Here is a 230,686-nt window from a genome sequence, read left to right as displayed (position 1 = left end):
CGCGGCCTTACCAAAATGGCGATTTTCACCCGGGCGGGCTGGATATCGATGGCGCCAGCCAGTTGCTAGATCGGCAAGGGCAGGTCTGTCCGCGCCTGTGGGCGCTGGGCTTTCCCGTCGAGGGCGCGCACTACTACACCCATGCTTTACCGAGGCCGGGGCTGGTTTCACGCGTGGTGCAGGATGCCGAGCGCTGCGTGCTGGCGCTGGCTCAGCAATTGCTGCCGCAGCACCAGTATGGGGCAGTTTGTAACGCCGGCTGATACATACGGTAACATCCTTCAAGGCGGGGAACTTGTAAGCTAGCAGCGCTAGCATGGCGGGTATAGTCTGCTTGCGCTCCGGTTCCCAAAACAGCGCGACTCTGGCACTATGGCCGCACTTTTGTCGTCGCCCCCTTCAAGGTTTGTTATTTTGCATCACGATCCTCACATCCACACTGCGCGTTCCGAGTATTGCGAAGCATGCGGACAGCGCCTGCCGGCTTCGGTCGGCTACGGTACGTGGGAGAGCGAAAACAAGCCCAACCGCATCGGTATCGGCATTTCGATAGCCCTGCACTTGCTTGGTGTGCTGTACTACTTCCTTGCACCTGCGCCCGAGCGCAAGCATGCGGCGCCGCCCAAGGGCGGGGTGATGGTCTACATCGAGCCGCAGAAGGACAAGAGCCCGAACAAGCCGCAGCCCAAGAAGATCGAAGTGGCCAAGGCGGCCAAACCGCCGCCGCCACCGAAGCAGATTACCCAGCGCGATACGCCGGCCACCACGCGGCCCAAGCTGGAAACCTATGTGCCGCCCGTGCAGGCCACCATGACGCCGCCGCCGGAACAGGATATGTCGGAGATGATCGCCAAGCGCCGTGCCGCGCGCGAAGCCAACAACCCGCAACCGGCACCACCGGCACCGGCGGAATCGGAAAACGAACGCGCGCTGCGTATCGCCAAAGCCAACATCGCCGGCGCACAAGGCCGCTCGGCCGGTGGCGACCGCGATGACACGGGCGGTATCTTCTCGGTCGATAAGAGCTACCACAGCGCGGAAGTGAAGTTCCGCGGCTGGAATACCAACTTCAAGCGCAACTGGCTGCAGCAGATCCACGTCGAGCAGGGCGCCGAGCAGGATATCGAGACGGCCGTGGTCAAGGAAATGATCAAGGTGATCCGCAAAGAGAAGCAGGGCGACTTCCCGTGGGAGTCGCGGCGTCTGGGTAAAGTCGTGACGCTGAGTGCGCGCAAGGAAGACGAAAAGGAACTGATCGCCTTCCTGCTGAAAGAAATGTTCCCCGAATATACCCGGGGATCGGCCCGTTAAGCCTGTGCCTGCGCCTTGAGCAGACGGGCGATGTCACGCGCGAAGTAGGTCAGCACACCGTTGGCGCCTGCGCGCTTGAAGGCCAGCATGGATTCCATCATCACCTTGTCGTGATCGAGCCAGCCGTTCTGCGCGGCGGCCTTGATCATCGCGTATTCGCCGCTGACCTGATAGGCAAAGGTCGGCACCTTGAATTCATCTTTCACGCGGCGTACCACGTCCAGATACGGCATGCCGGGCTTGACCATCACCATGTCGGCACCTTCTGCCAGATCGAGGCCCACTTCGCGCAGCGCTTCGTCGCTGTTGGCCGGGTCCATCTGGTAGGTGTTCTTGTCGCTCTTGCCCAGATTTTTGGCCGAACCCACGGCATCGCGGAACGGGCCGTAGAAGGCCGAAGCGTATTTGGCCGAGTAAGCCATGATGCGGGTATGGATGTAGCCGTGGGCTTCCAGTGCAGCGCGCACGGCGCCGATCCGGCCATCCATCATGTCCGATGGTGCCACCACATCCACGCCGGCAGCAGCATGGCACAGCGCCTGACGTACCAGCATGTCGGTGGTGACGTCGTTGATCACATAGCCGTTTTCATCGATCAGGCCATCCTGACCGTGGCTGGTGTAAGGGTCGAGCGCGATATCGGTCAGGATGCCCAGTTCAGGGTGGGCCTGCTTCAGTGCCCGCACGGCGCGTGGTACCAGACCCTCAGGATTGGTGGCTTCCACGCCGTCCGGGGTTTTCTTGCTACCGTCGATCACCGGGAACAGCGCCAGCACGGGAATGCCCAGTGCGACGCATTCGGCTGCGACTTCCAGCAGCAGATCGACCGACACTCGTTCCACGCCCGGCATCGAAGCGACCGGCTCGCGCTGCTGCGTGCCTTCGAGAATAAACACGGGGTAGATCAGGTCCGAGGCCGTCACATTGTTCTCGCGCATCAGTGCGCGCGAGAATGGATCACGCCGCATACGGCGCATACGGACATTGGGAAACTGGGCAGAAACGTGAGGATGAGTCATTGCGTTACTTCCTTGATGGATTAAGGGGCAAACTTAATAAGGGGAAACTACAACTTAGTCGGCTGGTGGCGCGTCGTCTGCGGCGCCAGCGGGCGCTGCATCGGCGTCAGTGTCGTCACTGAGGCCGGCCAGTTCGAGGATCTTGTCATTGGCTTCGTCGATGCCGACCCGTTTGAGGGCCGAGAATAGCTGCACGGTGAACGGGAAACCTACACCATCTTCATCCACATAGCTTTCCAGTTTGGCCTTGGCCTGACGCAGCACATTGACCATTTCGTTACGGTTGAGTTTATCAACCTTGGTCAAAATACAATGGATAGGCTTGCCCGTCGGGGCGAACCATTCGAGCATCTGTACATCAAGTTCCGTGAACGGGCGACGCGAATCCATGATCAGGATCAAGGCGGCCAATTGTTCGCGGCGCTGCACATAGTCACCGAGCAGTCGTTGCCAGTGTAATTTTGCCGAGCCGGAAACCTCGGCATAACCGTAGCCAGGCAGGTCGACCAGCAGGGCCTCGATCTCGTCCACGATGGTGGGGTCTTTACGGTGCTGCGCCACATGGGCGCCACCGATGGAGAAGTAGTTAATATGCTGGGTGCGGCCCGGTGTCTTGGATGCGAAGGCCAGACCTTTCTGGTTGCACAGGATGTTAATGGCGGTCGATTTACCGGCGTTGGAGCGACCCGCAAAGGCGATTTCCGGCACTTTGGTGTCGGGTAATTCGCGCAATTGGTTGACGGTCGTGAAGAAGCGGGCTTGCCAGAGTTTGGACATGGGAATGGGGGAAATGCAACAAAAGGGAGCAAATATGCTGGAAAGCTATTGTACAATGAGTAGTTACGAAGCGGCGCTAACCCAGCCTGTGGCCTTGGTGTTAGTCTAGCTTGCGACCAAACTTTTTTGAGGGTGCCTGAATGAATCGTGCGTTTTCACCGTTTGTAAAATCCCTGCTGGTGGCCGTACTGGCTGTGAGCGCAACTGCCCACGCTGAGGACAAAAAACCAGCGCACGCAGAACCTGCGGCACTGAAGGGCGATGCCGCCAAAGGTAGCACCCTGTTCGGTAGCGGCGACGCTGGCCGCGGTCTGCCAGCCTGCGTATCGTGCCACGGTGAAGGCGGCAACTCGACCATCACGGTCAATCCTAAACTGGCAGGCCAGAGCGCCGGCTACCTGAACAAGCAGTTGGTGAACTTCACCACCCCTGAGCGTAACCAGCCGGTGATGACCACCTACGCCAAAATGCTGACCGATCAGGAAAAGCTGGACATCGCCACCTATCTGGCAGCCCAGGCTTCCAAGCCTAACGCCGCCAAGAACAAGGACACGGTAGAAATCGGCAAGAAGATCTATCGCGGCGGTATCGCCGAGAAGAACGTGCCAGCCTGCGCCAGCTGCCACGGCGCCACCGGTGCCGGCATCCCTGTGCAATACCCACGGCTGGCTGGCCAGCATCAGGACTACACGGTAGCCCAGCTGGGTCTGTTCAAGGCTGATGGCCGTAAAAACAGCCCGCAGATGACCACCATCGCCAAGCGCATGACGGAAGACGAAATGAAAGCCGTGGCTGACTACGTCGCCGGCTTGAAGTAATCACCACCTCGGCCCCGCTCTCGGGCGGGACCGCATGGCCATAAAAAAAGGGCGGCAGCGTAAGCGGGCTGCCCTTTTTGTTGTTATGCTGCCGTCAGCACATTTTTCGAGAAACCTTTCCTAGCATGAGCAGCAGCCCCAGCACTTCCGGTATTGCCGTAAAAACCCGTCGTCCCCTGATCGGCGAATTGATCGAGCTCATTTCTTCGATGCGCTTTGCGATCGCTTTGCTGGCCATGATCGCCATTGCCGCCGTGGTCGGCACGGTGATGAAGCAGAACGAGGCGACCAATAACTACATCAACCAGTTCGGTCCGTTCTGGTTCGAAGTGTTCCGCAAGCTGGGCCTGTATGCCGTGTACTCGGCCTGGTGGTTCTTGCTGTTGATGGGCATGCTGGTGACGTCCACCACGCTGTGCATCATGCGCAATACGCCCAAGATGCTGCGCGATATGCGCAGCTGGCGCGAGAACGTGCGCGCTAGCTCGCTGCTGAACTTCCACCACAAGATGCAATGGCGTGCGCCGCTGGCACGCACGGCGCTGGCCCAGCAGAGCGCGGCGCGGCTGGCCGATGCCGGTTATGCCGTGAAAACCGTGGAGCGCGATGGCGGCACGCTGGTGGCCGCCAAACGCGGCGCTGGTAACAAGTTCGGCTACATCTTCGCCCACGCGGCCATCGTGGTGATCTGTATCGGCGGCCTGCTCGATTCGGACATGCCGATCCGGGCGCAGGAATGGTTCGCCGGCAAAGTGCCGTTCAATGGCTCGGGCCTGATTGCCAATGTGCCGGCGCAGAGCCGTTTGAGCACCTCCAACCCTAGTTTCCGTGGCAATACGCTGGTGCCGGAAGGCGCCACCAGCGACAGCGCGATTCTGAACCGTCCTGATGGCGTACTGATCCAGGATTTGCCGATCACTATTTCGCTGAAAAAATTCACCGTCGATTTCTACACCACGGGCATGCCCAAGCTGTTCGCCTCCGAAGTGGAAGTGCGCGACAACGTGAGTGGCGAAAAGGTCAATGCTGTGATCGAAGTTAACAAGCCGCTGATCTTCAAAGGGCTGGCCATCTACCAGTCCAGCTTCGACGACGGTGGTAGTAAGCTGAAACTGACAGGCTTCCCCATGGCTGGTGGCAGCAGCACCACGTTTGCCCTGAATGGCGAAGTGGGCACCTCGACACCACTCGGTGATGCCTACACGGTGGAATGGACGGGCTTCCGCGCGTTCAACGTGGAAAACATGGGTAATACGCAAGACCCGCGCGCCGTGACCAAGGGTGAAAGTCTGGAGCAGACGCTGAGCGCCACACTCGACAAGCACACGGGCTCGGCTGCGCGCAATGCCAACAACAAGGACATGAAGAACGTCGGCCCCAGCTTTACCTACAAGCTGCGCGACAAGAACGGTCAGGCACGCGAGTACCAGAACTATATGCAGCCCATCCAGATTGATGGCGCCACCATGTATCTGGCCGGCATGCGTAACAGCCCGTCCGATCCGTTCACCTATCTGCGCATACCGGCCGATGATGAACACGGCCTGAAGGACTGGATGCGTCTGCGCGCTGCGCTGAATACCCCGGCCCTGCGCACGGAGGCGGCCCAGCGCTATGCGCGCCGTGCGGCGCCCCAATCGGCCAACGCCCAGCAGATCCAGCTGCAGCTACAGGCTTCGGCCGACAAGAGCCTGTCCATCTTCGCCGGTGACGGCAAAGTGGGCGGCTTTGTGGCCATCTCGCGCTTCCTCGAGAAGATCCCGGCGGCCGAGCAGGAAAAAGCCGCCGATGTGTTCATGAAAATCCTCAACGGCACGCTGTGGGAACTGTGGCAGGTGGCGCGCGCCCAGGATGGTCTGGCACCCGCCACACCGGATCAGAACCATGCGCGCTTCCTGCAACTGGCCACCAATGCCCTGTCGGACGGCTATTTCTACGGCGCGCCTATCTATCTGCAACTTGATGACTTTACTCAGGTGCAAGCCTCGGTCTTCCAGATAACCCGCTCGCCCGGCAAAAATGTCGTCTATCTGGGCTGTTTGTTCCTCGTGATCGGTGTATTCTCCATGTTCTACATCCGCGAGCGCCGCCTGTGGATCTGGATTACCGACCATGCCGATGGCGCCGAAGCCCTGATGGCCATGAGTACCCAGCGCAAAACGCTGGACTTCGAACGCGAATTTGAGAACCTGAAAGAAAAACTGCCGCAATCGGCGTGAGCTTTTTAGCCACGTTGACCGGCAGGGACGGAGAAAGAAGATGGAACTGACCCAATCGAGCCAGACCTACACGCAAGCGCCCGGCTATTTCAAACGCCTGACGCTGCTGGACTGGGTATTCGGCCTGGCACTGGTGGCCGCCTCGCTGTTCGGCCTGAGCCGCTACGGCCGGTATATGGACGTCTACGAGCAGGGCATCCTGCTGGCGGCGGCGCCCACGTTTGCGGCGCTGGGCTGGCACTGGAAACCGGCGCGCTGGCTGATGCCGCTGGTGGCGCTGCTGTCGCTGGGTGCGATTGCCATGTATGGCGGCGTACTCGATAACGGCACCAAGAAATTCTGGTTGCGCATGATGCTGTCCAGCCAGTCGGCGATTCTGTGGATGAGCATGATGTTCATCCTGTCCACGCTGTTCTACTGGGTGGGCATGCTGGGCCGTTCGACCGTCGCTTTCAGCATCGGTAACAAGCTGTGCTGGGCTGCCGTCATACTGGGCCTGACGGGCATGATGGTGCGCTGGTACGAGTCCTACCTGATCGGCACGGACGTGGGCCACATCCCCGTCTCCAATCTGTACGAAGTGTTCGTGCTGTTCGCCCTGATCACGGCCATGTTCTACCTGTACTTCGAACAGCGCTACGCCACCAGCCAGATGGGCGCCTTCGTCACGCTCGTGATCACGGCAGCCATTGCCTTCCTGTTCTGGTACACCAACACCCGCGATGCGGCCGAAATCCAGCCGCTGCTGCCGGCCCTGCAAAGCTGGTGGATGAAAATCCACGTACCGGCCAACTTCATCGGCTATGGCAACTTCTCGCTGGCGGCCATGGTGGCTGCCGCCTATCTGCTGAAAACCTCGGGTTATCTGGTCGACCGTCTGCCTTCGGCCGAAGTGCTGGATGACGTGATGTACAAAGCCATTTCGGCCGGTTTCGCCTTCTTCACCATCGCCACCATTCTCGGTGCGCTGTGGGCGGCGGAAGCCTGGGGTGGCTACTGGTCGTGGGACCCGAAAGAAACCTGGGCGCTGATCGTGTGGCTCAACTATGCAGCCTGGCTGCACATGCGCTTGATGACGGGCCTGCGTGGCCGTCCGGCTGCCTGGTGGGCGCTGGTGGGCCTGCTGGTGACGACCTTTGCTTTCCTTGGCGTCAACATGTTCCTGTCCGGTCTGCACTCCTACGGCAAGCTTTAATTTAGGCCTAAACAACGGCTGGCGAAGAATGGTGTAAGGTTGCGTTTTGCCGCGCGACTAAGGTTGGAGACTGACAGTGAGCGCAGTCTTAGTTCTTAGTAAATACCTTGACCACCACAGGAGCCAGCATGTTGATCAAACGTAGTCCGAACGGCATCGAACTGCCGTTTTCCTCGGAAATCACCCCGCGCGCCGTCTACGAAGGTCGGCGTGACTTCATCCGCCAGTTGGCCGTCGGCGCCATCGGCAGCGCCGCGCTGATGGAAATGGCCCAGCGCGAAGCGTTTGCGCAGGGCGTGCGTCCCAAACTGGCGGGCAAGCTCAATCCCGCGTATTCGGCGCTGGACAAGCCCACGCCCTACAAGGACGCGACGAGCTACAACAATTTCTACGAATTCGGCACCGACAAGAGCGAGCCGGCCATGTATGCGGGCACGCTGAAAACCCATCCGTGGACGGTCAGCATCGAGGGCGAAGTGAAAAAGCCCCTGACGTTCGATCTGGACAGCCTGCTGAAACTGGCGCCGCTGGAAGAGCGCGTGTATCGCCTGCGCTGCGTGGAAGGTTGGTCCATGGTGATCCCGTGGGTAGGTTATTCGTTCTCCGAACTCATGAAAAAGGTCGAACCGACCAGCAACGCCAAATACGTGGAATTCATTTCGCTGGCCGACAAAAAGCAGATGCCCGGCGTAGGCAGCCGCGTGCTGGACTGGCCTTACACGGAAGGTTTGCGCATCGACGAAGCGGCGCATCCGCTGGCGCTGCTGACCTTGGGCATGTATGGCGAAGTGCTGCCCAACCAGAACGGTGCGCCCGTGCGCATGGTACTGCCGTGGAAGTACGGCTTCAAATCGGCCAAGTCCATCGTCAAGATCCGCTTCGTGCGCGAACAGCCGCGTACCTCGTGGAATCTGTCGGCGCCCAATGAATACGGCTTCTATTCGAATGTGAATCCCGAAGTGGATCACCCGCGCTGGTCGCAGGCCTCCGAGCGCCGCATCGGTGAAGACGGCTTCCTCGCGCGCAAACGCAAGACCCTGATGTTCAACGGCTATGCCGACGTGGCGCCGCTGTATGCAGGCATGGACCTGAAGAAGTTCTACTAAGCCATGGCCGTGCAACTGACTGCGCGCCAGCTAGGCTGGCTCAAGGGCGTACTGTTTGTGCTGGCGCTGCTTCCGCTTGCGCGCATGGTTTATCTGACGGTGACGGGGCAACTGGTGGAACCGCTGGAGTTCATCACGCGCGGCACGGGCGACTGGACGCTGTACCTGCTCACCGTAACGCTCGCGATTACGCCTGCGCGGCGCCTGACGGGCTGGAACTGGCTGGTCAAACTGCGCCGCATGGCGGGGCTGTATGTGTTCTTCTACGGCCTGCTGCACTTCCTCACCTTCCTGTGGTTCGATCACTTCTTCGACGTGCAGGAAATGTGGAAAGATGTGCTCAAGCGGCCGTTTATCACAGTGGGCTTTATCGCCTTCGTGCTGCTGATACCGCTGGCCGTGACGAGCACCAACGGCATGATGCGCCGGCTGGGCGGCAAGGCCTGGCAGCGGCTGCACCAGCTGATATACGTGATCGCGCCGCTGGCCGTGCTGCACTTCTGGTGGATGAAGGCGGGCAAGCACCTGCTGGGCCAGCCCATCCTATTCGCCTGCATCGTCGCAGGCCTGCTGCTATTCCGCCTGAATGGCAAGTACCAACTATTTGGGGTCAGGTCGGGCAAAGTGTAAGTGTCAGGTCGGGCATTGGTGCGTTTCTTGAGAATTCTCAAAGATCGACACCTTGCCCGACCTGACCCCGCAGTGGGTTAGGCGAGGCGCGATTCCAGCGCGTACAGGTCGGCCGGATTTTCGCGCTTGCGCACTTCGTGGCTGCTGCTGCCGTCAACGATGACTTCGGCCGCACGGCCACGCGTGTTGTAGTTGGAGGACATGGTCATGCCGTAGGCGCCGGCGCAGTGCATCACCAGCAGATCGCCGGCCTGCACGGCCAGTGCACGGTCACGTGCCAGCCAGTCGCCCGATTCGCAGATCGGGCCCACCACGTCGTAGGTCTGGGCCTCGCTCTGGCCTTGCACCACGGGCTGCATATCCATCCACGCCTGATACAGGGTAGGGCGCGACATATCGTTCATGGCTGCATCGACGATGCAGAAGTTCTTTTCTTCGCCGTGCTTGAGGTATTCCACGCGGGTCAGCAGCACGCCCGTGTCGCCCACGATGGAGCGGCCCGGTTCGAAAATGACCTTGATCGGTACACCGGCGTGACGCTCGGCGCGCCATGCGTCGATACGGGCAAACAGACGGCCCAGATAGTCGCCCACGGGCACAGGGTCGGCTTCGCCCGCTTCACCGTACTGGATGCCGATGCCGCCACCGATGTCGAGGTGGTGCAGAACGATGCCTTCGCTGCCGAGCTGGTCGATCAGCTCGATCAGGCGGTCCAGCGCTTCCAGCAGCGGCGCGTCGTCCAGCAACTGCGAGCCGATGTGGCAGTCGATGCCGGTCACTTCCAGATGCGGCAGCTTGGCAGCCGTACGATAGGTTGCCAGCGCATCGTCGAAGGCTACGCCGAACTTGTTGGCCTTCAGGCCGGTGGCGATGTAAGGGTGGGTCTTGGCATCCACGTTAGGGTTGACGCGCAGCGAGATGCGCGCCGTCTTGCCCATCGCGCCCGCTACTTCGTTCAGGCGGTGCAGTTCGGGGATGGATTCCACGTTGAAGCACAGGATGTCGTGGGTCAGCGCCAGTTGCATTTCAGCCACGCTCTTGCCCACGCCCGAGAAAATCACTTTGCGCGGGTCGCCGCCGGCCGCCAGCACGCGCAGCAGTTCGCCGCCCGAAACGATGTCGAAACCGGCACCCTGACGGGCCAGCAGGTCGAGGATGGCCAGATTCGAGTTGGCCTTCATGGCATAGCACACCAGCGCATCGCGGCCGGCGCAGGCGTCGGCGTAGGAAGCGAAATTGGCCAGCAGGGCTGCCTTGGAATACACGTAGGTCGGAGTGCCGAACTGCTCGGCCACGGCGGCCAGCGACACGCCTTCAGCGTGCAGCACGCCATTAACATAGGAAAAATGCGACGAATTTTGCGACATAAGCTTTACTGTTGAGGGGCGGTAGGGGGAGTCGGTGCCGCTGCCGCATCACCGCTCTTGGCTGGTTTGGCGGGCGGAATCTTGGGCAGATACAGCGGGCCGGGTTGGCCGCACGCGCTCAGCAAGACGGTCAGGCACAGGGTAGCTATGCCAATAACAAAACGGAAACTGGACTTCACGATAGAATCACGCTTGAAGGTTAGATTAATTGCTTAAACATGGAGTGTAGCATGGGCGAATCAGAATTCCTGGCGCAGGCCGACGCCACCTTGAGCCGGATTGCACTGGCCCTCGATGAATTGAACGACGAAGGCATGATCGATGTCGAGTGCAGCCGCAGTGGCAATGTGCTGGAAATCGAGTTTATCGACAATGGTTCCAAGATCATCGTCAACAGTCAGGCCGCCATGCAGGAAATGTGGGTGGCTTCCCGTTCGGGCGGCTACCACTACCGCATGCGCGATGGCAAATGGCACAACACGCGTGACGACAGCGAACTCTTCAGCGCGCTGTCCGAAATGGTCAGCGCGCAGGGTGGTGCGCCAGTGTGCCTGGAAGGCTGCTCAGAATAATTCGTTCTTCACCGCGTCCCTGGCCTTTTCATCGGCCGGGGTCACGCGGCTGCCGCCATCGATATTCGGCACACCCGTACCGGGCGGGTTCTCCGCATAGTAGTACTCGTCGCCGATCAACATCACGCCTTCGGGCACCGCACGTTCCTCGATAGGGATATTCTTCAGCGCCTTCTGCATATAGCTGATCCAGATCGGCAGGGCCAGACCGCCACCCGTTTCGCGGTTACCCAGATTCTTGGGCTGGTCGTAACCTATCCACGCCACCCCCACCAGATGCGGCTGATAGCCGGCAAACCACGCATCGATGGAATCATTGGTGGTGCCCGTCTTGCCCGACAGGTCAGGGCGTTTCAGCACCAGCGCCTTGGTGGCCGTACCGAAGCGCACCACGTCTTTGAGCATGCTGTCCATCAGGAAGGCGTTGCGTTCGTCGATCACGCGGTTGGCTTCATCGCCGGCCTTGTCAGGACGGGCTTGCGACAGCACCTTGCCGTTGGCATCCGTCACGCGCGAAATCAGGTAAGGGTTGACCTTGTAACCGCCGTTGGCAAACACCGCGTAGGCACCGGCCATCTGCAGCGGCGTCACGTTGCCTGCACCCAGAGCCAGCGTCAGATAGGGCGGGTTCTTGTCGGCGTCGAAGCCGAAGCGCGTGCTGTACTCCTGCCCGTATTTCGCGCCTATGCGGTGCAGGATGCGAATCGAGATCATGTTCTTGGACTTGGTTAAGCCCTTACGCATGGTCATCGGCCCTTCATACTTGCCGTCGTAGTTCTTCGGCTCCCATGCCTGCCCGCCCGTCTGGCCGGCATCAAAGGAAATCGGCGCATCGTTGATGATGGTAGCGGGCGACAGGCCGCGCTCCAGCGAAGCGGAGTAGATGAACGGTTTGAACGAAGAACCGGGCTGGCGCCATGCCTGCGTGACGTGATTGAATTTGCTGCGGTTGTAATCGAAGCCGCCCACCATGGCCTTGATGGCGCCATCGTGAGTATCGGCCGCAACGAAGGCCGATTCGATTTCTGGCATCTGGGTGACGAACCAGTCCTTCCCTTCCTGCATCACACGGATGACGGCGCCACGGCGGATGCGCTTGTTCGGCGCGGCCTTGTCGGACAGCCACGAACGGCCCATTTCCAGCCCCGGCCCCGTGATCTTGATTTCTTCGCCAGTGGCAGTGACGGCCGTGATCTGCTGCGGCGTGGCCGCCAGCACCATGGCGGCGATGATGTCGTCGCTATCAGGATGGTCGGCCAGTTCCGTTTCGATGGCGTCGTCCGCCTCTTCCTTGTTCTGCGGGATGTCGATATAGGCTTCCGGCCCGCGGTAGGCGTGGCGCTTCTCGTAGTCCATCACGCCTTTGCGCAGCGCCAGATAGGCGGCATCCTGATCGGCCTTGGTAATGGTGGTGAACACGTTCAGGCCGCGCGTATAAGTGTCTTCCTTGAACTGTTCGTACACTAGCTGGCGTGCCATCTCGGCCACGTATTCGGCATGCACGCCGAATTCGCTGCTATCGGTCTTGACCTTGAGCTGCTCGGCCTTGGCCGCTTCGAACTGTTTGTCGGTGATGTAGCCCAGATCGTGCATGCGCTGCAGGATGTATTGCTGGCGCGTGCGCGCGCGTTTCGGGTTGACTACGGGGTTGTAGGCCGATGGCGCTTTCGGCAGGCCGGCCAGCATGGCCGCTTCCGCCACCGTCAGTTCCTTGAGCGATTTGCCGAAATAGATCTGGGCGGCCGAGGAGAAGCCGTAGGCGCGCTGGCCCAGATAGATCTGGTTCATATACACCTCGAGAATCTGGTCCTTGCTCAGATTCTTCTCGATCTTCCATGCGAGCAGCATCTCGTACAGTTTGCGCTTGAGCGTCTGTTCGCTGGACAGGAAGAAGTTACGCGCCACCTGCTGGGTAATAGTCGAAGCCCCCTGTTTGGCGCCGCCTGTGGCATTGTGCACGGCCGCACGCAGGATGCCCGTGTAATCCACGCCGCCGTGTTCATAGAAACGGTCATCTTCAATGGCCAGCACGGCCTTCTTCATCACGTCGGGAATCTCGCGGATGTGCACGAGGTTGCGTCGCTCTTCGCCGAACTCGCCGATCAGCACATTATCGGCCGAGAATATCCGCAGCGGCATCTTGGGCCGGTAGTCGGTCAGCGTATCGAGCTCGGGCAGATTGGGGTAGGCCATGGCCAGCCCGAATACCACCAGCAAAATCCCGCCCAGACCCAGTCCGGCCACGGCAAAAGCGGCCTGCATCAGGAAACGTGTTGCAGGTTTACCCTGTTTTACCGAATTTGTTGCGTCCGGAGGCGAAGAATTTGAAGATGTACTCATGCAATGCATTCTCTTGGTGGCGTGTGCGGGCCATTATAAGCGAGCGCCAATGCTGGCGGCACTTCGCGCCTGATAGTCGAAAATATTTCCAGTGAGCAATAAAACAACTGAATTGTTTTTGCTTCTACAGAGACGCACAAAAATGTGGCATAAGGGGTACAAATATGCAATTGTGCGCAGAAGAAATACCTTTACACTTAAATTGACAGGAATTAATGTACGGTCTTACCTTCCCCATCTAAATACTGGTTTTCAAACGAGTTCCTTTATGCAAACACAACAAATGTTGGGTCGGCGGCTGCCTCGTGCGAATGACGGGGAGGTGACCTCATGATCGATTTTAAGAGCCTGCTGGGCCAGGGCAACCCGCCTTTGGCCGGGGTGGATATCAGCACTTCCAGCATCCGCATGGTCGAGCTGGGACAGGCCGGCAAGGACGGCTACCGGCTTGAGCGCTACGCCAGCGAAGCGCTGCCACGTGGCGCTGTGGTCGATGGCAATATCGAGAATCTGGAACAAGTGGTCGATGCGCTGCGCCGGCTGTGGAAGAAGAGCGGCACGCGCGCCCGTCTGGTGGCGCTGGGCATGCCTTCGGCTGCCGTGATCACCAAAAAGATCGTACTGCCTGCGGGGCTGGAAGAAGACCAGTTGGAAGTGCAGGTGGAATCCGAAGCGAGCCAGTACATTCCGTTTGCGCTCGATGAAGTGAGTCTGGATTTCGATGTGATCGGCCCTGCAGCCAGCGGTCCGGAAGACATCGAAGTCATGCTGGCGGCAGCGCGGCGCGAGAAAGTCGAAGACCGGGTGGCCATCGCCGAAGCTTCGGGCCTCAAACCTACCGTGATGGATATCGAATCGTATGCCGCGCGTGCTGCGCTGGACCGCATCACGGCCCAGCTACCCGATGGCGGCGCGGGCCAGATCGTGGCGCTGTTCCAGATCGGCGCGCAGGTTACGCAGATTTCCGTGCTGCTCGACGGCGTGACCGTGTACGAGCGCGAACAGCCTTTCGGCGGCCAGTTGCTGACGCAGGAGATCGTGCGCAACTACGGCCTGTCCTTCGATGAAGCCGAGGCACGCAAGCGCTCGGGCGATCTGCCGGATGGCTATCACGTCGACGTGCTGATGCCCTTCCTCGAAAGCGCCGCCATGGAAGTGACGCGCGCCATCCAGTTCTTCTACACTTCGACGCCGTACACGCGCATTGACCAGCTATATCTGGCCGGTGGCTGTGCCGTGTTGCCCGGCCTGCTAGAACTGGTCAGCAGCCGTACCCGGATCGCCTGCAATGTGATCTCGCCCTTCCAGGGCATGCAGCTCGGCTCCGCCGTGCGCGAATCGCAGCTGCGCAGCGAGGCGCCAGCTTATCTGGTGGCCTGCGGGCTGGCCTTGCGGAGGTTCGGCTGATGATACGCATAAACCTGCTGCCGCACCGCGAAGAAAAACGCAAACAGAAGAAGTCCGCCTTCTTCGCCCTGCTGACGCTGGGCGGCATCCTCGGCGTGGGTGTGGTGCTGCTGGTGGGCGGCTATAACGCACGCAGCATCTCGATCCAGAATGCGCGCAATCAGGTCATCAAGGAAGCCATATCGGGCCTCGATAAGCAGATCGCGGAGATCGCCACGCTCAAGCAGGAAATCGAAGCGCTGAAGGCGCGCCAGCAGGCCGTAGAAGACCTGCAGGGCGACCGTAACCAGCCCGTGTATCTGCTCGATGAACTGGTGCGTCAGACGCCAGCCGGCGTGTATCTGAAGAGTTTCAAGCAGGAAGGCCAGAAAGTGGCCGTGACGGGCTATGCGCAATCGCAGGAGCGGGTATCGGAACTGCTGCGCAATCTGGCCGGGGTATCGCCATGGCTGGAACGGCCCGATCTGATCGAAGTGAAATCGACCGGACTGGGACAGGGCAAGACCACACGCAAGGTGGTGGAATTCAATCTGCTGGTGTATATCAAGCGGCCGCGCGATCAGGATGCGCCGGCCGGCGGCAAGGCCAAAGCCGGCAATTCCGCCACTAATGCCAATAACGCCAAGGCAGGGGAGCGCTGAACGCCATGGCCAATCTGAATATCAATCTCAACGATCTGGGCGCGCAACTGGCTAGCCAGTTCCGCAATCTGAGTGGCCGTCATCCGGGTCTGTGGCCGGTGGCACCACGGCTGCTGTGCAGCGTGGGCGTGATGGCGGCCGTGATTGGCCTTGGCTATTTCTTCTACTGGAGCAGCCAGTTCGAGGAGCAGGATGCGGGGGCAGCGCGCGAAGTCAAGCTGCGCGAGGAATACCGCCTGAAGACCGCGCAGGCGGTGAATCTGGAAGCACTGCGGGTACAGAAGGTACAGGTGGACCAGTATGTCGACCGGCTGCAGAAACAGCTACCCAGCAAGGCTGAAATGGCCGCGCTGCTGACCGACATCAATCAGGCCGGTTCCGGCCGTGGCCTGCAGTTCGAGCTGTTCAAGCCGGCGCAAGTGGTGGTGCGCGACTACTATGCCGAGCTGCCCATTGATATCCGCGTGAGCGGCAGCTACCACGATATCGGCGCCTTCGCGGGCGACATGGCCAACCTGCCGCGCATCGTCACGCTCAACAACATGAGCCTGAGCACAGGCAAGGATGGTGCGCTGACGCTGGAAGCGGTGGCCAAGACCTTCCGCTATCTAGACCCGGAAGAAGTGCAGGCCCAGCGCAAGGCGGCTGCTGACAAGAAAAAGAAGGCAGCGAAAAAACCATGACTACGCTGATCACACGTGCACTCGCATATCCGCTGGCGCTGCTGGCGCTGGCCGGCTGCAGCAATAGCGACGAGCAGGAAGTGCGGGCCTGGATGAAGCAGGTTGACGCGCAGGCGCGCGTGGCCGTGCCGCCGCTGGCCGAACCCAAGAATTTTATTCCGTTCGCCTATGCGCAGAGCGGCACCATCGATCCGTTCAACCCCAACAAGCTGCTGGATGAACTGGCCCGCAGCGGCGCACGCGAAGGCAAGGGACTCAAGCCCGATATGGAACGGCGCAAGGAGTTCCTGGAAGGCTTCCCGCTCGATACCATGAAGATGGTGGGCACCATACAGCAGCGCGGGGTGTATCACGCGATACTGCAAATCGACCGTTCGGTACATCACGTAACGGTGGGCCAGCACATAGGCCAGAATTTCGGACTGGTTACCGGCATCAACGACGGCACGGTAGTGATCAAGGAAATAGTGCAGGATGCGGCGGGCGACTGGGTCGAGCGCATTTCTAAGCTGGAACTGCAGGAAAGTAAGGAGACGAGCAAATGATGGCGCATACCAAGTCAGGGTCCGGTCTGGCCCGTGCCGGCTGGGCGGCCATATTCTCCAGTGTCTGGCTGCTGCTGGCGGCGGCACCGCTGCATGCACAGACCGCAGCGGCCGATACTGCCGCGGCAGATACTGCGGCGGTGCCGGCTGCCAATGCCATCGAATCGGTCAGAGCGCACCGTCAGGGCGCGAACATCGTCGTCAATATCGCTCTCAGGCAGGCACCGGACAAGCTGCCTATCGGCTTCTCCATCACCAACCCGCCGCGTATCGCGCTGGACTTCGGCGCCACTTCCAACGCCACCGGTGGCAGCACGCAGGAAATCGGTGTCGGTGATGTGCGCAGCGTGAATGTGGTGCAGGCGGGCGAGCGCTCGCGTCTCGTGTTCAATCTGAAGCGCAGCCTGAACTACGCTACCGCCATCGATGGCAAGTCCGTGATTCTGACCATAGACGGCAGCGGCGGCGTGAGTGCGCCGGTCGATGCGGCCGGCCTGCCCGTGGCGGTGGCCAAGCCGGCAGCGGTCGCGCGTCCCATGCTGCGCGATATCGATTTCCGCCGTGGCAGCAATGGCGAAGGCCGTGTGATCGTCGATCTGCCCAACAATCAGGTGGCGGCCGATGTGCGCCAGACCCCGACCGGCGTCGTGGTGGACTTCCTCAAGACGGGCGTGCCGGAAAATCTGCGCCGCCGTCTCGACGTGGGCGACTTTGGTACGCCGGTCGCGCAGGTGACCACGCTGGCGCAGGGCGAGAATACCCGCCTGACCATAGAGGCGCGCGGCCTGTGGGAGCAGACGGTGTACCAGAGCGATACCCAGTTGGTGATCGACGTGAAACCGATCAAGGAAGATCCGAACAAGCTCACGCAAGGCACCCAGGGCTATCGTGGCGAGAAGCTGTCGTTCAATTTCCAGAACGTAGAAGTGCGCGCGGCGCTGCAGGCGATCGCCGATATCTCCGGCCTCAACATCATCACCAGCGATAGCGTGGCCGGCAATCTGACCCTGCGCCTGAAGGAAGTGCCATGGGATCAGGCACTCGATGTAGTGCTGCAGGCCAAAGGGCTGGATATGCGCAAGAACGGCTCCGTGCTGTGGATCGCGCCCAAGGAAGAACTGCTGACCAAGGAAAAACTGGAGCTGGAACAGCGTGCCCAGATCGCCGATCTGGAACCGCTGAAATCGGAAATCTTCCAGCTCAATTACCAGAAGGCCGACGCCTTCAAGACCGTGTTCGGTCTGGACGGTGGTGCCGATAGCAAGAACCGCGTGCTGTCCAAACGGGGTAGCGCCATCATCGAGCCGCGCACCAACCAGTTGTTCGTCACCGATATTCCGTCCAAGCTGGAAGACATCCGCAAGCTGATCGCCAAGACTGACGTGGCCTCCAAGCAGGTGCTGATCGAAGCGCGCATCGTCGAAGCGAGCGACACCTTTACGCGCAATCTGGGCGCCAAACTGGGCTTCGCTGATCTGCGCACTTTGCGTGGCGGCGATACCGGCTACCAGATCGGCAACAGCAATACCCGCGTTGCCATCGGCGGCAATATGACGGGCATAGGCGAGGTGACGGGGCAGGCCAAGGTGACTGACGCCAGCTACACCAATACCCAGTTCGTCAATCTGCCCGCAGCAGCCATCAATGGCTCTGCTGCCGGCACGCTGGCCGTCAGCCTGTTCTCGTCGGCGGCCAACCGCTTCCTCAATCTGGAACTGTCGGCACTGGAAGCCGATGGTACGGGCAAGATCATCTCCAGTCCCCGTGTGATCACGGCCGACAAGGCGATCGCGCTGATCGAGCAGGGTATCGAACTGCCGTATCAGGTAGCCACCAGCAGCGGCGCCACCTCGATCCAGTTCCGCAAGGCCAATCTGCGGCTGGAAGTGACGCCGCAGATTACGCCGGACGGCAATGTGGTGATCGATGTGGACGTGAACAAGGATAGCGTGGGACAGGAAACCCGGGCCGGTTTCGCCATCGATACCAAACACGTCAAAACTCAGGTAATGGTGGATAACGGCGGCACCGTGGTGCTGGGCGGGATCTACCAGCAGACCGAGCGCAACACCACCAATAAAGTGCCCTTGCTGGGCGATGTGCCGCTGCTGGGGAATCTGTTCCGCAGCAACGGCCGCACCAACGACAAGACCGAACTGCTGGTGTTTATCACGCCGAAGATCGTGGCGGACAAGCTGATCTCGCGCTGAATTCATTCTTAACCAAATGGGAATTGCATCATGAATAAAATCCGCGAATGGCTGGCGCTGCTGGTCTGTGCCACTCTGCTGTCGGCCTGCGGTGGCGGTGGCGGTTCGCCCGGCACGACTGGCAATGGCGTGACGCCATCCAAGGCTGCGACGGTGTTGCTGCAGGCCAGTGCCAGCACGCTGGCTTCGTCCGGCCTCGATGGCACGGAAGTAACGCTGACGGTGATCGTCAAGGATGCCGGCGGCAATGCGCTGCCGAATGAGACGGTGAGCTTTAATGCCAGCTCCGGCACCATCAGCAATACCAACCGCGTGACCAATAGCTCCGGCCAGGTCACGGAAAAACTCAGCACCAAGGGCGATAGCAGCCTGCGCAAGATCACCATCACGGCCAGTGCCGGTTCGGTCAAGTCAGCCGAGGTGACGGTAGAGGTCATCAATGCGGTTCCCACCCTGAGCCTGACGACGGATTCCGGCACGCTCGCTTCGGCTGGCACGGCTGGCAATGAAGTCAATGTCGTGGCGCTGGTGCGCGATGCCAATAACACCGTCATGTCGGGCGTGACGGTCAACCTGAGCGCTGATTCCGGCAGCCTGACGCTGACCAACCGCGTGACCAATGCCCAGGGCGTGGTGACGGAAAAACTTGGCACCGGCGGCGATTCCACTTCGCGTGCCATCCGTATTACGGCCAGCGTGCCGGGCGCCCAACCGGTCAGCACCATCGTCAACGTGGCCGGCAATCGTCTGACCCTGAATGCCCAGCCTACCATCAACGTAGGGGCCACGGCCGACATTACCCTGAAGCTGGTCGATTCGGCCGGCAATGCCCTGAGCGGCAAAGCAGTGCAGTTTGCCTCGAATGCCAATAGCCTGACCGTGAAGGGCGGCGGCGCAGCCGTGACCAATTCGGCCGGTCAGCTAGTGCTCAGCTATGCGGCCAGCGGTGGCACGGCCGATGTGATTACTGTCAAAGCCGGGGGCGAATCGGCTTCGACCGGCATCGTCATCAACGCATCCAGCTTCTCGATCAAGGTGCTCGATGCGGTTGGCAATGTGCAGAGCACAGCCGCGATCGGCGGCTGCCAGCAACTGGCCATCACGGGCGGCCCTGCAGGTGCTGTCACCATCAGCAGCTCGCGCGGCACGGTGTATAGCGATGCGGCCTGCAGCAGCCCGCTGAATGGTCCGGTGGCCTTGTCGGGCGGTGCCGCCAGCGCCTACCTGAATGCCAGCGGCCCCGGCGTTGCCACGCTGACGGCTACGGTAATCGGCCAGACCACCCAGACCACGCTGGAATTCGTTGCGCCGCTGACCAATATCGCCACCATCACCGTGCAGGCCGATCCGGCCGTGATCGGCGCCAATGTGGCGGGCAGCACGGCCCAGCAGGCCAGCCTGCGCGCGGTGGTGCGCGATGGCACGGTGCAGAACAATGTGGTGAAGAATGCCAGCGTGGCCTTCTCCATCCTGACCGACCCTAGCGGTGGTTCGCTGACCCAGCCTGCGCTGGTGCAGACGGGCGCAGACGGTTCGGCCACGGTCAGCTTCGTGGCCGGCAGCAATCCTTCGCCGCTGAACGGCGTGCAGATCCAGGCACGCATCATCGGCGGTTCCGGCGCCAGCGCCGTGGCCAGCCTGACGGTGGCGCAGAAGTCGCTGTTCATCAGTGCCGGTACCGGTAATCTGGTGCAGACCCCGGGCAGCGCTTCCTACCAGCTCGACTATCTGGTGCTGGTGACGGATGCCGCCGGCAATGCCGTGCCGGGCGTGAAGCTGACCGCTTCCGTGCTGCCGACCACTTACTACAAAGGCATGCTGGGCTACGCTCTGCCGCAGGGACCATGGACGCCGGTGCAGCACGTGGGCTGCGCCAATGAAGACATCAACCGCAACGGCATACTCGATGCGGGCGAAGACCTGAACGGCAATGGCCTGCTTGATCCGGGCATTCCTGTCACGGTCAGCACCAATGTCACCACCGATGCCAAAGGGCAAGCTATCGTCTCGCTGGTCTACCCGCGCGACCGTGCCAACTGGCTTGATGTGAACCTGACAGTGCGCGGGCAGGTGAACGGGAGTGAATCGAATTACACGGGTCTGGTACACTTACCGGGTTTGGCAGCAGATTTTGCGCTGCAGACGATCACACCGCCGGGGCTGACCAGCCCTTACGGGACATCAACTTCGTGTAGTAACCCGAATTAACTCGGACTGTTCATGCCTAATGTGTTTCTAGTCGGCCTGATGGGGGCAGGAAAAACCACCATCGGCCGCATCCTGGCGCGTAAGCTAGGGCTGCGTTTTATTGATTCCGACCATGAGATCGAAGCCCGTACGGGAGCCACCATTCCGTGGATTTTCGAAATCGAAGGGGAAGCCAGCTTTCGCCGCCGCGAGGCCGAAGTCATACGGGAACTCACGGGCCAGCAGGATCTGGTGCTGGCCACGGGCGGCGGCGCCATCCTCAATCCGGAAAGCCGCGCCTATCTGAAGGAACGGGGCACGGTGATCTACCTGCGTGCCAGCGTCAACAGCATCCTGCAGCGCACCGCACACGACAAGAACCGTCCGCTGCTGCAAACGGCCGATCCGCGCAAGAAGCTCGAAGAGCTGATGGCCGTGCGCGATCCGCTGTACACGGAAGTCGCCGACATCGTCATCGATACGGGACGTCCTAACGTACAATCCATGGTATCCAACATCCTAAACCAGCTGGAAACGCGCGCCTGCGAGGCCGCGCCCAACTGTGTGACTCAAGCCCAGCCTTCCATGAACGAAGAATCCACCATCCTGTTAAATGTCGATCTGGGCGAGCGTAGCTACCCGATCTCTATCGGTCCTGCGCTGCTGCAGGACCAGTCTTTGCTGGCGCGCCATGTGCACGGCAACAAGGTCGCCATCGTCACCAACACCACTATCGCGCCGCTGTATCTGGAGCGGGTGGAAGCGGGCCTGCGCGCTGCCGGCAAGCAGATGATCAGCATCGTGCTGCCGGATGGCGAAGAGTTCAAGAACTGGGAAAGTCTGATGAAGATTTTCGACGCGCTGCTGGCCAACAAGGCCGACCGCAAGACCACGCTGGTGGCGCTGGGCGGTGGCGTGATCGGCGATCTGTGCGGCTATGCGGCTGCCAGTTATATGCGCGGCGTGGATTTCATCCAGGTGCCGACTACGCTGCTGTCGCAGGTGGATTCTTCGGTGGGCGGCAAGACGGGCATCAACCACCCGCTGGGCAAGAACATGATAGGCGCGTTCTACCAGCCGCGTGCCGTGCTGGCCGATACCACCACGCTGGAAACCCTGCCGGAGCGCGAACTGGCAGCCGGTCTGGCCGAAGTGATCAAGTACGGCGCGGTGATCGACCTGCCATTCTTCGAGTGGATAGAAGCGAACATCGCCAAGCTGGTGGCGCGCGACAAGGGCGCGCTGGCTTACGCGATTGCGCGCTCGTGCGAAATCAAGGCGGACGTGGTGCGGCAGGACGAACGCGAAGGCGGCCTGCGCGCCATCCTGAATTTCGGCCATACCTTCGGCCACGCCATCGAGGCCGGCATGGGCTACGGCCAATGGCTGCACGGTGAAGCGGTCGGCTGTGGCATGGTGATGGCGGCCGATCTGTCGCAGCGCATGGGCTTTATCGATGCGGCCACGGTGGAGCGCGTGCGCGCGCTGGTGGCTGCTGCCGGTCTGCCCGTCAAAGCGCCCGATCTGGGCACAGCGCGCTGGCTCGAGCTGATGGAAGTCGACAAGAAGAACGAGGGCGGCGCCATCAAGTTCATCCTGATGAAACCGCTGGGTGCGCCCTGCATCACCAACGCGCCACAGGAACTGCTGCTGGCCACGCTGGCCGCGAGTATTTAACCAGACTATAGCCATGCTACCCGACGACTTCCTCGCCCCTTATGCTGCCCATGCATCGGGCGGCGTCGGGCGCCGCTATGCCGAAACCCCGCACGCTTCGCGCAGCGAATTCCAGCGCGACCGCGACCGCATCATCCACTCGTCGGCCTTCCGCCGGCTCGAGTACAAGACCCAGGTATTCCTCAATCACGAGGGCGATCTGTTCCGCACCCGCTTGACCCACAGTCTGGAAGTAGCGCAGATCGGCCGTTCGCTGGCGCGCAATCTGCGCCTGAACGAAGATCTGGTGGAAGCCATTTCGCTGGCCCACGATCTCGGTCATACGCCGTTCGGTCATGTGGGGCAGGATGTGCTCAACGAATGCATGCAGGACCATGGCGGCTTCGAGCACAATCTGCAAAGCCTGCGTGTGGTGGACGAACTGGAAGAACATTACGGTGCCTACGATGGCTTGAACCTGATGTTCGAAACCCGCGAGGGCATACTCAAGCACTGTTCGCTCAACAATGCCCGTCTGCTGGGCCCTGTCGCGCAGCGCTTTATTGATCGTACCCAGCCTTCGCTGGAAGCCCAGTTGACCAATCTGGCCGATGAAATCGCCTACAACAGCCACGATATCGACGATGGTCTGCGCTCCGGCCTGATCACCATCGCCCAACTGGAACAGGTGGATTTCTTTGCGCGCCTGTGGCGCGATGTGCAGCAGCACTTCCCCGGCCTGTCGGGCCGCCGTGCCATCTACGAAACCTTGCGCCGGCTGATTACGGCGCTGGCCGATGATCTGATCGTCACTTCCAGCCGCCTGCTGGCTGACGCTGCACCGAAGAGCATAGACGAGGTGCGCGCGGCGCCGCCGCTGATCCGCTTCTCCGATCCTATGCGCAAGGATGCGACGGAACTCAAGCGCTTCCTGCGCGAGAATCTGTATCGCCATTACAAGGTGAACCGCATGCGCGTCAAAGCCAGCCGCATCGTGCGTGAACTGTATGGCGCGTTCATGGCCGACCCCGTGCTGCTGCCGCCCGACTATCAGGACAAGTCAGGCGACGTCAGCAAGCAGGCGCGCAAGATCGCCGACTATATCGCCGGCATGACGGACCGCTACGCCATCCGCGAACATCGCCGCCTGTTCTCGCTCGAAGAACTGTAATTTGAGATTACTCAATCGTGCTACCTTGCCCGTCCCCGTAGCCCAGGGGATGATGCGGCATGGACGAGCAAATTTTAAAACTCGATAAGCGCCTTACTTCGGTTGAGAACGAAGTGGAGTCCTTGCGGCTGGAGCGGCAGGAAATGCGCCGCTATTTCGCGAGCAAGGAAGACATTCTGCGTATGGAAAGCCGGATTGCGCTGATGTTCGAGCAGTCCGCCAGTAAAACTGAGGTGCGGGCACTGGAACGCCATCTAGGCGAAGAATTTTCGACGCTGAACCAGCGCTCGGCGGAATTCGAGAAGCGCGTTACCAATGACCTCGGTGAAATACGCTTGCAAATGGCGCATCTCGAATTACGCATATTGCGCTGGCTAATCGGTACGGTGCTGACTATCACCGGCATCGTCGTGGCGGTGGTTAAGTTCTGGGTCTGATCCGCCACCCCATACTGTTTGCGCTAGACGCTGCCGGCTAGTTCCAGCAGCAGTTTCTTGATGGGCGCTGGCAGGGCAGCGTCGCCCAGTTGTGCCAGCGGTAGCCAGACGTACGCGGTCTGCGCGGCCATCATGCGCCGCTGCGCCAGCGTGATGCGGTAAGGTGCAATGTGCAGCTTGTAATGCGTGAACACATGGGTGACGGTGTTCAGACGTTCAGAGCTTTCCATCGCGCCGAACGGTTCGACTGCGCGCAGCAATTCGTCGTCCGTCGCGGCGTTCGCGTCCTTGCTCTCGTCGCCGTCCTCATCCGGCACGGCCACATGGCCGGCCAGTTCCGGCAGCGATAGCAGGCCGCCCCAGATACCCGTTGGTGGCCGCTGCTCCAGCAGCACGGCACCGCCATCGATTATCAGCAACATGATGGCGTGCTTTTCGGGACTGGCTTTCTTCGGCTTGCGCACCGGCAGTTCTGCCGTGCGGCCCGTGTTGTAGGCCACGCAGCGCGGCTGCATGGGGCAGCGTGCGCAATCGGGCTTGCTGCGCGTGCATAGCGTCGCGCCCATATCCATCAGGCCCTGCGTGTAGGACTCTATGCCCTGTTCGGGCAGCAGCGCCTCGGCGCGGCGCCACATCATTTCTTCCGTCTTGCGTTCGCCCGGATAGGTATCCACGCCATACACGCGGGCCAGCACGCGCTTGACGTTGCCATCCATGATGGCGGCACGGCGGCCGCTGGAGAACGCGGCTATCGCCGCTGCGGTAGAACGGCCTATGCCGGGCAGATCGGCCAGCAGCACAGGGTCGTTGGGGAATACGCCGCCGTACTCGGCCACCACGCGCTGGGCACATTTGTGCAGGTTGCGTGCACGCGTGTAGTAACCGAGCCCGCTCCACTGCGCCATCACGTCTTCCACCGGCGCGGCAGCGAGGCTGGCCAGATCGGGGAAGCGCGTCAGGAAGCGCTGATAGTAGCCGATCACGGCCGATACCTGCGTCTGCTGCAGCATGATTTCGGACAGCCAGATCAGATAGGCATCGCGCGTGTTCTGCCATGGCAGCGTGTGCCGTCCATGCTGCTTCTGCCATGCCATCAGCGTGGCGGAAAAATCGGGATCGTGAAAATCGTCTCGTGCAAATTCGACTGCTAACGTCATAGGTTTCCTGAAATACTGGGGCCGGTGCGGCGGGCGCTGACCGGCGTACTAGGCGGCGGCGTCGAGCGCCGACCATTCTGCATTGATGGCGAGGCTGACCTGTCCGGCCAGCTCGAGCAGGGTGATCTTCTGTGCCGCCAGTTCCTGCTGGCTGGCTTCGAAGGCTTCGATCTTCTGTTCCAGGCTGTCTGTTGCATCGTGGATGCGCTGGATCGACGCCTGCCGGTGTTTAAGTTGTTCCTTGTGCTGGCGGATCTGCGCTTCCAGCGGTGCCATGATCACTTTCAGCCAGGCTTCTGCATCCTGATTGGCGGACTTGAAGCAGGCCCGTACGCGCGAAGCGATGGTATCAAAAAACTTCTCCATCAGTACCACGCGGCTGGTGGTAATCAGCGTGGCCGTGCCGAACTGCTTGTTGTAGATGGCTTCGATGGTGGCGATTTCGGAGCGGTAGGGCTGCAGTGTGAAGGCCATGGGCATGGCCAGCGACAGCCCATGCTCGCTGGCGAAGCGACGGTACATCACGGCCATCATGTCGCTGATTTCGGCCGTCTTGCGTTCGGCTGCATCGAGGTTGGCGTTGACGCGGGCGAAGTACTGGCGCATGGCTTCGCGCACGCCCGTGAAGAAGCGGCTGTGCTGCATATCGTTGCGCACCAGTTCGATATCATCGCGCACGATGTCCATGCCCATGCAGGTGTATAGCTCGGTGGACAAACGGGTGAAGACAGAGCGGGTGGCCTGCAGCGTGTACAGGCTGGCATCGAACTCCTTCTTCTCCACGTCGATGCGGCGGATCATATGGCTGATCATGTTGTGGTTTTTGCCGCGCAGGCTATTCAGTTCCACCAGCTGCTCGACGATGCCGCGGCTGCGTGCCTGCAGCAACCCTAGCTGCGCGCTGCTGAGCGCCTGCAGTTCATCCTGCAGTTGCTGGCGTACGATATCCTTCTTGGCCGTGATCAGCTGCTCGAACAGGGCCTGCTCGAGCGCCGGCAAACGGCTGCGTGCGAGCAGCTCGGCGTCGCCCGTGATGCGTGCCACCAGCCCCTTCTGGGCCGAGACGGGGAACACCTGACGGGTTTCCAGCCCCAGCGTGTGGGCAGCCTGTTCCTGCTGGCGCGCGATGTCGGCATCGATGTCGGCCGTGTTACGCAGCTCGTCCCACAGACCATCGATCTTGTTGAGCACCACGATACGGCCCGCACCCGCGCCTATGTGCTCGCGCCAGACGTCGATATCGCTGCGCGTAACGCCGGCATCGGCGGCAAGGATGAACAGCACGGCATGCGCATTCGGTATCAGATTGAGCGTCAGCTCGGGTTCCGTGCCGATGGCGTTCAGGCCCGGCGTATCGAGGATCACCAGCCCCTGCTTGAGCAGCGGGTGGGGGAAGTTGATGATGGCGTGGCGCCAGCGAGAAATTTCCACCATACCGGCATCGTCTACGGTAGTTGCGAGCGTGGGGTCTTCTTCATCGTATAGGCCGTAGCGGCGCGCTTCTTCCACGGGCACGCGGCGCGTCAGGCCCACCTGCTTGAAGATTTCGTGCATGCCCGCGCCATCGTCGAGCGCTAGCGGCAGCACGGTCCATGCCTCGGGCTGTTCACGGTAGTCGCTGGTGGACAGATGTTCGGCGCGGGTTTCGATGGGCAGCAGCCGCAGCGATGGTGCATAGGCGGCGTCATACATCAGCTCGGTAGGGCACATGGTAGTGCGGCCCGCCGCCGAGGGCAGCAGGCGCTGGCCATAATCGGCAAAGAAAATCGCGTTGATCAGCTCCGATTTTCCGCGCGAGAATTCGGCCACAAACGCGACCGACAGCTTGTCGTCAACTAGCCGTGCCAGCGTGCGGGCGATGCGCTGCTCGGTGGCGCCATCGCTGAGGCCAGTGGCGCGCATCCAGCTCTGATAGCCGGTCAGCGCGGTCAGTACGCTCTGGCGCCATGCGCTGTAATGTTCGAAATCCCTGACCATGGAGTCTGCCCTTATTTTTGGCAATGCACGCAGTAGAACGTGGAACGCTGGCCCTGCTTGATTTGCCGGATCGGGGTGCCGCACACTTTGCATGGCACACCTGCACGATCATAGACGAAATAGGTCTGCTGGAAGTAGCCCGATTGGCCATTTACTGCAATAAAGTCACGCAAGGTGCTACCGCCCTGCACGATGGCTTCGGCCAGCACGTCGCGTACCGTCTGCGCCAGCGTTTCGTAGCGGGCCAGGCTGATGCGGCCTGCCGGGGTTTTCGGATTGATGCGGGCGCGGAACAGGCTTTCTGAGGCGTAGATATTACCCACGCCGACCACGATATCGCCTGCCAGCAGAGCTTGCTTAACGGCGGTGCTGCGGCCGCGCGTGCGGTCGTACAGCAGCTTGCCTGTAAAGCCCGCTTCCAGCGGTTCTACGCCGAGATCGCGCAGCAGTACGTGGTGTTCCAGCGCGCCGTCGGCAGCGTCGTGCCAGAGCACGGCACCGAAGCGGCGCGGGTCTTTCATGCGCAGAGCTTGCAGGCCGGCGTCGCTGTGCACCACCAGATCGATGTGGTCATGTTTTTCCGGCGCTATGCCGGCCGGCATGATGCGCAGATGGCCAGACATGCCCAGATGAATGATCAGCGTGCCATGGTCGAAATGCACCAGCAGGTACTTGCCGCGCCGCCCCGTGGCGCGCACGGTGCGTCCCGCCAGTAGCTGATTGAGTTCGGGCGGGAAGGGCCAGCGCAGGCCATCGCGCCGCATCACCACGGCATGCACGGTACGGCCTTCGAGGTGGGGCGCTACGCCGCGCCGGGTCACTTCAACTTCTGGTAATTCTGGCATCTGTTTCGCTTCTGGTCGGCTATGGTTGAGCGGGAAGGGCGTGCTGTGGCGGCGGTTCCTGTGCCCCCGGCCGGCCGCGAAATGGCTGCGGCGGCAGCGGAAAGCGGGCTGATCGGAATATTTGGTTACACTAGTCAAACACGCCAGCCCGGTGCAGGGCGTAAAATCTGTCCGTAACTATACCGATCGCCAGGATTTACCCTTGAAAAACGCTTTTGCCATTGTAACCTTGTCGGCCCTGCTGTCGGCATGTGCCACCGCCCCGCAACTGGCTTCCCCTGCATCCAACCCTGCCGCCGATGTGCCCAAGGCGGCCAGTACGCCCGACAGCGCTGCTGCCACCGATGGTCCGCCCGTTGCCGCCGCTGAAACGCTGACGGCGAGCGCTGACGCGCCTGCAGCGCCGGAGGTCGTGTTGCCGAAAGTGGAGCTGACCAGCGAGCTGGTCTACCGCATCACCAAGGCCGAGCTGGAATTCAAGCAGGGTAACTGGCAGGGACCGTATATCACCATGCTGGCGCTGGCCCAGCAGACCCGCGACCCGCGGCTGGCGCAGCGTGCCACGGAAATGGCCATGGCCGCCAAGCAGGGGCCGGAAGCGCTGTCGGCGATCCGCCTGTGGCGCGGTCTGGCGCCCGAGTCGGACGAAGCGATACAGTTGCAACTGGGCTTTTTGGTCAACAACCCTGATTTGCGCGAGGCGGAGCAGGTGTTTGCCTTGCGCCTCAAGCAGCTGCCGGCGAAATCCCGTCCGCTGGCCATGTTCCAGATGCAGCAACTGCTGCTGCATCTGAAGGACAAGGCGGCCAGTTTTGCGCTGCAGGAGCGCGTGCTGGCACCGTATGACGATATGCTGGAAAGCCACCTGATCATGGCTCAGAGTGCGTTCGCGCTCAACGATGCGCCGCGCGCCTATGCGGAAGCGGAGCGGGCGCTGGCAATCAAGGCTGATTCCGAGCTGGCCGTGCTGACCAAGGCGCAAGTGTCCGGCAGTCTGGACAAGGCACTGGCCGTGCTGTCCGATTTCCTCGCGCGCCATCCCCATGCGCATGAAGTGCGGGCCGCCTATGCCCGCATACTGATAGATGCCAAGCAGGTGGATGCGGCGCGCGAGCAGTTCCTCACGCTGCTCAAAGACCAGCCCGACAATCTGGCCACGCTGTATTCGCTGGGCGCCATGGCCATGCAGAGCAATGATCTGGCCAGCGCCGAGAAATATCTGTCGCGCTACGTGGACGTGCTGGCGCAGCAGCCCAGCGACGAGCGTGATCCGGCCAAGGTGCTGATCATCCTGTCGCAGATCGCCGAGCACCGTGGCGATCTGGCGGCCGCCTACAATTGGCTGGAACAGATAGACGGCAGCGGCGATGACAAGGAATATCTGGCGGCGCGCCTGAAGATGGCGCAGCTGACGGCCAGACAGGGCAAGATAGACGAAGCGCGCGCCCAGCTCGCCGAACTCAAACCCAGTGATCAGAATGACCTGGCCCAGGTCTTCCTGGTCGATGCCCAGCTGCTGCGCGATGCCGGCGATGTGCTGACGGCTTTCGTGGTGCTGGAAAATGCCAACAAGCGCTTCCCCGGCAATCCCGACCTGCTGTACGAGTTTGCCCTGCTGGCTGAAAAGCTGGGCCAGATGGAACTGATGGAAAAAACGCTGCGTCAGGTCATGATCGCCGCACCCGATAACCAGCAAGCCTACAACGCACTGGGCTACTCGCTGGCCGAGCGCAACGAGCGCCTGCCGGAAGCGTATAGCCTGATCGACAAGGCGCTGAAAATGGCGCCCGGCGATCCCTACATCATGGACAGCATGGGCTGGGTGCAATTCCGCATGGGTAATCTTGACGAAGCGGAATCCATGCTGCGCCGTGCCTATGCCGCGCGCAATGATGCGGAGATTGCTGTACACCTCGGCGAAGTGCTGTTCGTTAAAGGCGATCAGGCCGGCGCCAGAAAACTCTGGCAGGAAGCCCAGCGCAAAGACCCGCAGAATGATGTGCTGAAAAGCACGCTGGCCCGCCTCAAGCAAAGCCTTTGATCGCTGCCCTCACATGACTGCACTCACGATGACTGATTACCGACCTGCGCGCCGCCGTGCGCTGCTGACTGCTTTGGGCCTGAGCGCCAGCTTGCTGCTGGGCGGCTGTGCCAGCACTGGTGGCGCTGCGCTGTCGGCCACCACGGTGGCGCCTTACCGCCAGACGCTGGCCCTGCAAGGGTCTATAGGCATCAACTACCTGCGTGACGGCAAGCGCGAATCGCTGACGGGCACTTTCCAGTGGCAGCAGACGCCTGCCGCAACGGACGTGACGCTGGTATCGCCGACGGGCCAGACCGTGGCCGTGCTGCATGTCACGCCAGCACAGGCCAGCCTGCAGCAAAGCGGCCAGCCGCTGCGTACGGCCGCCGATCTGGATAGCCTGACCACCCAGACGCTGGGCTGGAGCCTGCCCGTAGCGGGCCTGCGCGACTGGCTGCAGGGCTATGCCACCGATGCGCAGGGCCAGCGCTTCAGCGCTTCGCCCGCCCGCAACACGGTGGTCACGCGCGATGGCTGGAAAGTTGAATATATGACCTGGCAGGACGAGCAAGCGACCGTGCCGCAACCGAAACGTATCGAGCTGACCCGTCTGGGTGCAGGCGAAGTGGAAGAGCTGGCGATCCGCATTGCCATCCGTCCTGCCGTAGAAGAATAGAAGAATAAAATACCGACATGACAAGTTTGAAACATTGCCCCGCCCCTGCGAAACTCAATCTCTTCCTGCACGTAAATGGCCGCCGTCCCGATGGCTACCATCTGCTGCAGACCGTGTTCCAGATGGTGGACCATGGCGATAGCCTGGATTTCACGCTGCGCGATGATGAGCAGATCGTGCGTGTGACGGAACTGGCCGGTGTGCCGCAGGAGCGCGACCTGATTATCCGCGCGGCGCGATTGCTGCAGGCGGAAGTGCAGCGCCGCACGGGCCGCTTGCCGCGCGGAGTGGATATCGCGATTAGTAAGGTGCTGCCCATGGGCGGCGGACTCGGTGGCGGCTCGTCCGATGCGGCTACCACGCTGATGGTGCTCAACCATCTGTGGCAGGCTGGCCTGAGCCGCGAGGAACTGATGGCCATGGGCTTGCCGCTGGGCGCCGATATCCCGTTCTTCATCTTTGGCCAGACCGCGTTTGCCGAAGGCGTGGGCGAGGCGCTGCAGCCGGTGCAGGCGGCCGATTGCTGGTATGTGGTGATCGAACCGGGCGTCGAAGTCCCTACGGCAGCAATTTTTTCTTCAGAACATTTGACAAGGGATACTCCGCCGGTCATAATATCGGACTTTTCCAGCCACCTCGAAAATCGAAACGGTTTAAAGGAATTTGGAAAGAACGACTTACAGCAGGTAGCAACGCAGTTATATCCGCCGGTAGCAGAAGCGGTAGCGTGGCTAGCAGCGTACGGTGATGCCAGGATGACTGGCTCTGGTGCATGTGTGTTCTGTGCGCTGGCCTCCGAAGCTGAAGCAGAGTCGGTGCTAAAACAGGTGCCGGCGAAGTGGCAAGCATGGAAAGCCAAGGCGCTCCATCGTCACCCTCTGCATGCGATGCTGTGAAGCGTAAAAAAGATTTGGCTTAGCGTTAAAATGGCTGTATAATATCGGCCTGTAGCGACAAGCAACAAGTTGCGTAGGGGAATCGCCAAGCTGGTTAAGGCACCGGATTTTGATTCCGGCATACCAAGGTTCGAATCCTTGTTCCCCTGCCATTCGTTTGTATCTGGAACCGTCGAGGCTGAAGCAGTCTCCGGCCGGATAGGGCAAAAATGTCTCGCCATGAGCGGGACATTCTACTTAGTACACATAGCGTTGATAGCACTGTCAGCGGCTTTTCAAAAAATTCTTCGACTTTTCTCTGGGACTCCCAATGGCTTTCGAAAACCTGATGGTTTTTACCGGCAACGCTAATCCTGCATTGGCAGAAGGGGTCGTCAAAAATCTCGGCATCCCTCTCGGCAAGGCAAACGTTTCGAAATTCTCGGACGGCGAAGTGATGGTAGAGATTAACGAAAACGTCCGCGGTAAAGACGTCTTCGTTCTGCAATCGACCTGCGCCCCTACTAACGACAGCCTGATGGAACTGATCCTGATGGTCGATGCGCTGAAACGTGCATCCGCTGGTCGTATCACTGCTGCAATTCCTTACTTCGGCTATGCCCGTCAAGACCGTCGCCCGCGTTCGGCACGTGTTGCGATCTCGGCTAAAGTCGTGGCCAACATGCTGGAAGAAGCCGGCGTCGAGCGCGTCCTGATCATGGATCTGCACGCTGACCAGATTCAGGGCTTCTTCGATATTCCGGTAGATAACATCTATGCATCGCCAGTTCTGCTGGGCGACCTGCAGAAGAAAAACTACCAGGATCTGCTGGTGGTATCGCCGGACGTCGGCGGCGTGGTGCGCGCACGTGCACTGGCCAAGCGTCTGGGTTGCGATCTGGCCATCATCGACAAGCGCCGTCCTAAAGCCAACGTTTCCGAAGTGATGAACATCATCGGTGAAGTGGAAGGCCGTAACTGCGTGATCATGGATGACATGGTCGATACCGCCGGTACGCTGGTCAAAGCGGCCGAAGTGCTGAAAGAGCGCGGCGCCAAGAAAGTCATCGCGTATTGCACCCACCCTGTGCTGTCCGGTCCTGCGATCGAACGTATCACCACCTCCTCGCTGGACGAGCTGGTTGTGACCGACACGATTCCGCTGTCCGAAGCTGCCAAGGCTTGCGACAAGATCCGTCAACTGACCTGCGCACCATTGCTGGCAGAGACCTTCAAACGTATCGTCAAGGGTGATTCCGTGATCTCCCTGTTCATCGACTAAGTTCGACGATACCTGATGCCGCAGCCTGTGCTGCGGTGTTGTTAAAAGTTTTACGCGGCGCACCGGCTTTTGCCGTTGCGCCGTTGTTGTTCCGGTTGCATGGGTCGCAAGACCCATATTCTGAAGCACCCTGGTCGCGGGGGCTTCCTAACACTGGGCGCGAGCCCGGTTATTTTTTGGAGTATCACATGAAAGTAGTAGCATTCAAACGCGAATTGCAAGGTTCCGGAGCGAGCCGCCGCCTGCGCAATTCGGGCCAGACCCCAGGTATCGTTTACGGCGGTACCGAGCCAGCAATCACCATCTCGCTGGACCACAACGCCCTGTACCACGCTCTGAAAAAAGAAGCGTTCCACTCGTCGATCCTGGATCTGGAAATCGACGGCGTTTCCCAGCAAGTTCTGCTGCGCGACTTCCAAGTCCACGCATTCAAACAACTGGTTCTGCACGCTGACTTCCAGCGCGTAGACCAGAACAAAAAAATGCACACCAAAGTGGCTCTGCACTTCGTGAACGCTGAAGTTTCGCCAGCTGTTAAGCTGCACGGCGCAACCATCAGCCACGTTGCTAACGAAATCGACGTATCGTGCCTGCCAAAAGACCTGCCAGAGTTCATCACCGTTGACCTGGCAAACATCGACGTTGGCCACTCGCTGCACGTAGGCGATCTGGTTCTGCCAGCTGGCGTTACCGCTGTTACCCACGGCGCCAACCTGACCATCGCTACCGCTTCGGTACCTGCTGGTCACGTATCGGCTGAAGCCGCTGCTGCTGAAGAGAAGAAGTAATCACTGATGCCGCCCGCGGGCGGTAGCTAGTGCAGCCCCCGCTGGTCTGATCGCACTCTGGTGCGCCTGCCAGCGGGGGTTTTTTTATGCCCGACCTTATTTTTGCCGCGCAAAATTTTATGCCTATCCGTCTCATCGTTGGTCTCGGCAACCCCGGCGCCGAATACGAACAAACCCGCCACAATGCCGGCTTCTGGCTGGTCGATAATCTGGCCAACAGCCTGCCCGGCACCCGTCTGCAGCGCGAAACGCGCTACAACGCGCTGATGGCGCGCACCAGCGTGGCCGGTCAGGAAGTGTATCTGCTGGAACCGCAAACCTATATGAACCGCTCCGGCCAGTCGGTCGGTGCGCTGTGCCGCTTCTTCAAGATCACGCCTGATCAGGTGCTGGTGGTGCACGACGAACTCGATCTGATGCCCGGTATCGCGCGACTCAAAAAAGGTGGTTCGGCCGGTGGCCACAACGGCCTGAAAGACATCACGGCGGCACTCGGTACGCAGGATTACTGGCGGCTGCGACTCGGCATAGGCCATCCGCGCACGCTGGGCCTGCAGCAGCCCGTAGCGGATTTTGTGCTGCACCGTCCGCGCCGCGAAGAGCAGGACCTGATCGAACAGGCCATCGATAAATCGCTGCTGGTGATGAACCAGATCGTCGAAGGCAAATTCGAAGCGGCCACCATGAAGTTGCATACGGCCTGAGTTGACGGTGGTATGCTGGCATTTTGATCACGCCAGCAAGGAAACCACCGATGAAATATCTGCCGCTCGCTGCTCTGCTGTTGACCGTTGGCGCGCACAGCGCCCCTGCACTCGATGCCACTGCCGTGGCCACGCAGGTCAATGCCATGTATCCCAAGCTTGATGCGATCTACAAGGATTTGCATGCGCATCCGGAGATCGCTTTTCAGGAGCAGCGCACGGCTGCCAAGCTGGCGGCGGAAATGCGCAGCCTCGGTTTCGAAGTGACAGAAAAAGTCGGCAAGACGGGCGTGGTGGCCATGTACCGCAATGGCCCCGGCCCGCTGGTGCTGGTGCGTACCGAAATGGACGGCCTGCCGATGGAAGAAAAATCCGGCTTCCCGTTTTCCAGTAAAGCCCATGCGCTGCTTGATGGGAAAGACACCATGGTGGCGCACAGCTGCGGCCACGATGTGCACATGACGGCATGGCTGGGCGCCGCGCGCACGCTGGTAGCGATGAAATCGCAGTGGAAGGGCACGCTGATGTTTATCGGCCAGCCGGCCGAAGAGATCGTCAGCGGTGCCAAAGCCATGCTCGATGATGGCCTGTTCCGCCGCTTCGGCAAACCCGATTACGCGTTTGCCCTGCATAGCTGGCCCCATGCCTACGGCACTATCGGCTATAACAGCGGCCCCGTGTCGTCCAACTCGGACGCCATCGAAATCACTTTCAAAGGCCGTGGTGGCCATGGCTCGGCACCGGACAAGGCGCTCGATCCTGTCACCATTGCGGCCCGTTTCGTGGTCGATGTGCAGACCGTGGTGAGCCGCGAAAAAGATCCCAAGGAATTCGGTGTGGTGACTATCGGCGCCATCAACGGCGGCACGGTGGGGAATATCATTCCCGATTCCGTACGTGTGCGCGGTACCATCCGTTCCTACAGCCCCGAAGTGCGGGCCAAACTGCTGGCCGGTGTGCGCCGCATTGCCAACGCATCGGCCGCCATGGCCGATGCACCTGCGCCCGATGTCGAGCTGATCGCCGGTGGTGCGGCCATCGATAACAGCGCGGCACTGGTGGCGCGTACGGCGCCCGTGTTCGAGCAGGCTTTTGGTGCGGCCAATGTGGTGCGCCGTCCGGCCATGACGGCTAGCGAAGACTTCTCCGAGTTCGTCAATCAGGGCGTACCCGGCATGTTCTTCTTCACCGGCGTGTATGATCCGGCGGCCGTGGCGGAAGCGGAAAAGCCGGGCGGCAAGCCGCTGGCCTTCAATCACTCGCCCTACTACGCACCAGTGCCGGAACCATCGATCAAGACCGCTGCACAGGCCATGGTGCTGGCGGTCATGAACGTGATGCAGTGACCTGATAATTAGCCGCCACAGCAGCGGCTAATTATCTGCGGCGAGTGCATCAGCGCGTCGCTGCAATCCAGCGGTTGACGCGCGCTTCCAGTATCGGCAGTGGCAGGGTGCCATCGCCGATCACCACCGCGTGGAATTGCGGGAAGCTGAACTTCTCGCCCAGCGCGTCCTGCGCACGCTTGCGCAGTTCCTGTATCTTCAGCGCACCGATCTTGTAGCTAAGCGCCTGCGCTGGCCAGACCATATAGCGTTCGATCTGGTTTTTGGCGCGTGCTTCCGGCCAGCCCAGCGTGTCGACCAGATAGGCGATGGCCTGCTCGCGGCTCCAGCCTTTGGCGTGCATGCCGGTATCGACTACCAGCCGTGCAGCGCGCAGCATTTCCGCATTCAGGTGGCCGAAGTAGGCTACCGGATCTTCGTACAGGCCCATTTCGCGCCCCAGCGTTTCCGAATACAGGGCCCAGCCTTCCGTGTAGGCTGCGCTGTTCTGGTTCTCCGTGCTGAACTTGCGGAAGTCGGGCAGATCGAGTTCCTTCAGCAGGGCCGCATGCAGGTGGTGGCCCGGCACGCCTTCGTGCAGGAACAGGCTGACCATGTCGACCCGGCTGTACTGCTTGGCGTCGTTCACCACGGGCCAGAATACGCCCGGGTGCGAACCGTCGCCGGCAGGCGGGGTGTAGTGGTCAGAGGCGGTGGCGCGCGTGAGTTCCGGTTCCAGATGCAGTTCCAGTTGGGCTTTCGGAATCAGGCTGAAATAGGCCGGCAGTTTGGCCTGTACCTGCGCGTAGATGCTGCGGTAGGTGTCGAGTACCTGTTCATCGCTGCTGAAGATGCGGTACTGGTCCTGTTTGGCCACCCATTGCGGCAGCAGATTGGCGGGCCCCGTGTAACCGAGCTTGGGCGCGACTTCGGCCATCTGCTGCTGGATGCGTGCGACTTCTTTCAGGCCCAGTGCGTGGATGTTTTCGGCCTGCAGGGGCAGGTTGGTGCTGTCCTTGATGCGGGCCGCATACCAGGCTGCGCCATTGGGCAGGGCGCTCCAGCCCGTGCTGGCCCGGCTGGCCGGCAGATAGTCCGTTTCGAGGAATTGCACGAGGCGGTTGAGGGCCGGTGCAATGCCTTTTTCCACGGCGCTGCGGTAGGCTGCGCTCAGTTGCTTCTGATCGGCAGCGCTGAAGCTGGCCGGGAAGTGCTTGGCGGGGCTGTAGTAGATGCTCGCTTCCGTGCTGGTGGCACGTAGCGCACGCATCTGCGGCAGCAGTGCCTGCGTGATGGCGGCCGGCTGCACGATGCCGCTACGCATGCCGGCACGCATATTCGCGATCGCCTGATCTATCCATGCCGGTAACTGGTTCAGGCGGCTCAGATAGGCGCGCTGCTGTGCCACGGTGTTGAGCGGCTGCGAGCCATTGCCGTCGGCATAGTTGGCTAGTGTGCTCGGGACGTTATCGAAGTGGTTCAGCGGCAGCAGGTGCTCGGGGAAGGACTCGAGCTGCATGGCGTTATTCAGTTCGTAGGTGAGCAGCTCGAAGGTTAGCTGGTCCTGCGGATTGAGCTGGTTGCGCTTGAGTGCCATCAACTGCTTCTGCATGGCGCGGTACAGATTGAACTGCTGGCCACGTACTTTGGGTGAAATGGCCATACCCAGTTGGTCATCGTAGCGGCTGTCACCATTAGCAGTAGCGAACAGCAGCGGGTCGTAGCGGCAGCGCGCGCGGTGGAACTCGGCGGCGATGCGGGCCAGTTGCTGCTGGGCGTTACCGGCTTTGGCACTATCACTGTGCTTGGCGCGTGGTGCGGCACTGGCTGGTAGTGTGGTCCAGCCGCTTAGCAGCGCGGTGGCGAGTACGGTGGCAGTGAGGGCGGAACGGGGACGGCGGACGATCGACATACAGTTTCCTCGGCAAAGTGGCTAGCCGGGAAAGTCTAGCAGCTCAGCGGCGGATGCAACAGGGGCGGACCCCGTTGCCGGTGGTCCGCCCCTGCACAGAGCTACGCGGGTAGCGCTGGATTATGCCTGTTTGGCTTTGCGGCGACGTGCAGCGAAGCCGGTGATGCCCAGACCTGCCAGCAGCATGGCATAGGTTTCTGGCTCGGGTACAGCTTGTGCCAGACCGTCCATGGCGTAGATATCAGCCGTGGTCTTGTTGTAGGTTGGATTGTTCAGAATGTTCTGGCTCAGGTTCCAGCCCATGGCGTCAAATGCTGCCAGATCGTTCTGGGTGACAGAACCACCAGCGCAGGCGGCAATGGTTGGGTCCATTACACCGATCTGACGGGTGCTCAGGTAGCAGTTACCGCCCAGATCCAGCACGGCCTTGTTGTCAGCCCAGTGCGAAGCTTGCTGGCCGTCGCCGTTGTAGCGGCCGGTCGAGAAGAACGCAGCTTCCTGTGCAACGTCTGGCAGGTTGAAGACGCTCGCGCCACCGTCGATCGAGAAGAAGGCAGTCTTGTTGGCGCCCCATTGCAGGTAGCGTGCACCGCCATCAACGCCCGAACCATAGCGGAACAGATCCAGCGTGCTGCCGATCGCCCAGTCATCGATATTTTTGGTGCCGAATGCGCCACTGCTGAATTGCGCAGCGTAAGGACCTTTGCCGCCAACCAGGTCGAAGGTGTCTACGCCACTGACGAAGCCCAGAGCGTGGCCCAGTTCGTGTACAGCAACGGCGGTGAAGTCGTATTTGCCGCTGGCGATGCCATCGGTAGGGTTGAAGTCGAAGGCAAAGTTGGAGCTGAAGGTAATGCTGGCGTCAGTTTTGCGGGCAGCGTAGGAATTTTCGTAGGTAGCGCCCATACCCATAGCTTTCAGTACCGAGGTGTTAACGTCCAGATACTGATTAATGCCATTGCTGCCATTGGAAATGCGGCTGGCTAAGGTCGGGTCTACACCGATTTTGCTGGCGGCATTGGTGTAAGCATTCACGCGCATGGCCAGATCGGTACCGTTTGCCAGCGTAGGCAGGTGGGACACCGCGATCTGGTCCAGTGCACTATTACCCGTGGTTTTCAGACCGGTATAGACATCGGCAACCGATACGACATTGGAATTGCTGCCAGTGCTGCCCAGAATGCCAGCGCCCAGCGAAGCAAATTTAATGTCGATACGGATGGTGGCATCGTTCGCCAGCGTTTTGTTCCAGTAGTTCGCTGCTTTCTGGAAAGCAAACAGTGCTTCAGCGCCGTGCGGGGCGGTCGAGAAGCTATTGGTGCTATCGATCAGAACGATATTGGCAGCGGAAGCAGGAACGGCCAGTGCAGCGGCAACAGCAGCGGCGGCGACACTCTTAACCAGGGTTTTCTTCATTTCACATCTCTCCATGTAAGCGGTATATGTTTTACTGGGCTCTACTGGCCCCATAGCGGTGGGGGATCGGTCACCTGCCGGCATCGCTGAGGACGCCTGAAAAGCGTAACATAAGCTTAATTTTTATTGTTTTAAGATTACTCAATTAATAGAAATAAATTTTTAAAAAACAACACTTGACATTTCTCTAACACAACAATTCACAATTGAAAGGCCTGTTTGTGACATTTTCTGCCTGGACTGTGCAACTGGGCCGCTTTGACGGCCGAGCGCAGGCAGCAGGATTTTGGAGAAGGGCAGTACGGAGAGGTACAATAGAGCTCTTTTTTTGGCAAAACGCACCCGAACTTCAGCGTATGCATGGCTGATAGGCTGCTTTTGTCCTCATTTCGTAGTGATGGTGGTGGTTTATCGCAACCCAGTAGGTGCCGGCCCAGCGCCGCAAGCATCCGCCTAACTCGTTGAACTTTAAGGATTATTCATGAGTCTCAAATGCGGCATCGTCGGCCTGCCTAACGTCGGCAAGTCCACCCTTTTCAATGCGCTGACCAAGGCTGGCATTCCGGCCGAGAACTACCCGTTCTGCACCATCGAACCTAATGTGGGCGTGGTGGAAGTGCCGGACCCGCGTATGGCGGCACTGGCCGAGATCGTCAAGCCCGAGCGCATGGTGAATGCCATCGTGGAATTCGTCGACATCGCCGGTCTGGTGGCCGGTGCGTCGCAAGGTGAAGGTCTGGGTAACCAGTTCCTGTCGCACATCCGCGAAACGGACGCCATCGTCAACGTGGTGCGCTGCTTTGAAGATGACAACGTGATCCACGTGGCTGGCAAAGTCAGCCCGCTGGATGATATCGAAGTGATCCAGACCGAACTGGCACTGGCCGACCTCGGTACGGTGGAAAAAGCCCTGCACCGCGAAAACAAGAAAGCCCGCTCCGGCGACAAGGATGCCGCCAAGCTGGTCGCCCTGCTGGAACGTCTGATGCCGCATCTGAACGACGCCAAGCCTGTGCGTGCCCTGGGTCTGGACGCTGATGAGATGCTGTTGATCAAGCCACTGTGCCTGATCACTGCCAAGCCCGCCATGTATGTGGCCAATGTATCGGAAAGCGGCTTCACCAATAATCCGCTGCTGGATCAGCTGAGCGCCTACGCTGCGACCCAGAATGCTCCTATCGTGGCTATCTGCGCTTCCATCGAAGCTGAAATCGCGGATCTGGATGACGCTGACAAGTCGGCTTTCCTGGCTGATCTGGGCATGGAAGAACCGGGTCTGGACCGTCTGATCCGCGCGGCCTACAAGCTGCTGGGCCTGCAGACCTATTTCACCGCTGGTGTGAAAGAAGTGCGTGCCTGGACCATCCATATCGGCGATACCGCGCCGCAAGCTGCAGGCGTGATCCACACTGACTTCGAACGCGGTTTCATCCGCGCCCAGACCATTGCCTACGATGACTTTATCCAGTACAAGGGCGAATCGGCTGCCAAGGAAGCGGGCAAGATGCGCGCCGAAGGCAAGGAATACGTGGTGAAAGACGGCGACGTATTGAACTTCCTGTTCAACGTCTAAGTCCGATTCTGGTTTTTGCGCCAGACCCAACCCCGGCATGCCGGGGTTTTTTATTGCCTAAAACTTAATAATCATCCGGCGACAGAGATAAAAAGACGACACAAAAATTTATATTTTGAAAAAAACGACATTTTTTTTACTGTGGCAATCGATTGTATATATTTCCAAAAAGCACTTAGGTATCATTCAGTGAGCGACATCTCCAGAGTCCTGCGCCCGCAGGTCTGACCTTCCCCGCCCCGAACTGGTGGTTGCCCTCCGCCCCATCGCGGATTTCCGTTTGCCTGGCCATAAGCTGGTGCAATGACCTCTGGTGCCAGACCCTGCACCGCCACCTGTTCCCGGAATCTCTCTCGCAATGCTGGCTACTTTTTTTGCTCCCGGTAAGCGCCTGATGCGTCAGTTGCGCATGCCTACCAAGTTCGCGCTGATCGTTGTTGCTCTGCTGATACCGCTGCTAATGCTGCTGTTCCTTTACGTAAGCAATGCCAATCAGGATATCGATTTCGCTCTCAAGGAGCAGACGGGGATACGCTACCACCGCCAGGTCAATGCGCTGATGAATAGCAGCCTGCAGCACCGCGGGCAATCGCTGCTGAAGTTGCTCGAAACGGAAAACCCGGCCGAGATGCAGGCCGCCGCCGAGCAGGTGCGTACCCAGTTTGCCAGCATGCAGAAAGATCTGGAGCAGGAAGATCCGTTCCGGCTGCTGCCACTACTGAAAGAAGCGCAAGGCCTGTGGCAACAGGCGCTGGCCAGTTCGTATAGCGATACGGCCCAGATTACGGCCAAGTACGCGCCGCTCAACCGTGCACTGACAGCGGTGCGGCGCAGCATTTCCGATGGTTCGCAACTGGCGCTGGACCCCGACGAAGATTCGTATTACCTCATGCTGTCGGGCACGGACAAGATGCCGCTGATTACCGAACAGTTGGCGCCATTGCGCGGGCTGGTGACTTATGTTGCGGCCCGGCCCGATCAGGCTCAGGCCACGCTGGTGCGCATTGCCGGCTATCTGGCGCTGCTGCGCAACGAGATCGACGATACGCGCGATGAGCTGCTGCGCGCTGGTAAAGCCAATCCGGCGGTACTGGCCAAAATCGATCAGGCACCGCTGGCTGCTGCCGATGCCTATCTGGAGCAGATTAGTGCAACCGTGGTGAAATCCGTCAGCGCAGTGCCTTCCCGCATCTACGCTGACGGCAGCAAGGTAATTACGGCAAATGCCGCGCTGACCAAGCAGATTCTGGACGGACTGGAAACCGCGCTGGAAGGCCGCGTTATGCGCCTGCGCATGATGCGTAACACCATGCTGGTTGGCGTGGTGCTGGCCCTGTCGGTGGCGACCTATGCACTGGTGAGCTTCTATCTGGCCAGCCTGAGTGGCCTGAATGCCATCACGCGCCGGGTCGAGCGCATGGGTGATGGCGACCTCAGCGATAGCACGGCGGCCAGCGGCAAGGATGAAGTCACGGCCGCCATCAATATGGTGCGCGGTAGCGTAGGCAAGCTGCACCAGATCGTGGCAGGGGTACGGGTTTCGGCCGAGTCCATCAGCTTGGCCGCATCGGAAATTGCCGCCGGCAATAATGATCTGGCCCAGCGCGGCGCGCGCATTGCCGGCACGGTGCAGCAGGCGTCGTCGAATATGGATGCACTGGATCAGGCCGTTGCGCACAACCTGAGCAATGCCAAAATGGCGGACGAGCTGGCGCTGTCTGCCTTTAATGTGGCTAGCAGCGGTGAGCAGACAGTGTCGAATGCGGTGGCCATGATGGAAAAAATCACCCAGTCCTCGCGCAAGATAGGCGAGATTACCCAGGTAATCGAAGGTATCGCATTCCAGACCAATATTCTGGCACTGAATGCGGCAGTGGAAGCGGCCCGTGCAGGCGAACAGGGCCGGGGCTTCGCCGTGGTGGCGTCGGAAGTACGCAGTCTGGCTCAGCGCAGTAGCAGTGCTGCCAAGGAAATCGGCGATCTGATCCGCACATCGATAGGCGACGTTGATGAGGGCGCGCGCTTCGTGAATGCGGCCGGCAGCACCATGAGCGAGATCGTGCAGTCGGTCCAGCGTGTGAATGCCATCATGGACCAGATCACGCTGGACTCGAATAAGCAGGCACAGCAGATCAATCAAATGGCCGCTTCGGTACGCGAGGTGGATGCCAGCACGCAGGAGAATGCGGCCATGGTGGAGGAAATTGCTGCCGCCGTGATGTCGCTGGAGGAGCGTGCCACCTTCCTGTCGGATTCCGTGCAGGTGTTCCAGTTGGGTAGCAAAATACCGGTCCACACCGTGATTAAACAGCGGCTGAAACTGGCACGCCGTGCTGGCCGCGCACTGGATGCCACTGCCTAGGAAGGAATGGTGTTGCGGCGGCGCACGTCCATGCGCCGCGCGTCATCGAGCGTGGTAGTATTGCCAGCATGACAAAGGTACGCATCCGGGGCTGGCTGGCTTGTATGGCGCTGTGTTTGCCATGGCGGCTGGCGCTGGCTGTCCAGACCATCCCCCTGTATGTCTACTATCCGGGGCCGACCTTCGCGGTCGGCATGCCCGGCAACCTCAGTGAAAAAATGGCCGATTGGTTGAGCCAGCGTTCGGCCGGACGTTACCAGTTCATTGCCACCCAGTTGCCTCGGCGCCGTCTGCAGATGATGCTTAGCCAGCCTCAGTGGCAGGGAGTGGTGGCCTGGGCCAATCCGCGCTGGTTCGGCGCCGAGGGCGCGCGCCAGAGCTGGAGCCGCTACTACATGGTCGATGCGAATATGGTGGCCTCGCTGCGCAGTGCGCCGTTCGAATATCAGGGCGATGCCTCGCTGCATGGTCAGCGCATCGGCACGGTGGAAGGCTTTTCCTACAAGGATTTCGACGCGTTGCTGCAGGCGGGACTGGTGAGCAAGGATGACGCCGATAGCGAAGCGCGTAATCTGCTCAAGCTGCAGCAGCGCCGCGTAGCGGTGGCGTTTCTGCAGGCCAGTTCCATGCCTAGCATGCGTCAGTTGTATCCCGATCTCGATAGCTGGCTGTATCTGTCGGCCCGTCCCCGGACGGTGTTCGAGCGGGCTTTCTTTATGGCGCCCAACCAGCCTCAGTTGCTGGCCTTCCTCAACCAGCAGAGCGCGGCCTTGCTCACGGATCGCCAGTGGCAGCAGGAGTTTGATACCTGCAAGCACATCGTGCCGCGCCAGTCCGGCGCCAGCGAGGCCCAGCGCAAGCTGTGCCGTTAAGCGCTGGGCCAGGTTTGTTGGGTATAATCGCCGCATAGGCGGAGCCCTGCTCCGATCAAGCGCCAGTCCGCAGGGACTGTCCTCGTCATCTGCTACACCCATCACTAGAAAAAAAACTTCATGGCTTCTTCCAACGAAAACGTCAGCATGGCGCTGTTTTGCGACTTCGAAAACGTCGCGCTCGGTGTGCGTGACGCCAACTACGATAAATTCGATATCAAGCCCGTGCTGGAACGCCTGCTGCTCAAGGGCAGCATCGTGGTCAAGAAAGCCTATTGCGACTGGGACCGCTACAAGGGTTTTAAAGCGCCCATGCACGAGGCCAATTTCGAGCTGATCGAAATTCCGCATGTGCGTCTGTCGGGCAAGAACTCGGCCGACATCCGCATGGTGGTCGATGCGCTGGACCTGTGCTACACCAAGTCGCACGTGGATACCTTCGTCATCATCTCGGGCGATTCGGACTTCTCACCGCTGGTGTCCAAGCTGCGCGAAAACGCCAAGAAGGTGATCGGCGTGGGCGTCAAGCAATCGACGTCGGATCTGCTGGTGGCTAACTGCGACGAATTCATTTTCTACGATGATCTGGTACGCGAAAGCCGCCGCGCCAAGCGCGACGCCAGCGAAAACCGTCAGGCCGTCAAACGTACGCCGGAAGAGGAACGCGCGCGCCGCGAAGAAATGGACAAGCGCCGCAATCAGGCGGTGGAAATCGCCATCGATACGTTTGAAGCGCTGGTGCTGGAACGCGGTGATAGCGGCAAGATCTGGGCATCCGTACTGAAGGAAGCCATCAAGCGCCGTAAGCCGGACTTTAGCGAGTCCTATTATGGCTTCCGCACCTTCGGCAATCTGATCGAGGAATGCAAGGCGCGTGGCCTGCTCGAATTCGGCCGTGACGAAAAATCCGGTGCCTACGTCTACCGTGGTAGCGGCGTGCCTATGCCTGCGGCGGTAGTTGGCGAGGCCATTGCCAATGATGGCGTGCAGCCGGCTGAAGGCGAGGGCGCCAAGCCGGAATCGCGCCGCAGCCGCAACCGTGGCCGCACGGCGGCCGAGCGCTTTGCCATTCGCCAGGCTGAACGCCAGGCCCGCGCGGGACAGGTATCGCCGGGCGCAGAATCGGCCGGTGCAGACGATGGCGCTGCTATGACTCCAGTGAGTCAGCCGGAAGCGGTACAGGTCGCCGAGGTCGCAATGGTGCCAGCCGCTGCGCCTGTGGCGGAATCGCTGCAGGAGTCTGCAGCCGAGACTGCGGGCGCGACGGCTGCAACGCAGGCCGCTGCACCGGCGAAGAAGAAAAATGGTACCAAGCCGCCAGCGCGCAAGGTGAAAGCTGCCAACAAGCAGAAGACCGAGCAGCAGGGGGAGGCTAAGCCTGAGGCGGTGGCGGAGTCGCGCAGCGATGCGCCCGCCGTATCGAAACCCGAGGCGCCGGCTGCAGCGAAGGCGGAAGCCGCGCTAGCGGCCAAGCCGGAAGCACCTGTTGTTGCGAAACCGGAAGTGCCAGCAGCGGCGAAGGCGGAAGGCGCAGGGGCTGTATCGAAACCAGCGCCGCAGCAGCGTGATGGCGCCGCCAAGAAAAGTCCGCGCCACAAAGCCAAGCCGGCAGCCAAGCCGGCTGCTTCCGCAGCGCCGGTAGCCCAGGCGGCAGCACCTGCTGCTCCGGCGTCGGCAGCAGCGGCGCCTGCCGCAGCAAAAGTCTCGCCAGCCGCCGCCGCACCGGCAGGCGAGGGCGCCGAAGCGAAAGCCGCATCACCCAAGCCGGCACGCAAACCGGCGCCACGCAAACCGCGTCCACCTAAAGCTGCTGCCAGCGCGGAGTAAGGAGCATCATGGCCACCCTGTCGTCCTTGATCCTGTATCCGGTGAAGTCCTGTGGTGGCCTGTCCTTGCAGCAGGCAACGCTGACCGTACAAGGCCTGCAGCACGCGGGCATAGGCGACCGTGAATGGGCGGTCGTCGACCCTTCCGGCGTTTGTCTGACCCAGCGTGAATACCCGCGCATGGCGCTGATCCGGCCGCAACTGGCGGACGATCAGCTGGTGCTCAGCGCGCCGGACATGCCGGCCTTGCAGTTGCCGCTGGCTCGCAGCACGGGTGGCGCTACGCTGACGGTGCACGTGTGGGAAGATCAAGTGCTGGCGAGTGATGGCGGCCAGCAGGCATCCGACTGGTTCAGTGCCGTGCTGGGCGTACCGTGCCGGCTGGCCCGGTTCCATCCGCAGGCCGAGCGTGCTGTCAGCCAGACCTGGAGCGGCGGCATCGCGGCCACCACCTTATTCTCCGATGGCTATCCTGTGCTGCTGATCAGCCAGGCCTCGCTCGACGAACTCAATCAGCGCCTGCGGCAAGCCGGGCGTGCAGCCTTGCCGATGAACCGCTTCCGCCCCAACGTGGTGGTGGACGGCATCGAAGCCTTTGACGAAGACTATACGGAAACCTTTGCCCTAGGCGAGGCCGTGCTCAAGCCCGTCAAACCCTGTCCGCGCTGCCCCATGCCTTCGGTCGATCAGGATAGTGGCGTGGTGGGGCCGGATCCGCTCGATATCATGCAGAGTTTCCGCGCCAAGCCGGAACTCGAAGGCGCGCTATGTTTCGGCATGAATTGTCTGGTGCTGGCCGGTGCAGGACAGGTACTCCGTGTGGGACAGCAGATAGAAGTCACGCTGGCGTTTTAGCCTGATCGCTGTGAAGGGCTGCTGCGGCAGATCAATCGAGCGTCACGCATGTCCGAATGACAGACCTGACCCCGAAGTGTGAAGGCGCCGCCGAATTTACAAGTGGCAAAACTTGGCGTAATGTGGCATTTGGCAAGAAATCAGGTGAGTAAGGGCATTTATGACGCAAACGGCATCCAGCAAGTTACGGCCTAACAGTACCCCTGCCGCGGCAGCGGAGGAGCTGGCGGCCGAGAACCAGGCGCTGCGCGCGCGTATGACTTATCTGCTCGAGCAGGCGGAGCGCAACCATTCCATCATGACGCGCCATCAGGCGTTTGATCTGGAAATCGTCGGCGCTGCTAATTTTCCTGAACTCATAGGCATTATCTTCCGCGTCTTACCGGTTATATCGGAACTCGATTGCGTAACTTTAACGCTGCTTGATGAAGATGCCGATATTCGTGAAGTGATGCTCAAGCTCGACGTGGTGTTCGAGGATTTCCCCGGCCTCATCTTCGTCGAGGAGGTCGAAGCCATGGGGCTGGAACTGGCACCACGCAACGCGCAGGCCGCCGCGCCGCGTCCGCAGCTAGGCATGTATGATGCGCGCCGCCATGCTACGGCTTTCCCGCGCCCGCCGGCCGGTTTGCAAAGTGTTGCGCTGGTACCACTGTTGCGCAACAAGCGGATTATCGGCTCGCTCAATCTGGGCAGTTGCGATCCTACCCGTTTCACTCCTAGTCTGGGCACGGACTTCATCGAGCACATGGCGTCCATCATCGCCATCTGCCTGGAAAACGTGATCAGTAACGAGATGCTCAAGTATATTGGTCTGACGGATTCGCTGACCGGCGTGTACAACCGCCGTTACATCGATCGTCGCCTGCTGGAAGAAATTGCCCGCGCGCGGCGCCAGCAGTATCCGATTTCCTTCATGTACATCGATATCGACCACTTCAAGCGCGTCAACGATACGGTGGGCCATGGCGGCGGCGACGATGTGCTGCGCGAGGTGTCGCGCCGCATCAAGAACGAGCTGCGTAGCTCCGATGCGCTGGCCCGCTTCGGCGGCGAAGAATTCGTGGTGCTGCTGATCGATGCCGATCTCGATAGCGCTGCTTTCGTGGCCGAACGTATCCGCGCCAGCGTGGCCGGCAGCATGATCGTGCTGTCGCAGGAACTACAGTTGTCGGTCACGGTGTCGATAGGCGTGGCTTGTCTGGCGCCGGGCGAAGCAGAAGGCGATCCGGCCGTGGTGGCGCGTACCTGGGTGGCGCAGGCCGATGCGCGCCTGTATGTGGCCAAGGAAAACGGCCGCAACCGCGTCATCAGCCGCGATGCCGACGCGGATGCCGCTGCCGGCCTGCGCAACGTCGGCTAGCGCAGCAGCTTCTGTTCTGCCTTGTGCACGGCACTGGCCGTGCCGCGCAGTATCACCACATCACCCGCTTCGAGTGCGAGTTCGGGCGCAACTTCCAGTTGGGTTTTTCCGCGCCGTACGCTGCTGACGGCAGCGCCGCTGTGTTCGACGGCGATGTTGCCCAGTGCCTGCCCTACGCTGCTGGCGCTGCTCGGCAAGGTGACGGAATGCAGTCGCTCCAGATCCGCTTCATCGCCGCTATCGCTGGCGCCGTGGAAATAACCGCGCAGCGAAGCATAGCGCGCATCACGCGCCATCTGTACGCGGTGCACCACGCGCCGTAGCGGCACGCCCAGCATGACCAGTGCGTGCGAGGCCAGCATCAGGCTGCCTTCCATCAATTCCGGCACCACTTCGGCCGCACCGGCCTGCTTCAGCCGGTCCAGATCCGTATCGTCGTGCGAGCGCACGATGACGGGCAGGGTAGGGGCCAGCTCATGCACCAGATGCAGCACCTTCAGCGCGGACGGTGTGCTGGCATAGGTGATCACCACGGCGCTGGCACGGTAGATACCGGCCGCCACCAGACTTTCACGCCGCGCCGCATCGCCGTAGGATACGTGGCGGCCGGCCGTCTGGGCTTCTTGCACGCGCTCGGGGTCGAGGTCGAGTGCATGGTAGTCAATGTTTTCTTCCGCCAGCAGGGTAGCCAGGCTCTGGCCGCTACGGCCGAATCCGCACACGATCACGTGCTTGTTGGTCGACATGGTGCGGCTGGCGATCTTGGTCAGGGCCAGCGATTGCATCATCCATTCATTGTTGGAGAACTTCAGTACGATCTGGTCGGACTTGGCGATGATGAAGGGCGCCAGCAACATGGACAGCACCATCGACGCCAGCACCACCTGTATGATGAACGGGTCGATCAGCTTGCTGCCGCCGGCCAGATTCAGCAACACGAAGCCGAATTCGCCGGCCTGTGCCAGCCCCAGACCGATGCGCATGGACACGCCGTCGGAAGAGCCGAACAGCTTGGCCAGACCGGCGATCAGGGCGAACTTGAGCAGCACGGGGCCGCACAGCAGCACCAGTACCAGCCACCAGTGCTGCAGCACCATCTGGACGTTGAGCAGCATGCCGATGGTGATGAAGAACAGCCCCAGCAGCACGTCGCGGAACGGTTTGATGTCCTCTTCCACCTGATGCTTGTATTCCGTCTCCGAGATCAGCATGCCGGCCACGAAAGCGCCCAGAGCCAGCGACAGGCCCGCTTTCTCGGTGATCCATGCCGCACCGAGCGTAATCAGCAGCAGGTTCAGCATGAACAGTTCCTGCGAGCGGCGCTTGACCACGATGGTGAACCAGGTGCGCACGATCTTCTGGCCGACAAACAGCAGCAGGGCCAGCACGATCACGGCTTTCAGGCTGGCCCAGGCCAGCGTTTCCGCCAGCGCGTCGGGGCGCTGGCCCAGCGAAGGAATCAGGATCAGCAGCGGCACCACGGCCAGATCCTGGAATAGCAGGATGCCGATGATGCGGCGCCCATGTTCGCTTTCCAGTTCCAGCCGCTCGGTCAGCATTTTCGACACGATGGCGGTGGACGACATGGCCAGCGCGCCACCGAGTGCAAACGCGGTCTGCCAGCCCAGGTGGATCTCGGGCGGTAGCTGGGTGCTGATGGTCCAGCCGAACACCATGGTGGCGATGATGGTCAGGCCTACCTGCGCCATGCCGAGGCCGAACACGATGCTGCGCATGGCCATCAGTTTGGGCAGGGAAAACTCCAGCCCGATGGAGAACATCAGGAACACCACGCCGAATTCGGCCAGCGCATGGGTGACTTCGCTTTCTTCCGCCAGCCCCAGCGCGTGCGGACCGATCAGTATGCCCACGGCCAGATAGCCGAGCATGGGCGGTAGCTGTAACATACGGAAGGCGACCACGCCGAGGACTGCGCTTCCAAGCAATAACAGGGTGATTTCCAGCGGCGTAAACGTCATGTCAACTCATTTCTACTCGATGTGATACCGGCCAGGCTGGCTTGCAACGCCCAATGTTTTCACCTAATGTTTAATCTGGCAAGTTTTTTGCTTTCCTAATTCGGCTATACTTGGGTGTGAGTGTAACCCATGAAAAAACAATGCTGAAAGCTTTTGACGCAAATCAGGCCGCGCATGCACTGCGCCTTGCCCAAGCCACCCTGCAGAACGAGGCCGATGCCATCGCTGCTTTGAATGACCGTCTGGCTGCCGACGATAGCGTCGTGCAGGCCATCGCCCTGTTGTTGAATTGCAAAGGGCGGGTGGTGGTCTCAGGCATAGGCAAATCCGGTCACATCGGCCGCAAGATCGCCGCGACGCTGGCATCCACCGGCACGCCGGCGCTGTTCGTGCATCCGGCCGAAGCCGCGCACGGCGACCTCGGCATGGTGACGGCCGGCGACGTGCTGATCGCCATTTCCTATTCGGGCGAAAGCTCGGAACTGATGACCATCCTGCCCGTCGTCAAGCGCATGGGGACCAAGATTATCGCGATGACGGGCAAGCCCGGCTCCAGTCTGGCCGACATCGCCGATGTGCACCTGAACGTGGCCGTGGCCAAGGAAGCCTGCCCGATGAATCTGGCGCCGACCACCTCCACCACCGTCACGCTGGCGCTCGGCGACGCGATTGCCGTAGCCCTGCTGGATCTGCGCGGCTTCAAGGAAGAAGACTTTGCCCGCTCCCACCCCGGTGGCGCGCTGGGCCGCCGTCTGCTGACCCATGTGCGCGATGTGATGCGTAGTGGCGACGCGGTGCCGAAAGTGCTGGCCGATGTGAAATTGACTGATGCGCTGCTGGAAATTACCCAAAAGGGCATGGGCATGACGGCCATCGTCGATGGCGATAACCGTCCGGTTGGCGTGTTCACTGACGGCGACCTGCGCCGCATGATAGAAAAAGTGCAGGACTTCAGCAAAGTGGTGATCGGTGACGTGATGCACGCCAACCCGCGCACCATCGCGCCGGAAAAAATGGCCGTCGATGCCGTGGCCGTGATGGAAGAATTCCGCATCAACCAGATGCTGGTGACGGACGCCGACGGCAAGCTGGTGGGCGCCTTGCACATCCACGACCTGACCCGCGCCAAGGTGATCTGATGAATCCGAGTTTAGTGCAACGTGCCGCCCGCATCCGACTGATGATTTTCGATGTCGATGGTGTGCTGACCGATGGCAGCCTGCATTATGGTGCCGATGGCGAAGCCTTGAAAACCTTCAATGTGCAGGATGGCCTCGGTATCAAGCTGCTGCAGGAATCCGGCGTGCAGACGGCCATCATCAGCGCGCGTACGTCGCCGCAGGTGATACGCCGCGCGGCCGATCTGGGCATCGGCCACCTGCATCAGGGGGGGCATGACAAGCTCACGCCTTTCCATGCGCTGCTGGAGAAAACCGGGTTGACGGCCGAGCAGGTTGGCTTCATCGGCGACGATGTGGTGGATCTGCCGATACTGAGCCGTGTGGGGCTGGCCGTGGCCGTGCCGAATGGCCGCGCCGAAGTATTGAACCGTGCGCACCATGTCACGACGGCCCATGGCGGCCGCGGTGCCGTGCGCGAAATATGCGAACTGCTGATGCAGGCCCAGGGCAGCTACGAGCGCGTGATGGCGCAGTTTCTGGTGTAATGGAGCGCAAGCATGCGTAAAAAGACCGCCCATCGCTGGCAATTAACCCTGACCATGCTGGTCGGCGTGTTCGTGGCCGTCGGCAGTTTCTGGCTGGTGCAAGTGGTGAATCAGGCAGGGCAGGACGAACAGGTGGATCCCTACCGCAATGAGCCTGACTACATCATCGATCGTTTCAGTCTGGTGCGTATGAGCCAGGCCGGCAAGCCGGCCTACATTATCTCCGGCGATAAGCTGACCCACCGTCCCGTGGATGATGCGTCGGATATCGAAAAGCCGTTTGTGCACAGCTTGTCCGGCCAGCAGCCACCCATGCAGATGCATGCGCAAACGGCTTTGATCGATCAGGGCAATACGCGCGTCCAGCTTTCCGGTAAGGTGGACGTACTGCGTCCCGCTACCGCACAGGCACCTGTGCTGCACTTGACTACGCCGGCGTTGACCGTGTATCCGGACGAAGAAAGAATGGAAACTGCCGCTGCCGTGGCGTTGCAACTGGGACAGTCCAGTGCGACCGGCTTGGGTATGAAAGCCAATAATGCCACCCGCGAAGTACAGTTGGGTGGTCGTGGGCAACTGCTGTTGCCGCCACGTGCAGCGCACTAGGCTTGCCCTGTGTGCTAACGAGAGGATAGAAATGATGAAGAAACTGATGCTGGCAGTGGCCTTATGCTGCCTTGGGCTGGGTGTGGCGCAGGCGGAAAAAGCCGATGCCTCCAAGCCGACCAAGATCGATTACGACGACCTGCAGATCGACGATGTGAAGCAGATCAAAACCCTGCTGGGCAATGTCGTGCTGACGCGCGGCACGCTGCTGATGAAGTCGCCCAAGGCGGTGGTCAGCACTGATCCCGAAGGCTACAATCTGGTGGTGCTGACCAGCACTCCGGGCACGCCTGCCACCTTCCGCCAGAAGCGCGACGGTGCCGGTGACCAGTGGGTGGAAGGGGAAGCCGAACGTATCGAATACAGCGAAAAAACCGATCTCGTGAAGTTGTTCTCCAAGGCGAAAATCCGCCGGCTGGAAGCGGGCCGCCTGAGCGATGAAGTCGATGGCGAATTCATTTCCTACGACAGCCGCAAAGAACAGTTTGCCGTGAAAAACAGCGTGACGGGCGAGAGCAAGCCCGGTGCTGGTCGCGGCACCATGGTGATCCAGCCGGTGCAGCGCGGACCGGCCGCCACCACGGCAGCGGCACCGGCCGCTTCCGTTCCACCTGTACCGGGAAAATAAGCATGACGACTTCCTGCGGTAGCACCCTGATCGTCAAGGGTTTGCAAAAGACTTATGGCAAGCGCCAGGTGGTCCACGATGTGTCGCTGCAGGTGGCCTGCGGCGAAGTGGTGGGGCTGCTGGGGCCTAACGGCGCCGGCAAGACCACCTCGTTCTACATGATCGTGGGACTGGTGCCTTCGGATGCGGGCACCATCGATATCAGCGGCACCGATATCTCCAGCCTGCCCATCCACCGGCGCGCAGCGCTGGGCCTGTCCTACCTGCCGCAGGAAGCCTCCGTATTCCGCAAACTCACGGTGGAGGAGAACATCCGCGCCGTGCTGGAAATTCAGAAAGTAGACGGCAAGTCTTTATCCAAGGCTGCCATCGATGAACGGCTCAATACCCTGCTGGCCGATTTGCAAATCGAAAAGCTGCGCGAAAACCCCGCCCTGTCGCTCTCGGGCGGCGAACGGCGCCGGGTGGAAATTGCGCGGGCACTGGCGACCAACCCCCGCTTCGTGCTGCTGGACGAACCATTCGCCGGGGTCGACCCGATAGCCGTCATCGAGATTCAGCGCATTGTGCGCTTCCTCAAGGAACGTGGCATCGGCGTCCTCATTACCGATCACAATGTGCGCGAAACGCTGGGCATTTGCGACCGCGCATATATCATCAACCAGGGCACGGTACTGGCGTCTGGCCGTCCGGACGACATCATTGCGAACGAGTCGGTACGCCGCGTGTATCTGGGTGAACACTTCCGAATGTAAGCCTCATAAGCCTCATGAAACAGTCTTTGCAACTGCGCACTTCGCAACATCTGGCGCTGACACCCCAGCTACAGCAGTCGATCCGGCTGCTGCAGTTGTCCACGCTGGAATTGCATCAGGAACTGGAACAACTACTGACTGACAATCCGCTGCTGGAACGGCTCGACGATCCGCTCGACCGTTCGCTGCGTTTGCTGTCCGATGGCGCCATCAGCCAGCCGGCCAGCTCGAATGAAGCGGGCGCCGATATTCCGCCCGGCCAGAGCGAAGCGGCACCTGCCGAAGCTGATGGTTATGATGGCCCCGCGGCCGACACGGAAAGCACCAGCAGCGAGGCTGATGTGGACTGGAGCGATGCCGGCCGCAGCAAGGCGCCTGACGATGAAGATGCGCGGCCCCAGCTGGAAGCCAGCCACTGCACGCTGCGCGACCATCTGCTCGAGCAGATGCGCGTGCTGGTGCTCGAGCAGCGCGACCGTGCGCTGGTGGAACTGATCATCGATGCGCTGGACGAGAACGGCTATCTGGAAGAAGCGCTGGAAGAAATCCATGCGCGCATTCCCGAAGAACTCGAAGTCGAACTCGATGAATTGCAGACGGCTTTAACTCTGCTACAAAGTTTCGACCCTATCGGCGTGGGGGCGCGTACGGCCTCCGAATGTCTGGCGCTGCAAATCAAGCGTTTACCGGCGATTCCGTTGGTTACACGCCGCATGGCATTGGCAATTGTTGAAAATCATTTGAACTGGTTTGCTCAGCGTGATTTCAACAAATTGAAGAAAGCGCTGCTGTGCGACGAGGAGGATTTGCGCGAAGCACAAACCGTGATCCGCCAGTGCAATCCGCACCCGGGCGCAGCGTTTGCGGCCGATACCTCGGACTATGTGGTGCCCGATGTGATCGTGAAAAAATCGCGCAACGGCTGGCAAGTCAGCCTGAATAACGATGTGATGCCGCGATTGCGCGTCAATGCCATGTACGCCAATCTGCTCAAGCAGGGCAAGGGCGAGAGCGCGATGGGCGCGCAGCTACAGGAAGCCAAGTGGCTGATCAAGAATATGCGGCAACGTTTCGAGACAATTTTGCGCGTTGCACAAGCGATAGTAGAACGACAAAAGAACTTTTTCTCGCATGGCGCGGTCGCCATGAGACCCCTTGTGCTGCGCGAAATAGCTGATACACTAGGTCTACACGAGAGCACTATTTCTCGCGTAACAACTCAAAAATATATGCTGACCCCGCACGGCATGTTTGAGCTGAAATATTTTTTTGGTAGCCATGTCGCCACCGAAGCGGGAGGGGAAGCAAGTTCGACGGCGATACGCGCACTCATTGTGCAATTGACAGGAGCAGAAGACCCGAAAAACCCTTTATCTGACAGTAAGATTGCGGACATGCTCGGCGAACAAGGCATGGTCATTGCGCGACGAACTGTTGCCAAATACCGGGAAGCTTTGAAAATCCCGCCAGTCAGTCTCCGCAAGTCTTTGTAGTTATCTGGTTCCTGTGCGCCCGGCAGCAATGGGCAGCGCACTAACCGCCAGTAACATCATCTTTAGGAGTGTGTATGAATCTCACCATCAGTGGACATCATCTGGAAGTGACTGCAGCGATCCGTGAATATGTGCAGAACAAGCTGGAGCGCGTCACCCGCCACTTTGATCAAGTGATTGATATTGCTGTCATCCTGACTGTAGATAACCTTAAAGAGAAAGAGAAGCGCCAGAAGGCCGAGATCAACCTGCGCATGTCGGGCAAGACCGTGTATGTGGAAAGCCTGTCGCAAGATCTGTACGCCGCCATCGACACCCTGATCGACAAGCTCGATCGGCAGGTGATGAAATACAAAGACAAAGTGCAGAACCACGGCCACGATGCGATCAAGCATCTGCCAGATAGTTACGAGTCTGCCGCCGCGCTATAAGCCGGTCACTGCAAGATCCGATCAAGGGCGCCATCAGCGCCCTTTTTTGCGTCTGGAGGCTAGACCTTTCGCCACGGCCGCGCAGTAGAATAGCGTTTTCACTTACTGCGAGCATCCATGAGCGCACATGTCCACACCAGCGTCAGCAACGGTACCGGCCTGATTTTGCTGGACCGTCCCAAAGCCCTCAATTCCCTTTCGCTGGAGATGGTGCGCGACATCACGGCAGCGCTGCTGGCGTGGCGCGACAGCGCCGACGTGGATGCCGTGGTAATCCGCAGCAGCAGTGAAAAAGCCCTGTGTGCGGGCGGCGACATCCGTTTCTTCTACGATGTGGGGCGTGATACGCCGCAGGCTGGCAGCGCACTGCTGGAAGACTTCTTTACGGAAGAATATGCGCTAAATCATTTAATCCATTTCTACCCCAAGCCCTATATCGCACTGATGGATGGCGTGGTGATGGGCGGCGGCATGGGCGTGGCGCAGGGCGGCCCTGAGTGCCGCATCCGCATCGTGACCGAGCGTACCAAGATGGCCATGCCGGAAGTGAATATCGGCCTGTTCCCCGATGTGGGCGGCAGCTATTTCCTGTCGCACGCACCTGGCCAGCTAGGCAACTATCTTGGCGTCACGGGTGTGACCATCCACGCGGCCGACGCGCTGTATGCAGGTCTGGCCGACTACTTCGTGCCGAGTGCCGAACTGCCAGCCTTGCTCGCGCTGCTGGACACCACGGCCGGCCAGCAACTGCGTACGGCCATTGCCGGCTTTGCTGCGCCATTCCAGCGCAGCGCGGGCGAGAGCCAGCTAGCGCAGCAGCGCGCTGCCATCGACCGCCATTTCGCGGCCGGCTCGGTGGCCGCCATCACGGCCTCGCTGCAGCAGGACGACAGCGCCTTTGCCCAGAAGACGCTACAGATCATGGCGACGCGCTCACCGCTGATGATGTGCGTGACGCACGAGCTGATCAAGCGCGGCGCGGCTCTGGATGTGGCTGATTGTCTGCGCATGGAGCGTGCGCTCGTGCGGCGTAATTTCGAGCATGGCGAAGTGATCGAAGGCGTGCGCGCTCTCGTGATCGATAAAGACAACGCGCCGCAATGGCGTCCCGCCACGCTGGCCGAAGTGAGCGACGAACAGGTGCAACAGATGTTTGCGCCGGTCTGGCCCGCCTACGCCCATCCCCTGCGCCACCTTTAAAACTTCGGGGTCAGGTCTGTCATTTGGACATCGACGATGCTCCATTGAGATCGCTCAAAATGACCCCGGAAATTTGACCAATTGAGGACAAGGAATAACAGGAGCGAAACCTCCCCGGGCGGAGGTTTTTCAATGTCAGTATTGATACGCCTCAAGCGATAGGCGCGAGTGTCCAAATGACAGATCTGACCCCGAAGTTAGACCCCGCAAATGACAGATCTGACCCCGAAGTTAGACCCCGAAGTTGATGGGGAGCTTCAGGATTGTTCGCGGTGGCGCAGTACGACTTTTTCGCTGGTCTGGAAATAGGCGGCCAGTTGCTCTGCCATGTAGACAGAGCGGTGCTGGCCGCCCGTGCAGCCGACCGCCACGGTCAGATAACTACGGTTGTCCGTCTTGAACGAGGGCAGCCATTTCTCGATGAAGTCGCGGATATCCTTGAACAGTTCCAGCGCGCTGGGCTGGGCGTTGAGGAAGTCGATCACAGGCTGGTCGCGTCCGTTCAACGGGCGTAGCGTCAGGTCATAATAGGGATTCGGCAGCGCCCGCACGTCGAACACGAAATCCGCATCGAGCGGCACGCCCAGCTTGAAGGCGAACGATTCGAAGAACAGGATCAGTGGGGCGCGTTCGATCGCCACCAGATCCTTGACCCACGCGCGCAGCTTGTTGGCGCTCAGTTCTGAAGTGTCGACCACATGGCCGAGCTTTTCGATAGGCGCAAGTCGTTCGCGCTCTTCCAGTATGCACTCGATCAGCGTGCGGCGCGAAGCGGGATTCTGCCCCGGACGCAGCTCGTGCGACAGCGGGTGGCTACGCCGCGTTTCCGAAAAGCGCGCGACCAGTGAATGGGTGTTGGCGGTCAGGAACATCACTTTGACATCATGCCCTTGCTCGCGCAGTCGCTTGACGTCGTCGGGCAGGCTGGCCAGCGAAGCCGAGCTGCGCGCGTCCACGGCGACGGCCAGTGCCTCCAGACCTTCCTTCATCAGAGTATCGACCAGGCTGGCCAGCAAGGCTGGCGGCAGGTTGTCGACGCAATAAAAGCCGGTGTCCTCAAGCACGTTGAGGGCGACAGATTTGCCGGAGCCGGAGATGCCGGTTAAGAGTACGATGCGCATAGGACAGGATGATACCGCAGGCAGCGATGCTGTGTTGTTATTGGCACCATTTGGTGCCAATAACAACAGCAGACTGTGGTTAATCGCCGCTCATGGCCTGACGCTGGCGTTCCATGAATTCCTGCAGCGTGTCGATGCCGCGCAGTTGCAAGATGGTGTTGCGCACGGCCGCTTCCAGCAGCACCGCAATATTGCGGCCGGCCGCCACCGGGATCACGACCTTGCGCACTGGCAGGCCCAGCACGTCCTCGGTGGGGAACTGGAAGGGCAGGCGCTCGACTTCTTCATCGGCCGCGCCACGGCGTACCAGATGCACGATCAGCTTCAGGCGCATCTTGCGCCGCACGGCCGTTTCGCCAAAGATGGCTTTAATGTCCAGCAGCCCCAGCCCGCGCACTTCCAGCAGGTTCTGCAGCAGCGGCGGGCAGCGTCCTTCGATCATGTTCGGTGCGATGCGCGAGAATTCCACGGCATCGTCCGCCACCAGACCGTGCGAACGCGAAATCAGCTCCAGCCCCAGCTCGCTCTTACCGAGACCGGAATCGCCCGTGATCAGCACGCCCACACCGAGCACGTCCATGAACACGCCGTGCATGATGATGCGCTGGGCCAGCTTCTTCGACAGATACACGCGCAGGAAGTCGATCACTTGCGCGGCCGGCAGCGGCGTCGAGAACAGCGGGATATTTTTTTCGTCGCAGATGGCGAGAATGTCGGGCGGGGTTTCCAGCCCCTGCGCAATGATCAGCGCCGGTGGTCCGCCTGCAATCAGCTCGCCGATCACGTGGGCGCGCGTGAGCGATTTGAGACGCTGGTAGTAATTGATTTCCTGATGGCCGAACACCTGGATACGGCCCGGGTGGATGGTGTTCAGGTGGCCCACCTGATCGGCGGCCGAAGCGACGTCGCCGGAGATCAGCCGCTCGCCGCCGGGGAAGCCGGCAAACCAGCCTAGCTGCAAACTTTCGCGATTGTCGTCGTACAGTCTTTGTATCGTCAGCGGAGTTTGCAGCATGGGGCGTCTTCGTGATGGGTTGAACTAGCTGGTAGTGTAACCCATAGTCAGGCGCCCCTGACGATATCGTCTGATGACTTAACCGGCTGCCTGCAGGGTAGGCACCCAGCTGATGATGCGCTGGTAGACCGAGGCCGGATCCGGGTCCGTGCTCAGGGCCACGCGGAATGCGTCGTCGGAGAACATTTCGGCGATCTCGGACAGGATCTCCAGGTGCTGCTGGGTGACGTGGTCAGGGATCAGCAGGAAAAACAACAGATTGACCGGTTTGCCATCGGGCGACTCGAATGGAATCGGCTCGGCCAGACGCACAAACGCGGCCAGCGGCGACTTCAGGCTCTTCATGCCTTTTACGCGGCCGTGAGGAACCGCCACGCCATGCCCGAGCCCCGTGGAACCCAGACGCTCACGCGCGAACAGATTGTCCGAGACGGTGGAGCGGGCGATGCCGCAATTGTTTTCGAAGATCAGGCCGGCTTGCTCGAAAGCGCGCTTCTTGCTCGACACTTCCAGATCGAGCTGCACGTTTTCCAGTGAGAGTATTTTGCTTAGGTTATTCATATTGCGACATAGAATGTTGCGGCGCACAAATGCGGCCTGCGAGCGCATTATAGGCCTTTTTCTGTCCGGCACCGGAAAACCCCGAGGCGGGGTCCGGCACTATGCTGCCTATGTGCTTATGATACGCCTGAATTAACTGTGCCGATCAGAAATGTATCGTGCCGTCGGCATACATGCTACGGCCTGTGCTGACAGGCTTTACTGGCGTGCGCCGCGCAGATTGGCCGGCTTCTGGGCGCTGCTGAAGTTGCTGCGCCACGGATTGATATCGAGCCCGCCACGGCGCGTGTAGCGTGCGTACACGGCCAGTTGTTGCGGGTGGCACTGGCGCAGGATGTCGATGAAGATGCGCTCTACGCACTGCTCGTGGAACTCGTTGTGTTCGCGGAAGCCTATCAGGTAGCGCAGCAGGCTTTCCTGATCGATTTGCGGGCCTGCATAGTGGATCTGCACGCTGGCCCAGTCCGGCTGGCCCGTGACCAGACAGTTGGATTTCAGCAGGTGCGATACCAGTTTTTCTTCCACCGGCTCTTCGTCGAGTGCCGCCTTCAGCAGCGATGGATCGGGACTGTAGTGGTCCACTTCGATGTCCAGACGGTCAAGCAGCAGGCCATCGAGTTCGCCCATGGTGATCATGCCGAATTCTTCGGGCTGGGTCAGCGAGATGTGCACGTTGGCACCCACTGCCTTGGACAGATCCTGCTGCAGCAAGGTCTTCAGCGCTACCACGCTATCGAGCCGGGTCTGGTTGAACGAGTTCAGGTAGAGCTTGAAGGACTTCGATTCGACGATGTTGGGCGAATCGGCCGGCACGGTAATGCGGGCGATGGCCACCTGCGGTTTGCCGCGCTGGTTGAGCCACGAAATTTCGTAGGCATTCCAGATATCCACGCCGAAAAACGGCAGCGTGCCCGTCAGGCCCAGTTCATCGCGCTTGCCCTGCCGTGGAATCGGGAACAGCAATTCCGGTGCGTAATCGGTGCGGTAGGCAGAGTTTTTTCCCAGCGGGGACAGATCGGCGGTGTTGGTCATGACGGTACTCGTTTTGGTGAAGGACGGCATGGTAGCGCAAACCATGCCGCCTTGCTCGACGCTTAGCCGAGGAAGAGTTTGTACACGGGGTTGGCGCTCTCATCCCAGTAGCGGTAGCCCAGCGTGGTGAGGAACTGGGCAAACTGCTCCATTTCCTCAGGCGGCACCTGCAGGCCGATCAGAATCCGGCCCACGTCGCCCCCTTGGCTGCGGTAGTGGCACAGCGAGATATTCCAGTTCGGCGCCATCGAATTCAGGAAGCGCATCAGCGCGCCCGGACGCTCGGGGAATTCGAAACGGTACAGCAGTTCGTCCTGCGCCAGCGCGCTCTTGCCACCGACCAGATGGCGGATGTGGGCTTTGGCCAGTTCGTCGTGGGTCAGGTCCAGCGTGCGGAAATCCTGTTCCTCGAAATTGCGTGCCAGCTTGCCCGATTCGCTGCGGTCGGCGATCTGCACGCCGACGAAGACGTGGGCTTCGTCCTTGTCGCTGATCCGGTAGTTGAACTCGGTCACATTGCGCGGGCCTACCAAGGCGCAGAAGCGCTTGAAGCTGCCGCGCTGCTCGGGCAGGGTGACGGCAAATACGGCTTCGCGCGATTCGCCCAGTTCGGCACGCTCGGCAACGAAACGCAGGCGGTCGAAATTCATGTTCGCGCCGCAGGCGATGGTGATCAGGGTCTGATTCTCGACCGGCTCTTTGGTCAGCGCCGCGCGTTCGATATAGGCTTTGGCACCGGCCACGGCCAGCGCACCGGCCGGCTCGAGGATGCTGCGGGTATCGGTGAACACATCCTTGATGGCGGCGCAGATGGCGTCCGTATCGACGAGGATGATGTCGTCCACATACTGCTGGGTCAGACGGAAGGTTTCTTCGCCGACCAGACGCACCGCCGTGCCATCCGAGAACAGGCCGACGTCGGACAGGGTCACGCGTTCACCGGCCTTGATGCTGCGCGCCATGGCGTCGGAATCGAGCGTCTGTACGCCGATGATCTTGATGTCGGGACGGATCGCCTTGACATAGGCCGCTACGCCCGAGATCAGGCCGCCACCGCCGATGGCGACGAAAATCGCATGGATGGGGCCGGAATGCTGGCGCAGGATTTCCATACCGATAGTGCCCTGACCGGCGATCACGTCCGGATCGTCGAACGGATGGACGAAGGTCAGTTTCTGTTCCTGTTCCAGCAGCAAAGCGTGGTTGTAGGCATCCGTGTAGGATTCGCCATGCAGCACCACTTCCACGGACGGACCGCCGCGCGACTTGACGGCATCGATCTTGACCTGAGGCGTGGTGGTGGGCATCACGATCAGGGCGCGGCAGCCCAGCTTGGCGGCCGACAGGGCCACACCTTGTGCATGGTTGCCGGCCGAAGCGCAGATCACGCCGCGCTTGCGCTGGGCGTCGCTCAGGTGAGCCATTTTGTTGTAGGCGCCACGAATCTTGAAGCTGAACACGCTCTGCATGTCCTCGCGCTTGTAGTAAATTCGGTTGCCGCAGCGCTGCGACAGGGCAGGTGCGTGCTCGAGCGGGGTTTCAGTGGCGACGTCGTAGACGCGGGCGGTCAGGATTTTCTTCAGATAATCGATGGTCATGGTCTGCAAACATAATGATTCCGGGCCAGAATATTCTGGTGCGTACGGTACTTCAAGCTATGCTAACTAACCGGCGGGTGACCGGGGTGGAGCAGGGCGCTGGCAGAGCGCGGGTGGGCGCAAGCCGGACGGTGCATTCATGCGGATGCAATTTATTATAATGGACACCCCCCTACATCTGAAGAAAGCGCTGAATTAAGCGCATAAGAAAGCGATGATCGAATCCGCAATTGCATGGCTGCTCAGTGTGCTGGCCGCGCCGCAGGTAGGGCTGACTTCCGTGTTTCTGGTGAGCTTGATCTCTGCCACGCTGGTGCCGCTGGGCTCCGAACCGGCCGTGTTTGCCGTGATCAAAGCCAATCCCCAGTTGTTCTGGCCTGCCATCGCCGTGGCCACGGTCGGCAATACGCTGGGCGGCGCGATCGATTACTGGATGGGTTATCAGGCCAAGCAATCGTTCGCGCGCGAGCGCCAGAGCCGCTGGTTCCACTGGCTGGAGCGCTATGGCGCCAAGACTATGCTGCTATCGTGGCTGCCCGGCATAGGCGACCCCCTGTGCACGCTGGGGGGCTGGCTGCACCTGCCGTTCTGGCCCAGCATAGCCTATATGGCCGTGGGCAAACTGCTGCGCTACCTGACCATGACCACGCTATTGTTGTATGTGCCGGACGGGTTCTGGCATGGCATCGCCCATCTGCTGGGCTAATTTGGTGCAATTAAACATATTGTCAACAAGCTGAGTTTGTGAATTAAATTCAGTTTATTGCCAAGTTTCGGCATTTATTGCCAACGAAACCTGCGATTTTCAAATTATTTGCGGATTAATGGCGCGCCGATTAGCCCTAGCGCATTGAAGGCTGTTCCGGCGTGGTGCGCCGCAATACGCTAGAATGACCCTCCCGGCTAATGTCACTAGTCGTCTCCAGTCGAATCGCAATATGAACGCCCCTGCACAAATTCAAGCTTTGCTGGCGGAAACGCCTCACGGTCCGGAGGCCACGCGCCTGCGCGAGATTCCTTATAACTACACGTCGTTTTCCGATCGCGAGATCGTGATCCGGCTGCTGGGCGAGGAGTCGTGGAGCTTGCTGGATGCTTTGCGCGGTGCGCGTCAGACGGGCCGTTCGGCCCGTATGCTGTACGAAGTGCTCGGCGATATCTGGGCCGTGCGGCGCAATCCCTACCTGCAGGACGACTTGCTGGACAATCCCAAGCGCCGCCAGGAATTGATAGAAGCACTGCACCACCGTCTGGCCGAAGTGGACAAGCGCCGCCATAGCGTCGATGAAAACGGTGCGGCCGACGATGCCGAAGCGCGCCAGCGCAGCGAGAACGTGGCCCAGTTGCTGCGCGCTGCAGGCAAGGCAGTTGCGGACTTCGGCGAAGAATTCAAGCAGACCTATGATCTGCGCAAGCGTACCTACAAAGTGCTGGGCCGCTACACGGACAAGCACAACATCTGCTTCGACGGCATGAAGCGGATTTCGCACGTGACCGACGCGACCGACTGGCGCGTGGAATACCCGTTCGTGGTGCTGACCCCGGACAGCGAAGAAGAAATGGCCGGTCTGGTCAAAGGCTGTATCGAACTGGGGCTGACCATCATCCCGCGCGGCGGCGGCACCGGTTACACGGGCGGCGCGATTCCGCTCACGCCGATGTCGGCTGTGATCAACACGGAAAAGCTGCTCAACATGGGCGCCGTGGAAATGAAGGTATTGCCCGGCCTGAGCCGTGAATACGCCACCATCTACACGGGTGCCGGCGTGATCACCAACAAGGTATCGGAAGCGGCCGAGAAGGCCGGTTTCGTGTTCGCGGTTGACCCCACTTCGGCGCATGCCTCCTGCATAGGCGGCAATATCGCCATGAATGCGGGCGGCAAGAAGGCCGTGCTGTGGGGTACGGCGCTCGACAATCTGGCCTCGTGGCGCATGGTCGATCCGAATGGCGACTGGCTGGAAGTCACGCGTCTCGATCACAACCTGTCCAAGATTCACGATGCCCCGCTGGCCCGCTTCAAACTGGAGTGGACTCATCCGAGCACCCGCGGCGAAGCCAAAGGCGAACCGTTCAAGACGGAAGTGCTGGAAATCGAAGGCCGCAAATTCCGCAAGGAAGGTCTGGGCAAAGACGTTACCGACAAATTCCTCGCCGGTCTGCCCGGCATCCAGAAAGAAGGCTGCGATGGTCTGATCACGTCGGCACGCTGGATACTGCACAAGATGCCCAAGCATACGCGCACGGTCTGCCTCGAATTCTTCGGTCAGGCGCGCGATGCGATTCCATCGATCGTGGAGATCAAGGATTATCTGGACAGCCTGCCAGCCAAGGGTGAGCAGTTCGCCACGCTGCGTCTGGCTGGTCTCGAACACCTGGATGAGCGCTATCTGCGTGCGGTCGGCTATGCCACCAAATCCAAGCGCGGCGTGCTGCCGAAAATGGCGCTGTTCGGCGACATCGTCGGCGACGATGAAAACGCCGTGGCACTGGCTGCGTCGGAAGTGATCCGTCTGGCCAATACCCGCGTGGGTGAAGGCTTTGTCGCTGTCAGCCCTGAAGCGCGCAAGAAATTCTGGCTGGATCGTGCCCGCACGGCGGCGATTGCCAAGCACACCAACGCGTTCAAGATTAACGAAGACGTGGTGATTCCGCTCAACCGCATGGGTGAGTACACCGACGGCATCGAGCGCATCAACATCGAACTGTCGATCCGCAACAAGCTGCAACTGGCCGATGAACTGCAGCAGTTCTTCGCTGCTGGCAATCTGCCTATCGGCAAGAGCGACGACGCCGACGACGGCGTGGGCGACGAAGAAATGCTGGGCGACCGCGTGCAGCAGGCGACCGCGCTGCTGGCACAGGTGCAGGCCCGCTGGGCCTATCTGCTGGCCGAACTCGATCAGCCGCTGCAGACGGCACTGCCGCAACTGGAAGCACTGGGCCTCGAACGTCTGGTGCCGGCGCTGCTCGAACGTCTGGCTGCGCAGCCACAGGCGCGTCTGTTCGACGTGGTGCAGGACCGCACCGTGCGCATTTCGTGGAAACAGGAAATCCGCGCGAGCCTGCGCCAGATCTTCAACGGCGCAGCCTACAAGCTGATCCTCGACGAAGCCACTGCCATCCACAAGCGCGTGCTGCGCGGCCGCGTGTTCGTGGCGCTGCACATGCACGCGGGTGACGGCAATGTGCACACCAACTTGCCCGTCAACTCGGACCACTATGAAATGCTGCAACTGGCGCATCAGGCCGTGGCACGCATCATGACGCTGGCCCGTTCGCTGAATGGCGTGATCTCGGGCGAGCATGGCATCGGCATTACCAAGCTGGAGTTCCTGACCGAAGAAGAAATCGGTCCGTTCCGCGACTACAAGCAGAAGGTCGATCCGGAAGGCCGCTTCAACAAGGGCAAGCTGCTCAATCTGAGCGGCATGGAAGCCGACCTGCGCAACGCCTACACGCCATCGTTTGGTCTGATGGGCCACGAATCGCTGATTATGCAGCAAAGCGATATCGGCAACATCGCCAACAGCGTCAAGGACTGCCTGCGCTGCGGCAAGTGCAAACCTGTGTGCTCGACCCACGTACCGCGCGCCAATCTGCTGTACTCGCCGCGCGACAAGATTCTTGCGACCTCGTCGCTGATCGAAGCTTTCCTGTACGAAGAGCAGACCCGTCGCGGCATCTCGATCAAGCACTGGGAAGAATTTGAAGACGTGGCGGATCACTGCACCGTCTGCCACAAGTGCGTCACGCCATGCCCGGTCAACATCGACTTCGGCGATGTATCCATGAACATGCGCAATCTGCTGCGCAAGATGGACAAGAAGAGCTTCAATCCCGGTAAATCGGCGGCGATGTTCTTCCTCAATGCCACCGATCCGGCCACCATCAACGCCACCCGCGCGGCCATGGTGGGCATAGGCTACAAGGCCCAGCGCCTCGGTAATGATCTGCTCAAGAAGTTCGCCCGCACCCAGACCAAGGCACCGCCACCGACCGTGGGCAAGCCGAAAGTGCGCGAGCAGGTGATTCACTTCATCAACAAGAAAATGCCGGGCGGCCTGCCGAAGAAGACTGCGCGTGCGCTGCTCGATATCGAAGATGACAAGGTCATCCCGATTATCCGTAATCCGCAGAAAACCAATGCGGACACGGAAGCCGTGTTCTACTTCCCCGGCTGCGGTTCCGAGCGTCTGTTCTCGCAGGTAGGTCTGGCCACCCAGGCCATGCTGTGGGAAGTCGGCGTGCAGACCGTGCTGCCGCCGGGCTACCTGTGCTGCGGCTATCCGCAACGCGGCGCGGGCGAGTACGACAAGGCCGAGAAGATGATGACGGATAACCGCGTGCTGTTCCACCGCATGGCGAATACGCTCAACTATCTGGACATCAAGACCGTGCTGGTCTCGTGCGGCACTTGCTACGATCAGTTGGCCACCTACGAGTTCGACAAGATCTTCCCCGGCTGCCGCATCATGGATATCCACGAATATCTGATGGAAAAACAGGTCAAGCTGGAAGGTGTGACGGGTACGCGCTATATGTACCACGAGCCTTGCCACACGCCGATGAAGATGCAGGAAGCCACCAAGACGGTGAACGCGCTGATCCAGACGCATGACAATGTGAAGATCGAGAAGAACGACCGCTGCTGCGGCGATTCCGGCACGCTGATGATTGCCCGTCCCGACATCTCCACGCAGGTACGTTTCCGCAAGGAGCAGGAAGTGGTGAGCGGCGCCAACAAGCTGCGCGCCGACGGTTTCGATGGCGACGTGAAAATCCTGACCAGCTGCCCGGCCTGTCTGGGTGGCGTGTCGCGCTACAGCGAAGATGCGGGCACCACGGCTGACTACATCGTGGTGGAAATTGCCAAGCACCTGCTGGGCGAGAACTGGCTGCCGGAATACGTGCAGCGCGCCAATGCAGGCGGCATCGAGCGGGTGCTGGTGTAATGGCCTGCGATCTGTGCAACCTGCTGGAAGCACCGGCCGAAGGCGTGATCATCTGGGGCGACGAGCTGCTGGTGGTGATCAATGTCGACGAGCCGGAGTATCCGGGCTACACCCGCGTGGTGTGGCGCGAGCATGTGCGCGAAATGACGGACCTGACGGCGGCCCAGCGGCAGCATGTGATGGCCGTAGTCTGGGCCGTAGAAGAGGCCCAGCGCGCCGTGATGGCGCCGCACAAGATCAATCTGGCCAGCTTTGGTAACATGACGCCCCATGTGCACTGGCACGTGATCCCGCGCTATACCGACGATGCCCATTTCCCTCAGCCGACCTGGGCACCGGTACAGCGTGCTGCCGATCCGGCCGTGCTGGCGGCCCGCCGCGCGCTGTTGCCAGCGCTGCATGAGGCCATGATAGAACGTCTGCAGGGGATAGCATGAGCAAACAGCCAACGGGCCTGACGGTCCACAACCAGTCGCGCCGTCTCGAAGTCGAATTCGACGACGGGGCGAATTTTTCCATTCCGTTCGAGTTGTTGCGCGTGTATTCGCCATCGGCCGAGGTCAAAGGCCACGGTCCGGGGCAGGAGACTCTGCAAGTGGGCAAGCGCGAAGTGGGCATCGCCGGCATCGAGCCGGTGGGCAATTACGCGATCCAGCCCACGTTCAGCGATGGCCACAATACCGGCCTGTACACGTGGGACTACCTGTATCGCCTAGGTCAAGAGCAGGATAGCCTGTGGGCCGACTATATGGGCCGGCTGCATGCGGCCGGTTTTGCCGGTGACAGTGGCCGCGAAACGGGCACCGTATTGCCCGGCACGGGCGCCAAAGCCTCGCACGGCTGCGGCCACAAGCACTAGGAACCCATCCGGCCCCGCCACGGCGGCAGTGAGGCGCACGCTAGTGCTGCCGCCTAGGGGCTAGCGCCGGGTTCCGTCTTGTATAATGCCGCCAAACTAACAGGCCTGCCTACCATGACCAATACCACTCACTTCGGTTACAAAACTGTCGCAGAAGACGAAAAAGTCCGCGAAGTTGCCAAGGTTTTCCATTCTGTCGCCGCCAAATACGACATCATGAACGACGTCATGTCGGCTGGCCTGCATCGTCTGTGGAAGACGTTCACGATAGCCCACGCAGGCGTGCGTCCCGGCTTCAAATGCCTCGATATCGCTGGCGGCACGGGCGATCTGGCCAAAGTGTTCGCCAAACAGGCGGGCCCGAGCGGCGAAGTCTGGCTGACCGACATTAACGAATCGATGTTGCGCGTGGGGCGTGATCGCCTCTTGAATCGCGGCCTGCTGACCCCCACCTTGCTGTGTGATGCAGAAAAGCTGCCATTCCCGGACAATTATTTCGACCGCGTCAGCGTGGCCTTCGGCCTGCGCAATATGACACACAAGGATGTGGCGCTGAAGGAAATGCGCCGCGTACTCAAGCCGGGTGGCAAGCTGCTGGTGCTGGAATTCTCGAAAGTGGCCGAGCCGCTGCAGAAACCGTACGATATCTATTCGTTCAAGGTGCTGCCGTGGATGGGCCAGAAGATCGCCGGTGATGCCGAGAGCTACCGCTATCTGGCGGAATCGATCCGCATGCATCCGGATCAGGAAACCCTGAAATCCATGATGGAAGAAGCAGGGCTGGAGCGGGTCCAGTACTACAACCTGACGGCAGGTGTGGCCGCTTTGCACACTGGTATCAAACTGTAACTTGAGGAAGTCCATGAAACTGAAGCAACTCCTGATCGGCGCCGTACTGGCCGTTTCTGCCATGTCGCTGCTGGCCGAGGCCACGGCGCGTCCTATGGGCGGTGGCCGCTCCATCGGTCGTCAGTCGCAGAACGTCAGCCGCATGCCACCAGCCGCTGCACCTCAGCAAGCGCCACGTCAGGCCGCTCCGGCGCCTGCGCCAGCGCCTGCACCGGCCATGCCGCCTAAACCGGCCAGCCCATGGAAAGGCATCCTCGGCGGTGCGCTGCTGGGCCTTGGTATCGGCGCGCTGTTCTCGCATTTCGGCTTCGGTAGCGCCATGAGCGGCATCCTCGGCAGCATCATCATGCTGGCCCTGCTGGCTGGCGTCGTGGTATTGCTGTTCCGCCTGTTCAGCCGTAAATCGGCACCTGCCATGGCACCGGCCGGTTATAGCGGCAATGGCAGCAATAGCGGCTACGCCAACAACAACGGCTATGCAGCCCAGCCGGCATCGGCTGGCGGCACGCCGGAAATCGGTTCGCGTCTGGCTGATGCGCCTGCACCAGTGGCCGCGCCGGTAGCGCACACCCCATGGGGCGTGCCAGCGGACTTCGACGCTGCGACCTTCCTGCGCGTGGCCAAAGGTAATTTCATCCGCCTGCAAGCGGCATGGGACAAGGGCGATGTGGCTGATATCCGCGAATTCACCACGCCGGAAGTGTTTGCCGAGCTGAAGCTGCAGATCACCGAGCGCGGCGCGCAGAAGGATTACACCGATGTGGTCAGCATCGAAGCGGAGCTGCTGGGTATCGAAACCAGCAACGACGAGTACCTGTCCAGCGTCAAGTTCACCGGCATGATTAAACCGGCGCCGGATGCGCTGGCCGAGCCGTTCAACGAAGTGTGGAATCTGGTCAAACCGGTATCGGGCAACGGTGGCTGGCTGCTGGCCGGTATCCAGCAGCTGCAGCAGCACGCATAATCGCCGTACTCAGCGGCAAACTGGTAAGATCAAGACCGCCCGTAATCCGGGCGGTTTTTTATTGGTAGTTTTTGTTTACACGGTATCCGTATGATTGCACCGACTCTGGGTTTGTTATTACACCGGCTGACTGCGGCAGCGCCCGCCTGCGCCGCCATCAACCACTTGCTGGCCCAGGAGCCATGGGCCCGCACGGCCCTGCAGCGCCATGGCGGCAAGGTGGCGGCCATCGATAGTGGCGCCGTGGTGTTGCGCTTGCAGGTCACGCCGGACGGCTATCTGCAGCCAGCGCCCGATGGCGAGGAAGCGCGCGTGACCATCAGCCTGAAGCTGGCCGATGTGCCGCTGATGCTGCAGAACCGCGAGCGTGCATTTTCCTATGTGCAGATTGCCGGCGATGCGGAATTTGCCAACACGATTTCCTCGCTGAGCAATTCGCTGCGCTGGGAAGCCGAGCACGATCTGGAAAAAGTAGTGGGGCCCGTCGCCGCCGTGCGCATGGTGCAGGGGGCCAAGGCGGCGCTGGAAACCGTCAAGACGGGACAGCGCAAGCTGGCCGAGAACGTGGCCGAATTCCTGCTCGATGAAAAGCCGGTGCTGGTGCGTCCCCATGTGGTGGAGGACTTTTCTGCCGACGTGGTGCGCTTGCGCGATGACGTAGAGCGGGCGGCCAAACGGCTGGCCAAACTGGAACAGAAACTGGGATCGCGCTGATGCTGAAATTTTTACGCTTACTGAAAATCCTGCGCGTTGCGGTTCAGTATGGTCTGGATGAAATCGCGATTGCCGAGCTGAAAAAGCCGCGCATCGCCAAGATTATCGATACGGTGTTTTTCTGGCGCGACCTGTCGGCGCCGCGCGGCGTGCGCCTGCGCATGGCGCTGGAAGAACTGGGCCCTATCTTCGTCAAATTCGGTCAGGTGCTGTCGACCCGGCGCGACCTGATCCCCGGCGATCTGGTGGAAGAGCTGTCGCGCCTGCAGGATCGCGTGCCGCCGTTCGATACGGAGCTGGCGATTGCCCAGATCCGCAAATCGCTGGGTGCCCATCCGGACGAGCTGTTTGCCACCTTTGAACGCACGCCCGTAGCGTCCGCTTCGATCGCACAGGTGCACTTCGCCACGCTCAAAGATGGCAAGCAGGTGGCCGTCAAAGTGCTGCGTCCCGGCATGAAGAAAACCATTGATGAAGACGTGGCGCTGATGCAGACCGCGGCCGAGATGGTGGAACGGTTGTGGGCGGACAGCAAGCGCCTGAAGCCTAAAGAGGTGGTGGCCGAGTTCGACAAATATCTGCACGACGAGCTGGACCTGATGCGCGAAGCGGCCAATGCCAGCCAGTTGCGCCGCAACTTCGCCAATTCGGAACTGCTGCTGGTGCCGGAAATGTTCTGGGATTACTGCTCGAGCAGCGTGATCGTGATGGAGCGCATGCATGGCATCCCCGTGTCGCAGATCGACCGCCTGATCGAAGCCGGCGTGGACCTGAAGAAGCTCTCCAGCGATGGCGTGGAAATCTTCTTCACGCAGGTATTCCGCGATGGCTTCTTCCACGCCGATATGCACCCCGGGAATATTCTGGTGTCGGTCGATCCGGCCAGCTTCGGCCGCTACATCGCGCTGGACTTCGGCATCGTCGGCACGCTCAACGACTTCGACAAGGATTACCTGTCGCAGAACTTCCTCGCCTTCTTCCGCCGCGACTACAAGCGCGTGGCCGAAGCCCATATCGAATCGGGCTGGGCGCCGAAAGACACCCGTGTGGACGAACTGGAATCGGCCGTGCGCGCCTGCTGCGAACCTATCTTCGACCGTCCGCTGAAAGACATCTCGTTCGGCCAGATTCTGCTGCGCCTGTTCCAGACTTCGCGCCGCTTCAATGTGGAAGTGCAGCCGCAGCTGGTGCTGCTGCAGAAGACCCTGCTGAATATCGAAGGGCTGGGGCGCCAGCTCGATCCCGACCTCGATCTGTGGAAGACTGCCAAGCCCTATCTGGAAAACTGGATGGCCGAGCAGGTGGGCCTGAAAGGTATGTGGCAGCGCATGAAGGCGGAAGCGCCACACTATGCCCACGTGATTCCGCAACTGCCGCGCATGCTGCACAAGGCGCTGGCCCAGCAGGCCGAACCTGCGCCCGACAATAGCGAGTTGCTCAAAGTGCTGATAGGCGAACAGCAGCGCACCAACCGTCTGCTATCGCTGGTGATCTATTTCGCGCTGGCCTTTGGCGGTGGCGTGGTGGCCGTGCAGCTGTATCTGCGCTGGCACCATCTGGGCTGACGCAGCGGCCATGGCGGACTTCCTGCAACGTGATCCACGCTCGCCGGCCTTTTGGGACGAGCGCTTCGAGCGCGAATTCACTCCGTGGGACCGCGGCGCCGCGCCGCAAGCCTTGCGCGATTTCGTCGCTGCCCAGCCACCGCGGCGCTGCTTGATCCCCGGCTGCGGCGCCGCGCATGAACTGGTGCTGCTGGCCGATGCGGGCTGGGATGTGACGGCCATCGATTTTGCGCCGGCCGCCGTGCAGAAGGGCAAAGCCGTGGCCGGCCGCCATGCCGAGCGCGTGGTGGAGGCCGATTTCTTTGCATGGCAGCCGCAGGGCGAGCCGCTGCAACTGATTTACGAGCGGGCGTTCTTATGCGCCTTGCCGCCCGCCATGCGGCCACAAGTGGCAGCGCGCTGGGCGGCTTTGCTGCCGGCCGGTGGCCTGCTGGCTGGCTATTTCTTCTTTGATAATATTCCCAAAGGGCCGCCATTCGGCATCGCCCGTAGCGAGCTGGAGGAATTGCTGAGTAGTCATTTCGACTGCATCGAAGATCAGCCTGTGAGCGATTCGATTGCCGTTTTTGAGGGCAAAGAGCGCTGGATGATCTGGCAACGCCGGGCCTGAGCGCAGGAAACCGGCAAGTGCCTGCTAAAAAGCTTTATAATTCAGGGTTTTGATGATTTTTGCGGAGTAATAGATGCCCATCTACGCTTACCGCTGCGAGGCTTGTGGTTTTGCCAAGGATGTCTTGCAGAAGATTTCCGACCCGCAGCTGACAGTGTGCCTGTCTTGCGGCAAAGAGACGTTTAAGAAACAAGTAACGGCTGCCGGTTTCCAGTTGAAGGGAACGGGCTGGTATCAGACCGACTTCCGTGGCGGTACGCCGCCGGCCACCGGTATGTCCACCGGCCCGATGGAAGGTCAGAAGCCAGCCGCCAAGCCGGAAGCTGCCGAGTCCGCTACTGCTACGCCTGCGGCTCCTGCCCCGGCCGCCAGCAGCAGCGAAAGCGTTTGATAGCCCGCGCAGTCTGATCCAACCTTCGACAAGTTTAAGCTATGCGTAAATACTTCATTACCGGCCTGCTGATTCTGGTGCCTCTGGCGATTACTGCCTGGGTGCTCAATCTGGTGATCAGCACCATGGACCAGTCGCTGCTGTTCGTACCGGCGCGCTGGCAGCCACGCACCCTGATCGGCTTCGATATTCCCGGTCTGGGCACGGTGCTGACGGTATTGATCGTGTTCCTCACGGGCTTGCTGACCAATAATCTGGTCGGCAACTACGTGGTGCGCGTGTGGGAAAAACTGCTGACCCGTATCCCTGTGGTGAGCTCGCTGTATTCGAGCGTCAAGCAGGTATCCGATACGCTGTTCTCGTCGTCGGGCAATGCTTTCCGCAAGGCCGTGCTGATTCCGTATCCGCACGCGCAATCGTGGACCATCGCCTTCCTGACCGGCACGCCGGGTGGCGACGTGAAGAACCATCTGGTGGGCGATTATGTGAGCGTCTATATTCCGACCACGCCGAATCCCACTTCGGGCTTCTTCTTGATGATGGCGCGTAAGGATGTGGTGGAGCTCGATATGTCGGTCGACGCGGCACTGAAGTACATCGTCTCGATGGGTGTGGTAGCGCCGGAAGAAGCGCCCAAGACCCTCGATGCAGTCAGCAAATAAGCAAGCATAAGCAAAAGAAGCAGTACCAGAAAAATAAGCAAATACTAGATTAACTGAGTAACCTAACCTGAACCGAGAAATAAACATGTCCTCAATGCGTACTCACTACTGCGGCCTCACTACCGAAGCGCTGCTTGGCCAAACTGTCAGCCTGTGCGGCTGGGTACACCGTCGCCGTGACCACGGTGGCGTGATCTTCATCGACCTGCGCGACCGCGAAGGTCTGGTGCAGGTGGTGTGCAATCCGGAACAGGCCGAAGTATTCAAGGCTGCCGAAGCCGTGCGTAGCGAGTTCTGCCTGCGCGTGACCGGCGTGGTCAAAGACCGTCTGGCCGGCACCGTCAACAACAACCTGAAATCGGGCAAGATCGAAGTGATCTGCTCGCAACTGGAAGTGCTGAACGCCTCTGTGCCAGTACCGTTCCAGCTGGACGACGACAACCTGTCGGAAACCACCCGTCTGACTCACCGCGTGCTGGACCTGCGTCGTCCACAGATGCAGAACAACCTGCGCCTGCGCTATAAAGTGTCGATGGAAGTGCGTAAGTATCTGGACGAATTGGGCTTCATCGACATCGAAACCCCAATGCTGACCAAATCGACGCCAGAAGGCGCACGTGACTATCTGGTGCCATCGCGTGTGAACGCTGGTAACTTCTTCGCGCTGCCACAGTCGCCACAGCTGTTCAAACAGCTGCTGATGGTGGCTAACTTCGATCGTTACTACCAGATCACCAAGTGCTTCCGCGACGAAGACCTGCGCGCTGACCGTCAGCCAGAATTCACCCAGATCGACTGCGAAACCTCGTTCCTGACCGAACAGGAAATTCGTGATCTGTTCGAAGACATGATCCGTAAAGTGTTCAAGAACACCATGGACGTTGAACTGCCTAACCCGTTCCCGGTGATGGACTTCGCTGAAGCCATGGGCAGCTACGGTTCGGACAAGCCGGACATGCGCGTGAAACTGAAGTTCACCGACCTGACCGACGTGATGAAAGACGTCGACTTCAAAGTGTTCTCCGGTGCTGCCAACATGCCTAACGGCCGTGTGGTAGGTCTGCGCGTACCGAAGGGCGGCGACATGCCACGTTCGGAAATCGACGCCTACACCCAGTTCGTCGCCATCTACGGCGCCAAAGGTCTGGCCTACATCAAGGTCAACGAGAAAGCCAAAGGCCGTGACGGTCTGCAATCGCCTATCGTGAAAAACCTGCACGACGCCGCGCTGGCCAAAGTGCTGGAACTGACCGGTGCAGAAGACGGCGACCTGATCTTCTTCGGTGCTGACAAAGCCAAGGTCGTCAACGACGCCATCGGCGCGCTGCGCGTGAAGATCGGTCACTCGGACTTCGGCAAGAAAGCCGGCCTGTTCGACGACGTCTGGTCGCCACTGTGGGTGATCGACTTCCCGATGTTCGAATACGACGAAGAGTCGGATCGCTGGACCGCGACCCACCACCCGTTCACGGCACCGAAAGACGGCCACGAAGACATGCTGGAAACCAATCCGGGTGCCTGCATCGCCAAGGCCTACGACATGGTACTGAACGGCTGGGAACTGGGCGGCGGTTCTATCCGTATCCACCGCGAAGAAGTACAGTCGAAAGTGTTCCGTGCACTGAAGATCGATGCCGACGAAGCCCGCCTGAAGTTCGGCTTCCTGCTGGACGCCCTGCAGTACGGCGCGCCTCCGCACGGTGGTCTGGCCTTCGGTCTGGACCGTATCGTCACGCTGATGACCAAGTCCGATTCCATCCGTGACGTGATCGCCTTCCCGAAAACCCAGCGTGCCCAGTGTCTGCTGACCCAGGCGCCGTCGGAAGTGGACGAGAAGCAGCTGCGCGAACTGCACATCCGTCTGCGCGCCACCGAGCCAAAAGTAGCTGGCTAAGTCTGTCGTATCAGGAAAAGGCGCTGCGGCGCCTTTTCTTTTATGTTTGCTATGAAGCCTTACAAGATACCCGAATCGGTGCTGGTGGTGATCCACACGGCCGACCTGCAAGTGCTGCTGATAGAACGGGCCGACAAGCCCGGCTTCTGGCAGTCCGTGACCGGTTCGCTCGATGCCGTGGGCGAGCCGCTGCTGGCCGCTGCCACCCGCGAGCTGTTCGAAGAAACGGGCATCGTTGCCGATGGCCAGCAGATCGTGCTGCGCGACTGGCAGCTCTCCAACATCTACACCATCTATCCGGTCTGGCGCCACCGCTATGCACCGGGCGTAACGGAAAACACCGAGCACGTATTCAGCGTGCAGGTGCCGCGCGAGACCGAGGTCAAGCTGGCCCCGCGCGAACACATCAATTACATCTGGCTACCGTATCTGGAAGCTGCCGACCGCTGCTTCTCCGCCTCGAATGCCGAAGCCATTCTTACAGTCCTGCAACAGCATAGTTAATGGCCCAAGGGAGCCCAAACTAGATGGGTTAGTTTGCCCTCATATGTGAAGAAAAGTTGCCGTAGTTATTAACACTTATGTTTAAATGAGTGGTTGCCAATAATTCCGCAATAGTAAGCATGCATTTTTTCTTGCAAAAATGATATGCTAACTTTCGTGTTGATATTATTTTGATACTTGCCTGCTTACTGGCAGATAATGTGTATCGTGAAAATTTAAATCATAAAAAATGCCTACATTTTCTAAAATAGGCTTGGTAGCGCTGCCATACACCTTCAAGTTCAAAAATTATCAAAAAATACAAAAAATATTTTTAAAGTCGTGACCACGATTTTGTTAGGTGTTGGCATTTCTAATGATGTAAGCGCACAAGCTTATCGGTTAACTGGCTTAGGAACTCTGGGTGAGGAAAACAGTTGAGTCTGCTCAATTAATAATGCAGGACAAATAGTTGATGCCGTTGATATTAGAAATAATTTTTCTTCGCACGCAGTATTGGGGAATAAATCAATTATACGAGATATAGATTCATTTGCTTCGCCTGGATACGCTGACTATGTGCGATCACTAAATAAATCTGACCATATTCGATGGCTATGCTTCTAGTTGGTTTAATATTGGTTAATATTGCAGTATTTCGATATAATTGTAAAAATTTATATAGTCTGAACAAGATACCTTTTCATTTTTGAAAATCAAGTAATTTAATTTGTCCATTTTAAATAATTGTTGTAAAAATATTCACATTTTTTATGAATTGCTAAAGCAATAAGCTTAAATCGGCGTTTTCTAAGCGGGAAATCATTTTTTGAGACTGGAACAGGAAGCTTTTTTACTATTTATGAAAAGTCAAAAAAACTTAATAAAATTATTACTTTCCTTCCAACTTTGCGGATTTGTTACAAGTGCATCAGCTAATCTGGAAAAGGTTGGAATGGTCGATCGAGATGCCATTTCTGTTGACTCGAGTGATGTTCATCTTTCTAAAAATGACAATCGGATTATATTTTTTTAATGGGTGCAGACTCATATTTTAGATTCTGACTCTAGAAAGAAAGATGGGAAAACTTACAACAACGTATTTGAAAGTACTGCTGTTAATTGTGATGATACTCAAAGACGCTTTGTATTGAAAAAAAATTGGGTTAATCAGAGAACGGTTAATGGTGTTAGAGTCGGTGAAATTTCGACTGTTGCAACTGAGGAGTATTTTGAGTCAAAAGGAAGCCATACACTCCCCCAGCCGACATCGACGAGCCGTAATTCTCCCGCAGCAATTGCAGTTGCTTATGCTTGTGCAGTTGCCGAAAGTAAGATTACTGGTAAGCCCATCAAATATGTAGATATAACTAAACCTAGAGAAGATGCTAGGCACCTGCTATGTGAACTCAGTCTTGCGAGAAACCCTAGTCGAGAAAAAAATGAAGTACCAATTGATTTTGAGGAAGACACTCAACGAGTATTTATGCATGGCTCCCTCATGACTGATGGTAGGGTGACATCTGATGATGTGGTAATTGTCATCCGATCTTATTACGAAGATCCTTATCTAACGAAGCTAACTATTAGTCGCCGCACAGGTAGAGCTTCCGATTCGACGCAATCCGCTTCAGGTTTGTGCCGTGTTATGCCTGTAAGGCGATTTTAAAACTTTGTCGTAGAATAGTTTGGTGGCTAAATGTTTCGATAGTGAGCAGTTAAGTACCTAGAGCTTGCTTTCTTTGCATATTTTTCGTAAAAAATGTTCCATAGTTTTGGAGGTGGATTTAGGTTTCGCTATTGATAAGTCTGCGTGAGTAGACTTCGTCATGCTGTTGATTGTCGCCATGGATCTAGAATTGGCAGCCCGAAAAGCCGTGATTCAGATGTAGTTGTGCATACTGGTATTGTGAAACTTGTTTATGGGCGAGTGAGTATTTATTGAAGTTGTCCGCTGAGTCTCTCGATTTACGTTGGTTCATGAAAAAATTCTAGTTAAGGATGTGTCTGCTTGGTCCAGTTAGTGCAGTTTACCGAGCAGGAATTGCGTGAAATTGAGCGTATCATTTCGAGGCACAAGCTGGAATTTCTGAGGAGGTGGGATGAACACTTTTACCCTAGGTGAGCGCATACAGCATGCTTCGATCAGCGCTACCCACCTGACGGTTGAACTGGCCGATGGCCGGCAGATCAGTACGCCGCTAGCGTGGTATCCGCGTCTGGCAGGCGCCAGCCGCGCGCAGCTAGATCAATGGCAAATCATCGGCGATGGCGAAGGGCTGCACTGGCCTTTGTGTGACGAAGACCTGAGTCTGGCCGGTATGCTGCGCGGCGAGCGGGCTCCGGCTTAGGCGGTTTTTTTCGGACTGTTCACACCCGCAATATGTGCGGCGACATACGCCGCAGCTCCGGACTCAGGGTTAGAATAAGCCTATGAGAATCCGCGTTGCTACTTACAATATCCACAAGGGTGTGTCGGCCATACGCAGCGAGCCGCGCGTGCTGGCACTCAAGCAGGCCATCAGCCTGTTCGATGCCGATGTCGTTTTTTTGCAAGAGGTGCAGGGCCAGCATGATCGTAAGGCGGCCAAATACGGCGCCGAACATCTGGGCCGCAAGCATTGGCCTGCTGCGGCGCAGCATGAGTATTTTGCCGGCGAATCGCGCCATGCCCATGCGGCCTATGGCATGAATGCCGTGTACGACCACGGCCACCACGGCAATGCCCTGCTTAGCGCCTTCCCGATTGCCAACAGCATCAACCACGATGTGTCCGACCACGCTTATGAACAGCGCGGCATCCTGCACTGTGTGCTGGACACGGCGCGCGGCCCCGTGCATTGCTATGTGGTGCACTTCGGCCTGTTCGAGGCAGGACGGCGGCGCCAGACCCAGGCGCTGATCGCGGCCGTGCGCGAATCGGCCCCCGACGGCGAGCCCGTGATCATAGCCGGCGACTTCAATGACTGGCGTAACAGCCTCAGTGCCGAACTGCGCAACGCGCTCGGCGTGCGCGAAGCGTTCGATGAAATCGGCAGCAATTCCGCGCTCGATGAGCTGGTGCGTACGCTGCGCCGCAAGCAGGGCGTGCACCCGGCCCGCACCTTCCCTGCGGCGCTGCCGTTTTTCCGCCTCGACCGCATCTATGTGCGCGGTTTTCATGTGGAGACAGCGCAAGTGCTGCACGGCAGCCTGTGGGCCAAGCTGTCCGACCATGCGCCCATCGTTGCCAATCTGACGCTGACCTGAACCTATGCCCACCGTCAACTTCGTTGCGGATAATGATGTGCGGCTGCTGCACACGGGCGCTGAGTTTTTTCCTGCGCTGCTGGCTGCCATCGATAGCGCGCAGTACGAAATCTATTTCGAGACCTATATCTTTGCCGACGATGCCACCGGGCGGGCCGTGCTGGCCGCGCTGGCCGAAGCGTCGCGCCGTGGCGTGCAGGTGCGCATGATTACCGACTGGTGGGGCACGGGCCGTGGCCGCATCGCCCAGATGCATGCCCAGCTGATCGAAGCCGGGGTCGAGCACCGTATTTTCAATCCGTGGTTCAAGCGCGGCGTGACGCGCACCCACCGCAAGCTGTGCGTGGTGGACCAGTCGCAAGCGTTTGTGGGCGGCATCAATGTGGTCGATGACATGCGCGGCGACCATGGTGGCACGCTCAGTCTGGCCGCGCCGCGCTGGGATTTTGCCGTGCAGGTCATCGGCCCGCTAGTGGGCACCATCCATATGGAAATGCAGAGCCAGTGGCTGCGGCTGGGCAAAATGGGTCTGATCAAGCGCTTCGAGCTGTACCGCGACTTGCGCAAAGTGCAGAAGCAGGCCGTGCAGAACATGGTGCAGGCCGGTTTCGTCGTGCGCGACAATCTGCGTAACCGCCGCACCATCCAGCGCGCCTATCTGCAGGCGCTGGGGCAGGCGCGTCATAACGTGCTGCTGGCCAATCCGTATTTCGCGCCGGGTGCCAAGTTCCGCCGCGCGCTGGCGGCCGCGGCCGAGCGCGGCGTGCAGGTGACGCTGCTGATAGGCGTGGGCGAGTTCTGGCTGCAGGATGCTGTCGCCCATTCGTTCTACCCCAAACTGCTGGCCGCCGGTGTGACCGTGGTGGAATACCGCAAGACGCAGTTGCACGCCAAAGTGGCGGTGATCGATGATGACTGGGCCACGGTAGGCTCGAGCAATGTGGACGGGCTCAGCCTGTTCCTGAATCAGGAAGCCAATGTGGTCATCAAGGATGCCGCGTTTGCCAGCAGCCTGCGCCAGCACATCGAGGCGGCCGTGGGCGAGGGCGTGGTGATCCACACCAGCGATTTCGAGCATGTGGGGCGCTGGCGCCGGTTCGGCTACGAACTGGCTTATTTTGCATACAAGATGATTATGCGCATAGTCGCAGTAGGGAAATACGCGTGAACGAGAATGGCAGTGTAAGACTGGATAAATGGCTGTGGGCGGCCCGCTTCTTCAAAACCCGTTCGCTGGCCACCGATGCCGTCGATAGCGGCAAAGTCAAACTGGGCGGTGACAAGGTGAAACCGGCGCGTGCCGTGCGCATCGGCGATGTGCTGGACATCGATAACGGTTCCGACCGCTGGGAAGTGGACGTGATGAATCTGTCCGAAGTGCGCGGCCCCGCCACGGTGGCGCGCAATCTCTACGAAGAAACCGATGCCAGCGTGGCGCGCCGGGCCGAAGTGGCCGAACACCGCCGCCTGTACCGCGAGCCCGGCGCCGATATCAAGGGCCGTCCCACCAAGCGCGACCGCCGCCAGCTGGGCAAGCTATAGCACGTTCGTGCTGATTTTGCTGCGTCGCATCAATAGAACCACACCTCTAACGGTACTGTTTGACATTTACCCCTTGGTAGATAATAGTACGAGCGTTCGCAATTCTTTCACACGGAGTAAATTTAACTAGCGCAGAATGCTATTTCTTCTCCTAGATTAATTTTTACCTTGGGACGTAATCTTATTAATACCTCAACTAAATTTATGCGCAAAGGTGAGCTGACACGGGCTGCAATTCTGGACGTGGCACTGGATCTGGCCAGCCGCGATGGTCTTGAAGGCCTGACCATCGGGTTGCTCGCGGATAAGATGAACATGAGCAAGTCCGGAGTGTTTGCCCACTTCGGTTCGCGTGAAGATTTGCAGTTGGAAGTGCTGAAGCTGTATCACCACCGCTTCGAACAGGAAGTGTTCTTCCCCAGTGTGAAAGAGCCACGCGGTATCCAGCGTCTGCAGTCGATGTTCGCCCGCTGGGTGAAACGGGTCAGCGTGGAAGTGGCTTCCGGTTGTATCTATATCAGTGGCGCCGTTGAATATGACGACCGTCCGGGCCCTATCCGCGAAGAGCTGATGGCCATGGTCGGCGCGTGGCAGGGCGCCTTGCTGCGCTGCGTGAAGCAGGCGGTCGAATGCGGTGATCTGAAAGCCGATACCGACCCGCAGCAACTGGTATATGAAATGTACGGCCTGATTCTGGCCCTGCACCACGATGCGCGTTTCCTGCGCATTCCGGGCAGTCTGGCACGGGCCGGCATCGGTTTTGAACGCCTGTTAGGTACGTATCGCAATCCGCAATCACCGGCAGCGGTGGTCGCACAGCACTAAACGCAGTATCTCATCCGCTCACCATTTAAACATTTCGTAGTCACTACAAAAGTCATCAGGAGAAAATCATGGGTCAATACGTCGCACCAATCCGGGATATGCAATTCGTTCTGCACGAGTTCCTGAACGTCGGTGAAGAACTGAAAGCATTGCCGGACTACGCTGAAGTTGATGCCGACATCATCAACCAGGTGCTGGAAGAAGGCGGCAAATTCACCTCGGAAGTGCTGTTCCCGCTGAACCACTCGGGCGACCGCGAAGGCTGCAAGCACGACGCTGCAACCAAGACCGTGACCACCCCTAAAGGCTTCAAGGAAGCCTACCAGCAGTACGTGGAAGGCGGCTGGGCTGCACTGGCCTGCGATCCTGAATACGGCGGCCAGGGCCTGCCAGTAGTGCTGAACAACTCGTTCTACGAAATGCTGAACTCGGCCAACCAGGCTTGGACCATGTACCCTGGTCTGTCGCACGGCGCTTACGAGTGCCTGAAAGAACACGGCACCGACGAACAGAAAAAAATCTACCTGCCTAAGCTGGTTTCGGGCGAATGGACCGGCACCATGTGCCTGACCGAGCCACACTGCGGTACCGATCTGGGCATGCTGCGCACCAAGGCGATTCCACAGGCTGACGGTTCGTGGGACATCACCGGCGCCAAGATCTTCATCTCGGCCGGCGAGCACGACATGTCGGAAAACATCCTGCACCTGGTGCTGGCCCGCGTACCGGATGCACCGGAAGGCTCGAAAGGCATCTCGCTGTTCCTGGTACCTAAGTACCTGCCGAAAGCTGATGGTTCGATCGGCGAACGCAACCCGATCACCTGCGGCGCGATCGAAGAAAAAATGGGCATCCACGGTAACTCGACCTGCCAGATGAATCTGGACGGCGCCAAAGGCTGGATCATCGGCCAGCCGAACAAAGGCCTGAACGCCATGTTCGTGTTCATGAACGCTGCCCGTCTGGGCGTGGGCATGCAGTCGCTGGGTCTGACCGAAGTGGCTTACCAGAACGCGCTGGTGTACGCCAAGGACCGTATCCAGATGCGCTCCCTGTCGGGCGTTAAAGCACCTGATAAAGCTGCTGACCCTATCATCGTGCACCCTGACGTGCGCCGCATGCTGCTGACCGGTAAAGCCTATGCTGAAGGCGCGCGCGCTTTCACTTCCTACGTGGCACTGCAGATCGACCGCGAACTGCACCACCCGGACGAAGAAGTGCGTAAAGAAGCCGCTGACGAAGTCGCGCTGCTGACCCCTATCGTCAAAGCCTTCATCACCGACAACGCGTGGATCGCTACCTCGGAAGCCATGCAGGTGTACGGCGGCCACGGCTACATCTCGGAGTGGGGCATGGAGCAGTACGTACGTGACGCCCGTATCAACCTGATTTACGAAGGCACCAACACCATCCAGTCGCTGGACCTGCTGGGTCGCAAGATCCTCGGCGACAACGGCGCCAAGCTGCGTAAATTCGGCGAGAAAATCAAAGCCTTCGTAGAAGACAACGGTACCGATGAAGCCATGAGCGAATTCGTGACCCCGCTGGGCGATCTGGGCGACAAGGTCACCAAACTGACCATGGAAATCGGCATGAAAGCCTTCCAGAACCCGGACGAAGTCGGTGCTGCCTGCGTGCCTTACCTGCGCGTAGTCGGTCACATGGTGTACAGCTACTTCTTCGCTCAAATGGCGAAGATCGCGCTGGCCAAGGAAGACAGCGGCGACAACTTCTACAAAGCCAAACTGGCGACCGCACGCTTCTATTTCGCCCGTCTGCAACCAGAAACTGCAACCTTGATTCGTCAGGCACGTTCGGGTTCGGCCAACCTGATGGCCCTCGACGCTGACCTGTTCTAAGCAACTTAAGGATACGACATGACCAATTTCATCGTTAAAAAAGTAGCCGTGCTGGGCGCCGGCGTTATGGGCGCGCAGATCGCCGCTCATTGCGTCAACGCCAAAGTGCCTGTGGTGCTGTTCGACTTGCCTGCCAAAGAAGGTCCGAAAAACGGCATCGTGCTGCGCGCTATCGAGAACCTGAAAAAGCTCTCGCCTGCACCGCTGGGTAACAAGGAACACGCTGCCCTGATCGAAGTCGCCAACTACGAAGACGACCTGGCCAAGCTGGCCGAGTGCGATCTGATCATCGAAGCGATCGCCGAGCGTCTGGACTGGAAACACGATCTGTACGCCAAAGTGGCTCCGCACATTGCACCGAACGCGATCTTCGCGTCGAACACTTCGGGCCTGTCGATCACCAAGCTGTCGGAAGGCTTCGACGCGGATCTGAAATCGCGCTACTGCGGCGTGCACTTCTTCAACCCACCGCGCTATATGCACCTGGTCGAAATCATCCCGACCGAGTTCACCAAGCCGGAAATCAGCGACCAGCTGGAAGGCTTCCTGACCACCACGCTGGGCAAAGGCGTGGTACGTGCCAAGGACACCCCTAACTTCATCGCTAACCGCGTAGGCGTGTTCGGCATTCTGGCCATCGTGCACGAAGCCGAGAAATTCGGTCTGTCGGTTGACGTGGTCGACGATCTGACCGGCGCCAAACTGGGCCGCGCCAAGTCGGGTACCTTCCGTACCGCCGACGTGGTCGGTCTGGACACCATGGGCCACGTGATCAAGACCATGCAGGACTACCTGCCTAACGATCCGTTCGCTGCCGTCTACAAAACCCCGGCCGTGCTGGCTGGTCTGGTAGAAAAAGGCGCGCTGGGTCAGAAGACCGGCGCCGGCTTCTACAAAAAAGTAGGCAAAGAGATCCAGCGTCTGGACTTCGCTACCGGTGAATACGTCACCGGCGGCGGCAAGGCTGCCGACATCGTTGCCCGCATCCTGAAAGAAAAGGATCCGGTCAAGAAGATGAAAGCACTGCGCGAATCGACCAATCCACAAGGCCAGTTCCTGTGGGCGATCTTCCGTGACGCATTCCACTACATCGCTATCCATCTCGACAGCATCGCCGACAACGCGCGCGAAATCGACTTCGCCATGCGCTGGGGCTTCGGCTGGAACGTGGGCCCGTTCGAAACCTGGCAAGCCGCTGGCTGGACTCAGGTTGCCAACTGGGTCAAAGAAGACATCGACGCAGGCCACGCACTGTGCAACGCACCGCTGCCAGCCTGGGTATTCGAAGGCCCTGTGGCTGAAAAAGGCGGCGTCCACACCCCTGAAGGTTCGTGGTCGGCCGTATCGAAATCGTTCGTGCCACGTTCGGATCTGGCCGTGTACGAGCGTCAGCAGTTCCGTGCTCCGGTATTCGGTTCGGGCGCCATCGACGGCCGCACTGCCGGCACCACCGTGTTCGAGGACGACTCGGTACGTCTGTGGCACAGCGGCGACGAGGTGCTGGTCATCTCGCTGAAGACCAAAATGCACGTGATCGGCCAGGGCGTGATCGCTGGCTTCAAGATGGCTCTGGCGGAAGCCGCCAAGAACTACAAAGGTCTGGTGATCTGGAGTGCCGACGCTGCTGAAGGCGGCGCCTTCTCGGCCGGTGCTGACCTGCAATCGGCGCTGCCAGCGTTCATGCAGGGTGGTGCTAAAGCGGTTGATCCTATCATCCGCGAACTGCAAGACACCTTCATGGCCATGAAGTACTCCAACGTTCCAGTGGTGGCCGCAGTAGCCGGTCTGGCACTGGGCGGCGGCTGCGAAATGGCGCTGCACGCATCCAAGCGTGTAGCTTCGATCGAGTCCTACATCGGTCTGGTGGAAGTGGGCGTAGGCCTGATCCCTGCCGGCGGCGGTCTGAAAGAAGCGGCAGCACGCGCTTACAAAGAAGCCAAGGGCACCGACATCCTGCAATTCCTGAAAACCGGCTTCACCAACGCGGCGACCGCCAACGTGTCGAAATCGGCTCTGGAAGCACAGGCCATGGGCTACCTGAAAGAAGACGACGTGATCGTGTTCAACCCTTACGAACTGCTGCACGTCGCGAAAGTAGAAGCACGCGCCATGTTCGACAAGGGCTACCGTCCACCACTGAAGGCACCGATTCAAGTGACCGGCCGTTACGGCTACGGCACCATCAAGGCCCAACTGGTGAACATGCGTGACGGCGGCTTCATCTCCGCGCACGACTTCAAACTGGGCGAAATGATTGCCGAGATCGTGTCCGGTGGCGATATCGATCAGGGTTCCTTCGTGAGCGAACAGTGGATTCTGGATATGGAGCGTAAAGCTTTCCTGGAACTGCTGAACCATCCGAAGACCCAGGAACGCATCATGGGCATGATGCAGACCGGTAAGCCAGTGCGCAACTAAGCAGTACGCCAAGAGCTTCTGAACGCATGTCTGCCCTGAGCCTGATTTTTAAAGTATTACTGCGAGTGAGACCGAGCATGGTGTATGACCGTATCAAGCAACAGATGATGGATACCCTGCCGCTGGTACGCACGCTGGGCATCAGGATAGACGAAATCGGCAACGGCACCGCGCAGGTGTCGATGCCGGACGACCAGAAGCTGCACAACCACTTGGGCACGCCGCACGCCGGCGCGCTGTTCACGCTGGCCGAAACGGCCTCCGGGGCAGCCATGGCGGGCGGTTTTGCGGAGCTGATTCCTACTCTGCGCCCTGTGGCCAAGGAATCGCGCATCCAGTATCAGAAGGTCGCCAAAGGCGCCACCCGTGCGGTGGGCCAGGTGCCCGGCGATCTGGCCGCGCTGAAGGCCGAGTTGAAAGCGCAAGGCAAGGTAGCGTTTCCCGTGGAAGTCGATATTTTCGACGCCGCCGGCACGCTGGCCGCACAGGTTCAAGTGGAATGGTATTTATCCGAGAAGCGTAGCTAACATCGCAACCGACTTCGATCAAAAATTTTTGAAAGAATAAAATGAGCAAACAAATTCAAGACGCCTACATCGTCGCCGCGACCCGTACCCCGATCGGCAAAGCGCCACGCGGTATGTTCAACAAGACCCGCCCGGACGATCTGCTGGTGCGCGTGATGCAATCGGCACTGGCACAGGCTCCTGGCCTGGACCCAGCCCTGATCACCGACGCCATCATCGGCTGCTCCTTCCCTGAAGCAGAGCAGGGTTTCAACATCGCCCGTCAATCGGTGCTGCTGGCTGGTCTGCCACGCACCATCGGCGGCGTGACCGTCAACCGTTACTGCGCTTCCGGTATCACCGCGCTGGCCATGGCCGCTGACCGTATCCGCGTTGGCGAAGCCGATGCGATGATCGCCGGCGGCGTGGAATCCATGTCCATGGTCCCGATGATGGGTCACCATCCTTCGATGAACCTGAACATGTTCACCGACGAAAACGTGGGCATGGCCTACGGCATGGGCCTGACCGCTGAAAAAGTGGCGACCCAGTGGAAAGTTTCGCGTGAAGCGCAGGATGCGTTCTCGGTCGAATCGCACCGCCGCGCTATCGCTGCCCAGCAGGCTGGCTTCTTCAAGGATGAAACCACGCCAGTGGAAATCATCACCCGTACGCCGGATCTGGCGACGGGCGAAATCAAGATCAAGACCCGCACCGTGGATACCGACGAAGGCGCCCGTGCTGATTCGACCATCGAATCGCTGGGCAAGCTGAAGCCAGTGTTCGCTGCCAAAGGTTCCGTCACTGCCGGTAACAGCTCGCAGATGTCGGACGGCGCAGGCGCGCTGCTGGTGGTATCGGAGAAGTTCCTGCGCGAGCACAACCTGACCCCGCTGGCCAAGTTCTCCTCGTTCGCTGTCAAAGGCGTACCACCGGAAATCATGGGTATCGGTCCTAAGTTCGCGATTCCAGAGGCTTGCAAAGCGGCCGGCATCACCCAGGATCAGCTGGACTGGATCGAACTGAACGAAGCGTTTGCTGCACAGGCACTGGCCGTGATCGGCGATCTGGGTCTGGACCCGGCCAAGGTCAACCCAATGGGCGGCGCGATTGCGCTGGGCCACCCGCTGGGCGCCACCGGTGCAATCCGTGCTGCCACCGTGGTACACGCTCTGCGCCGCAACAACCTGAAATACGGCATGGTCACCATGTGCGTAGGCGCCGGTATGGGTGCCGCTGGTATCATCGAGCGCGTATAAACTAACGCGTACGGCGGCTGCATAGACCGCATAGGCGCTTGAGCGCAACCGTCCAAAGGGCGCTGGGAATTTTCCGGCGCCCTTTCACTATTTTGGAGACAGCATGGATATTTTGAGCAGCATTAGCAACGGCGTACTGACGCTGGAATTCAACCGCCCCGAGCGCAAGAATGCGATTACTTCGGCGATGTACCAGAGCATGGCCGACGCCATCAACGCTGCCGAGCAGGACACCAGCGTGCGTGCGCTGCTGATCTGCGGCAAACCGGAAATTTTCACGGCCGGTAACGATCTGGAAGACTTCATGAAGTCGGCCCGTCCCGATGATGGTGCCGGTATTGAAGCGCGCTCGGTGTATCAGTTCATGATGGCACTGGCCAACTGCAGCAAGCCGGTAGTGGCGGCGGTAGCGGGTGCGGCCGTTGGCATCGGCACTACGCTGCTGCTGCATTGCGATCTGGTCTATGCCGCCGACAACGCCAAGTTCTCCGTACCGTTCGTGCAACTGGGGCTGTGCCCTGAGTACGGTTCCAGCCTGCTGCTGACGCAGGTGGCCGGTTATCCGCGTGCGGCGGAAAAGCTGATGCTGGGCGAAGCCTTCCTCGCGCAGGAAGCGTTGGAAATGGGCCTGATTTCGAAAATCCTGCCGGCTGCCGAACTGCGCGCGTTTGCTGAAGCACAGGCGGCCAAGCTGGTGGCACTGCCGGCCAGTTCGCTGCGCGTGACCAAGCAGTTGATGAAGGCTGCCCGCAAAGGCCCGGTAGCGGATGCGATTGCGGCAGAAAACGTCCACTTCGGCGCCATGTTGGTGGCACCGGAAGCGCGCGAAGCTTTCATGGCCTTCTTCCAGAAGCGCAAGCCGGACTTCAGCCAGTTCGCCTGATGGCGGCAGGGCGGCGGCTCAGAATTCGCCGTAGCGGTTGCGGATTTCGGCCAGCACGCCCTGTTTTTCCAGCCGCGTAATGGCGGCATTGATCTGTTCCAGCTCTTCGGTCGTGGTGGTGTTCTTGTTGAGCATCAGGTGCACGGGCGCACGCAGTACCGTGACGGGCAGCGCGCTGATGGCCAGCCCCAGTTCGCGTGCTTCATAGCGTAGCGCCGCACTATCGCCGAGGATGACGTCGGCCCGTCCCGCCTCCAGCATGCGTACGCCTTGCTGGAAATTCAAAAAAGTACTCAGGTGGCCGGCGGCCAGCAACTGCGGCTGCAGTTTGGCATAGGCCGTGCCATACCAGCCCACCTTGGGCGCCAGCAGCGATACCTGCATGGCCAGCAGGCCATCGAGGGCGCGCAACTGCTGGTAGCGCGGCAATTGTTCTGTGCGTACAAACAGGTTCACCGATTCGGTGCGGTAAGGAATGCTGAAACGCGCAATCTTGCGCCGCTCTGCCGTGTCGGATGCGGCCAGCAGCATATCCAGGCTGCCTTGCTCGAACTGGCGCTGGCGCCGCGCCGTGGGCAGTTCCGGCATCAACTGCAAAGCGCAGCCGGCTTCGCGCAGTATGGCCTGGGTCAGCTCCAGATCCAGCCCCGTGGGCGCGCTATTCGGTTTGCTGTAGACATAGGGAGGCCATTGCTCTAAAGCTAATTTTAGCTGACAGGGGGCAGCTTGCGCCGGCAGGGCGGTCGCATACAGCAGGGCCACAGTAGTGCCGACGGTACGGGCTTGCATGAGGAACCAATCTTTGAACTTTGTCTACAATTTGCCAGAAGTGGGGAGAATGTCAAGCATTCTGCATTTCCTGAAAGCAAGCTGGCCAGCACTGGCGGCGCGGCTTACCATAGCGCTGGCGGGAAAATGATGATGACCATATTCAACTGCGGGGACATGTTTTGGTTTCTACTCTAGAACTGGCGGCAAATGTCGTGATGACGGTGTCCATCGTGCTGGCGGGACGCAACAATGTGCACTCGTGGTGGTTGGGCGTGGTCGGCTGCAGCATGTTTGCCTTGTTGTTTTATGGCGTCAATCTGTATGCCGACGTGGCACTGCAACTGTTCTTTATCATCACCTGTTTGCTGGGCTGGTGGCGCTGGCGCCGTGGCGATAGCGGCCAGTACTTGCCGATCCGGCGCGTGCGTGCGCCTGTGTTGCTGTGGATGAGCGCGATTGCGCTGGCCGCCACGGCCGGCTATGGCCTGCTGCTGCAGGCTTATACCAATGCCTATGCGCCTTTCATCGATTCGGCCGTGCTGGCCTTCAGCATCGTGGCGCAGTTGCTGCTGATGGGGCGGCGCCTGGAAACCTGGCCGTTCTGGCTGCTGGTGAACAGTATTTCCGTGCCCCTGTACTTGAGCCGCGGGCTGCAACTGACGGCCTTGCTGTATGCGGCTTACTGGCTCAATGCGCTGGCTTCGTGGTGGTTCTGGCGTCGCCAGATGCTGGCGCAGCGACAACTTGCATAGTTTCATCGACTTTGAATTTTTCTCGTTTTATCATCGTGTTACTACGTAGAAAAAAATTAAAGGAGATGTCATGCAGTGGTTTTCCGACTTGAAAATAGGCCGCAAGCTCATCGTCGCTTTTGCTGCCGTGATTGCGCTGGCCACCTTGCTGGGGCTGTTTGCGATCCGCCAGCTCAACGTGGTGAACCAGGCTTCTACCGATATCGCCGACAACTGGCTGCCCTCGATCCGCACGCTGGGCCAGATCGAAGTGTCGCTGGCGCGCTACCGGATTTCCGAAACTACCCACATCGTCATGCATGACCCGGCCGAGTTCGCCAACGTGGAGAAGGCTATGGCGACCCGGCTGGACACGCTGCGCAAGCAGCAGGCCGCCTATGAGGCGCTGATTTCGGAAGCCGAAGAAAAGCGCGTGTATGGCGAATTCCGCAAGACGCTGGACGACTACTTGGCCGCCAGCCGCAAGCTGGTCGCCCTGTCGCGCGAAGACAAGAACGAGGAGGCGGCAGCGCTGTTGCGCGGGGACTCGAACAAGCTGTTCCGCACGGCTTTCGAGCAGCTCGATGCACTGGTGAAAATCAACGATGAAGGCAGCACGGCCTCCGACAAGGCGGCCGACGTGACCTATGCCAGCTCGCGCAACACCATTATTGCCGTGCTGGTGGTACTGGTGGTGATCAGCATGGGGCTGGCCGTGTATGTGGCGCGCATTGTCGCCACGCCGCTGGAAGAAGCGGTGGGCATCGCCGGCCGCGTGGCCGAGGGCGACCTGAGCAATGTTATCGTGGCCAGTACGCGCGATGAAACGGGCCAGTTGATGGACTCGCTGCGCGCCATGAACGACAGCCTGCTGAAAGTGGTGGGCGAAGTGCGCCACGGTACGGATGCGATCGCGACGGCCTCGGCCGAAATTGCCAGCGGCAATCTGGACCTGTCGCGCCGTACGGAAGGACAGGCCAGCTCGCTCGAAGAAACCGCCTCGGCCATGGAAGAACTGACTTCCACCGTGCAGCAGAACGCCGATAATGCGCGTCAGGCCAACCAGTTGGCCCAGTCCGCGTCCGGCATTGCCAGCGATGGCGGCAAGGTGGTCGATGAAGTGATTGTCACCATGGATTCCATCAGCGCCTCCTCGCGCAAAATCGTCGACATCATCAGCGTGATTGACGGCATCGCTTTCCAGACCAATATTCTGGCCTTGAACGCGGCAGTGGAAGCGGCCCGTGCCGGTGAGCAGGGCCGTGGCTTCGCCGTGGTGGCGACCGAGGTGCGCAATCTGGCCCAGCGTTCCGCTGCGGCGGCCAAGGAGATCAAGGAACTGATCGACGATTCCGTGCTGCAGGTGGAAAGCGGTACGGCGCTGGTGCAGAAAGCCGGTGCTACCATGGCGGAAGTGGTGTCCAGCGTGCGCCGCGTGAGCGATGTGGTGGCCGAGATTTCCGCTGCCAGCAGCGAGCAGAGCACGGGTATCGCCGAAGTCAACCGGGCCATCACCCAGATGGATGAAGTCACTCAGCAGAATGCCGCGCTGGTCGAGCAAGCTGCGGCCGCTGCCGGTTCCATGCAGGAGCAGGCCGCCAATCTGGCCGAAGTGGTCAGCAAATTCCGTCTGCGTTAAGGGGAAGGGAAGGGCTGCCGGCCCGGGCTTATTTGTGGCTGCCGGTTTCGGCCGGCAGCGCTTCTGTCGCAACGGCTGGGTTGCTTTGCTGCTGGCGGTAGGCGCTAGGGGTGAGGCCGGTGCTTTCGCGGAAGGCCGTGGCAAAGTTGCCGGCATTGTTAAAACCCACCATCAGCGCGATATCCTGCACTTCGATATCCGTTTCGCGCAGCAGATTCATGCCGCATTCAATGCGCGCCGCGCGGATGTAGGCAAACACCGTCATGCCCGTGTGGGCGCGGAATAGCTGGGACAGCTTTTCGCGGTAGGTGCCCACTTTGTTGGCAATTTCCGTCAGGCTGGGTGGCGCCGCCAGATTATTCGAGATCAGCCGCTTGGTGGCGTTGACGATCACCACTTCCGGGTCCGTCACGGCCACGATGGTATCGGCGATCGCGCTGTCGGCGCGCGGCACCAACTGCTGGCGCGCACGCATGGCCAGATTCAGGTGCACCTGTATGCGTGCCGCCAGTTCGCCCGGCGAGAACGGCTTGCCGACAAAATCCACCCCGCCCAGCGACAGGCCGAGGATGCGCTCTTCCGAGTTGTCATTGCCGCTCAGGAAAATGATCGGAATGTCCTGCGTGGCCGGGTTGGCTTTCAGCAGGCGGCAGGCGGCATAGCCATCCATGCCCGGCATGCGCACATCGAGCAGGATCAGGTCTGGCTGCTGGGCCAGTGCCAGCTGGTAGCCCTGCATGCCATTAAACGCCACCGAAACGGAATACGGCAGTTCGCTCAGCAGGTCGACCAGCATACGCTGCTCGAACGCGGAGTCGTCAACGACCAGTATTTTGCTCGATGGGGTGGGGCGGGCGGTTGGCATGGCCTTTGCTGGGTAATGGTTATGCAAGCTTTGTCACTATAAGTTGCATAGTAGCGCTTGCGGGCGAAAATGTTGAATAGTTTCTGTTTTCATTTGCAGGATATTAGCCATATGCTACCACTGGCTTGCAAGATTGTTGTAAATCGCCCCTCTTCGACACTATTTTTCATACTTTTCTCCGCTAGCAAAACTGCTCTCGCTTATGGCAAAAGCAGGCATTTTTCGGATCGTTAATAATGAATTCGCCTGGCAACAATGACCAGCCAGCCATATTGCATTAGCGATAACGAACTAGCAGACCAAGGAGTAAAGCATGAAACACACTGATTTTGGCAGCATGGCCTGTCCGATAGCCCGCAGTCTGGGCAAAGTGGGGGAATGGTGGAGCATCCTGATTCTGCGCGATGCGTTTTATGGCCTGACCCGTTTCGACGAATTTGAAAAAAGCCTCAAGATTGCTCCGAATATGCTGACGCGCCGCCTGTCCGGGCTGGTGGAAGGGGGGCTGATGGAACGCCGCCAGTACAGCACCCGGCCACCGCGCTTCGAATACATCCTGACCGAAAAGGGGCGGGCCTTCAAACCCGTGCTGCTGGCCTTCATCGCCTGGGGCAATGACCACCTGGCACCGGAAGGCGCCAGCCTGCTGGTAGTGAGCCGCGAAACCGGCAAGCCGGCCGATCAGGTGCTGGTCGATGCCAACAGCGGTCTGGCCATCAATGATGAAGACTATATGTTTGCACCGGGACCGGCCGCCACAGAAGGCATGCGCAACCGCCTGATGGAAATCAGCAAAATGGCCTGAGCCACACACAGACACTTGTAGGGAAGTGATGCGGCGCGACCCGGCAGGGAAGCGCCGTTTTTTTTGCTCATCAGAAATGTTCCAGCAGCGTTGGTGGCAGCGAATTTGTGGAATAATGTGTAGCGCGCAAACCCGCGCAGCTGCGACGGCTCCCGACCGGGGAGCCCCGAGTAAAGGAAAGCATAGAGTGTATCTGTTTGCGCATGATGAGGAACTGGCGCAGTGGCAGGCCGCGCTGGCCGATGCGCAAGGCGCCCAGCGCCTGCCTTTGCTGCAACTGCTGGCCTGGCATATGCGCCAGCGCGATCCGCAACAGGCGCGCCGTCTGTGCGCCGAACTGACTCCCTTACTGGCCTTGCTGCCGGCGCCGCAGGCGGCGCTGGCGCGTTGCCGCGTGCTGCTGATCGATGCGGAAGCGGAAGCGCTGCATGGCCGTCTGAATGCGGCTCATCTACTGTGCCTGCAAGCCTGCAATCAGCTAGAGTTGGCCAGCGCGGAATTACCGCGCGAAGCGGCGCTGGCGCAGGCCGATATCGAATGGCTGCAAGTGTGGATCGCCAATGACCGGGGCGACAGCCACGCGGCTGATCAGGCGCTGGCCCGGGCCGCGCAAGCTGCCCGCAGCGCCGGCGATGCAGTGCGCATCGACGTGATCGATGCTGCTAGCGGCATCTGCGATACCTTTAGCGACTGGCAGGCCGCGCAGCAGCGCTGGGGCCAGCGTTTCAGCACCGATCTGACGGGCATGGCGCCCATCGCGGCCGGCTGGATCAGCGACTTTTTCGGCACCTGTGCCTTCCAGCGCAGTGAATACGGGCGCGCCATCGGCCACCTGATGCTGAGTTTCGAAACGGCGCTGGCCACTGGCCAGATGCGCCGCGCCATCATCATCGCGACCAATATCGGCAACGGCTTTACCAGCCTGAATGCGCACGAGGCAGCGCTGGACTGGATGCAGCGCGGGTTGGATCTGGCCCGGCCTACGGGCTGGCCGCTGAGCATAGGCATGTGTTTGATGCAGACGGCAGAAACCCTGCGCCAACTGGGTCAGCGCGAAGCCGCCCGTACCCTGCTGCGCGAAGCGCTGCACACGCTGCAACCGCTGTCCGGCTCGCGCGCGTATGCCGTGGCGCTCGAATATCAGGGGGATCTGGCACTTGATCTGGGCCACCACGAAGCGGCGCTCGATAGTTTCACCCAGCTTGCCGCGCGTGGCGATGCGCTGCGCCAGTCGGATTTCCGCAGCAGCGCGCGGCGCGGTCAGGCGCACGCGCTGTCCCATCTGGGGCGGGCCGAGGAAGCGCTGGCGGTAGCCCAGGCTGCGCTGCAACTGGCACGCGAGCATGTGGATGCTTCGGCCCAGATTGCCGCGCTCAATGTGCTGGCCGATATCCATGCCCAGCATGTGCTGCCGGCGCCGGCCAATATGCAGGCGGCCAGTCCGGTGCTGCACTATCTGCTGCTGGCGCTGGAAGTGGCCGGCACCATCGATGGCTACACTGTTTCCGGTGCGCTGCTCGATGCCATCGCGCGCGAGTACGCCGCGACGGGCAATTACGAACAGGCTTACGCGATTTCGCTGCAGGCCGGCGCAGCGCGCGACCAGATCCACAGCCAGCAGGCCACCAACCGCGCCATCGCCATGCAGGTGCAGTACCAGACCGAACGTGCGCAGACGGAAGGCGAGCATCACCGTCAGTTGGCTGCCGCAGAAGCCCAGCGCGCCGAAGTGCTGCAGCAGACCAGTGCCACGCTGGCCCACCTGAGCGCCATCGGGCAGGAAATTACTGCCCATCTGGATGCGGCTGCCGTATTCCGTGCGCTGGACCGGCATGTGCACGGCCTGCTCGACGCTACCCATTTTTCCATCTTCCTGCTCGAACCCGACGGCGAATGGCTGACCTGTGCCTTCGGCACGGAAGATGGCAATCAGGTGCCGGCCGTGCGCGTGGCCCTGTCCGACCCGCTGGCCAATTCGGCCCGCTGCGTGCGCGAGCGGCGCGAAATCCTGGTAGAGCTGGGCGAAGCCGATCTGACGCCTAACCTGATACCGGGCACCTTGCCGACCTTAAGCCTGCTGTTCGCCCCGCTGCATGTGGGCGAGCGTGTGCTGGGGGTGATGACGGTGCAATCGCTGCAGGCCAGCGCCTACGGCGAACGCGAACGGCTGATTTTCCGTACCCTGTGCGCCTACGGCGCGATTGCGCTCGATAATGCGCGCGCCTACCGTCAGGTGGCCGCCACGCTGAAGGCGCTGAGCGCGACCCAGGAACAACTGCTGGAAAAGAATCTGGAACTGGAACGGGCCTACAAGGCGCTGGAAGAAGTCAGCCTGACCGACCAGTTGACGGGACTGCGCAACCGCCGTTTCTTCCTGCAGAATGTGGATGCCGATGTGGCGCTCAGCCTGCGCGCGCACGACGCTGGCCAGCACCGTGAGCTGACCATTTGCGACCTGACGGCCGCCAAGGATCTGGTGTTCTTCATGGTCGATCTGGACCACTTCAAGGAAGTCAACGACCGCTATGGTCACGCGGCCGGCGATTCGATACTGGTGCAGATGCGCGAGCGTCTGCGCGAAGTGTTCCGCGAATCCGATTATGTGATCCGCTGGGGCGGCGAAGAGTTTCTGGTGCTGGCACGTGCCACCCACCGCGAGGAAGCCCATGTGGTAGCGGAACGCATGCGCCGCGCCGTGGCCGAACGCGAATTCATCCTGCCCGACGGCGCCATGCTGGCGAAGACCTGTTCGATCGGTTTTGCCTGCTTCCCCTTCCTGCCCGAGCAGCCCCGTTTGCTGTCGTGGTCGCAGGTGGTGGAGCTGGCCGATCAGGGCCTGTACATCGCCAAACGTTCGGGCCGCAATGCGTGGGCGGCGCTGTACAGCACTGCTGCCACGCAGAGCGCCGGGGTGTTCCCGCGCCTGATGCAGCAACTGGAACAGGCCGTAACGGCGGGCGAAGTACGGCTGGTGACGAATCTGGCCGGTCCGCTCAATCTGGGCGGCGAACGGCGCCGCACCGGCCTGTCGAGCGATCTGGAAATCTAGCCGGCCCGAAGGCCGCAACTCAAGCTGTCTATTGCACCATGACTGAAAACCTTACGCGCTGCCGCTGGGCCAATCCGGCCAACCCGCTGTATCTGGCCTATCACGATGAAGAGTGGGGCGTACCTTGCCACGATGAGCTGCGCCTGTTCGAGATGCTGAATCTGGAGGGGGCGCAGGCCGGTCTGAGCTGGGAAACCATCTTGAACAAGCGCGCCAGCTACCGCGCGGCCTTCGACCAGTGGGATGCCGAGAAAATCGCTGCCTATGATGCCGACAAGGTGGCGCAGTTGCTGGCCAATCCCGGCATCGTGCGCAACCGTTTGAAGGTGGCGGCGGCCATCACCAATGCACAGGCCTATCTGCGTCTGCGCGCCAGCGGCACCACGCTTGATGCGTGGCTGTGGGCCTACGTCGGCGGCCAGCCGCTGGCGCCGGAGGCTGGCCCCCGGCCCGCCAAGACGGCGCTGTCGGACCGGATATCGAAAGACCTGTCCAAACTCGGTTTCAAGTTCGTCGGCTCCACCATCGTGTATGCCTATATGCAGGGCATAGGCATGGTGAACGACCATGATCCGGCCTGTTTCTGCCGCCAACCGCGATGAGCACCCTGACGACAGCCAGCCCTCGGGTCATCCTTGATACCGCGTTTGAAGACGGCGCCCGCTTCATGGCCGCATGGCGCGGGCTGGCGCCGCAGGCATCGCTGTTCTATCTGGCGGTGACGGCGCAAGTGCCGCCGGCCGAGAGTATCGGCGATGCCCAGTTGCGTGCGCTGTGGCCTTTGAATTTGCCGGGCTTTCATCGCATCGTGCTCGACGACGGCAGGGTGACGCTGGATCTGCTGGTCGGCGCGACCGAGGACGTGCTGCCGGAAATCGAAGCGCGGGTCGACCAGATTTATCTGCGCGCCGGGCTAGCGCCCATGCTGGCGCGCCAACTGGCGCGGCTGGCGCAGCCTGAAGCCGGGCTACTGGCCGAGGCACCCGACGAAGCCATGAAGCTGGCATTGCGCAAGCAGGGCTTTGTCGAGCAGCCGGTGCCGGCCGAGAATCAGAGCGGCATGGCCAGCGCCGGCTATCGCGCGCTGTACCAGAGCCGCAAGCCGCGCCGGACCGCGCCGCCCATGCCTGCCGTGCGGCAGGCCATCGTGATCGGTGCCGGCATAGCCGGCGCTTCGGCCAGCCACCGTCTGTGCGCGGCGGGCTGGCAGGTCACGCTGATCGAGCGCCATGGCGCACCGGGGCAGGAAGCGTCGGGCAATGTGGCCGGCATCTTCATGCCACTGCTGTCCAAGGATGACAATATTCCCACCCGCCTGACGCGTGCGGCCTTTTTGTTCGGCCTGCGCGAATGGCAGCGCCTGGGCGGCGTAGGCCAGGTGTTCGAAGGGGCTAGCTGCGGCGTGCTGCAACTGGCGCGCGATGCCGGCCATGCGCAGGTCCAGCAGGATGTGGTGGCGACATGGAACTACCCGCAGCAATACGTGCGCTGGCTCGATGCGCCCGCTGCCTCCGCCTTGCTGGGCGGGCCCACGCCGCATGGTGGCTGGCTGTTCGGGCAGGGCGGCTGGGCGCGGCCCGCTTCGCTGTGTGCGGCCTTGCTGGCCGCCTGCGGCAGCCGTCTGCAGCAGCGCTTCCACCGTGCAGCGCTGCGGCTCGAGCGTCACGGAGAAAACTGGCAGGTGTTCGATGCCGGCGGCGCCTTGCTGGCCGAGGCACCTACCGTCATCCTGGCCAACGGTGCCGGTGCGGTGGATATCGCCCAGGCCGCGCAACTGCCACTGGCGCGTCTGCGCGGGCAGGTCACCCATCTGGCGCAGGAACTGGGGCCGCGCCTGTCGCTGGCAGTCTGCCGCGAAGCCTATGTAACGCCACCCAATCAGGGCGTGATCTGCGCCGGTGCCACCTATAGCAGCGACGACGACCGGGAGCTGCGCACCAGCTGCCAGCAGGAGAATCTGGCCCGTCTGGCCGAGATTATTCCGGGCGAGGCGGTAGCGGCGCTGGCTGCCACGGCACCGCTGGCCGGACGGGTGGGCTTCCGCTGCGCGGCACCGGACCGGCTGCCGCTGGTAGGGCCGCTGCCCGATTACAGCAGCGGCGGGCGATTCGAAAGGCTGCGCGACATGCCTGTGCATGCGGGCTTGTATAGCCTGCTCGGCTATGCTTCGCGCGGCATCATCTGGTCGACGCTGATGGCGGAGCTGCTGGTATCGCAGCTGGAACAGCGCCCCATGCCGCTGGAAGCCACGCTGGTCGATGCGCTGGTGCCAGGGCGTTTTTTGCTCAAACAGCGGCGCCGCGCCATGCCGGCGGAAGGCGAGTAGACGCGGTATTGCAGCCGCAAGCAGCGTTGCGTTCGCGCATATACCGTGCTGGTGGCGGCATACGCTAGCAGCTATAATCAGAACGCTGGCTGCAGCCAGCGCTCTTTTCCTTGTACCGCGCCGTCCATGGAGGCACTGACGATGGATGAATACGAAGCGCCGCAGTATCAGGGTTCGCCGGAACTGTATATGTTTCTGGCTTCCACTGCGCACGATATGAAAAATTCCATCAGCGTCCTCAGTGGCACGCTGGAGAACCTGCTGGCGGGCACCATGGCAGATGGTGCTGGCAGCATGCGCGCGGAATCCCATCCCGATTACGCCCAGCTAGGGCAGATGCTGTACCAGACCAAGCGCCTCAACGACAACCTGATGCAGCTACTGGCTCTGTACAAGGACGTGGGCAAGCCCGGTTATCCGTTCGAGCCGGTGGCCAACAGCATGGCGGAACTGGTGCAGCAAGTGGCTAGCCAGGCGCGCATCCTGCTGCAGTCGCGCGGCATCACGCTGGAACTTGATTATCCCGAGAATGCCTTGTGGACGCTGGATGAAGACCTGATCATCGGCGTGCTGGTACACGCCATTAACAACGCCATACGCTACACGCGCGACCGGCTGCGGCTGGCCATACGCATCGATGGCGACTACCTCGAAATCCGGGTGGAAGATAACGGCACGGGCTTCCCTGCCGTGATGCTGGAGGCGGGCGCCAGCGCCATGAACAATCAGCGCAGCGCCGTCAATTTCCTCAACAACAGCAGTGGTCTGGGGCTGTATTTTTCCAGTGAAGTGGCGAAGATGCACAGGCATCGTCAGCGCCACGGCAGCATCGCGCTGGAAAATGGCGGCACACTGGGCGGCGGCTGCTTCGTACTGCGACTGCCATGACGCCCCATCAACTGGTCGCCACCAATGACGTGGACTGGGCAGAGAAGCGCTATCTGCTGGTGGATGATTTCGTCGGTATCCGCCAGTTGCTGCGCGAATCGCTGCGCAATCTGGGCGCCAAGCATATCGACCAGGCGGCCAGCGGTGGCGAAGCCATGGTCTTGCTGGGCAAGCACCGCTACGACGTAGTGCTGTGCGATTACAACCTCGGTGACGGCAAGAATGGCCAGCAGGTGCTGGAAGAAGCCCGTCTGCGCAATCTGCTGATGCCGAGCAGCGTGTGGCTGATGGTGTCGGCCGAGAAGAGCGTGGAATCCGTGATGGGAGCGGCCGAGCACCAGCCCGATGCCTACATCATCAAGCCGATCACGGAAGGCGTGCTGCTGACGCGGCTGAACCGGGTGTGGAACAAGAAGCAGATTTTCAAGGAAATCGATCACGCCTACGCGGACAAGGATTTTCTGCGCGCGGCCAAGCTGTGCGACGAGCAGATCGCCAGCAACCCGCTGCATGAGATCGAACTGCTGCGCATGAAGGCCACGCTACTGCTGAAGAGCGGCGAGCCGGAGAAGGCCCGCCGCGTCTACGAGAAGGTGCTGGAAGAACGCGATTACAACTGGGCGCGCTGCGGTCTGGCCAAGATCATGATGAACAATGGCGAGGTAGCCGCCTCGCAGGCGATGTTCCAGTCGGTGATCACGGCCAACCGCTTCTACATCGATGCCTACGACCAGTTGGCCACCTCCCATCTGATGCAGGGGAATATCGAGGAAGCCTTCGGCGTACTGGAAAAAGCCACCAAGATGTCGCCCAACTCCGTGCTGCGCCAGGTCACTTACGGTCACAGTGCGCTCAAGCTGGGGAATATTCCGGTGGCTGAAAAAGCCTTCCGCAAATGCATAGATATCGGTGAATACTCGGTGCGCAAGACGCCGGAAGCCTTCTTCGGGCTGGCCCGCGTGTGCGGCCAGAAGAACGATATCAAGGAAGCCCAGCGCCTGCTCAATGCTGCCATCCACCAGTTTGGCGGCGATCAGGTGATCCTGCGCGCCAAGATCACCGAAGGGCTGGTGTACCACGAGAGTGGCGACTACCGGCGCGCCCGCAAATCGGGCGAGGAACTGGAAGCCATGCTGGCCGATGAAAGCAAGCAGCGGCCCGGCACGGACATCTGCATGGAAATGGCTACCTTGCTGTTTGCCGTCGGCGTGAAGGAAGCCGGCACTTCGCTGCTGTGTTTTGTCGCGCGCAACAACCACGACAATCTGCCTTTGCTCGATCAGGTGCAGGCCATCTTCGACAAGGCGCGCATGAGCGAAGAGGGCGCCGAGCATATCAAGGCGGCGCGCAAGGAAGCCACCGATATGATGAATACCGGCGTGCTGCTGTGGAAGACGGGCAAGCTGGATGAGGCGGTGGAATGGATGCGGGTGGCGCGCAAGGCCCTGCCCAACAATTTGCGCATACTGTTCAATGCAGCGCAGATCCTGATCTCGTACATGCAGCAGAATGGTCACGATGCGGCACTGGCCGATGAAGCCGTGGCGGTGCTGATGCATGTCGATGCGCTGGCGCCGGGCCAGCAGCGCTTTGCCCAGCTCATGGAGCAACTGACCCAGCTGGCGCCCATGCAGGGCGTGGTGGCAGCGGCGGCGGCCAGCGAATTCGAGGCGGAGAACGGCCCCCTGCCGGAGTGACGATAGCGCGCAACAGCGCTGCCGGTGCGCTTGTCCGCGGCAGGTCAAATGATTACACTGAAATGCGCTGCACCCCGTCTGTGGCTTGATCTGCTGTCAATATTGAGAGCATATAAAGGGCATCAACTATGCGCGATATCGCTAAGGAAGTTTATTCGAAAATGAAAGTGGGCAGCGTAGCGTGGATACGCCCGGTGACTGCCAAGGGCGATACGCTGGAAACCTTCCAGACCGCCCACGCCGGCGCGCAGGCGCTGGAGCAGGAAGGCCTGATCGATATCGAAAAAGTGCAGCGTCAGGCCGATGGCCTGATCGACGCGATCCGCATACAGCGGCTGGCCTGAATCTGCTTCAGGCCAGACTTTCCCCTTAAGCTTTGCTGCTGGCCGCTTTCGGCTTGGCAGGTGCGCGCCGGGTGGCTGGTTTCCTGGCGGCGCTGCTGGTGGCTGCCTTGGACTTGGCTTTGGCCGGTGCCGCAGCTTTGGCTGCCGGTTTGGCGGCGGCGGGCGGCACGGTGCTGGCCACGGCCTGCTTGAACTGTTCCTGCAGCATATTCCACCACGCGGCCGGATTGGCCATCGGTGCGGCGCCAGCATCGGCGCTGGCCGTAGGCTTGCTGGCCGCAGCACCGGCCGCAGTGCTGGCCTCGGGCGCTGCCTTGGCCGCTTCCGCAGTTTTGGTCGTTTCCTGCGCGGCTGGTTTGTCCTTGTCGGCATTGCGCGCGTGATGGAAGAAGGCCGACACATAAGGGTTGGCATCGAAGATGGACTTGTCGCTGCTGGCCGGCTGCTGGGCTGCCGAAGCCAGGCTGGCGCCGACTGATTTCAGCGTGGCGATGGTGCCGCGCTGGACTTCCAGCGCCTGTATGCTACCGCGCAGCATATTCATGTTCACGCTGAGCCATGCTTCCACGGCTTTCAGGTCATTGATTTTCTTGTCTAGTTCTTCCACGGACAGCGTGGGTGCCGTGAGGCCGGGCACGCTCATGCTGCCCCACAGGTTTTTTACGAAATCGAGCGTATCGTGCATGACATTGGCGCCGGGGATGTTCGGCATTTGCGGATGGGTCATCGAATTCTCCAGTGGGTTCAGCGTTTAGCGTAGCAGATTACGGCTGGGCCTTCAAAAGGTTTTGACAACATTTCCGCAGGGGCGCGCAGGCGCGCCGAACCAGTTAAACTAGCGCCATGAGCCTTGCCACCTTCCTACGCCAACGTCGCCGCCTGCTGCTGTTCTGCGTGGCCACGCTGGTGCTGCACGGCGTGGCGATAGACTGGGCCAGCAACCATCTGGCTGGCGTAGCGCCACGTTCTTCGCCGCTGCCTGCCTCACTGATGACGGCGCAATTGCAACTAAGCCTGCCCAAGCATGTCGATACGCCGGAACCGGCGCAGCCACAGGCTTTGCCGGCCCGCCAGTTGCCCGTGCGGCCGCCGCCTTCCATCAGCCAAGCCAGCCATGCCCCCGCCATTGCGCCGCTGGCGCCTGCCCCGTCTGGCGAGACTTCCGCCGCCGTGGAAGGCGTACTGGCCGATGCGGCCAGCCTGACCACGCCGGTCGTGGCGGAGCAGGCCGGCGCCAGTGCGGCGCAGACGGGGACACCCGTGCCCATGCCGGTGCAGGCCGATGGCGCCACGCCGCTGGACGCCCAAGTGCCCGAGCTGTTGTCGATGCGGCGCTACAAAGTCAATTTACCGCCTTCGGCCGATTTTGATATGGATGTGGCAAGGGTGGATGCCGATGGCACGCGCTGGAGCGGTTCGGCCAATATGCGCTGGCACACTGATGGCAGCCAGTATCAGGCTTCCGTCGAAGCGGGCCTGAATTTGCTGGTGACACGATTGAACTTGCTGGTGATGCGCAGCACGGGCAGCATCGATGATTACGGCATAGCGCCCGCCACCAGCACGCAGAAACGCGCGCGGCGTGCGGAAACGGCCACCCATTTCAACCGCGATGCGGCCACCATTACGTTTTCTGCTTCCGAACGCAGCTTCCCTCTGCTGGTGGGGGCACAGGACATGACTACGGTGCCGTTCCAGCTCGGCGGCATAGGCCGCGCGGATGCCAACCAGTTCGCCACCGATATCGATATGCAGGTGGGCGAAGACCGCACGGCGAATATCTTCCGCTTCCGGCTGGTGGGCGAGGAAGAGCTGGAAACGGGGCTGGGCAAGCTCAAAACCTGGCATCTGACCCGTCCGCCCCGTCCCGGCAGCTATACTTCCAAGCTGGATATCTGGCTGGCGCCCTCGCTGAACTGGCTGCCCGTCCAGTTACGCAATACCGAGGCGAGTGGGGCTCTGACCACTCAAACGGTTTCCCGCATCACGACTAACGTAACCGGAAAATAATATGCACCCATCGTTCCACCGCCGTCTGCTCATGCTGTGCGCCACCGCGCTGCTGGCCGCTACGCCGCTGGCCCGCGCTGCCGAGGGCGAGCATCCCAGCGTCAAGCGGCCGTTCAACTTGCCGCCATCGGCAGACTTGAGCTACACCATCAAGGCCAAGCAGCGCGGCATTCCTCTGAACGGTACGGCCAATGTGCAATGGCGTGCGGCCGATGGCAGCTATTCCGTCGCGACGGAGAGCCGCGTGAGCCTGCTGGGCAAGATACTGGAAAACCGCAGCGAGGGCAGTGTCGACGACTATGGACTGGCGCCTGTGCAGTTCTACGAAAAGCGCTTCCGCAAAGACCCTAGCCACACCAGTTTCAAACGTGATGCCAAAACCATCACATTCAGCGAAAGTGACGACAGCTACCCGATCAAGGGCGGCGAGCAGGATCGCACCAGCATCCAGTGGCAGCTCGCGGCGCAGGCGCGCGCTACGCCGGATAAATTCAAGGCGGGTAGCGAGTGGGCATTTTTTGTCGCCGGCCGGCGCGATGCCGAGGTGTGGCGCTTCAAAGTGATGAAAAATGAGGCAGTCCAGATCGGTACGGGCGAGGTGAACGCGGTCCATCTGGTCAAGGCGCCGCCGCCGGACGCGCAAGGCCAGCAGGTGGACCTGTGGCTGGCGCCGGCTATGGACTGGTATCCGGTGCGGGTACGCTTCAATGACGACGATGGCGACTTTGTCGACCAGACACTGGAAAAGGTCGTGCACAAGTAAGCTCCTGCTATACTGACGCCCCCGCAATCGGGACAGGTCTGGCCATGGAGTTTTCGCCTGAGGCGCTGTCCTTGTGGTTGTTGCGTACCAATTGATAAACAATGATAGAACCTATAACAAGCGAGACCACGCCTGACGGGGCGCTGGATCAGCAGCAGGATGGCCTGCAAGCCCACTTCAAACCGAATGTGTCGGTGGACGAGATCGAACAGGTCTACCACCTGAAACGCGCGCAGCCGCTGCTGCAGGTGTTCACGGCCCTGTTCCACGGCGGGTTTGATGGCGTGCTGGTACGACTGCTGGTGCTGCGCGAGCTGGCCTCGGATACCAGCTCGTCTACCTTCTCGCGCGCCGACATCAATACCCGGCTGGCCTATCTGCTGCCGGAAAGTCTGGAAACGGTGCTGATGCGCCTGCGTAGCAACCAGTTGCTGGCGTGGGATGCGCAGCAGGCCGTGTACCGCGTTACGCCTATGGCGCGCAATGTGCTGTCGGCCATCGACGGCCTGCTGGCGCTGGGTAACGATGAAGACGAAGCCGATATGGGTTTCTTGCTGTCGCAGGTGGCCGGTGCGCAGGTGATGGGCGGCGTGACGGTAGAACAGCTACAGCATCTGCTTGGTCGTCTGGTCGATCTGACGGAAGAATTCTCCGACGCGATTGCCTCGGGTTCGGAATTCCGCCTGCGCGCTTCGCAGGCCAAATGGCATATGGCGTGCGACTGGGTGGAAAAAGGCTCGGAGATCCTGCGTGCCATTACCTCCGATGAAAATGCCGATGCCGCCACCCACCGTGCGGCGCAGGCCATCGGCCGCGCCCAGTCGGCGCTGCTGAATATGCAGGGCATGTTCTCGCGTGCGCTGAACCAGATCGAACGTCAGCGCGTGCATCTGGGCCAGTCCGGCCTGTCCACCACGGACATCAAGCGCTGGCTGCTGCTGCATGAAGATCTGGCCTCGCTGGCGATCGATGCCATCGATCAGCCGGTGGTGCCGCTGTTTATCACGCCGGCCGAAATGATAGACGTGGCGGAAACCGAACTGCTGGCCGACCGTGCCACCAGCGCCGTCAGTGGCGGCCTGCCTGCAGGTACTGATGCGCCGACCACAATCAGCGACACGCCGCAGATGCAGCGCGAACTCGATGACTGGCTCGAGCGCCTGTCCGATTTCGCTGCCTTCGGCAAACAGGCCACGCAGAATCTGCCGCCGGCAGTCGATGCATCGGAAGCCGTGCCGCAAGCGATGCCGGTACACGAAACCCTGCTGCCGGCCACTTTTGCCGTGGCCTCCTACCGCGCATCGCTGCTACCGCTGCTGGGCGATGCCGACGAAGCACGCCTGCAGGGTGCTACTGCCGAACTGGCACGCTTGCCAGTGAAATTTGCGCCGACCGATGAAATGGTCGAACTGCCCGATTTGCATGTGGCAGCAATGTCCATGGCCTCCCTCTCACTTATTCTGAATCCGGAAGGCGACAAGTCCGATGAATGACGATTCCCAAATTCTGATCGCCCGTCTGCTCACGCACCAGAGCCTGCGCCGCGATGACAAACTGGTCAAACGCGTGCTGTCGGACGAACAGTTCCGCGCCGAAGTCGATGCGCGTCTGCTGGCCACGGGCCTGAAACTGCTGGATAACGTGTACGCAGACCATGTGACGCTGGCGCTGCACCGCGCCATCGAACCGAAGATTTTCGGCGCGCGCGATATCTGGCAAAACAATAATTTCGGTCTGTCGCGCGACGGCGTGGCCCTGCTGGTGGTGCTGTGGGCGCAGATCATCTTGCCCAAGCGCGAACGGCAGGAAAGCCATACCCACGCGGACGACGATCAGAACGATATGTTCGGGGTGGAGAAACCGCTGCCACGCGCAGAAGACACTTCCATCGGCATCGCCTACAAGGCGCTGCTGGCCGACTTCGGCGACAAGCTGGGCAAGAAAACCCGTCTCGATATGAATCTGGGCATACTGGCCAAGCTGGGCTTCATCGAACGGCGCGGCGATGTGATCGTGGAAGGCCCGCTGCTGGACCTGATGATGGATACCGACCTGCTGAAAGAGCGCATCATCAATGGCGCGCTGGCCGATGTGTTCAAACGCTCGCCAGCGCAGATGATCCCCGTGCCGCGTCAGGCCGCTGCGCCCGAGCCGGAAGCTGAACCCGAGCCCGAAGCTGCCGACAGCGATAGCGCTGCCGATACCGAACTTCCCGACGAGAGCTAAGCCATGTTTCACATTAAATCGTTAGAGCTGGTCCACTGGGATTACTGGCAACGTATCAAGAATATTCCGCTGGACGCGAAGATCATCACCATCGCGGGCCAGAACGGCTCCGGCAAAACCACGCTGCTCGATGCGCTGCGTACGCTGTTCGGCCTCGATTGCTCGATGGGCCGCACGTACAAGCACTATGCCCGCCATAGCGGCCAGCAGACGGCATGGCTGCGCGCCGTAGTGGATAACCGCGCCGTCGGCAGGCAGTTGTCCAACCGTCCGTTCCGTAGCTCGGGTTTCTTCAGCGACGATGAAGTGACGCTGTTTTGCCAGATCCAGAAAAATGGTGGCGACTGGAAGCGTCAGTACCTGATGCGTCCGGGGAATGTGCAGATCGAAGATATCGGCGAAGTCGGCAACGACTGGCTCGGTGTGGAGAACTACCGCAAGCGTCTGGCCAGTGCCGGCCTGTCGCCCGCCATGGCCAAAGTGCTGGCGCTCGAGCAGGGCGAAACGGATAAGCTGTGCGAATACGCGCCGCGCCAGTTGCTCGATTTGGTGTTCCAGGTATTCGGCGACAAGGAAGTGCTGGACGCCTACGACGAAGCCAAGCGCCACCAGCGCGACACGGAAACGGAGCTGAAACGCTTCGAGGCCGAACTGGAATCGTCCAAGACCAATCTGGAAGGGTTGCGCCTGCGCGTGGCCAATTACCACCAGTGGGAGTCGCTCAACAAGGAACGCCGCAATCTGCAGGAAGAAGTGCTGCCAACGCTGGAATACCATGAAGCGCGCGAGAAGCACGGCACCATCAGCCGCCAGTTGCGCGATGCGCGCAAGCCGCTGCTGCAGGCGGACCAGCAACTGTCGGACAAGCGCAATGCGCTGGCGGCACAGGCCAAGGCGCTGAGTGACGCACAGCAGACGGAAACCGTGCTGGAACAGGAATCGACCGCGCTGCAAAGCCGCTTGACGCTGATTAACGGCAAACTCAAGCCGCTCGATTCGCTGCTGGAACAGAAAGCCCGTTTGCAGAAGCTGGCCGCCGATGCCGGTGCCGATCTGGCCGAAGTGGCGCAGCAGTTGCAGGAAAAAGAAATCGAACTGGCGCGCCAGCGTATGGCACGCGATGCCATCGCCAGCAAGATCGCCGGCGAGCAGGCCACCATTTCTGCGCTGCAGGGCAAGACTGCCATGCCGGAGCCCGAAGTGCAGCGCGCCATGCGCCGCGCTCTGAACGACGCCGGTATCGGCCACGCCATGCTGTCCGACATCGTCGAGGTGACGGATGCGCGCTGGCAGGGGGCCATCGAAGGTGTGCTGGGCGGCTATGCCTCCGTGGTGCTGCTCGATAAAGCTTCCGATGCGTCGGCGGCCTACCGTCTGGCGGAGAAGGAACGCTATCGCCACTTCATCGTGCCCGATCTGGTGCACGCGCCTAGCGTCAAGGATGACAGCCTGATGTCGGTGGTGAAGTTCTCGGCCAAAGTGCCGGCATGGCTGGTAGAACAGTTGACCCGCATTACCCGGGTTGATTCGGTCGATGCCGGCGCCAAGCTGGGCAGCCATGAAGAATGGATTACGCCGGACGCCTACCACCGCGAGCGTCGCGGTGGCCGTTCGCTGTTCGTGGAAGCTTCGCGTTACCGCTTCGGTTCCGCTGGCCGCACCCAGCGTATGGAAGCGATCCAGAAAGGCCTGCCAGCACTGGAAGCGCAGGAAGATGCGCTGACGCTGGTGGTATCCAAGCTGGCCTCCGAAATCAGCGCGCTCAAGACCCGTCTGGCTGGTGTCGATGCGGCCAAGGAGCTGGCCGCACGTCAGGAAGAATTCGACGAAGCGGCGCGCAACGCCGTGCCGCTGCGGGCCGAGCGCACAGAAGTGGGCGCGCGTCTGGGCGAGCTGCAGACCTTGATCAAGAATGCCGTGGTGACGCGTACCCGCGCCGATACCACGTGGCAGAACGCCCGCTTTGCGCTGTCCGAGGCGGAAGCCGGCATGCGCCTGAACAATCGCCGCCAGCTCGAACAGCGTAGCGAGCATGCGCGTGCGCTGCTGGCGCTGCGCAAGAGCTGGCGCCACCTGCCGAAAGGCTGGAAGCGTTCGGCCCGTCGTCTGGCGCTGGCCGACGAGCATCAGAACACCCATCAGGTTCACCTGCGTATCCACAGTCTGGAAACCAGTCTCGCGCGCAGCGACTGGGAACTCGATGCTACCGTGATCGACCAGTACCAGCGCCTCAACGACCAGCTGCATGGCCGTCAGGCCGAAACGGAAGAGCGCCGCTACCAGAACAACCGCGCTATCGAAGCGACGGGCAATGCCCGTGGCGCCTACATGGAGCGGCTGCGCTACACCATCAAGACCTACGCCAAGAACATCAAGGAACTGGGCGAGCTGGCCGGCATCGAAGTGCATGCCGATCCGGTACGTCTGGAAAACGACGATATGCTGCTGGCGCAGGCTGGCCTGCATGTGCGCTTCAAGTTCGACGGCAAGGGCATCATCGGCATGAACGACGGCGAAGCGTCGGGCGGCCAGCAGGTGATGAAATCGCTGGTGCTGCTGATTGGTCTGCTGAAATCGGAAGATGGTTCGGGCGGCTTCGTGTTCATCGACGAACCGTTTGCTCACCTGGATATCCGTAACATCCAGTTGGTGGGCGAGTTCCTCAAGAACACCGACGCCCAGTATCTGATGACGACGCCGCTGACCCACAACACCGACGTGTACGATCCTTCCGAACTGACGCTGATCACCAGCAAAAAGAAGAAGGATACGGAATGGGCCCAGCCTATCTTCGTGCTGCAGCGCCGGACGGCCGAGGCAACTCAGGCCGCCTGATAGCAGGGTCTCGCCAAAAACAAACGCCCGGAGCAGCAATGCATCCGGGCGTTGTGTTTTGGGCGTCTAGGCCAGCGCGCTTATTTGATGTCGAAGATGTCGATAGGGCGGGGCACTGGCTTGGTGCTGCGGCGCCAGCGGATCAGCTGGGCCGAGAAATACAGGTAGAAGCCGCCCAGCAGGCCAAACAGCACGGCAGTAACAGGCTGGCCGAGGAAGTCCGGATCGAGCGGCAACTGGTTGTGCATGTGCAGATAGGCCTCGAACAGGCGGTAGATCAGGCGGCTGATGAACAGCATCAGCACCAGCAGGCTAAGGCGCCGGTTGGGCGTGTAGAAAAAGCCTTCCTTGGTATTTTCCAGCCGCGTGCTCTGCACGTTGCGGCGCCCCAGCAGCGCACCGATGGCAGCACCGGCCAGCAGGGCGCCCAGCGCTTCCCATTTGCCCAGCAGGGTGGCGGCAATCACGCCCAGACTGCCGGCACTGATCACGGCCGTGCTGTAGTGGCGCCACAGTTCCGAGCGGGTGCGCCCCAGCAGCGTCTTCAGACGGGAATAGATGCGCCACACGGCCAGAGGCACGAGCAGCAGCAGGGTGAGGGTGGTCATTTCGATATTCATTGCAACAGCGTCTTGAGTCAGTCGAGAAGCGCGATTGTACGCCAGTCTGGCCGGCGACTGCCTTGACAATCAATTCCGCCGTCAGCAAACTGGGCTTTGAGCTCTGCCGTTGCAGGCGCGCCGCCCCGCCACGTCATCGTGGCCGCACTGTAGCAGCGATAAGGAACACCATGAATCAAGCTTTACCCAAGCTGCCGCTGACGGCAGACCTGCTGGCCCCCGCACCGCAAACGGCAGCCGCCGCCGACGGCTATGGCCTGCCGCCGCTGGCGCTGCAGCAGATTGTCGATGCACCGCGTGCGCCGTCCATGAGCCTGAGCCCCCAGCGTGACCTGCTGGCCGTGGTGCAGACCCCGGCCTTGCCCGGCATAGCCGAAGTGGCGCAGCCGGAGCTCAAGCTGGCCGGTCTGCGCATCAATCCCCGCATCTACGCGCAATCGCGCTTCTCGTTCGGCACCGATCTGTCGCTGCTGGAAGTGGCGACGCAGAAGCCGCGCCGCATAAGCGGCCTGCCGCGCAATCTGCGTCTGGCCGATATGAGCTGGTCGCCGGACCAGCGCTATCTGGCGTTTTCCCATGTGGCCTTCAAGGGTGACAAGGGTGCAGTGGAACTGTGGCTGCTCGATATTGCGGCCAATAAGGCGGCGCGCCTGTCGGCCCAGCCGCTATCGGCCGTGCTGACGCGCGGTTTTAGCTGGCTGCCCGATAGCAGCGGCCTGCTGGTGCACTGGCGGCCTGCTGGTAGCGGCAAGGCGCCCGTTTCGGACGGCATACCGCGTGGCCCTGTCATGCAGGATAGCGATGCTGCTGCCGGTGTGCGCCAGTTGCGTACCTATCAGGACTTGCTGAAGAACGAGCACGATGCTCAGTTGTTCGAGCATTACATCACCGTGCAACTGGTGCGGCTGGATCTGCATGGCAAATCCCAGCCCATCGCCGCGCCGGCCGCCTATGCGCGTACGGCGATTTCGCCTGATGGCCAGCACATACTGAGCCAGTGCGTTACACGGCCGTATTCCTATCTGGTGCCGGCGTCGAATTTCGGCGAGCGCATCGAAGTACTCAACCTGGCTGGCGCCGTGCTGCATACGGTGGCCGATCTGCCGCTGGAAGAAGGTCTGCCGCCGGGGAATGACGCTGTATCGGCCGGTGTGCGCAATGTGGGCTGGCGTGCCGATGCGGCAGCCACGCTGGTCTGGGTGGAAGCGCAGGATGGCGGCGATCCGGCCCGAGCCGTGGCTGATGGTGTGCGTGATGTGGTGTATCAGCATGCGGCGCCGTTCGTGGCCGCGCCGCAGGAGCTGGCGCGTTTGCAGATGCGCTATGCCGGAGTGGCGTGGGGACGCGGCGATATGGCGCTGATTAACGAGCGCTGGCACAAGACGCGCGATTTCCGCCAGTGGCGCATACGGCCCGATCATGCGGACGTGGCAGCGCAGCAGGTGTATGCGGGTTCGTACGAAGACCGCTACAACAGCCCCGGTGCGCCCGTGCTGCGCGCCGATGCACAGGGCTTTGCGCGCCTGCTGATAGGGGAAAACAACAGCATCCTGCTCGATGGTGCGGGTGCCACGCCGGAAGGCGACCGGCCTTTCCTCGACCGGCTGTATCTCGATACGCTGCACAAGGAGCGGCTGTTCCAGAGCGCCGCGCCCTGCTTCGAGAACGTGGCGGCCGTGCTGAATCAGGGTGGCACGCTGATCCTGACCTCGCGCGAGACACCGACCGAGCGGCCCAACTACTATCTGCGCGACCTGCGCAAGCCGGACGACCAGCAGTTGCTGGCGCTGACGCACTATCCCCATCCGACCCCGCAGCTACGCGCAGTGCAGAAGCAGCAGATCCGCTACCAGCGTGCCGACGGAGTAGAACTGACGGCCACGCTGATGCTGCCGCCCGACTACGAGGCGCAGCGCGACGGCCCGCTGCCGCTGCTGATGTGGGCCTATCCGCAGGAATTCAAATCCACCGGCGCAGCCAGCCAGACCACCGGTTCGCCGTACCGTTTCAATGCCGTCAGCTACTGGGGACCGGCCGCGTTTCTGGCCATGGGCTATGCGGTGCTGGATAACCCGTCCTTCCCCATCGTGGGCAGCGGCGAGGAGGAACCCAACGACAGCTATCTGTCGCAACTGGTCGCCGATGCCGAAGCGGCGGTGGACGAAGTAGTGCGCCGCGGCGTGGCCGAGCGCCATCGCATTGCCATCGGCGGCCATTCGTATGGCGCTTTCATGACGGCCAATCTGCTGGCGCACACGCGTCTGTTCCGGGCCGGCATAGCCCGTAGCGGCGCCTACAACCGCACGCTGACGCCGTTCGGCTTCCAGTCCGAAGAGCGGCCCTACTGGAAGGCGCCCGAGGTGTATCAAGCCATGTCGCCATTTAATTATGCTGACCGCATCAAGGATGCGCTGCTGCTGATACATGGCGCCGAGGATGCCAATTCCGGCACCTTCCCCGTGCAGAGCGAGCGCATGTTCCAGGCTATCAAAGGACTAGGTGGCACGGCGCGGCTGGTGATGTTGCCGAATGAGGCCCATGCGTATCGGGCGCGTGAATCGATACTGCACATGCTGTACGAAACCAATCTGTGGCTGGAAAAATACGTCAGACACGCGCAGCCCTGAAACGCAGCAGGCGTACAATGAAGGCTACCCTGATGCAAGGAGAGTATTCATGCTGACGTCTGCCGCAATGCCATCGCCGCTACCCTATTTGCCCGCGCTGCACCTGCACCGTGCGCCTGATCCTGTGCCGGCCGACGATCCCGCGCCGCCTGCCGTGCCCCATCCTGTGCCGCAGGATGACCCGGTGCCCGACCACCATCCAAGCTAGACGGGCCAGCCAGCCTGTCTAGTCGAAGGCCCAGTTGTACAGCACGTCCAGCGCATTGTTGGTGCCGGTCTGGAATTGCAGGGTGATGCGCGGGTTCAGTTTGTATTTGAGCTTGACCAGGCTGGTGGCCGTGCCCGCACCTTGCTCGAAACTCAGATAGGCCCGTGCCGACAGCCGCTTGCCCACTGTGACCACGGTCGATTGCAGGCCCGTGGCCGATCCTGCGGCCGTGCCGGCTGCCTGCTTGACGCCCAGTTCATCCACACCGAGTGCATTGGCCAGCCGGCCCTGACCGCCGCCGAACAGGGCGCCGGCTGCGGTGCTGAGCAGGGCCATATCGTTACCGCCCGTACTGTCGATGCCGTGGCCCAGCACCAGCCATGCCAGCTTGTCGCTATCCGATACGTTGGGAGTGGAGACCAGCTTGGCGACAGGGGCCAGCGCCGTGCCGCGGACTTCCACGCCTGCTTCCACATTGGTTTCGCTCAGGGCTTCGCCTTCGGGGCCATGGCGCACTGCCAGAATGTTCAGGCCCGGATTATCGTAAGCGCCGCTGAAGTTGATCACGCCCCGTTCGATGCTGAGCTGCTTGCCATAGGCGGCGTAAGTGCCGCTGACGACGCGGATGCTGCCCTGCACGCGCGGTGCGCGCCGTTCGCTGACGCGGATGCGCAGGGTGCCGGCCAGTTGCGCATTCAGGCCTTTGCCTTTCAGGCTGAAGGCGTCGCCGAGGTCGGCCTCCAGATCGATATTCAGCGGCATGCCTTGCGGCGCTTTGCCCACAGCCGCACCACGGCCGAGGATAATCACGTCGTCGCTCAGGGTCGGGGTGTTTTCGTTGGCCAGTTCGATGCTGGCCCGCTCGGCGCGGTATTTGCCAGTGAGCTGGAACTGCTTGGCGTCGCGCGTCAGGCTGCTGCTGCCGCTGACCACCAGTATGCGGTCGGGTCGGGCCAGCACTTCCAGTTTATCGGCCACCAGCTTGAGGTTCATGCTGGCCTGATTGTCGGCGTAGCGCATCCAGCCTTCAGCGCTGGCGCGGCCTTCCGTGCCGTCGAAGCTGAGGTTCTGCAAGGTCAGCTGGTCGCCGCTGATGCGCGCCTGCAGCTGGCCGTTGCGCAGCTTGATGCCTTGTTCGGGTAGCGTCAGCGTCAGTTTTTCGCCATTCAGGTCACCGTTCAGCTGGGGCGCGGCAAAGCTGCCACTACCGGCCACATTCAGCTTGAGCACGCCGTCCACTTCCATGCCCGGCTGGACGGCCAGCGGTGCCAGCCACGCGATCGAGCCCATATTCGCGCTGCCGCTCAGGGTGAAAGGGCTGTGCTGGCTCAGATGGCCATCCACCAGCCGTGTGCTGGCGTCGAAGCGGGCCTGTCCGGCGCGGCTGCCATCGAGATTGAGCTGCAGGCGCAGATTGCCATCGGTGAGGTCGGCGCGCGCGTCGAGCATGCGCAGGCCCAGTGCCTGCGGCAGATCGGCGCCGGTGATGGTGAGGTCGCCCGCTTCGCGGTACACGCGCAGCATGCCGTCCAGTGCCGGCGCCGCGCCATTGCTGGCAGCCTGCAGATTGAGCGACCACTCGGCACCGATACTCAGTGTGCTGCGCACAAAGTCATGCCATGCCGGCGAGAGCTGGGCCAGATAGTTGACGGGCACACCCTGCGCCTGCCCTTTGCTGCGCCAGTTGGCACCGTTTTTCTCTAGCTGATCGAGCCGGATACTGCCGTCAGGGAGTTGCAGGCTGGCGCTGCCCACACTGATCTGCTGCGGATGCAGCAGGCCGGCCACGCCGCTATCGCGTTCCGCTGCAAGCTTGAGGGCTGCAGGGGCGGCCAGCGTGAAGGCGAAGCGGCCACGGTTCTGCAGCGTGTTGAGGGTGCCGCTCCAGCTATCGTTGGCCCAGCTACCGGCCAGCTTCACGCTGGCATCGAAGTCGCCATTGCTGGCACTGAGCTGCAGGGTGTGGGCGCTGCGGCTGCCGCTGGTCTGCAGGCGCAGGCGGTTCAGGTTGAGGGCGGGAGAGCCGTAGCGGCTGATGTCGATATCCGCCACCATAGGCACATCGCTGGTGCTCTCCGTGCTGCCCAGCGTAGCGCTGCCACGAATGCTGGCGATCTGGCGTGCGCCGGGCAGGTGCAGATTGCTGCCATCGAGCGTGAAGCTGAGCGCCGGTTTGGCGGTGGTGCCGGCCAGTACCCCGGCCGCCTGCAGCGCACCGCCGAACTGCGGGCCTAGCGGTGCCAGTTGTGGCGCCGCCAGTTTCCATTCCAGTTTGTCGCCTGCTTTGCCAAAGCTGCCTTTGGCGCTGAGCGCCATGCTGGCCAGATGCAGGTCGATATCAGCATTGCTGATGCGCTGGCGGTCGGCCTGCAAGGTCGCGCGGCCACTCAGGGGCGCACTGCCCAGCGTCGAGGGTTGCAGGGTCAGGCTGAAGGCGGCGCGCCAGTCCTGTGCCAGTCTGGCATCGGCGCGGAAGTCGGCCTGTATGCTGCCGCTCTGGGTACTGCCGAAGGCGGCTGGATCAAGTTTCTGTAGCGTGCCCTGTACGTTCAGTTCGGGGCGCTTGCTGGCCCCGGCCAGCGTGAGTTCGCCGCTGGCGTGCAAGCGGCTATCGGGATTCGGGTGCTTGCTGGCGTTGAGCATCAAGCCTCGGGCATCGAGTTCGAAGCTGCTGCGCGGCGCGGCCATGCTGCCGCTGATGGTGCCGCTGACGCTGGCCGCGCCGCCGATGTCGCTACTGAAGGCGTTCAGTTGCGGCGCTTCCACCAGCCAGCGCAGTTGCTCGCCCGCTGCGCCGAAGCTGCCCTTGATGCTGGCGCTGTTCTGCGCCAGTTGCATGCGCAGGTCGACGTCGCTCAGGTGGCGGGCGTCGGCACGCAGTTTGCCGCTGGCCGTCAGCGGGTGGCCGGCCAGCTTGCTGGCCTGCAGATCCAGCGTCGCACTGGCCTGCCACATGGGCGCCAGTTTGCCATCGACGCTGATGCTGCCATTCAGATCGGCCGCCGGCAGTTGCGGGCCCAGGGCGGCCGGATCGAAATGCTGGCTGCGCAGGGTCAGGGCGAAATCGCGCTGGCCCTGGAGGCTGGCCTGCCCGCTGACGGCGAGGCTGCCTTGCCTGGCCTGCAGGCGCGCCTGTTGCAGGTGCAGTTTGCTGGCGTTGAGCAGGGCTTGCAGTTCCAGTTGCAGGTCTTTCTGTGTCAGTCTGGCCGTCAGCGTTTGCTGCTTTGCTTTGCCTTGCAGGCTGATGTCGCCAGCGAGACTGGTGCTGTGCAGGCTGCTGTGCAACTGGCGCAGATTGAGCTTATCCGTGTGCAGCATGAACTGGGCGCTTTCCAGTGTGGCTGCGCCGTCCTTGTGCTGCAGCTTGCCGCCGCCTGTGAAGCGGCCCGCGGCACCGAGGTCTATCACCACGTCTTCAAGACTGGCGGTATTGAGGCGGTCCTTCAGGCTACCGTTCAGGCGCGCTGCCAGCGCTTGCAGGGGCAATGCCTGCTGGTCGATGGCGCCCACTTTGCCACGGTTGTGCAGCGACAGACGGCCGCTTAGCTGCTGCTGTGTGTCTAGACTGGCTTGCAGGTCCACATCGAGCAGGGCTTGCGGCAGGCCGGCCTGCAGGGCAGCCGGATCGATGTGGCGGGCCTGCAGATTCAGGCTGCGCAAGGGGAAGGAGTCAAATGGGGCAAGGACGGCATTGGCGCTGGCAGTGGCTCCAGGAGTGGCCCCAGCAGCAGCACTCGTACCGGCAGCGGCACTCGTACCAGCGGTGCGCGTAACGCTCGTAGTACCCGCAGTGCTGCTGTTCTGCAAGCTGGCCTGTGCCTGCAGCTTGAGCGCGGCCAGTGTGCCGCTGGCGTCAAGACGCACGCTGGCACCGCTGGCGTGGGCCAGTGTGGCCCGCCCTTGCAAGGCAAAGGGGGCGCTGGCGTCGAGTTTTAATTCCGCGCCGATGTCGCCATAGGCTGTGCTGGCGCTGGCCTGATGCAGCTGCCAGCGCTGCGGGCCTGCGTCGAGTTGCAGGTGTAGCTTGCGGATCACATCCTTGCTGCCGGCATTGGTGCCTATCAGCGTCAGTAGCTCGATGCGGGCATCGGCCAGATGCAGTTCAAACGGTAGCGCCAGCGATGCAGGCAGGGTAGGCGGCGGGGATTCCTTCAGGCTTTGCACGGTCAGTGTGGCCACACGCAGTTCGCTGACGGACAGGCCGGCTGAAAAATACTGCAGCGGCGACCAGTTGATATCGATCTGGTCTGCCGTGACGACGCTGTCTTCGCTGCGGTACACCAGATGGCCGATGTGCATGCGGTGGTATAGCGAACCGGAGATATCGCTGACCGTAATCTGGCCGCCGCTGGCGTTGGCGATACGCTGCACCAGCTGCTGCAGCGTGGTTTCGCGGCCCAGCAGCCAGAATGCGGCCGCCAGCATGGCGAGTACCAGCAGGCTGCCGATCAGCAGACGGCGCGGCCAGCGGCGCTTGCTGGCCGCAGGCTGCTCGGTGTCAGGAGTGGTGGGAGGCGTTGCGCTCATCAGAAATCATCAGAAAGTGAAGCCCAGCGAGAAGTGCAAGCGGTATTTGTGCACGGCGTGGCCGTACGCCATGTCGACGTTGATCGGACCGACGGGACTTTTCCAGCGTGCGCCCACGCCATAGCCGGATTTTGGCCGCAGCGTGCTGAAAGTGTCGCTGGCATTGCCTACATCGTAGAACAGTGCCGCACCCCAGTTAGGGCGGAACCAGTGCTGATACTCGGCGCTGGCGGTAGTCAAGTAACGCCCGCCCGTAATGGCATCGCCCACCCGTACGCCCAGTTCCTGAAAAGCGTAACCGCGTACCGACTGGTCGCCACCGGCGCGGAACAGATACACGGCCGGCACGCCATTCTTGCTGCGCGAGGCCAGCGCACCGGCTTCGGCGCGCAGGATCAGGTTGTCGCTGCTGCCCAGCGGCGCGTACATCACGGCGCGCGCATAGCCGCGCACAAATGCTTCGTCCGTCAGCAGCGGCAGCAGGGCGCCACCCAGTTGCGCATTGAGGGCATAGCCTTTGGTCGGGAACAGCAGGTTATCCAGCTTGCGCCAGGTGACGCCGTAGGTCAGCGGCAGGCTTTTGCTGGTGCTGGACGGGATGCCATCGAGTGTCTTGGTTTCTGTCAGCAGCTCGACCGACAGATTACGTTCGAGTAGCGGCGTGCCCCAGCTACGTTTGGCGGCCACGCTGGCCACGCTGGTGACTTCGCCGGAAATGTCGCTGCGCTCGAAGGCTGCGCCTATGCTGTCGTTATAGCCTTGCGGCGTAGTGGGGAAGTACAGCGTGCTGTGGGCCGACTGTTTTTTGGTTTCCAGCGTCATCGCGCTTTTCATGCGCAGACCGAACACGGACAGGTCGTCATAAGTGAGCGAAGCACGATTCCCCGTGTTGGTACTGAAACCCAGACCGGCGCTGACATTGCGCTGCTTGTTTTCGACCACGCGCACCAGCAGGGGCAGGGGCGCCATGTTGCTGTCGCGTTTAGCCGGTGTTTCGGCGGCCGCTAGCTGCTCGTTCAGCATGGCGCTGCTATCGGCGCTGACTTCCACGCTGCTGAAGTAGCCACTATCCTGCAAGCGGGTTTGATAGGCCTGCAGGGCTGCTTCGTTGTAGTAGTCGCCGGGCTGGATCTGGTTCAGATTCGCCACCACCGAGAGTGGATAGCGTTTCAGCCCTTCCACCCGCAGTTCGCCAAAGCGCAGTTCCGGCCCGCTGTCGAGCACCACATGCAGCAGCGCGACATGCTGGTCGGGATCGACGGTGGCGCTGCTTTCGGCGATCTGCGCGCGCGGGTAGCGGCTCTGTACCACCTGGCGCAGCAGGCCGCGCTTGGCCTGTTCCCAGTCGTTCTGGCGGAACACGGCACCCTGCTTGAGCGCCCAGCTAGCCTTGAGCGCGACCGGGTCGAACTGCAGGGTCGGTGCCAGCCCCGGCGCGTAGGCGAAGCCTTGCAGTTCCAGCTCGACTTCGCCCACCCGTACCGGCTCGCCCGGACTAACGCGGATCTGCACAGTGGGGCGCTCGCCATCGCGCTCCAGCGTCGCGCTGACTTCGGGCGAGTAATAGCCTTCCGTGGCCACCAGCGTGCGGATCTGCTCGGGCGCTACCCGCACCAGCCGTTGCAACTGCTCGAGATCCATGCGCGGACTCTCGCGGAAGCGCTGCAGATCGAGATTCTGTTCCAGCAGTGTATCGAGCGGGGCCGGAGCGCTGATGCGTAGCGCATAGTCGAGCTGAGCCTGCGCTGGCAGGGCCAGGGCCGCCAGCAGACTTGCCGCAGCGCACCGGCCGGCGCGGGCCCGCACCATATTTGCCACTACTTTTGGCACAACTTGTGCCAAAATTCGTGATCCTGCTGATAATTTTGCGGGCAATGCCGGTAGCATGAGATTCCATTGGGGGTAAAGCATGTTGCCATGTTACCGGATTGCCCCAGTTGATGGCGTACTAATAACGTTGCATACCCTTGCAAGTACTTGAAAGAACACTGTAATGCTGCCTACCGATTCCGCCCTGGTCCTGTTTAGCGGGGGCCAGGATTCCACCACCTGTCTGGCCTGGGCGCTGAAACATTATGCGCGCGTGGAGACCATAGGCTTCGACTATGGCCAGCGCCATGCCATCGAGCTGAGCGTGCGTCCGGCCGTACGCGAGCAGCTGCGCGCCTTCTCGCCCGAGTGGGCGGCGCGGCTGGGTGAAGACCATATGATCGATCTGTCGCTGCTGAAGAACATCGCGCAGACGGCCATGACGCACGATATCGCCATCGAAACCCAGGCCAACGGCCTGCCGAATACCTTTGTCCCGGGCCGTAACCTGCTGTTCATGACGGTAGCGGCCACGGTGGCTTACCGGCGCGGCCTGACAGTACTGGTGGGCGGCATGTGCGAGACGGATTTCTCCGGCTATCCGGACTGCCGCGACGACACCATGAAAGCGCTGCAAGTCGCGCTCAATCTGGGCATGGATAGCCGCTACAAGCTGGAAACCCCGCTGATGTGGCGCGACAAGGCCCAGACCTGGGAACTGGCGCAGGAACTGGGCGGCGCCGCGTTGGTCGATCTGATTCGCTCGGGCACTCACACCTGCTATCTGGGCGAACGTGGCGAGCTGCATGACTGGGGCTACGGCTGCGGCAAGTGCCCGGCCTGCGAGCTGCGCGCGCGCGGCTACCAGCAGTTTGCCGGTGGCGGGGTGTAGATGAACGCGCGGCCAGGCCAGCGTTTGCAGGGCGTGCAATCACCGCACATTCTGTCCGCGCTGGTGCTGGCCATCTGCCTGGCTGCCACCGCCGTGCTGTGGCTGGGCGCGCGCGCCGATGCCGAACGCGATGCACGCAGCGAATTCGAGATGCAGGTGCGCGTACTGCATAACAATCTCGATCAGCGCATGCGCATCTACGCGCAGGTGCTGTACGGCGTGCAGGGCCTGTTCACCAGTTCGGAACAGGTCAGCCGCGAGGAATTCCACACCTATCTGGCCGGCCAGCACCTGCAGCAGCATTTCCCCGGCATACAAGGCATAGGCTATATGGCGCTGCTGGCGCCACAGCAGCTGGATGCTCATGCGGAGCAGGTGCGCCGTAGCGGCGTGGCCGGCTACCGCGTGCATCCGGCCGGCCTGCGTGACTGGTATGCCGCCATCACCTATCTGGAACCGGCCACGGTGGCCAACGCGCGTGCCATCGGCTTTGATTCGGCGTCCGAGCCGCTGCGCCGCGCAGCGCTGGAACAGGCGCGCGATAGCGGCTTGCCGGCCCTGACGGCGCGCATCCGGCTGGTGCAGGAACTGGAACAGGAAGCACCCGTGCAGGCCGGCTTCCTGATGGTGCTGCCGCTGTACCGGCATGGCGCGCCGACGGCGACGGTGGAACAGCGCCGCGCTGCCCTGACGGGCTGGGTGTATGCGCCGTTCCGCATGGACGACCTGATGGCGGGGCTGGGCGGCCCCCGCGCCAGCGGCTTCGATGTGGAAATCTATGATGGCAGCAGCATCAGTTCCGCCAACCTCATGTATGACAGCCAGCCCGATGACTTGCAGCGCAGCCGCGTCAGCCAGCAGCAGTTTGCTGTCTCTGGGCGCAATTGGACCTTGCAGATCAGCGCGGCCGGCAGCAATGCCAGCGGCGAGCGCAAGGCCACCCTGCTGGGACTGGCGGGCATGCTGTTCAGCGCCCTGCTGGCCGGGCTGACTTTCCAGTTGGCGCGCAGCCGCGCACGGGCCCGTGCTGCCCAGAGCTATGCCGAAATGCTGGCGGGCGACCTGCGCGAACGCGAACAGGCGCTGCTGGCGCTGGCCAGCGAGGAGCAGCGCAGCCAGGCCACCATTCGCAGCATACTCGATGCCACCATGGACGGCATACTGGTGGAAGACCCGCAGGGCGAAGTGCTGAATGTGAACCGACGCTTGCGCGAGATGTGGCATCTGCCCGAGCATCTGGACTGGCAGAACGACGGGGCGGCGCTGCGCGCCCACATGGCCCAGCAGCTACGTCCGCCCGTGCAGGCGCCGTTGCTGGTGCCGCCGCCGGATGGCAAGGCTGGCTGGCCGGCCGAAGGCGAGCTCAGTGTGCTGCATCTGCGCGATGGCCGCGTAATCGAACAGCATACGCGCCAGCTACAACTGGGCAGCATGGCGGCCCGCCTGCATTCCTTCCACGATATTACCGAGCGCACCCGCGCCATGCAGCGCGAGCAGACCCGGCGTCAGGTGCTGGAGCTGCTGGCCACGGGCGCGCCGCTGCAGACCATACTCGAAGGGGTAGTGCGTGGCGTGGAGGCGGGCAACGAGGATATGCTGTGCAGCGTGCTGCTGCGCGAAGGCGATAGCGAGCATCTGCTGGTGGGGGCGGCGCCCAGCCTGCCCGTGTTCTTCAACGCGGCCGTGCACGGCCAGGCGCTGAGCGATATGCCCGGCCCCTGCAGCCAGGCGGTGCAGCAGCGGCGCCGCATCATCGTGGCCGACATCGCCAATACGCCGGAGCTGGGCGACTACCGCACGCAGGCCATGCAGGCCGGGCTGGGTTCGTGCTGGGCCGACCCCATCTTCGGCGCCAGCGGCAATGTGCTGGGCGCTTTCGCCATCTATCACCGCAGCCCGCGCCTGCCCAGCATGGCCCACATCACGCTGATCGAACAGGCTGCGCAACTGGCCGGCATCGCCATCGAGCAGGCACGCGCAGCACAGGCGCTGCGTGCCGGCGAAGCGCGTTTCCGCAGCCTGTACGACCATGCACCAGTGGCCCTGTGGGAGCAGGACTGGTCGGGCGTGCGGCAGGCACTGAACGAGCTTGAGCTGACCGGCATCGACGATCTGGCCGGCTATCTGCAGGCCCACCCCGCGCAGCTCGACTATCTGGCGGCCCAGGTGCGCATCGTCGATGTCAACGCGGCCGGCCTCGCGCAAGTAGGCGCCAGAGCGGACCGGCAGGATCTGGCGCAGCTGACGCTGGAGCAGAATTTCGACGCGGCTGCCATGCCGAATTTTGCGCTGGCGCTGGCCGCACTGGTCAAGGGCCAGCACATCTTCAGCTGCGAAGGCAGCTTCCGCCGCCTCGACGGGGTGGCGCGCCGCAATGAACTGACTCTGCTGGTGATGCCCGGCCATGGCCATAGCCTGGATTTCCTGATCGTCTCCACGCTCGATACCACGGAGCGGCGCCGCATGCACGACGAGCTGCATCTGCTGGCCACCACCGATGCGCTGACGGGCTTGCCGAACCGGCGCGAGTTCATGCGCCGGCTGGAAGAGGAACACAACCGCCTGCAGCGTGCGCCGGAACCGCCAGCCAGTGTGCTGCTGCTCGATGTCGATCACTTCAAGCGCATCAATGACGAATATGGCCATCCGGCCGGCGACCGCGTGCTGCAGCAACTGGCCGAGCGCATGAATGCGGGACGGCGCAAGATCGATATGCTGGGCCGCATAGGCGGCGAGGAATTTGCCATGCTGCTGCCGGCTACGGCTTTGCCGGCCGCCGAGCTGATGGCCGAGCGGCTGCGTGCACGGGTGGCTGATACGCCCATGCAGCTGGAGGATGGCGTGGAAATCACGGTGACGGTGAGTATCGGGCTGGCCCGGCTAGCGGCCGGTGAAGCGCAGGGAGCGCAGGCACTGAGCCGCGCCGATCAGGCCCTGTATGCGGCCAAACGGGCCGGGCGTAACCGGGTGTTGCTGGCGCAGGATGAAGGCCGTCTGGCCTGAAGGCGGATCGGCCGGGAGTGTTAGTCCCGGCCGCTTCCGGTTGAAACGGGTAGAGCTGGCAGCGTCAGGGCTGGCGCTGCGCAGCCGTGTGATCAGACTGCCTGATTCAGGGCCAGATGCTGGCGGCGCTGCTGGCGTTTGCGCACGTAGTAGTAAATCCCGATGACGATCAGCAGAGGCAGCAGCAGTGGCGATACGGCCATGATGCAGATGAAGGCCAGCAATGCCATGCCACCTACCATCAGCACGCCCAGACCGGCGAACAGCACGCCGAGGAAGATCGCCACACCGACACACACCACCGCGCCTATGGCCATGCCGCCACTGGCAAACAGCACGCCGAGCACAGCACCGACCGGACCGTCGATTTCGTTTCCATCAATATTGACGTTGATGCCGTCGCCAAACATTACCTGCCACGCAGAAATGGTCAGGAAAGTGAGCAGCGTTGCGATGAACAGATATTTAGCGGTGCGTTTCATGGTGGACCCCGATTCTGGTTAAGTTCTTATGTGCCGTCTGGCATGGTTGAACTGTACGCGCGGGGCCCATGCGCAGCCAGCGGCGTGCGACAAAGCGGCGATTTGACGGGATGGAATGCATGCTGGCCGCACCGAATGGTCAGGCCTTGCATAGTGCCGGTGCTGGCCTATACTGAAAGTTCGAGTTTTGTCAGGAGGGTCGTATCATGGTTGCTGTAGAGCGAGTGCGCGCGGTGTGGCGCCGCATGCGCCTGTCCGGTGGCGGGCCGAAAAATCCCCCTTCGGCGCCTCCTGCCATACCGCCCATCATCATCAATCCCTACACCTACCAGACGCCGCAGCCGGCCATCGATCCGCGCAGCACGCCATTGCGGCCTCCGCCGCTGCCGCCAGCACGGCCGTGCATTGCCCTGTAGGACAAAAAAATCGGGGCTGACAGGGCCTTCCTTGGCAGGAAGACCTTGTCAGCCCCTAAGCGCGCTAGGCGCTGTTACTTTCTTTTTGCTCTGCTAGTGCTTAGTAGAAGCGTTCCTCGCTAGGCTCACGGCGGCGACGGCTGGCGAAGCCCACCAGGCCCAGACCCGTCAGCAGCATGGCATAGGTTTCTGGTTCCGGTACGGCCGCGATGTAGGAATGGTTGTCCGTCTCGAAGGCATTGCTATTCGAGGAGAAGGTCACGCTCGAAATCGTGGTGCCGCTATTCGTCGCGAAATTCATGTAGAAGCCGTGGCTTTGATCACCATCAGCCATCAGCGAGGCTGCATGTGCCATGTCGCTACCGTTAATTTGCAGGATGGCAGTGTTGCCGCTGTACAGAGTAACGACGTTGTAGCTGTCTGGCGAACCCATGAAATAACCGAAGTAGCTGACGCCGTTGCCGCCAAAGGTCACGCTCGACGAGCTTACCTGACCGTGGCTGGTACCGACCGAGAAGTAGCGCGTGACATCACCAGGTGGCGGCGCCGATTCGCCGGGATAGCCGCCGGCCGGAATGATGGCATTGAGCGTATCGTAGGTGGCGAAGCCGGTAGGCAGCAGGCCATTGTTGAAATCGATGGTGGTAACGCCGGAAACTGCCGAGGTGTTGCCGCTCGTGGCAGTGTAGGTGACGCCAGCTTGCGCGCTCAGGGCAGCGCCAGTCAGAGCCAGGGCCAGCAGGGTTTTGGTCAGAGACATGATCGGTTCCTTATGTATAGTCTAGCTAAATTTGGGCTAGCAACATTTATATTAACAACTGGAAACTGGTGATTCTGGATTGATAATAATGATATTCACCCGGCAATGTCTAGTGTTTTTATTGCAGCAAAACAGCCATAAACCGTGGCCGGAATGCTGAAGACTGGCTTAAGTCGCTGATTCCAGATGATTTTCTTGTCCCGGGTCGGGCGCAAAAAATTTCACTTTAGTATTTTATTTTAGCAATTTCTGTTGCGTTTTTGGCTTCTATGTTGTCATAATTTTACAAAAATCTGATCTTGCTCAGAACGGTGACGCATTGTTGGTCTAGCGCATAGGGCGTATCATTTCGCTCCCTTACTTTTCTCACAGGACCGCACCATGCCGCCAGCCCAGCCAACCGATGACGACAGCCCCGTACAGGAAGCCAGACTGTGGCAGGGCAATGGCTGGACCGCCCGCGTGATCAAGAACGAGGACGATGATGGCTGGGCCGTGGCCATGATCAAGGATGGCGAGCCCGAGCCGGCACTGGTGGGGCCTTGGACCATGGGGCGCGACAAGAAGAATCCCAAACCGCTCGATTTGCCGGCCTTCCATACGCTGGTGAAAACTGCCAACGAGGTGCTGCGCCGTCACGAGCAGCAACTGCACGCGCAGTTGCACAAGCAGGTGCTGGTCAATGACGAAGCGGGGGCTATCAAGGTGCTGCTCGATATCGTGCCCGATGAAGACGATGCCTATGCTGTGCTGAGCGCTTACGACAGCGACGGCGAACAACTGGCACAGGTGCGCGTCGCGCCCGATTTCAAACTCAACGCCAGCAGCGCAGCGAACTGGATTGCGGGCGGCTACCGTCGTCCCTGAACCACGCCCGGGCTGCCGGCCGGCGCAGACAGCCGCATGCGCAAGCCAGAACGGACTGAGCCTATGGCCGTGCGCGTGGGGAACTGCTAGTATTTTCCTGTTCATATTACGATTCAGGAAACTCGATGGAAAGTCGTCTCGCCCGCCTCGAAGCCGTACAGGCCATGTTGCTGGAAATAGGCCAGAAGGCCAGTAGCTGTACCGATATCAGCGAATTCCTGCAATCCGTGCATGCGGGGCTGGGGCGCATCATGTATGCGGCCAATTTCTTTGTCGCGCTCAGCGACGCTGATGGCCCCGTCAATCAGGTGCGCTTTGTCTACTTCGTCGATGAAGTCGACGATCCGCCCGGCCGTGACGAACTGTTCGAGCTGGTGGAGGGCGAATCGCCCACCGCCGCCGTGATCATCAATGACCGCAGCATGATCATGACGGCCGCCGAACATCAGGCGCGCCGGCAGGACAATGCCGGCTTCGGCATAGGCACGATCGCCGAACACTGGATGGGCTGCCCGCTGCATGACCTCAACCATCAGGTGCTGGGCGCCATGGTGATGCAGAGCTACGATAAGGAACACACTTACAGCGTCGAAGATCAGGCCCTGTTTGCCCAGATCGCCAACCACGTATCGAGCGCGCTGCAAGGCTTGCTCAGCATGGACAGGCTGGAGCGCGCCGTGCAGGAGCGCACCGCGCTGCTGGCGCACGAAGTGGCCGAGCGCCGGCGCGCCGAGAACATCCAGCGTGCGCTGTACGAGCTGGCCAATCTGTCGGCCACGGCCACGGGCGGCAGCCGTTTGAACATGCGGCTGCACCAGATCATCAGCGAGCTGGTGCCGGCGCAGAACTTCCTGATGGCGCTATACCACCCTGATACGCAGGAAATCAGCATCCCCTATTTTGTCGACGAGAAGGATGAGCAGGCGCCCGTCAAACGCTTCGATTTCGGGCTGGGTATGTCGTCCTACATTCTGCAGCGCAAGCAGGCGCAGATGCTGGACCGGGCCGGGCTGGAAGCGCTGATCGCCAGCGGCGAACTGAAACAGCCGCTGGGCAGCATAGAGATCGCTAGCTGGATGGGCGCGCCCATGCTGCTGGGTGATACGGCCTATGGCGTGATCATCGTGCAGAGCTATGACGACAAGGTGCTGTACACCCAGGCCGATCTGGACATTCTCGCCTTCATGGCCAGCCATGTGGCCGTAGCGATTGCCCGCATGCGTGCCGACCGCGAAATCCGCCGCGCCAAGGAGGCGCTGGAAGAGCAGAATGCCGCGCTCGAATCGGCGCTGGAATCGCTCAAGGAAGCGCAGGGCGAACTGGTAAGGCAGGAGAAGCTGGCGTCGCTGGGCCGGCTGGTGGCCGGCGTGGCACACGAAATCAATACCCCGCTGGGCATCTGCGTGACGGCCACCAGCCATCTGGTGGAAGAGCTGCGCCTGACGCGCGAAGAGCTGGCCCATGGCACGCTGGACGAGGAAGGCTTGCAGCAGTTTTTCGGCATCATCGACCAGTCGCTGCGCATCATGACCACCAATACCCAGCGCGCGGCAGCGCTGGTGCGCAGCTTCAAGCAGGTGGCAGTGGACCAGTCGGCCGATGATATCCGCAGCTTCAACCTGCGCCGCTATCTGGACGAAGTGCTGCTGTCGCTGCAGCCCAAGCTCAAAGGCAAGCCGGTCACGCTGGAAGTGGAATGCCCCGAGCAGATCAATATGGCCAGCTTCCCCGGCGCGCTATCGCAGGTGGTGACGAATATGGTGGTCAATTCGCTGGTGCACGGCTTCGAGCAGGGCGAGCCCGGTGTCATCCGCATCAACGTGGCGCTCGATGGTGATCTGGTCGAACTCAATTACAGCGATGATGGCATAGGCATGGACAGTGCGGCACTGGCCCAGTTGTTCGATCCCTTCTACACCACCAAGCGTGGTACGGGCGGCAGCGGGCTCGGTGCCCACATCCTGTACAACCTCGTTACGGGGGCGCTGGGCGGCAGCGTCAAGGTGCTCAGTTCGCCGGGACTGGGGCTGCACTACAAGCTGCGCTTCCCCAAAATCCAGCGTAAGGTGGCCGCCTGAGCGGGCTGGCGCTGCGGCGCGGCGCCTAGTCAGGGAAGCGCTGGTTGATGGCCAGCGCTTTATCGATGTTCTGCACCAGCAGGTCCACATAATACGGGTCCAGATGCTGGCCAGCCACGGAGCGCAGGTGTTCGACCACCTGTTCCAGCGGCCAGGCTTCCTTGTAGCAGCGCTTGTGCATCAGCGCGTCGAACACATCGGCCACGGCGACGATGCGTGCATACAGGTGGATGGCGTCGCCCTTCAGGCCTTGCGGATAGCCGCTGCCATCGTATTTTTCGTGGTGCTGGTGGGCGATCACGGCGGCCGCCTTGAGGATGGGGCGCTGCGAACCGTTCAGGATGGACAGCCCCACCGTCGGGTGCTGCTTCATGATTTCCCATTCTTCCGCATCGAGCTTGCCCGGCTTGAGCAGCACGGCATCGGGCGTGGCGATCTTGCCGATATCGTGCATGGGCGCGGCATGCTGCAGCACGGCGGTTTCTTCCTCGCTCATGCCGCTGGCGCTGGCCAGCAGGTGACACACTTCGGCCATGCGGCGCACGTGGTTGCCCGCTTCGTTGGAACGCGATTCCACCACATCGCCCAGACGCAGGATCAGTTCGGCCTGGGTATCGGTGATTTCCTGGGTCAGCAGGATGTTGTCGAAAGCGATGGCCACGCCAGAGCAGAATACTTCCAGCAGCTTGATATCGAGTTCCGAGATTTCTTCCACGCCTTTCAGGATCAGCAGCGAATGCTTGCCGCTGTTATTCGGGAAGTAGCCGATATAGGTATCGCCCTCGAGGTGGGTGATCTTGTTGACCTTGGAATTATCGAGCCGCGTCAGTAGTTCGGGGCTCAGTAGCGGGCCATCGATGTCGCCGATCTGGGCCAGTATTTCGTAATTGTTTTCACCGCTGATGGCAGTGGCGGCGCGCAGGCGCAGCAGCATGCTTTGCTCCAGCCGCAGCAGGGCCACTACCTGCTGCAGCAGGCCGTTGGCGAAATCCTGCAGATTGCGCTGCTGGAAAATATGGGCCGAGGCGGCGATCACGCGTTCCAGCCCTTCGCGGTAATGCATCTGCTGCTGGCGTGCTTCTTCCACTTTCATGATGTCGCGGTAGGCACGCAGCGCGGCGAAGGTGGTGGTGAACAGCTTGGTGCGATCGAGCTCGGTCTTTTCCTTGTAATCGTTGATATCGTAATTCACGATCACGCGCTCTTCCGGTGCCTGACCCGGCTGGCCGGTGCGCAGCACGATGCGGGTGAACTGGTTGTCCAGATCCTGGCGCATCCAGCGTGCCACTTCCAGGCCCGCATCTTCGCTCTCCATCACCACATCGAGAAACACCAGCGCAATATCGCTCTCGCGCGCCAGCACCTCCTTGGCTTCGGCGCCGCTGTAGGCGTGGACAAAACTCAGCGCACGGCCATCCAGACGGAAACGGCTCAGGGTCAGCTTGGTGATATCGTGGATGTCGGGTTCATCGTCGACCAGCAGAACTTTCCATGGCGCTAGTTTAGGCGATGACGTGGACAGAAAAGACATATGAGCGAGTTCCGCAAAAGGGCACGAGGTTTGGGTTATCCGATTGTAGACCGGGCTTGTGGCCGTTGACAACAGGCAACAATCCATGATTTTAGGGAGTGTTGCAACTGCTACAGCGGCCTGCTCAGAGCAGCTGCAACAATACTTCGTTTTTGGCAATATTGCCATCGCATTTACACAACATCGCGGTAGTGCCATAAAAAAAGCCCGCAAGGAGCTTGCGCTCGTTGCGGGCGGGGGACAGCTGGGGGAAATCAGCTCAGCGTAGGCAGGCCGGTCAGGTAACCGACGGCGGCGCCGAAGCGGTCGCGGTAGTTGGCGCGGATCAGCGGATCCAGCGTGGCTTGCACTTTGCCGTGCAGGGCCGCTTCCCAGTCGCCCGGGTGCTGGAAGTTGCTCATCACGTAGGCGAAGCCGTTGATATCGTCGACTGCGTGCAGGCCGGTCGATTCGGCACCGGCCGGGGTGGACAGGATGCGCGTCAGGGTCTTGGTGTCGACGTTGTACGCCCACAGGAAGTTATTCACGTGCAGGCCGCTGTCTTCGCCGATGAACAGCGTGCGCAGCTTTTCCGAGAACTTGATGTTGTCCGGATTGGCGATCTTGTCGGCATTGGCCAGGTTGCCCAGTGCGTCCGGCGTGGCCAGATCTTCGCCCACCAGTGCCGGCACGGCAGCCATGTCGACCGGTACCCATTCGCTGTTGATGCTGGCGCCCGTGTCGTCGCTCTGGCCGCCTTTGAGGTTCAGCGCGTAGACGATGCCGGCATTCGGGCCTTTGACGGCGATGCCGCCCGAACCATTGGTCATGGCAGCCTGAATGTAGCTCATGGCCGAGTAGGCGATCTTGTCCTTGGCGTTGACGGTGGTGCCTTCCATCTTGGTGAAACCCAGGCTGCCACCTTTGAACGCAGCGTAGCGGTGGGTTTCCAGGAAGGCGGCCGCCTTCTCTTTGCCGGCGACGAATTTCACCCAGTTGGTTTTGCCGCTGAACGGGATCTTGGTGTAGCTCGTATCGGCCGGATCGGTGGTCTTCACGCTGAGGATGTCGGCGGCTTTCAGGCTGTCGGCCAGGGCCTTGATTTCGGCGCTGGTGGCGCTGCCCAGTTTGATCCACGAGAGTTTGGCCGAGCCGCCGTTGTCAGCCGTCAGCTGGGTCCATTTGGCCACATACAGGGTGCCGCTGGACAGGTCCTGGGCCTTGTCGGCGACGAACATGAACAGGCCGCCGTTGGTGGCATCGTCGCCCATCAGGGCGGTGCGCTCGTCCGGCATCACCTGAATCAGCTCGTGCGAAATACGGCCCATGCAGTAGTGCTTCTTGATACTGCCCGTGCCGTCCGGATTGACGGTAATTTCCGGCAGGTGGCCGTAGTGGTAAGGGTTGGCCTTGCTGGCGTCGCCGTACAGATTGGTGCTGAAGTTGGCGAACTGGGTGTTTTTGTCGATCACGCTGGCATCCGGCTCGTACTCTTCGCTCGACAGGTGGGTATTCCATGGCGAACGCGAAGCGCCGCAGGTGATCCACAGGCCATTGACGCTGCTGGTATCGACGTTGTGGTATTTCACCAGCGACAGTGCGCCCGTGGTCGGGCTCTGGTCCAGCGTCAGCACGGCAATCGGCGAAGGCAGCATGCCGTACATGGAATCGCCCTTGACGTTGCGGGTGGCGTATTCGAACTGCACCACAGCGAATACGGTATTACCTTTTACGCCGGTGACAGTAGGATTGGCCAGTTTCAGCAGCGAGGAGCCGTCCGGGCAGTCCGAGAAGAACTGGCGCTGGTTAGCGTCGGTACGGTCCAGGATGGGCTGGTTCTTGATGTCGTAATAGCCGCCGGCCAGCGTGGTGCCACCGCTACCGTTGGGCACCATGGCGCCCGTGATGAAGAAGGTCTGGTATCCCAGTGCGTAGGACAGGGTTTTGCCGTTCGAGTACACAGCGTTGAGCGAGGAAGCCACGGTGGTGGTGGCCATCTTGGCCGGATCGGCCAGCGTCGGTGCTGCCATGCCGCTGAAGCTCAGCGACATCAGCGTAGGCGCCGCAGCGGCCGTATCGCCGCCACCGCAGGCGGTCAGCAGGGCAGCAGTCGCGCTGCCACCGGCGAGCGGCAGCAAAGGAGCGCCGGAAAGGAATTTGAGAAGGTTGCGACGGGTCAGATCGAGCGAGTCGGTCATGGAGAATCCTGTTGTGGTTAGTGCCAGTCTGGTGGCCGCGCCTGGCGCGGGAGGTGGCGAGGGGCTGGCTCAGCCTCGACGGGCGCCATCTTAGTCATTTGTTATGACGGCAGCATGACAAACGCGAACTGGGATTTGGTAACAAACTTATTCAGGCAGCGCGGGCGCGCGCAAAAGCGGCTATATTGCAGCTATATTGTTTGCAGCGTTTCGGGCTGCATGGATTGTGAAGGAGTCTCTCATGCGAGCAATCACACGTAGCGTGCTGGCAGCAGCGCTGCTGGCCTGCGGCGCCGCCTCGGCGCAGGTGAGCGTCAGCTATATCAAGCCGGAAGATTTTGCCGATGTGCCGCGCAATGCCATCGAGCGCGAGCGCGTGCTGAAGGATTTCAGCAGCTATTTCGATACCTGGTCAGCCAAACTGCCGGCCGGGCAGACGCTGAAAATCGAGGTGCTCGATATCGATCTGGCCGGGCGCATGTGGCCGCGCCACAATGGCGGCGAAGATATCCGCGTGCTCAATGATGGTGCCGACTGGCCGCGCATGCGCTTGCGCTATACGCTGGAGCAGGATGGCCAGAGTGTGCGCAGCGGCGACGAGCAGCTAGCGAATATGAGCTATATGCAGCGCATCAACCGCTACTGGGAAACTGACACGCTGCGCTACGAGAAGCAGATGCTCGACGAATGGTTCGATAAAACCATCGTGCGCAAAACCGCGGCGCGCTGAACGGCCTGCCGTGCTCTGGGCTTAGGGCTTAGGACTTAGGATTTATTCTAGCCGGTTCACATGGGGGAATTTGGCGAGGAATTCAGGCGCCATCGGCGTGACCTTGCCGGTCTTGTAGTTGAAGAAGACGAAGCCGTACTTGGCCATGGCCACCAGCGTGTGGTCGGCCGGACGGGTGACGCGGAAGATGATGTCGCCACCGTAGGCATTAAAGTCCATCACACCCACTTCGAAGGTCAGCACGTCGCGCGCATGGGCTTCGGCGCGGTACATGGTGGACAGATCGGTGACGATGATGCCCAGCCCCGTGCCATCGACTTCTTCCACGCCATATTCGTACAAGAAGCGCGCGCGCGCTTCCGACAGCATGGAGATCATGGAGTCATTGCCGAGGTGGTTGCCGGCGTTGATGTCGGTCACGCGGACCGTGAGCTGGGTGGAAAAACAGAACTGGTTTTCTGGGAAATGCAGTTGCAGACGGGCCATGCTTACCTCACGTAGTAAGGCTTCATTCTAGCGCACGGCCCGCGCGCGGTCACAGCTGTTCGGCCAGGAACTGTAGTGTATGTCCTCTAGCTAGCGCAGCGCTGCGCTGATGGTAGGAGCTGCGGTGGTTGCAATTAAAACCATGCTCCGCGTCCGGATACACATGGATTTCCACCTGCTCGTTATCATCGAACTGCTCGGCGATGCTTTGCACGGCGCTGAGCGGAATGTGGCTATCGAGTGCACCGAAGTGCATCAGCACGGGCACCTTGATCTCGCTGGCGCGCGCCAGGCCGAGCTGGATGCCGCCGCCGTAGTAGCACACGGCCGCATCGACCACGCCATTGGCCGCTGTATGGTAGGACAGCTTGCCGCCGAAGCAGAAGCCCAGCGAGGCGATGCGGTCCACACCCGCCATGGCGCGCAGCACTTCGACGCTGGCTGCCACATCGGCCTGCGCCAGCGCGAAGTCGGTCGCGTTCATCAGTTCCACCGCACGCTGCCAGTCAGCGCCTTCATAACCGAGTTCGATGCGCTCGCCCTGACGCCAGAACAGATCCGGCACCAGCACCACATAGCCATCGGCCGCATACTGGTCGGCCACATTGCGGATATGCTGGTTGACGCCGAAGATTTCCTGCAGCAGTACGATGCCGGGGCCTGTGCCGCCGCGCGGCAGCGACAGGTAGGCGCCAAAGCTGCCGTTGGCGCTAGCGATATTGATCCATTTGCTGTTGGTTTCCATCGTCTCTCCTTTAGCGTTTGACCTTGCCGAACGCATCGCCAGCCTTCCAGCTCTGCATTTCCGGTGCATTGCCGACCGCGTAGCCCAGATTCAGCGTGAACTGGGCTTGCTGCACCATGCCCGTCAGATCCCAGCTCGGGTGGTATTCGTCGCTGATCTGGTGGTAGTCCTTCTTGAACGAGACCATTTTGGCGCTCGAATGTTCCTGATCGTGTTCGAACTCGAAGTGGCCGTCGCCCGAGAACACGGCCGAACCCACGTTAAAGGCCGGTACGCCGGCCTTGGCGAAGTTGAAGTGGTCGGCACGGAAATAGGCGCCGGACAGATCGGGGATGGTCGGTGCCAGCTTCAGGCCCATTTTGCGCGCCACTTTGGCGGCCGCGTCGTACAGGCTGCTGCGCTCGGCGCCAGCCACACCCATGTCGACCGTGCGACCGACGAAGTTCATGCTGTCCAGATTCAGGTCGGCCGTGGTCTGCTTGAGTGGCCAGGCCGGATTGCGCACATAGGCGGCGCTACCTAGCAGGCCCTGTTCTTCTGCCGCAGGCCAGAGGAAGACCTGGGTACGCTTGGCGGGACGCTTGACGGCTTCGGCCGCCATGGCCAGCAGGGCCGCCGAACCGGAGGCGTTGTCGATGGCACCGTTCCAGATGTGGTCATGGCCATCTTCCTTGCTCACGCCTTCGTCCATGCCCAGATGGTCCCAGTGGGCCGAATACACCACGGCCTGCTGCTTAAGCTTGGGATCGGTGCCGGGGATGATGCCGGCCACGTTGAATTGCTCGATCTGACGAATCGCGCTATGGATTTCCGCATGCACGCTGAGTTTCAGGTCGACCGGACGGAAGTCGCGTCGCTCGGCTTGCGCACGCAGCGCATCGAGATCGAAACCGCCGGCGGCGAACAGTTTGCGCGCCACATCTTCCTGCACCCAGCCTTCGATAGGGTTGCCGGAACCGGCCAGATGGAAGCGCTCGTGGCTGAAGCCATTGGCAGGTACACTCCATGGATAGGAGGCCGACGGGGTGGTGTGGATCAGCAGGGCGCCGGCCGCGCCCTGGCGTACGGCTTCTTCGAATTTGTACAGCCAGCGGCCGTAATAGGTGTAGGCTTTGCCGGCGAAGCGGTTGGGTTCTTCGGCAGTTGGCTGCGGGTCATTGACCATCATGACCAGAATTTTGCCCTTCATGTCGACGCCTTTGTAGTCGTCCCATTTTTCTTCCGGGGCGACGGCGCCATAGCCGACGAACACCAGCGGGGCATCGATGCTGATATCGGTTTTGCCGCCGGCCGTGCCGAACACGATCTCGCTGCCGTTCTGCGGGGTGATCTGCTGGCCGCCTGCGTTCTGGAAGCGTACAAAGCTGTTGGCCAGTAGCTTGGTGCCTTCGATCTGCACTGGCATGCGGTAGCCGCCGCTGGCCAGCGGTTTCAGGCCGATTGCGGCCGCCTGGGTTTCCAGATAGCGCACGGCCAGATCGCCGCCGCGCTGGCCGGTGCCACGTCCTTCGAGCAGATCGTCGGCGAGGAAGGACAAGTGGGCTCGCAGCGGACCTTCGGTGACGGTCGGTGCGTTCTGTGCGTGGGCGTGGAAGGAAGCCAGCGCGAGGCTGGTAGCGATGGCGAGGGCCGGAATGCGCATGTTTACTCCATGAATTGTAATTCGGTGCAGAAGGCAGCTATCTTACTTTACTTGTGGTAGTAACTGCACGTCGTGTTGTTGTAAAAAATATCGGACTAAATCAGGAGGGGATCCATGCAAGTCATCATCATTACCGGTAGCTCGGATGGCATCGGGGCAGAAATGGCGCGCCAGTTGGCGCGCCGCCATGGCAAGCAAGTCGCGCTGGTGCTGGCCGCACGCAAGGTCGAACTGCTGGAACAGGTGGCGGCCGAATGCGCTGCCAGCGGCGCGCAGACGCTGGTGGTGCCTACCGACGTGTCGGTGCAGGCCCAGTGCACGGCGCTGATCGCGGCCTGCGTGTCACGCTTTGGCCGCATCGATGGCTTGATCAATAACGCTGGCCGTTCGGCCCATGCGCTGTTCGAGGAAGTCGACAATCTGGCTTGGTACGAAGAACTGATGCGGATAAATCTGTGGGGCAGCGTGTGGTGTACCCATGCTGCGCTGCCTTATCTGAAGCAGACGCGCGGCCGCATCGTTGCTGTCTCCTCGCTGGCCGGGCTGGTGGGTGTGCCGGGCCGCACGGCCTATGGCGCCACCAAGTTCGCCATGGGCGGCTTCTTCGAGGCGCTGCGGCCGGAGCTGCGTGGCGCCGGGGTCAGCGTGACGATTGCCTATCCGGGTGTGGTGGCAACGCAGATCCGCCATCGTGGCTTCAATGCGGCGGGCGGTGAGCTTGGTAGCAGCAGCCTGAAAGAGGATAAGGCCATGTCGGTGCAGCAGTGCGCCCAGCTGATTATCGACGGCATGCAGGCGCGCGAGCGCGAAGTGGTGATGTCGGCCAAGGGCAAACTCGGACGCTGGCTGAAGCTGATCGCGCCCGGACTGGTGGAGCGCATGGCGCTGGCTGCCGTGAAAAAGGAAGTGCAACCTCATTGAAGCAGGCCGTCTGAGTCAGAACGCCGGTAAGCGCTATTTGTAAGCGAGTGTAAGAGTCGGTAAGAGCTTGTAATTGCCGTCAACTGCAGGGGGAGGGAGGCCGTTTTTTGCTCATGCGACACGGGATTGTCCCGATGCCGAAACCTAGAAAAGGAAATACATCATGACCAAAATCACCGCTTCCCTGATCGCCGGCCTGTTCGCTACCGCAGCATACGCACAGACGCCTGCTGCCACCACGACCACCGCACCGGTGGCCAAACCAGCCGCAGTGAAAGCTGAAGCGAAAACCGAAGCGAAGGCCGAAACCAAGCTGGAAGCCAAAGCTGAAGCCAAGACGGCTGAAGTGAAAGGCGAAGCCAAGGCAGCCGAGGTGAAAGCGGCGCACAAACCAGCCGATGCCAAAGCCAAAACCCACGAGGTGAAAGCTGAAGCCAAGACTGCAGAAATCAAAGCCACCGAAGTCAAGACTGATGCGCATGTCGCCGGCAAGACCGAAGTGAAGGGCGCTCCCGTGAAAGCCGAGCTCCAGACCAAAGAATCCAAGGGTGCAGCACCTGAAGTCGTCGCAAAAGTTGCTGCAAAAGGCGAAGTTAAACCAGCAGTAGTAAGCAAGTAATCAGCAATCGTTTAGTTAGATTTAATCATATAAACCGTATATACCATTAAGAGGAATTATCATGAAAAAAGTTATCGCTACCCTGGTTGCTACCCTGTTCGCTGGTGCCGCTTTCGCTCAGACTCCTGCTCCTGCCGCTTCGGCTAGCGCCAAAGCATCGGCTCCTGCCGCCACCGCTGCAGCAGCTTCGGCCCCGGCTGCATCGACCCCTGCCGAACCAACCAAGAAAGCGACCAAGCATCACAAGAAAGCTGCCGCTGCATCGGCTAGCGCGTCGGCTTCGGCTCCTGCGGCTTCGGCACCAGCAGCCAGCAAATAATCGGGCAGTCTTTGAATCAGATTTGACTAAATAAACCGTCTATACCATTAAGAGGAATTATCATGAAAAAAGTTATCGCTACCCTCATCGCCACCCTGTTCGCTGGTGCTGCTTTCGCTCAAACCCCTGCTCCAGCCGCTGCGGCCAGCGCCAAGGCATCGGCTCCTGCCGTCACCGCTGCAGCAGCTTCGGCACCGGCCGCTTCGACGCCAGCCGAACCAGCCAAAAAAGCTGGCAAGCATCACAAGAAAGCTGCCGCTGCATCGGCTAGCGCATCGGCCTCGGCTCCTGCCGCTGCCGCCCCAGCTGCCAGCAAATAAGCAGGCCGCCGGCAGCATAGCCGGCAGTAAGATCAAGCAGCAGGATCAGGCAATACTAGTGTCACCCTGACCGCCAGCCCGAGCTGGCGGCACTAAGCTGACCTTCAGCTTGCAGCACCAGCGTCATCATGCAGGACGTGCCGCCCCGGACCAGCAAGGCCTGGGCGGCGCAAGAAACGGAAAGCACAGGCCATGGCCTGTGTTTTTTTATGTCCGTGTGAATTGGCTGGAAATACTGTGATTTCGGCCATGTTTTCGCGATTTTTAGGCAAAATCGGGCTTAACCCGGCCAGACAGAGTAAACTACGCACAAATTTCTTTCGCAATTAGGCGATTCGAACATACTTGTGAGTGACGCCATGTCTGTATCCCCCCAATCTTCCATTCCCCCCGTAACCCTGTTTTCCGATCTGGACCTTAGTGCACCTTTGATCAAGGCGCTCAAGGAAGTCGGTTACGAATCCCCGTCGCCTATCCAGGCGGCCACCATCCCGCTGCTGCTGCAGAACCTCGACGTGCTGGGCCAGGCCCAGACCGGCACGGGTAAAACCGCCGCGTTTGCACTACCTATCCTGTCGCGCATCGATATCCGTCAAACCACGCCGCAGGCGCTGGTGCTGGCACCGACGCGCGAACTGGCGATCCAGGTCGCCGAAGCATTCCAGACCTATGCCGCGCATATCCCCGGCTTCCATGTACTGCCTATCTACGGTGGCCAGAGCTACGGCCCGCAGCTGTCGGCACTGCGCCGCGGCGTGCACGTCGTGGTTGGTACGCCCGGCCGTGTGATCGACCACCTCGATAAAGGCTCGCTCGATCTGTCCAAGCTGAAAACGCTGGTGCTGGACGAAGCCGACGAAATGCTGCGCATGGGCTTTATCGACGATGTCGAGCGCATCCTGCAGGAGACGCCCGAGTCGCGCCAGACGGCGCTGTTCTCGGCCACCATGCCGTCGGCTATCCGCCGCATCGCCAACACCTATCTGCGCAGCCCGAAAGAAATCACGGTCGCTGCCAAGACGGGCACCAATGAAAACATCCGCCAGCGCTACTGGCTGGTAAGCGGCATGCACAAGCTCGACGCGCTGACCCGCATTCTGGAAGCGGAAGACTTCGACGGCATGATCATCTTCTCGCGCACCAAGCTGGGTACGGAAGAACTGGCGCAGAAACTGCAGGCGCGCGGCTTCTCGGCAGCGGCCATCAATGGCGACATCCAGCAGGCGCAGCGCGAGCGCACCATCCAGCAGCTCAAGGATGGCAAGATCGACATTCTGGTTGCCACCGACGTGGCCGCCCGTGGCCTGGACGTGGAGCGCATCAGTCACGTGGTCAATTACGACGTGCCGCACGATCCGGAAAGCTATACCCACCGTATCGGCCGTACCGGCCGTGCCGGCCGTAGCGGCGAAGCGATCCTGTTCATCACGCCGCGCGAAAAAGGTCTGCTCAAGTCGATCGAACGCGCTACCCGCCAGCCTATCGGCATGCTGGAACTGCCGACCATACAGGCGGTGAACGATGTGCGTATCGCCAAATTCAAATCGCAGATCAGCGAAACGCTGGCGCAGGGCGAGCTGGAACAGTTCCAGTCGCTGATCGAAGACTTCGAGCGCGAGCAGAATATTCCTGCCATCGAAATCGCGGCAGCGCTGGCCAAGATGGCACGCGGCGATGTACCGCTGCTGCTGGATAAGAAGCAGCAGATTCCGGCCGCCAGCTGGGACGAGCGTCCGGGCCGTCAGGTCGGCTTCGAACGCACCGAGCGCGGCGAACGTGCCGAACGCTTCCCGAAAAAAGAACGCGTGATGCGCGCACCGGATCCGGGCATGCAGACCTTCCGCATCGAAGTGGGCTACCAGCACGGCGTCAAGCCGGGCAATATCGTCGGCGCGATTGCCAACGAGGGCGGCATCGACTCCAAGCACATCGGCCGTATCGAAATCTACGACGATTACACGGTGCTCGATATGCCGGACAACCTCGATAGCGAGGTGCTGGCCCATCTGGCCGGCATCAAGGTAGCGGGCCAGCAGTTGCGTATCAGCCGTGATGGTGATGAGGCGCGTGCACCGGCTGCCAAGCCGGCCAGCAAGCCCCTCAAAGCGGCTGCGCCAGCCAGTCCGGCGGCTTCGCCGCTGGCCAAGGCGGCACGCGTGGAAGCGAGCGAACTGGCTGAGGCTGCACCGAAGAAGAAAAAGGAAAAGCCGGGCAAGGTTGCGATTCCGATGAGCGCTTTCCGCATCGAAGTGGGTAGCAACCATGCGGCCACGCCGGCCAACATCGTCGGAGCCATCGCCAACGAAGCGGGGCTGGAAGCCAAACATATCGGTCGTATCGAAATCTTCGATACCTATAGCATGCTGGAGTTGCCGGACGGTATGCCGCCCGATCTGTTCAAGCATCTGGGCAAAGTCTGGGTCGGTGGCGCACAACTGAAAATCAGCCATGCCGACCGCATGCCGCCGGAGTCGGGCAAATCCACGCCGCCGAAAAAACCGGCCGCTGGCGCCAAGCCCAAGAAAAAGTACTGATCGCTTTTTCCTCCTCTCCAACAGGGCCGCAAGGCCCTGTTGTCGTTTCTGCCCGTGCACGGACTCAGTGCGCGCGTCTGCTGCATTGCACCAATATCAAGCTTTTCGTGCTTCACTTGCGCGGCCTGACGGGCGGCAGGCCCGTGCAGCCATCTGGCGCGCTTATTGCATAGGCAGGGGAAAGCGCTAAGGAACGCAGACGGGAGCGGGGTATGGCCAGAAAAAATTGCCGGGGTGTCGATGTTGCTACGCAATGAGCTGCTGCATTACACGCAGCCGGTGGCGCGCACGCTGCGCATATTGTGGATAGATCCCAGGCAGCGTCACGCCTATCTATACGATGTGGCGGCGCAGGGCAGCGAGGTGGAACGCTGGACGCTCGCACGCATCCAGGCCGATCTGGCGGCAGGGCGTGCCAGCAAAGCCGGCAGCGATCCCTATTTGACGCTATTGGGGCAGCAGCAGCCCGCCGCCGCACATCTGGCCCTGCGCGACAAGGCATGGCAGATCATTGCGCCGCTGGTGGCGCAGGAGCCGGCCATTTATGAGGCCCAGCTACGTGGCGCACTGGTGGCGCAGGCGACGCTTCAGCATGGCGTTTCGCATCCCACGGTGTACCGCTATCTGCGCCGCTACTGGCAACGTGGCCAGACGCCGAACGCGCTGCTGCCCGACTATGCCAATTCCGGCGGACGGGGCAAACTGCGTCAGGCGACGGCCGGCGTCAAGCGCGGGCGCCCGCGCAAGGATGGTACGGCCGATAGCGCGGGCGTGAATGTGGATGAGGATATTCGCCGCGTGATCCGCGTCGCGGTGGCGCGCTACGCGGCCACATATGCGCGCTTTTCGCGGCAGGGGGCTTACCGGCAGATGCTGGCCGATTTTTTCTGCAGCCGCCAGATCGATGGCGAGACGGGCCGCATCGTCGCCGTGCAGGCGGCGCCCCATGACAGCCTGCCCAGCTTCGGCCAGTTCAACTACTGGCTCGATTACGATGACGATCGGCCGGCACAGGTGCAGCGCCGTACCGCTGGCGCGGCAGCAGCGATGCCGGCCCGGGCGCCGGAATGCCGCAGCGCTGCGGCCGGCGAGTCCGGGCGAGCGAGGGCCGAGGTATCGGCAACTATGCCCGCCAGCGGCGCAGCGGCCGGGCGCCCCGGTACAGCTTTCGGTCTGAGCGTGCTACAGGTGGAGCTGCAACTGGTGTCGCGCGCGGACGCGTTGCAGACCATAGGCCGGCCATGGCTGTATGTGGTGACGGATGCCTATAGCCAGCTCATTACCGGCTACTACGTGGGCTTCGGTGGTGTAAGCCGGGCTCATGCGCTGCTGGCACTGGCCCAGTGCGGTGCCAACAAGGTGCGCTATTGCGCCGCGTACGGGCGGGAAATCGTTGCAGCCGACTGGCCCGCGCAGCACCTGCCGGCCAGCCTGAAGCTGGCGCCGGAACTGGGTACGGGCGGCGTGTTCACGCCCTTGCTGAACAATTTCAATTTGCCCGTCTGCGTGGCGCTCGAAAGTCCGCCAGCATGGCAGCCCGTGTTTGAGCGGCGTTTCCGCCTGCTGCCTGCGGCAGCGCAGCCCGCCGCAGGGCGGCTGGACGCGGTGCTGGACCTCGATGAATTCCAGCGTCTGCTGCTCGATGCCATCCTGTACTACAACACCCGCACCATGCTGGACGGAGCCACGCCAGTGCAGCGCTGGCAGCAGGGCATGGCCAGCTGCGGCAATGCGTTGAGAACCTATCCCGAGCACCTGCTGCGCTGTAGCCTGCTGCCCGTGGCCGAGGCGCTGGTCGGTAGCGCAGGCATACAGTTGTTCAATCAGCGTTATACCTGCATGCGCGCTTTCGACGAAGGCTGGTTCGAACGGGCCCGTACGCGCGGGCCATGGATGGTGCGGGTGGCCTATGATCCGGCCGATATGGAAACCATCTATCTGCTCGATGCCGCCGCACCAATGCAGTACCACGCCTGCCATATGCTCGATAGCAGTGCGACGCAGCCGCTGACGCAGGTGGAATATGCACTGCTGCCGCGCACTACAGAGCGCACCAACTCGGCCTTGCTACGTGCTACTACGCACAACTACGCCAGCTATGTGAACTAGGCTGGTGCGTCTGCTATTTTTCGCATCGTATTCCATTCCCCTTTGTATTTTTCTGGACGCTGGCGCATCGCTGTGGTGCGCTGCGCGTGATTTTTCTATTGCACCTTGGTCGATAGAAAATGGTGGTTGAAAATAAAGTCGTTTTCTCCCGCCTTTCGTGGCGCTTACATGCCCCGCGAAAGTAAACCATATGAATAAAGGGCTGCTTTCAATACGAAGCAAGTTTATTTGTTTATTCATGTGTGGCACACCGATTGCTAGATGGTAGTCATAGCGGCATCACTTGCGCATCAGTCTTTTGGCAAATCGGTGAGGAAGCAGATGGAAAGCAAAGTAGTTAAACAGTTTAAATCGTTTAGTTCATTTACTCGCAGGGACTTCCTGTATCGCGCCGCAGCGGTGGGCGGTACTGGGCTGCTGCTGAATACCATGAATGCATGGGGCATGGGCATAGGCTCGACGGCGTCGGCGCCGCCTGCCCTGAGCGGTAGCGGTAAAGGCAAGAAGGTGCTGATACTCGGCGCCGGTCTGGCCGGCATGACGGCTGCCTACGAACTGGGCAAGCTGGGCTACCATTGCCAGATACTGGAAGCGCGCAGCTTTGCCGGCGGCCGCTGCCAGACGGCCCGTAAAGGCTTCAGCCTGACGGAGCTCGGTGGCGAGAAGCAGACCTGCGAGTTCGATCAGGGCCACTACATCAATCACGGGCCATGGCGGATTCCGCTGCACCATCAGTCCACGCTGCATTACACGCGGCTGTTCGAAGTGCCGCTGGAAGTGATGGTCAATGATAACGACCATGCTTTTGTCTACTCGGACAATGCCGGTCCGTTTGCAGGCAAACGCATGCGCGTGGCGGAAATCAAGGCCGATATGCGCGGCCACGTTTCCGAACTGCTGGCCAAGTCCGTCAAAAACCGCCAGCTCGACCAGCAACTGACTGAAGATGACAAGCGCCTGCTGCTCGACTATCTGGCGCATGAAGGCCAACTGGCCGGCGCCGATCTGCAGTACAAGGGTCGTAGCGGCCGTGGTTATGCCGTCAATCCCGGTGCCGGCATTACGCCCGGTGCCGGCACGCCGTCCGATCCGCTCGGCTTCAAGGAGCTGTTGGCTTCCAAGCTGGGCCACGTCTACAGCGCCGTGCAGGACTTCCCCATGCAGAACACCATGTTCCAGCCCGTCGGCGGGATGGACGCCATCGCCAAAGCGTTCGAGAAACGCGTCGGCAAGAATATCCGCTACCGCTCGGAAGTACAGACTATCCGTCAGAACGACAAGGGCGTGACCGTGACCTACAAGGACACGGGCAGCGGCAAACTGGCCAGCATCAGCGCGGACTACTGCCTGTGTGCGATTCCCCTGTCCGTGCTGCGCCAGATCGACACGGATTTTTCGGACAAATTCAAAAAGGCCATCGCCACGGTGTCCTATGCGCCGGTCGGCAAAATCGGCCTGCAGATGAAGCGCCGCTTCTGGGAAGAAGACGAGCAACTGTATGGTGGCCATATCCTGACCGACCTGAAAGGCATTAACACCATCTCGCTGCCATCGACCGGCTGGCAGGGGAAAAAAGGCGTGCTGCTCGGTTACTACCAGTACCAGACGAGCGCCATCGAAATCAGTGCGCTGTCGCCGCAGGAGCGTGCTGCGTTTGCGCTGGCGGCCGGCCAGAAGATATTCCCGCAGTACAGCGAGAACTTCGAGACGGCGTTCTCCGTTGCCTGGCACCGTGTGCAGTACAACCTCGGTGGCTGGGCCGAATGGACCGAGAAGACCCGTGCCGCCGCCTATCCCACGCTGGTGGAAGGCGAGGGCCGCGTGCTGCTGGCCGGCGAGCACCTGAGCTATCTGACGGGCTGGCAGGCCGGCGCGATCGAATCGGCCTGGCAGCAGATCGCCAAAATCCATGCGAGGGCCAGCGTATGAAACAGCAACTGATCAAATGCGCGCTGCTGGCGTTTGCTGCCCTCGCTGCAGTGGCTACGGCAGCAGCTCGGGCGGACGGTATGGATGGCAAGGCGCTGTTCCTGAAAAACTGCGCGGCCTGTCACCAGCCCACCGGCAAAGGCATACCGGGCGCTTTCCCTGCGCTGGCAGGGAACAAATTCGTGCAGGGGAAAAGTACCGACGTCGCCACTGTGCTGCTCAAAGGGCGGGGCGGCATGCCCGATTTCAGCGAGAGCCTGAGCGATCAGGATATTTCCACCATTCTCAGTTTCGTCCGCAGTAGCTGGGGCAATCAGGCAGCACCGCTGAGCGAGGCCGAAGTCATGGCCCTGCGCGATGTGCTGCAGGTAGAACCTTTTAGCAACGGCCAGATGTCCAACAAACATTGAAAGAGCAAACAACATGAAAACTCCCGCAAATCTGCAACGCGTACTGGCCGGCCTGATGGTGCCCGCCGCTCTGGCACTGGCATGCCAGAGTGCAGCCGCCGCACCCAAGGCGGCGGACATCGTGCGCCACAAGATCCCCGGTTCGGACTTCCCGATTGCACTGGCGGTGACCGTGCCACCGACCGCCACGCTGCACTTCGTCAGCGGCCAGGTGCCGGCCGTCGTCGACAGCAGCGCAGCACCGGATTCGATCGCAGCGTTTGGCGATACCCGCACCCAGTCGGAAACGGTGCTGAAAAAGATCAAGGAAATCCTGCAGGGCATGAAGCTCGATATGCCGGACGTGATCAAGATGACGGTGTATCTGGTCGGTGATCCGGCCAAGGGCGGCAAGGCCGACACCAAGGGCTTCATGGAAGCCTATACCCAGCATTTCGGCGGTAGCCAGACCAGCCTGCCCGCGCGCGCCGTGGTGCAGGTGGCAGCGCTGAGCAATCCGGGCTGGCTGGTGGAAATCGAAGTGCTGGCCGCGAAAAAATAATTCATCACCGCTTTACCCTACTTTACTAATCAACGAGGAATCACCATGCACAAGGTTCAATTGAAGACCGGCGTCGCCGCCGTGATGTCCACTCTGCTGATGGGCTCTGCCTATGCTGCCGCGCCTGCGGTGGATGCGGTTGCCGGTGCGGCGGCCGCACCGGCTGATGTCGCCGGCGAGGCTGTCAGCGCCGTGATCGTGACGGGTACCCGCGCCAGCGGCATGAAAGTGGAGAACAGCGCTTCGCCGATACAGGTGCTCGATGCCAGCGCGCTGCAGCGCACCGGCCAGCCGGACCTGATCCAGGCGCTGGCGCAGAATCTGCCCTCGTTCACGGCACAGGCCTTTGGCGGCGACACTGCCAACCTGACGCTGTCGGCCCGCCTGCGCGGCCTGAGCCCCAACGATACGCTGGTGCTGATCAACGGTAAGCGCCGCCACGGTACGGCCAATCTGGCCGTACTCGGTGGCCCTTACCAGGGCGGCGCAGCGGCCGACCTGAACTACATTCCGGTTGCGGCCATCGATCACATCGAAGTGCTGCAGGACGGCGCTGCCGCCCAGTATGGTTCCGATGCGATTGCCGGCGTGATCAACATCATCCTCAAATCCAACAACCATGGCGGCACGGCCACCGCGACGGGCGGCGGCTATGTTGATGGTGGCGGCCGTACCGGTGACGGCGCTTTCAACGTCGGTTTGGAACCGTTCCAGGATGCCTATCTGAGCATCACGGGCGAATCCAAGTATCACGGTTATAGCGACCGTGGCGGCCTCGATCCACGCGTGGTCAATCCGGCCAATATGGCGGCCTATCCGGGCATGTTCCAGCATCCGGGCTACCCGCATGTCAACCACATTTCCGGCGACGCGCAATACCACCTGAACGTACTGGCCGCGAACTTCGGTTATGACTTCGCACCGGGCAGCCAGCTATACGCCATCGCCACCTACGGCCACAAGGAAGCGCGCGCCTATGAGAACTACCGCCTGCCTAGCCGCCTGCCGAAAGTCTATCCTACCGGCTTCTCGCCCAAGGAGACGCTGAAGCAGGACGACTTTGCGCTGACGGCCGGTATCAAAGGTACGCTGGCTGGCTGGAATATGGACTTGAGCAGCACCTACGGCAAGGACACCAGCAAGATCGGTGTGGCCGATTCGGGCAATGTCTCGCTGTTCAACGACACCGGTTCCACGCCGACCAACTTCCGTGCCGGTGCCTTCATTGCCAGCCAGTTGACCACCACGCTGGAAGCGAGCAATGAGTTTGCCATCGGCTGGGCCAAGCCGCTGACCGTCGCCACGGGTCTGGAACACCGCATCGACAAGTACGAAATCGAAGCCGGCGATGCTGCTTCGCGCTACAAGGAAGGTTCGCAATCCTATCCGGGCTTCTCGCTGACTGACGCGGGCTCGCACCGCCGTACCAATCAGGCAGCGTATATCGATTTCGCCGGTAATCCGGTGGCGGATCTGACCCTGGATCTGGCCGCACGCTACGAGCATTTCAGCGATTTCGGCAACGCCAAAGTGGGCAAGTTCACCACCCGCTACGACTTCACGCCGGCCTTCGCGCTGCGCGGTACCTTCAGCAACGGCTTCCGTGCGCCGACGTTGGCCGAGGAATACTACTCGGCCACCAACGTCAGCCCGACCAGTGCCTTCGTGCAGTTGGCGCCGAATTCGGCCGGCGCCAAGCTGGTGGGCGTGGATGGCCTCAAGCCTGAGCACTCGACCAACTTCAGCCTCGGCATGGTGCTGAACCCGACCAGCAATCTGGCCATCACGCTCGATGCCTACCAGATCACCATCCGTGACCGCATCGTCGGTTCCGGTGCGCTGTACGGTTCCGGTGGCGCAGTCAATTCGCCTGCCGTGGTCGCGGCCATCAAGGCCAATGGCAATGTACTCGATAGCACTGTCAGCCAGACCGGTATCAACATCTTCTCGAACGCCGTCAACACCCGTAGCCGCGGGCTGGAGTTCGTCGCCACGCTGGCCGAGAGCTATGGCACGGCGGGCAAGGTGGACTGGTCGCTGGCCGCCAACTACAACAAGGTGGAAGTGGTGAAGATCAATCAGGCGCCTAAACAGTTGCTGCCACAGACGCTGCTGGACCAGACTGCGATCTCCGATCTGGAAACGGCTTCGCCGAAACTGCGTTTGAATCTGGGCGCGCTGTGGAAGATCGGTAACTGGACGGTCAACCTGCGCGAAGCCATTTATGGTCCTTCGTCGAACTATGGCAGCGAAGATGGTTCGGTGTATCACAAGAACGAAATCTCGACCACGGCGATTACCGATCTGGAAGTGGGCTACAAGATCAACAAGGACTGGTCGCTGGCCGTCGGTGCCAACAATCTGTTCAACAAGTATCCGGACGGGATCAATCCGCTGCTGCTGGCGGACCAGCGTGCCGCCGGCGACAATGCGGCAGTGACGGTGCTGCCATCGTTCTCGCCGTTCGGCATCAACGGCGGCTACTACTACGTGCGGGCCAGCTACAAGTTCTAAGCTCTTCTGCCATCGCTTAGCCTGACGGCCGCCAGCGCAAGCTGGTGGCCGTTTTTCTTTGGGTGTAGCATGGCGCCTTCTGAGGGAGACTCTAGCGATGCTAAAAAAAATGCGTAAGACCCTGCTGGCTGCTGCCGTTGCCGGCAATGTGGGTGCGGCCGCCGCCATTGGCACTGATGCCCGCGTGAGCGTGCCTATGAGCTTGCAGGACTATCTGGCATTGCACGGTCCTGCGCCCAGTGCCCACGTGGCCTATGGTGCGGCGCCATCGCAATATGGCGAGCTGTTTGTGCCAGCCGGTGGCGGCCCGTTCCCGCTGGCCGTGATCATCCACGGCGGCTGCTGGACCAAAGAGTTCGGCGGCATCAGCCAGATGCGCAATATGGCCGGTGCACTGACGCAGCAGGGCATCGCCGTGTGGAATATCGAGTATCGCCGCTTTGACGAAGCGGGCGGCGGCTATCCGGGCATGTATCAGGATGTGGCCAGCGCCATGGATAGGCTGCGCCAGCTAGCGCCCCTGCACAGGCTGGATTTGCAGCGCATCGTGCTGGTGGGGCATTCGGCCGGTGGCCATCTGGCCCAGTGGGCCGCCGCGCGCGCGCGCCTGCCGCACAGCAGCCCGCTGTATGTGGCGCAGCCGCTGGCCGTGCCGGTGGTGATCAGCCTGGGCGGGCTGGCTGATCTGCGCAATGAAGAACGCCTGATCAAGACTAGTTGTGACCGCGACATGGTGCAACTGACCGGCACGCCGAGCGCCAGCCGTCCCGACGTGTTCAGCGACACCTCGCCGGCAGAAATGCTGCCGGCCGGCGTGCGCACGGTGCTGATCCACGGTGAGCTCGATGTGATTGCGCCGACCCGCGTGGGGCAGGATTATGCGCGCCGTGCGCAGGCGGCCGGCGATGCGGCGGAAGTGATTGTGCTGCCGGGCGCCAGCCACTACGACGAAGTGGCGGCCAGTTCGCGCGCATGGCTGATCGTGGGCGGCCAGATCCGCCGTGCGCTGGGGCTGGCGCCGTTGCACTAAGCTGAGCTGAGCTGAGCTGAGCTGGGCTGAGCTGGGCCGGGCCTAATAGCGGTCGTATTTGCGCGCGTCGCCCTGCACCTGCGCAGCCGGATATTTTTGCGCATTCAGGGCGATCTTTTCCAGCGCGGCCGCATGCAGGTCCACCCCCGTCTGGTCGGCTAGCTGCACCAGATACAGCAGCACATCGGCCAGTTCATGGCGGATGCCGGTGCGGGCCTGCTCGTCGAGTTCATGTGCAGCGCCTGTCGCCAGCCACTGGAAGTGTTCCATCAGTTCGGCCGCTTCGACGCTGAGGGCCATGGCCAGGTTCTTGGGCGTGTGGAAGGCTTGCCACTGGCGTTCGCTGGCAAACTGGCGGGTCAGGTCGCGCAGGGCGAGCAGGCTATCCTGGGGCTGGCTGGAGCTGGTCATGATGTCGTGTCTATGGTGTGTGCGGGGGCCGCAAGGCGAGGCCAGATGATAGCACCGGCCCCGTTGCGCCTGCGTCGTCGATAGCGTTTTTGCACCATTCATCCCCCGTTTTCTACCGTTCGTCGCTTTTGCCGCCCATTCCGGTGCCTGCTTTTCTATAGTGGCGACACTATTCAATAAGGGGGAACACCTATCATGCGTAAAGCAATTTCTCTGGCCGTACTGGCTGCCTGTGCATCGCTGGCCGGATGCGCCATCGTGGTGATACCGGACGATGGCGGCGGCACCCGTGTCACCAGCGTGTTCGGCAGCTCGGGCGTGCAGGGCAATGGCCAGACGGTGATCGAACAGCGTCCTGCCGTCGATGCCGACAGCATAGACATCAATGGTCCGCTGCAGGTGGAAGTCAAAGTGGGCAGTGCCGCCGGCCTGCAGGTGGAAGGCGACAGCAATTTGCTGCCCATGGTGCGTACCGATGCTAGCGGCGGCATGTTGCGCGTCTGGGTCGATGGCAAGGTCAATAGCAGCAACGCGCTGCGCGTGACCTACACCACGCCCGCGCTGCGCCAGATCCAGAGCAATGGATCCGGACGTCTGATCGTCACGGGCCTGAATGGCGGCGCGCTGACGCTGAGCCAGAATGGTTCGCGTCAGGTGCAACTGGCTGGCCATGTGAGCCGTCTGGAAGCCCGTCTGAATGGTTCCGGCAGTGTGACGGCGGCGGGCCTGCAGAGCGGCAGCACCACTGCCAGCCTGCATGGTTCGGGCAAGCTCGATCTGGGCCGCGTTGATGGCGAGCGGCTGGAACTCGATGTGCGCGGTTCTGGCGGCGTGCATGCCAACGGCACGGTGCGCAATATGAATGTGCGCGTATATGGTTCGGGCAGCGCCAGCCTGGCCGGCCTGCAAAGCCAGAGTGCCGAACTGGTGACCTATGGTTCGGGCAGCATCACGGCCGCCGTCAGCCAGTCGCTGGTAGCGTCGTCCAACGGCTCCGGCTATGTGACCGTGTACGGCAATCCCTTGCAGCGCAATATCAGTGGCCGCAACGTCACGCTGATGCAGTAAGCCTGGCGGCTGCCGCGCCGCGCTGCGCCAGTTGCTGGCGGAAGGCGCGGTAGTCGGCAGCGCACTGGCGCGGCGCTTCCAGCATGGGCAGGTGGCCGATATCGGCCATCATGATGCTGTGATGGTCGGTGTACAGCGCGGCCAGTGCCGCGGCACCGGCCGGATGCAGGATGCGGTCGCGCTCACCCCAGACGATCAGGGCCGGCGTGGCGAGTGTGCTGTACTGCTGTTCCAGCAGCGGCGAAGCCGCCACCTGCTGCATGATTTTTTCGTGCAGACCAAAGTCGGCCGCCGCACGCCGTGCCAGTGCCGTGCGCACCGCATATGGCAGGAAGAAGCGGCGGTGGCGCGAATACGCGAGCATTTCGCTGAAATCTGCTTCCGCGCGCACCAGCAGGGGCAGGGCGCCGCTATCGCGGTAGCCGCGCAGCGCCTGCGAATCCTGCGCTGCCGCCGTGCCGGCCGCGTCGAGCAGCCACAGGCTGGCCACCCGTTCAGGGTAGCGTGCAGCAAATTGCGCGACGATGAAACCGCCCATGGAATTCCCGCCCAGATGGACTGGCCCCGGCCCGGCATGGCGCTCGAGGAAGGCGCGCAGATGTTCGACCTGATCGGCTATGCTGTAATGTCCTTGCGGGTCGCGCCCCGCTTCGCCGAAACCGGGCAGGTCGGGCAGCAGCACGCGGTAGTGCGGCGTCAGATACGGCGCGATGCGGGTGAAATTATCCTTGTCGGCGCCAAAGCCATGCACCAGTACCAGTACTTCGCCGGCACCGCCGTGCAGAAAGGGCATGTGCTCATGCGCGCCATGGCGGCGCAGGCCGCAACGGGCCCGTTCCAGCGCCATGGCCGCGCGGGCCATGGGCAGCGGCGCGATGCGTTCGGCGGCCAGCAGCAGTAGCAGCAGAATCAATAGCAGGGCCAGCACGCACAGCAGGACGGCAAGCGACAGCGAAGTCACACTCATTTAATCAGCCTCGGGGTGGGCGCCGCGCGGGCGCGGGCAGGACAGACAGCGTGGCAGCATTATGCCAGTTCGCCATTCTGCAGTTTCTGGATCAGGGCGGGCAGCGGCATGGGCTTGGCGTACAGATAGCCCTGCATGCAGGCGCAGGCATTGGAGATCAGGAATTCCGCCTGGGCCAGCGTCTCCACCCCTTCCGCCACCACGCGCAGGCCGAGGTGGCTGGCCATGGCCAGTATCGACTGTACCAGTGCGGCACTGCTGGCGTCATCCGGCGTATCGATGATGAAGCTGCGGTCGATTTTGAGTTCGTACAGCGGCATTTTCTTCAGATAGGCCAGACTCGAATAGCCGGTACCGAAATCGTCGATCGAGAAGCGCAGACCCATGGCCGCAAGCTGGTGCATGCGGGCGATGGTTTCTTCCATCTTGTCGATCAGCAGGCCTTCCGTCACTTCCAGTACCAGCAGGTGGGCCGGTGCGCCCGTCTCGGCCAGCGTGCGCGCCACCAGATCGACGAAATTGGCTTGCCGGAACTGGGTCGGGCTGACGTTGACGGACAGCGGCAGCGTATGCCCGGCTTCCTGCAGGCGCAGCACGGCATAGCAGGCCTGACGCAGCGCCCAGGTGCCCAGCGCCACGATCAGGCCCGATTCTTCCGCCACGGGGATGAAGATATGCGGCGGCACCATGTCGCCGTTTTCCACCGGCCAGCGCATCAGCAGTTCGCCGCCGATGGCGCGCCCGTTGCGGTCCACCTGCGCCTGCACATACATCTGCAGCACGCCGCTATTCAGGGCCACACCCAGTTCATGTTCGATGTTCAGGCGGCGTTCCACATCGGCCTGCATGGCCGCTTCGAAGAAGGCCACACCGTTGCGGCCCGAGGCTTTGGCGCGGTACATGGCCGTATCGGCTTCGCGCAGCAGGTCGTGCGCCGTTTTGCCCGTGCGCGGCAGCATGGTCACGCCTATGCTGGCGGTGGAGTTGTAGATATGGCCTTCGACTTCCAGCTCCTGGCTCAGGGCCAGCCGCACTTTTTCCGCCACCGTCAGGGCGGCGTGGGTGGCCACGGGCAGGTCGTGCGCCAGATGGCCCAGCAGCACGACGAATTCGTCGCCGCCGATACGGGCCACGGTGTCGGCCTTGCGCATCAACTGGCTCAGGCGGTCGGCTGCATTGCGCAGCACTGTGTCGCCTATGGTGTGGCCGCGTGCATCATTGATGGTTTTGAAGCGGTCCAGATCGATGAACATCACGGCGCTGTAGGTGCCGCCGCGGCGCGACGAGGCCAGCAGCTTTTCCAGATTGTCCATCAGCATGCGGCGATTGGGCAGCCCCGTCAGCACATCGTAGTAGGCTAGCTGGTGGATGTCGTCCTGCGACTTCTTGCGCTCGGTGATATCGCGCTCCACCGCCACCCAGTGGGTGTTGACACCCGCCTCGTCAGTGAACGGCACCAGATCCGTCTCGACCCAGTAGGCTTCGCCCGTCTTGGTGTAGTTCAGCAGTTCGGCCCGCACCGGCTCGTTGTGTGCCATCGCCTCGCTGATCTTGGCCAGCGCGGCTTCTTCCGTGCCCGGCCCGCGCAGCAAGCGCAGGCTGCGGCCCATGACTTCATGGCGGCGGTAGCCGTTGCGTCGCTCGAAAGCTTCGTTGACGAAGATGATGTGCTGGGTGGCTTCGGCCGCATCGCCCGGCTTGTCCACTTCGGCAATCAGGATCATGTCGTTCAGGCGCGACACGGCGACAGCCGTCAGGCGCAGTTCGGCGTTCAGTACGGACAGTTCGTTCTGGCGTTCCTGCAGCTGCTCGAAGGATTTGCCCAGATGGCGCAGCAGCACGGCACAGGACAGCGTCAGCACGGCTGTCATGAACATGAAATTGATGGAGATGATGGCGGCCTTGAGGAAGGCGTGATTGGGGATGCCTTCGATCTGCAGCTTGGAGTTGGCATCGAAGCCCAGCACCATCACCACCAGCCCGGCCAGGGCCAAGGTGCCCAGCGCGGGGCGCAGGCCCAGCAGCAGCGCTGCCAGCACGGGGATGGCCATCAGATAAATCTGGCTGACGGGGCCGACCTTGAGCAGCAACGCGATGCCGACGATGAAGGCAATGGCGAGGAAATTCAGCACCCTGACCGTGTAGGCCAGGCTATGCCAGCGCCAGATCAGGGTGAGCCAGACGATGGCCCCCACGTCGGTGACCACGATGGACCACATGCCTTCGCTGACCGCCAGCAGTACGCTGGGGATAGCGGTAATCGCTCCCAGTATTAGTACCACCAGGAGCAAGCGGGAAAACACCTGCGCACGCCAGTGCGCAATATCGTTCGGTACAGCCACCTATGCAGCCTCCGGATTTTGTTACGAGCCTATTGAAAGATAGTACCCGCAAACTCCGGAGCTGTCAGTAAAGCATTAATCCTTGGCGGAAACGCTTCCTATGCCGGAGACGGATTTGTTGACGCTTTTCGGATGACCGTAATAGCCCAGATCGCCCATGCCTTTGGCGATCACGTTGAGAGTATCGCTGGCGTAGACGTTGACGGCGCCTATGCCTTCGAAATTCACGTCGACGCGCTTGGCCTGCAGGGCTTTGGTATCGAGTTCGCCCACGCCCTTGGCATTGATGCGCAGATAGTCGATCTTGCCTTTGGCGACCAGATGGCCGGCGCCTTGGAAGCCGATGTCGAGGCGCTCGCCTTGGATGTTGTTGAGTATGGTTTCGCCGGCACCCAGTACTTTCAGGCGGCTCAGTGCTGGCAAGGACACTTTGACGATGGGGTTGCCTTTGACGCTGTTGAATTCGCGCTCGGTGGTGGTAATCCGCAGCTCTTTTTCCACCACTTCCGTGCGCAGGCTGGCGATGAATTTTTCGTCGCCGCTGATCTGCAGGGACTGGCTATTGCCGACCTCCACCGTCAGGGAAAATCCGCCCTGGGTGCTGATGGCGATAAACGGCGGCAGGCTGCGGCTTTCTTGGGCTGCCGTGGCATTCAGACTCAGCAGCGCAACTGCGACGGCGATGAAATGACGCATACTCCCTCCTGATGAAATTACAAATTGTACAATGTTGTTCAGGATTCAGGTGTTGCGCCGCCACGACGTTCAGCACATGGCCGGCGCAGTGCGCGTGCCCAAAGCAAGGGCAGCCCGGACCCCCGTGACTTTGATCGAACGCACAAAGTCACGGGCGCTGGGGCTGCCCTGGCAGCTTAAGCGTGGGCGGGTGCTTATTTATTGCTCAGGCACTCTTTCATGAAGGCTTTACGCTCGTCGCCTTTCTTGCCGGTGGCGTCGGCGTTACATTTTTTCATTTTGTCCTGCTGCGTCATTTTCGGTGCTTCGGCCGCAGGTTTGGCGCTAAGGCATTCTTTCATGAAGGCTTTGCGCTCGTCGCCTTTTTTGCCGGCAGCGTCGGCATTACAGGTTTTCATCTTGTTTTGCTGGGCCGTCGGTTCGGCCGCATACACGGCGCCACTCAGGGACAGGATCAGGCTGGCAACGAACAGTTTTTTCATCATCTCTTCCTCGGTATCGTATCGTGGTGGACGGGTCGCAGCTGCAACCACGGCTTTACTATAACGGACTAGCGCTGCGACCAACAACCACCTTTTAACGTGCGGCCTGATCGGGCCGGCCGCAGTAGCGTTCCACATACAGCTGGTGGGCCGGCAGTTGCTGCACGGTGCGGTCGACGGAAGCCTTGATGCTGCCGAGGAAGTGCGACAGTTCTTCGTCGCCCATCAGGTCGGCCGTCTGGTGGTGCGCGGCCGGCATGATGCCCTGCCCCAGCATCACCTGTATCCACGAATTCTCGGCAAACAGTTCGTTGGGAATGCGGAATACGCGCCCCGTGGCGCGGAACAGTTCGATGCGGTGGCGCAGTCCGGCCGGGATGTCCATCGCGCGCGCATCCTGCCAGAACTGCGAGTCCTGACGCTGGTTGACGTGGTAGTGCAGGATGATGAAATCGCGGATATGTTCGATTTCGCTATTGCACTGGGCGTTGTACTCGGCCACGTCGTAAGGGCTGATGCCGTCGGCCGGGAAGTTCTGCATCAGGCGGATCACGGCGCGCTGGATCAGGTGGATGCTGGTCGATTCTATCGGTTCGAGGAAGCCGCTGGACAGGCCGATGGCCACCACATTGCCGACCCAGGTATTGCGCCGCTGGCAGGGTTTGAATGGAATCACGCGCGGCGTGGTCAGCACTTCGCCCTGGACATTGCCCAGTAGCTGGCGCAGTGCCGCATCATCGTCCAGATAGCGGCTTGAATAGACCAGACCATTGCCGACGCGGTGCTGCAGCGGGATGCGCCACTGCCAGCCGGCCTGATGGGCCATGGAGCGGGTCAGCGGTATGGCCGGGCCTACCGAAGCCGTCTGCACGGCGATCGCGCGGTCGCAGAACAGCCATTGCGACCAGTCCTGCATGGGTTCCTGCATGGCTTCGCCGATCAGCAGACCACGGAAGCCGGTGCAGTCGATGAACAGATCGCCTTCGATTTCCTGGCCCGATTCCATCACGATGGAGCGGATATCGCCGTTGTCTTCGTGCCGCGTGTAGCGCACGATCTTGCCTTCGATGCGCTGCACGCCGCGCGGTTCGCTCAGGCGGCGCAGGTAGCGCGCATAGCGCCCTGCATCGAGGTGGTAGGCGTAGTTCATGCCCTGATTGGGCAGGTGGGCAAAGCGGTTCTCCTGCGAGGCCTTGAGTTCCAGGCAGTAGTCGCCATAGTCGCTGGCCAGGCCGCGCTGCACGCCCTTGTGCCAGAAGTGCTGGAAGCCGGCCGTCCAGTGGTCGGTACCCGTCATGCCGAAGGAGTGGATGTAGTCCTCGCCCACATTGCGCCAGCCTTCGAAGCCTATGCCCAGCTTGAACGTGGCCTGGGTTTCGGCCATGAATTCCTGCTCGTTGATTTCCAGCAGATTGTGGAAGTTGAGCAGGGTAGGGATGGTGGCTTCGCCCACGCCGACGGTGCCGATATCGTCCGATTCGACCAGCTTGATATCGAGCCGCTTGCCCAGCACTTTGGCCAGGCCGGCAGCGGCCATCCAGCCGGAAGTGCCGCCGCCGCAGATCACCACGCGGCGTACGGGGCGGCGCGTGCCTGAGGTCGATGCAGAAGTAGATGCTTGCACGATGGGTATCCTTAACGGTTCATTTTTTTCAGAATCTGGGCACGCAGCATGCGCGCGCCTTCGTCGTCCAGCGGTGCCAGCACGTGACGGGCCTGTTCGGGAATGTGGGCCGCGGTCTGCTGGTCCGCTTCGAAGATGTAGTGGCGGAAGATCTCCTGCCAGGCCTTGCGCTGTTCCGGCGGCAGGTCGCGCAGCGTGAGGAAGGCCATCATCAGCGCATTGGTGGGCGTATCCATGTAGTCGGGCGACTGGCGCCACCAGTAGTTGACCAGCACATTCAAGGCGGCCAGCCCTTCCACGTGGTGCCACCACATGCTGGGGATGAAGATGGCGTCGCCCGCTTCCATTTCCGCCACCTGCGCGTGTTCGAGTGCGGTGGAGAATTTCGGAAAGCGCTCGAAGTCAGGCTGATGAAAATCCACCAGCGAGATGGCCTGTCCGGCCGGGGTGAAATCGAGCGGGCCGATGTACAGGTTCTGTAGCTGATCGGGCGGGAACAGCGTGAAGCGGCGCCGGCCTGCCGCTACCACGGCGATATTGTCCGGCACATCGTAATGGGCGGAGATGCGGGTGCGGTTGCCTATCCAGATGCTGACCAGCGGATCGCGTGCGCCGAGTGCCAGATCATTGTGTTCGCGGAAGCCGGGCAGGCAGGTGTCCACCGTGGTGGACCCCACGTAGACGGTGGGTGCCGGGTCCATATCGCGTTTGGCGGCGATTTCGTCCAGCACGTTATTGAGCTTGGCGTGCACGGGATAGAAATTGAAGCCGTTGGCATCGTCGTTGTAGAAGAAGCGGCCATTGGCTTCCGGTGGCCCCAGCATGGCGCCTACCGTGGCACCACGGTAGAAGCTGCGCAGATAGGCATCGGCTTCCTGTTCCGAACGGCGCGCGGCCTGCACCATGGGCCAGCTAGCTGCGAGCCCGCGCAGCAGCAGCGGTTCGGTCGATGTCAGCAGCGCGTTATTCAGATCGTTGACGCCCAGCCCGCTAATTTCACGCATGGGTTTAGCCATGGCGGTAGTTCATGCGGTCGATCAGGCTGCGCAGATTGGACAGCGAAGCGAGCACCATGTAGATGGATTTCAGATGGCCGCCTGCATGCAGCGTGGCCAGTGCGGCTGCATCGAGTGCGGCCAGTCGGTCTTCGTTGATGGTGTAAAAGCCCACCAGCCGGTTCTGCGAGCCGTTATCGAGTTCCACGTCGAGCACAAAGCTTTCCAGCAGTTCGTACTGCAGCAGGGCGGCCAGGAAGTCCGGGGTCTGTTGCAGGCCCTGATGGATGGCGGCCAGCAGGGAATTGGTCTGTTCGAGGAAGGGCGTGGAGCCGCCGTGCGGTTTGAATACGGCTTCGCCTTCGCTGCGGCTCAGGCGCGGGCTATCGAGATCGATATTGATCATCAGCTCATCGCCATTCACACCGATCAGGAAAGGCTGGCGCTCCACCATCATGGGCAGGTACATGGCTTGCCACTGATCGCCTTCGAGGAACAGGTTTTCGCCTTCGGTAAAGCCGAACAGCGCAACCGGCTCGAAACCCAGACCGTCCGTGGTCTTGCGGAACACGATGGGGTAGCAGGCTTGTACGTCGCGGAATTCGGCCGGGAAGGTTACGGCCAGCATCTGGTTGTCGCCATATTCGGCGCCGCGCTGCGTGATGATGTGCAGGTCTTTGTGATCGATGTTGTTGAGTAAAGCGTGGTTGGCCATGGTGGTCTCGTGTCTCGTGGTGGTCGTTATTCTGATGTTTCTTTATTCGGTGTCAGATGTTCTGCAAGCCGTGCTGGCGGATGTGTTCGAGCAGGCTGCGCATGTCCGGCAGCGCGCCCAGCATGCGCCGCGTCAGGCTGGCCGCTTCGCGGAAATAGCCGTCGGCCATGGCCGCTTCCTGCGCCGGCGCCGGGCGGAACTGGCTGCGGTAGCCCATGCCGTACAGGATGTACTGGTAGCTGGCCGTGGGGAATACTTCCTCGATGCGGGGGAAATCGTTGCGGCTGGGTGCGCGGTGCTGCCACAGGGTCAGCAGGTCCTGCAGGCGTTGCGGCACGCTGCTCTGCTGGTCGCGCCAGTAAGGCGTGTCACGCCGCTGGCTCAGCACATAATGCAGCTTGAGGAAGTCGATCACGCGCTCCCAGCGATAGCTGAACGTCTCGTTGTAGCGTGCTGCCACAATGTCCATGGCGGCACGGCTGGCTGGCAGTTCGTCGGCCACCATGGTGGCGCCCATTTCCACCAGTGCCAGTGCGGACGCTTCCAGCGGTTCGATAAAGCCGGACGACAGGCCGATGGCTACGCAGTTGCGCTGCCAGAAGCGTGCGCGGTAGCCGGGCTGGTATTTGATCTGGCGCACGGCGCCCGCATCAGCGGGGCCGCCAGTGGCGCGGATGTACTCACGCAGCGCGGCTTCGGCCTGGTCGTCGTTGCTGTAGGCGCTGGCATACACGTGGCCCACACCGCGCCGCGTAGGCAGGCCGATATCCCAGATCCAGCCGGCGCTCTGCGCGGTGGAACTGGTTTGCGCCGCGACCGGTGCATCTGCGCTGGCATACGGTATCTGGATCGCCAGTGCCCTGTCGTTGAACAGCACATGCTGCTGCGAGATCAGCGGCACCTGATAGTGCTTACCGAGCAGCAGCGACTGCATGCCCGTGCAGTCGATGAACAGATCGCCTTCCACTGTGCCGTTGCGCTGCGTCTGCAGGCTGGCGATATCGCCATCGGGTGCGCTGTTAATTGCCAGCACATGGTCGGCCAGATAGCGCACGCCCAGCTTGCGTGTGCAGTGCTCGCGCAGGAACAGGCCGAACTTGCCCGCATCGAGGTGGTAGCCGTAATTGGCCACGGCGGCAAATTCCGGCGTGACGGCCTGCTTGGGCGCGCGGCCCTGCACGCACAGGTGCGGCTGGTAGCTGACCAGATCGGCAAACGGAATGTCGGGATGCTGTTGCTGCCAGTTGCGTGGCAGGTCCACTTCGCCCCAGCCCTGCGGCATCACGAAGGGATGGAAATACACGTCGTCGGCACTGCCGTCGACCCAGCCATTGAAACGCGAGCCCTGTTTGAACGAGGCGTCGCACTGGCGGAAGAATTCGGTTTCACTGACACCGATGCGGCGCAGCGTGTCGCGCATGCTGGGCCAGGTGCCTTCGCCCACGCCGATGGCGGGGACGTCCGGCGATTCGATCAGTGTGATCTCGAGCGGCGTGCCTTGCTGCGCTGCCGCGATCAGGCCGGCCGTGAGCCAGCCGGCGGAACCGCCGCCCACAATCACGATACGTCGGATCATGTTGTTCGCCTTGTGTGGATGTGATGGGCTGAAAGTCTAACCGAAAAGGGCCGCTGATACGTAGTGACTCAGCGACCCTGTTCAGTGCTGCGCTAGCGGCTTAGAACTTGTAGCGTACGCCGACCATATAGCGTGCACCTTGCTGCGTCACGCCTTCCAGCTGTTGCTGGGTGCGGCTGTGGGTGCGGGTGATGCTATTGGTCAGGTTGATGCCTTCGAACTGGAAGCTCAGCTTGTCGTTGTAGGCATAACCCAGGCTCAGGTCCACCTGGCCGTACGGCTCGACGTATTGCGGGTTAGGACCGGAACCGTCGAAGGTCGAGGACAGGAATTCGCCGCGCCAGTTGTAGGCCAGACGCACATTGAATTTCTTGTCTTCGTAGATACCCACCACGTTGGCCGAATTCGACAGACCCACCAGTGCGAACTGCTCGCCGATCGAAGCGTTGTTGTACTTCAGGCCAGAGTGCACATAGGTGTAGTTGGTCGAAATACCGAAGCCGCTGTTGCCGAACATATGCTGCAGATTCACTTCCAGACCATTCAGGCTGGCGGCCTTCTGGTTGGCGAAGGAAGTGATCTGGAAGTTGGCCACTGGATCGCTAGGCTGGCCCGTGATGGTGCCGGTCGCATTACCCGTAATCGCGTCATCGGCACCGCGTACCACGCCAGGCTGGCCGGCAAAGTTGCGGAAGATGTAGTTACGGATACAGGTGGTATCGGCCGTGGCGCAACCGTTAGCCAGCGCTGCATTCCAGTACTTGCCACCCACTGGCGTATGCAGGTTGAACGGGGTGGCGTTGACCATGGACTGGCCCGCATAGTTTTCCAGATTCTTGCGGAAGTAGCCGAGCGAGAAGAAGTTCTGCTGGCCGTAGTACCACTCGTAGGACAGGTCCAGATTTTTCGACTTGACCGGTTTCAGCGCCGGGTTGCCCGCGTTGCCGGTACCGCCGTTGGCGCGTGCCAGCGAGTTCAGGGTAGTGCCGCCCTGGATCTGGTCCCAGCGCGGACGGCCTATGGTTTCGCCCATGCTGAAGCGCAGTTTCTGTTCCGGCGTCAGTTCGATGTCGGAGTCGAAGCTAGGCAGCAGGTTGTGGTACTTACCGGTCAGCGTGGTGAACGTCGGATCGCCGAAGGTGATCGGGAATTCATTCTGCGACACCCAGGTAATCGCGGTCGCTGCCGGTACCAGTGCGGTCGAGACCACGTCGGTGGTTTCATAGCGCAGGCCGATGGCGGTGCGGATAGGGAACTTGGTATCCCAGTCGGTATTGAACTGGACGTAGCCGGAGTTGGACTTCTCTTCGGTACGCGCATCGTTGTCGAAGGTGGTCTTAGGCAGATACAGCGCTGGCAGGCCGGAAGCGGTGGCAGCCAGCTGGCGTACCTGGGCGAAGTTGAAGGTGTAGAACTGGTTGAACAGATTAGGGCTGCCGCTGCCATCGATCTTGTCGAAGTACTGGCGTACCGATTCCGGATGCCACACGCTGCTTGGATAGTCGGATGGCTTGGTGGCGCCGCCCCAGGTATCGCGCTGCTGGTTGGAGAAGGCGGAACGGTTGGACACCTTGGTGGCATTGGCGCCGAATTTCAGCTCGGACGCTTCCAGCACTTTCCACTGGCCTTTGACCTGGGTCTGGTCGACGATGCCTTTCATGAGCTGATTGGTGAAGACCGAACCGGTGACCTGCTGGCCGTACTTGGTGAAGTCGGCGCCTTCGATGCTCAGCACAGGGAAGTCGTGGCTGAAGTCCACCGTGGTGTTGCCGCGGCTGAAGCTGGCCGAACCCAGCGTGTTGCTCGAGCCGAAGGGGCTATCGGCGCCCGATTCTGCCGTCGAGTGGTGGGTATCGAGTTCCAGACGCAGGGTGTTGGTCGGCTTCCATACGGCGTTGAAGCCCAGCGATTTGTTCTTGGTCTTGGTGGCAAAGTCGGCCGCGCCCATGGCGATATCGCTGTTGGCGACGAATTCCTTGTACATGAGCGGGCTGGAAACCGGACCCTTGGTCCACGAGCTGGCCGATTCGCCGAAGTTGAACCAGGCCGAGACGTCGTTACGCTTGGTCTGTATCTTGTTTTCCGAATAGGTGTAGTCCAGCGTGGTGACCAGCGTATCGACCGGCTTGAATTGCAGGGTCAGCTGGGCGTTGGTGCGCTGGCGCTGCACGCCGTTGAAGTTGTAGTTCAGATTCTGCGGCACCGAGTACAGATCGGTAGCGCCCGGACGGTTGGTGATGTTTTCCGAACCTTTGGCGCCCGGCTGCGGAATGGTGCCCCAGTTGTTTTCGTCGCCGCGGAACGGGCCGCGCCAGCCGTTCGATACGGCCGCCGTGTTGTAGCCCAGATTGCGTTCCTGATAGCTGCCCGTCAGCGCCACACCGAACTTGCCGTCGGCCGTGGTGTTGGAATAGATGCCCGAGATTTCAGGCGTGGTGGAGCGCTTGGCTTTGATGTCGCCCGGCAGATTGCCGTTGGTGCTGTCGTACACACCTTTGGCGCCTATGCTGGCGTGCAGCCCCGGACGCTCGAACGGACGGGCCGTCATCACGTTGACGGTGGCGCCGATACCGCCAGTCGGTGTATCGGCCCGTCCCGTTTTATACACTTGCAGCTGGGCGATGGCTTCCGAGGCCAGATTGGCGAAGTCGTAGGCACGGCCGTTCAGGTCGCCCAGATTCGAGGTCGGCATCTGGCGGCCGTTCAGCAGCACCAGATTGAAGTCGGGGCCCACGCCGCGCACGGTGATTTTGGAACCTTCGCCGATCGAGCGGTCGATCGAGACGCCGGAGATACGCTGCAGCGATTCGGCCAGATTGGTGTCGGGGAATTTGCCGATGTCTTCGGCCACGATGCCGTCGACGATACCGTCCGAATTACGCTTCAGGTTCATCGACGATTGCAGACTCTGGCGCAAGCCCGTGACGACCACGCTCTGTGGTTCGTCCGCCGCTCGCGTGGCTTCCTGCGCGACAGCCGGTATGGCGCCTGCGCAAGCGCTGGCCACCGCCAGCGTCATTAACTTCAGTCGTGCCTTTGGATAATGCATGTTATCTCCTGTGTTTTTATGAACAGCTCGCTTCCCACTTCCCCGAACGGCACTGGAAACCTTTCCATTCTCTGCCGTCGAATAGTATGATTGACGTACTTTTTTGTCAATCGCCGCCCCGCCAACTCGCCCTTACAGGGGGGCTTTGCCGGGGTTTTGCTCCGGTTGTGTTGTAAAAAAATCGCTTAGGGCTGGTACACCCGCACGTACTCCACTTCCATCTGCTGCGGCAGGGCAGAGTCATCAACCTTGCCCCCCAAGTCGCCGCCGATGGCCAGATTCAGCAGCAGATATTGCGGGTTGCTGAATGGCCATTTCCGGTAGTCCCCGTCGCCGGGGTTAATCAGTTGTATGTAATTGCGGTTGTCCACGCCGATCACCACGCGCTCGGCATTCCAGGTGAGCTGGTAGTTGTGGAAGGCGCTGCAGGCATCAGCCACCGTGGTGGAGCTGGTGTTGGGTGTGCCGGCGGGCCAGTTTTGCGTGGCCGTGTAGATGCTGCCCAGGATCTGGCCGGGGTTGTTGCCCACGTGTTCCATGATGTCGATCTCGCCATCGTCGGGCCAGCGGCCTTTGCTGCCCAGCATCCAGATGGCCGGCCAGCTGCCCACACCGCACGGCAGTTTGGCGCGTACTTCGATATAGCCGTAGGTCCAGCTGGCCAGGCCGCGAGTGATCAGGCGCGCCGAGCTGTATTGCTGGCCGCCGTAGTCGGCCATGGTGCTCAGGGCTTCCTTGCGGGCCGTGATGAGCAGCTTGCCGTTTTCGACGCGGCTGTTTTCCAGCCGGCCGGCCGCGTAGTACTGCAGCTCGTGGTTGAACCAGCCGTTGCGGTTGTATTCGGTGTCGTAAGCCCATTTGCTGGCATCGGGCAGACCGTTCTGGTCGAACTCGTCGGCCCAGACCAGCTTCCAGCCATCGGGCTTGCCGCCGGCTGGCAAGGCGGTGGAGGGCGGGACGGCAGGACTGGCCGCTGGCATAGCGCTGGCCACGCCGGCAGCGTTACCGCCACCGCCGCAGGCACACAGCGCTACCAGAGCTGTCATCGTTGCTAGCCGTCTCATGTCTCCACTTTCTAATATTTTTCTCGTTTTGGAAAGGTTTCCAATCGATGTGGCAAATATAGCACCGAAAGAATTTCAAAGTCAATTTGCAACGCCGCAAAGGGAGGCCGCTTAGCCGTTGACAGGCCAAATTAAGGCGTGCAACATGTGGGAACGTTTCCAAAATGAGACACTTAGCCGAAATACATAGCGACCCTGCGATGCGAAAACTTCTACTTTCCGTGCTGTGCAGCCTGCTGGCGGGCGGTGCCCAGGCACAGGCGACGCCCGCCAGTACGGCATGGCCCCATGGCGCCCGCGTGGCCGTCAGCCTGGGTTATGACGACACGCTGGCTTCCCAGCTCGATGTGGCGCTGCCGGCGCTGCAGCGGCATGGCCTGAAAGCCAGTTTCTATTTGCAGTTGTCGAGCCCCTTGCTGCAGAGCCGGCTGGCGGAATGGCGGCGCGTGGCGCAACTGGGCCATGAGCTGGGCAACCATAGCCTGTTCCACCAGTGCGCGGGCAGCTTGCCCGGCCACGCTTGGGTGGAGCCGGCGCGTGATCTGGATAGCACCACGGCGGCGCAGATGGCCGATCAGGTCCTGCTCGGCAATGCCATGCTGTTTGCCATCGATGGCGAACGCGAGCGCACTTACACCGTACCGTGCGGCGACCATCAGGCGCGCGACGGCGATTATCTGCCACGCATTGCTGCTGCCTTCGTCGGCATCAAGCAGGGTGGCGGTAGTGGTGTGACGGCGCGCGCAGTGCTGCAGCGTCACGCGGTTGCCGTGTATGCGCCCGTGGGCCTGAGCGGCAGCGAACTGATCGCGCTGGTGCGCGCGGCGGGAGCGCAGGGCGATATGGTCAACCTGACCTTCCACGGTGTGGGTGGCGACTATCTGGGCACCTCGGCCGCTGCGCACGAAGAACTGCTGGCCTATCTGGCCAGCCACCGCGACGAGTACTGGACCGACACTTTCCGTAACATCATGCGCTATGTGCGCGCACAGGAGTCTGCCGATGGCCACCATTAAGGATGTGGCCAAGCTGGCCGGCGTGGGGCTGGGCACGGCGTCGCGCGTGGTCAGCGGCAAAGGTTCGGTCTCGCCCGCCACGCTGGCGCGCGTGCGTGCCGCCATCGAGGAACTGGGCTTCCGGCCCTCGCATGCTGCGCGCACGCTGCTGTCCGGCTCGAGCCAGATGATAGGCGTGTACATCCCTGTGCTGAGCGGAACCTTCTACACGCCGATTTTGCAGATCATCGATAACGAGCTGCGCGCAGCCGGCCTGCACATGGTGGTGGCTTTCGGCGCCGGGCTGGGCGATGCGCGCCAGCAGGCGGTGGAAGGCATTAGCTTTCTGGTCGAGCGCGGTTGCGACGGGCTAATCCTGATGACCAATCTGCTGCAGGAAGAAGATGTGGCGGCGCTGGAAACCATGCACAAGCGCATGGTGGTGCTCAATCACAGTTTCGCCAGCATTGCTGCGCAGTGCTTCACGGTCGACCATGCACAAGGCGGTGCGCTGGCGGCGCGCACGCTGCTCGATCTGGGCCACCGCCAGATCGCCATCGTGGCCGGTCCATCGCGTCTGCCGGACAATGTGCAGCGTGTGCAGGCGTTTTGCGCCACGCTGGCCGAAGCGGGCATAGACCCGGCCAGCCTGTGGCAGACCGAGCGCGATTTTTCGCCCGCGGGCGGCTGGTCGGCCGCGCGCGAACTGATGGCTTCCGGCCACCCGTGTACGGCACTGTTCTGTGCCAATGATGAAATGGCGGTGGGCGCACTCTCGTATTTTCAGGAAGCCGGCATCCGCGTGCCGCAGCAGCTATCGGTGCTCGGTTACGACGATACGCCGAGCGCGGAATTCTCCGCACCGCGCCTAAGTACGGTGCACATGCCGTGGCGCGAAATGACGCAGAATGGCCTGAATGCGCTACTTAATAGTTGCTACGATCTGCAGCGTCCCGTCACGCGCGACTACCCCGTCAGCATGACCTTGCGCGCTTCGCTGGCGGCCCGCTAAACGCTGCTGCAACAGGGTATATATACCGCCTGCATACCAGTGCTTTTGAACATTATTTCACTGTTAAAACAGCGGGAAAATTTGTAGGGGAATCTACGTATACTAGTTGTTTATTTGCCGCATGTTCAACAGTTTCCGGACAGCGTGTGCGAGAAACGATAGACGGGCTGAAATCATGTCTATACATTCACCCCTAGCCACTAACAAAGATGGCAGTTTCCGCAAACGCATATAACCACAAATCCGGAAGAGTCTAGACATGAAAAAAAATTTCCCATTCGCAGCGCTGCTGCTATCAGCGAGTCCTTATGTGCTCGCGCAAGCCACGGCGGTAGCCCAGACTGCCGCAGTGCAACCGGCGTCTGATGCCACGCCGGACGATATTCAGAAGGTGGTAATTGTCTCGACCGGTAGCCGTGGCGCCCAGCGCACCATGGTCGATACCCCGGTGCCTATCGACATCATCGGTTCGCGCGATCTGAGCAAAACGGGTCAGGCCACGCTGGATAAATCGCTGCAGTTCCGCGTGCCTTCGTTCAACACGGTGCAGACGCCTGTCAACGATGCCACCTCGCTGCTCGACCCTTACGAAATCCGTAACATGGGTCCTAGCCGCGTGCTGATTCTGATTAACGGCAAGCGTAAAAATTCCAGCTCGCTGATCTACACCCAGACCTCGCCGGGCCGTGGTGAAAGCGGCGCCGACATTTCCGCCATTCCTCCCGATGCCATTAAGCGCATTGAAGTGCTGCGTGACGGCGCCTCGGCCCAGTATGGTTCCGATGCGATTGCGGGTGTGGTCAACATCATCCTGAAAGATAGCGCGGAAGGCGGTTCGATTACGGCCCGCACCGGCATCACTCACGAGAGCGACGGCAAGATGGGCGGCCTGAGCCTGAACCAGGGCTTGCCGCTGGGCGGCGATCGCGGCTTCCTCAATTACACGCTCGATGTTTCCAAGATCAATCTGTCCAACCGTCCCGGCGTGGTCAACGCCAAGGGCGAAGCAGGCGACTTCGGCGCCGACCTGAACACCCAGGTGCTGCCATTCCTGGCAACCCATCCGGACGCCGGCAACATCAACGGTTCGCCTGCCACGCGCGCGGCCAAGGCTGAAGTCAACACCAGCTATGACCTGAGCGACACCACCAAGATTTACGGTAACGCTGCCTACGTCAACAAGCGCATCAACTCCTTCGCCAACTACCGTACGCCTTACTGGCGTCCGACCGACTATGGCCTGCTGCATGCGAGCGGTACGCCGTATGTGGGCTATGTGCCGACCTTCATCGGTACGCTGGACGACTACAACGCCACGGGCGGCACCAAGTTCATGCTGGGCGACTGGAATGCCGATGTGAGCCTGACCTATGGCGGCAACAAGCAGAACTATCAGGTCACCAACTCGGTCAACCGCGGCATGCAGGAAGACTATCTGGCGCACAAGATCAGCACCCCTTCGCCGACCAGCTTCGATGCGGGTGGCGTGAAGTTCAGCCACTGGGTATTGAATGGCGATATTTCTCAGCAGATGACGAAGGAAGTCAGCGTGTACGCCGGTACCGAACTGCGTCACGAAAACTATGAAACCATTGCCGGCGACGTCGGTTCGACCTATGGCAGCGGTGCTGATTCGTATGCCGGTAACTCGGTGCAGAACTCCTTCCCATCGTCGCGTTCGAACTACGGCGCGTATGCGGGCGCAACCTGGGATATGACGCCAGCCTTCCTCGTCGATGCGACGGGTCGCTACGAAAAATACACCGACTTCGGCAGCGCCTTCGTGTGGAAGACTTCGACGCGCTACAAAGTCAGCGACCAGCTGACCCTGCGTGCCTCCGCGTCGACCGGCTTCCGCGCCCCGTCGCTGGCCCAGATCTACACCCAGAAAGCCCAGTACTCCTTCGTCGCTGGCGGCGGCATCCAGGTGTCCGGTCTGGTCAACAACGTTTCCTCGGCGGCTGCGGCGCTGCAAGTGCCCAAGCTGAAAGCTGAAAAGTCGGACAACATCACGCTGGGTCTGGGCTTCAAGCCTGATAGCAACACCAGCATCACGCTCGACTACTACAACATCAAGGTCAAAGACCGCATCGTGCTGAGCACGGAAATCACGCCGACTGGCGTGGCCACCAATCCGCTCGACGTGCAACTGGGCAAAGCCGGCATCGTCTCCGCCAGCTTCTTCGTGAATGCTCTCACCAGCCGTACCGAAGGGATCGATTACGTGGCTTCGCGTAAGAACATTCCTTTCGCCGACGGTAAGCTGACGGTGAACCTGTCCGGTAACTACTCGCTCAAGAACGAGCGTCAGGGCGAAGTCAACAACCCTGCGCTGATCGCTGCAGCGGGCCAGTCGGTGCTGAACGCCACCACGGAAGCGCTGATGTTCACTTCGCGTCCTAAGTTCAAGACCATCCTCGGTGCAGACTGGGACTACAAGCAGTTCAACTTCTCGCTGAACAACACCGTGTTCGGTCCTACCCACTTCCGCAATGCCGGTATGGATAACAACCTGGAAGTGGCGTTCAAGACCAAGACCGTGACGGACTTCGCGCTGAACTATGCGCTGACCCAGAACACCACGCTGTCGTTCAACGTCAACAATATGTTCAACGTTACGCCTAGCTGGCACTTCAATGCCCGCAATGCGCAAGGTCAGGCTCTGCTCGACAGCAAGGCCATCGATCCGGCCTATGGCCTGACCCCGGTGGAAGTGCAGCGTAATCTGGTGACCTTCAACGGCCGCTACTCGATGGTGACCTATGATGGCTCGCAGTTCAGCCAACTGGGCCGCACCTTCGCTGCTTCGCTGAACTACCGCTTCTAAGCGTTCGCTATAATGAGGGCCGCCGGCTGCTAACAGCCGGCGGCTTTTTTTATGGAGTGTGGTTATGGTTTCCCTACAAGATCAATTGCTCAAGGCCGGGCTGGTCAACAAGACCAAGGTCAAACTGGCCAATCAGGACAAGAGCAAACAGCAGAAAGAACAGCGCCGCAGTGGCGTGCAGAGCGTGGATGAAGCCAAGCTGGCGGCGCAGGAAGCCCAGCGGCAGCAGGCCGAGCGGGCCCGCGCCCTGAATGCCGAGCGCGATGCCGCGGCCCAGCAGAAAGCCATCCACGCGCAGATCGTGCAGATGGTGCAGCAGAACCGCCAGCCGGCCGGCAAGGGCGACATCGCCTACAACTACACGTTCCAGAACAAGATAGAACGGCTGTATGTGTCGCCCGAAGTGCAGGGCCATCTGGTCGCAGGCCGGCTGGTGATCGTGGTGCTGAACGGTGTGACCGAGCTGGTGCCGCGCGTGATCGCCGACAAGATTGCCGAGCGCGATGCGGCGCTGGTGGTACGCGTCAAGCAGAGCAGCAACGTGGTCGACGAGGATGATCCGTATGCGGCCTTCCAGATTCCCGATGATCTAATGTGGTAGCCCTGTCAGGGGGCAGGTAGCGGCGCAGGGCGGCCCAGATGGTAGCCCTGCAGTTCGTCCACGCCCATGCTGCGCAGCGTGGCAATCTGTTGCGCACTTTCCACCCCTTCTGCCACCACGCGCAGCCCGTAGCGGCGCGCGATCAATAAGGCCGCCTCGATCACGGTCAGTGATTTTTCATCCATGTCGGTGACAAAACTCTTGTCGATCTTGAGTGCATCGAGTGGCAACTGGCGCAAGCGCGAGAGCGAAGAATAGCCGGTGCCGAAATCGTCCAGATGAATTTCTACGCCCAGCCCATGCAGTGCGCTCAGGCTGGCGCTGGCGCGATCCATATTGCGCTCGTCGAGCACGCTTTCCGTCACTTCGATAATCAACCGCTGCGGCGCCAGCCCGCATTGCTGCAGGGTGGCGCTGACCAGATCGCTATAGCCGGGCTGCACCAGCTGGCGGATCGAGGTGTTGATGGCGATGCGCGGCGGCTGCGGCTGGCCCGGCGCAGTGGGCCAACTGGCCGCCTGCCGGCAAGCCTGTTCCAGCACCCAGCGGCCTATGGTCTGGATGGCGTTGGAAGTCTCTGCCAGCGCAATGAATTCGTCCGGCACGATGTTGCCGTATTCGGCATGGCGCCAGCGTAGCAGCGCTTCATAGCTGGCGATCTGGCCCGTGCCGGCCGTGTAGATGGGCTGGTAGAGCAGGTGCAGGCTGCCATCCTGATGGGCCTGCGCCAGTGCCTGCGTCAGTTTGAGCCGGCGCCGCTGCAGCGTGTAGGAGGCTTCCGAATAGAAGGAAATCTGGCCGCGGCCATTTTTCTTGGCCTCGCTGGTGGCAATGTCGGCGCAGGTCAGCGCTGCCTGCATCTGCGGCAACGTCGCCGTAATGCTTTCGAAGATCCCCATGCTCAGGCCCAGATGCACCTGATGGGGGCCGATGTGGTAGCTGGCCGACAGGGCCGCGTGTAGCTGGCGGTAGTGTGCCCTGCCATCGTCCTGCTGGTCGACTGCGCGCAGCAGACACAGCACGAATTCATCGCCGCCCCAGCGGCAGATCGGGTGGTCGCTGGCACCGATGTGGCGCGCCAGCTTGGCCACTTCATGGCTCAGGCGCTGGGAAAAGGCTTGCAGCAGCTGGTCGCCGTGTTCGTGGCCCATGCCTTCGTTGATATCCTTGAAGTGATCCAGATCGATGAAAATCAGGGTCTGGTGGCGCAGGTCCGTGCCGCTGGCATAGCTATACGAGAGAAAACCGCGCCGGTTCAGTAAGCTGGTCAGCGGGTCATGGTTGGCGAGGAATTCCAGCGCCTGCGTGCGTTCCTGGATGCGCTGTTCGAGGTGGCTGTTGACGTCGGAAATGTGGCGGTTCTTTTCCGACAACTGGCGGATCAGGGCTTCCTTGTCGCTGCTCAGGCTCAGGGTGTTGGACAGCAGCTTGAAGTTGTTCGCATGGCTGTTGAACATGATGAACGCGAAGATAATGCCCAGCACGGCCAGTATGGCCAGCTTGTCGTCGCCGCTCAGCCACATGGCCAGACAGGTCGGCAGCAGCAGGCTGGCGATATACAGCTTGCCGATGATGCGCATGCTGGCCAGCGTGCCCGTAGCGCCGCCCGCCAGCGCCGAAATGATGATCATCACGGAGAATTTTTCGTTGGCGCTGTAGTGGGGCAGGCCGTAGGCGGCATTGAGCGACCACATCAGGGCTGAGCCGATCAGGCCGGCTGCGAGCAGGCCGCGCTGCCAGCCGGGCGGCGGGCGCTGCGGGTGGCGCAGCAGATCGCGCAGGCTGTAGCGTTCGAGTGCATAGCGCAGCAGGCATAGCAGCAAAGCGCCGGCGATCCAGCCGTGCAGCCACGGCAGCGCATGGTTATCGATGATGCAGCTCAGGCCTATCACGGCAGCGGCATTGACCACGATACCCTGGGTGTGATTGTTCAGGTTCTCACGCCAGAGTCTTAAACTGTAAGACAAGTTCTACTCCCTGTTGGGCGGCCGTCAAGGGTGGCGCGCACACTGGTACTGCCCCGCTGCTGCGGTAGTCGGGCCGCAAGCTGGCAAAGCGTGCTGGGTCGTGCGTAGGTGTGGGGCCAGATCAGGCGGGGCGCAGGCACGAACGGGCGACAGGGATGGGGTCGTCTGAAGAAAGCTTATCATAAAATTTCTCTGGCCGGATGTTGCAATTGCTTCTTGGAAACTAGAGGGAAATTAACTATACTAATGCTAGTCAAACAATCGCACCGGCCCCATCCCCGCCGCTCTGCGCGCTGATCTGAGTTCACCGTCTGCCCCGTGGGCGCAGCAGGTCAGCTTCACTCATACGGCATTGTGCTGCCCGGTCCCATCTCTTGCCCGGTGTGTCAGCCTGCACTTCCTGTCTGAATCTGGAGTAAATATGTTGAGTCGGTTTTCTATCCGTCAGCGTCTGATCGCTGTGATGGTTGTACTTGGTTTGCTAGCGGTATTACTAGGGGGTATGGGGATCGCCGGGCTACGCTCGGTGAACCGTGACCTGCGTGAAGTGAGTACCAATGCCATGCCGTCGGCGCTGGCCATCGACAAGGCGCAGATAGCCATCATGCGTGCCCGCCTGTCGCTCGACCGGGTCACCCTGCATCCCGACAGCGCCGATGCGGAGAAGACGCTGCAGCGTGCTAGCGATTACCTGAAACAGTCGGATGCGGCATGGGCCGAATATCTGGCTCTGCCGGCCGATGCCCAGGAACAGGCACTGGCGGCCGAGATGACGGCACGGCGTCAGGACTTTCTGAACCAGGGTGTGCAGCCGCTGATCAGCGCGCTGCGTGCAGGCGACAAGGACAAGGCTGTCCAGCTGACCATGACGGTGATGGTGGAGCGCTTTACCCGGCTGCAGGAAGCGGCCACGGTGCTGACCGAGTTCCAGTCGACCAATACCCAGAAAGATTTTGCCTCGAGCCAGAAGAATTACCAGCTGCAAATCTGGCTGACGGGCGGCATAGGCGTGCTGCTGGTGCTGATGATGGTGCTCGGCTCAGTTTCGCTGCTGCGTTCCATTCTTGGCCCGATCGAAGGCCTGATGCGGCATTTCCGCCAGATTGCCGAGGGCGACTTGTCCGGCCATATCCACGTGCAGGGACAGGATGAAATGAGCGTGCTGCTGCGCGGTCTGCAGGGCATGCAGGACAAGCTGGCCGTAACCGTGCGCGAAGTGCGCGACGGCGCCAGCACCATCGCCGTGGCGTCGAGCGAAATCGCGGCCGGTAATCTGGACCTGTCGCGCCGCACCGAGAACCAGGCCGCAAATATCGAAGAAACGGCATCGTCGCTGGAAGAGCTGACTGCCACCGTCAAGCACAATGCCGAGAATGCCCAGCAGTCTAACCAGCTGGCACGCGAAGCGGCCACGGTGGCCGAACGGGGCGGCCAACTGGTGGGCCAGGTGGTCAGCACCATGGACGAGATCCGCGCGTCGTCGACCCGCATCGCCGATATTATCGGGGTGATCGATGGCATCGCCTTCCAGACCAATATCCTGGCGCTGAATGCCGCCGTGGAGGCGGCGCGGGCCGGCGAGCAAGGACGCGGCTTTGCCGTGGTGGCGTCGGAAGTACGCAGCCTGGCGCACCGTAGCGCCGATGCGGCCAAGGATATCAAGGCCCTCATCAGCGCTTCGGTGGAGCGGGTCGATGCGGGCAGTGCGCTGGTGGGCGAGGCTGGCAGCACCATGGTGGATATCGTCCGTAGCATCCAGCAGGTGGCCGCCAATATGCAGGAAATCAGTTCGGCCGGCCGCGAGCAGGAAGCCGGCATCGAACAGATTAACCATGCCGTCGGCGATCTCGATGCGCTGACCCAGCAGAATGCCGCGCTGGTGGAGCAGGCCGCTGCCGCTTCGCAATCGTTGAACGAGCAGGCCGAGCGCCTGTCGGCGGCCGTGGCGGCATTCCGGCTCGAGCAGTCTGGCGCCCAAGCGGCCCGCCGGGGCCAACCGGCGCGCGCGCTGCTGCAGGCCTGAGCCGGGGGCGGTGGTTGAGCCGCCCCGCTTAATCGAAATATAATGGGGGCCATTTTCCTACTGGTCCCCTTATGACGTCCTTGCCGATGCGCCGTATCGCGGTGCTGATCCCTTGCTATAACGAAGCAGCTACCATCGCCGCGACGGTGCAGGCCTTCCGTGCCAGCCTGCCGCAGGCGCAGGTCTATGTGTTCGATAATAATTCGCAGGACGACACGGCCGGCATAGCCCGTGCCGCCGGCGCACTGGTGCGCCACGTATCGGAACAGGGCAAGGGCAGTGTGGTGCGGCGCATGTTTGCCGATGTCGAAGCCGATGCCTATGTGATGGTCGATGGCGACCATACCTATGATGCGCAGGTGGCGCCGCAGCTGGTACAGCGGCTGCTCGACGACGGGCTGGATATGCTGGTGGGCAGCCGCGTGAGCGAAGAGCAGGCGGCCTACCGCTTCGGCCACCGTTTCGGCAATGCCCTGCTGACGGGCGTGGTGACAGCGCTGTTCGGGCGCAGCTTTACCGATATCCTGTCCGGCTACCGGGTGTTCTCGCGCCGTTACGTGAAGTCGTTTGCGGCCCATTCCACCGGCTTCGAAATCGAGACGGAACTCACCGTGCATGCGCTGGAATTGCGCATGCCCGTGGCAGAAGTAGCGACCCGCTATGGCGCCCGGCCGGAAGGCTCGTTCAGCAAACTGAATACCTATCGCGATGGCTGGCGCATCCTCGGCACCATCGCCCGCCTGTTCAAATCGGAAAAGCCGCTGGCCTTCTATACGCTGGCGGCCAGCGCTTGCGCGTTGCTGTCGCTGGTGCTGGCGTGGCCGCTGGTGCTGACTTATCTGCAGACAGGGCTGGTGCCACGCCTGCCCACGGCCGTGCTGTGTTCTGCCCTCATGCTGTTCGGTGTGATGCTGGCTGTGTGCGGCATCGTGCTCGATGCCGTGACCAAGGCGCGCATCGAGCAGAAGCGCTTTGCCTATCTGGCCGTTGCGCTGGCGCCGCCCCATGCGTAGCAATCTGCAGCAGTTATTGCGCTTTGCCTTCAACGGTGTGCTGGGCTGCGCGGCCGATGTGGCCGTGCTGTATCTGGCCATGCTGGCCGGTGCCAATTTCTATTCGGGCCGGGTGCTGTCTTTTCTGTCCGCCGTGTGGCTGACCTGGCGGCTGAACCGGCGCTACACGTTTGCTGCCAGCGGCAGCAGCGCGTGGCGCGAGTGGTGGCGCTACCTGACCGTGATGCTGGGCGGCGGCGCCGTCAACTACGGCGTTTCCAGTCTGCTGGTACATAGCCTGCCCGCGCATTTCTGGCTGCCCGCGCTGGCCGTGGCCGTGGGCTCGCTGGCCGGCATGTCGGTGAACTTCATCGCGGCGCGTTATTTCGTGTTTACCCAGAAACCTCAGGAGTAGTCCGTGCTGACTCTGTTCCAGCGGCTGGAGGCGTGGTTTGTACGCCGCAGCGCCATCTTGTCCCATCCCCGTGCGCCCTACTATGCGGCGCTGATCGTGCCGCTGCTGCTGGGTCTGCAATCGCTGCTGCTCGGGCAGGATGATGGCTGGGATATGCGCAACTACCACCTGTACAACCCGTATGCGCTGCTGAACGGCCGGCTGGCCATCGATTTCTCGCCGGCCGGTTTCCAGAGTTATTTCAATCCGCTGCTCGATCTGCCGTACTACCTGCTGACGCGCTATGCGCCGGCGCCGCTGGCCGGTTTTGTCTTCGGCTGGCTGCACGGGCTGAACTTCATTCCGCTCTCGATGATGGCGCGCCAGTTGCTGCCGGGGCGCCAGCGGGTGGCTTTGCTGCTGGCGCTGGCGGGCTGTCTGGGCGCGGGCTTTTTGTCCGAGCTGGGCAACAGCATGGGTGACAATCTGACGGCGCTGCCGCTGTTGTGGGCATTGGCGCTGCTGCTGCGCCATGGTGCGACAGCCAGCGTGCGCATACTGCTGCTGGCGGGCTTGCTGATGGGCGCGGCGGCGGGGCTGAAACTCACCAATATCAACTATGCGGTGGCGCTGTGTCTGGCATTGCTGGTGTGGCCGCAAGCGTTCTGGCGCCGCATCGGCCAGGCTTGGTGGTTCGGCGTCGGCGTGCTGGCCGGGCTGGCCGCCACGGCCGGCTACTGGTGGGCCAGCATGTGGCGGCTGTATGGCAATCCGTTATTCCCCCAGTTTAATGACATCTTCCGCAGTCCGCTGGCGGCACCGCTGGGCGTGCTCGATATCGGCCATTTGCCGCACACCCTGACGGAAGCACTGTTCTGGCCTTTCATCTTCACGCGCGATATCGCCCGCATTGCCGAAGTGCCGTTGCGCCAGCTGATCTGGCCGCTGCTGATGCTGCTATTGGTGGCATATGCCGTGCGTCTGCTGTGGTGCCGCTATCGCACTGCCAGCGTGACGGCGACGCAAACTGCTCCTGACATGGCCTGCATGCCGGTCGCGCTGACGCCGGCCGCGCGCGTGCTGCTGGTGTTCGTGCTGCTGGCCTACCTGATCTGGCTGAAGCTGTTCAGTATTTACCGCTATCTGGTGCCGCTGGAGCTGCTGGCGCCCTTGCTGGTCTGGCTGCTGTGCCATGGGCTGATGTCGGCGGCACGGGCCCAGCGCTGGGCTGGCTGGGCGCTGGCTGTGTGCGTGCTGTACACACTGCCGTTCGTCACCTGGGGGCATGGCGGCTGGACGGCGCAGGCCTTCCGCGCCGAAGCGCCGCAACTGGCGCAGCCGCAGGCCAGCGTGGTCTACATGGTGCGCACGCCGATGGCATGGCTGACCCGTTTCTTCCAGCCGGAAGTCGCCTTCATGGCCATAGGCAGCGGCTTCCCCGAATCACCGGCCTATCTGCAGCGCCTGCAAGCGCAGGCCGCAGCGCGCACGGGCCAGCATTATGTGATGCTGCCGGCTGCCGTGAACATCCGCCAGAGCGGTGCTGATCGCAAGCTGGCGCTGGCCCGTGCGCTGGGCCTGACGGCCAGCGCGGCCGACTGTGCGCGGCTCGATGGCTGGCTGCGCAAAGTACGCTTTCAGGTAGAAGTGCAGACGCTGGCAGCGGCGGACGCCGCCGCGTCAGGGCAGGCCTGCACGCTGGTGCTGCAGGCCCAGTATCGGCTTGATCTGGCCGCCGAAGACGGGGCGCTGCAGGCCGAAGTGCAGCAGCATCTGGCCCATTACGGGCTGGCCCTGCAGCCGGCCGGCTGCCGCAACTATCCGGCCTATGTGGGCACGGAAGCCCATCCTTACCGCCTGTGCCCGGTGCAGCGGCTGCCGTGAGCGCAATATCGGTGGCCCAGGCGGCTAGGCTGTTTTTTGGCACGGTGGTGTGAAAGCGCGTTATAGTCTGGCTCGCACGAAATGTTTCACCGGCAGTTTTCCTTGCTTCCCTATCCCGTTATGGAGGTGTGAGATGTCGTTCGTTCGTCCTTGCATAGCCCTGCTTTCGACGCTGCTGCTGGCCTTGCCCGCTGCGGCCCAGCAACCGAGTTATGGTGCACCAATTACACTGGAACTGGCCAAGAAGACTGCTGCCGGCGCTGTGGCTGAGGCACGCAAGCTGAAGCTCAATGTGGCGGTCGCCGTGGTCGATACCCATGGCACGCCCGTGTATCTGGAAGTGCTGGATGACACCATGACGGCCAGCCCCAACTTCGCTTTTCAGAAAGCCCGCACGGCGGCCATGATGCGTCGTCCCAGCAAGGCGCTGGAGGATGGGATTGCCGGTGGCCGCAATGCGCTACTGAGCTTGCCCGATCTGCTGATGATAGAAGGCGGCGAACCGATACTGCTCAACGGTAAGCTGGTCGGTGCTATCGGCGTGTCCGGCGGCGCCAGCGCGCAGGACGGGCAGATCGCCCGCGCCGGCGTAGAGGCCAGCCGCTAGCGCGGCCACCGCACGATCTGGTGGCCGCCTGCTGGTTGCGCTGCCTTATCTACCTGATCCAGTCAGGACGGGATTAGAAGTTGAAGCGGGTCGCGACGCTGAGGGCATTGGCGTCGGAATACAGGCGCGCATATTCAATCGAAACAGCGCTCGAATGCGTGATCTGATAGCTGAGACCAGCACCGAAACTGGCGCTGCTCTTGGAGCTGGAGTCCGAGATGCTGCCCAGGCTGACCTTGACCTTGCCACTGGTGGCGCCAAATATGCCATAGACGGACAAGGCTTCATCGATAGGCTGGCTCCATTTGGCATAGACGCCGGCCAGCCGGTTGAATTTCACGTGGAAGTCTGCACCCATGAGGTTCATGGTGTCGCTGCCGACGCCGCCAGCCACACGGGCTTCAAGCGCGACGTGCTGGTTGAAGTCGTAGCCGAACACGGCGCCCAGCGTGGATGGCGACACATCATCCCCGGCGCTCATGAGGTTCTTGACGGTCACGCGCGCATAACTCGCGCCAAGGTATGCGCCGCTGCCTGCAGGACGGCTGGTTTGTGCACAGGCTATTCCTGCCGCCGTGATCAGGACGGTGGTGGCAACTATTTTTTTTAACATATTTCTGCTTTCTGTCTGGGTGGGTCTGATGCTGTCATAGCGGGCGGATAGTACATGAGTGAATAAATTGCGAATCTCTACAATTGTCACTAGCGCTAAAAATCGGGCGTTAAAAGTCAGTTATGCGGACCTGCACCAACCGAAAGCGTGCAGGCAGTGCGTATGAACGTTAAGTGAGTTGATCTATATCAGCACGCTCAGATGCTGGGCTGGATGGGCAGCCGGGCCAAGTAAGCGGCGCTCTTCCAGCTTTCTAACTGTATGAAAGAATTTTCATCTGGACATGATTTGCAGTTATATAATCATCAATCTTAACTTTCTTACAGGGGCTATCAAGAGTGAAGCTAATTACTGCCATCATGCTCAGCGCCGGCATACTGTCGCCCGCGTTTGCCACCACCACGGCTGCACCGGCCGCTGCTGCTGCTGCCAAGGCCGCGCCCGTTAAAGTCACATCTGTTGAAGGCATTACCGAATACCGTCTGGCCAATGGCCTGCGCGTGCTGCTGTTCCCTGACGCCAGCAAACCTACCCTGACCACCAACATCGTCTACATGGTCGGTTCGCGCCACGAGAACTATGGCGAGACGGGCATGGCGCACTTGCTCGAACACCTGCTGTTCAAGCCGACCGCCAACTTCGGTATCAAGAAAGGCACTAAGTCGCCGGTGGAAGTGCTGAACCAGATCGGCGGCCGCTTCAACGGCACCACCTGGTATGACCGCACCAACTACTTCGCCACCTTCCCCGCCAATGACGACAATCTGAAGCAGATGCTGGCGCTGGAAGCCGATCGCATGGTGAATTCGCCGATCAGCCAGGACGACCTGTGGAATAACAAGACCCAGAAGGGTGAAATGACGGTGGTGCGCAATGAGTTCGAGCAGGGCGAGAGCGATCCGCTCGATGTCACGCTGGAGCGCACCATGGCGGTGGCGTTCGACTGGCACAATTACGGCAAGTCCACCATCGGTGCGCGCTCCGATATCGAAGGCGTGAGCGTCGATCGTCTGCGCGCGTTCTACCAGCGCTACTACCAGCCTGACAACGCGATTCTGATGGTGGCGGGCCGCTTCGATGAAAGCAAGGTGCTGGCCCAGATTAACGAATTGTTCGGCAAGATCCGCAAGCCTGCCCGCGTGCTGGTGCCGACCTACACCAGCGAACCGACCCAGGATGGCGAACGCTTCGTCAACATTCGCCGCAGCGGCGGCACCCAGTTGCTGGCCACCGGCTACCACGTCGCACCGGCCAGCCACGTTGATGCTGCCGCACTGCAGGTGCTGGGAAAAATTCTGACCGATGCGCCGAGTGGTCGTCTGCACAAGGCGCTGGTCGATAGCAAGCTGGCCTCTAACGTGCTCCAGATGGATCTCAACCAGATGGAACCGGGCTACCATCTGTTCGGCGCCGTGGTGCCGAAAGAAGTATCGCTGGCAACGGTGGAAGAAGCCATGCTGAAGACACTGGAAGATATCAAGGCTAATCCGATTACGGACGCCGAGGTGGCGCGCGCCAAAGTGGCCATCGCCAAGGAAATCGACCAGATCGTCAATGACACGGCACGCTTCACCATCGCTCTGACGACGGCGCAGGCAGCCGGCGACTGGCGTCTGTTCCACCAGCGTCGCGATCAGGTGGAAGCCATCGATGCTGCTGCCGTGCAGGCCGCTGCGGTGAAGTATCTGAAGGCCTCCAACCGTACGCTGGCACGCTTTATCCCGACCGACAGCGCCGACCGCACGGAAGTGCCGAAAACGCCGGACATCGCGGCACTGGTCAAGGACTACAAGGGCCGCGCCGTGATCGCGCAGGGCGAAGTGTTCGACCCTAGCCCGGACAATATCGAGCAGCGTGTGCAGCGTTCCGCGCTGGCCAATGGCATGAAGCTGGCGCTGCTGTCCAAGAGCACCAAGGGCAATACCGTCAGCGCCACTGTGCATCTGCGCATGGGCACTGCCGCTAGCCTGCAAGGCAAAGCAGCCATCGGTCAAATGACGGCGGCGCTGCTGATAGACGGCACTGCGCGTCTGTCGCGGCAGGAAGTCAAGGATAGCTTCGACAAGCTCAAAGCCAATGTGAATGTCTCCGGTGGTGCGGAAGGCATCACGGCCAGTGTCACTACCACGCGCGAGAATCTGGCGGCAGCGCTGGATCTGCTGGGCGAGTCGCTGATGCATCCGGCCCTGAGCGAGAAGGACTTCTCCGAGCGCCAGCGCGAATCGATTGCGGAAACCGAGCAGCAGATGACGGAACCGCAGCCGCTGGCCAGCGTGGCGATGCGCCGCCTGACCAACCCCTTCCCGCAGGGCCATGTGCGCTATGTGAAGACGCTGCCGGAACAACTGGCGGAAGAAAAAGCCGTGACGCTGGAGCAGGTCAAGGCCTTCCACAAGGCTTATTACGGGGCCGCCTCCGGCAGCCTGTCGGTAGTGGGTGACTTCGATGTGGCAGCGGTGCAGGCACAGGCGGCCAAACTGTTCGGCAACTGGAAAGCCGAGCAGGCCTATGTGCGTATTCCTGCTGAAATGAAGCCGGTGGCGGGCCAGCAGGTGACGCTGGAAACGCCGGACAAGGCCAACTCCGTGCTGCTGGCGATACAGCCGGTACCGCTGAAGGATGATGCGGCCGTGTATCCGGCTCTGCTGATGGGTAACTATATGCTCGGTGGCGGCGCGCTGCGCAGCCGTCTGGCCGACCGTATCCGCCAGAAGGAAGGCCTGTCTTACGGTATCGGTTCGCAGTTGTCGGTGCCGTCGCGTGATCCGGCCGGTCTGTGGCTGGCCTTCGCCATCAGTGCACCGCAGAACACCGTCAAGGTGGAAGCGGCGCTGCGCGAAGAAATCGACAAGGTACTCAAGGAAGGCTTCACCGAGGCAGAACTGGTCGACGCCAAGAAGGCATGGCTGCAATCGCAGCAGGTCAGCCGCACCAGCGATAACGGTCTGGCTAACCGCCTGTCGAACTATCTGAGCTTTGGCCGTACCATGGCCTTCGAGAAGGATCTGGAAGCCAAGGTCAGTGCGCTGACGCTGGCACAGGTCAACGAAGCGCTGCGCGCCAACCTGAAGCCGGAAGCCATTTCGGTGGTCAAGGCGGGCGACTTCGCCAAAGCCGCCGCTGCGGCTCCCGCCGCAGCACCGGCACCGGCCACCAAGCCTTAAGCCGGATCAGCCGCAGCGCATGTCCTAGCGTATGCGCTCGCGGTTGAGGGTGTAGCGCGTCACGCGTTCTTCCAGTACGTTGACGCCTATGCCCGGCCCCATGGGCATGGCGATATAGCCATCGTCGGCCAGCACTACCGGCTGGTCGACGATGTCTTCCTTGAAGTAGCTGGCCGTTTCGGCCGTATCGCCCGCCAGCGTGAATCCCGTTGCCGCCTGCAACTGGATATTGAAGGCGCGGCCTATGCCTGTTTCATCCATCCCGCCCGACCACACGCCCACACCGGCCTGCTCGCACAGCGCCGCAATGCGCAGCGATTCGATCATGCCGCCCACCCGTCCCTGTTTGATATTGATGATGCGTGCCGCATCGAGCGCCAGCGCCGAGCGCGCATCGTCGAGGTCATGGATGGATTCGTCGAGACACAAGGGCGTGCGCAGTTGCTGCTGCAGCGCGGCGTGCTGCACGATGTCGCTGTAGGACAGCGGCTGTTCTATCATGGTCAGATTGAAGGCATCGAGCTGGCGCAATATGGGCGCATGTTCCAGCCCGTAGTCGCCATTCGCGTCGGCCATCAGCGAGATATCGGGATAGGCAGCGCGCACGGCCGCCACCCACTCCACATCCTTGCCCTGCATGATCTTCAGCTTGACGCGGTGGTAGGGGCGGCGCAGCGCATCGCTCACGGCTTCCAGCAGTGCTTCGATAGATGGCTGTATGCCCAGCGCCACGCCGGACTGGATGGGGCGTGGGCTCAGTCCCAGCAACTGGTGCAGCGGCACGCCCTGCTGGCGTGCGATCAGATCGAGCAGGGCGTTTTCCAGCATGGCCTTGGCCATGCCGTGGCCACGCACAGGGCTCCAGCTAGCCAGCAATTCAGCCAGCGTCTGGCCCGGCGTGAGCAGCGGCAGCAGGAAATCCTTGAAGATATGCCGCACCGTCTGGGTAGTTTCGCTGGCGTAGAACGGATCGGGATCGGCCACGCATTCGCCCCAGCCCACCACGCCGCCCGATTCGAGCCGCAGCAGCAACGCTTCCTTGGCCGCCCAGGTATGGACGCTGGTGGAGAACGGCCGCAGGTATGGGATGCGTACCGTGATCAGGTCGATCCGGTCGAGCGCCGGCACGCGCGCCTGCGCGGCGGGGGAAACGGGAACAGGGCAGTGCAGATAGTGTGGATTCATGGTGAGCCAGAAGTTAAGCGAAAATCAGCAGATCAGTTATAGCCATACAGTACGGCAAATGCCACCATGCCCATGGACATGAGCAGGATCAGCAACTGGAAGCGCCAGATGATGCCGAACCAGCGCGTCCATGGCACACCGGCTACGCCGAGCGTGGCCATCAGGATGGCGCCGGTCGGTACGCTCATATTCGCCATGGCATTGCCTAACTGATAGGCCAGTACGGCCGTCTGGCGCGTGACGCCCACCAGATCGGACAGGCCGGCCATCAGCGGCATATTGATGGCCGCCTGCGCGCTGCCGGAGTGGATCACGAACGTAAACGCCGTCTGCACGGCCAGCATGCCTTGTGCCGCCAAGATCGGCGGCCAGGTTTCCAGCATGGTGCCCATGCTGTGCAGGAAGGTGTTGAGCACGGAAGGCGCGTGCGGATTGGAGCCGCCCAGCAGATACTCGATGCCCTTGGCCATGGAGATCACCAGCACGGCCGGCATCAGTTGCTGGGCGCCGTTGATGAAGGCTTCGGCTGCACCATCGGCCGTCAGGCGTTTGGCGCAGATTGCGATCAGCGCCGTGTAGCAGCATAGCGTGACGAACTGGGTGGCGATTTCCGGTATGAAGTAGCCGGCCGCCACCACGCCCCAGACGATCCAGATGATGGTGGCGACGATGCCGGCCAGGATAAGGCGGTCGGCTGCGGTCATGCTGGCGCTGGCCAGCGCGGCAGGTTGGCCAGCCTCGGCGCCGGTGCTGGCGCTGGCGTGAGCGTCAACGGGGGCGCTGTTGTCCGTCGCAGCAGCGTGGTCTGGCAATGGCTGCGGCTTGCGGTGGCGCTCGGCGTACCACAGCGTGAAGGCAATGCCGGTGCTGACGAAGATTACGAACATCACGATGCGCAGCGGTGCGCCCGACAGCAGCGGCACGTTGGCGATGCCCTGTGCCAGCGCTACGCCGAAAGGATTCATCCACGAAGTGCCGAAGCCGATCTGGCTGGCCACATAAGTCATCATCACGCCCACTTCGGGCGGATAGCCCATGCGCCGGATCAGCGGCAGCAGCAGGGCCAGAAAGGCAATGGTTTCTTCGCCCATGCCAAACACGGCGCCACCAGCCGCGAAGGCGGCGAACAGGCTGCCCAGCAGCAGGCGCGGATGGTCGCCCGTGATGGCGATCAGGCGCAGCAGGCCGCGATCGACCGCGCCGCTGGCGTTGATGACGCCGAAGGCGCCGCCCACCAGCAGGATGAAGGCGATCACGCCGATGGCCGAGCCGGTGCGGCTGCCCGAGGTCATGCCCTCGAACGGCGCATTGAACAGACCGACCTCTTTGCCGCTGGCGAACCACGCGATATGGATGTTGTGCTCGGCCACGCGGTAGGAATCGAGCGAGATGGCCACGCCTTTTTCGAAATAGCCAGCCGGCACCCAGGGCACCAGCAGGGCCACGAACAGGGCGATGAACAGCAGAATGATCAGGGTGTTGGGAACTTTGAAGCGGCTAGCGGGACTGCTCATGGCAAGGGTCTCGGCGGAGTCTAGGCTGAATAAGGAGGCGCCCTGCCTGCCATGCGTACAGCAGCATGACAGGACAGGGCGCCGGAGGGGGACTTAGAATTTGTACTGCAGGTTAGCGAAGAACGAGCGGCCGCGTGGATCGCCGTAGGTCGGGTCCCAGGTCACTTCGAAGTAGCGCGACTGGTTGGTGAACGGAGGCGCCGTATCGAACATATTGATCACGCCAGCGCGCAGCTTGAGGTTCTTGCTGAACGCATAGCTGCCGGTCAGATCCCACAGCGAATAGGCTTTCACATCACGGTCATTCCAGCCCGGATCGGCCAGGCCAGGAATGTTCTGGTCGCGGTAGCTGGAGAAGAAGGTGTTACCCAGCGTCATACTGATCGGACCCTGAGTCCAGTCAATATTCAGCTTGTGACGCCAGCGCTGCACGGCCTTATCGTCGCGGAACACGCCCAGACCATCGGTCATCGGCGAGTTAGGATCGGACTGGAATTTGTACTCGGTGATCAGCGTGCCATTCAGGCTGGCGCTGAAGCGGCCCATGGAGGTGGCGTCGCCGTGCCAGTTCAGGCCGATGTCCAGACCGGAGGTGTTGAGCTTACCGCGGTTCTCTTTCTTGAACTGCAGGTAGGACACGGCACCATCGCTATCCCGCACCACGATCTTCGGATCGTTGTAGTAGACCGGGTTGTCGAACACGGTCTGCTCGCCGATTTCCGAAATGATGTCGGTCTTGCGGATGATCCAGTAGTCCAGACTGGCGTTCCAGTTCTTGTTCGGTTCCAGTACCAGACCGGCCGAGAACTGCTTGGATTTTTCCGGTTTCAGATTCGGGTTGCCGTAGCGGTCCAGATCGAACTGGGCGATTTCGCCGGAGATCGGATCTTTCACGAAGCTGGCGGTCGTACCCGAGCGCACCGGCAGGAACAGTTCCGCAATCGATGGTGCGCGGAAGCCCGTACCATACGAAGCGCGGCCCAGTACTTCCTTGTTAGGACGGTAGCTCACGGCCACTTTAGGATTGGTGGTCTTGAGTTCCGGCGCGGTCAGCTTGGTGAGCGGATCGTAGACGGCTTTGTAGCGGTCGTGACGGATCGCGAACTGGCCTTCCCACTCCTTGCTGAACGGTGCATTGATCTCGGTGTAGAAGCCGGCGATATCGCGCGAGTTGGACGAATCGGCCAGCAGTTCGTCCGAGCTGGAACGGTCGCCCTGCACGTCGTTGGTACGCAGTGCGTCGGTCGAGGTGAAGGAAGTTTTTTCACGACGCAGTTCGCCGCCGATCGCGATCATGGCGTCACCGCCACCGAGTGCCATCAGCGAGTGGGTCAGCTTGCCGTCGACGCTGTCGCTGGTGCCTTTGGAAATACGGGCAGCACCGGTGATCTTGATCGAGTTCATGAACTTGCGGCCAGCATCATCGGTGGCAGGTACAAACGGGTTGTAGGCACCGCTGGCGATACCGGCCAGCAGTTTGCTGCGCGAGACCCAGCCATCGATATCCAGGTCGGTCGCCTTGTTTTCGCTGTGGTTGTAAGCCGTATCGTATTCCCAGCCTTGTACTTTGCCGGTCGCGCCGATCACGAAGCGGGAGGCTTTACTGGTCACTTCCGAGGTACGGCGACCTGCATCGGTCAGACGGAAGCGGAAGTTGATCGGCGTGGTGATGCCGGTCTGGGCCTGCAGTGCGGCTGGCAGATAGATGCCGGTGCTGGTACCGTTGATGCTGCCCGAAGTGGCTGGCGAAGCGGCGTACTGGGTTTTGGCTTCGCTCACCAGTGCTTCGGCAAACAGCAGATGGTCTTCGGCCAGCTGGAAGGTGGCGCGGCCGATAAAGCTCTGCTTCTTCGACTCCGGATAGACTTCCGAATCTCCCATGTAGTTGAACGAGCAGCCTTCCGTGCCGCCAGGGCCAAGCGGACGCACCACGTTCGGGCTGCCGTCGACGCAGGAGGATTTGCCGAAGTTGACGCGGCGGCCAGGCGAAGGCAGCCACGTGCCGCCGGGGCCGGAGCCCTTCAGGTAGCTGGATTTGTTCAGCAGGGCCAACTGGGCTGCCGTCAGGTCGACGTTGGCCGGGAAGGTGGTGCTGGACAGTTGTGGCGACAGGCGGTCCGGCAGGCTGTATTCCTGCATGAACTTGCGCTGCGAGCTGGCCAGACGGTCAGTCTTCTGCAGGTCCAGTGCGCCGAAAATGTTGAAGCGGTCGGTGCTCAGATCACCATAGCCGCCCGACAGCGAAGCCGATTGCTTGCCGCCGCCGCCTTCGCCCGTGCGCAGTGCGTACACGCTGATATCGCCGCCCTGATAGTCTTTGCGCGTGATGAAGTTGATTACGCCGCCCATGGCGTCGGTGCCGTAAATGGCCGATGCACCATCTTTGAGTACTTCCACGCGCTGGATGGCGCCAGCCGGGATGTTATTCAGGTCGACGCCGGAGTTGTCGCCGGGGCTGGCGAAGTTGGCCATGCGGCGCCCGTTCAGCAGTACCAGCGTGCTGGAAACGCCCAGACCGCGCAGATTGGCGCCGTTGAAGCCGCGCTGGCCACCCATTACGTCGGACACGCTGGCGCCGTCGGTCAGGCCACCCACGTTGGAGGAGATTTTCTGCAGCAGTTCGGCTGCGGTGGTCACGCCGGACTTGTCGATGTCTTCGCGCTTGATGATTTCCACCGGCAGCGCGGCTTCGCCTTCGATGCGCTTGATGCTGGAGCCGGTAATCTCCACGCGCTGCATGGTTTGCGCTTGCGCGTTCAAGCTCATGATGCCCAGCGCGATCAGTACGGCATGGGTACAGCGGGAGCGGCGGAATGCAGACGCCTCGTGCTTGCTAGGTGTTTTCATGCGATCAGTCCTCTGAAGTGGGTATTTATACGCAAGCAGGTGCTTGCGCCGCCCGGGTTGGTGTACTTATGGAACAGTTTCAGTGTATGCAGCCCAGCCCGGCTTGCGCACGTCGGACCTGGTACGGGTCGCTCTGTGTAAAAGCCGTGTCGCATTGTTGCAATGTAATCAGTAATCATCTGTTGCGGACTTCCGACAGTGCGACATGCAATTGCCAATGTGCGCAAATGGCGGCCTGATCTGGGCAATCAGCGCGGGATCGGTGGCAACATAGGCGCCAATTCCATTGTTGTGAAAGGCTGCCGCTGTGAAATCCGTGTCGCTACTGCTGCTGTGCGCAGCCCAATTGACGGCGCAATTGCTGGCCGGTTCCGCGCAGGCCGAGGAGTCGGCAGCGGCGCTGGCGTTCCAGCCCGTGGCCGGCACCGTGATCCCCATGGGCGGCGCCGTGCGCGATAACAATGAAGCAGTGCGCCAGCGGCTGGTGCAACTGGCCGGTGGCACGGCGGCGCGCTTCGTGGTGATTCCAACTTCTTCGTCGCTGCCCGAAAGTTCGGGGAAGAATGCTGTGGAGCAACTGCGCCGCCGTGGTGCGCAGGCGGAGCTGCTGAAAATTTCCCCGATGTGGAAAGGCGAAACGCTGGAATCGGCCCGCCGCGCTGCGGCTGATCCTGAAAATATCGAGAAGATCCGCAATGCGACGGCGGTGTTCTTTACCGGCGGTGCACAGGAACGCACGGCCGATGTGCTCAATCCGGGCGGTGTGGCGTCGCCAGTGCTGCAGGCGGTGCGCGAGCTGCAGGCACGCGGCGGCGTGATCGCCGGCAGTAGCGCTGGTGCGGCCATCATGAGCAGCGTGATGTTCCGCGATGCGCTCAACCCTGTGCAGGTGATGAAGGGCGTGATGCGCGATGGTAAAGAGATCGAACGGGGGCTGGGCTTCGTCGGCGACCAGTTGTTCATCGACCAGCACTTCCTCAAGCGCGGGCGGGTAGGGCGCATGCTGGCGCTGATGCTGGCCAAAGGCTACAAGGTGGGGCTGGGCGTGGATGAAGACACGGCCGCCATCATCCACGGCAGCGAGATCGAAATCGTGGGGGCCAGCGGGGCGCTGCTGGTGGATCTGCGTCAGGCCAAGCGCGAGCCGGGGCCGGTGCACGTGAAGAATGTGCGGATTTCCTACCTCGATAACGGCGACCGCTACGATCTGGCCAAGCTGCAGGGCAAGGTGCACGCGGCCAAGCAGGCGCACGGCGAGATCAAGTTCCGCCAGCCGGGCTTTGTGTCGGATCTGGAAAATATCCGTCCGGCCTATACCGATATGCTGGGCGAAAATACCATATTGCGCGCGCTGACCCAGCTGGTGGATGGTCCGCGCGACCATATACGGGGCATCGCCTTCGATCTGGAACAGCTGCCCGATGCACCGGTGGCCGATCCTGCGCCGGAGCTGGGTTTCGAATTTATCCTGCGGCGTGACGAACACACGCATGGCTGGGATAGTGCAGGACTCGACGATAATGAGTACTCTATCTTCGATGCGCGGCTCGATGTGCGGCCTATCCGCATCAAGGTTCCCTTCTATCAGGCGTGGAAATGAAATCAGCATTCAGTCTGGCGGCGTTGCTGCTGTGTGCACAGGCACAGGCACAAGCACCAGCACCAGCACCAGCACCCGCACCACAGTCGTTGACCTTGCATTCAGCGCTGGACGCCGGTGCCAGCAAGGTTTTGCCGCAAGTAGTGAGCTGGCGGCGCGAGCTGCACGCCCACCCCGAGCTGGCTTTCCATGAGCGCCGCACGGCGGATCTGGTGGCCGGCGAGCTGCAGCGCATGGGCTATAAGGTCACGCGCGGGCTGGCTGAAACAGCCGTCATCGGCCTGCTGGAAACGGGCCGTCCCGGCCCCGTAGTGGCATTGCGCGCCGATATGGATGGCCTGCCCGTGACGGAAGAAACTGGCCTGCCATACGCCTCGCGCGATAAGGCGCAGTCCGGCGGCAAGGAAGTCGGCGTGATGCACGCCTGCGGCCACGATATGCACATGGCCATGCTGCTCGGCGCAGCACGGGTGCTGGCCGATATGCGCGGCCAGCTGCCCGGTTCGATCAAGCTGGTGTTCCAGCCGGCCGAGGAAGGCGTGGCGAATGAGCCGAATGGCGCCGAACGGCTGGTCAAGGCGGGCGTGCTGGAAAACCCCAAGGTGTCCGCCATCTTCGGTCTGCACGTGGGCATTACGCCGCAGCCGACCGGCACCATCTCGACCCGTGCCCGCGGGCTGATGGCCAGCAGCGATACCTTTGAAATTGCCGTGCAGGGCCGCCAGACCCATGGTGCGCTGCCGTGGAATGGTGTCGATCCCGTAGTGGTCGCGGCGCAGATCGTGCTGGGCCTGCAGACCATCGTCAGCCGCCAGACCAATCTGACCACGGCGCCTGCCGTCATCACGGTGGGAACGCTGCACGGTGGCCAGCGCGCCAACATCGTGCCCGGCGAAGTGAAAATGAGCGGCACCATCCGCAGCTTCGATCCGGCTGTGCGCGAACAGTTGCTGGTGCAGATCAAACGCACGGCCGAGCATCTGGCCGCATCGGCCGGTGCTACGGCGCAGGTGAGCTTCGATGCCGGCTATCCCGTCACATGGAACGATCCGGCACTGACAGCGCAGATGCTGCCTAGCCTGCAGCGCGTGGCCGGTGCGCAGCTACACAGCGATGTAGCACCGAGCACCACCTCGGAAGACTTCTCGTACTACGGCCAGCATGTCCCTGCTATGCTGTTCTTCCTCGGTGTGAATCCGGCTGGTAGCGACCCTGCCCAGTGGGCGGCCAACCATTCGCCCCGTTTCAACCCCGACGAAGCAGCTTTGCTGACGGGCGTACGTGCGCTCGCCAGTCTGGCTGCCGACTATCTGACTACCCACCCGACTGCACACTGAAAACTCCCATGGAACAGATCAATATTGCGCTGCCATCCCCCGCTGCCGGTACCACCCGTAGCCTGAGCTATCTGCGTTTTGGCCAGCAGGGTCAGGGCCCCAAGGCTTATATACAGGCTTCGCTGCATGCGGATGAACTGCCCGGCATGCTGGTGGCCCACCACCTGCGTACGGCATTGACCCAGCTTGAGCAGCAGGGACAGATGCTGGGCGAGGTGGTGCTGGTACCGGCCGCTAATCCTGTAGGGTTGGCGCAGACGCTGCTGGGCACCAGTCAGGGCCGTTTCGATCTGCGTACGGGGCAGAATTTCAACCGCATGTTCCACAATCTGTCGCAGGATGTGTGGCAGCGCGTACAAGGCCAATTGGGACAGGATGAGCAGGCCAACCAGCAGCTGATCCGTGCCGCCATCCGTGCCAGTCTGGCCGATGGCCAGCGCGATCTGGCAGCCGCCGATGAACTGTCGGCCCAGCGGCTGGCGCTGATGCGGCTGGCCGCCGATGCCGACGTGGTGTTGGACCTGCATTGCGATTGCGAATCGCTGCTGCACCTGTACGCGGGTACGCCCTTGTGGGATAGGGTGGCACCGCTGGCCGGCCTGATCGGCGCCCACGTGGCCTTGCTGGAAACGGAATCGGGCGATGACCCCTTCGATGAAGCCTGCTCGCGCATCTGGTGGGATATCGCTGCGCTGGCCGGCGAGCAGTTCCCCATACCGCTGGCCTGTGTGGCCGTAACCATCGAACTGCGCGGCTTCATCGACGTCGATCACGCCACGGCGGCCAAGGATGCCGCCGCCATCCTCGACTACCTGCGCCTGCAGGGCATCGTCGCGGGCGAGTTGTCTCAGCCTGTCCCGGCGGCTTGCGAGCCGACTCCGCTGGCCGGCTGCATGCCGGTGGCAGCACCGGCGGCCGGGCTGGTGGTGTACCTGCGCGAGCTGGGTAGTACCGTGCGTGCGGGTGAACCGATTATCGATCTGATCGATCCCGTCAGCGGCAGCGTGCAGCAGTTGCTGGCGCCCGTGGACGGCTATTACTTTGCCCGCGAAAACCGGCGCTACGTCGGTCCGGGTACGCGCCTGAGCAAGATAGCGGGCAAGGTCGCACTGCGCAGCGGCCCGCTGTTGTCGGCTTAAAAGGGCAGGGCGGTTTTAGGATAAACAGTATGGGTACACCCTGTTCGATTGCACTGATATTGCTACCCGGCTTTTCGCTGTTCACGCTGGGCGCAGTGCGCTCCGTGTTCGCGCTGGCCAATGAGGTCGAGGGCGAACCTTTGTACCGGCTGCGCCAGTACAGCGCGGAAGGCGATTCGGCCAGCACACTATGCGGCCTGACGCTGGCCGCCGAGCCGCTGGAGCAGCTACACGCCGAGCAGGGCGGGCTGCTGTTGCTGATCGCCGACGAGCGCTCCGACGAGCGCCTGGGCGTGGCCGCCAACCACCGTCTGGCCCAGTTGCTGCAGCGCTTCGGGCAGGATAGTGGCTGGACCGTAGGCGCCAGTGGCACGGGCGCGCAACTGCTGGCCCAGCACGGGCTGCTGGATGGCTACCGCGCTGCCATCGACTGGCAGATACAGGCCGAAGCCGCCAAGCGTTATCCGGACCATGTATTCACTACGGGGCTGTTCGAAATCGACCGTAACCGCATCAGCGCCGGTGCCGGCGCTGCCGTGACGGACATGCTGCTACACTGGCTGGGCAAACGCCATGGCAGTATCTTTGCGGCCGAAGTGGCAGTGGCGCTGGGGCTGGAGCGCATGCGCGGTGGTGACGAACGCCAGCCCGTGCCGGCTTCTTCGCAGCCGGCCGTCGGTTCGGCGCGGCTCAAGGATGCGCTGGAACTGATGGCGGCCAATCTGGCCGAGCCACTGCCGGCGGAAGATATCGCCCAGCTGGTAGGCGTATCGCGCCGTCAGCTCGAGCGCCTGTTCCGCCAGCATCTGGACACTTTACCGTCGCGCTACTACCTCGAGCTACGCCTCAAGCATGCGCGCCGCCAGCTCAAACAGACTACCCTGTCCATCCTGCAGGTGGGGCTGGTGTGTGGCTTCACCTCGGGTTCCCATTTTTCCACCACCTACCGCAACTATTTTGGTTACACTCCGCGGGAGGAGCGCGCCCGGCATACCATGCCGCTGGTCGAGACTGACAATGCCGGAGAGGACATCGAATGAATCACATGGATTACCTGCTACGTCCGGCCACCCTCGATGACCTCGACGTCATCGAAGAATTTTCCCGTGCCGCGACCTTCAGTATCCGTACCCTGAAGCCGGACCGTGCACGGCTGGCCGCGCGCATAGAGCGCTCGCTCAAGGCCTTTGCCGGCGCGGAGCCGCCGAATGGCGACGAGCTGTATCACTTCGTGCTGGAAGATTTGCAGGCGGGGCGTGTGGTGGGCACCAGCGGCATCGTGGCCAGCGCTGCCTCGAACGGGCGCTTCTATTGCTACCGCAATGAGTTCCTCGTGCACGGCAGCGAGGAACTGGGCATCACCAACCGCGAGCATACGTTGCGGCTGTGCGAAGACCTGTCCGGCCATACCTTGCTCAGTTCTTTCTACATCGAGCCTGAATACAGCGATACGCTGGCACCGCAGTTGCTGTCGCGCGGCCGCCTGCTGTTCATCCGTAACTATCCTCACCTGTTCGCCGAGCGCATAGGTGCGGAAAATCCCGGCCTGTGCGATGACGAGGGCCATAGCCCGGTGTGGGATGCGCTCGGTCACCGCTTCTTCAAGATGCCTTTCCCCGAAGCGGAGCAGCGCACGGGCGGGCGTTCCAAGAGCTATATCGCCGAGCTGATGCCGCGCAATCCCGTGTATGTCTCGCTGCTGGCCAAAGACGCCCAGTGGGCCATGGGCCAGTTGCATCCCGATGGCGAGCTGCCGTTCGGCATACTGGTGGCGGAAGGCTTCGATGTGGATTCCTATGTCGACATCTTCGATGGCGGGCCGATCGCGGAAGCGCGCGTGGCCATGCTGCGCAGTGTCGTGTCGGCGCAGGATGTAGCGCTGCATAGTGCCAGCGGCGCTGCGGGGGAAACCTGTATGGTGGCGAATATGGAACGTGCCAGCTTCCGTGCCACAGTGGCGCGCGGCGAGTTCCTCGACGAGAGTCTACAACTCGCGGATAGCGCTATCGCACGGCTGGGCTTGAAGGATGGCGCCTCTGCCTGTGCCGTACGGCTGGACTAGGCGCTTGCCCCTATAGCTGGATTGGGGATGCTGAGACAGCAGGTAGGGGCAGTTCGGGACATTGATTGTTGAAGTTGACGATTTTCATATAACTTTCCTTTTTGCCAATGGTGAAAAGGATGAGACATTGTTGCCCGCGCCGGTGTCATCTCAAGTTTGATTCGGCCTGATCGGGTAATTATTCAGCATTGAGAATCGTCATTATTTCGTGATCTTGTCGATACTTCTTCTTCAGCTTAAGAAAATAGGCATCGATCCCTCGACATTGCCCGTAGTTCTCACAGTCGTTTTTCCATTGGGCGAGGTAGCGTACATCTGCTGGCGGTTTCTGGCCTTGTTCATCTGCGCCGCGTTCACGACAGTCATTCGACCACATTTCGACTTTCATCGATCGGATCTCCTCGCCTTGGGTGTGGACTCGCAAGCACCGGTTACCCTTGATGTATTGCAAAACACAAAGAGACTTGCCAACGCTACAGTAATCGACCTCCGAATAGCCGCTCTGGACCAGCATACGATCCAAGCCCATATACTCACCGGATGCGAGATGGGAGTGTGGATCAGCCTGCCAACCCGCGGCGATGAGACGAGCCTGAGCTTTAACGAAAGATTCTCCGACTTGTAGCATCGTGGAATTGGCAAGAGCGATTGAGGCGAAACCAACTAGCATCGCGATTACGATTGGAATAGTCTTCACTTGGTCGTTCCACCAGCATCTTTGTACGCCGCTGCGAAGCGTTTAAACTCCACGTAGGGTTGGTTATGGCGACCGGCTTTTCCTGGGCCTTCCGGGAGTGCAGCCCAAAGTTTTGATGCCTGAGAAACGCCGGCCTCAATGTCGCCGTCCTTTATCTTGTCAGTGATGCCGAGGCCGCTCAGCATTGAAACTGCAATGAGGTCTTGGGTTTCCGGCGTGAAGTCCTTTAGACCCATACGACGTTCTCCATGGTCCTGCCAAGTAGCCTTGTTGATTTGGTACATACCAGAAGCTGTGGTGACGCCATCTCTTCCTGGACCTGGGTGTGTTGAGTAGTCGGTGAAACGCCAAGGATCTTTTTTCTTTCCCTTGACTGCGCCATATTTGAAGTCATAGCCGCCGCCTTCCGCGTCGGCGATTGCCTTGAGAAAAGCTTGAATATTCGCGTTCTTTAAGTGTTCCCTGTTTTCCGCCAATCGCTGTTCCTTTTTTCGTTTGATACGTATCTGCTTGGCGTTGTCATCTTCACGCGGAGTAGTCTGTCGGGTCGCGCGAAGATGGAGGGTACGGCCAGAGGGGGATGTAATTGCTGTAGTCATCTGATCCTCACGCGTAAATATCAACAGACTCGGCCGCGACAGTGGCAGCCAACAGGTGGGTTTGTCCCCTTGCGTCCGTGATGCCGTACTCAAGGTTTCCGTTTGCCCGCCTTATCGCATACTCAGTGTTCGGTATAGGCAGATCGGTTTCTTCATCGAATAGGACAAATTTTTCGTCAAATGTCGAATATGCGCTGGGCCTTGCCAATGTGGCTGAAAATACTGCGGCTTCTTCTTCGCTGAAGCCGCTGACATTCTGGCATCTGAGCGTTTGATTCGGCACGAGCCGTGGGGGCGAGGGACATCCGCAGAGGCAGAGGTCGTTTTCTAGAGCTACCTTCTTTCCGTTCCATAGCTCCGGAATGCGAGGCTCAATACATTTTATCTTTCCTTGGGATTTGCAGGCAGGGCAGATAATCAGGTCGCCTTCGAGAGCTATCGGGATACGGTTGATGCTGCCATTGCTAGATGCTAAAACCACCGTCCCGCCTGCGGTAGTGGTTGCTCCTAGCGTAATCGTGTATCGCTTCATTAGTGGTTTTGTCCACGGGGAAAATGAAGTTTCGAAAATAGGGGATTTCGTAAGACCGTGATTTGTGCAAACGCAGTTGACATGCGGATAGCGGCGAAATCGGTGCGAGTCGGGCGCTAGAACTCGCCGACAGTGGAGCGGGAACGAGAGCTTTGGGTGTTGAAAATAAAAAAACGCCGACCTGCATGGATCGGCGTTTTTATTTTAATTCTTGGTGGCCCGGGGCGGAATCGAACCACCGACACAAGGATTTTCAAGACGAAGCACTGCTCATCGCACTTTCCCTGATTCCCATACAATCAGGTATCTTCCTTGTGCGATTAGGTTGTCTAAATTGACCAGGAAGATACTGGCGATATAGGGGCTTGGGATTTCCTCTGATAGGTAAGCCGACCAACCAGTCGATGGACCGCACCCTCAAGGGCGAAAGGTCTTCTATTTTCCGTCCGAAAACCGATCATAGACAGGTGAGATTGTGGAGGCCAAAACCGCCGCGTGAGGTAAGTCGTTCACAAAATGGACTTGTTCGAGCGTAAACTTCCTGCCTTTGATGCAGCGAGGACAGTGTAGGGACAGTCGACGCTCCTCATTTTGCCTATTCTGTGCCACCTTGCCCCTACCCGACCTAAATTCTGCTTGCGGGGGGCGTGGACCAATGATCGGCGGAGGCTGCTGAAGGAGCAAAAAAAATGCTGAGCAGCCCATTAGGAGCAGCCCAGCATTTTCGTGGGAGAGGGAAACTAGGCGACGAGATTGGCCACTATCTGAGAAGTGCTGCGTAGCGTGTTCGACGACAGGTGGGCGTAGCGCTGCGTCGTCACGCTGGACGCGTGGCCCAGTAGTTGCTGCACTTGGTACAGAGACGCACCGGCATTCACCAGCAGGCTCGCGAAGGTGTGGCGGCAGTCGTGCAGTCGGCAGCGCTCAACGCCTGCGACGGCCAGAATGCGGTGCCATGCCTTCGTAGGGTTGTTCAGCGGCTTCATCGGATCTTTACCGGGGAAGATCCACGGCGAGCCGTCGATGCGCGGCGTTTCCTTGAAGATTTTGAGGGCCGCATCGTTCAGTGCGACGTGGCGGGAGCGGCCATTCTTGGTCTTCGGCAGATACAGCGACTTTTTCTCTAGGTCCAGGTGCTCATGACGGCTACGCAGCACCTCTTCGCGGCGCAGGCCGGTCAGGATGAGTGCCGAGATAGCATTTCCGGCAACGCGGTTCATGTCCAGCTGCGCTGCGGCCAAGATTTCGCGGACTTGGTCTGGCGACAGGAAACGATCCTTCTTGTTTGCCTCCTTCAGCTTCTTCATGTGGGCACATGGCGATTCGCTGATGCGTTTGTACGATACAGCCAGATTGAAGAACACGCTCAGGAGGGCGTGGATGCGATTGATCGTCGCGGGCGCCAGCTTCTCCTTCAGGTCGCCAAGCAGCAGCTGGATATCTTTCGGTGAGACGTCTGACAGGCGCTTGTTGCCGATCACTGGCAGGATGTAGTCGCGGAACTTTGCCAGGTCGTTCTTATAGGTGATCTTCGTCATCTTCGCTTGGGCCATGTAGTCCTCTACGAACTCGCGGACGAGCGGCATGTTCTTATGCTGTTGGCGCGCATCTTGTGGGTTGCCGCCTTGGTCTAGCGTTGCGCGGTGCTGCAGGGCCGCCGCACGCGCTTGCTCGATGGTCAGCGCACCGAACTCGCCGATACGCACAGCGAGCTTCTCGCCACGGTAGGTATAACGGAACCAGAAGAACTTGCGGCCGGTTGTGCCGACTTGTAACTTCAGGCCAGCAGTTTGTGGATCGGTGATTTCGTAGTTGCTGGATTTTGCGCCTTGCGCGTGAGCTGGCAATTTTTCCAGTGCCGCCTTGGTCCATTTATTTGTAGTCGCCATGTAGATGCCTTTCTTGATGTGAGTGATTCGTGTACCTAGTTCTTGGGTTGGGTCGTTTCGGGCATTCGCAGGTCGGGATAACCACCAAGCTGAACCTTCATGAATTTGCCTTGATGGCAAATCCAGATGGCTTTGCGACCAGCTTCATCGCTTGGTATTTCAGAGCCAGCGAACTCACCATCTGGCGCGTACATGGCTAGCGCAGCCATGGCAGCCGGAAGCCAATCGAAGGGATCAGAGTCCACTTCAGGTTTCTCTCGATTCATTTTTTTCTTCGCTCCTATGAGAACCAACAAATGCGTTGATAAGTAGGACTATATGGATTGAAATGACCTGGTGCATATGAAGAAATCCCCGCAATATCAATAGCTTGCGCTTGGAGCTGTGAATCGCGGCGTTAGCGAAGGACGTTCCCCTGCCAAACCGTTTTTCGAATTACGAATTTGTCTAATTCCACTGATGGGATGCGACGTTCCTTCAACTCTTCCGAGGTCGAGAACCGAGTCTTCCAAGTCCTAGGAACAAGGTGGAGCCTGGCCATTCCTGAATTTGCATAGCGCTAGCGCAGGCGTCGAGTAATGAGTGGTGAGGTGTTTCGGAGCGAGACCGCAGTCCCAGTTTCTCGGTCCATTCTCGGCATTTGGCCCGCACAGCGACCTTACGGCTTCGGGGGGGAATAAGGCGGGCATAGCGATAGGCTGCGCTCGGTCGGCGGGAGCTATTGGCTACACGGCGACCGGGCGACACATGGATGTCACAATGAGCACAAGCCGAAAATGCAGGGCTCATTTTTGGCGGCTGCCCAATCAATAATCTGAGGGTAGTAGGACGGTGGTGGACGAGCGATCCGCTTCGGTAATGACCCAGATTTTCACTCGATTGGCGAGCCGGTAGCAGGACAGCAGCCGTGCGCCGCTATGCACGGCTCTATCGTTGGATTTGGCGTCATCTCGTCCGACGTCGCCCCAGTCTCCACGGCTATGACGTGCGATCAGGCGCATCGGAATGATGCCGTATTCCTTCAGGACTTCCAATGCGCCCGGTGTAGCGACCAGAAGCCCGAGGGGAAAGAGCGGAGAGACTTTGTTAACCTGGTTTGATTCATGGATTGCTTTCGTATGTGCCTGCCATGGCCTGTGCTTGCGCACGTCATGTTGCCTAGGTAAATAAAGGAGAACTGCTACTGGATTGGGAGGGGCAGAACCGGTAGCGGTTCATAGGAACGACGAGAAACAGCAGTGATGGATTTAAGAAGTCAGGTCGCCGAGGCACTCTATGGCGAGGTGATGCAAGGATGTGAGGGCGGGGCAGGTTCTAACTGTTGTTCCTGGCGACCTTGGCGTCATGGCGACCACGTACAAATTTTTTGGTGCTGATGGGAGGGATGCAATGGGAGGGGCTACGTCAGATGATCGGTATCCGGCACGTGTAGCCGGATACCGCCGTTTATCATCATGCCGTCCTACAGGCCGGTGACGGCATAATTGTCCGACGAGCGTTTATTGTCGTCGTAGACGATCGCCTGCTTGTATTCGGATACTTCTCCACGTGCCTCCAGGATCGCCAGCAACTCCTTCGTGCGCTTGATGGGGCGGGCGCAGCGAGGGCCATTCTTGTACATCGTGCGTACCGGGATCGCTTTGAGGCCGAGTTCTACGCACTTGTTGCGCATCGAGTCAAGCAGGGTCTTTGCAGCGGCTTCGTCCTTGTTGGCCGGAGCGACATTGAAGATGTTCATGGCAGTGCCTAGGTAATAGTCACCGAGATCGATTGCGCGCAGCATGGCGTCCTCGCTGATGTGCTGCACGTTCATGTCGTCCAAGATGGCGAGCAGGGCGGCAATGCGCATGACCTGTTCGGCGAAGCGGGCGACGTAACCGGAATGCGAGGCGAAGTCGCCACCCGGACCTGCGGCCATTTCCAGTTTGTTATAGAACTGCACCCATGCAGCTTTAGCGCCCGAACTCATGCGTACCGTCCGGGTGTTTATGCCCCCGGTCTCTGAATCGATCTTCCACGGCAGGCTGGCGAGCGCGCCGATCTTGGCGCAAAATTGCTGATATACCGGTTCGTCATCGAGTTCTACATCGACGTGCGTGCGGGTGCCGAGCAGCGATGGAGGCTGGCTATACAGGAAGCGATTTCCCATGCCTTGCTGCATGACCAGTTCTGAACTGAGGAAGTCCATGGCGACGATGGGCTGAGTAAAGAGCAGCACGCTGAGACGACGGCCTTGTGCATAGTGGTGCTCGTCTACGCGAGTGCGGGTCAGCGGTTCACCGGAGAACAGCGAGGCGACGTTGCCCAGGAATCGGCTCACGTTATCCCGTGACATGGCATGGCCGCCAAGCAGCGATGCCCCTTCCAAAGCAAGCAGGAACTGCGCAGGGCAGCGCATGATCAGACCCACAATCAGCCCGTCGACGGTGACGTCTTGAACGATCATGCTGCGGCGCTCGTCCTTGATGCGGTTGATTGCGGCGTAGACTGGATTGATGAGCTTGTCGATGGTGGAGGATTTTCGTTCGCCGGATGGCGCGATGACCAACATATTGACCGTTACCGGGCAGCCGTGGTCCGAAGCGCGGGAGGATACGTTGATGAAGCATTGCGCCAAGGCGGAAAAGACGCCCAGGAGCGAGGAACCCACCAGCTCCACGTCCACCTGAACGGCCGTGGCAATCAGCTTGATGACCGGGGCGAAGGTGCCGAAGGCATCAACAGGGTACTGGCGGCGCTGGTTACGTGGCTGGTGGGCTGTGACATTGGCAGGCTTGGTGATCACTGCCTCACTGTCCTCCGCTACGCGGCGTGGGTGAGAAGGAGAATTATTCTCCGACAGGATGTTGGCTTGCGCCTCCATTTCGTCGGACGTCATCCAGGTTTCTGGATCGTAGTCATCATCCAAGTCGCTTGCTGAATCAATTTCGTAGGACAGGGGGGCGTCCTCGGTGAAATTGTGTTCGCCGTCATCGGCATCCTCATCTTCGATGACCTGCTCCTCATCATGATCATAAGGCTGCGCGGATTCTTCTCCGGCCTCAGCTTCGTCAGCCTCAATATGCACGTCTACTGGTTCTTCGATCTCTCGGCACTCGCGGTTGGCGCGAAGTTTGGCCATGAGTTCCCTTACGCTGAGTTTGCGCTTGACGCCTATCTCCTGCGGCGAATCCGGTGCTTGAATGTTGCTCGCAGATGATACTTCCTTCATACTCGTTTTCTTCTTCATTGCTCTTTCCTTTGGGCCAAAAAAATGTTACGGAGCCCTTAGGGTAAGAGTTGGTCGGGAAGGATGCAGGGCGCTATTTCGATTGAAATTCAGAGACTTATCGAAGTACTTTTCTGATGGAGGATCGGCTCAGGGAAGTCCTTTCGGCACTACTTTAGAACTTTACGGATTTGTCTAATTGGATAAGAAGCAGGCCAGGCGATTGATGATTGCCCTTACGCACGAATTGGCGGAGCTGACCGGGGAGAGCCCATCACGGCTATACCAGTGGGCGAAGGATATGGACTTGCCAGTCCCTCGCGCGCGACAGACCTTCTATACAGGTATCAAGAAAGACCTAAACAATACGGATTGGGTCAGGAAGTGCGAAGCCTGTTCGACCTCTGAATGCCGGATGGGGAGCTATCCTATGGCCTGTGAGCTACGCATAAGGGTAGTGTCCCTGCTGACAGGATTTCGCCGGGATGGGCAGTCGGATAGTCGGTGCCAGCTTATTTTGGTGCTCGGATACGAGGTCTGCTCGTCGCTGCTCCATTTTCGGATATACCGAGGCTCCAAATATGAAGGTGAGATGAAAGAGATGCCGCTACACCATCGGATACCAGTGCATGTGCTGGCAGACTTTGTGACCGATGTGGCGAAAATGGTTGGCCTGCCATTGCAGCGTGTGTTGCTTACGCAGCGCTTGACCGACTTCCCTGACATGGCGAAAAACGAAGTGGCCTTCCTATCATTGAACGAGGGGCGATTCATCGTGCGGGGGAAGAACGATGCACTGGCTGACAATGAACTTCCTTGTGCGCTAGCCGGCGTGGTATTTAGACCAACCGGTGGATTTGATACGCTGGAGGGTGATCACCCATTCGTGCTGGAATGTCGTAATACAAATGCAACAGCGCTCACTGATCGCCTTTCGACATTAGTGAACAGGCACAATCATTTGCATGCGGAAGAGAGAGTGAAGTCTGCCCGTAAGGCATTCGCGGCGCTGCGCAAGCAGTCCCTTGATCGTCAGCAGGAGAGATACGCTCCTACACGCTGGTCATTACCTGTACCACCCTTTATTCTGCGCGTTGACCGGCACCGCTATCTAGAGGATCTATATTCGTTATATGATGTCAGATTCTTCAGGAGGCAATATGTGACCATTCCGTATTCCGAGAAGAGCGGACCATTTGCGGATCGTTAGGGCTGGACGATCATCGGGGCGACACGGCGACATTGGCGACTTTGCATTCCCGTTATGTCGCCGAGTCGCCATGTCGCCGCGATCCCCGGCGGTGGATAGCCATCGAACGCTGTCTGTTCTCCCTCCTGATATTGATCGTCCAGACCTGGCTTGAAACTTCCAACCTGGCGCTGATGCGGCAGGAAGCTTCCCGCAGCATTGGCGTGGCCGGGATCTTGGTGGATGATTCCAGAAAAACCTGATACGAACGTAATTAATACGTGTACCCGTAGTCCCCCAGCTCCGTCCTGATGGCTGCGATCGCTATATAGTCGGGGTTAGGTGAAGTCAGGATATCCGCGACGCGCAGGAACAGCGTTTCAGATTGCCATTGATCGCCCACGGGATAGTCCTTCGGTGAACGATAGCCATCAAGTTCGATCCCGAGCATTTCCGCATTTATCGGGACGGTCAGTGCGACGAAGTCATCTGGATGTAGATCGATGACGGTTGCCGCCAGCCCGGTCAGAACGACCACGAGGGCATCGCTGACCAGCGTATCGATGGTTTCACTTTCGCCGTCGTCGTCCGGCTCGGCGAGGGCGACGCAGTATTCGTTCTGCACATTCTGGTAATACAGTGCGCCGCGATGGTAATTGGTGAGGTGGATCGGCGACCAGTAAGCGATGATCTGAGCGTAATTCTCTGGAAGGTTCGGCGCGCCGGAGAAGATAACGCCCCGCAGGTTGGTCGGGATGCTGATGTGCTGTTGGTAGGTGGAGGGATCGAATGGTGAGAGCGTAACGGCGACCTTCGCATCGGCAGGTAGCTCGTTCAGCTTGAGGGCGTTGGTGTTGAGGTAGTAGCCCGGCGTAGCCGTCAGGTCAGTGGCCGGATCGTCGCTCAGGCTGACACGGTCGTAGTAGTCCAGGTGAGCGATAGCGTTGACGGTGGTCATGGCCTCCGTACTGATATAGATAGTGGCTTGCATGAATCGGTATCCTTATTCGTGGATGGTAAAACCCTTGCGCAGCAGCTTGATCTTGTGGCGCTGCTCTACGGCAGGGCGGTTGATGCTGCACAGGCTCAGGTCGCGGTCATTACCGACCGGCCTGACCTGTTTGCTGTTGATGGCGTGGCGAATTGCTGGTTCTCCGATGGTGCTGTCGAAGTGGAACCGGCCAGCGCTGAAGCTCACCCTGTCCGCATCGTATTGAGCGGCCCTGATGAACCGCTGTATATCGGCTGACGAGTTCACCAGGATCAGTTGGATGGTTTTTCCTGCTCGTGTGGATTTCCCCAGGAGGTAGCGCGGGTAGCTGGTCGAGGATGACGATACGTCCCTGAAGGTGAAGGAAAATTCATTCTCCAGTTGCCGCATGACGTGAGCGCTGGATGCGACCACGTCGATGTCCGAGAACTCGGGATGCTGTTTCGGATTGATCAGGTGCTTGGTGATTCCCCCGAACAGGTGTAGGCTGGGTTCGTTCATCAGATACGTCGCTAACTGCTCCGTATCCTGCATCATCTCGTAGCCGGTGCAGTCCACGGTGGAGAGGTAACGGCTGGATAAGCACAGTGCCTTGCGAACAAACACGATGCCGCTGTGGCCGAAGGTGAGCTGCGCGAGGTCGAGCGGGAATATGCTGTTGAGGTTTTCGCGTAGGACGAGCCGTTGGCCTAGCCTGCGATAAATCGCCAAATACTGAGGCTTTAGCGTGGCTATATCAGCGGTGGGTAGGGGAGGTAGGACGAGTGAGTATTCGATGTCCATTCCATCCCATTCGTGTCGGTAGTGCTGGATGGCGTCCAGCACATCGGCATCGAGGGAGATTGAGAAATGGTCCACGATCCCCCTGAGCTTCGCGATATGCTGTACCTCGCGGGTGATGATCCTGACCTTCAGGTCTTGATTCTTGATGATGCGGATCATCGAGAGCAGGTGCGTGAGATTTTCCTCGAAACGGAACAACGGGTCCGCCCCGCCGCTGATCGTAATAAATGATTTATCGCATTGCGCGACGAACTTGTTCAGCGCTTCCCTGGACTGAGGGCCGTGAGGAAGCAACGGGGAATCGCGCCAGTTACAGTAACAGCAGTTCTTGCTGCATCCGAATCCTTTCGTTTTCCAGTTCACGATGATGGTGAAGTTCGGTTTTGGTTTTCTCATGGAGGTCTTTCGTAAGCTGGCGCGGTACTGGCTGGTTACGCCTTTTTGCGTGGCAGGGAGAGCGTTTTGTTGGCGGTCTCGTCCGGTCCGCCGTCAACGACCGCACAGCTATTGGTCATGTCTGGCAGCGTGATCTGCGTACCGGTCTCGGTCAGCAGCTCTGCCTTCCAGGTCGCCATGTCGCCGTGTCGCACGTGCTGGGTTTCGGCGTCCGGGGCGGCGGTGAGTAGGTCTTCGGCTCGCAGAATGGCTGCGAGGAATCCCGCGTTGTTGCTGCTGCGGCCGACGAATGCCGTCTTGAAGAGTTTGGACGGGAGTGCCTTGCCGGCGTCGGGCCAATCGGTGAGGCATTTTTCGACCTGGCTGAACGGGACGACCTCGCGGCTGAAGTATCCGCCGCCATCGTTGCCGGTGATCGTGATGTAAAGGTTCTTGCGATCGGTATCTGCGAGCACGCGGTAGGCAATGCCGCCAGCGGAGTTCTTGCCGAGCTTGTTGGCGGTCGCCGTCTTCAAGAGGATGTAAGGCTGGGGAACAGTCGAATCTTGGTTCGTGGCTGCCTTGCTGGTTTCGTCAGTGGCGGGTTTCTGCAAGGTGTTTGCTTTGCTCATGGGGGGCTTTCTGCGATAGTGAAGGGTGATGCCATCGGTGAATACCGATGGCGGAGCAGGAAGAGGGATGGTCTATCGTCGGTACTTCAGCGAAATCAGCACGTCCAGGCTCAGTGCGGAACCGTTGCCTTTGAAGGCGCAGCGTGACGCGACTGAACCGAGGTCGAGTTTGTCGCCGAGAGAACGGAAGCGCGTCGCTTCCTTAGCACATTGCGATACGGGGGCACGGGATTGTTTTTTCATGGTTTGGAAATTCAAGTTACGTGGATGAATGCGTTACACTCGATGGACACGCGTTAGGTACATAAACAAGAAGACCCGAATGGCGCGGAGCCATTCGGGTCTTCTTTAGGGAGGGTACTGCGCTGATAATGATGCTGGCGCGCTACAGCAAACGAGCAACTTGCGGCTTGCGAAAGGCTCGATACGATACGCCCTGGCAGAGCAGCAGGAGGGAGATCGGTAGTGGCCGGGGTCGAACACGAAAGCTCTCAGCGGACCATGTAAATAATATCTGCCTGAACGACGCATTCATTTCGGCGCAGGCATTGCCGTTCGTTGGTCACTATTGCAAATGTAAGCTGGTAAGCTTGTGATGGGGGAAGGCGATTCACTTTCCGAAGTACGAGCAAATGCTTCTTTGCAGCTCCCTGGGAGTGGGGAAGTCAATCCGTCAGTTCTTGATCTCAGCGCGCAGTCGGTCAGGGCAACCGAGCGTGCGAACAGTTCGAGCGGCAAGATCAGGCGCCAGCTCTCGCAAGATTGGATCGGGCGCGTTGTCATGCACCTCGAAAGTTCCCTGGCATCGTCCCCGCCGGGTTACTCGATGGGGCCTGTTCCGTCCCGTGCGGTCGACTTGGGTTCGGCTTCCTCCGCATCCGCAGAGGGAAGCGCTGTCATCGCGCTGGATGCACCAACGGCTCGTACAAGGCCGAGTTGACTGAAATCGCCGCGCTAGCTGGACGAGACGTCGTGACGCCTGGAGGCAAGCTCACCTCAGCTTCGGGCAGCGGTATATAGCGGTGGGGCCTGCTTTCCTCCCGCATCTCTTCTGAATCCGCATTCACGTGCGGGCCTAGCAGAAAACCCTTGCGGGCCCCTCTGAGTTCTTGTAACCTTTAAACATTACAAAACGTTGGTAGCACAACCCCGAACATGACCTCATACATTTCTCTTGCGGAAGCCGCAAGTCTTCTCGGTGTCACAAAAGAAACCCTTCGAAATTGGGATAAATCCGGGAAATTAAAGCCAGTTCGAAATCCGGCTAATAACTATAGGACCTACCTGTTGCATGAAGTTCAGGCCATTAAACCGTTGTCCGTAAGTCAGGATTCGCTCTTCGAGCAGGAACGCGAAGAAAAAAACGAAGTTGAGGAGAACTCGCCGAAGGAAGATCCTGAGAAGAGTATTCGTCGGTTGCTTTCCAAATTGCATAAGATTGTGCGAGACACTGATGCAAATAGCAGCATCATCGAGCGATTCGACGAAGTAACAAAAATGCTGTTTTTAAAGCTCCTTGTCGATCAAGATCGACATGAGACTACCTTGTTTGATCTTGGGTATTGTATTAGTGATAAGCATTACGCCGAAAATATACGCGAAGCGTTCAAAGAGTTCGCGTCGAAAAACCGTGCGTTATTTCCACCAAAGTTTTCTGACCTTCAGCTTAGCGATTCCGCGCTCGTTTCGCTCGGAGCCGCGCTTAATGAGGTTTCATTAGCTAATGGTTCCCGCGACGTGAAAGGGTACGCGTATGAGGAGATGATTCGGAATACCTTTGATAAGGGCGATCATCAGCAGTTTTTTACGCCGCACACTGTAGTCGAATTTATGGTGGGCCTAGTGGAGGATCATTTATCTGGCGTGGTCGCTGACCCGGCTTGCGGGACGGGTGGGTTTCTAGTGGAAGTTGCGAAACGCGGCCTGGAAAACTTGCAGTTGACAGGGCTAGAAATTGACGAGCGGCTGGCTTGGGTTTCCGGGATCAATCTTTTTGTGCACAACGCTCCGAATTTCCAGACTATTTGCTTGCCCAACGGAGGGACGCTCGGTGCGGCCGGTCGTGAGTTTGGCCAAAAATTCGACGTTATCCTCACTAATCCTCCTTTTGGTAGTGACTTCACTGAGCGGGAGGAACTTGACCGATATGTATTAGGAAAAGGCAAACCAAGCCGACGTAGAGGTGTATTGTTCCTTGAGCGAAGCTTGGCGCTTCTTAAGGAAGACGGATGGCTCGCTATTGTTATCGACGAGGGCGTCTTGTCTCTACCGTCCGCTGCAGACGTCCGAGATCTCCTTTTGAGCCAAGCGGAACTTTCGGCCGTTATCAGCCTCCCTGAAACCGCTTTTATGCCATACGCCACGGTTAATACGTCGATACTTCTCTTGCGCAGGAAGAAAAATCCTAGCTCGAATTACCTGACATTTTATGCGCGAGCGGAAAATATTGGGCGGAAACCCAACGGCGAGCCAGATGTAAGGTTTGATGACGCAGGGTTGCCTTCGCTTGACAATGATTTGCCAGAAATCTTAAGGGTGTGGCGTTTATTCGAGCGTACCGGTGGTCTTGAGCGGCAAACTGAAAATATTTTTCTTGCCAACTCGACGGCGTCTAATTTCTCGCTTGGCCGCGCCGAAAACAGGCTTGATTTTCGATTCCATCATCCAGCACGGGTCGCGGCAGAAGCTGCGGTGGCGAAATGCGAGTTCCCATTAGTGAGGCTTGGCGAAATTTGCGGTGTAAGGAACGAGACCTATGTGCCATCCGTTGATCTCGCGGATCAGATTATCCCCTATACGGGTCTTGCCCACATTGACTCTTATGTTGGCTTGGCGCAGCAAGTAATGACCCCAGCGAATTCGCTTTCGAGCGCTGTCAAGCGATATAGCCGCGGTGATATTCTGTTTGCGAAAATGCGGCCCGGGCTTAGGAAGGTGGCTTTTGTCGAGTGGCAAACACCTGGCTACACGTCTGCTGAATGCATCGTGCTTACCGTCCGGGAGCAAGATGGAAGTCCGCTAATCGAGCCATTGTTACTGTCTATTTTGCTTCGATCTGACTTCGTTTTCGGCCAGATAATTCACCTGATCGCAGGAATCGGGAGGCCGCGAATTACGCTGAAAGATCTTCTCAACATACGCGTGCCAATTCCAACAAAAGCTCGACAAGCCGAGATCCTTGAAACGTTTAGTCTAGGAAAGAATAACTATGAGCGAATTCGAGCGGAAGCGCGTCAGCTAGAAGAGGCTGCGGCTCAATTGGAGCTTCAGGCGATTGAATCCGTCGCAAATGGTTTTGTCACAAAAGGATGATGATGTCTACTGAAGCCAAATATTCTCTAGAGGGTGTGAGCGGATTGACTTCACGGGAGTTTGTATTTCGTCTGCTTGATAAGGCTATTGCACGTGTCAACGCAGGAGTGTCGAAAACTCTCACTGCCAGAATGACCAGTGAAGAACCTCCTCGAGATCCGCGACACCTAACGGACACACGCACACGAGTGTCCACGTTGTTGGAATATTCTGTTGCTTATGAGATGAATCACATCCTAAGCGAGGAAAGGGATGGACTGTCCGTCTCGGCAGTGCTTTGGAACGTGTTCCCCGATCTCATAATTCGCAACAAGCAGCGTGAAAACGAAATAGGTCTCGAGGTAAAAGCGCTGCACACAGCAGCGGAAGAGAAATCCGCGAATCTAGCTACCCCCTTACAGCTTATTCGATACCGTAGAGATTTTGTAGTGATCATTAATTGGGGCTGGCAAGTTAGTTCAGAGGATGGCGTTAGCATCACTTATCCTCACATTCATCTTGGCGGTGTGTTCGATGCTTGGTTGCTTGCAAAAATTCGCGATTACGGATGGCTACTAAACCAAGGCGGACGTATCAAAGGGATCGATGTCGCAACGGCGATAATAAACAGCGTCCCGGCCCACTTGTTCAAAGCTGAAGAGGGCAATATGGGGAAACTCATGAGAATACAGTTGCCTGGTGAGATGCCGAAGAGCGCGCCACACTACGAAGAGATGAAGGATGAAGATGAGCGTTACATGGAGTTCAAGCAGCGAGTCCTTGCTCTTGGATTGCGGGAGACCTTCTTGGAAATCTGTAGGTTGGAGGGGTGCGAGACAGCTGACGCGCGCGTTGGAACTGAATATCCCCAACAATGCAGTAATTTGGGGAATGTAACCCTGCCGAACGGGCTTCCTTTTCAGCTAATCGCGGGGCCGAAGCCGGAACACTGGCTGCGAACCAAGGGAGACAGCTCACTTAGACGAGTTGCTGTGCTTTGGCTCGGCGTTAAGCTAGAGTGGAAACTTTTTTCGGGCCGAAAGGGGCTGTGGACTTTGGTGGGCCAAGGTAAGAAGCCTGACTCGGAATATGAACAAATTCAAAGTTTTCTGCAAACAGCACACTTTCTGGAAGAGGTCGCGGACAGCTAGAAGCGAGGAACGACCGAGGAGCCGATGTTGTTTCTTGCTCTGTGAAAAACTCGCTGTATCTCTTCGGTGTATTCCGCGCCGGAGACGTGTCGGATTACCGAAAGCAGACGGTCTGTGCTGGTGACCAAAAGTTCGACCTCGCGAGCTATATTTATGACTTCATAGCCGTCCCGGTGGCGACGCACATTGACGACGTAACCTAAGCATGAGGGCTCAAAATCTAGGAAGGAAACGGCAATGGTCGCTGATTCTCTGTCTTTAAAGATGCCGTTTAGCACAGGTAAGGTTAGTCGGTCCGACGTAATTCGGACCACCTCAAACGGCAACTCAGCGTCACCATCGAAATATTTCGGCATGAATTCACGATGTAATAGAAATGTGACAAGCTACAGAAGAATTTTGTAGATGTCCAGCAACTTCTACTCACTCTCCCAGTGGTACGCGGATGAGTCAGTGGGCCTGACCTTTCAAGGGCTCGAGCATGAGGCAGTGAGTGGAGTTGTGCGTGCACTGACCGATGCTGACAGGAGACCGAAAATGGCACGGGCACGAGTACTGGGAGACGGGAAAACAAAAACGCCAACCTGCATGGGTTGGCGTTTTGTCGGGGATGTTCTTGGTGGCCCGGGGCGGAATCGAACCACCGACACAAGGATTTTCAATCCTCTGCTCTACCAACTGAGCTACCAGGCCAAGGACCAAGATTATAGCAGACCTCCCCCGGGGTTTGGCAAGAGGCAAGTTGCCTCTTTTATTGACAGCAATATTTTCGAGGTATAAATTTGTCCTTTTCGCCATATCTTGATGGGACTGCAATGAAAAAGACTCTCTGCGCGCTGGTAGCGTGCGTTGCCGCAGGCTGGGCTCACGGGGCGGCGTTGACGCCGGTACAGGCGCAGATGCGCGAAATCTACCAGGAGCTGGTGGAGACCAATACCACCAATTCTGCCGGTTCATGCACCGTGGCTGCCCAGAAAATGGCCAAACGGCTCAAGCAGGGCGGTTTCAAGGATAGCGAAATGCAGATCATCGTGCCGCCCGGTGGCCCGACCAAGGGCAATCTGGTGGTGCGCCTGAAAGGCGATGGTAGCCGCAAGCCTTTGCTGCTGCTGGCCCACATCGATGTGGTGGAAGCCAACCGTGCCGACTGGGTGCGCGACCCATTCAAGCTGATCGAGGAAGACGGCGTGTTCTATGCGCGTGGCGCTTCCGACGACAAGGCCATGGCCACTTCCTTTGTGGCGAATATGCTGCGCTACAAGAAAGAGAAGCTGGCGCCCAAGCGCGACATCATCATGGCGCTGACCTGCGACGAAGAGATGGTGCCGACTGAATTCGATGGCGCGGAATACCTGTTCAAGCACCACCGCAAGCTGATCGATGCTGAAATCGCCCTCAACGAAGGCGGCAGCGGCCTGCTGGACAAGAACGAAAAGCCGGTGCGCCATGGCATACAGGCTGGTGAAAAGATTTACCAGTCCTTCCAGTTCGAAGTGACCAATCCTGGTGGCCATAGCTCCGTACCACGGCGCGACAATGCCATCTATCGCCTGTCGGAAGGCCTGAGTCGCCTCGGCAAGTTCGATTTCCCGTTCCGCCTGTCCGACGTGACGCGCGCCTTCTATGAGCGCATGTCCAGCATCGAGCAGGGGCAGGTGGCCGCCGATATGAAGGCCATCCTGCAGGACCCGCCAGACATGGCTGCGCTCGAGCGCCTGTACGCCGTCAGCCCGGCACACAACGCTACCGTGCGTACCACCTGCGTCGCCACCAAGGTGGATGCCGGCCACGCGGATAACGCCCAGCCGCAGCGCGCCCGTGCCAACGTGAATTGCCGCATCCTGCCGCAGGAAACCGTGGCCGAAGTGGAAGCCACGCTGAAGCGCGTGGTGGCCGATGAGCAGATCCGCATTACCCGCATCGGCGATGGTGAGGGCGCACCGATCCCGCCGCTGACGCCGGAGCTGATGAAGGCCATCGAGGAAACCAGCAACCAGATGTGGCCCGGCGTGCCGGTGATTCCCACCATGTCCACCGGCGGCACGGATGGCCGCTTCCTGAATGCGGGCGGCATCTGGACCTATGGTGTGAGCGGCATGTTTGCCGGTCCCGAAGGCAGTGGCGCGCACGGTCTGAATGAGCATATCCGTGTGAAGTCGCTGTACGACGGACAGGAGTTCCTGTACCGCCTGGGCAAGCGACTGGCGACGGAATAAGACAACGGCCCGGTGAAAACCGGGCCGTTTTTACTGCTGCCTGCGTTTTATTCGGATACCAGTATCCGCCAGCGCCATGGCTTGAGCTGAGCCGGACCTTCATCACCGGCCAGCTTGTACTTCTGCGGCGAGCCGGTCAGGTTGACGATCACGCGCACGCTGTTCTTGCCCTGTTCGCGTTTGAAGGCAAACAGCTGTTCGTTGCCCACGTCGAGCATCTGCAGCGGGCCGCCAGCGGCGCCATTCCACAGCGCCGGATTGGCTTTCTTGAGCTGGTTCAGGCCCGTGTAGAAGCCTTCCAGTTCATAGGTCTTCCATTCGATAGGATCTTTCTCGAAGAATTCCAGGCGCTTTTCCAGACGCGATTCCTGACCGTTGTAGATCATCGGTATGCCGGGCAGGGTGTAGCTCAGTACCGCCATGGCGCCATAGGCGGGGCCATACAGCTCCTTGTCCGTGCCCTGCCACGAGTTGACGTCGTGGTTGGCCGTGAATTCCAGACGGTAGGCATCGCGGCCGTAGGTCTTGGGCGGTTTGGCGAGGAAGTTGCGCAGATCGGCAGCATTGGCTTCGCCTTTGCCTATCTTGATCATCATGTTACTGAGCGGCCAGTCGTAGCTGGCATCGAAGGCATGCTCGTGCAGCTCTGGCTGATCCCACTCGGCCAGCAGGAACACCGGTTTGATCTTGTTGAGTTCCGTGCGCAGCTGATTCCAGAACGGCGTCGGAACCAGACCGGCGGCATCGCAGCGGTAGCCGTCGATGTCGGCTGCGCGTACCCAGTAGGCCATGGCGTCCGTCATGGCTTTCCACAGCGCCTTGTTGGTGAAATCGAGGCCGATCACATCGGTCCATTCTTCCATTTCACCCGCTTCGTTCTTGAAGGTGACGGAGTAGATTTCACCCTTGTCGTTCTTCTTGAACCATTCCGGATGTTCGCTGGCCCACTTGTTATCCCACGACGTGTGGTTGCCCACCCAGTCCAGCATCACGCGCATGCCCAGCGCGTGCGCCTGCTTCACCAGCTTGCGCAAATCGTCCAGCGTGCCGTAGTCGGGATTCACGCTCAGGTAATCGCGCACAGCATAGTGGCTACCCAGACTGCCTTTGCGGTTCTTCTCGCCCAGCGGGTGGATGGGCATCAGCCAGACAGCTTCCACGCCCATGGCTTTCAGGCGCGGCAGCTGGGCCGTGACGGCATTCAGCGTACCTTCCTTGCTGAACTGGCGCACGTTGACCTGATAGATGTTGGCGCTGCGCGTCCACGCCGGATGCTTGACGGTGCTGGTTTCGGCATGGCTGATGGCCGGCACCGGGCCGAGTAGCAGGGCCGCCAGCGGCAGCAGGGTAGCAAGCTTTTTCATGGGTCTCCTTAGTTTTTCAGCGTGCGTTCGAATAGCTGGTAGATGCGGCGATATTCATCGTACCAGCTTTCGGGATGGACGAAGCCGTGCCGTTCCAGCGGATACGAGGCCAGCTCCCAGTGATCTTTTTTCAGTTCGATGAAGCGCTGCGCCATGCGCACCGAGTCCTGATAGAACACGTTATCGTCGATCATGCCGTGGGCGATCAGCAGATGGCCCTGCAGCTTGTCGGCGTACTCGATAGGCGAGGAGACCTTGTAGGCTTGCGGATCGAGTTCCGGCGTATTCAGGATGTTGGCCGTGTATTCGTGGTTGTAGGTGGTCCAGTCGGTGACGGGACGCAGCGCTGCGCCAGCCTTGAACTGTTCCGGTGCGCGCAGCAGCGCCATGAAGGTCATGAAGCCGCCATAGCTGCCGCCGTAGATGCCGACCTTGCTGGCATCGCCCTGATGCTGGGCCACCAGCCAGTTCAGACCATCGATGTAGTCTTCCAGTTCCGGATGGCCCATCTGGCGGTAGATGGCGGTGCGCCAGTTGCGGCCGTAGCCGAGCGAGGCACGGTAGTCCATGTCCAGCACGATGTAGCCTTTTTCCACCAGCAGGTTGTGGAACATCTGCTCGCGGAAGTAGACAGGATAGCGCTGGCTGGCGTTCTGCAGATAGCCGGCGCCATGCACGAACATCACGATAGGATATTTTTTGCCGGCTTCCAGCGTGGCCGGACGATACAGCTTGGCCCACACGGGATCGGCGCCGTGGGTGGACGGCACGGCCACGATCTGCGGCATGATCCATTCGCGCGCCTTGTAGTCCGGTGTGCGCACATCGTTGAGGGTAGTCACGGCACCGCCGCTGCTGGATACGCTGGCCAGACGGGTAGGAATGTAGGCGCTGGAATGGCGCAGCAGCAGCTTGCGGCCATCGGGCGACAGGCTGTAGCTTTCCACGCCGCCCAGTGCCGTCAGTTCGCGCAGGCTGCCATCGCGCACCGTGCTGGCGCAGACTTCATAAGTGCCCGGCAGTTTGGGGTTGCACAGGAAGTAGGCGATGCTGCCATCGGCATTCCATTCGATATTGCTGGCTTCCCATTTGCCGCTGGTGAGGGCGCGGGTCTTGCCGTCGGCACTACGCAGGTAGATGTGGGCATAGCCGCTTTCTTCCGACTGATACCACAGCGTGCTGTGGTCAGGCAGCCAGCCGAAATCGTTGTAGCGGTTGTTGACCCAGGCGCTGTCGCTCAGGCGGTGCAGCGGCTCCAGTTTGGCCTTGGCCAGATCGACGCTGGCGATCCAGCGGTCCTTGTTGTCGATGGCTTGCGCCATCACGGCCACGCGGGCGCCGTTGGCGCTCCACTGGATTGCGTGTTCGCCAGCCTCGAAGCGCACCTTGCGGTTGCCTTTGAGGGCGTCCAGATGCTGGGCGCTGCGCAGTTCGGCCAGCGGATCGGTGGCGATACCGGGCAGGTCGGCCAGCGACAGCTCGGTGACTTTGCGCGTGGCCAGTTCCACCAGCTTGAGTTGCTGTTCCAGCGGGCCCGCTTCGCTGACGCGCTTGCGTTCATCGTCGCTCTCTTCGTAGCCCGATTCGGTCACGTATTTCGGCATCTTGCCGACGCGGCGTTTGTCGCCGTCCTTGGCGCTGGTGATCACCAGCAGGTAGCGGCCGTCCGGCGACAGGGCGCTGGCGTCGATCACCACTTTTTCGCCCAGATACACGGGCAGCGGGGCACGCGTGGCATCGCCGTTACGCTCGGCATTGCGCTGATCGCGCAGGGCGTCGCGTTCTTCTTTCAGGCGGCTCAGGGTGGAGCTCAGGCGCAGTTGCAGGTCGCGGCGGAAATCGGCCTCGGGCGCCGCGTCGGGATCTTTTGCCGCGCGCAGCAGGGCCAGCGGCGCGATCAGGCGCTCGCTGCGGCTCCAGCTAAACCAGTCCTGTCCTACGCGGAACTGCACATGGTTGCCGTCGGCCGCATATTGCGCCGCAGCAGCCGGGGTGCTGCCCCGTACGATCTGGGTCAGGGCGCCCGTCTTCAGATCGCGTTCGAACAAATCTCCGTTGCGCAGCACAATCGCGCGCGTGCGCTCGCGGTTGTAGATCGGGTTAGCGCTATCAAGTCCGGCCAACTGGCTGGTGGCGATGGCCTTGGCATTGCCGCTCGCATCCAGTGTCAGGGTGTCGCGCACGGGCGAGCCGCTGCGTTTCTGTTTGAAGTAGATCTGGCGGCTATCCCAGCCCCACCATGCTGCTTCGACAGGATTGCCTATCCAGTCCGGATTGGCCATGGCCTGTTCCAGCGTGATCGGGGTAGGGGTGGCGCCCGCGTGCGGGGCCAAGGTGGCGCTTATTGTGGCGGCCAGGAAAGTTAGAACAAAACGCATCGTTAGCTTTGCTGTGAGGTTGGTCCAGGGAGCGTGCCGGATCACGGCACGGTCTGGATTCTAGCCCAAGCGCGTTAGCGAAGCTATATTGTCGTTACGACTACGAAAAAGCTGTGATAAACAGCCTTGCGTTACAGCTATTACGATATAAACCGTTTATATCAATTCTGGCGATGCCTGACTCAGGCGGGCGAGTAGAATCCTGTGTAGGCGGCTACCGGCGGTCGCGCAGCCGGCGTGTCGTCCTGGCCTGCGGCATGGTCTTCCTGCGCCAGAAACTGGCTGCCGATTTCGAACCATTCTTCGCTGGAAATCACTTTCTGTGCCAGTGGCAAGAGTTCCTGCTCTTCCTTGTCGAGCCGGGTCAGCAGATTCTGGCAGTACAGATCGATGGTGCGGCACAAGAACTTGCCATGGCTGGCGCTGCGGCGCATGGCGCGGCGCAGGCATTTATTGACGGCATTGAGCATGGCGCGGCCTATGCGGCTCAGGGTTTCCAGATCTTTCACCAGTGCAGCGCTGTTGGCGTCGGCAGCTTTGATGGCGGGCAGCAAGCAGGCTTCCACTTTGCGCTGGTGGCGCGTTTCGGCAAAGGTGATGAGTTCCTGTAACTGGCCCTGAATATGCACAGGATCGATTTCCTGCGGGCGGCGGGCTATGCTTTGCACGTAGTGCAGCATGCGCGCGATAAAGTGGCGTTCTTTTTTCTGTTCTATCGATAGTGTCAGCAAGACATAGGTAGCAGTGAGCATGGCGTTTCCCGTATTTCATCAGACTTCGGTAGCACGGTTGGTGTCGCGCCCGAGGTGGAGACCAATACCTTAGCGGCGGACGGGACTCATACAACGTCGATTTACAATTGCTCACAAGTAGTCGTGAGGCAATACGACAGCGTTACGATCGTTACCGGCGGGCTGCTCTGCTGCGCTGTTCTTGCCGGTGAGAATTACGCGCAAATATTTTCTCTGAGTCGTAGATTATGCACCCGTGTTCGCTGGACGTGGCAGATTTGCCAGCATTGATACAAAATTTTTTTCGCTGTCTGTGCCCGCTGGAAATCACGATAAAATAGCCCTCTGCAAGTTAATACCGGAGCCTGTTTGTCCCGCGTTGCCCCATTTGTTCGTCGCCTACGTGGCGTGCTGCCCGCCCTGTGGCTGGTGGGCGGGTTGGCGCACGCCGCGTGCAGCCGGCCCATCGTGGCGCCCGTGGCGCCCACCGGCTTTAGCGTGATCGTCAAGGATAACCAGGTGAGTGGTGCTTTTCCGGAAGCACTGCGTGAGCTCGGGCGGCAATATGGCTGCGAGTTCGTCTTCCCCGTGGTGCCGCGCGCGCGCAGCACTTATATGTTCCTGAATTCGGCCGAATCAGACTTGCTGCTACCGGCCTCGCGTAGCGAGGAGCGCGACCGGCAGGCCGAGTTTATTCCTATGATGAAACTGAAGATGGCGCTGATCAGCAACCGCCACAGCCCCGTGCGCAGCAGCAGCGTAGCCGAGCTGCTGGCCCACCCAGAATGGCGCGGCGCCGTGGTGCGCAGCTATGTGTTTGGTAACGAATACAACAGCCTGATCGAGAAACTTGATGCACAGCATAGAATCTCCTATGTCGCTGCCCCGCTGATGGTGGCCAGGATGATGAAAGTGGGGCGGGTGGACTTTACCGTGGTGGCGCCGACCATCTTCTTCAGCTCGCTTTCCGAGGATGCCGCGCTGGCAAGCTTTGCCAGCGAAGTGCAGGTGGCGACGCTGGACGGCTTGCCACCGGCCGAGAGTGGCATCTATCTGTCGCAGAAATCGCTGAGTGCAGCCGACCGTGACATCCTGCGCCAGTTATTGCGCCAGGCGGCCAAAGGGACGGTGTGGAAGTGGTTCCAGCACTATTACCCGCCCGAGATCGCTGCATATGCCATGCGGCCGCACTAGCCGCCATCCTGTCCTGGCGGTATCCAAGTATCGCTAAGTAACAAATGCAGCGGCGCTTTGATTGCTGCACCGCACTCTTGGTATCATGCGAGCCAGCCGGCCACGAGCCGGCCTCTTCTTACAATGTCGGAGATCACCGAATGAAACTACCTTTGTTGCTACTGGGCACCGCTTTGGCCGCCTCCAGTGCTACCGCCGCGCCGCGCGGCTTCACCGTGGAAGATCTGGTGCGCATGGAGCGCGTGGGCAGCCCGGTGCTGTCGCCAGATGCCAGCCGCGTGCTGTACACGGTACGCGCCACCAATATGGACAAGAACCGCGGTAACACCCAGTTGTGGCTGCTCGACCTGCGTGCGCCCAAGGCAGCACCGGTACGCCTGACCCAGGCTGAAGCCAGCAGCACGGATCCGGAGTGGTCGCCGGCCGGTGATGCTATCTACTTCCTGTCGGCCCGTTCGGGCTCGCAGCAGGTCTGGCGTCTGCCGCTGGCCGGTGGCGAAGCCGTGCGCGTGACGGATCTGCCACTCGATGTGGAGAACTTCCGCTTGTCGCCACAGGGTGATCGTCTGGCACTGAGCCTGGCCGTGTTCCGTGACTGTGCCGATCTGGCCTGCACCAAATCGCGTCTCGACGCGCAAGGCAAGAACAAGGCTAGCGGCAAAGTGTATGACCGTCTGTTTGCGCGCCACTGGGATACCTGGGCCGATGGCCGCAACAATGTGCTGTATGCGGCGCCTATCGATGCCAGCGGCAAGGTCACGGCCCAGCCGGTCAGCCTGTCGGGCACGCTCGATGGCGATGTGCCGTCCAAGCCTTTCGGTGACCATGACGATTACCACTTCAGCCCGGACGGCAAGACGGTAGTGTTCTCGGCCCGCATCGCCGGCAAGACGGAAGCCTGGTCGACCAACTTCGATATCTACACGGTGCCAGCCACGGGCGGCGCCCCCGTCAATCTGACGGCGGAAAATCAGGCCTGGGACAGCAAGGCGATCTATTCGCCGGACGGCCGCACGCTGGCCTATCTGGCCATGGACAAGCCGACCTTTGAAGCGGACCGCTTCCATCTGGTGCTGATCGATGTAGCGACCGGCAAGAAGCGCACGGTCGCCGATAGCTGGGACCGTTCCATCGCCGACTATCGCTGGAGCCCGGACAGCAAGACCGTGCTGGCCACGGCTGACGACGTTGGCCAGCACCGTTTGTTCGCCATCGATGCGGCCAGCGGCAAGGTCACGCCCCTGAGCGGCAATGGCTATGTGAGCGGCTTCGACGTGGTGCGCGACACCATCGTGATGGCGCAGGCCAGCCTGACTTCGGGCGCGCAGCTGTACAAATTCAAACTGGGTGGCACGGCCGACAAAGCCCAGCAACTGACCCAGCTGAATGCGCAGGCGCTGGCCGATGTGAAGTTCGGCGAGTACGAGCAGTTCTCGTTCAAGGGCGCCAATGGCGACACCGTGTATGGCCACGTGATGAAGCCATGGAATGCCGAACCGGGCGTGAAATATCCGGTGGCCTTCCTGGTGCACGGCGGCCCGCAGGGCAGCTTCGGCAATTCGTGGAGCTATCGCTGGAATCCGCAGGTGTATGCGGGTGCCGGCTATGCCACCGTGTTCATCGACTTCCACGGTTCGACCGGTTACGGCCAGAAGTTCACGGATTCGATCAGCGGCGACTGGGGTGGCAAGCCGCTGGAAGACCTGCAGAAAGGTCTGGCGGCCGCAGTGGAAAAATTCCCGTGGCTGGACCGCGAGCGTAGCTGCGCACTGGGCGCTTCTTACGGCGGCTTCATGATGAACTGGATCGCCGGTAACTGGTCCGACGGCTTCAAGTGCATCGTTAACCACGATGGCGTGTTCGATACGCGCGGCATGGCTTATTCGACGGAAGAAATCTGGTTCACCGAATGGGAAAACGGCGGCCCTTACTACGAGGTGCCGCAACTGCACGAGAAGTTCAATCCTGCGCTGACCGTGAAAAACTGGAAGACCCCTATGCTGGTGGTGCAGGGCGATCTGGACTTCCGCATTCCGACCGCACAGGGCCTCGGTACGTTCACGGCGCTGCAGCGCCGTGGCATTCCGAGCAAGCTGCTGATGTTCCCGGATGAGAACCACTGGGTGCTCAAGCCGGCCAACTCGGTGCTGTGGCATCACACGGTGATCGACTGGCTCGACACGTATCTGAAGAAATAAGCTGAAAAAATCAGCCGACCCGACGATCCCTATCCAACGCCCGCACCCGCGGGCGTTGTCCCTTGCAAGGAAAAACATGAAAAAGACTTTCATCGCTGCCAGCATAGCGCTGATGCTGGCCCAGTTGCACGGCAATGCCATCGCTGCACCGGCTGCCCGTGCCGAAAACGCCTACCTGTCGCAGCAAGATGCAGCGGCCCGTTCGGCCCGCGTAGCCAATGTCGATTACACACTGGACTTCACACTGACGGGTGGCGAACGCTTTAGCGGCAGCACCACGCTGCAGTTCGATCTCAATGATGCCAGCGCGCCGCTGACCATCGATCTCGATAAAGCCACCGTACACAGTGTCAGCGTCAACGGCAAGGTCGTGCCTACCCAGTACAACCAGTGGTTCGTTACCATTGCTGCCGCTGATCTGGTGGCGGGCCGTAACACCGTCACCATCAGCTACGAGCGCCTGCACAGCACCAATGGCGAAGGCCTGCACCGCATGGTCGACCCGGTCGATCAGCGCGTCTACACCTATACCCACTTCGAGCCGGCGGCTGCGCACCAGATGTTCCCGTCGTTCGACCAGCCCGACCTGAAAGGCACTTATGCAATTACTGTCAGCGTGCCGGCCGACTGGGTAGTGTCGTCCACCAAGCGCGAAAGCGGCATCGAAGATCTGGGTGCCACGCGGCGCTGGACCTTCCCGCGCACCAAGCGCCTGAGCAGCTACAACTTCTCCATGCACGCGGGCCCGTACAAGGTATGGGAAGACGGCAGCGCCAAATATCCTATGCGGCTGTTCGCGCGCCAGTCGGTGGCCAAGCAGGTCGCGCCGCAGGACTGGTTCAAGTACACCCGTCAGGGTCTGGCCTTCTTCGACGAGTATTTCGGCCTGCCTTACCAGTTCGAGAAATACGACCAGTTGCTGGTGCCGGACTTCCTCTACGGTGCGATGGAAAACGCCGCCGCCGTGACGTTTGCCGAAGGCGGCTTCCTGCACCAGAGCGAAATGACGGCGGCCCAGCGCCAGAGCCTGGCCGGCGTGATCATGCACGAAATGGCGCACCAGTGGTTCGGCGATCTGGTCACCATGAAGTGGTGGAACGGCCTTTGGCTGAACGAAAGCTTCGCTTCCTTCATGGGCACGCTGGCCACGGCCGAAGCGACCGAGTTCACCAACGCCTGGCAGGGCTTTTACTCGGGCGGCAAGCAGGCTGCGTATGTGCAGGACCAGCGCGTGACGACGCACGCGATCGAAACCCCGGTCCCTTCGACGGCGAATGCCTTCGATAACATCGATGCGATCACTTATTCCAAAGGCGCGTCCACGCTCAAACAGTTGCGCCACCTGCTCGGTGAGGAAACCTTCCGTCAGGGCGTGCACAACTATCTGGTCAAATACTCCTACCAGAACGCCAAGCTGGATGACTTCATCGGCAGTCTGGGCGAGGCGGCCAAACGTGACCTGAGCGGCTGGACCAAGCAGTGGCTGTATGAACCGGGCGTAAATACCATCGCAGCCGATTTCAGTTGCGCCGGCGGCAAGATCAAGCAGTTCACGCTGCGCCAGAGCGCGGCCAGTGCGGCCATGCCGACGCTGCGCGAGCAGCGCGTGCAGATTGCCCTGTTCAAGCTGACGCCGCAAGGTCTGGCACTGAGCAAAAATCTGGCCGTGACCTATCAGGGCGCGGCAACCAAGGTGGCGGCGCTGCAGGGCGCGGCCTGCCCTGATCTGGTCTATCCCAACTATCAGGACTGGGGCTATGCCCAGGTGCAGCTCGATGCCCGCTCGTTTGCAACGGCGCAGGCCAATCTGAGCAAGGTGGCCGACCCTATGCTGCGCTCCATGCTGTGGCAAAGCCTGTGGGACAGCGTGCGCGCTGCCCAACTGCCGCTCGATGACTTCCTCAAGACGGTGCTGGCGAATGCCCCTGCCGAGAAGGATTACACGCTGCTCGGCGATGTGACGGGCAAGCTGCGCATGGCCAAAGCCTATCTGGACGAGATGGGGCCGGAAGTGGCGGCCTACCGCAACAAGGTGCTGCCGCAGCTGGAACAGATGGCCTATAAAGCCAGCGTGGCAGCGCAGGGCGATAACAACTTCCAGCGCCGCTGGTTCGGTACCTTCCTCGGTCTGGCCAGTACGCCGGCCGCGCTGGCGCAACTGGCTGATATCCTGAGCGGCAAGCAGGTGGTGCCGGGCCTGAACGTGGGGCAGGATTTGCGCTGGGAGATCGTAACGCGCTTGAACCGCTACGCCTATCCCGGTGCAGCAGCCTTGCTGGCGGCCGAGCAGACGCGTGACCCGTCCGATGCGGGCCAGCTAGCTGCCGTGGCAGCAACGGCGGTGCAGCCTGATGCGGCCGTGAAGACTGAATGGCTGGGCAAGATCCATGATCTGCAGACCAAGCTGCCGTTCTCGAAAGTGCGCAAGGCGATGGAAAATCTGTATCCGGCCGAGCAGCGCGCACTGGCCGAGCAGACAGCCGCCCAGCGTCTGGCCACGCTGGCACAGGTGGACCAGAGCGCCGGTCCCGTGTTCATGCGTACCTATGCCAACGCCTTGCTGCCAACGGCGTGCACGCCGGCCAGCGTAGCGCGCTTGCAAACGGTGCTGGATCAGACCAAGACGCTGTCGGCCGGCACCATGCGCTCGCTGCTGGTCGCCCATCAGGAAGACCAGCGCTGCGTGGCCATCAAGCAGAAGCTGATCAAGTAAGCCTAGCCTGTATAACAAGAACAGAAGCCAGCCGCAAGGCTGGCTTTTTTTTTGCCGATAGGCGGCGGACGGCTCAGACGCTGGCCGCGTCGTGCTGGGCGATCCAGCGCTGCAGCTCGCGGCCGAACACGCGCGTGCGCGCCGTATCGACCTGACGCTTTTTATAGGCATCGTGGCTGGCCGGCCCCGTCAGGCTGCGCTGGTAGCTATCGGCATCCATCAGCTGGATTTCGTATTCGAAGAAGAAGCCCACGTCATAGTCCTGCTCAGGCGCGGCATCGAGCTGCTGCACGTGGATCATCTTGCGCACGGTGACTTGCACGCTGTTGTAGCCAGTGCCGGAATGGGGATTGTCGCAGCGGGTGAGTGGCTGCGCCTGTTCGGACAGTTCGGCATCCATCTGGCGCAACAGCTCGCACGGATAGCCTTCGCTGGCTGCAATCCGGCTGCGGTATTTATTGAAGATGATTTTGGCAGCATCCAGATCGAGCAGGGTGTTGCGTGTGCGGCCAGCATCGACATTGGTCACGGACAGCAGGTGCGAACGCTGCAGTGCGCGCAGCGCCAGCAGGCATTCGAAACGGGTGGCAAATACGAGGCGCACGCCCAGATGGTCGAAGATGTCGGCAGCCAGATAGGCCGCCTTCTGCAACAGTTTGAGCAGTATGCTGTTGCGGCCCTTGTTGTTCTTGCGGTCGTAGTGCAGCAGCGGCAAGCAGATTTCGCCATCGGTCAGGAAGTAGTGCTCGCCGTCGCTGCGGATCACTTCATCGAGCGAACCGAATACCTGGCTGCGGATGGCGTGGAAATGGCGCAGCTTGAGATTGTTATCGATGTAGAAAATCCCGTGCATCACCTTCAGCACGGCGCAGGCCCACATGCGACGCAGATCGACCTGCTGGCCGCGCAGCGAGGCGTACACCAGCAATTGCAGCGGGTCCTTGGGCGTGCGTACGTCGGGCGGTATCAGCGCGGCCTGCTGCGGCGTGAGAAAGTTCTGGCAAATGAATTCCACTGCTTCGGCGTGGGCCTGCAGGATGAGGCGCGGTGCAGCCGGCTGGTCCAGATCGAAACCATATTCGCGCACGAACTGGCGCGCATCGTGGAGATTGCGCAACGCCAGCGCACCGAGATCGATGGCGGAAACGCCGTTGGCGATGGCGTTCAGATAGCTCCAGTTGAGTGAGAACTTGCCCTTGCTTTGAAGAGTGGGGATCAGGGTCGGCATGGCAGCGATGGCGTGCGGCGATAAACCAGTATCGCAGTCCCCACAGGCAGCGTCAATGCTGCACCGCGGTAGTGCAAAAACACGGCAGCGCCTGTGCTGGTTGCCGCGCTATGGATTTCGTGTCAGTATTGCCGCGCGGGTAAACACGCATTTAAAACGCATAATACGGAGACCGACTTGAAAAACACCATGTTCATCTGCTCACTGCTAGCTGCTGCCACTGCGCATGCCGGCAATGGGCCGGAGTTCGATGCCAAGCACTTGTCGCAGGACGTGAAGGTGCTGGCGTCGGATGAATTCGAAGGACGCGGGCCGAACACGGCCGGCGAAAACAAGACTGTGGCTTTTCTGATCGAGCAGTTCAAGGCGGCAGGTCTGCAGCCGGCCGGCGATCTGCTCAAGGGCCAGAAGAATGTACGCAGCTGGACGCAGGATGTGCCGCTGGGCCGTTTCGAAATCAAAGGCCCTGTCAAGCTGCAGTTGCATGACGCTAAAGGCAATCAGGAGCTCAAACAGGGCGACGACATGGCGGTGCGCGCAGCCATGAACGGCAGCAAAAAAGTCGATTTCCGTAATGCGCCGCTGGTGTTCGTCGGCTATGGCGTGAATGCGCCCGAGCGCAAATGGGATGACTTCAAAGGCTTCGATCTGCGCGGCAAACTGGCCGTGGTGCTGATCAATGATCCTGACTTTGAAACGGGCACGGGCGACTTCGGCGGCAAGGCCATGACCTACTACGGCCGCTGGACCTACAAGTATGAAGAGATGGCTCGGCGCGGCGCGCTGGGCACCATCATCGTGCATGAAACGGCACCCGCATCGTATGGCTGGGCCACGGTCAAAAACTCGAACACCAACGTGATGTACGACATCGTGCGCAAGCAGCCAGCGCTGGCCCATGCATCGATGGAAGCGTGGATACAGCGTGATCTGGCAGTCGATCTGTTCAAGCGTGGCGGGCAGGATTTCGAAGCCCTCAAGAAACAGGCGCAGACGCGCAACTTCAAACCGGTGCAACTGCAGGGCGTGACGCTGACGGCAAGCTATGCGGTCGATGCCCAGACCATCGTCTCGAAAAACGTGGCGGGTCGCGTGGTGGGCAGCGCCCATCCCGAGCAGACCGTGATGTATAGCGCGCACTGGGATCACCTCGGTGTGGGCCTGCCGGACGCCAAAGGCGACAAGATCTACAACGGTGCAGTGGACAATGCCACCGGCATCGCCGCGCTGCTGGAACTGGCGCGTGCCTATGGCAAGGCGCCGGCACCACAGCGCAGCGTGCTGTTCCTCGCCGTGACGGCGGAAGAAAAAGGCTTGCTCGGTTCCGAGTACTACGCGGCCTATCCGCTGTATCCGCTGGCGGAAACGGTGGGCGCCATCAATATGGATGCCCTGAGCCCGTATGGTCCGGCACGCAACTTCACCATCTCCGGCAGCGCCAAGCTCGATCTGCTCGACCAGCTGATCGCCAAGGCCAAGCAGTACGACATGGTGTACGCACCGGATCCGAAACCGGAAGCGGGCCACTTCTTCCGCTCCGACCACTTCCCGCTGGCCAAGCGCGGCGTGCCGGCGATTTCCTTCGGCTCCGGCGATGACTGGATCGATGGCGGTCTGGCCGCTGGCCACAAATCGGAAGAAGACTATGTGGTGAACAACTACCACCAGCCTTCGGACGAGTGGAAAGCCGAGTGGCCGTTCACCGGCATGGCACGTGATCTGGGCCTGCTGTATGGTCTGGGACGCGATCTGGCCGAGTCCAAGGATTGGCCGAACTGGGCGCAGGATGCCGAGTTCCGCATCATCCGCGATGCCAGTGCCAGCAAGCGCCGCTAGACTGGGCCTGCCTTAGACCCCAAGACCACCAGATATCTGGTGGTCTTTTTTTTCGCCCCGCAGTGTGCGATGACGGTAGCGCCTAGTGAGCGGGCGCGCCGATATGCGTGGCGAGGAAGGCTTCGATCTGGCGCCACAGGTCTATGCGTGGCCGCTGGGTCTTCCAGTCTTCGACCGTGGTGCTGTAGTCCAGCCATTGCACGGGCGCTTGATGCGCCTGCATTGCTTCGTACAGCTTGCGGCCCTGCTGGTAGTCGAAGCGTTCGCTATCCTTGTCATAGGCCAGCAGCACGGGCTGGCGCAACTGCTGTAGGCGTTCGCTGTCAGGATCGTTGCGCGGCGTGACCAGGGCCGACCAACTGATGCCGCATTTGAACACTTGCGGCTGGTGCAGCAGGCTTTTCAGCGCAACATGGCCGCCGCTGCCGGCACCGGCGATGCAGACTCTGGCCGGATCGGTATATCCCTGTTTGGCGGCCCATTGCACGGCATCGGCCAGATCGGTGATGGCATCGGGCGTCTGGCCCGAGGCAGGGCTTTGCGCATGCAGCGCGCCGAAGCCGCTACTGCCGCGCGGGCTGACCTGGAGCACCGCGTAGCCGCGCGAGGCCAGGAACTGCACTTCGGCATTCCAGTCCCATAAGCCATTGCGCTCGGACATATTGCGGTTGTTCAGCAGCACGGTGGCAAACGGCTGCTTGCCCGCGTGTTTGGGCAAGGTCACGAACACGGGAATCATGCGGCCATCGCGCGCAGCAAAGCGCTCCATATTCATGCTCGACATGCGCTGCGGTGGCAGCTCGGGCATGGCACTGCCCAGCAAGTGCACGGCGCGGGTCTGGCTGTTGTACAGCAGATAGGCATGGCTCTGGATATCCGAATGGGTGTTGATCAGCACGTAGGGTGTCGTGCTCTGGCGTCCGCGCGAAATCAGGTTGACCAGACCGGGAAACTGTTCATCGATCTGCTGCTGCAAAGCCTTCATGGCAGGATCGAACCAGACCGTGGTGGCGGCATCCGTGTTGAAGCGGTAGCCCAGCATTTTGCGCTCACCGACGATGAAGCGGCCGTCCGTATCAAAGCCCGGTGCAACTATCATGGCCGGCTGCTGCAGTGCCTTGTTCTGTATGTCGTAGCGATAGACAGCGGCTTCGTCGCGCTGGTTGCGGGCACGCACGTATAGCTGGCCTTCCGCATACAGCAGCGGCTTGTAGCCATCGTTGTTGTTGAAGTCGCGGCTATCGAATTCGTTCCAGCTATCGCCGTCGCGGAAATAGCTGCGCATCAGTTCGTTGCGGCGTGCCACCACCACGCGTGGCTGGCCGTCGGCATCGATCAGCGTGTGATAGGTTTCGCTGGGCGCGCGGATATTGCTGATGCGCCCAGTGCGGGTACTCAGGCGCACCAATTCCGAATGGTCCAGATCGCGCGAGATCACATACATCTCGTCCTTGGGCCAGTTGGGAAAGCCGTCGAAGCTGGTCGGGCCGAAAAAATCGTATTTGATCTGGTAGCCATCGGCAAAACTGCGCGGCCTGTCGATGGTCGCGCGCAGCATGATACGGTTGCTGCCGTCGCGGTCTATCGCGTACAAGCCAGTCTGGCCGACTTCGCCGCCATGATCGATATTGACAGTGGTAAAGCCTATGCGCTCGTCGCTGAGCCAGAAGAAATGCTCGATATCGGCATTGTTGAAGTTGGCCACGGCGCGCGACTTCTGGCTTTCCGTGTCCAGTACGACCAGCATCATGCGGCCATGAGGGGATAGCCGGCGGATGGCGATAGAACGGCCATCGGGGGAAATGGCGGCGCCGCTGGTATCGGGGCGCTGGAAAAACTGCTCGACGGGAATCGGGCTGGCAGTTTGCGCCTGCGCGTTGCTGGTGACGAGGACTAAGGCGGATAGACTAGCAGCAAGCAAGCGCATGATAATTTTTAGATAACTGAATAAACGGCAACTTTATCGGGAAATTACCGTTGCAGCAATGCATGCGCTGAAAAAAACACCCGCGCCGCACACGCCTGCTGGTGGCGTGCGGGGCGCGGGCGTCGTGACCCGGAGGTGGCCCTAGCTTACAGGTAGCGCGACAGCAGGGCGCGGTCGTAAGCGGCGCCCAGTTCGATGCGCACGATGTGGCCGCTGCCGGCGGCCACGTTGATCTCATTGCCGTCGTCCGACAGCATGCGGTTCAGGGTGATGTCGTGGTTGCCGCTAGGGTGCATGACTTCGATCTTGTCGCCCACGCTGAAGCGGTTTTTCACATCCACGCGCGCCCAGCCGTTTTCGACGCCGATCACATCGCCCACGTACTGGCTGCGGTCGGCCTCGGACGCGCCGCGCATATAGTTCTGGTGCGCCTGCGTGTGATGGCGCTGGTAGAAACCGTCCGTGTAGCCACGGTTGGCCAGACCTTGCAACTGGCCCAGCAGGCTGATGTCGAACGGACGGCCAGCCACCGCATCGTCGATTGCGCGGCGATACACTTGTGCCGTGCGGGCCGCATAGAACAGCGACTTGGTACGGCCTTCCACTTTGAGCGAATTGACGCCTATCTTGACCAGACGCTCGATGTGCTCGACGGCGCGCAAGTCTTTCGAGTTCATGATGTAGGTGCCGTGCTCGTCTTCGATAATCGGCATTAGCTGGCCCGGGCGCTGGGCTTCTTCGATCAGGTAAGGACGGTCGGCCAGCGGATGGCGCGCTTCCTGATGCAGCGTCGAGAACGGGCGCGCGTCGGCTTCTTCGATGGCGCGCTGGAAGTTGAGCGGAATGACTTCCATGCGGCCCAGATCGCCGGTAGCGTCTTCGGCCGCGTTCTTCACCTGATAGTCCCAGCGGCAGGAATTGGTGCACGTGCCCTGATTCGGATCGCGGTGGTTGAAATAGCCGGACAGCAGACAACGGCCCGAATAAGCGATGCACAGCGCGCCGTGCACGAATACTTCGAGTTCCATTTCCGGGCACTGCTGGCGGATTTCCTCGATTTCGTCGAGCGACAGTTCGCGCGACAGAATCACACGGGTCAGGCCCATGCGGTGCCAGAACTTGACGTCGGCCCAGTTGACGGCATTGGCCTGCACGGACAGGTGCACGGGCACGTCCGGCCACTTGTCGCGCACCATCATGATCAGGCCGGGGTCGGCCATGATCAGCGCGTCCGGTTTCATGTTGATCACCGGCTCCATATCGCGCAGATAGGTTTTCAGCTTGGCGTTGTGGGCAAAGATGTTGCTGGCGACAAAGAACTGCTTGCCGCGTGCGTGGGCGCCGTCTATGCCTTCCTGCAGCGCATCCAGTGTCGAAAAGTCATTATTGCGCACGCGCAAGCTGTAGCGAGGCTGGCCCGCATACACGGCATCGGCGCCGTAATCGAAGGCGGCGTGCATTTTGGCCAGCGAACCGGCGGGCAGGAGGAGTTCGGGAGAGCTAAGCATGATAAAAAGAAGCGCGCAAAAGTGGCGGATCTTAGTGCCTTGCGTCCAGCCAGTCCTTGATCTGGATCAAAAAAGCCTACCTTGGGGTCAGGTCGGGCAAAGTGCAGGGGTCAGGTCGGGCATCGGTGCAGCCTCAAGCGGAAGTCTGCAGTTGAGGCCCGTTTGCCCGACCTGACACTGACACTTTGCCCGACCTGACCCCGCGGGTTTAGCTGCGGGCGGGGATGGTCAGGCCTTTGGCTACGGCCGGACGGGCGACGAAGGCGGCCAGCACGCGCTGTACTTGGGGGAAGCGGCTGATCTGCACCAGCTCGCCGGCGCCGTAGAATTCGATCAGGTTGCGGATCCACGGGAAGATGGCGATGTCGGCGATGGTGTACTGCTCGCCCATGATCCACTGGCGGCCCTGCAGGCGCTGCTCCAGCACGCCTAGCAGACGGCTGGCTTCGGCCACGTAGCGGTCGCGCGGGCGCTTGTCTTCGTATTCCTTGCCGGCGAATTTGTGGAAGAAGCCTACCTGACCGAACATAGGGCCGACGCCGCCCATCTGGAACATCAACCATTGCAAGGTTTCATAGCGCAGCGCCAGATCGTCGGGCAGCAGCTTGCCAGCCTTGGCGGCCAGATAGATCAGGATGGCCCCCGATTCCCACAGGCCCAGCGGCTGGCCGTTGGGACCATTCGGGTCGATGATGGCGGGAATCTTGTTGTTCGGGTTGAGCGAGAGGAATTCCGGCGATAGCTGGTCATTGCTATCAAAGCTGACCAGATGGGCTTCATAAGGCAGGCCCAGTTCTTCCAGTGCGATGGAAATTTTGACGCCGTTGGGCGTGGGCAGCGAGTATAGCTGGATGCGCTCGGGGAATTGCGCAGGCCATTTTTTGGTGATGGGGAAGTCAGCAAGAGTTGTCATGTCGGGTCCGTAGAAAACTGTTGAGCGGGAATTATCCACGGATTTGCCGAATGCTGCTGATGGTGCCCGCAAAGGCGGGCACCGCAGGGTATAGCCTTAGCGCAGAGGGCGCGTGCTTACAGCGCTTTGCTGCACAGGCGGAAGTCCGGATCGTCCGGGTACGGTCGGATCTGGAAGCCCAGGCTGGCCATGAGTTTCAGCATGCCCGTGTTCTTCACCAGTACCAGACCGTCGATCTCGGTCAGGCCCTTGTCGCGCGCCACGTCCATGATGGCCAGCATCAGCCGCGTGCCCAGCCCCTGGCCGCTGTAGCGGTCATCCACCAGCAGCGAGAATTCGCAGGTGCTGTGGTCGGGATTGGCGATGTAGCGCGATACGCCGATGATGTGCGAGGTTTCGACAAACTCGCCATCTTCGCCGGGTGTGCGGGTGGTCTGCACGGCCACTAGCGCCATTTCGCGGTCGTAGTCGATCAGCGTGTACTTGGCCAGCATCGGCACGGACAGCTCGCGCAGCGACGAAGCGAAGCGGTAGTAGCGCGATTTCTCCGACAGGCCGCGCACCAGATCCTGCAGCATCGAGGCGTCGTCCGGCTGCACCGGCCGCAGGGTGTACTGGCCACCGCCGCGCATCGGCCATTCCTGCGTGTAGTTGGACGGGTAAGGCAGGATGGCCAGATGGTCGTAGTCGGCCGCCGAAGGTGGTGCGGCATCGACCACGATGCGGGCATCCACCGCCAGTGCGCCGTTTTCATCGACGATCAGCGGGTTGATGTCCATCTCGCGCAGCTGCGGCAGCTCGCACACCATTTCCGACACGCGCAGCAGCATCTGCTCGATGGCTTCGCGCTGGGCCGGCGGCGCACCGCGCCACTCGCCCAGCGTTTCGGCCGTACGTACGCGGTCGATCAGGCGCTGGGCCAGGAACAGGTTCAGCGGCGGCAGTTCGACGGCGCGGTCGTTGATCAGTTCTATCATGGTGCCGCCCGCGCCGAAGCTGATGGCGGGGCCGAACAGGTGGTCCGTCACCACGCCGATATACAGTTCGCGGCCATGGCGTTTGCCGGCCATCTTCTGGATGGTGACGCCATTGATGCGCGCTTCCGGTTGCAGGCGGCGGACGGTGGCCATCATGTCGCTGAAGGCGTCGCGCACGGCGGCCGCATTCTGGACATTCAGCACCACGCCCTGCACATCGGATTTGTGCGGGATATCGGGCGAATCGATTTTCAGCGCGACCGGGTAGCCCAGCTGACTCGATATCAGCATGGCTTCGCTGGCTGTGCGCGCGAGGATGGTCTGGGTAATCGGGATGTGGAAGGCTGCCAGCAGCGCTTTTGATTCCATCTCCGTCAGCACTTTGCGGCGTTCGGCCAGCACGCCTTCGATCAGCAGGCGGGCGCCGTCCAGATCAGGCTTGGCCAGTTGCGACAGCGGTGGCGGGGTCTGATGCAGCAGTTGCTGGTTCTGGTAGAACGAGGCGATATTGCTGAAGCCATCGACGGCCGCTTCCGGCGTGCGGAAGGTGGCCACACCGGCCGTGTTGATGATCTGGCGCGCTTCGGCGACCTGTTCATCACCCATCCAGCAGGTCAGCAGCGGTTTGCCGAGGCCTGCATTCATAGCGCTGACAGCGCGCGCCACGCCGGCCGGATCGCCGCCCAGCTTGGGCGAATAGATCACCAGCACGCCATCGACTGCGCTATCGCGCGCACAGGCCTGTATGGCTGCGCAGAAGGCGTCTGCATCGGCATCTTCCGACAGATCGAGCAGATTCGACAAGGTAGCATTGGCCGGCAGGATGGGCATCAGTGTGCGTGCCGCTTCGTCCGACAGGCGCGCCAGTTTCAGGTCGAGTTCCTCGATCCAGTCCGCTGCCAGCACGCCGGGGCCGCCGCCATTGGTGACGATGGCCAGACGCGGGCCCACGGGGCGGTAGCGCGAAGCCAGACATTTGGCGGCTGCAAACAGCTGCACAAACGACTTCACGCGCACAGCACCCGTGCGGCGCAGCGCGGAATCGAAAATGTCGTCGGAAGCGACGATGGAGCCCGAGTGGGTCAGCGCGGCCGCCGATGCGGCCGAGGCATTGCCGGCTTTGAGTACCACCACCGGCTTGGTATTGGCCGCGCCACGCAGGGCCGACAGGAAGCGCCGTGCATTGGTCACGCCTTCCATGTAGATCACGATACTCTGGGTGGCCGGATCGGTGGCGAGGAAGTCCAGCGTCTGCGCCAGATCGACGGCAGTGTTAGCCCCCAGCGACACCACGGTGGAGAAGCCCACGGCATTCTTGTTACCCCAGTCCAGAATCGCCGAGGTCAGTGCGCCTGATTGCGAGATCAGTGCCAGACTGCCGGGCTGGGCCAGCTGACCGGCCACGCTGGCATTGATGTTCAGGCGCGGACGCTGGTAACCGAGGCAGTTCGGCCCCAGCAGATGGATGCCATGTTTGCGCGCGATGTTGTGCAGTTCATGCGCCTGCGTGCTATCCACCCCGGCCGACAGGATCAGCGCAGCGCGGCACTGGATGCGGCCCGCCACTTCGAGCGCGAAGCACAGTTCTTCCGTGGGCAGCGCGATCACGGCCAGATCGGCGCGCGAATGGGCCAGATCGGCCAGCGTACCCGTCATGCCCACATCGAGATAGGTTACCGGCCCTTTGAAGCCGCCCTGTTCCAGTTGCGCGCTGATTGAGCGGCCATAACTGGTCTGGGTGTCCGGCTGGTCCGGCTTGCCGGCAAAAACAACGATGGACTGGGGCGAGAACAGGGGGGTGAGGTAGTGGGTTTCCATGAGCGTGATCGGCAATGTGGGAGATCGGCAAGCGCCGGGTAAGCGCTGCCGACAATAGCATTGATCGGGTTCAGTCGTCCATTCCGAGCAAAACTTTCACGTGGGCG

183 protein-coding genes, 2 tRNA genes and 2 pseudogenes (2 of these 187 running past the window's edge) are annotated in these 230,686 nt (G+C 60.7%); 120 read left to right on the top strand and 67 right to left on the bottom strand.

What is annotated here, in order from left to right:
• Both GM655_RS19710 and GM655_RS19705 read left to right on the top strand, forming a co-directional pair.
• Positions 1-263: the end of an FAD/NAD(P)-binding protein gene (locus GM655_RS19710; RefSeq protein ID WP_155436368.1), read on the top strand. It extends 1,621 nt beyond the left edge of the window; only the last 263 of its 1,884 coding nucleotides appear in the window; its start codon lies off the left edge, out of view; it ends in the stop codon at positions 261-263.
• 151 nt (positions 264-414) lie between these two features.
• Positions 415-1,311, top strand: a complete 897-nt coding sequence (locus GM655_RS19705; RefSeq protein WP_155436367.1) for a hypothetical protein — start codon at positions 415-417, stop codon at positions 1,309-1,311.
• On the opposite strand, the gene hemB is transcribed toward GM655_RS19705, so the two are convergent.
• Positions 1,308-2,330 carry a porphobilinogen synthase gene (gene hemB, locus GM655_RS19700; protein ID WP_155436366.1) on the bottom strand — a complete coding sequence of 341 codons (1,023 nt, stop codon included), beginning with the start codon at positions 2,328-2,330 and terminating at the stop codon, positions 1,308-1,310. The two genes, GM655_RS19705 and hemB, sit on opposite strands and share 4 nt — an antisense overlap.
• Positions 2,331-2,384: 54 nt before the next feature.
• On the bottom strand, positions 2,385-3,107 hold the full coding sequence (gene yihA, locus GM655_RS19695) for a ribosome biogenesis GTP-binding protein YihA/YsxC (RefSeq protein WP_155436365.1): 723 nt from the start codon (positions 3,105-3,107) through the stop codon (positions 2,385-2,387).
• 140 nt (positions 3,108-3,247) lie between these two features.
• Here yihA and GM655_RS19690 point away from each other — a divergent pair, with 140 nt between their 5' ends.
• The 5 genes from GM655_RS19690 (at position 3,248) to msrQ (ending at position 9,075) form a co-directional block, all read left to right on the top strand.
• Positions 3,248-3,925, top strand: coding sequence for a c-type cytochrome (locus GM655_RS19690; protein ID WP_155436364.1), 678 nt, complete (start codon positions 3,248-3,250; stop codon positions 3,923-3,925).
• Between the two features lie 125 nt (positions 3,926-4,050).
• A complete protein-coding gene (locus tag GM655_RS19685; protein WP_155436363.1) occupies positions 4,051-6,144 on the top strand; it encodes a cytochrome c biogenesis protein ResB in 2,094 nt (697 codons plus the stop codon).
• Between the two features lie 40 nt (positions 6,145-6,184).
• Positions 6,185-7,339: a c-type cytochrome biogenesis protein CcsB gene (gene ccsB, locus GM655_RS19680; protein ID WP_155436362.1), complete on the top strand. Its 1,155-nt coding sequence runs from the start codon at positions 6,185-6,187 to the stop codon at positions 7,337-7,339.
• Between the two features lie 128 nt (positions 7,340-7,467).
• Positions 7,468-8,445, top strand: coding sequence for a protein-methionine-sulfoxide reductase catalytic subunit MsrP (gene msrP, locus GM655_RS19675; RefSeq protein ID WP_155436361.1), 978 nt, complete (start codon positions 7,468-7,470; stop codon positions 8,443-8,445).
• 3 nt (positions 8,446-8,448) lie between these two features.
• The gene (msrQ, locus tag GM655_RS19670; RefSeq protein WP_155436360.1) at positions 8,449-9,075 is read left to right on the top strand and encodes a protein-methionine-sulfoxide reductase heme-binding subunit MsrQ; all 627 of its coding nucleotides are present in this window, start codon (positions 8,449-8,451) and stop codon (positions 9,073-9,075) included.
• 77 nt (positions 9,076-9,152) lie between these two features.
• On the opposite strand, the gene lysA is transcribed toward msrQ, so the two are convergent.
• Positions 9,153-10,442 carry a diaminopimelate decarboxylase gene (gene lysA / locus GM655_RS19665; protein WP_155436359.1) on the bottom strand — a complete coding sequence of 430 codons (1,290 nt, stop codon included), beginning with the start codon at positions 10,440-10,442 and terminating at the stop codon, positions 9,153-9,155.
• Positions 10,443-10,447: 5 nt separating this feature from the next.
• Positions 10,448-10,621 carry an LPS translocon maturation chaperone LptM gene (gene lptM / locus GM655_RS23075; RefSeq protein WP_371866898.1) on the bottom strand — a complete coding sequence of 58 codons (174 nt, stop codon included), beginning with the start codon at positions 10,619-10,621 and terminating at the stop codon, positions 10,448-10,450.
• 51 nt (positions 10,622-10,672) lie between these two features.
• On the opposite strand from lptM, the gene cyaY reads away from it, so the two are divergent.
• The gene (gene cyaY, locus GM655_RS19660; protein ID WP_155436358.1) at positions 10,673-11,014 is read left to right on the top strand and encodes an iron donor protein CyaY; all 342 of its coding nucleotides are present in this window, start codon (positions 10,673-10,675) and stop codon (positions 11,012-11,014) included.
• Here cyaY and GM655_RS19655 read toward each other — a convergent pair.
• Positions 11,006-13,354 (bottom strand): penicillin-binding protein 1A, encoded by a 2,349-nt coding sequence (locus tag GM655_RS19655; RefSeq protein ID WP_155436357.1) that lies wholly within the window; start codon positions 13,352-13,354, stop codon positions 11,006-11,008. The two genes, cyaY and GM655_RS19655, sit on opposite strands and share 9 nt — an antisense overlap.
• Positions 13,355-13,684: 330 nt before the next feature.
• Between GM655_RS19655 and GM655_RS19650 the strand changes: the two genes are divergently transcribed.
• The 9 genes from GM655_RS19650 to GM655_RS19610 are packed head-to-tail and all read left to right on the top strand — an operon-like array spanning position 13,685 to position 24,291.
• Positions 13,685-14,761 carry a pilus assembly protein PilM gene (locus GM655_RS19650; protein ID WP_155436356.1) on the top strand — a complete coding sequence of 359 codons (1,077 nt, stop codon included), beginning with the start codon at positions 13,685-13,687 and terminating at the stop codon, positions 14,759-14,761.
• The gene (locus GM655_RS19645) at positions 14,761-15,402 is read left to right on the top strand and encodes a PilN domain-containing protein (RefSeq protein ID WP_155436355.1); all 642 of its coding nucleotides are present in this window, start codon (positions 14,761-14,763) and stop codon (positions 15,400-15,402) included. Before GM655_RS19650 ends, GM655_RS19645 begins: the two co-directional genes overlap by 1 nt.
• Before the next feature lie 5 nt (positions 15,403-15,407).
• A complete protein-coding gene (locus GM655_RS19640) occupies positions 15,408-16,085 on the top strand; it encodes a type IV pilus inner membrane component PilO (protein WP_155436354.1) in 678 nt (225 codons plus the stop codon).
• Positions 16,082-16,630, top strand: coding sequence for a pilus assembly protein PilP (locus GM655_RS19635; protein WP_155436353.1), 549 nt, complete (start codon positions 16,082-16,084; stop codon positions 16,628-16,630). Before GM655_RS19640 ends, GM655_RS19635 begins: the two co-directional genes overlap by 4 nt.
• Positions 16,627-18,840: a type IV pilus secretin PilQ gene (locus GM655_RS19630; RefSeq protein WP_229632651.1), complete on the top strand. Its 2,214-nt coding sequence runs from the start codon at positions 16,627-16,629 to the stop codon at positions 18,838-18,840. Before GM655_RS19635 ends, GM655_RS19630 begins: the two co-directional genes overlap by 4 nt.
• A 30-nt stretch (positions 18,841-18,870) precedes the next feature.
• The gene (locus tag GM655_RS19625; RefSeq protein ID WP_155436352.1) at positions 18,871-21,048 is read left to right on the top strand and encodes a beta strand repeat-containing protein; all 2,178 of its coding nucleotides are present in this window, start codon (positions 18,871-18,873) and stop codon (positions 21,046-21,048) included.
• Between the two features lie 12 nt (positions 21,049-21,060).
• Entirely contained in the window at positions 21,061-22,704 is a 1,644-nt protein-coding gene (gene aroKB / locus GM655_RS19620; RefSeq protein ID WP_155436351.1) for a bifunctional shikimate kinase/3-dehydroquinate synthase AroKB, read from the top strand.
• A 13-nt stretch (positions 22,705-22,717) separates the two neighbouring features.
• Entirely contained in the window at positions 22,718-23,854 is a 1,137-nt protein-coding gene (locus tag GM655_RS19615) for a deoxyguanosinetriphosphate triphosphohydrolase (RefSeq protein WP_155436350.1), read from the top strand.
• A 59-nt stretch (positions 23,855-23,913) separates the two neighbouring features.
• The gene (locus GM655_RS19610) at positions 23,914-24,291 is read left to right on the top strand and encodes a CCDC90 family protein (protein WP_155436349.1); all 378 of its coding nucleotides are present in this window, start codon (positions 23,914-23,916) and stop codon (positions 24,289-24,291) included.
• 23 nt (positions 24,292-24,314) lie between these two features.
• On the opposite strand, the gene mutY is transcribed toward GM655_RS19610, so the two are convergent.
• From mutY to mutM, 3 genes are read right to left on the bottom strand one after another with little or no spacing between them, the layout of a single operon-like run.
• The gene (mutY, locus tag GM655_RS19605) at positions 24,315-25,448 is read right to left on the bottom strand and encodes an A/G-specific adenine glycosylase (RefSeq protein WP_155436348.1); all 1,134 of its coding nucleotides are present in this window, start codon (positions 25,446-25,448) and stop codon (positions 24,315-24,317) included.
• A 48-nt stretch (positions 25,449-25,496) separates the two neighbouring features.
• Positions 25,497-27,425, bottom strand: coding sequence for a dynamin family protein (locus tag GM655_RS19600; protein ID WP_155436347.1), 1,929 nt, complete (start codon positions 27,423-27,425; stop codon positions 25,497-25,499).
• Positions 27,426-27,436: 11 nt separating this feature from the next.
• Entirely contained in the window at positions 27,437-28,270 is an 834-nt protein-coding gene (gene mutM, locus GM655_RS19595; protein ID WP_155436346.1) for a bifunctional DNA-formamidopyrimidine glycosylase/DNA-(apurinic or apyrimidinic site) lyase, read from the bottom strand.
• A 202-nt stretch (positions 28,271-28,472) separates the two neighbouring features.
• On the opposite strand from mutM, the gene GM655_RS19590 reads away from it, so the two are divergent.
• The 8 genes from GM655_RS19590 to GM655_RS19555 all read left to right on the top strand — a co-directional run bounded on the left by GM655_RS19590 (position 28,473) and on the right by GM655_RS19555 (position 35,964).
• The gene (locus tag GM655_RS19590) at positions 28,473-30,311 is read left to right on the top strand and encodes a tetratricopeptide repeat protein (protein ID WP_155436345.1); all 1,839 of its coding nucleotides are present in this window, start codon (positions 28,473-28,475) and stop codon (positions 30,309-30,311) included.
• Between the two features lie 28 nt (positions 30,312-30,339).
• On the top strand, positions 30,340-30,969 hold the full coding sequence (gene lolB, locus GM655_RS19585) for a lipoprotein insertase outer membrane protein LolB (protein WP_155436344.1): 630 nt from the start codon (positions 30,340-30,342) through the stop codon (positions 30,967-30,969).
• 17 nt (positions 30,970-30,986) lie between these two features.
• Complete coding sequence (gene ispE, locus GM655_RS19580; RefSeq protein WP_155436343.1) at positions 30,987-31,865, top strand: 4-(cytidine 5'-diphospho)-2-C-methyl-D-erythritol kinase; 879 nt, start codon at positions 30,987-30,989, stop codon at positions 31,863-31,865.
• Positions 31,866-31,940: 75 nt separating this feature from the next.
• Positions 31,941-32,017: transfer RNA gene (locus GM655_RS19575), tRNA-Gln, on the top strand.
• 158 nt (positions 32,018-32,175) lie between these two features.
• A complete protein-coding gene (locus tag GM655_RS19570) occupies positions 32,176-33,126 on the top strand; it encodes a ribose-phosphate pyrophosphokinase (RefSeq protein ID WP_155436342.1) in 951 nt (316 codons plus the stop codon).
• A gap of 188 nt (positions 33,127-33,314) precedes the next feature.
• A complete protein-coding gene (locus GM655_RS19565) occupies positions 33,315-33,914 on the top strand; it encodes a 50S ribosomal protein L25/general stress protein Ctc (RefSeq protein WP_155436341.1) in 600 nt (199 codons plus the stop codon).
• 119 nt (positions 33,915-34,033) lie between these two features.
• Positions 34,034-34,618, top strand: a complete 585-nt coding sequence (gene pth, locus GM655_RS19560; protein WP_155436340.1) for an aminoacyl-tRNA hydrolase — start codon at positions 34,034-34,036, stop codon at positions 34,616-34,618.
• 50 nt (positions 34,619-34,668) lie between these two features.
• Positions 34,669-35,964, top strand: a complete 1,296-nt coding sequence (locus GM655_RS19555; RefSeq protein ID WP_155436339.1) for an amidohydrolase — start codon at positions 34,669-34,671, stop codon at positions 35,962-35,964.
• Between the two features lie 49 nt (positions 35,965-36,013).
• Here the strand turns inward: GM655_RS19555 and GM655_RS19550 are convergent, their stop codons facing one another.
• From GM655_RS19550 to GM655_RS22790, 3 genes and pseudogenes are all read right to left on the bottom strand, one after another.
• Positions 36,014-37,855 (bottom strand): DUF885 domain-containing protein, encoded by a 1,842-nt coding sequence (locus tag GM655_RS19550; protein WP_155436338.1) that lies wholly within the window; start codon positions 37,853-37,855, stop codon positions 36,014-36,016.
• 120 nt (positions 37,856-37,975) lie between these two features.
• Positions 37,976-38,068 (bottom strand): annotated as a pseudogene (locus GM655_RS23345) (PEPxxWA-CTERM sorting domain-containing protein); the annotation flags it as partial.
• Positions 38,069-38,158: 90 nt separating this feature from the next.
• Positions 38,159-39,271: pseudogene (locus GM655_RS22790) on the bottom strand (NF038122 family metalloprotease); the annotation flags it as partial.
• Positions 39,272-39,752: 481 nt separating this feature from the next.
• Between GM655_RS22790 and ychF the strand changes: the two are divergent.
• From ychF to GM655_RS19515, 6 genes are all read left to right on the top strand, one after another.
• On the top strand, positions 39,753-40,844 hold the full coding sequence (gene ychF / locus GM655_RS19540) for a redox-regulated ATPase YchF (RefSeq protein ID WP_155436337.1): 1,092 nt from the start codon (positions 39,753-39,755) through the stop codon (positions 40,842-40,844).
• Positions 40,845-41,202: 358 nt separating this feature from the next.
• Positions 41,203-43,206 (top strand): methyl-accepting chemotaxis protein, encoded by a 2,004-nt coding sequence (locus GM655_RS19535; RefSeq protein ID WP_155436336.1) that lies wholly within the window; start codon positions 41,203-41,205, stop codon positions 43,204-43,206.
• 68 nt (positions 43,207-43,274) lie between these two features.
• Positions 43,275-44,078 (top strand): type 2 periplasmic-binding domain-containing protein, encoded by an 804-nt coding sequence (locus GM655_RS19530; protein WP_155436335.1) that lies wholly within the window; start codon positions 43,275-43,277, stop codon positions 44,076-44,078.
• Positions 44,079-44,198: 120 nt separating this feature from the next.
• Positions 44,199-45,905 carry an NYN domain-containing protein gene (locus GM655_RS19525; protein ID WP_155436334.1) on the top strand — a complete coding sequence of 569 codons (1,707 nt, stop codon included), beginning with the start codon at positions 44,199-44,201 and terminating at the stop codon, positions 45,903-45,905.
• An 8-nt stretch (positions 45,906-45,913) separates the two neighbouring features.
• Positions 45,914-46,759: an MOSC domain-containing protein gene (locus GM655_RS19520; RefSeq protein ID WP_155436333.1), complete on the top strand. Its 846-nt coding sequence runs from the start codon at positions 45,914-45,916 to the stop codon at positions 46,757-46,759.
• A 160-nt stretch (positions 46,760-46,919) separates the two neighbouring features.
• On the top strand, positions 46,920-48,122 hold the full coding sequence (locus tag GM655_RS19515; protein WP_155436332.1) for a GGDEF domain-containing protein: 1,203 nt from the start codon (positions 46,920-46,922) through the stop codon (positions 48,120-48,122).
• On the opposite strand, the gene GM655_RS19510 is transcribed toward GM655_RS19515, so the two are convergent.
• On the bottom strand, positions 48,119-50,101 hold the full coding sequence (locus GM655_RS19510) for a monovalent cation:proton antiporter family protein (RefSeq protein WP_155436331.1): 1,983 nt from the start codon (positions 50,099-50,101) through the stop codon (positions 48,119-48,121). The two genes, GM655_RS19515 and GM655_RS19510, sit on opposite strands and share 4 nt — an antisense overlap.
• A 140-nt stretch (positions 50,102-50,241) precedes the next feature.
• Between GM655_RS19510 and GM655_RS19505 the strand changes: the two genes are divergently transcribed.
• The 8 genes from GM655_RS19505 (at position 50,242) to GM655_RS19470 (ending at position 56,880) form a co-directional block, all read left to right on the top strand.
• Positions 50,242-51,240: a KpsF/GutQ family sugar-phosphate isomerase gene (locus tag GM655_RS19505; protein ID WP_155436330.1), complete on the top strand. Its 999-nt coding sequence runs from the start codon at positions 50,242-50,244 to the stop codon at positions 51,238-51,240.
• Positions 51,240-51,767, top strand: coding sequence for a KdsC family phosphatase (locus GM655_RS19500; RefSeq protein ID WP_196308809.1), 528 nt, complete (start codon positions 51,240-51,242; stop codon positions 51,765-51,767). The genes GM655_RS19505 and GM655_RS19500 overlap by 1 nt, the downstream gene beginning before the upstream one ends.
• Positions 51,768-51,779: 12 nt before the next feature.
• The gene (gene lptC, locus GM655_RS19495; RefSeq protein WP_155436328.1) at positions 51,780-52,373 is read left to right on the top strand and encodes an LPS export ABC transporter periplasmic protein LptC; all 594 of its coding nucleotides are present in this window, start codon (positions 51,780-51,782) and stop codon (positions 52,371-52,373) included.
• A 34-nt stretch (positions 52,374-52,407) separates the two neighbouring features.
• On the top strand, positions 52,408-53,001 hold the full coding sequence (gene lptA / locus GM655_RS19490; RefSeq protein ID WP_155436419.1) for a lipopolysaccharide transport periplasmic protein LptA: 594 nt from the start codon (positions 52,408-52,410) through the stop codon (positions 52,999-53,001).
• A 2-nt stretch (positions 53,002-53,003) separates the two neighbouring features.
• Positions 53,004-53,756 (top strand): LPS export ABC transporter ATP-binding protein, encoded by a 753-nt coding sequence (gene lptB / locus GM655_RS19485; RefSeq protein ID WP_155436327.1) that lies wholly within the window; start codon positions 53,004-53,006, stop codon positions 53,754-53,756.
• 14 nt (positions 53,757-53,770) lie between these two features.
• Positions 53,771-55,249: an RNA polymerase factor sigma-54 gene (locus GM655_RS19480; RefSeq protein ID WP_155436326.1), complete on the top strand. Its 1,479-nt coding sequence runs from the start codon at positions 53,771-53,773 to the stop codon at positions 55,247-55,249.
• A 74-nt stretch (positions 55,250-55,323) separates the two neighbouring features.
• Positions 55,324-55,680: a ribosome hibernation-promoting factor, HPF/YfiA family gene (hpf, locus tag GM655_RS19475; protein ID WP_155436325.1), complete on the top strand. Its 357-nt coding sequence runs from the start codon at positions 55,324-55,326 to the stop codon at positions 55,678-55,680.
• A gap of 117 nt (positions 55,681-55,797) precedes the next feature.
• Positions 55,798-56,880: an enoyl-CoA hydratase/isomerase family protein gene (locus tag GM655_RS19470; protein WP_155436324.1), complete on the top strand. Its 1,083-nt coding sequence runs from the start codon at positions 55,798-55,800 to the stop codon at positions 56,878-56,880.
• A gap of 257 nt (positions 56,881-57,137) precedes the next feature.
• On the opposite strand, the gene rapZ is transcribed toward GM655_RS19470, so the two are convergent.
• From rapZ to ilvA, 5 genes are all read right to left on the bottom strand, one after another.
• A complete protein-coding gene (rapZ, locus tag GM655_RS19465; RefSeq protein WP_155436323.1) occupies positions 57,138-58,001 on the bottom strand; it encodes an RNase adapter RapZ in 864 nt (287 codons plus the stop codon).
• Positions 58,002-58,080: 79 nt separating this feature from the next.
• Positions 58,081-59,016 carry an HPr(Ser) kinase/phosphatase gene (gene hprK / locus GM655_RS19460; protein WP_155436322.1) on the bottom strand — a complete coding sequence of 312 codons (936 nt, stop codon included), beginning with the start codon at positions 59,014-59,016 and terminating at the stop codon, positions 58,081-58,083.
• Positions 59,017-59,094: 78 nt separating this feature from the next.
• Positions 59,095-59,577, bottom strand: coding sequence for a PTS sugar transporter subunit IIA (locus tag GM655_RS19455; protein WP_155436321.1), 483 nt, complete (start codon positions 59,575-59,577; stop codon positions 59,095-59,097).
• Positions 59,578-59,775: 198 nt separating this feature from the next.
• On the bottom strand, positions 59,776-60,609 hold the full coding sequence (gene queF / locus GM655_RS19450) for an NADPH-dependent 7-cyano-7-deazaguanine reductase QueF (RefSeq protein WP_155436320.1): 834 nt from the start codon (positions 60,607-60,609) through the stop codon (positions 59,776-59,778).
• Between the two features lie 62 nt (positions 60,610-60,671).
• The gene (ilvA, locus tag GM655_RS19445) at positions 60,672-62,207 is read right to left on the bottom strand and encodes a threonine ammonia-lyase, biosynthetic (RefSeq protein WP_155436319.1); all 1,536 of its coding nucleotides are present in this window, start codon (positions 62,205-62,207) and stop codon (positions 60,672-60,674) included.
• 214 nt (positions 62,208-62,421) lie between these two features.
• On the opposite strand from ilvA, the gene GM655_RS19440 reads away from it, so the two are divergent.
• The 24 genes from GM655_RS19440 to GM655_RS19325 all read left to right on the top strand — a co-directional run bounded on the left by GM655_RS19440 (position 62,422) and on the right by GM655_RS19325 (position 88,694).
• Positions 62,422-62,913 (top strand): YqaA family protein, encoded by a 492-nt coding sequence (locus tag GM655_RS19440; RefSeq protein WP_155436318.1) that lies wholly within the window; start codon positions 62,422-62,424, stop codon positions 62,911-62,913.
• A gap of 232 nt (positions 62,914-63,145) precedes the next feature.
• Positions 63,146-67,162, top strand: coding sequence for an FAD/FMN-binding oxidoreductase (locus GM655_RS19435; RefSeq protein WP_155436317.1), 4,017 nt, complete (start codon positions 63,146-63,148; stop codon positions 67,160-67,162).
• Positions 67,162-67,599, top strand: coding sequence for an HIT family protein (locus tag GM655_RS19430; RefSeq protein WP_155436316.1), 438 nt, complete (start codon positions 67,162-67,164; stop codon positions 67,597-67,599). The genes GM655_RS19435 and GM655_RS19430 overlap by 1 nt, the downstream gene beginning before the upstream one ends.
• On the top strand, positions 67,596-68,021 hold the full coding sequence (locus GM655_RS19425) for a gamma-butyrobetaine hydroxylase family protein (protein WP_155436315.1): 426 nt from the start codon (positions 67,596-67,598) through the stop codon (positions 68,019-68,021). Before GM655_RS19430 ends, GM655_RS19425 begins: the two co-directional genes overlap by 4 nt.
• Positions 68,022-68,135: 114 nt before the next feature.
• Positions 68,136-68,870, top strand: coding sequence for a bifunctional demethylmenaquinone methyltransferase/2-methoxy-6-polyprenyl-1,4-benzoquinol methylase UbiE (gene ubiE, locus GM655_RS19420; RefSeq protein ID WP_155436314.1), 735 nt, complete (start codon positions 68,136-68,138; stop codon positions 68,868-68,870).
• 13 nt (positions 68,871-68,883) lie between these two features.
• Complete coding sequence (locus GM655_RS19415) at positions 68,884-69,834, top strand: Tim44 domain-containing protein (RefSeq protein WP_155436313.1); 951 nt, start codon at positions 68,884-68,886, stop codon at positions 69,832-69,834.
• A gap of 90 nt (positions 69,835-69,924) precedes the next feature.
• A complete protein-coding gene (locus tag GM655_RS19410; protein ID WP_155436312.1) occupies positions 69,925-70,548 on the top strand; it encodes a ubiquinone biosynthesis accessory factor UbiJ in 624 nt (207 codons plus the stop codon).
• Positions 70,545-72,113 (top strand): ubiquinone biosynthesis regulatory protein kinase UbiB, encoded by a 1,569-nt coding sequence (gene ubiB / locus GM655_RS19405; protein WP_155436311.1) that lies wholly within the window; start codon positions 70,545-70,547, stop codon positions 72,111-72,113. The genes GM655_RS19410 and ubiB overlap by 4 nt, the downstream gene beginning before the upstream one ends.
• A gap of 10 nt (positions 72,114-72,123) precedes the next feature.
• Positions 72,124-72,723: a methyltransferase domain-containing protein gene (locus GM655_RS19400; protein WP_155436310.1), complete on the top strand. Its 600-nt coding sequence runs from the start codon at positions 72,124-72,126 to the stop codon at positions 72,721-72,723.
• 73 nt (positions 72,724-72,796) lie between these two features.
• Entirely contained in the window at positions 72,797-73,114 is a 318-nt protein-coding gene (locus GM655_RS19395) for an FmdB family zinc ribbon protein (RefSeq protein ID WP_155436309.1), read from the top strand.
• A 41-nt stretch (positions 73,115-73,155) separates the two neighbouring features.
• Entirely contained in the window at positions 73,156-73,776 is a 621-nt protein-coding gene (locus tag GM655_RS19390; RefSeq protein WP_155436308.1) for a DUF502 domain-containing protein, read from the top strand.
• Between the two features lie 94 nt (positions 73,777-73,870).
• Positions 73,871-75,670: an aspartate--tRNA ligase gene (aspS, locus tag GM655_RS19385; protein ID WP_196308811.1), complete on the top strand. Its 1,800-nt coding sequence runs from the start codon at positions 73,871-73,873 to the stop codon at positions 75,668-75,670.
• A 51-nt stretch (positions 75,671-75,721) separates the two neighbouring features.
• A complete protein-coding gene (gene nudB, locus GM655_RS19380) occupies positions 75,722-76,174 on the top strand; it encodes a dihydroneopterin triphosphate diphosphatase (RefSeq protein ID WP_155436418.1) in 453 nt (150 codons plus the stop codon).
• Between the two features lie 1,018 nt (positions 76,175-77,192).
• Entirely contained in the window at positions 77,193-77,822 is a 630-nt protein-coding gene (locus GM655_RS19375) for a hypothetical protein (protein WP_155436306.1), read from the top strand.
• 433 nt (positions 77,823-78,255) lie between these two features.
• Complete coding sequence (locus GM655_RS19370) at positions 78,256-78,504, top strand: DUF2442 domain-containing protein (protein WP_155436305.1); 249 nt, start codon at positions 78,256-78,258, stop codon at positions 78,502-78,504.
• 82 nt (positions 78,505-78,586) lie between these two features.
• Complete coding sequence (locus GM655_RS19365) at positions 78,587-79,402, top strand: endonuclease/exonuclease/phosphatase family protein (RefSeq protein WP_155436304.1); 816 nt, start codon at positions 78,587-78,589, stop codon at positions 79,400-79,402.
• Positions 79,403-79,406: 4 nt separating this feature from the next.
• Entirely contained in the window at positions 79,407-80,570 is a 1,164-nt protein-coding gene (clsB, locus tag GM655_RS19360) for a cardiolipin synthase ClsB (RefSeq protein ID WP_155436303.1), read from the top strand.
• Positions 80,567-80,944, top strand: a complete 378-nt coding sequence (locus GM655_RS19355; RefSeq protein ID WP_161036099.1) for an RNA-binding S4 domain-containing protein — start codon at positions 80,567-80,569, stop codon at positions 80,942-80,944. Before clsB ends, GM655_RS19355 begins: the two co-directional genes overlap by 4 nt.
• A 204-nt stretch (positions 80,945-81,148) precedes the next feature.
• Positions 81,149-81,769: a TetR/AcrR family transcriptional regulator gene (locus GM655_RS19350; protein WP_155436302.1), complete on the top strand. Its 621-nt coding sequence runs from the start codon at positions 81,149-81,151 to the stop codon at positions 81,767-81,769.
• 68 nt (positions 81,770-81,837) lie between these two features.
• On the top strand, positions 81,838-83,628 hold the full coding sequence (locus GM655_RS19345; protein ID WP_155436301.1) for an acyl-CoA dehydrogenase C-terminal domain-containing protein: 1,791 nt from the start codon (positions 81,838-81,840) through the stop codon (positions 83,626-83,628).
• 18 nt (positions 83,629-83,646) lie between these two features.
• A complete protein-coding gene (locus GM655_RS19340) occupies positions 83,647-86,046 on the top strand; it encodes a 3-hydroxyacyl-CoA dehydrogenase/enoyl-CoA hydratase family protein (protein WP_155436300.1) in 2,400 nt (799 codons plus the stop codon).
• 77 nt (positions 86,047-86,123) lie between these two features.
• Positions 86,124-86,573 (top strand): YiiD C-terminal domain-containing protein, encoded by a 450-nt coding sequence (locus tag GM655_RS19335; RefSeq protein ID WP_155436299.1) that lies wholly within the window; start codon positions 86,124-86,126, stop codon positions 86,571-86,573.
• Positions 86,574-86,614: 41 nt separating this feature from the next.
• A complete protein-coding gene (locus GM655_RS19330; protein WP_155436298.1) occupies positions 86,615-87,811 on the top strand; it encodes an acetyl-CoA C-acyltransferase in 1,197 nt (398 codons plus the stop codon).
• A gap of 103 nt (positions 87,812-87,914) precedes the next feature.
• Entirely contained in the window at positions 87,915-88,694 is a 780-nt protein-coding gene (locus GM655_RS19325; RefSeq protein WP_155436297.1) for an enoyl-CoA hydratase, read from the top strand.
• 18 nt (positions 88,695-88,712) lie between these two features.
• Here the strand turns inward: GM655_RS19325 and GM655_RS19320 are convergent, their stop codons facing one another.
• Positions 88,713-89,483 (bottom strand): substrate-binding periplasmic protein, encoded by a 771-nt coding sequence (locus GM655_RS19320; protein ID WP_155436296.1) that lies wholly within the window; start codon positions 89,481-89,483, stop codon positions 88,713-88,715.
• Between the two features lie 161 nt (positions 89,484-89,644).
• Between GM655_RS19320 and pnuC the strand changes: the two genes are divergently transcribed.
• Both pnuC and GM655_RS19310 read left to right on the top strand, forming a co-directional pair.
• Positions 89,645-90,217: a nicotinamide riboside transporter PnuC gene (gene pnuC, locus GM655_RS19315; RefSeq protein WP_155436295.1), complete on the top strand. Its 573-nt coding sequence runs from the start codon at positions 89,645-89,647 to the stop codon at positions 90,215-90,217.
• Between the two features lie 70 nt (positions 90,218-90,287).
• Positions 90,288-91,835 (top strand): methyl-accepting chemotaxis protein, encoded by a 1,548-nt coding sequence (locus tag GM655_RS19310; protein WP_155436294.1) that lies wholly within the window; start codon positions 90,288-90,290, stop codon positions 91,833-91,835.
• A gap of 28 nt (positions 91,836-91,863) precedes the next feature.
• Here GM655_RS19310 and GM655_RS19305 read toward each other — a convergent pair whose 3' ends face one another.
• Positions 91,864-92,700 carry a response regulator transcription factor gene (locus GM655_RS19305; protein ID WP_155436293.1) on the bottom strand — a complete coding sequence of 279 codons (837 nt, stop codon included), beginning with the start codon at positions 92,698-92,700 and terminating at the stop codon, positions 91,864-91,866.
• 313 nt (positions 92,701-93,013) lie between these two features.
• On the opposite strand from GM655_RS19305, the gene GM655_RS19300 reads away from it, so the two are divergent.
• The 7 genes from GM655_RS19300 to GM655_RS19270 all read left to right on the top strand — a co-directional run bounded on the left by GM655_RS19300 (position 93,014) and on the right by GM655_RS19270 (position 101,809).
• Positions 93,014-93,505: a winged helix-turn-helix transcriptional regulator gene (locus tag GM655_RS19300; protein WP_155436292.1), complete on the top strand. Its 492-nt coding sequence runs from the start codon at positions 93,014-93,016 to the stop codon at positions 93,503-93,505.
• Positions 93,506-93,692: 187 nt separating this feature from the next.
• The gene (locus tag GM655_RS19295) at positions 93,693-96,554 is read left to right on the top strand and encodes a GGDEF domain-containing protein (RefSeq protein ID WP_371866896.1); all 2,862 of its coding nucleotides are present in this window, start codon (positions 93,693-93,695) and stop codon (positions 96,552-96,554) included.
• Between the two features lie 38 nt (positions 96,555-96,592).
• Positions 96,593-97,156, top strand: a complete 564-nt coding sequence (locus tag GM655_RS19290) for a DNA-3-methyladenine glycosylase I (RefSeq protein ID WP_155436291.1) — start codon at positions 96,593-96,595, stop codon at positions 97,154-97,156.
• Positions 97,153-98,880, top strand: coding sequence for an FAD-dependent 5-carboxymethylaminomethyl-2-thiouridine(34) oxidoreductase MnmC1 (gene mnmC1, locus GM655_RS19285; protein ID WP_155436290.1), 1,728 nt, complete (start codon positions 97,153-97,155; stop codon positions 98,878-98,880). The genes GM655_RS19290 and mnmC1 overlap by 4 nt, the downstream gene beginning before the upstream one ends.
• Before the next feature lie 126 nt (positions 98,881-99,006).
• Entirely contained in the window at positions 99,007-99,768 is a 762-nt protein-coding gene (locus GM655_RS19280; RefSeq protein ID WP_229632650.1) for a sensor histidine kinase, read from the top strand.
• Positions 99,765-101,465 carry a tetratricopeptide repeat-containing response regulator gene (locus GM655_RS19275; RefSeq protein ID WP_155436289.1) on the top strand — a complete coding sequence of 567 codons (1,701 nt, stop codon included), beginning with the start codon at positions 99,765-99,767 and terminating at the stop codon, positions 101,463-101,465. Before GM655_RS19280 ends, GM655_RS19275 begins: the two co-directional genes overlap by 4 nt.
• Positions 101,466-101,593: 128 nt before the next feature.
• The gene (locus GM655_RS19270) at positions 101,594-101,809 is read left to right on the top strand and encodes a hypothetical protein (protein WP_155436288.1); all 216 of its coding nucleotides are present in this window, start codon (positions 101,594-101,596) and stop codon (positions 101,807-101,809) included.
• A gap of 25 nt (positions 101,810-101,834) precedes the next feature.
• On the opposite strand, the gene GM655_RS19265 is transcribed toward GM655_RS19270, so the two are convergent.
• On the bottom strand, positions 101,835-102,536 hold the full coding sequence (locus GM655_RS19265) for a PhaM family polyhydroxyalkanoate granule multifunctional regulatory protein (protein ID WP_155436287.1): 702 nt from the start codon (positions 102,534-102,536) through the stop codon (positions 101,835-101,837).
• 116 nt (positions 102,537-102,652) lie between these two features.
• Here GM655_RS19265 and GM655_RS19260 point away from each other — a divergent pair, with 116 nt between their 5' ends.
• The 5 genes from GM655_RS19260 to GM655_RS19240 all read left to right on the top strand — a co-directional run bounded on the left by GM655_RS19260 (position 102,653) and on the right by GM655_RS19240 (position 109,643).
• Complete coding sequence (locus tag GM655_RS19260; RefSeq protein ID WP_155436286.1) at positions 102,653-103,819, top strand: DUF3108 domain-containing protein; 1,167 nt, start codon at positions 102,653-102,655, stop codon at positions 103,817-103,819.
• 1 nt (position 103,820) lies between these two features.
• Positions 103,821-104,582, top strand: a complete 762-nt coding sequence (locus GM655_RS19255) for a DUF3108 domain-containing protein (RefSeq protein WP_155436285.1) — start codon at positions 103,821-103,823, stop codon at positions 104,580-104,582.
• Positions 104,583-104,683: 101 nt separating this feature from the next.
• Entirely contained in the window at positions 104,684-106,075 is a 1,392-nt protein-coding gene (locus tag GM655_RS19250; protein ID WP_155436284.1) for a hypothetical protein, read from the top strand.
• Entirely contained in the window at positions 106,068-106,808 is a 741-nt protein-coding gene (locus tag GM655_RS19245; protein WP_155436283.1) for a hypothetical protein, read from the top strand. Before GM655_RS19250 ends, GM655_RS19245 begins: the two co-directional genes overlap by 8 nt.
• Before the next feature lie 3 nt (positions 106,809-106,811).
• Positions 106,812-109,643 carry an ATP-binding protein gene (locus GM655_RS19240; RefSeq protein WP_155436282.1) on the top strand — a complete coding sequence of 944 codons (2,832 nt, stop codon included), beginning with the start codon at positions 106,812-106,814 and terminating at the stop codon, positions 109,641-109,643.
• A gap of 80 nt (positions 109,644-109,723) precedes the next feature.
• Here GM655_RS19240 and GM655_RS19235 read toward each other — a convergent pair whose 3' ends face one another.
• Positions 109,724-110,251: a CcdC protein domain-containing protein gene (locus tag GM655_RS19235; RefSeq protein WP_229256124.1), complete on the bottom strand. Its 528-nt coding sequence runs from the start codon at positions 110,249-110,251 to the stop codon at positions 109,724-109,726.
• Between the two features lie 182 nt (positions 110,252-110,433).
• Between GM655_RS19235 and GM655_RS19230 the strand changes: the two genes are divergently transcribed.
• Both GM655_RS19230 and GM655_RS19225 read left to right on the top strand, forming a co-directional pair.
• Entirely contained in the window at positions 110,434-112,890 is a 2,457-nt protein-coding gene (locus GM655_RS19230; protein WP_155436280.1) for a S9 family peptidase, read from the top strand.
• Positions 112,891-112,939: 49 nt separating this feature from the next.
• Positions 112,940-113,098: a hypothetical protein gene (locus tag GM655_RS19225; protein WP_155436279.1), complete on the top strand. Its 159-nt coding sequence runs from the start codon at positions 112,940-112,942 to the stop codon at positions 113,096-113,098.
• A gap of 18 nt (positions 113,099-113,116) precedes the next feature.
• Here GM655_RS19225 and GM655_RS19220 read toward each other — a convergent pair whose 3' ends face one another.
• Both GM655_RS19220 and GM655_RS19215 read right to left on the bottom strand, forming a co-directional pair.
• Positions 113,117-117,625 (bottom strand): translocation/assembly module TamB domain-containing protein, encoded by a 4,509-nt coding sequence (locus GM655_RS19220; RefSeq protein WP_155436278.1) that lies wholly within the window; start codon positions 117,623-117,625, stop codon positions 113,117-113,119.
• A gap of 9 nt (positions 117,626-117,634) precedes the next feature.
• A complete protein-coding gene (locus GM655_RS19215) occupies positions 117,635-119,434 on the bottom strand; it encodes an autotransporter assembly complex protein TamA (protein ID WP_155436277.1) in 1,800 nt (599 codons plus the stop codon).
• A 184-nt stretch (positions 119,435-119,618) separates the two neighbouring features.
• Between GM655_RS19215 and queC the strand changes: the two genes are divergently transcribed.
• Complete coding sequence (gene queC, locus GM655_RS19210; protein ID WP_155436276.1) at positions 119,619-120,326, top strand: 7-cyano-7-deazaguanine synthase QueC; 708 nt, start codon at positions 119,619-119,621, stop codon at positions 120,324-120,326.
• Complete coding sequence (locus GM655_RS19205; protein WP_155436275.1) at positions 120,327-123,329, top strand: CHASE domain-containing protein; 3,003 nt, start codon at positions 120,327-120,329, stop codon at positions 123,327-123,329. It abuts the gene before it with no gap.
• A 92-nt stretch (positions 123,330-123,421) separates the two neighbouring features.
• Here GM655_RS19205 and GM655_RS19200 read toward each other — a convergent pair whose 3' ends face one another.
• Entirely contained in the window at positions 123,422-123,811 is a 390-nt protein-coding gene (locus GM655_RS19200; RefSeq protein ID WP_155436274.1) for a hypothetical protein, read from the bottom strand.
• A gap of 206 nt (positions 123,812-124,017) precedes the next feature.
• Here GM655_RS19200 and GM655_RS19195 point away from each other — a divergent pair, with 206 nt between their 5' ends.
• Complete coding sequence (locus GM655_RS19195) at positions 124,018-124,227, top strand: hypothetical protein (protein WP_155436273.1); 210 nt, start codon at positions 124,018-124,020, stop codon at positions 124,225-124,227.
• A gap of 100 nt (positions 124,228-124,327) precedes the next feature.
• Here GM655_RS19195 and GM655_RS19190 read toward each other — a convergent pair whose 3' ends face one another.
• Complete coding sequence (locus tag GM655_RS19190; protein ID WP_155436272.1) at positions 124,328-124,987, bottom strand: Npun_F0296 family exosortase-dependent surface protein; 660 nt, start codon at positions 124,985-124,987, stop codon at positions 124,328-124,330.
• A 381-nt stretch (positions 124,988-125,368) separates the two neighbouring features.
• Here GM655_RS19190 and GM655_RS19185 point away from each other — a divergent pair, with 381 nt between their 5' ends.
• Both GM655_RS19185 and GM655_RS19180 read left to right on the top strand, forming a co-directional pair.
• Positions 125,369-125,854, top strand: coding sequence for a hypothetical protein (locus GM655_RS19185; protein ID WP_155436271.1), 486 nt, complete (start codon positions 125,369-125,371; stop codon positions 125,852-125,854).
• Between the two features lie 125 nt (positions 125,855-125,979).
• Positions 125,980-127,932, top strand: a complete 1,953-nt coding sequence (locus GM655_RS19180; RefSeq protein WP_155436270.1) for a GAF domain-containing sensor histidine kinase — start codon at positions 125,980-125,982, stop codon at positions 127,930-127,932.
• A gap of 25 nt (positions 127,933-127,957) precedes the next feature.
• Here the strand turns inward: GM655_RS19180 and GM655_RS19175 are convergent, their stop codons facing one another.
• Both GM655_RS19175 and GM655_RS19170 read right to left on the bottom strand, forming a co-directional pair.
• Positions 127,958-129,463 carry an HD domain-containing phosphohydrolase gene (locus GM655_RS19175; protein WP_155436269.1) on the bottom strand — a complete coding sequence of 502 codons (1,506 nt, stop codon included), beginning with the start codon at positions 129,461-129,463 and terminating at the stop codon, positions 127,958-127,960.
• Positions 129,464-129,717: 254 nt separating this feature from the next.
• A complete protein-coding gene (locus tag GM655_RS19170; protein ID WP_155436268.1) occupies positions 129,718-131,640 on the bottom strand; it encodes a PhoX family protein in 1,923 nt (640 codons plus the stop codon).
• 241 nt (positions 131,641-131,881) lie between these two features.
• Between GM655_RS19170 and GM655_RS19165 the strand changes: the two genes are divergently transcribed.
• Entirely contained in the window at positions 131,882-132,370 is a 489-nt protein-coding gene (locus tag GM655_RS19165) for a DUF3016 domain-containing protein (protein ID WP_155436267.1), read from the top strand.
• 42 nt (positions 132,371-132,412) lie between these two features.
• On the opposite strand, the gene GM655_RS19160 is transcribed toward GM655_RS19165, so the two are convergent.
• Genes GM655_RS19160 through GM655_RS19150 form a run of 3 tightly spaced genes read right to left on the bottom strand, consistent with a single transcriptional unit; the run spans position 132,413 to position 135,243 of the window.
• Positions 132,413-132,856, bottom strand: coding sequence for a thioesterase family protein (locus tag GM655_RS19160; RefSeq protein ID WP_155436266.1), 444 nt, complete (start codon positions 132,854-132,856; stop codon positions 132,413-132,415).
• 49 nt (positions 132,857-132,905) lie between these two features.
• Complete coding sequence (locus GM655_RS19155) at positions 132,906-133,601, bottom strand: dienelactone hydrolase family protein (protein ID WP_155436265.1); 696 nt, start codon at positions 133,599-133,601, stop codon at positions 132,906-132,908.
• Positions 133,602-133,611: 10 nt separating this feature from the next.
• A complete protein-coding gene (locus tag GM655_RS19150) occupies positions 133,612-135,243 on the bottom strand; it encodes a M28 family peptidase (protein ID WP_155436264.1) in 1,632 nt (543 codons plus the stop codon).
• A 114-nt stretch (positions 135,244-135,357) separates the two neighbouring features.
• Here GM655_RS19150 and GM655_RS19145 point away from each other — a divergent pair, with 114 nt between their 5' ends.
• From GM655_RS19145 to GM655_RS19095, 11 genes are all read left to right on the top strand, one after another.
• Positions 135,358-136,164 (top strand): SDR family oxidoreductase, encoded by an 807-nt coding sequence (locus GM655_RS19145; RefSeq protein WP_155436263.1) that lies wholly within the window; start codon positions 135,358-135,360, stop codon positions 136,162-136,164.
• Between the two features lie 163 nt (positions 136,165-136,327).
• Complete coding sequence (locus GM655_RS23065; RefSeq protein WP_229632649.1) at positions 136,328-136,783, top strand: hypothetical protein; 456 nt, start codon at positions 136,328-136,330, stop codon at positions 136,781-136,783.
• 61 nt (positions 136,784-136,844) lie between these two features.
• Complete coding sequence (locus GM655_RS19135; RefSeq protein WP_155436262.1) at positions 136,845-137,102, top strand: hypothetical protein; 258 nt, start codon at positions 136,845-136,847, stop codon at positions 137,100-137,102.
• Between the two features lie 62 nt (positions 137,103-137,164).
• Positions 137,165-137,422, top strand: a complete 258-nt coding sequence (locus GM655_RS19130; RefSeq protein WP_155436261.1) for a hypothetical protein — start codon at positions 137,165-137,167, stop codon at positions 137,420-137,422.
• Between the two features lie 359 nt (positions 137,423-137,781).
• Positions 137,782-139,956, top strand: a complete 2,175-nt coding sequence (locus GM655_RS19125) for a DEAD/DEAH box helicase (protein WP_155436260.1) — start codon at positions 137,782-137,784, stop codon at positions 139,954-139,956.
• A 240-nt stretch (positions 139,957-140,196) separates the two neighbouring features.
• Positions 140,197-142,065: a TnsB C-terminal domain-containing protein gene (locus GM655_RS19120; RefSeq protein WP_155436259.1), complete on the top strand. Its 1,869-nt coding sequence runs from the start codon at positions 140,197-140,199 to the stop codon at positions 142,063-142,065.
• 321 nt (positions 142,066-142,386) lie between these two features.
• Entirely contained in the window at positions 142,387-143,994 is a 1,608-nt protein-coding gene (locus GM655_RS19115) for a flavin monoamine oxidase family protein (RefSeq protein ID WP_155436258.1), read from the top strand.
• Complete coding sequence (locus GM655_RS19110) at positions 143,991-144,404, top strand: c-type cytochrome (RefSeq protein ID WP_155436257.1); 414 nt, start codon at positions 143,991-143,993, stop codon at positions 144,402-144,404. Before GM655_RS19115 ends, GM655_RS19110 begins: the two co-directional genes overlap by 4 nt.
• Positions 144,405-144,417: 13 nt before the next feature.
• Positions 144,418-144,945 carry a RidA family protein gene (locus tag GM655_RS19105; RefSeq protein WP_229632648.1) on the top strand — a complete coding sequence of 176 codons (528 nt, stop codon included), beginning with the start codon at positions 144,418-144,420 and terminating at the stop codon, positions 144,943-144,945.
• A 45-nt stretch (positions 144,946-144,990) separates the two neighbouring features.
• Entirely contained in the window at positions 144,991-147,459 is a 2,469-nt protein-coding gene (locus tag GM655_RS19100; protein WP_155436256.1) for a TonB-dependent receptor plug domain-containing protein, read from the top strand.
• Between the two features lie 109 nt (positions 147,460-147,568).
• Positions 147,569-148,489, top strand: a complete 921-nt coding sequence (locus tag GM655_RS19095; protein ID WP_308807417.1) for an alpha/beta hydrolase — start codon at positions 147,569-147,571, stop codon at positions 148,487-148,489.
• Between the two features lie 42 nt (positions 148,490-148,531).
• On the opposite strand, the gene GM655_RS19090 is transcribed toward GM655_RS19095, so the two are convergent.
• Positions 148,532-148,900, bottom strand: a complete 369-nt coding sequence (locus GM655_RS19090; RefSeq protein WP_155436254.1) for a nucleotide pyrophosphohydrolase — start codon at positions 148,898-148,900, stop codon at positions 148,532-148,534.
• A gap of 195 nt (positions 148,901-149,095) precedes the next feature.
• Here GM655_RS19090 and GM655_RS19085 point away from each other — a divergent pair, with 195 nt between their 5' ends.
• Positions 149,096-149,968, top strand: a complete 873-nt coding sequence (locus GM655_RS19085; RefSeq protein ID WP_155436253.1) for a head GIN domain-containing protein — start codon at positions 149,096-149,098, stop codon at positions 149,966-149,968.
• On the opposite strand, the gene GM655_RS19080 is transcribed toward GM655_RS19085, so the two are convergent.
• The 10 genes from GM655_RS19080 to GM655_RS19035 form a co-directional block, all read right to left on the bottom strand.
• Positions 149,952-150,935, bottom strand: coding sequence for an alpha/beta fold hydrolase (locus GM655_RS19080; protein WP_155436252.1), 984 nt, complete (start codon positions 150,933-150,935; stop codon positions 149,952-149,954). The two genes, GM655_RS19085 and GM655_RS19080, sit on opposite strands and share 17 nt — an antisense overlap.
• Positions 150,936-150,994: 59 nt before the next feature.
• The gene (locus GM655_RS19075) at positions 150,995-153,277 is read right to left on the bottom strand and encodes a putative bifunctional diguanylate cyclase/phosphodiesterase (protein WP_371866895.1); all 2,283 of its coding nucleotides are present in this window, start codon (positions 153,275-153,277) and stop codon (positions 150,995-150,997) included.
• 75 nt (positions 153,278-153,352) lie between these two features.
• Complete coding sequence (locus tag GM655_RS19070) at positions 153,353-153,973, bottom strand: GIN domain-containing protein (protein WP_155436251.1); 621 nt, start codon at positions 153,971-153,973, stop codon at positions 153,353-153,355.
• Between the two features lie 194 nt (positions 153,974-154,167).
• A complete protein-coding gene (locus GM655_RS19065; RefSeq protein WP_155436412.1) occupies positions 154,168-154,455 on the bottom strand; it encodes a PsiF family protein in 288 nt (95 codons plus the stop codon).
• Positions 154,456-154,549: 94 nt separating this feature from the next.
• Positions 154,550-156,079, bottom strand: a complete 1,530-nt coding sequence (locus GM655_RS19060; protein ID WP_371866894.1) for a tryptophan halogenase family protein — start codon at positions 156,077-156,079, stop codon at positions 154,550-154,552.
• Between the two features lie 11 nt (positions 156,080-156,090).
• Entirely contained in the window at positions 156,091-157,083 is a 993-nt protein-coding gene (locus GM655_RS19055) for a cupin-like domain-containing protein (RefSeq protein WP_229632647.1), read from the bottom strand.
• A 4-nt stretch (positions 157,084-157,087) separates the two neighbouring features.
• On the bottom strand, positions 157,088-157,789 hold the full coding sequence (locus GM655_RS19050; RefSeq protein WP_155436249.1) for a SapC family protein: 702 nt from the start codon (positions 157,787-157,789) through the stop codon (positions 157,088-157,090).
• A 52-nt stretch (positions 157,790-157,841) separates the two neighbouring features.
• Positions 157,842-159,365: a tryptophan halogenase family protein gene (locus GM655_RS19045; protein WP_155436248.1), complete on the bottom strand. Its 1,524-nt coding sequence runs from the start codon at positions 159,363-159,365 to the stop codon at positions 157,842-157,844.
• 100 nt (positions 159,366-159,465) lie between these two features.
• Positions 159,466-162,414: a TonB-dependent receptor gene (locus GM655_RS19040; RefSeq protein WP_155436247.1), complete on the bottom strand. Its 2,949-nt coding sequence runs from the start codon at positions 162,412-162,414 to the stop codon at positions 159,466-159,468.
• A gap of 185 nt (positions 162,415-162,599) precedes the next feature.
• On the bottom strand, positions 162,600-163,460 hold the full coding sequence (locus GM655_RS19035; RefSeq protein WP_229632646.1) for a glycoside hydrolase family 16 protein: 861 nt from the start codon (positions 163,458-163,460) through the stop codon (positions 162,600-162,602).
• 218 nt (positions 163,461-163,678) lie between these two features.
• Here GM655_RS19035 and GM655_RS19030 point away from each other — a divergent pair, with 218 nt between their 5' ends.
• From GM655_RS19030 to GM655_RS19015, 4 genes are all read left to right on the top strand, one after another.
• Positions 163,679-164,494: a polysaccharide deacetylase family protein gene (locus GM655_RS19030; protein ID WP_155436245.1), complete on the top strand. Its 816-nt coding sequence runs from the start codon at positions 163,679-163,681 to the stop codon at positions 164,492-164,494.
• Positions 164,481-165,485, top strand: a complete 1,005-nt coding sequence (locus GM655_RS19025; RefSeq protein WP_155436244.1) for a LacI family DNA-binding transcriptional regulator — start codon at positions 164,481-164,483, stop codon at positions 165,483-165,485. The genes GM655_RS19030 and GM655_RS19025 overlap by 14 nt, the downstream gene beginning before the upstream one ends.
• Positions 165,486-165,744: 259 nt before the next feature.
• On the top strand, positions 165,745-168,312 hold the full coding sequence (locus GM655_RS19020; RefSeq protein ID WP_155436243.1) for a TonB-dependent receptor plug domain-containing protein: 2,568 nt from the start codon (positions 165,745-165,747) through the stop codon (positions 168,310-168,312).
• A 64-nt stretch (positions 168,313-168,376) separates the two neighbouring features.
• Positions 168,377-168,913: a DUF2058 domain-containing protein gene (locus GM655_RS19015; RefSeq protein ID WP_155436242.1), complete on the top strand. Its 537-nt coding sequence runs from the start codon at positions 168,377-168,379 to the stop codon at positions 168,911-168,913.
• A 5-nt stretch (positions 168,914-168,918) separates the two neighbouring features.
• On the opposite strand, the gene GM655_RS19010 is transcribed toward GM655_RS19015, so the two are convergent.
• Complete coding sequence (locus tag GM655_RS19010; protein WP_155436241.1) at positions 168,919-170,880, bottom strand: putative bifunctional diguanylate cyclase/phosphodiesterase; 1,962 nt, start codon at positions 170,878-170,880, stop codon at positions 168,919-168,921.
• 421 nt (positions 170,881-171,301) lie between these two features.
• Between GM655_RS19010 and GM655_RS23260 the strand changes: the two genes are divergently transcribed.
• From GM655_RS23260 to GM655_RS18985, 5 genes are all read left to right on the top strand, one after another.
• Positions 171,302-172,903 (top strand): methyl-accepting chemotaxis protein, encoded by a 1,602-nt coding sequence (locus GM655_RS23260; protein WP_155436240.1) that lies wholly within the window; start codon positions 171,302-171,304, stop codon positions 172,901-172,903.
• 71 nt (positions 172,904-172,974) lie between these two features.
• Complete coding sequence (locus GM655_RS19000; protein WP_229632645.1) at positions 172,975-173,916, top strand: glycosyltransferase family 2 protein; 942 nt, start codon at positions 172,975-172,977, stop codon at positions 173,914-173,916.
• A complete protein-coding gene (locus tag GM655_RS18995) occupies positions 173,909-174,310 on the top strand; it encodes a GtrA family protein (protein ID WP_155436239.1) in 402 nt (133 codons plus the stop codon). Before GM655_RS19000 ends, GM655_RS18995 begins: the two co-directional genes overlap by 8 nt.
• 3 nt (positions 174,311-174,313) lie before the next feature.
• Complete coding sequence (locus tag GM655_RS18990) at positions 174,314-176,173, top strand: glycosyltransferase 87 family protein (RefSeq protein ID WP_155436238.1); 1,860 nt, start codon at positions 174,314-174,316, stop codon at positions 176,171-176,173.
• 133 nt (positions 176,174-176,306) lie between these two features.
• Complete coding sequence (locus GM655_RS18985; protein ID WP_155436237.1) at positions 176,307-176,780, top strand: GlcG/HbpS family heme-binding protein; 474 nt, start codon at positions 176,307-176,309, stop codon at positions 176,778-176,780.
• Between the two features lie 73 nt (positions 176,781-176,853).
• On the opposite strand, the gene GM655_RS18980 is transcribed toward GM655_RS18985, so the two are convergent.
• Positions 176,854-177,393 carry an outer membrane beta-barrel protein gene (locus GM655_RS18980; protein WP_155436236.1) on the bottom strand — a complete coding sequence of 180 codons (540 nt, stop codon included), beginning with the start codon at positions 177,391-177,393 and terminating at the stop codon, positions 176,854-176,856.
• Positions 177,394-177,731: 338 nt separating this feature from the next.
• Between GM655_RS18980 and GM655_RS18975 the strand changes: the two genes are divergently transcribed.
• Positions 177,732-180,557 (top strand): M16 family metallopeptidase, encoded by a 2,826-nt coding sequence (locus GM655_RS18975; RefSeq protein ID WP_371866893.1) that lies wholly within the window; start codon positions 177,732-177,734, stop codon positions 180,555-180,557.
• 24 nt (positions 180,558-180,581) lie between these two features.
• On the opposite strand, the gene menC is transcribed toward GM655_RS18975, so the two are convergent.
• From menC to GM655_RS18960, 3 genes are all read right to left on the bottom strand, one after another.
• Positions 180,582-181,742 carry an o-succinylbenzoate synthase gene (gene menC, locus GM655_RS18970; RefSeq protein ID WP_155436235.1) on the bottom strand — a complete coding sequence of 387 codons (1,161 nt, stop codon included), beginning with the start codon at positions 181,740-181,742 and terminating at the stop codon, positions 180,582-180,584.
• A gap of 32 nt (positions 181,743-181,774) precedes the next feature.
• On the bottom strand, positions 181,775-183,256 hold the full coding sequence (locus GM655_RS18965) for a transporter permease (RefSeq protein ID WP_155436234.1): 1,482 nt from the start codon (positions 183,254-183,256) through the stop codon (positions 181,775-181,777).
• A gap of 93 nt (positions 183,257-183,349) precedes the next feature.
• A complete protein-coding gene (locus GM655_RS18960; protein ID WP_155436233.1) occupies positions 183,350-186,103 on the bottom strand; it encodes a TonB-dependent receptor in 2,754 nt (917 codons plus the stop codon).
• A 316-nt stretch (positions 186,104-186,419) separates the two neighbouring features.
• On the opposite strand from GM655_RS18960, the gene GM655_RS18955 reads away from it, so the two are divergent.
• From GM655_RS18955 to GM655_RS18935, 5 genes are read left to right on the top strand one after another with little or no spacing between them, the layout of a single operon-like run.
• The gene (locus GM655_RS18955; RefSeq protein WP_155436232.1) at positions 186,420-187,703 is read left to right on the top strand and encodes a cyanophycinase; all 1,284 of its coding nucleotides are present in this window, start codon (positions 186,420-186,422) and stop codon (positions 187,701-187,703) included.
• On the top strand, positions 187,700-189,040 hold the full coding sequence (locus tag GM655_RS18950; RefSeq protein ID WP_155436231.1) for an amidohydrolase: 1,341 nt from the start codon (positions 187,700-187,702) through the stop codon (positions 189,038-189,040). The genes GM655_RS18955 and GM655_RS18950 overlap by 4 nt, the downstream gene beginning before the upstream one ends.
• Positions 189,041-189,048: 8 nt before the next feature.
• A complete protein-coding gene (locus tag GM655_RS18945; protein ID WP_155436230.1) occupies positions 189,049-190,179 on the top strand; it encodes a succinylglutamate desuccinylase/aspartoacylase family protein in 1,131 nt (376 codons plus the stop codon).
• 29 nt (positions 190,180-190,208) lie between these two features.
• Complete coding sequence (locus GM655_RS18940; protein WP_155436229.1) at positions 190,209-191,219, top strand: GlxA family transcriptional regulator; 1,011 nt, start codon at positions 190,209-190,211, stop codon at positions 191,217-191,219.
• Positions 191,216-192,241: an arginine N-succinyltransferase gene (locus tag GM655_RS18935; RefSeq protein WP_155436228.1), complete on the top strand. Its 1,026-nt coding sequence runs from the start codon at positions 191,216-191,218 to the stop codon at positions 192,239-192,241. Before GM655_RS18940 ends, GM655_RS18935 begins: the two co-directional genes overlap by 4 nt.
• Positions 192,242-192,419: 178 nt before the next feature.
• On the opposite strand, the gene GM655_RS18930 is transcribed toward GM655_RS18935, so the two are convergent.
• The 7 genes from GM655_RS18930 to GM655_RS18895 form a co-directional block, all read right to left on the bottom strand.
• Positions 192,420-192,938 (bottom strand): hypothetical protein, encoded by a 519-nt coding sequence (locus GM655_RS18930; RefSeq protein ID WP_155436227.1) that lies wholly within the window; start codon positions 192,936-192,938, stop codon positions 192,420-192,422.
• Entirely contained in the window at positions 192,935-193,537 is a 603-nt protein-coding gene (locus tag GM655_RS18925; RefSeq protein ID WP_229632644.1) for a lysozyme family protein, read from the bottom strand. The genes GM655_RS18930 and GM655_RS18925 overlap by 4 nt, the downstream gene beginning before the upstream one ends.
• Before the next feature lie 7 nt (positions 193,538-193,544).
• Positions 193,545-194,069, bottom strand: a complete 525-nt coding sequence (locus GM655_RS23050) for a PAAR domain-containing protein (protein ID WP_229632643.1) — start codon at positions 194,067-194,069, stop codon at positions 193,545-193,547.
• 740 nt (positions 194,070-194,809) lie between these two features.
• On the bottom strand, positions 194,810-195,958 hold the full coding sequence (locus GM655_RS18910) for a site-specific integrase (protein ID WP_155436226.1): 1,149 nt from the start codon (positions 195,956-195,958) through the stop codon (positions 194,810-194,812).
• Between the two features lie 35 nt (positions 195,959-195,993).
• Positions 195,994-196,224, bottom strand: a complete 231-nt coding sequence (locus GM655_RS18905) for a hypothetical protein (protein ID WP_155436225.1) — start codon at positions 196,222-196,224, stop codon at positions 195,994-195,996.
• Between the two features lie 540 nt (positions 196,225-196,764).
• Positions 196,765-197,106 carry a hypothetical protein gene (locus GM655_RS18900; protein ID WP_371866891.1) on the bottom strand — a complete coding sequence of 114 codons (342 nt, stop codon included), beginning with the start codon at positions 197,104-197,106 and terminating at the stop codon, positions 196,765-196,767.
• 314 nt (positions 197,107-197,420) lie between these two features.
• Positions 197,421-199,187 carry a DUF3987 domain-containing protein gene (locus GM655_RS18895; protein ID WP_155436224.1) on the bottom strand — a complete coding sequence of 589 codons (1,767 nt, stop codon included), beginning with the start codon at positions 199,185-199,187 and terminating at the stop codon, positions 197,421-197,423.
• A 571-nt stretch (positions 199,188-199,758) separates the two neighbouring features.
• On the opposite strand from GM655_RS18895, the gene GM655_RS18890 reads away from it, so the two are divergent.
• Positions 199,759-200,376, top strand: coding sequence for a hypothetical protein (locus tag GM655_RS18890; protein ID WP_155436223.1), 618 nt, complete (start codon positions 199,759-199,761; stop codon positions 200,374-200,376).
• A gap of 253 nt (positions 200,377-200,629) precedes the next feature.
• Here the strand turns inward: GM655_RS18890 and GM655_RS18885 are convergent, their stop codons facing one another.
• From GM655_RS18885 to GM655_RS18870, 4 genes are all read right to left on the bottom strand, one after another.
• Positions 200,630-201,346 (bottom strand): hypothetical protein, encoded by a 717-nt coding sequence (locus GM655_RS18885; RefSeq protein ID WP_155436222.1) that lies wholly within the window; start codon positions 201,344-201,346, stop codon positions 200,630-200,632.
• 12 nt (positions 201,347-201,358) lie between these two features.
• Positions 201,359-202,525, bottom strand: a complete 1,167-nt coding sequence (locus GM655_RS18880; RefSeq protein WP_155436221.1) for a radical SAM family protein — start codon at positions 202,523-202,525, stop codon at positions 201,359-201,361.
• A 35-nt stretch (positions 202,526-202,560) separates the two neighbouring features.
• Positions 202,561-203,136, bottom strand: coding sequence for a hypothetical protein (locus GM655_RS18875; RefSeq protein ID WP_155436220.1), 576 nt, complete (start codon positions 203,134-203,136; stop codon positions 202,561-202,563).
• A 72-nt stretch (positions 203,137-203,208) separates the two neighbouring features.
• On the bottom strand, positions 203,209-203,379 hold the full coding sequence (locus GM655_RS18870; RefSeq protein WP_155436219.1) for a hypothetical protein: 171 nt from the start codon (positions 203,377-203,379) through the stop codon (positions 203,209-203,211).
• A 912-nt stretch (positions 203,380-204,291) separates the two neighbouring features.
• Between GM655_RS18870 and GM655_RS18865 the strand changes: the two genes are divergently transcribed.
• Both GM655_RS18865 and GM655_RS18860 read left to right on the top strand, forming a co-directional pair.
• On the top strand, positions 204,292-206,448 hold the full coding sequence (locus GM655_RS18865; protein WP_155436218.1) for an N-6 DNA methylase: 2,157 nt from the start codon (positions 204,292-204,294) through the stop codon (positions 206,446-206,448).
• A 224-nt stretch (positions 206,449-206,672) separates the two neighbouring features.
• Positions 206,673-207,578: a hypothetical protein gene (locus GM655_RS18860; protein WP_196308808.1), complete on the top strand. Its 906-nt coding sequence runs from the start codon at positions 206,673-206,675 to the stop codon at positions 207,576-207,578.
• Positions 207,579-208,195: 617 nt separating this feature from the next.
• Here GM655_RS18860 and GM655_RS18855 read toward each other — a convergent pair.
• Positions 208,196-208,271 (bottom strand) — tRNA-Phe (locus tag GM655_RS18855).
• A gap of 122 nt (positions 208,272-208,393) precedes the next feature.
• Here GM655_RS18855 and GM655_RS18850 point away from each other — a divergent pair.
• Positions 208,394-209,794, top strand: a complete 1,401-nt coding sequence (locus GM655_RS18850; protein ID WP_155436216.1) for a M20/M25/M40 family metallo-hydrolase — start codon at positions 208,394-208,396, stop codon at positions 209,792-209,794.
• Positions 209,795-209,841: 47 nt separating this feature from the next.
• Here GM655_RS18850 and GM655_RS18845 read toward each other — a convergent pair whose 3' ends face one another.
• The 3 genes from GM655_RS18845 to GM655_RS18835 form a co-directional block, all read right to left on the bottom strand.
• Positions 209,842-211,158: an alpha-amylase family glycosyl hydrolase gene (locus tag GM655_RS18845; RefSeq protein ID WP_155436215.1), complete on the bottom strand. Its 1,317-nt coding sequence runs from the start codon at positions 211,156-211,158 to the stop codon at positions 209,842-209,844.
• Between the two features lie 8 nt (positions 211,159-211,166).
• Entirely contained in the window at positions 211,167-213,536 is a 2,370-nt protein-coding gene (locus tag GM655_RS18840) for a S9 family peptidase (RefSeq protein WP_155436214.1), read from the bottom strand.
• Between the two features lie 182 nt (positions 213,537-213,718).
• A complete protein-coding gene (locus GM655_RS18835) occupies positions 213,719-214,288 on the bottom strand; it encodes a hemerythrin domain-containing protein (RefSeq protein WP_155436213.1) in 570 nt (189 codons plus the stop codon).
• 348 nt (positions 214,289-214,636) lie between these two features.
• Between GM655_RS18835 and GM655_RS18830 the strand changes: the two genes are divergently transcribed.
• The 3 genes from GM655_RS18830 to pepN all read left to right on the top strand — a co-directional run bounded on the left by GM655_RS18830 (position 214,637) and on the right by pepN (position 220,372).
• On the top strand, positions 214,637-215,461 hold the full coding sequence (locus tag GM655_RS18830) for a transporter substrate-binding domain-containing protein (protein ID WP_155436212.1): 825 nt from the start codon (positions 214,637-214,639) through the stop codon (positions 215,459-215,461).
• 140 nt (positions 215,462-215,601) lie between these two features.
• Positions 215,602-217,659 carry a S9 family peptidase gene (locus GM655_RS18825; protein ID WP_155436211.1) on the top strand — a complete coding sequence of 686 codons (2,058 nt, stop codon included), beginning with the start codon at positions 215,602-215,604 and terminating at the stop codon, positions 217,657-217,659.
• A gap of 76 nt (positions 217,660-217,735) precedes the next feature.
• The gene (pepN, locus tag GM655_RS18820) at positions 217,736-220,372 is read left to right on the top strand and encodes an aminopeptidase N (protein ID WP_155436210.1); all 2,637 of its coding nucleotides are present in this window, start codon (positions 217,736-217,738) and stop codon (positions 220,370-220,372) included.
• A 73-nt stretch (positions 220,373-220,445) separates the two neighbouring features.
• On the opposite strand, the gene GM655_RS18815 is transcribed toward pepN, so the two are convergent.
• On the bottom strand, positions 220,446-221,600 hold the full coding sequence (locus GM655_RS18815; protein ID WP_155436209.1) for a TIGR04552 family protein: 1,155 nt from the start codon (positions 221,598-221,600) through the stop codon (positions 220,446-220,448).
• A gap of 177 nt (positions 221,601-221,777) precedes the next feature.
• On the opposite strand from GM655_RS18815, the gene GM655_RS18810 reads away from it, so the two are divergent.
• Entirely contained in the window at positions 221,778-223,436 is a 1,659-nt protein-coding gene (locus GM655_RS18810; protein ID WP_503826594.1) for a M28 family metallopeptidase, read from the top strand.
• 82 nt (positions 223,437-223,518) lie between these two features.
• Here GM655_RS18810 and GM655_RS18805 read toward each other — a convergent pair whose 3' ends face one another.
• The 5 genes from GM655_RS18805 to GM655_RS18785 all read right to left on the bottom strand — a co-directional run.
• A complete protein-coding gene (locus GM655_RS18805; protein ID WP_155436208.1) occupies positions 223,519-225,363 on the bottom strand; it encodes an alpha/beta hydrolase family protein in 1,845 nt (614 codons plus the stop codon).
• A gap of 146 nt (positions 225,364-225,509) precedes the next feature.
• Positions 225,510-226,871: a prephenate-dependent tRNA uridine(34) hydroxylase TrhP gene (gene trhP / locus GM655_RS18800; RefSeq protein WP_155436207.1), complete on the bottom strand. Its 1,362-nt coding sequence runs from the start codon at positions 226,869-226,871 to the stop codon at positions 225,510-225,512.
• 208 nt (positions 226,872-227,079) lie between these two features.
• Complete coding sequence (locus tag GM655_RS18795; RefSeq protein ID WP_155436206.1) at positions 227,080-227,784, bottom strand: glutathione S-transferase N-terminal domain-containing protein; 705 nt, start codon at positions 227,782-227,784, stop codon at positions 227,080-227,082.
• Between the two features lie 116 nt (positions 227,785-227,900).
• Positions 227,901-230,579 (bottom strand): bifunctional acetate--CoA ligase family protein/GNAT family N-acetyltransferase, encoded by a 2,679-nt coding sequence (locus tag GM655_RS18790; protein WP_155436205.1) that lies wholly within the window; start codon positions 230,577-230,579, stop codon positions 227,901-227,903.
• A 70-nt stretch (positions 230,580-230,649) separates the two neighbouring features.
• On the bottom strand, positions 230,650-230,686 hold the 3' portion of the coding sequence (locus tag GM655_RS18785; protein WP_155436204.1) for a histone deacetylase family protein. The gene runs 893 nt beyond the window's last position; only the last 37 of its 930 coding nucleotides appear in the window; the start codon falls outside the window, past its right edge — the gene reads right to left on this strand; it ends in the stop codon at positions 230,650-230,652.

Origin of the sequence: Pseudoduganella danionis, from assembly GCF_009720775.1 — a bacterium.
Lineage (GTDB): Bacteria > Pseudomonadota > Gammaproteobacteria > Burkholderiales > Burkholderiaceae_D > Rugamonas > Rugamonas danionis.
Note: the sequence above shows the minus strand (reverse complement) of the source record. Positions and strands in the feature narration are given on the sequence as shown.

Coding starts and splice junctions, on each gene's coding strand:
- hemB (WP_155436366.1), bottom strand. CDS start 2,330: ATGACTCATCCTCACGTTTCTGCCCAGTTTCCCAATGTCCGTATGCGC.
- yihA (WP_155436365.1), bottom strand. CDS start 3,107: ATGTCCAAACTCTGGCAAGCCCGCTTCTTCACGACCGTCAACCAATTG.
- GM655_RS19690 (WP_155436364.1), top strand. CDS start 3,248: ATGAATCGTGCGTTTTCACCGTTTGTAAAATCCCTGCTGGTGGCCGTA.
- GM655_RS19685 (WP_155436363.1), top strand. CDS start 4,051: ATGAGCAGCAGCCCCAGCACTTCCGGTATTGCCGTAAAAACCCGTCGT.
- ccsB (WP_155436362.1), top strand. CDS start 6,185: ATGGAACTGACCCAATCGAGCCAGACCTACACGCAAGCGCCCGGCTAT.
- msrP (WP_155436361.1), top strand. CDS start 7,468: ATGTTGATCAAACGTAGTCCGAACGGCATCGAACTGCCGTTTTCCTCG.
- msrQ (WP_155436360.1), top strand. CDS start 8,449: ATGGCCGTGCAACTGACTGCGCGCCAGCTAGGCTGGCTCAAGGGCGTA.
- lysA (WP_155436359.1), bottom strand. CDS start 10,442: ATGTCGCAAAATTCGTCGCATTTTTCCTATGTTAATGGCGTGCTGCAC.
- cyaY (WP_155436358.1), top strand. CDS start 10,673: ATGGGCGAATCAGAATTCCTGGCGCAGGCCGACGCCACCTTGAGCCGG.
- GM655_RS19655 (WP_155436357.1), bottom strand. CDS start 13,354: ATGAGTACATCTTCAAATTCTTCGCCTCCGGACGCAACAAATTCGGTA.
- GM655_RS19650 (WP_155436356.1), top strand. CDS start 13,685: ATGATCGATTTTAAGAGCCTGCTGGGCCAGGGCAACCCGCCTTTGGCC.
- GM655_RS19645 (WP_155436355.1), top strand. CDS start 14,761: ATGATACGCATAAACCTGCTGCCGCACCGCGAAGAAAAACGCAAACAG.
- GM655_RS19640 (WP_155436354.1), top strand. CDS start 15,408: ATGGCCAATCTGAATATCAATCTCAACGATCTGGGCGCGCAACTGGCT.
- GM655_RS19635 (WP_155436353.1), top strand. CDS start 16,082: ATGACTACGCTGATCACACGTGCACTCGCATATCCGCTGGCGCTGCTG.
- GM655_RS19630 (WP_229632651.1), top strand. CDS start 16,627: ATGATGGCGCATACCAAGTCAGGGTCCGGTCTGGCCCGTGCCGGCTGG.
- GM655_RS19625 (WP_155436352.1), top strand. CDS start 18,871: ATGAATAAAATCCGCGAATGGCTGGCGCTGCTGGTCTGTGCCACTCTG.
- aroKB (WP_155436351.1), top strand. CDS start 21,061: ATGCCTAATGTGTTTCTAGTCGGCCTGATGGGGGCAGGAAAAACCACC.
- GM655_RS19615 (WP_155436350.1), top strand. CDS start 22,718: ATGCTACCCGACGACTTCCTCGCCCCTTATGCTGCCCATGCATCGGGC.
- GM655_RS19610 (WP_155436349.1), top strand. CDS start 23,914: ATGGACGAGCAAATTTTAAAACTCGATAAGCGCCTTACTTCGGTTGAG.
- mutY (WP_155436348.1), bottom strand. CDS start 25,448: ATGACGTTAGCAGTCGAATTTGCACGAGACGATTTTCACGATCCCGAT.
- GM655_RS19600 (WP_155436347.1), bottom strand. CDS start 27,425: ATGGTCAGGGATTTCGAACATTACAGCGCATGGCGCCAGAGCGTACTG.
- mutM (WP_155436346.1), bottom strand. CDS start 28,270: ATGCCAGAATTACCAGAAGTTGAAGTGACCCGGCGCGGCGTAGCGCCC.
- lolB (WP_155436344.1), top strand. CDS start 30,340: ATGACTGATTACCGACCTGCGCGCCGCCGTGCGCTGCTGACTGCTTTG.
- ispE (WP_155436343.1), top strand. CDS start 30,987: ATGACAAGTTTGAAACATTGCCCCGCCCCTGCGAAACTCAATCTCTTC.
- GM655_RS19570 (WP_155436342.1), top strand. CDS start 32,176: ATGGCTTTCGAAAACCTGATGGTTTTTACCGGCAACGCTAATCCTGCA.
- GM655_RS19565 (WP_155436341.1), top strand. CDS start 33,315: ATGAAAGTAGTAGCATTCAAACGCGAATTGCAAGGTTCCGGAGCGAGC.
- pth (WP_155436340.1), top strand. CDS start 34,034: ATGCCTATCCGTCTCATCGTTGGTCTCGGCAACCCCGGCGCCGAATAC.
- GM655_RS19555 (WP_155436339.1), top strand. CDS start 34,669: ATGAAATATCTGCCGCTCGCTGCTCTGCTGTTGACCGTTGGCGCGCAC.
- GM655_RS19550 (WP_155436338.1), bottom strand. CDS start 37,855: ATGTCGATCGTCCGCCGTCCCCGTTCCGCCCTCACTGCCACCGTACTC.
- ychF (WP_155436337.1), top strand. CDS start 39,753: ATGAGTCTCAAATGCGGCATCGTCGGCCTGCCTAACGTCGGCAAGTCC.
- GM655_RS19535 (WP_155436336.1), top strand. CDS start 41,203: ATGCTGGCTACTTTTTTTGCTCCCGGTAAGCGCCTGATGCGTCAGTTG.
- GM655_RS19530 (WP_155436335.1), top strand. CDS start 43,275: ATGACAAAGGTACGCATCCGGGGCTGGCTGGCTTGTATGGCGCTGTGT.
- GM655_RS19525 (WP_155436334.1), top strand. CDS start 44,199: ATGGCTTCTTCCAACGAAAACGTCAGCATGGCGCTGTTTTGCGACTTC.
- GM655_RS19520 (WP_155436333.1), top strand. CDS start 45,914: ATGGCCACCCTGTCGTCCTTGATCCTGTATCCGGTGAAGTCCTGTGGT.
- GM655_RS19515 (WP_155436332.1), top strand. CDS start 46,920: ATGACGCAAACGGCATCCAGCAAGTTACGGCCTAACAGTACCCCTGCC.
- GM655_RS19510 (WP_155436331.1), bottom strand. CDS start 50,101: ATGACGTTTACGCCGCTGGAAATCACCCTGTTATTGCTTGGAAGCGCA.
- GM655_RS19505 (WP_155436330.1), top strand. CDS start 50,242: ATGCTGAAAGCTTTTGACGCAAATCAGGCCGCGCATGCACTGCGCCTT.
- GM655_RS19500 (WP_196308809.1), top strand. CDS start 51,240: ATGAATCCGAGTTTAGTGCAACGTGCCGCCCGCATCCGACTGATGATT.
- lptC (WP_155436328.1), top strand. CDS start 51,780: ATGCGTAAAAAGACCGCCCATCGCTGGCAATTAACCCTGACCATGCTG.
- lptA (WP_155436419.1), top strand. CDS start 52,408: ATGAAGAAACTGATGCTGGCAGTGGCCTTATGCTGCCTTGGGCTGGGT.
- lptB (WP_155436327.1), top strand. CDS start 53,004: ATGACGACTTCCTGCGGTAGCACCCTGATCGTCAAGGGTTTGCAAAAG.
- GM655_RS19480 (WP_155436326.1), top strand. CDS start 53,771: ATGAAACAGTCTTTGCAACTGCGCACTTCGCAACATCTGGCGCTGACA.
- hpf (WP_155436325.1), top strand. CDS start 55,324: ATGAATCTCACCATCAGTGGACATCATCTGGAAGTGACTGCAGCGATC.
- GM655_RS19470 (WP_155436324.1), top strand. CDS start 55,798: ATGAGCGCACATGTCCACACCAGCGTCAGCAACGGTACCGGCCTGATT.
- rapZ (WP_155436323.1), bottom strand. CDS start 58,001: ATGCGCATCGTACTCTTAACCGGCATCTCCGGCTCCGGCAAATCTGTC.
- hprK (WP_155436322.1), bottom strand. CDS start 59,016: ATGCTGCAAACTCCGCTGACGATACAAAGACTGTACGACGACAATCGC.
- GM655_RS19455 (WP_155436321.1), bottom strand. CDS start 59,577: ATGAATAACCTAAGCAAAATACTCTCACTGGAAAACGTGCAGCTCGAT.
- queF (WP_155436320.1), bottom strand. CDS start 60,609: ATGACCAACACCGCCGATCTGTCCCCGCTGGGAAAAAACTCTGCCTAC.
- ilvA (WP_155436319.1), bottom strand. CDS start 62,207: ATGACCATCGATTATCTGAAGAAAATCCTGACCGCCCGCGTCTACGAC.
- GM655_RS19440 (WP_155436318.1), top strand. CDS start 62,422: ATGATCGAATCCGCAATTGCATGGCTGCTCAGTGTGCTGGCCGCGCCG.
- GM655_RS19435 (WP_155436317.1), top strand. CDS start 63,146: ATGAACGCCCCTGCACAAATTCAAGCTTTGCTGGCGGAAACGCCTCAC.
- GM655_RS19430 (WP_155436316.1), top strand. CDS start 67,162: ATGGCCTGCGATCTGTGCAACCTGCTGGAAGCACCGGCCGAAGGCGTG.
- GM655_RS19425 (WP_155436315.1), top strand. CDS start 67,596: ATGAGCAAACAGCCAACGGGCCTGACGGTCCACAACCAGTCGCGCCGT.
- ubiE (WP_155436314.1), top strand. CDS start 68,136: ATGACCAATACCACTCACTTCGGTTACAAAACTGTCGCAGAAGACGAA.
- GM655_RS19415 (WP_155436313.1), top strand. CDS start 68,884: ATGAAACTGAAGCAACTCCTGATCGGCGCCGTACTGGCCGTTTCTGCC.
- GM655_RS19410 (WP_155436312.1), top strand. CDS start 69,925: ATGATTGCACCGACTCTGGGTTTGTTATTACACCGGCTGACTGCGGCA.
- GM655_RS19400 (WP_155436310.1), top strand. CDS start 72,124: ATGGCGGACTTCCTGCAACGTGATCCACGCTCGCCGGCCTTTTGGGAC.
- GM655_RS19395 (WP_155436309.1), top strand. CDS start 72,797: ATGCCCATCTACGCTTACCGCTGCGAGGCTTGTGGTTTTGCCAAGGAT.
- GM655_RS19390 (WP_155436308.1), top strand. CDS start 73,156: ATGCGTAAATACTTCATTACCGGCCTGCTGATTCTGGTGCCTCTGGCG.
- aspS (WP_196308811.1), top strand. CDS start 73,871: ATGCGTACTCACTACTGCGGCCTCACTACCGAAGCGCTGCTTGGCCAA.
- nudB (WP_155436418.1), top strand. CDS start 75,722: ATGAAGCCTTACAAGATACCCGAATCGGTGCTGGTGGTGATCCACACG.
- GM655_RS19370 (WP_155436305.1), top strand. CDS start 78,256: ATGAACACTTTTACCCTAGGTGAGCGCATACAGCATGCTTCGATCAGC.
- GM655_RS19365 (WP_155436304.1), top strand. CDS start 78,587: ATGAGAATCCGCGTTGCTACTTACAATATCCACAAGGGTGTGTCGGCC.
- clsB (WP_155436303.1), top strand. CDS start 79,407: ATGCCCACCGTCAACTTCGTTGCGGATAATGATGTGCGGCTGCTGCAC.
- GM655_RS19350 (WP_155436302.1), top strand. CDS start 81,149: ATGCGCAAAGGTGAGCTGACACGGGCTGCAATTCTGGACGTGGCACTG.
- GM655_RS19345 (WP_155436301.1), top strand. CDS start 81,838: ATGGGTCAATACGTCGCACCAATCCGGGATATGCAATTCGTTCTGCAC.
- GM655_RS19340 (WP_155436300.1), top strand. CDS start 83,647: ATGACCAATTTCATCGTTAAAAAAGTAGCCGTGCTGGGCGCCGGCGTT.
- GM655_RS19335 (WP_155436299.1), top strand. CDS start 86,124: ATGGTGTATGACCGTATCAAGCAACAGATGATGGATACCCTGCCGCTG.
- GM655_RS19330 (WP_155436298.1), top strand. CDS start 86,615: ATGAGCAAACAAATTCAAGACGCCTACATCGTCGCCGCGACCCGTACC.
- GM655_RS19325 (WP_155436297.1), top strand. CDS start 87,915: ATGGATATTTTGAGCAGCATTAGCAACGGCGTACTGACGCTGGAATTC.
- GM655_RS19320 (WP_155436296.1), bottom strand. CDS start 89,483: ATGCAAGCCCGTACCGTCGGCACTACTGTGGCCCTGCTGTATGCGACC.
- GM655_RS19310 (WP_155436294.1), top strand. CDS start 90,288: ATGCAGTGGTTTTCCGACTTGAAAATAGGCCGCAAGCTCATCGTCGCT.
- GM655_RS19305 (WP_155436293.1), bottom strand. CDS start 92,700: ATGCCAACCGCCCGCCCCACCCCATCGAGCAAAATACTGGTCGTTGAC.
- GM655_RS19300 (WP_155436292.1), top strand. CDS start 93,014: ATGAAACACACTGATTTTGGCAGCATGGCCTGTCCGATAGCCCGCAGT.
- GM655_RS19290 (WP_155436291.1), top strand. CDS start 96,593: ATGACTGAAAACCTTACGCGCTGCCGCTGGGCCAATCCGGCCAACCCG.
- mnmC1 (WP_155436290.1), top strand. CDS start 97,153: ATGAGCACCCTGACGACAGCCAGCCCTCGGGTCATCCTTGATACCGCG.
- GM655_RS19280 (WP_229632650.1), top strand. CDS start 99,007: ATGGAGGCACTGACGATGGATGAATACGAAGCGCCGCAGTATCAGGGT.
- GM655_RS19275 (WP_155436289.1), top strand. CDS start 99,765: ATGACGCCCCATCAACTGGTCGCCACCAATGACGTGGACTGGGCAGAG.
- GM655_RS19270 (WP_155436288.1), top strand. CDS start 101,594: ATGCGCGATATCGCTAAGGAAGTTTATTCGAAAATGAAAGTGGGCAGC.
- GM655_RS19265 (WP_155436287.1), bottom strand. CDS start 102,536: ATGACCCATCCGCAAATGCCGAACATCCCCGGCGCCAATGTCATGCAC.
- GM655_RS19260 (WP_155436286.1), top strand. CDS start 102,653: ATGAGCCTTGCCACCTTCCTACGCCAACGTCGCCGCCTGCTGCTGTTC.
- GM655_RS19255 (WP_155436285.1), top strand. CDS start 103,821: ATGCACCCATCGTTCCACCGCCGTCTGCTCATGCTGTGCGCCACCGCG.
- GM655_RS19250 (WP_155436284.1), top strand. CDS start 104,684: ATGATAGAACCTATAACAAGCGAGACCACGCCTGACGGGGCGCTGGAT.
- GM655_RS19245 (WP_155436283.1), top strand. CDS start 106,068: ATGAATGACGATTCCCAAATTCTGATCGCCCGTCTGCTCACGCACCAG.
- GM655_RS19240 (WP_155436282.1), top strand. CDS start 106,812: ATGTTTCACATTAAATCGTTAGAGCTGGTCCACTGGGATTACTGGCAA.
- GM655_RS19235 (WP_229256124.1), bottom strand. CDS start 110,251: ATGACCACCCTCACCCTGCTGCTGCTCGTGCCTCTGGCCGTGTGGCGC.
- GM655_RS19230 (WP_155436280.1), top strand. CDS start 110,434: ATGAATCAAGCTTTACCCAAGCTGCCGCTGACGGCAGACCTGCTGGCC.
- GM655_RS19225 (WP_155436279.1), top strand. CDS start 112,940: ATGCTGACGTCTGCCGCAATGCCATCGCCGCTACCCTATTTGCCCGCG.
- GM655_RS19220 (WP_155436278.1), bottom strand. CDS start 117,625: ATGAGCGCAACGCCTCCCACCACTCCTGACACCGAGCAGCCTGCGGCC.
- GM655_RS19215 (WP_155436277.1), bottom strand. CDS start 119,434: ATGGTGCGGGCCCGCGCCGGCCGGTGCGCTGCGGCAAGTCTGCTGGCG.
- queC (WP_155436276.1), top strand. CDS start 119,619: ATGCTGCCTACCGATTCCGCCCTGGTCCTGTTTAGCGGGGGCCAGGAT.
- GM655_RS19205 (WP_155436275.1), top strand. CDS start 120,327: ATGAACGCGCGGCCAGGCCAGCGTTTGCAGGGCGTGCAATCACCGCAC.
- GM655_RS19200 (WP_155436274.1), bottom strand. CDS start 123,811: ATGAAACGCACCGCTAAATATCTGTTCATCGCAACGCTGCTCACTTTC.
- GM655_RS19195 (WP_155436273.1), top strand. CDS start 124,018: ATGGTTGCTGTAGAGCGAGTGCGCGCGGTGTGGCGCCGCATGCGCCTG.
- GM655_RS19190 (WP_155436272.1), bottom strand. CDS start 124,987: ATGTCTCTGACCAAAACCCTGCTGGCCCTGGCTCTGACTGGCGCTGCC.
- GM655_RS19185 (WP_155436271.1), top strand. CDS start 125,369: ATGCCGCCAGCCCAGCCAACCGATGACGACAGCCCCGTACAGGAAGCC.
- GM655_RS19180 (WP_155436270.1), top strand. CDS start 125,980: ATGGAAAGTCGTCTCGCCCGCCTCGAAGCCGTACAGGCCATGTTGCTG.
- GM655_RS19175 (WP_155436269.1), bottom strand. CDS start 129,463: ATGTCTTTTCTGTCCACGTCATCGCCTAAACTAGCGCCATGGAAAGTT.
- GM655_RS19170 (WP_155436268.1), bottom strand. CDS start 131,640: ATGACCGACTCGCTCGATCTGACCCGTCGCAACCTTCTCAAATTCCTT.
- GM655_RS19165 (WP_155436267.1), top strand. CDS start 131,882: ATGCGAGCAATCACACGTAGCGTGCTGGCAGCAGCGCTGCTGGCCTGC.
- GM655_RS19160 (WP_155436266.1), bottom strand. CDS start 132,856: ATGGCCCGTCTGCAACTGCATTTCCCAGAAAACCAGTTCTGTTTTTCC.
- GM655_RS19155 (WP_155436265.1), bottom strand. CDS start 133,601: ATGGAAACCAACAGCAAATGGATCAATATCGCTAGCGCCAACGGCAGC.
- GM655_RS19150 (WP_155436264.1), bottom strand. CDS start 135,243: ATGCGCATTCCGGCCCTCGCCATCGCTACCAGCCTCGCGCTGGCTTCC.
- GM655_RS19145 (WP_155436263.1), top strand. CDS start 135,358: ATGCAAGTCATCATCATTACCGGTAGCTCGGATGGCATCGGGGCAGAA.
- GM655_RS23065 (WP_229632649.1), top strand. CDS start 136,328: ATGACCAAAATCACCGCTTCCCTGATCGCCGGCCTGTTCGCTACCGCA.
- GM655_RS19135 (WP_155436262.1), top strand. CDS start 136,845: ATGAAAAAAGTTATCGCTACCCTGGTTGCTACCCTGTTCGCTGGTGCC.
- GM655_RS19130 (WP_155436261.1), top strand. CDS start 137,165: ATGAAAAAAGTTATCGCTACCCTCATCGCCACCCTGTTCGCTGGTGCT.
- GM655_RS19125 (WP_155436260.1), top strand. CDS start 137,782: ATGTCTGTATCCCCCCAATCTTCCATTCCCCCCGTAACCCTGTTTTCC.
- GM655_RS19120 (WP_155436259.1), top strand. CDS start 140,197: ATGTTGCTACGCAATGAGCTGCTGCATTACACGCAGCCGGTGGCGCGC.
- GM655_RS19115 (WP_155436258.1), top strand. CDS start 142,387: ATGGAAAGCAAAGTAGTTAAACAGTTTAAATCGTTTAGTTCATTTACT.
- GM655_RS19110 (WP_155436257.1), top strand. CDS start 143,991: ATGAAACAGCAACTGATCAAATGCGCGCTGCTGGCGTTTGCTGCCCTC.
- GM655_RS19105 (WP_229632648.1), top strand. CDS start 144,418: ATGAAAACTCCCGCAAATCTGCAACGCGTACTGGCCGGCCTGATGGTG.
- GM655_RS19100 (WP_155436256.1), top strand. CDS start 144,991: ATGCACAAGGTTCAATTGAAGACCGGCGTCGCCGCCGTGATGTCCACT.
- GM655_RS19095 (WP_308807417.1), top strand. CDS start 147,569: ATGCGTAAGACCCTGCTGGCTGCTGCCGTTGCCGGCAATGTGGGTGCG.
- GM655_RS19090 (WP_155436254.1), bottom strand. CDS start 148,900: ATGACCAGCTCCAGCCAGCCCCAGGATAGCCTGCTCGCCCTGCGCGAC.
- GM655_RS19085 (WP_155436253.1), top strand. CDS start 149,096: ATGCGTAAAGCAATTTCTCTGGCCGTACTGGCTGCCTGTGCATCGCTG.
- GM655_RS19080 (WP_155436252.1), bottom strand. CDS start 150,935: ATGAGTGTGACTTCGCTGTCGCTTGCCGTCCTGCTGTGCGTGCTGGCC.
- GM655_RS19070 (WP_155436251.1), bottom strand. CDS start 153,973: ATGCGTCATTTCATCGCCGTCGCAGTTGCGCTGCTGAGTCTGAATGCC.
- GM655_RS19065 (WP_155436412.1), bottom strand. CDS start 154,455: ATGAAAAAACTGTTCGTTGCCAGCCTGATCCTGTCCCTGAGTGGCGCC.
- GM655_RS19055 (WP_229632647.1), bottom strand. CDS start 157,083: ATGCGTGAAATTAGCGGGCTGGGCGTCAACGATCTGAATAACGCGCTG.
- GM655_RS19050 (WP_155436249.1), bottom strand. CDS start 157,789: ATGGCCAACCACGCTTTACTCAACAACATCGATCACAAAGACCTGCAC.
- GM655_RS19045 (WP_155436248.1), bottom strand. CDS start 159,365: ATGATCCGACGTATCGTGATTGTGGGCGGCGGTTCCGCCGGCTGGCTC.
- GM655_RS19040 (WP_155436247.1), bottom strand. CDS start 162,414: ATGCATTATCCAAAGGCACGACTGAAGTTAATGACGCTGGCGGTGGCC.
- GM655_RS19035 (WP_229632646.1), bottom strand. CDS start 163,460: ATGACAGCTCTGGTAGCGCTGTGTGCCTGCGGCGGTGGCGGTAACGCT.
- GM655_RS19030 (WP_155436245.1), top strand. CDS start 163,679: ATGCGAAAACTTCTACTTTCCGTGCTGTGCAGCCTGCTGGCGGGCGGT.
- GM655_RS19025 (WP_155436244.1), top strand. CDS start 164,481: ATGGCCACCATTAAGGATGTGGCCAAGCTGGCCGGCGTGGGGCTGGGC.
- GM655_RS19020 (WP_155436243.1), top strand. CDS start 165,745: ATGAAAAAAAATTTCCCATTCGCAGCGCTGCTGCTATCAGCGAGTCCT.
- GM655_RS19015 (WP_155436242.1), top strand. CDS start 168,377: ATGGTTTCCCTACAAGATCAATTGCTCAAGGCCGGGCTGGTCAACAAG.
- GM655_RS23260 (WP_155436240.1), top strand. CDS start 171,302: ATGTTGAGTCGGTTTTCTATCCGTCAGCGTCTGATCGCTGTGATGGTT.
- GM655_RS19000 (WP_229632645.1), top strand. CDS start 172,975: ATGACGTCCTTGCCGATGCGCCGTATCGCGGTGCTGATCCCTTGCTAT.
- GM655_RS18995 (WP_155436239.1), top strand. CDS start 173,909: ATGCGTAGCAATCTGCAGCAGTTATTGCGCTTTGCCTTCAACGGTGTG.
- GM655_RS18985 (WP_155436237.1), top strand. CDS start 176,307: ATGTCGTTCGTTCGTCCTTGCATAGCCCTGCTTTCGACGCTGCTGCTG.
- GM655_RS18980 (WP_155436236.1), bottom strand. CDS start 177,393: ATGTTAAAAAAAATAGTTGCCACCACCGTCCTGATCACGGCGGCAGGA.
- menC (WP_155436235.1), bottom strand. CDS start 181,742: ATGAATCCACACTATCTGCACTGCCCTGTTCCCGTTTCCCCCGCCGCG.
- GM655_RS18965 (WP_155436234.1), bottom strand. CDS start 183,256: ATGAGCAGTCCCGCTAGCCGCTTCAAAGTTCCCAACACCCTGATCATT.
- GM655_RS18960 (WP_155436233.1), bottom strand. CDS start 186,103: ATGAAAACACCTAGCAAGCACGAGGCGTCTGCATTCCGCCGCTCCCGC.
- GM655_RS18950 (WP_155436231.1), top strand. CDS start 187,700: ATGAAATCAGCATTCAGTCTGGCGGCGTTGCTGCTGTGTGCACAGGCA.
- GM655_RS18945 (WP_155436230.1), top strand. CDS start 189,049: ATGGAACAGATCAATATTGCGCTGCCATCCCCCGCTGCCGGTACCACC.
- GM655_RS18940 (WP_155436229.1), top strand. CDS start 190,209: ATGGGTACACCCTGTTCGATTGCACTGATATTGCTACCCGGCTTTTCG.
- GM655_RS18935 (WP_155436228.1), top strand. CDS start 191,216: ATGAATCACATGGATTACCTGCTACGTCCGGCCACCCTCGATGACCTC.
- GM655_RS18925 (WP_229632644.1), bottom strand. CDS start 193,537: ATGACTACAGCAATTACATCCCCCTCTGGCCGTACCCTCCATCTTCGC.
- GM655_RS23050 (WP_229632643.1), bottom strand. CDS start 194,069: ATGAAGCGATACACGATTACGCTAGGAGCAACCACTACCGCAGGCGGG.
- GM655_RS18910 (WP_155436226.1), bottom strand. CDS start 195,958: ATGGCGACTACAAATAAATGGACCAAGGCGGCACTGGAAAAATTGCCA.
- GM655_RS18905 (WP_155436225.1), bottom strand. CDS start 196,224: ATGAATCGAGAGAAACCTGAAGTGGACTCTGATCCCTTCGATTGGCTT.
- GM655_RS18895 (WP_155436224.1), bottom strand. CDS start 199,187: ATGAAGAAGAAAACGAGTATGAAGGAAGTATCATCTGCGAGCAACATT.
- GM655_RS18890 (WP_155436223.1), top strand. CDS start 199,759: ATGAAAGAGATGCCGCTACACCATCGGATACCAGTGCATGTGCTGGCA.
- GM655_RS18885 (WP_155436222.1), bottom strand. CDS start 201,346: ATGCAAGCCACTATCTATATCAGTACGGAGGCCATGACCACCGTCAAC.
- GM655_RS18880 (WP_155436221.1), bottom strand. CDS start 202,525: ATGAGAAAACCAAAACCGAACTTCACCATCATCGTGAACTGGAAAACG.
- GM655_RS18875 (WP_155436220.1), bottom strand. CDS start 203,136: ATGAGCAAAGCAAACACCTTGCAGAAACCCGCCACTGACGAAACCAGC.
- GM655_RS18870 (WP_155436219.1), bottom strand. CDS start 203,379: ATGAAAAAACAATCCCGTGCCCCCGTATCGCAATGTGCTAAGGAAGCG.
- GM655_RS18865 (WP_155436218.1), top strand. CDS start 204,292: ATGACCTCATACATTTCTCTTGCGGAAGCCGCAAGTCTTCTCGGTGTC.
- GM655_RS18860 (WP_196308808.1), top strand. CDS start 206,673: ATGAATCACATCCTAAGCGAGGAAAGGGATGGACTGTCCGTCTCGGCA.
- GM655_RS18850 (WP_155436216.1), top strand. CDS start 208,394: ATGAAAAAGACTCTCTGCGCGCTGGTAGCGTGCGTTGCCGCAGGCTGG.
- GM655_RS18845 (WP_155436215.1), bottom strand. CDS start 211,158: ATGAAAAAGCTTGCTACCCTGCTGCCGCTGGCGGCCCTGCTACTCGGC.
- GM655_RS18840 (WP_155436214.1), bottom strand. CDS start 213,536: ATGCGTTTTGTTCTAACTTTCCTGGCCGCCACAATAAGCGCCACCTTG.
- GM655_RS18835 (WP_155436213.1), bottom strand. CDS start 214,288: ATGCTCACTGCTACCTATGTCTTGCTGACACTATCGATAGAACAGAAA.
- GM655_RS18825 (WP_155436211.1), top strand. CDS start 215,602: ATGAAACTACCTTTGTTGCTACTGGGCACCGCTTTGGCCGCCTCCAGT.
- pepN (WP_155436210.1), top strand. CDS start 217,736: ATGAAAAAGACTTTCATCGCTGCCAGCATAGCGCTGATGCTGGCCCAG.
- GM655_RS18815 (WP_155436209.1), bottom strand. CDS start 221,600: ATGCCGACCCTGATCCCCACTCTTCAAAGCAAGGGCAAGTTCTCACTC.
- GM655_RS18805 (WP_155436208.1), bottom strand. CDS start 225,363: ATGCGCTTGCTTGCTGCTAGTCTATCCGCCTTAGTCCTCGTCACCAGC.
- trhP (WP_155436207.1), bottom strand. CDS start 226,871: ATGCTTAGCTCTCCCGAACTCCTCCTGCCCGCCGGTTCGCTGGCCAAA.
- GM655_RS18795 (WP_155436206.1), bottom strand. CDS start 227,784: ATGACAACTCTTGCTGACTTCCCCATCACCAAAAAATGGCCTGCGCAA.
- GM655_RS18790 (WP_155436205.1), bottom strand. CDS start 230,579: ATGGAAACCCACTACCTCACCCCCCTGTTCTCGCCCCAGTCCATCGTT.